The organism is Prescottella soli (assembly GCF_040024445.1).
Lineage (GTDB): Bacteria > Actinomycetota > Actinomycetes > Mycobacteriales > Mycobacteriaceae > Prescottella > Prescottella soli.
This window is the reverse complement of record NZ_CP157276.1, coordinates 4,114,699-4,345,384: the sequence shown is the minus strand read 5'-3', so window position 1 is coordinate 4,345,384 and position 230,686 is coordinate 4,114,699. Positions and strand designations below refer to the sequence as shown.

188 protein-coding genes, 4 tRNA genes and 3 pseudogenes (2 of these 195 running past the window's edge) are annotated in these 230,686 nt (G+C 69.1%); 49 read left to right on the top strand and 146 right to left on the bottom strand.

From position 1 onward, the window contains the following. Together ABI214_RS20065 and ABI214_RS20060 are read left to right on the top strand one after the other, a co-directional pair. On the top strand, window positions 1-388 hold the end of the coding sequence (locus tag ABI214_RS20065) for an ABC transporter permease (RefSeq protein ID WP_408586501.1). 452 nt of this gene lie to the left of the window's left edge; only the last 388 of its 840 coding nucleotides appear in the window; the start codon falls outside the window, past its left edge; its stop codon occupies window positions 386-388. A gap of 183 nt (window positions 389-571) precedes the next feature. Further along, window positions 572-1,522, top strand: a complete 951-nt coding sequence (locus ABI214_RS20060) for an alpha/beta fold hydrolase (protein WP_348604245.1) — start codon at window positions 572-574, stop codon at window positions 1,520-1,522. A gap of 73 nt (window positions 1,523-1,595) precedes the next feature. Here ABI214_RS20060 and ABI214_RS20055 read toward each other — a convergent pair whose 3' ends face one another. The 16 genes and pseudogenes from ABI214_RS20055 to ABI214_RS19980 form a co-directional block, all read right to left on the bottom strand. Then, entirely contained in the window at window positions 1,596-7,448 is a 5,853-nt protein-coding gene (locus tag ABI214_RS20055) for an amino acid adenylation domain-containing protein (RefSeq protein WP_348604244.1), read from the bottom strand. A 105-nt stretch (window positions 7,449-7,553) separates the two neighbouring features. Continuing rightward, window positions 7,554-24,548: a non-ribosomal peptide synthase/polyketide synthase gene (locus ABI214_RS20050; protein ID WP_348604243.1), complete on the bottom strand. Its 16,995-nt coding sequence runs from the start codon at window positions 24,546-24,548 to the stop codon at window positions 7,554-7,556. 91 nt (window positions 24,549-24,639) lie between these two features. Beyond that, entirely contained in the window at window positions 24,640-45,420 is a 20,781-nt protein-coding gene (locus ABI214_RS20045; protein WP_348604242.1) for a non-ribosomal peptide synthase/polyketide synthase, read from the bottom strand. 372 nt (window positions 45,421-45,792) lie between these two features. Next, window positions 45,793-46,218: a PPOX class F420-dependent oxidoreductase gene (locus tag ABI214_RS20040; RefSeq protein WP_348604241.1), complete on the bottom strand. Its 426-nt coding sequence runs from the start codon at window positions 46,216-46,218 to the stop codon at window positions 45,793-45,795. Between the two features lie 56 nt (window positions 46,219-46,274). Then, a complete protein-coding gene (locus tag ABI214_RS20035) occupies window positions 46,275-47,030 on the bottom strand; it encodes a FadR/GntR family transcriptional regulator (protein WP_348604240.1) in 756 nt (251 codons plus the stop codon). A gap of 69 nt (window positions 47,031-47,099) precedes the next feature. Further along, complete coding sequence (locus tag ABI214_RS20030) at window positions 47,100-47,861, bottom strand: ABC transporter ATP-binding protein (RefSeq protein WP_348604239.1); 762 nt, start codon at window positions 47,859-47,861, stop codon at window positions 47,100-47,102. Next, a complete protein-coding gene (locus tag ABI214_RS20025; RefSeq protein WP_348604238.1) occupies window positions 47,858-50,581 on the bottom strand; it encodes a branched-chain amino acid ABC transporter permease/ATP-binding protein in 2,724 nt (907 codons plus the stop codon). Before ABI214_RS20025 ends, ABI214_RS20030 begins: the two co-directional genes overlap by 4 nt. 32 nt (window positions 50,582-50,613) lie before the next feature. Continuing rightward, window positions 50,614-51,834 (bottom strand): ABC transporter substrate-binding protein, encoded by a 1,221-nt coding sequence (locus ABI214_RS20020; protein WP_348604237.1) that lies wholly within the window; start codon window positions 51,832-51,834, stop codon window positions 50,614-50,616. Window positions 51,835-51,996: 162 nt separating this feature from the next. Next, window positions 51,997-52,826 (bottom strand): annotated as a pseudogene (locus ABI214_RS20015) (AMP-binding protein); the annotation flags it as partial. A gap of 165 nt (window positions 52,827-52,991) precedes the next feature. Beyond that, window positions 52,992-53,645: a CoA transferase subunit B gene (locus ABI214_RS20010; protein ID WP_348604236.1), complete on the bottom strand. Its 654-nt coding sequence runs from the start codon at window positions 53,643-53,645 to the stop codon at window positions 52,992-52,994. Continuing rightward, entirely contained in the window at window positions 53,642-54,388 is a 747-nt protein-coding gene (locus ABI214_RS20005; RefSeq protein WP_348604235.1) for a CoA transferase subunit A, read from the bottom strand. The genes ABI214_RS20010 and ABI214_RS20005 overlap by 4 nt, the downstream gene beginning before the upstream one ends. Beyond that, on the bottom strand, window positions 54,389-55,246 hold the full coding sequence (locus ABI214_RS20000; RefSeq protein ID WP_348604234.1) for an HpcH/HpaI aldolase/citrate lyase family protein: 858 nt from the start codon (window positions 55,244-55,246) through the stop codon (window positions 54,389-54,391). Beyond that, window positions 55,243-55,710 carry a MaoC family dehydratase gene (locus ABI214_RS19995; protein ID WP_280758848.1) on the bottom strand — a complete coding sequence of 156 codons (468 nt, stop codon included), beginning with the start codon at window positions 55,708-55,710 and terminating at the stop codon, window positions 55,243-55,245. The genes ABI214_RS20000 and ABI214_RS19995 overlap by 4 nt, the downstream gene beginning before the upstream one ends. Window positions 55,711-55,712: 2 nt before the next feature. Then, window positions 55,713-56,882, bottom strand: a complete 1,170-nt coding sequence (locus ABI214_RS19990; RefSeq protein ID WP_348604233.1) for an acyl-CoA dehydrogenase family protein — start codon at window positions 56,880-56,882, stop codon at window positions 55,713-55,715. Beyond that, window positions 56,879-58,912 (bottom strand): acetyl/propionyl/methylcrotonyl-CoA carboxylase subunit alpha, encoded by a 2,034-nt coding sequence (locus ABI214_RS19985; protein ID WP_348604232.1) that lies wholly within the window; start codon window positions 58,910-58,912, stop codon window positions 56,879-56,881. Before ABI214_RS19985 ends, ABI214_RS19990 begins: the two co-directional genes overlap by 4 nt. A 7-nt stretch (window positions 58,913-58,919) precedes the next feature. Further along, complete coding sequence (locus ABI214_RS19980) at window positions 58,920-60,464, bottom strand: carboxyl transferase domain-containing protein (RefSeq protein WP_348604231.1); 1,545 nt, start codon at window positions 60,462-60,464, stop codon at window positions 58,920-58,922. 145 nt (window positions 60,465-60,609) lie between these two features. Here ABI214_RS19980 and ABI214_RS19975 point away from each other — a divergent pair, with 145 nt between their 5' ends. The 3 genes from ABI214_RS19975 to ABI214_RS19965 all read left to right on the top strand — a co-directional run bounded on the left by ABI214_RS19975 (window position 60,610) and on the right by ABI214_RS19965 (window position 64,284). Next, window positions 60,610-61,239, top strand: a complete 630-nt coding sequence (locus ABI214_RS19975) for an SACE_7040 family transcriptional regulator (RefSeq protein ID WP_348604230.1) — start codon at window positions 60,610-60,612, stop codon at window positions 61,237-61,239. Window positions 61,240-61,313: 74 nt separating this feature from the next. Beyond that, complete coding sequence (locus ABI214_RS19970) at window positions 61,314-62,585, top strand: inorganic phosphate transporter (protein ID WP_348604229.1); 1,272 nt, start codon at window positions 61,314-61,316, stop codon at window positions 62,583-62,585. A 7-nt stretch (window positions 62,586-62,592) separates the two neighbouring features. After that, window positions 62,593-64,284: a SulP family inorganic anion transporter gene (locus ABI214_RS19965; protein WP_348604228.1), complete on the top strand. Its 1,692-nt coding sequence runs from the start codon at window positions 62,593-62,595 to the stop codon at window positions 64,282-64,284. Here ABI214_RS19965 and ABI214_RS19960 read toward each other — a convergent pair. The 4 genes from ABI214_RS19960 to ABI214_RS19945 all read right to left on the bottom strand — a co-directional run bounded on the left by ABI214_RS19960 (window position 64,233) and on the right by ABI214_RS19945 (window position 68,628). Further along, window positions 64,233-65,600: a diacylglycerol/lipid kinase family protein gene (locus tag ABI214_RS19960; RefSeq protein ID WP_348604227.1), complete on the bottom strand. Its 1,368-nt coding sequence runs from the start codon at window positions 65,598-65,600 to the stop codon at window positions 64,233-64,235. The two genes, ABI214_RS19965 and ABI214_RS19960, sit on opposite strands and share 52 nt — an antisense overlap. Continuing rightward, window positions 65,597-65,860, bottom strand: coding sequence for a GlsB/YeaQ/YmgE family stress response membrane protein (locus ABI214_RS19955; protein ID WP_348604226.1), 264 nt, complete (start codon window positions 65,858-65,860; stop codon window positions 65,597-65,599). The genes ABI214_RS19960 and ABI214_RS19955 overlap by 4 nt, the downstream gene beginning before the upstream one ends. 117 nt (window positions 65,861-65,977) lie before the next feature. Beyond that, window positions 65,978-67,090: an NDMA-dependent alcohol dehydrogenase gene (locus ABI214_RS19950; protein ID WP_348604225.1), complete on the bottom strand. Its 1,113-nt coding sequence runs from the start codon at window positions 67,088-67,090 to the stop codon at window positions 65,978-65,980. A 38-nt stretch (window positions 67,091-67,128) separates the two neighbouring features. Continuing rightward, window positions 67,129-68,628: an aldehyde dehydrogenase family protein gene (locus ABI214_RS19945; protein WP_348604224.1), complete on the bottom strand. Its 1,500-nt coding sequence runs from the start codon at window positions 68,626-68,628 to the stop codon at window positions 67,129-67,131. 340 nt (window positions 68,629-68,968) lie between these two features. On the opposite strand from ABI214_RS19945, the gene ABI214_RS19940 reads away from it, so the two are divergent. After that, on the top strand, window positions 68,969-69,472 hold the full coding sequence (locus ABI214_RS19940; protein ID WP_348604223.1) for a hypothetical protein: 504 nt from the start codon (window positions 68,969-68,971) through the stop codon (window positions 69,470-69,472). A 130-nt stretch (window positions 69,473-69,602) separates the two neighbouring features. On the opposite strand, the gene ABI214_RS19935 is transcribed toward ABI214_RS19940, so the two are convergent. The 17 genes from ABI214_RS19935 to ABI214_RS19855 all read right to left on the bottom strand — a co-directional run bounded on the left by ABI214_RS19935 (window position 69,603) and on the right by ABI214_RS19855 (window position 88,099). Continuing rightward, complete coding sequence (locus ABI214_RS19935; protein ID WP_348611812.1) at window positions 69,603-71,240, bottom strand: sigma-54-dependent Fis family transcriptional regulator; 1,638 nt, start codon at window positions 71,238-71,240, stop codon at window positions 69,603-69,605. 18 nt (window positions 71,241-71,258) lie between these two features. Continuing rightward, entirely contained in the window at window positions 71,259-72,914 is a 1,656-nt protein-coding gene (locus tag ABI214_RS19930; RefSeq protein WP_348604222.1) for an AMP-binding protein, read from the bottom strand. Window positions 72,915-73,074: 160 nt separating this feature from the next. Continuing rightward, window positions 73,075-74,397: an MFS transporter gene (locus ABI214_RS19925; RefSeq protein ID WP_348604221.1), complete on the bottom strand. Its 1,323-nt coding sequence runs from the start codon at window positions 74,395-74,397 to the stop codon at window positions 73,075-73,077. A 116-nt stretch (window positions 74,398-74,513) separates the two neighbouring features. Continuing rightward, the gene (locus tag ABI214_RS19920) at window positions 74,514-75,173 is read right to left on the bottom strand and encodes a YoaK family protein (protein WP_348604220.1); all 660 of its coding nucleotides are present in this window, start codon (window positions 75,171-75,173) and stop codon (window positions 74,514-74,516) included. A gap of 71 nt (window positions 75,174-75,244) precedes the next feature. After that, a complete protein-coding gene (locus ABI214_RS19915) occupies window positions 75,245-75,799 on the bottom strand; it encodes a hypothetical protein (protein ID WP_348604219.1) in 555 nt (184 codons plus the stop codon). A 40-nt stretch (window positions 75,800-75,839) separates the two neighbouring features. Continuing rightward, window positions 75,840-76,592: an ethanolamine ammonia-lyase subunit EutC gene (gene eutC, locus ABI214_RS19910; RefSeq protein ID WP_348604218.1), complete on the bottom strand. Its 753-nt coding sequence runs from the start codon at window positions 76,590-76,592 to the stop codon at window positions 75,840-75,842. Beyond that, window positions 76,589-77,998 carry an ethanolamine ammonia-lyase subunit EutB gene (locus ABI214_RS19905; RefSeq protein ID WP_348604217.1) on the bottom strand — a complete coding sequence of 470 codons (1,410 nt, stop codon included), beginning with the start codon at window positions 77,996-77,998 and terminating at the stop codon, window positions 76,589-76,591. Before ABI214_RS19905 ends, eutC begins: the two co-directional genes overlap by 4 nt. Then, the gene (locus ABI214_RS19900; RefSeq protein WP_348604216.1) at window positions 77,995-78,513 is read right to left on the bottom strand and encodes a DUF779 domain-containing protein; all 519 of its coding nucleotides are present in this window, start codon (window positions 78,511-78,513) and stop codon (window positions 77,995-77,997) included. The genes ABI214_RS19905 and ABI214_RS19900 overlap by 4 nt, the downstream gene beginning before the upstream one ends. Then, window positions 78,510-79,535, bottom strand: coding sequence for an alcohol dehydrogenase AdhP (gene adhP / locus ABI214_RS19895; RefSeq protein ID WP_348604215.1), 1,026 nt, complete (start codon window positions 79,533-79,535; stop codon window positions 78,510-78,512). Before adhP ends, ABI214_RS19900 begins: the two co-directional genes overlap by 4 nt. A 48-nt stretch (window positions 79,536-79,583) precedes the next feature. Continuing rightward, complete coding sequence (gene exaC / locus ABI214_RS19890) at window positions 79,584-81,107, bottom strand: acetaldehyde dehydrogenase ExaC (protein WP_348604214.1); 1,524 nt, start codon at window positions 81,105-81,107, stop codon at window positions 79,584-79,586. A 112-nt stretch (window positions 81,108-81,219) separates the two neighbouring features. Then, window positions 81,220-82,536 (bottom strand): GAF domain-containing protein, encoded by a 1,317-nt coding sequence (locus tag ABI214_RS19885; RefSeq protein ID WP_348604213.1) that lies wholly within the window; start codon window positions 82,534-82,536, stop codon window positions 81,220-81,222. 62 nt (window positions 82,537-82,598) lie between these two features. Continuing rightward, complete coding sequence (mftG, locus tag ABI214_RS19880) at window positions 82,599-84,086, bottom strand: mycofactocin dehydrogenase MftG (RefSeq protein WP_348604212.1); 1,488 nt, start codon at window positions 84,084-84,086, stop codon at window positions 82,599-82,601. A 2-nt stretch (window positions 84,087-84,088) separates the two neighbouring features. Then, the gene (gene mftF / locus ABI214_RS19875) at window positions 84,089-85,486 is read right to left on the bottom strand and encodes a mycofactocin biosynthesis glycosyltransferase MftF (RefSeq protein ID WP_348604211.1); all 1,398 of its coding nucleotides are present in this window, start codon (window positions 85,484-85,486) and stop codon (window positions 84,089-84,091) included. 73 nt (window positions 85,487-85,559) lie between these two features. Continuing rightward, window positions 85,560-86,240 carry a mycofactocin biosynthesis peptidyl-dipeptidase MftE gene (gene mftE, locus ABI214_RS19870; protein ID WP_348604210.1) on the bottom strand — a complete coding sequence of 227 codons (681 nt, stop codon included), beginning with the start codon at window positions 86,238-86,240 and terminating at the stop codon, window positions 85,560-85,562. Between the two features lie 167 nt (window positions 86,241-86,407). Further along, the gene (locus ABI214_RS19865) at window positions 86,408-87,031 is read right to left on the bottom strand and encodes a hypothetical protein (protein ID WP_348604209.1); all 624 of its coding nucleotides are present in this window, start codon (window positions 87,029-87,031) and stop codon (window positions 86,408-86,410) included. A 75-nt stretch (window positions 87,032-87,106) separates the two neighbouring features. Next, window positions 87,107-87,526 (bottom strand): SMI1/KNR4 family protein, encoded by a 420-nt coding sequence (locus ABI214_RS19860; RefSeq protein WP_348604208.1) that lies wholly within the window; start codon window positions 87,524-87,526, stop codon window positions 87,107-87,109. 162 nt (window positions 87,527-87,688) lie between these two features. Continuing rightward, on the bottom strand, window positions 87,689-88,099 hold the full coding sequence (locus tag ABI214_RS19855; protein ID WP_348604207.1) for a hypothetical protein: 411 nt from the start codon (window positions 88,097-88,099) through the stop codon (window positions 87,689-87,691). A 299-nt stretch (window positions 88,100-88,398) separates the two neighbouring features. Here ABI214_RS19855 and ABI214_RS19850 point away from each other — a divergent pair, with 299 nt between their 5' ends. Then, the gene (locus tag ABI214_RS19850) at window positions 88,399-89,634 is read left to right on the top strand and encodes an SDR family NAD(P)-dependent oxidoreductase (RefSeq protein WP_348604206.1); all 1,236 of its coding nucleotides are present in this window, start codon (window positions 88,399-88,401) and stop codon (window positions 89,632-89,634) included. 111 nt (window positions 89,635-89,745) lie between these two features. On the opposite strand, the gene ABI214_RS19845 is transcribed toward ABI214_RS19850, so the two are convergent. Further along, window positions 89,746-90,129, bottom strand: a complete 384-nt coding sequence (locus ABI214_RS19845; protein WP_348604205.1) for a limonene-1,2-epoxide hydrolase family protein — start codon at window positions 90,127-90,129, stop codon at window positions 89,746-89,748. A 581-nt stretch (window positions 90,130-90,710) separates the two neighbouring features. Here ABI214_RS19845 and ABI214_RS19840 point away from each other — a divergent pair. Further along, window positions 90,711-90,890 carry a hypothetical protein gene (locus tag ABI214_RS19840; protein WP_348604204.1) on the top strand — a complete coding sequence of 60 codons (180 nt, stop codon included), beginning with the start codon at window positions 90,711-90,713 and terminating at the stop codon, window positions 90,888-90,890. Between the two features lie 56 nt (window positions 90,891-90,946). Continuing rightward, window positions 90,947-91,992: pseudogene (locus ABI214_RS19835) on the top strand (DUF222 domain-containing protein); the annotation flags it as partial. Between the two features lie 7 nt (window positions 91,993-91,999). Here the strand turns inward: ABI214_RS19835 and ABI214_RS19830 are convergent. The 7 genes from ABI214_RS19830 to mftA form a co-directional block, all read right to left on the bottom strand. Beyond that, window positions 92,000-93,958, bottom strand: coding sequence for a mycofactocin system FadH/OYE family oxidoreductase 2 (locus ABI214_RS19830; protein WP_348604203.1), 1,959 nt, complete (start codon window positions 93,956-93,958; stop codon window positions 92,000-92,002). Window positions 93,959-93,970: 12 nt separating this feature from the next. Next, window positions 93,971-94,783 (bottom strand): mycofactocin-coupled SDR family oxidoreductase, encoded by an 813-nt coding sequence (locus ABI214_RS19825; protein WP_348604202.1) that lies wholly within the window; start codon window positions 94,781-94,783, stop codon window positions 93,971-93,973. Between the two features lie 20 nt (window positions 94,784-94,803). Continuing rightward, window positions 94,804-96,738, bottom strand: coding sequence for a mycofactocin system FadH/OYE family oxidoreductase 1 (locus ABI214_RS19820; protein WP_348604201.1), 1,935 nt, complete (start codon window positions 96,736-96,738; stop codon window positions 94,804-94,806). A gap of 25 nt (window positions 96,739-96,763) precedes the next feature. Beyond that, on the bottom strand, window positions 96,764-97,942 hold the full coding sequence (mftD, locus tag ABI214_RS19815; protein WP_348604200.1) for a pre-mycofactocin synthase MftD: 1,179 nt from the start codon (window positions 97,940-97,942) through the stop codon (window positions 96,764-96,766). Window positions 97,943-98,030: 88 nt separating this feature from the next. Continuing rightward, window positions 98,031-99,248, bottom strand: a complete 1,218-nt coding sequence (gene mftC / locus ABI214_RS19810) for a mycofactocin radical SAM maturase (RefSeq protein ID WP_348604199.1) — start codon at window positions 99,246-99,248, stop codon at window positions 98,031-98,033. A 96-nt stretch (window positions 99,249-99,344) separates the two neighbouring features. Next, complete coding sequence (gene mftB / locus ABI214_RS19805; protein WP_408587073.1) at window positions 99,345-99,665, bottom strand: mycofactocin biosynthesis chaperone MftB; 321 nt, start codon at window positions 99,663-99,665, stop codon at window positions 99,345-99,347. After that, entirely contained in the window at window positions 99,650-99,742 is a 93-nt protein-coding gene (gene mftA / locus ABI214_RS19800) for a mycofactocin precursor MftA (protein WP_280758478.1), read from the bottom strand. The genes mftB and mftA overlap by 16 nt, the downstream gene beginning before the upstream one ends. A gap of 124 nt (window positions 99,743-99,866) precedes the next feature. Between mftA and mftR the strand changes: the two genes are divergently transcribed. From mftR to ABI214_RS19775, 5 genes are all read left to right on the top strand, one after another. Next, window positions 99,867-100,508, top strand: a complete 642-nt coding sequence (mftR, locus tag ABI214_RS19795; protein WP_348604197.1) for a mycofactocin system transcriptional regulator — start codon at window positions 99,867-99,869, stop codon at window positions 100,506-100,508. Beyond that, entirely contained in the window at window positions 100,498-101,301 is an 804-nt protein-coding gene (mftM, locus tag ABI214_RS19790) for a mycofactocin oligosaccharide methyltransferase MftM (RefSeq protein ID WP_348604196.1), read from the top strand. Before mftR ends, mftM begins: the two co-directional genes overlap by 11 nt. 159 nt (window positions 101,302-101,460) lie before the next feature. Continuing rightward, window positions 101,461-102,516, top strand: a complete 1,056-nt coding sequence (locus ABI214_RS19785; RefSeq protein WP_348604195.1) for a ferredoxin--NADP reductase — start codon at window positions 101,461-101,463, stop codon at window positions 102,514-102,516. A gap of 281 nt (window positions 102,517-102,797) precedes the next feature. Beyond that, window positions 102,798-103,160, top strand: a complete 363-nt coding sequence (locus tag ABI214_RS19780) for an SPW repeat domain-containing protein (protein WP_348604194.1) — start codon at window positions 102,798-102,800, stop codon at window positions 103,158-103,160. Window positions 103,161-103,208: 48 nt separating this feature from the next. Further along, a complete protein-coding gene (locus ABI214_RS19775; RefSeq protein WP_348604193.1) occupies window positions 103,209-103,817 on the top strand; it encodes a TetR/AcrR family transcriptional regulator in 609 nt (202 codons plus the stop codon). A gap of 15 nt (window positions 103,818-103,832) precedes the next feature. Here ABI214_RS19775 and ABI214_RS19770 read toward each other — a convergent pair whose 3' ends face one another. After that, the gene (locus ABI214_RS19770) at window positions 103,833-104,600 is read right to left on the bottom strand and encodes a glutamate racemase (protein WP_348604192.1); all 768 of its coding nucleotides are present in this window, start codon (window positions 104,598-104,600) and stop codon (window positions 103,833-103,835) included. 45 nt (window positions 104,601-104,645) lie between these two features. After that, window positions 104,646-105,848 (bottom strand): NAD(P)/FAD-dependent oxidoreductase, encoded by a 1,203-nt coding sequence (locus ABI214_RS19765; protein ID WP_348604190.1) that lies wholly within the window; start codon window positions 105,846-105,848, stop codon window positions 104,646-104,648. Window positions 105,849-106,069: 221 nt separating this feature from the next. Here ABI214_RS19765 and ABI214_RS19760 point away from each other — a divergent pair, with 221 nt between their 5' ends. From ABI214_RS19760 to ABI214_RS19735, 6 genes are read left to right on the top strand one after another with little or no spacing between them, the layout of a single operon-like run. Next, the gene (locus ABI214_RS19760; protein WP_348604189.1) at window positions 106,070-106,543 is read left to right on the top strand and encodes an Asp23/Gls24 family envelope stress response protein; all 474 of its coding nucleotides are present in this window, start codon (window positions 106,070-106,072) and stop codon (window positions 106,541-106,543) included. Then, window positions 106,540-106,866 carry a hypothetical protein gene (locus tag ABI214_RS19755; protein WP_348604188.1) on the top strand — a complete coding sequence of 109 codons (327 nt, stop codon included), beginning with the start codon at window positions 106,540-106,542 and terminating at the stop codon, window positions 106,864-106,866. Before ABI214_RS19760 ends, ABI214_RS19755 begins: the two co-directional genes overlap by 4 nt. Continuing rightward, window positions 106,863-107,042, top strand: coding sequence for a DUF2273 domain-containing protein (locus ABI214_RS19750; RefSeq protein ID WP_348604187.1), 180 nt, complete (start codon window positions 106,863-106,865; stop codon window positions 107,040-107,042). Before ABI214_RS19755 ends, ABI214_RS19750 begins: the two co-directional genes overlap by 4 nt. Beyond that, a complete protein-coding gene (locus tag ABI214_RS19745) occupies window positions 107,035-107,994 on the top strand; it encodes a DUF6286 domain-containing Asp23/Gls24 family envelope stress response protein (RefSeq protein WP_348604186.1) in 960 nt (319 codons plus the stop codon). The genes ABI214_RS19750 and ABI214_RS19745 overlap by 8 nt, the downstream gene beginning before the upstream one ends. Next, a complete protein-coding gene (locus ABI214_RS19740; RefSeq protein ID WP_348604185.1) occupies window positions 107,991-108,608 on the top strand; it encodes a hypothetical protein in 618 nt (205 codons plus the stop codon). Before ABI214_RS19745 ends, ABI214_RS19740 begins: the two co-directional genes overlap by 4 nt. A gap of 4 nt (window positions 108,609-108,612) precedes the next feature. After that, window positions 108,613-109,245: a pentapeptide repeat-containing protein gene (locus tag ABI214_RS19735; RefSeq protein WP_348604184.1), complete on the top strand. Its 633-nt coding sequence runs from the start codon at window positions 108,613-108,615 to the stop codon at window positions 109,243-109,245. Here the strand turns inward: ABI214_RS19735 and ABI214_RS19730 are convergent. Further along, the gene (locus tag ABI214_RS19730; protein ID WP_348604183.1) at window positions 109,242-109,619 is read right to left on the bottom strand and encodes a YybH family protein; all 378 of its coding nucleotides are present in this window, start codon (window positions 109,617-109,619) and stop codon (window positions 109,242-109,244) included. The two genes, ABI214_RS19735 and ABI214_RS19730, sit on opposite strands and share 4 nt — an antisense overlap. A gap of 103 nt (window positions 109,620-109,722) precedes the next feature. On the opposite strand from ABI214_RS19730, the gene ABI214_RS19725 reads away from it, so the two are divergent. Beyond that, window positions 109,723-110,607, top strand: a complete 885-nt coding sequence (locus ABI214_RS19725) for a LysR family transcriptional regulator (RefSeq protein WP_348604182.1) — start codon at window positions 109,723-109,725, stop codon at window positions 110,605-110,607. A 77-nt stretch (window positions 110,608-110,684) separates the two neighbouring features. Here ABI214_RS19725 and tuf read toward each other — a convergent pair whose 3' ends face one another. From tuf to ABI214_RS19690, 7 genes are all read right to left on the bottom strand, one after another. Then, window positions 110,685-111,875 (bottom strand): elongation factor Tu, encoded by a 1,191-nt coding sequence (gene tuf, locus ABI214_RS19720; RefSeq protein WP_348604181.1) that lies wholly within the window; start codon window positions 111,873-111,875, stop codon window positions 110,685-110,687. A gap of 89 nt (window positions 111,876-111,964) precedes the next feature. Then, complete coding sequence (fusA, locus tag ABI214_RS19715) at window positions 111,965-114,067, bottom strand: elongation factor G (RefSeq protein WP_348604180.1); 2,103 nt, start codon at window positions 114,065-114,067, stop codon at window positions 111,965-111,967. Window positions 114,068-114,218: 151 nt separating this feature from the next. Further along, a complete protein-coding gene (rpsG, locus tag ABI214_RS19710) occupies window positions 114,219-114,689 on the bottom strand; it encodes a 30S ribosomal protein S7 (protein ID WP_005518273.1) in 471 nt (156 codons plus the stop codon). Further along, window positions 114,689-115,063, bottom strand: coding sequence for a 30S ribosomal protein S12 (gene rpsL / locus ABI214_RS19705; protein WP_127915634.1), 375 nt, complete (start codon window positions 115,061-115,063; stop codon window positions 114,689-114,691). The genes rpsG and rpsL overlap by 1 nt, the downstream gene beginning before the upstream one ends. A 321-nt stretch (window positions 115,064-115,384) precedes the next feature. Next, window positions 115,385-115,915 carry a DUF3558 domain-containing protein gene (locus tag ABI214_RS19700; protein WP_348604179.1) on the bottom strand — a complete coding sequence of 177 codons (531 nt, stop codon included), beginning with the start codon at window positions 115,913-115,915 and terminating at the stop codon, window positions 115,385-115,387. Beyond that, window positions 115,912-116,445 carry a DUF3558 domain-containing protein gene (locus tag ABI214_RS19695; RefSeq protein ID WP_348604178.1) on the bottom strand — a complete coding sequence of 178 codons (534 nt, stop codon included), beginning with the start codon at window positions 116,443-116,445 and terminating at the stop codon, window positions 115,912-115,914. The genes ABI214_RS19700 and ABI214_RS19695 overlap by 4 nt, the downstream gene beginning before the upstream one ends. An 18-nt stretch (window positions 116,446-116,463) precedes the next feature. Continuing rightward, on the bottom strand, window positions 116,464-117,090 hold the full coding sequence (locus tag ABI214_RS19690; protein ID WP_348604177.1) for a TetR/AcrR family transcriptional regulator: 627 nt from the start codon (window positions 117,088-117,090) through the stop codon (window positions 116,464-116,466). A 217-nt stretch (window positions 117,091-117,307) separates the two neighbouring features. On the opposite strand from ABI214_RS19690, the gene ABI214_RS19685 reads away from it, so the two are divergent. After that, entirely contained in the window at window positions 117,308-117,436 is a 129-nt protein-coding gene (locus tag ABI214_RS19685) for a hypothetical protein (protein WP_348604176.1), read from the top strand. 58 nt (window positions 117,437-117,494) lie between these two features. On the opposite strand, the gene ABI214_RS19680 is transcribed toward ABI214_RS19685, so the two are convergent. From ABI214_RS19680 to ABI214_RS19625, 12 genes are all read right to left on the bottom strand, one after another. Beyond that, on the bottom strand, window positions 117,495-118,280 hold the full coding sequence (locus ABI214_RS19680; RefSeq protein WP_348604175.1) for an enoyl-CoA hydratase family protein: 786 nt from the start codon (window positions 118,278-118,280) through the stop codon (window positions 117,495-117,497). A gap of 11 nt (window positions 118,281-118,291) precedes the next feature. Beyond that, window positions 118,292-119,455: an acyl-CoA dehydrogenase family protein gene (locus ABI214_RS19675; RefSeq protein WP_348604174.1), complete on the bottom strand. Its 1,164-nt coding sequence runs from the start codon at window positions 119,453-119,455 to the stop codon at window positions 118,292-118,294. Continuing rightward, complete coding sequence (locus ABI214_RS19670; protein ID WP_348604173.1) at window positions 119,452-121,455, bottom strand: acetyl/propionyl/methylcrotonyl-CoA carboxylase subunit alpha; 2,004 nt, start codon at window positions 121,453-121,455, stop codon at window positions 119,452-119,454. The genes ABI214_RS19675 and ABI214_RS19670 overlap by 4 nt, the downstream gene beginning before the upstream one ends. A 13-nt stretch (window positions 121,456-121,468) precedes the next feature. Next, window positions 121,469-123,067 carry an acyl-CoA carboxylase subunit beta gene (locus ABI214_RS19665; RefSeq protein WP_348604172.1) on the bottom strand — a complete coding sequence of 533 codons (1,599 nt, stop codon included), beginning with the start codon at window positions 123,065-123,067 and terminating at the stop codon, window positions 121,469-121,471. After that, entirely contained in the window at window positions 123,064-124,212 is a 1,149-nt protein-coding gene (locus ABI214_RS19660) for an acyl-CoA dehydrogenase family protein (protein WP_348604171.1), read from the bottom strand. Before ABI214_RS19660 ends, ABI214_RS19665 begins: the two co-directional genes overlap by 4 nt. Beyond that, complete coding sequence (locus ABI214_RS19655) at window positions 124,209-125,957, bottom strand: acyclic terpene utilization AtuA family protein (protein WP_348604169.1); 1,749 nt, start codon at window positions 125,955-125,957, stop codon at window positions 124,209-124,211. Before ABI214_RS19655 ends, ABI214_RS19660 begins: the two co-directional genes overlap by 4 nt. Next, on the bottom strand, window positions 125,954-126,763 hold the full coding sequence (locus ABI214_RS19650) for a TIGR03084 family metal-binding protein (RefSeq protein ID WP_348604168.1): 810 nt from the start codon (window positions 126,761-126,763) through the stop codon (window positions 125,954-125,956). Before ABI214_RS19650 ends, ABI214_RS19655 begins: the two co-directional genes overlap by 4 nt. 120 nt (window positions 126,764-126,883) lie before the next feature. Further along, window positions 126,884-127,237 carry a hypothetical protein gene (locus ABI214_RS19645; protein WP_348604167.1) on the bottom strand — a complete coding sequence of 118 codons (354 nt, stop codon included), beginning with the start codon at window positions 127,235-127,237 and terminating at the stop codon, window positions 126,884-126,886. Window positions 127,238-127,383: 146 nt separating this feature from the next. After that, window positions 127,384-128,922, bottom strand: coding sequence for a DHA2 family efflux MFS transporter permease subunit (locus tag ABI214_RS19640; protein WP_348604166.1), 1,539 nt, complete (start codon window positions 128,920-128,922; stop codon window positions 127,384-127,386). Further along, window positions 128,919-129,389, bottom strand: coding sequence for a MarR family winged helix-turn-helix transcriptional regulator (locus tag ABI214_RS19635; protein WP_348604165.1), 471 nt, complete (start codon window positions 129,387-129,389; stop codon window positions 128,919-128,921). The genes ABI214_RS19640 and ABI214_RS19635 overlap by 4 nt, the downstream gene beginning before the upstream one ends. Window positions 129,390-129,541: 152 nt before the next feature. Further along, window positions 129,542-130,507: an NADPH:quinone oxidoreductase family protein gene (locus ABI214_RS19630; RefSeq protein ID WP_348604164.1), complete on the bottom strand. Its 966-nt coding sequence runs from the start codon at window positions 130,505-130,507 to the stop codon at window positions 129,542-129,544. Between the two features lie 46 nt (window positions 130,508-130,553). After that, entirely contained in the window at window positions 130,554-132,245 is a 1,692-nt protein-coding gene (locus ABI214_RS19625) for an FAD-dependent oxidoreductase (protein ID WP_348604163.1), read from the bottom strand. Window positions 132,246-132,451: 206 nt separating this feature from the next. On the opposite strand from ABI214_RS19625, the gene ABI214_RS19620 reads away from it, so the two are divergent. Beyond that, complete coding sequence (locus ABI214_RS19620; protein ID WP_408587089.1) at window positions 132,452-133,255, top strand: acyl-[acyl-carrier-protein] thioesterase; 804 nt, start codon at window positions 132,452-132,454, stop codon at window positions 133,253-133,255. Here the strand turns inward: ABI214_RS19620 and ABI214_RS19615 are convergent, their stop codons facing one another. The 16 genes from ABI214_RS19615 to rplJ all read right to left on the bottom strand — a co-directional run bounded on the left by ABI214_RS19615 (window position 133,256) and on the right by rplJ (window position 154,219). Continuing rightward, on the bottom strand, window positions 133,256-133,456 hold the full coding sequence (locus ABI214_RS19615; RefSeq protein WP_348604162.1) for a hypothetical protein: 201 nt from the start codon (window positions 133,454-133,456) through the stop codon (window positions 133,256-133,258). A 150-nt stretch (window positions 133,457-133,606) separates the two neighbouring features. Then, the gene (locus tag ABI214_RS19610; protein WP_348604161.1) at window positions 133,607-137,566 is read right to left on the bottom strand and encodes a DNA-directed RNA polymerase subunit beta'; all 3,960 of its coding nucleotides are present in this window, start codon (window positions 137,564-137,566) and stop codon (window positions 133,607-133,609) included. A gap of 121 nt (window positions 137,567-137,687) precedes the next feature. Continuing rightward, window positions 137,688-141,194 carry a DNA-directed RNA polymerase subunit beta gene (gene rpoB / locus ABI214_RS19605; RefSeq protein ID WP_348604160.1) on the bottom strand — a complete coding sequence of 1,169 codons (3,507 nt, stop codon included), beginning with the start codon at window positions 141,192-141,194 and terminating at the stop codon, window positions 137,688-137,690. Window positions 141,195-141,596: 402 nt separating this feature from the next. Then, complete coding sequence (locus ABI214_RS19600; protein ID WP_348604159.1) at window positions 141,597-142,346, bottom strand: mammalian cell entry protein; 750 nt, start codon at window positions 142,344-142,346, stop codon at window positions 141,597-141,599. 75 nt (window positions 142,347-142,421) lie between these two features. After that, window positions 142,422-143,063 carry a mammalian cell entry protein gene (locus ABI214_RS19595; RefSeq protein WP_348604158.1) on the bottom strand — a complete coding sequence of 214 codons (642 nt, stop codon included), beginning with the start codon at window positions 143,061-143,063 and terminating at the stop codon, window positions 142,422-142,424. A 40-nt stretch (window positions 143,064-143,103) separates the two neighbouring features. Next, window positions 143,104-144,354 carry an MlaD family protein gene (locus ABI214_RS19590; RefSeq protein WP_348604157.1) on the bottom strand — a complete coding sequence of 417 codons (1,251 nt, stop codon included), beginning with the start codon at window positions 144,352-144,354 and terminating at the stop codon, window positions 143,104-143,106. After that, a complete protein-coding gene (locus ABI214_RS19585; RefSeq protein WP_348611806.1) occupies window positions 144,354-145,568 on the bottom strand; it encodes an MCE family protein in 1,215 nt (404 codons plus the stop codon). The genes ABI214_RS19590 and ABI214_RS19585 overlap by 1 nt, the downstream gene beginning before the upstream one ends. Window positions 145,569-145,606: 38 nt before the next feature. Continuing rightward, window positions 145,607-146,845 carry an MCE family protein gene (locus tag ABI214_RS19580; RefSeq protein ID WP_348604156.1) on the bottom strand — a complete coding sequence of 413 codons (1,239 nt, stop codon included), beginning with the start codon at window positions 146,843-146,845 and terminating at the stop codon, window positions 145,607-145,609. Next, window positions 146,845-147,840 carry an MCE family protein gene (locus ABI214_RS19575; protein ID WP_348604155.1) on the bottom strand — a complete coding sequence of 332 codons (996 nt, stop codon included), beginning with the start codon at window positions 147,838-147,840 and terminating at the stop codon, window positions 146,845-146,847. The genes ABI214_RS19580 and ABI214_RS19575 overlap by 1 nt, the downstream gene beginning before the upstream one ends. Then, on the bottom strand, window positions 147,837-148,901 hold the full coding sequence (locus tag ABI214_RS19570) for an MlaD family protein (protein WP_348611803.1): 1,065 nt from the start codon (window positions 148,899-148,901) through the stop codon (window positions 147,837-147,839). The genes ABI214_RS19575 and ABI214_RS19570 overlap by 4 nt, the downstream gene beginning before the upstream one ends. Before the next feature lie 8 nt (window positions 148,902-148,909). Then, window positions 148,910-150,247 (bottom strand): MCE family protein, encoded by a 1,338-nt coding sequence (locus tag ABI214_RS19565; protein ID WP_348604154.1) that lies wholly within the window; start codon window positions 150,245-150,247, stop codon window positions 148,910-148,912. Next, window positions 150,244-151,104, bottom strand: coding sequence for an MlaE family ABC transporter permease (locus ABI214_RS19560; RefSeq protein ID WP_348604152.1), 861 nt, complete (start codon window positions 151,102-151,104; stop codon window positions 150,244-150,246). The genes ABI214_RS19565 and ABI214_RS19560 overlap by 4 nt, the downstream gene beginning before the upstream one ends. Before the next feature lie 4 nt (window positions 151,105-151,108). Beyond that, window positions 151,109-151,903 carry an MlaE family ABC transporter permease gene (locus ABI214_RS19555; protein WP_280758437.1) on the bottom strand — a complete coding sequence of 265 codons (795 nt, stop codon included), beginning with the start codon at window positions 151,901-151,903 and terminating at the stop codon, window positions 151,109-151,111. Between the two features lie 10 nt (window positions 151,904-151,913). Continuing rightward, on the bottom strand, window positions 151,914-152,963 hold the full coding sequence (locus ABI214_RS19550) for an ABC transporter ATP-binding protein (RefSeq protein ID WP_348604151.1): 1,050 nt from the start codon (window positions 152,961-152,963) through the stop codon (window positions 151,914-151,916). 229 nt (window positions 152,964-153,192) lie between these two features. Next, complete coding sequence (rplL, locus tag ABI214_RS19545) at window positions 153,193-153,576, bottom strand: 50S ribosomal protein L7/L12 (RefSeq protein WP_348604150.1); 384 nt, start codon at window positions 153,574-153,576, stop codon at window positions 153,193-153,195. 85 nt (window positions 153,577-153,661) lie between these two features. Beyond that, a complete protein-coding gene (gene rplJ / locus ABI214_RS19540) occupies window positions 153,662-154,219 on the bottom strand; it encodes a 50S ribosomal protein L10 (protein WP_348604149.1) in 558 nt (185 codons plus the stop codon). Between the two features lie 417 nt (window positions 154,220-154,636). Here rplJ and ABI214_RS19535 point away from each other — a divergent pair, with 417 nt between their 5' ends. Then, window positions 154,637-156,238 (top strand): MFS transporter, encoded by a 1,602-nt coding sequence (locus tag ABI214_RS19535; protein WP_408587099.1) that lies wholly within the window; start codon window positions 154,637-154,639, stop codon window positions 156,236-156,238. 87 nt (window positions 156,239-156,325) lie between these two features. On the opposite strand, the gene rplA is transcribed toward ABI214_RS19535, so the two are convergent. The 12 genes from rplA to ABI214_RS19475 all read right to left on the bottom strand — a co-directional run bounded on the left by rplA (window position 156,326) and on the right by ABI214_RS19475 (window position 162,954). Next, window positions 156,326-157,039, bottom strand: coding sequence for a 50S ribosomal protein L1 (gene rplA, locus ABI214_RS19530; RefSeq protein ID WP_348604148.1), 714 nt, complete (start codon window positions 157,037-157,039; stop codon window positions 156,326-156,328). A 92-nt stretch (window positions 157,040-157,131) separates the two neighbouring features. Further along, a complete protein-coding gene (gene rplK / locus ABI214_RS19525; protein ID WP_031937663.1) occupies window positions 157,132-157,566 on the bottom strand; it encodes a 50S ribosomal protein L11 in 435 nt (144 codons plus the stop codon). Between the two features lie 112 nt (window positions 157,567-157,678). Beyond that, window positions 157,679-158,476, bottom strand: coding sequence for a transcription termination/antitermination protein NusG (nusG, locus tag ABI214_RS19520; protein WP_348604147.1), 798 nt, complete (start codon window positions 158,474-158,476; stop codon window positions 157,679-157,681). A gap of 60 nt (window positions 158,477-158,536) precedes the next feature. Then, window positions 158,537-159,049, bottom strand: coding sequence for a preprotein translocase subunit SecE (gene secE, locus ABI214_RS19515; protein WP_348604146.1), 513 nt, complete (start codon window positions 159,047-159,049; stop codon window positions 158,537-158,539). 34 nt (window positions 159,050-159,083) lie between these two features. Further along, a tRNA-Trp gene (locus tag ABI214_RS19510) sits at window positions 159,084-159,156 on the bottom strand. A gap of 162 nt (window positions 159,157-159,318) precedes the next feature. Beyond that, complete coding sequence (gene hadB, locus ABI214_RS19505) at window positions 159,319-159,744, bottom strand: (3R)-hydroxyacyl-ACP dehydratase subunit HadB (protein WP_127915600.1); 426 nt, start codon at window positions 159,742-159,744, stop codon at window positions 159,319-159,321. After that, complete coding sequence (hadA, locus tag ABI214_RS19500; protein WP_348611796.1) at window positions 159,731-160,216, bottom strand: (3R)-hydroxyacyl-ACP dehydratase subunit HadA; 486 nt, start codon at window positions 160,214-160,216, stop codon at window positions 159,731-159,733. Before hadA ends, hadB begins: the two co-directional genes overlap by 14 nt. Window positions 160,217-160,371: 155 nt before the next feature. Continuing rightward, on the bottom strand, window positions 160,372-160,539 hold the full coding sequence (gene rpmG / locus ABI214_RS19495; RefSeq protein WP_031937658.1) for a 50S ribosomal protein L33: 168 nt from the start codon (window positions 160,537-160,539) through the stop codon (window positions 160,372-160,374). Window positions 160,540-160,602: 63 nt separating this feature from the next. Continuing rightward, window positions 160,603-160,675, bottom strand: a tRNA-Met gene (locus tag ABI214_RS19490). Between the two features lie 45 nt (window positions 160,676-160,720). Then, a tRNA-Thr gene (locus ABI214_RS19485) sits at window positions 160,721-160,793 on the bottom strand. 373 nt (window positions 160,794-161,166) lie between these two features. Then, window positions 161,167-162,663, bottom strand: coding sequence for an aldehyde dehydrogenase (locus ABI214_RS19480; RefSeq protein WP_348604145.1), 1,497 nt, complete (start codon window positions 162,661-162,663; stop codon window positions 161,167-161,169). Window positions 162,664-162,868: 205 nt separating this feature from the next. After that, a tRNA-Tyr gene (locus tag ABI214_RS19475) sits at window positions 162,869-162,954 on the bottom strand. Between the two features lie 167 nt (window positions 162,955-163,121). Here ABI214_RS19475 and ABI214_RS19470 point away from each other — a divergent pair. Both ABI214_RS19470 and ABI214_RS19465 read left to right on the top strand, forming a co-directional pair. Continuing rightward, window positions 163,122-163,613 carry a YajQ family cyclic di-GMP-binding protein gene (locus ABI214_RS19470; protein WP_348604144.1) on the top strand — a complete coding sequence of 164 codons (492 nt, stop codon included), beginning with the start codon at window positions 163,122-163,124 and terminating at the stop codon, window positions 163,611-163,613. A 313-nt stretch (window positions 163,614-163,926) separates the two neighbouring features. Beyond that, window positions 163,927-165,171 (top strand): phospholipase D-like domain-containing protein, encoded by a 1,245-nt coding sequence (locus tag ABI214_RS19465; protein WP_348604143.1) that lies wholly within the window; start codon window positions 163,927-163,929, stop codon window positions 165,169-165,171. A 148-nt stretch (window positions 165,172-165,319) separates the two neighbouring features. Here ABI214_RS19465 and htpX read toward each other — a convergent pair whose 3' ends face one another. Continuing rightward, window positions 165,320-166,225: a zinc metalloprotease HtpX gene (gene htpX / locus ABI214_RS19460; RefSeq protein ID WP_348604142.1), complete on the bottom strand. Its 906-nt coding sequence runs from the start codon at window positions 166,223-166,225 to the stop codon at window positions 165,320-165,322. 125 nt (window positions 166,226-166,350) lie between these two features. Further along, window positions 166,351-167,379: a polyprenyl synthetase family protein gene (locus ABI214_RS19455; protein ID WP_348604141.1), complete on the bottom strand. Its 1,029-nt coding sequence runs from the start codon at window positions 167,377-167,379 to the stop codon at window positions 166,351-166,353. A gap of 116 nt (window positions 167,380-167,495) precedes the next feature. On the opposite strand from ABI214_RS19455, the gene ABI214_RS19450 reads away from it, so the two are divergent. Next, entirely contained in the window at window positions 167,496-168,767 is a 1,272-nt protein-coding gene (locus ABI214_RS19450) for a geranylgeranyl reductase family protein (RefSeq protein WP_348604140.1), read from the top strand. 38 nt (window positions 168,768-168,805) lie between these two features. Here ABI214_RS19450 and ABI214_RS19445 read toward each other — a convergent pair whose 3' ends face one another. From ABI214_RS19445 to menD, 4 genes are read right to left on the bottom strand one after another with little or no spacing between them, the layout of a single operon-like run. Further along, the gene (locus ABI214_RS19445) at window positions 168,806-169,504 is read right to left on the bottom strand and encodes a demethylmenaquinone methyltransferase (protein WP_348604139.1); all 699 of its coding nucleotides are present in this window, start codon (window positions 169,502-169,504) and stop codon (window positions 168,806-168,808) included. Window positions 169,505-169,527: 23 nt separating this feature from the next. After that, complete coding sequence (locus ABI214_RS19440) at window positions 169,528-170,247, bottom strand: phosphatase PAP2 family protein (protein WP_348604138.1); 720 nt, start codon at window positions 170,245-170,247, stop codon at window positions 169,528-169,530. Window positions 170,248-170,282: 35 nt separating this feature from the next. Next, on the bottom strand, window positions 170,283-170,714 hold the full coding sequence (locus ABI214_RS19435) for a DUF3592 domain-containing protein (RefSeq protein ID WP_348604137.1): 432 nt from the start codon (window positions 170,712-170,714) through the stop codon (window positions 170,283-170,285). Beyond that, entirely contained in the window at window positions 170,711-172,357 is a 1,647-nt protein-coding gene (gene menD, locus ABI214_RS19430; RefSeq protein WP_348604136.1) for a 2-succinyl-5-enolpyruvyl-6-hydroxy-3-cyclohexene-1-carboxylic-acid synthase, read from the bottom strand. The genes ABI214_RS19435 and menD overlap by 4 nt, the downstream gene beginning before the upstream one ends. A gap of 62 nt (window positions 172,358-172,419) precedes the next feature. On the opposite strand from menD, the gene ABI214_RS19425 reads away from it, so the two are divergent. Further along, window positions 172,420-173,019: a flavin reductase family protein gene (locus tag ABI214_RS19425; protein WP_348604135.1), complete on the top strand. Its 600-nt coding sequence runs from the start codon at window positions 172,420-172,422 to the stop codon at window positions 173,017-173,019. A 65-nt stretch (window positions 173,020-173,084) separates the two neighbouring features. Next, window positions 173,085-173,909 (top strand): siderophore-interacting protein, encoded by an 825-nt coding sequence (locus tag ABI214_RS19420; RefSeq protein ID WP_348604134.1) that lies wholly within the window; start codon window positions 173,085-173,087, stop codon window positions 173,907-173,909. 70 nt (window positions 173,910-173,979) lie between these two features. Here ABI214_RS19420 and ABI214_RS19415 read toward each other — a convergent pair whose 3' ends face one another. The 3 genes from ABI214_RS19415 to ABI214_RS19405 are packed head-to-tail and all read right to left on the bottom strand — an operon-like array spanning window position 173,980 to window position 176,122. Then, complete coding sequence (locus ABI214_RS19415) at window positions 173,980-174,426, bottom strand: DUF6918 family protein (protein ID WP_348604133.1); 447 nt, start codon at window positions 174,424-174,426, stop codon at window positions 173,980-173,982. Between the two features lie 47 nt (window positions 174,427-174,473). Continuing rightward, a complete protein-coding gene (locus ABI214_RS19410) occupies window positions 174,474-175,478 on the bottom strand; it encodes an o-succinylbenzoate synthase (protein WP_348604132.1) in 1,005 nt (334 codons plus the stop codon). Beyond that, window positions 175,475-176,122, bottom strand: a complete 648-nt coding sequence (locus tag ABI214_RS19405) for a PaaI family thioesterase (RefSeq protein ID WP_348604131.1) — start codon at window positions 176,120-176,122, stop codon at window positions 175,475-175,477. Before ABI214_RS19405 ends, ABI214_RS19410 begins: the two co-directional genes overlap by 4 nt. An 82-nt stretch (window positions 176,123-176,204) precedes the next feature. Here ABI214_RS19405 and ABI214_RS19400 point away from each other — a divergent pair, with 82 nt between their 5' ends. Next, window positions 176,205-177,098: a 1,4-dihydroxy-2-naphthoyl-CoA synthase gene (locus tag ABI214_RS19400; RefSeq protein WP_348604130.1), complete on the top strand. Its 894-nt coding sequence runs from the start codon at window positions 176,205-176,207 to the stop codon at window positions 177,096-177,098. A 239-nt stretch (window positions 177,099-177,337) separates the two neighbouring features. Next, window positions 177,338-177,961 (top strand): dienelactone hydrolase family protein, encoded by a 624-nt coding sequence (locus ABI214_RS19395; RefSeq protein WP_348604129.1) that lies wholly within the window; start codon window positions 177,338-177,340, stop codon window positions 177,959-177,961. A 258-nt stretch (window positions 177,962-178,219) separates the two neighbouring features. On the opposite strand, the pseudogene ABI214_RS19390 reads toward ABI214_RS19395, so the two are convergent. Then, window positions 178,220-179,188 (bottom strand): annotated as a pseudogene (locus ABI214_RS19390) (RNA-guided endonuclease InsQ/TnpB family protein); the annotation flags it as partial. A 130-nt stretch (window positions 179,189-179,318) separates the two neighbouring features. On the opposite strand from ABI214_RS19390, the gene ABI214_RS19385 reads away from it, so the two are divergent. Then, window positions 179,319-179,768 carry a hypothetical protein gene (locus ABI214_RS19385; protein ID WP_348604128.1) on the top strand — a complete coding sequence of 150 codons (450 nt, stop codon included), beginning with the start codon at window positions 179,319-179,321 and terminating at the stop codon, window positions 179,766-179,768. 32 nt (window positions 179,769-179,800) lie between these two features. After that, window positions 179,801-180,181 carry a VOC family protein gene (locus ABI214_RS19380; protein WP_348604127.1) on the top strand — a complete coding sequence of 127 codons (381 nt, stop codon included), beginning with the start codon at window positions 179,801-179,803 and terminating at the stop codon, window positions 180,179-180,181. A gap of 61 nt (window positions 180,182-180,242) precedes the next feature. Here ABI214_RS19380 and ABI214_RS19375 read toward each other — a convergent pair whose 3' ends face one another. The 5 genes from ABI214_RS19375 to ABI214_RS19355 form a co-directional block, all read right to left on the bottom strand. Further along, entirely contained in the window at window positions 180,243-180,596 is a 354-nt protein-coding gene (locus ABI214_RS19375; protein ID WP_348604126.1) for a hypothetical protein, read from the bottom strand. A 2-nt stretch (window positions 180,597-180,598) separates the two neighbouring features. Beyond that, on the bottom strand, window positions 180,599-181,351 hold the full coding sequence (locus tag ABI214_RS19370) for an ABC transporter ATP-binding protein (protein ID WP_348611793.1): 753 nt from the start codon (window positions 181,349-181,351) through the stop codon (window positions 180,599-180,601). Window positions 181,352-181,359: 8 nt separating this feature from the next. After that, on the bottom strand, window positions 181,360-182,103 hold the full coding sequence (locus tag ABI214_RS19365; protein ID WP_348604125.1) for an ABC transporter ATP-binding protein: 744 nt from the start codon (window positions 182,101-182,103) through the stop codon (window positions 181,360-181,362). Then, window positions 182,096-184,387 (bottom strand): ABC transporter permease, encoded by a 2,292-nt coding sequence (locus ABI214_RS19360; protein ID WP_348604124.1) that lies wholly within the window; start codon window positions 184,385-184,387, stop codon window positions 182,096-182,098. Before ABI214_RS19360 ends, ABI214_RS19365 begins: the two co-directional genes overlap by 8 nt. A 136-nt stretch (window positions 184,388-184,523) precedes the next feature. Then, a complete protein-coding gene (locus tag ABI214_RS19355; RefSeq protein WP_348604123.1) occupies window positions 184,524-185,939 on the bottom strand; it encodes an ABC transporter substrate-binding protein in 1,416 nt (471 codons plus the stop codon). A gap of 454 nt (window positions 185,940-186,393) precedes the next feature. On the opposite strand from ABI214_RS19355, the gene ABI214_RS19350 reads away from it, so the two are divergent. The 9 genes from ABI214_RS19350 to ABI214_RS19310 all read left to right on the top strand — a co-directional run bounded on the left by ABI214_RS19350 (window position 186,394) and on the right by ABI214_RS19310 (window position 193,371). After that, window positions 186,394-187,626: an inorganic phosphate transporter gene (locus tag ABI214_RS19350; RefSeq protein WP_348604122.1), complete on the top strand. Its 1,233-nt coding sequence runs from the start codon at window positions 186,394-186,396 to the stop codon at window positions 187,624-187,626. A gap of 13 nt (window positions 187,627-187,639) precedes the next feature. Then, complete coding sequence (locus tag ABI214_RS19345) at window positions 187,640-187,912, top strand: hypothetical protein (protein WP_348604121.1); 273 nt, start codon at window positions 187,640-187,642, stop codon at window positions 187,910-187,912. Between the two features lie 43 nt (window positions 187,913-187,955). Continuing rightward, complete coding sequence (locus tag ABI214_RS19340; protein ID WP_127915573.1) at window positions 187,956-188,324, top strand: DUF3349 domain-containing protein; 369 nt, start codon at window positions 187,956-187,958, stop codon at window positions 188,322-188,324. Window positions 188,325-188,346: 22 nt separating this feature from the next. After that, a complete protein-coding gene (locus ABI214_RS19335) occupies window positions 188,347-188,649 on the top strand; it encodes a DUF3349 domain-containing protein (RefSeq protein ID WP_348604120.1) in 303 nt (100 codons plus the stop codon). Between the two features lie 38 nt (window positions 188,650-188,687). Continuing rightward, window positions 188,688-189,881: an o-succinylbenzoate--CoA ligase gene (menE, locus tag ABI214_RS19330; protein WP_348604119.1), complete on the top strand. Its 1,194-nt coding sequence runs from the start codon at window positions 188,688-188,690 to the stop codon at window positions 189,879-189,881. Between the two features lie 292 nt (window positions 189,882-190,173). Continuing rightward, window positions 190,174-190,725 carry a hypothetical protein gene (locus ABI214_RS19325; protein ID WP_348604118.1) on the top strand — a complete coding sequence of 184 codons (552 nt, stop codon included), beginning with the start codon at window positions 190,174-190,176 and terminating at the stop codon, window positions 190,723-190,725. Window positions 190,726-190,912: 187 nt separating this feature from the next. Further along, on the top strand, window positions 190,913-191,446 hold the full coding sequence (locus tag ABI214_RS19320) for a hypothetical protein (protein WP_348604117.1): 534 nt from the start codon (window positions 190,913-190,915) through the stop codon (window positions 191,444-191,446). A 123-nt stretch (window positions 191,447-191,569) separates the two neighbouring features. Next, window positions 191,570-192,544 (top strand): ATP-binding cassette domain-containing protein, encoded by a 975-nt coding sequence (locus tag ABI214_RS19315; protein WP_348604116.1) that lies wholly within the window; start codon window positions 191,570-191,572, stop codon window positions 192,542-192,544. Continuing rightward, window positions 192,541-193,371, top strand: coding sequence for an ABC transporter permease (locus tag ABI214_RS19310; RefSeq protein ID WP_348604115.1), 831 nt, complete (start codon window positions 192,541-192,543; stop codon window positions 193,369-193,371). Before ABI214_RS19315 ends, ABI214_RS19310 begins: the two co-directional genes overlap by 4 nt. 5 nt (window positions 193,372-193,376) lie before the next feature. Here ABI214_RS19310 and ABI214_RS19305 read toward each other — a convergent pair whose 3' ends face one another. After that, window positions 193,377-196,697 carry a BTAD domain-containing putative transcriptional regulator gene (locus ABI214_RS19305; protein ID WP_348604114.1) on the bottom strand — a complete coding sequence of 1,107 codons (3,321 nt, stop codon included), beginning with the start codon at window positions 196,695-196,697 and terminating at the stop codon, window positions 193,377-193,379. Between the two features lie 69 nt (window positions 196,698-196,766). Here ABI214_RS19305 and ABI214_RS19300 point away from each other — a divergent pair, with 69 nt between their 5' ends. After that, window positions 196,767-197,636, top strand: coding sequence for a 1,4-dihydroxy-2-naphthoate polyprenyltransferase (locus ABI214_RS19300; protein ID WP_348604113.1), 870 nt, complete (start codon window positions 196,767-196,769; stop codon window positions 197,634-197,636). A 28-nt stretch (window positions 197,637-197,664) separates the two neighbouring features. Here ABI214_RS19300 and ABI214_RS19295 read toward each other — a convergent pair whose 3' ends face one another. Genes ABI214_RS19295 through ABI214_RS19285 form a run of 3 tightly spaced genes read right to left on the bottom strand, consistent with a single transcriptional unit; the run spans window position 197,665 to window position 198,805 of the window. After that, window positions 197,665-198,015: a VOC family protein gene (locus ABI214_RS19295; protein ID WP_348604112.1), complete on the bottom strand. Its 351-nt coding sequence runs from the start codon at window positions 198,013-198,015 to the stop codon at window positions 197,665-197,667. A gap of 1 nt (window position 198,016) precedes the next feature. Next, window positions 198,017-198,397, bottom strand: a complete 381-nt coding sequence (locus ABI214_RS19290; RefSeq protein ID WP_348604111.1) for a phage holin family protein — start codon at window positions 198,395-198,397, stop codon at window positions 198,017-198,019. A gap of 54 nt (window positions 198,398-198,451) precedes the next feature. Further along, complete coding sequence (locus tag ABI214_RS19285; protein WP_348604110.1) at window positions 198,452-198,805, bottom strand: inorganic pyrophosphatase; 354 nt, start codon at window positions 198,803-198,805, stop codon at window positions 198,452-198,454. Between the two features lie 103 nt (window positions 198,806-198,908). On the opposite strand from ABI214_RS19285, the gene ABI214_RS19280 reads away from it, so the two are divergent. Further along, a complete protein-coding gene (locus ABI214_RS19280) occupies window positions 198,909-199,238 on the top strand; it encodes a succinate dehydrogenase (RefSeq protein WP_348604109.1) in 330 nt (109 codons plus the stop codon). A 4-nt stretch (window positions 199,239-199,242) separates the two neighbouring features. Here the strand turns inward: ABI214_RS19280 and ABI214_RS19275 are convergent, their stop codons facing one another. Further along, window positions 199,243-199,980 (bottom strand): lysophospholipid acyltransferase family protein, encoded by a 738-nt coding sequence (locus ABI214_RS19275; protein ID WP_348604108.1) that lies wholly within the window; start codon window positions 199,978-199,980, stop codon window positions 199,243-199,245. 98 nt (window positions 199,981-200,078) lie between these two features. Then, window positions 200,079-200,930, bottom strand: coding sequence for an SDR family NAD(P)-dependent oxidoreductase (locus tag ABI214_RS19270; RefSeq protein WP_348604107.1), 852 nt, complete (start codon window positions 200,928-200,930; stop codon window positions 200,079-200,081). A gap of 185 nt (window positions 200,931-201,115) precedes the next feature. Here ABI214_RS19270 and ABI214_RS19265 point away from each other — a divergent pair, with 185 nt between their 5' ends. Further along, on the top strand, window positions 201,116-201,415 hold the full coding sequence (locus ABI214_RS19265; RefSeq protein WP_348604106.1) for a hypothetical protein: 300 nt from the start codon (window positions 201,116-201,118) through the stop codon (window positions 201,413-201,415). 83 nt (window positions 201,416-201,498) lie between these two features. On the opposite strand, the gene ABI214_RS19260 is transcribed toward ABI214_RS19265, so the two are convergent. Then, window positions 201,499-202,599, bottom strand: a complete 1,101-nt coding sequence (locus ABI214_RS19260) for a PLP-dependent cysteine synthase family protein (protein ID WP_348604105.1) — start codon at window positions 202,597-202,599, stop codon at window positions 201,499-201,501. After that, a complete protein-coding gene (locus ABI214_RS19255) occupies window positions 202,596-202,949 on the bottom strand; it encodes a DUF4229 domain-containing protein (RefSeq protein ID WP_348604104.1) in 354 nt (117 codons plus the stop codon). Before ABI214_RS19255 ends, ABI214_RS19260 begins: the two co-directional genes overlap by 4 nt. Window positions 202,950-203,436: 487 nt before the next feature. On the opposite strand from ABI214_RS19255, the gene ABI214_RS19250 reads away from it, so the two are divergent. After that, complete coding sequence (locus tag ABI214_RS19250; protein WP_005518137.1) at window positions 203,437-203,649, top strand: BldC family transcriptional regulator; 213 nt, start codon at window positions 203,437-203,439, stop codon at window positions 203,647-203,649. Window positions 203,650-203,733: 84 nt separating this feature from the next. After that, window positions 203,734-203,964 carry a hypothetical protein gene (locus tag ABI214_RS19245; protein WP_348604103.1) on the top strand — a complete coding sequence of 77 codons (231 nt, stop codon included), beginning with the start codon at window positions 203,734-203,736 and terminating at the stop codon, window positions 203,962-203,964. A 266-nt stretch (window positions 203,965-204,230) separates the two neighbouring features. On the opposite strand, the gene ccsB is transcribed toward ABI214_RS19245, so the two are convergent. The 21 genes from ccsB to ABI214_RS19140 form a co-directional block, all read right to left on the bottom strand. After that, window positions 204,231-205,220 (bottom strand): c-type cytochrome biogenesis protein CcsB, encoded by a 990-nt coding sequence (gene ccsB, locus ABI214_RS19240; protein ID WP_348604102.1) that lies wholly within the window; start codon window positions 205,218-205,220, stop codon window positions 204,231-204,233. 36 nt (window positions 205,221-205,256) lie between these two features. Continuing rightward, window positions 205,257-206,936 (bottom strand): cytochrome c biogenesis protein ResB, encoded by a 1,680-nt coding sequence (resB, locus tag ABI214_RS19235; RefSeq protein ID WP_348604101.1) that lies wholly within the window; start codon window positions 206,934-206,936, stop codon window positions 205,257-205,259. After that, window positions 206,933-207,760 carry a cytochrome c biogenesis CcdA family protein gene (locus ABI214_RS19230; protein ID WP_348604100.1) on the bottom strand — a complete coding sequence of 276 codons (828 nt, stop codon included), beginning with the start codon at window positions 207,758-207,760 and terminating at the stop codon, window positions 206,933-206,935. The genes resB and ABI214_RS19230 overlap by 4 nt, the downstream gene beginning before the upstream one ends. Continuing rightward, window positions 207,757-208,371, bottom strand: a complete 615-nt coding sequence (locus ABI214_RS19225; RefSeq protein ID WP_348604099.1) for a TlpA disulfide reductase family protein — start codon at window positions 208,369-208,371, stop codon at window positions 207,757-207,759. The genes ABI214_RS19230 and ABI214_RS19225 overlap by 4 nt, the downstream gene beginning before the upstream one ends. After that, a complete protein-coding gene (locus ABI214_RS19220) occupies window positions 208,368-209,042 on the bottom strand; it encodes a histidine phosphatase family protein (protein WP_348604098.1) in 675 nt (224 codons plus the stop codon). Before ABI214_RS19220 ends, ABI214_RS19225 begins: the two co-directional genes overlap by 4 nt. 33 nt (window positions 209,043-209,075) lie before the next feature. Further along, window positions 209,076-210,410, bottom strand: coding sequence for a glutamate-1-semialdehyde 2,1-aminomutase (hemL, locus tag ABI214_RS19215; protein ID WP_348604097.1), 1,335 nt, complete (start codon window positions 210,408-210,410; stop codon window positions 209,076-209,078). A gap of 61 nt (window positions 210,411-210,471) precedes the next feature. Further along, on the bottom strand, window positions 210,472-211,317 hold the full coding sequence (locus ABI214_RS19210) for a putative protein N(5)-glutamine methyltransferase (RefSeq protein ID WP_348604096.1): 846 nt from the start codon (window positions 211,315-211,317) through the stop codon (window positions 210,472-210,474). 163 nt (window positions 211,318-211,480) lie between these two features. Continuing rightward, a complete protein-coding gene (locus tag ABI214_RS19205; protein WP_348604095.1) occupies window positions 211,481-212,617 on the bottom strand; it encodes a PQQ-dependent sugar dehydrogenase in 1,137 nt (378 codons plus the stop codon). Then, window positions 212,617-214,785 (bottom strand): heavy metal translocating P-type ATPase, encoded by a 2,169-nt coding sequence (locus ABI214_RS19200; protein ID WP_348604094.1) that lies wholly within the window; start codon window positions 214,783-214,785, stop codon window positions 212,617-212,619. Before ABI214_RS19200 ends, ABI214_RS19205 begins: the two co-directional genes overlap by 1 nt. Beyond that, window positions 214,782-214,985 (bottom strand): heavy-metal-associated domain-containing protein, encoded by a 204-nt coding sequence (locus ABI214_RS19195; RefSeq protein WP_348604093.1) that lies wholly within the window; start codon window positions 214,983-214,985, stop codon window positions 214,782-214,784. The genes ABI214_RS19200 and ABI214_RS19195 overlap by 4 nt, the downstream gene beginning before the upstream one ends. A gap of 16 nt (window positions 214,986-215,001) precedes the next feature. Then, window positions 215,002-215,283 carry a metal-sensitive transcriptional regulator gene (locus ABI214_RS19190; RefSeq protein WP_013416995.1) on the bottom strand — a complete coding sequence of 94 codons (282 nt, stop codon included), beginning with the start codon at window positions 215,281-215,283 and terminating at the stop codon, window positions 215,002-215,004. A gap of 17 nt (window positions 215,284-215,300) precedes the next feature. Next, window positions 215,301-215,549, bottom strand: coding sequence for a hypothetical protein (locus ABI214_RS19185; RefSeq protein WP_348604092.1), 249 nt, complete (start codon window positions 215,547-215,549; stop codon window positions 215,301-215,303). After that, the gene (locus ABI214_RS19180) at window positions 215,546-216,049 is read right to left on the bottom strand and encodes a hypothetical protein (protein WP_348604091.1); all 504 of its coding nucleotides are present in this window, start codon (window positions 216,047-216,049) and stop codon (window positions 215,546-215,548) included. The genes ABI214_RS19185 and ABI214_RS19180 overlap by 4 nt, the downstream gene beginning before the upstream one ends. Further along, a complete protein-coding gene (locus ABI214_RS19175) occupies window positions 216,018-216,434 on the bottom strand; it encodes a hypothetical protein (RefSeq protein ID WP_348604090.1) in 417 nt (138 codons plus the stop codon). The genes ABI214_RS19180 and ABI214_RS19175 overlap by 32 nt, the downstream gene beginning before the upstream one ends. A 303-nt stretch (window positions 216,435-216,737) precedes the next feature. Then, window positions 216,738-217,376 carry a hypothetical protein gene (locus ABI214_RS19170; protein ID WP_348604089.1) on the bottom strand — a complete coding sequence of 213 codons (639 nt, stop codon included), beginning with the start codon at window positions 217,374-217,376 and terminating at the stop codon, window positions 216,738-216,740. Continuing rightward, window positions 217,364-218,341: a porphobilinogen synthase gene (gene hemB, locus ABI214_RS19165; protein WP_348604088.1), complete on the bottom strand. Its 978-nt coding sequence runs from the start codon at window positions 218,339-218,341 to the stop codon at window positions 217,364-217,366. The genes ABI214_RS19170 and hemB overlap by 13 nt, the downstream gene beginning before the upstream one ends. Before the next feature lie 18 nt (window positions 218,342-218,359). Continuing rightward, entirely contained in the window at window positions 218,360-219,925 is a 1,566-nt protein-coding gene (locus ABI214_RS19160; protein ID WP_348604087.1) for a bifunctional uroporphyrinogen-III C-methyltransferase/uroporphyrinogen-III synthase, read from the bottom strand. Window positions 219,926-220,003: 78 nt separating this feature from the next. Continuing rightward, window positions 220,004-221,014: a hydroxymethylbilane synthase gene (gene hemC / locus ABI214_RS19155; RefSeq protein WP_348604086.1), complete on the bottom strand. Its 1,011-nt coding sequence runs from the start codon at window positions 221,012-221,014 to the stop codon at window positions 220,004-220,006. Continuing rightward, on the bottom strand, window positions 221,011-222,384 hold the full coding sequence (locus ABI214_RS19150; RefSeq protein WP_348604085.1) for a glutamyl-tRNA reductase: 1,374 nt from the start codon (window positions 222,382-222,384) through the stop codon (window positions 221,011-221,013). Before ABI214_RS19150 ends, hemC begins: the two co-directional genes overlap by 4 nt. Further along, on the bottom strand, window positions 222,381-223,187 hold the full coding sequence (locus tag ABI214_RS19145; protein ID WP_348604084.1) for a redox-sensing transcriptional repressor Rex: 807 nt from the start codon (window positions 223,185-223,187) through the stop codon (window positions 222,381-222,383). The genes ABI214_RS19150 and ABI214_RS19145 overlap by 4 nt, the downstream gene beginning before the upstream one ends. A gap of 210 nt (window positions 223,188-223,397) precedes the next feature. Beyond that, the gene (locus tag ABI214_RS19140) at window positions 223,398-223,661 is read right to left on the bottom strand and encodes a glutaredoxin family protein (RefSeq protein ID WP_348604083.1); all 264 of its coding nucleotides are present in this window, start codon (window positions 223,659-223,661) and stop codon (window positions 223,398-223,400) included. 189 nt (window positions 223,662-223,850) lie between these two features. On the opposite strand from ABI214_RS19140, the gene ABI214_RS19135 reads away from it, so the two are divergent. Further along, window positions 223,851-224,978, top strand: a complete 1,128-nt coding sequence (locus ABI214_RS19135; RefSeq protein WP_348604082.1) for an HAD family hydrolase — start codon at window positions 223,851-223,853, stop codon at window positions 224,976-224,978. Here the strand turns inward: ABI214_RS19135 and ABI214_RS19130 are convergent. The 7 genes from ABI214_RS19130 to ABI214_RS19100 all read right to left on the bottom strand — a co-directional run bounded on the left by ABI214_RS19130 (window position 224,936) and on the right by ABI214_RS19100 (window position 230,437). Then, window positions 224,936-226,009, bottom strand: a complete 1,074-nt coding sequence (locus ABI214_RS19130) for a lysophospholipid acyltransferase family protein (RefSeq protein WP_348611790.1) — start codon at window positions 226,007-226,009, stop codon at window positions 224,936-224,938. The genes ABI214_RS19135 and ABI214_RS19130 overlap by 43 nt on opposite strands. Before the next feature lie 73 nt (window positions 226,010-226,082). After that, on the bottom strand, window positions 226,083-227,165 hold the full coding sequence (locus tag ABI214_RS19125; protein ID WP_408587272.1) for an NAD-dependent epimerase/dehydratase family protein: 1,083 nt from the start codon (window positions 227,163-227,165) through the stop codon (window positions 226,083-226,085). A 182-nt stretch (window positions 227,166-227,347) separates the two neighbouring features. Beyond that, entirely contained in the window at window positions 227,348-227,449 is a 102-nt protein-coding gene (locus ABI214_RS19120; protein WP_003402602.1) for a 30S ribosomal protein bS22, read from the bottom strand. 208 nt (window positions 227,450-227,657) lie between these two features. Continuing rightward, window positions 227,658-227,918 carry a helix-turn-helix domain-containing protein gene (locus tag ABI214_RS19115; RefSeq protein WP_348604079.1) on the bottom strand — a complete coding sequence of 87 codons (261 nt, stop codon included), beginning with the start codon at window positions 227,916-227,918 and terminating at the stop codon, window positions 227,658-227,660. 138 nt (window positions 227,919-228,056) lie between these two features. Continuing rightward, window positions 228,057-228,872, bottom strand: coding sequence for a pyrroline-5-carboxylate reductase (proC, locus tag ABI214_RS19110; RefSeq protein ID WP_348604078.1), 816 nt, complete (start codon window positions 228,870-228,872; stop codon window positions 228,057-228,059). A 60-nt stretch (window positions 228,873-228,932) separates the two neighbouring features. Beyond that, entirely contained in the window at window positions 228,933-229,781 is an 849-nt protein-coding gene (locus ABI214_RS19105; protein WP_348604077.1) for a thioesterase family protein, read from the bottom strand. Next, complete coding sequence (locus ABI214_RS19100; RefSeq protein ID WP_348611787.1) at window positions 229,778-230,437, bottom strand: MerR family transcriptional regulator; 660 nt, start codon at window positions 230,435-230,437, stop codon at window positions 229,778-229,780. Before ABI214_RS19100 ends, ABI214_RS19105 begins: the two co-directional genes overlap by 4 nt. Window positions 230,438-230,551: 114 nt before the next feature. Between ABI214_RS19100 and ABI214_RS19095 the strand changes: the two genes are divergently transcribed. Continuing rightward, window positions 230,552-230,686, top strand: partial view of a hypothetical protein gene (locus ABI214_RS19095; RefSeq protein ID WP_280758360.1) — the start only. The gene runs 282 nt beyond the window's last position; only the first 135 of its 417 coding nucleotides appear in the window; it begins with the start codon at window positions 230,552-230,554; its stop codon lies beyond the right edge, outside the window.

Genomic DNA, 230,686 nt, shown 5'->3' with positions numbered 1-230,686 from the left:
GCTCGGCTTCCGCCTGACGCAGGGAATCCTGCCGAGCATCTTGCTGCTGTTGCTTCCGATCATCTTCGGAATGGGCTTCGCGATGATGGTGACGGCGCTGGCCACCGTCGCAGGCGATGCGCCGCTGGTCGAGCTCGTCTCGATCAGCTGCACCCTCCTGATGTTCTTCAACTCCGGATTCGTGCCGGTGATGGCGTACCCGACGTGGCTGCAACCGATCGTCGCGGCGCAGCCGATGTCGTGCGCGATCGACGCGATGCGGGCACTCGCGCTCGGCGGACCGACACTGGTGCCGGTGCTGCAGACGCTCGCCTGGTCGTTCGGGATGATCGCGGTCTTCGTCTATCCCGCCATCCGCGGCTACCGGCGCGCCGCCGAGACGGGCTGAGCAGGGTTCGTTCGGCGTCCAGACCCGTCGCTCCTCGCGGTCGGGGTGTCTCGCCGTTGCCCGAGTCGACCTGTCATCCGGAATCATCCTGATTTTCACCTGCCCTTTGGGGTAGGTATGCCCTTTTCGTCTGATATCAATCTCAGCGAATCACCTCTCCTCCCCTCTTCAGGAGCACCCAGAATGGTCCTTCGACGCCGTCGGTCGGCGCGCCTCCTCGCGACTGCCGCCGCGGTCCTGTTCGGTGCGGTCGGTCTCCAGCCGGCCGCCGCGTCAGCCGATCCGGCGCCGGGAAGCGCCGAACTGACGGCGCCGGCCGCGAACCAGGTCGTCTCCCCTGAAGGGGCCCCCGCCGGCGCCAACGACTGGTCCTGCCGCCCGTCCCCGCAGCATCCTCGGCCGGTGATCCTCGTCCACGGGACCGGCATGAGCATGCAGGAGACCTGGGGCACGATCTCCCCGAGCCTGCGGAGCGAGGGGTACTGCGTATTCGCGTTGAACTACGGCGTGGCGGCGCAGTCCTGGGGCAGCGGCGACATCCGCGCCTCCGCCCGCGAACTGGCGGGATTCGTCGACACCGTCCGCGCCCGCACCGGCTCCGCTCAGGTCGACATCGTCGGTCACTCCCAGGGCGGCACGATGACCCGCCAGTACCTGCGATTCGAGGGCGGAGCCGACCCGGTCGATCCGTCGCGCAACAAGGTGCACAGCCTCGTGATGCTGGGCCCCACCACGCATGGCACCACGTTCAACGGCCAGCAGCGTCTCATCGACGCGTTCACCTCGCTGGGGGTCACCGACGAGCGCACGAACGAAGTGCTCGCCGGGCTGAGCATCGGGCTCGCGTCGTATCAGCAGCTGATCGGCTCCCGGTTCCTCGCCGACCTCAACGCCGTCGGCGAGACGATGCCGGGCATCACCTACACGGTCATCGCGTCCCGGACCGATGCGGTCGTGACGCCGCCCGAGGGGTCGTTCCTCGTTCCCGGCGCCGGGTCGGTACGCAACGAATGGGTCCAGGACAGCTGCCCGGGGGCGACGATCTCGCACGTGGGGCTCACCGAAGATCCCCGGGCGACGTTCCTGGTGCGGCGTGCCCTCGATCCGAGCACCCCGGGTTCGGCTCCCTGCTGATCGGGCACCGGAACACCGTGGCCGGTCCACTCTTCCGAGTGGACCGGCCATGGTGTTCCGTGCAGCTCTCCGCTCAGCGGCGCAGGTAGCGGTCGAGTTCGGACCCGACCACGTCGAGTGCCTCCGGCGAGGTCATCTGCCAGTGTCCGGCAGCGACCGGGACCACGTCGACCGATCCGCGGACCGACCCGCGCCACCCGTCCACGCCGTCGATCTCGCCCCTGCTCGCTCGGAAGTAGAGCAGATCTCCGTCGAAGTCGCCCGGTCGGTAGCGGTCGAGCAGGGCGAACGAGTGCGAGATGCCCTCGAGAATGCGCTCCCATCGCCCGGCGATCCTGTCGAACGGTGCCGGCAGCCTGCGCAGGATGGTGTGGACGCGCCCCGGATCCAGCTCTCGGAGGGCGACGTCGCCGCCCGCGAGTTCTACCGCGAACTCGCCGAGGAGGTCGGCGAGCGACGGGTCCTCGTGTTCGACGACGTCCGTCTGCGGGTCGAGCACATGACTGTCGAGCATGGCCAGGGTCGGCACCGCTTCGCCCATGGCGCGCAGCTGGACCGCCATGGCGTGGGCGATCGATCCGCCCAGGGACCAGCCGACGAGGTGGTACGGGCCGCTCGGCTGAATCCGCCGGATCCGCTCGACGTACAGTGCGGCCCAGTCCTCGATGGTGGCGGGCAGCTCGATGTCCTCGGACAGCGCCGGCGACTGGATTCCGTAGATCGGGCGGTCATCGCTCACATGCCCGGCGAGTCCGGCGAAGCCCCACGACAGCCCGGTGACCGGGTGGATGCAGAACAGCGGCTCCGAGGTTCCCGCGGAGCGCACCGGCAGCACCACGCCGAGGCCGGAGGAGTCGTCCTCCCCCGCGGCGGCCTGTGCGCCGGATTCGATCCGCGCGGCGATGCTCTCGACCGAGGGATCGACGAACATCCACTGCAGCGGCACCGGGACATCGAGGGCGTCGCGCAGCGCGGCCACGACGGTCACGGCGACGAGAGAATTGCCGCCGATTTCGAAGAAGTCGTCGTCGAGCCCGACCTTGTCGACCCCGAGCGCGTCCGCGAAGGCACCGGCGACCGCGATCTCGTGTGGCGTGACCGGGGCACGGAATTGCCGCGGCTCCACCGCCGGCGCCGGCAGCGCCTTGCGGTCGATCTTGCCGTTGACGTTCAGCGGCAGGGCGTCGAGTTCGACGAACACCGACGGCACCATGTACGACGGGAGGGTCGCCGCGAGGTCCGCTGCGAGTGCGGCGGTGTCGAGGGGCTCGGTGTCGGCCGACACGACGTACGCCACCAGCCGGTCGCCGGACCGGTCGTCGCTCCGCACGGTGACGGCCGCCTCGGCGAGGTCGGCGCGTGACCGCAGGGCAGTCTCGATCTCGCCGAGCTCGATCCGGAAGCCCCGCAGCTTCACCTGGAAGTCGGCGCGCCCCACGTAGTCGAGGGTGCCGTCGGCTCGCCAGGCGACGACGTCGCCGGTGCGGTACATCCGGGTGCCGGCGGGCCCGTACGGGTCCGCGACGAAGCGGTCCGCGGTGAGTGCCGCGCGACCGTGGTACCCCCGGGCCAGCTGCGCGCCGGCGAGGTACAGCTCGCCGGGCACGCCGACGGGCACCGGACGCAGCCGGCCGTCGAGCACGAGCAGGCGGGTGTTCCATTCGGGGCGGCCGATCGGTACCGCCGCGGCGCCGTCGACGGCGCCGACGCGCTGTGCGGTCACGGACACCGCGGCCTCGGTGGGGCCGTAGAGGTTGACCAGTTCGGCGGTATTGGTGGCGGCGAACCGAGCGGCCGTGTCGGCCGGCAGGACCTCGCCGATCGCCAGGACCCGGCGCAGCGACTCGGGCAGCCGGTCCCCCGACTCGACCAGCAACGCCTGGAGCATCGACGGCACCACGTGCAGGGTCGTCACCTGCTCGCGGCGCATCAGCGCGTTGAGGTAGCCGGGGTCGCGGTGCCCGTCCGCGGCGGCGACGACGAGTCGTCCGCCCGACGTCAGTGCGGACCAGAACTCCCACACCGACAGGTCGAACGTCGCCGCCGTCTTGAGGAGGGCCGCGTCGGACGCGCCGAGGCCGTACTCGGCGCGCTTCCATTCGAGCTGGTTGACGACGGCGGCGTGGCTGACGGCGACACCCTTCGGGCGTCCCGTCGAGCCCGACGTGAAGATCACGTAGGCGGTATTGCCGGCCCGCAGCGGCGCGGTGCGTTCGCGGTCCACGACCGGTCCGTCCGCGATCCCGCTGCCGTCGACGGTGTCCACGTGCAGCACCGGCGTGTGCTCGTCGGTCTCGAAACCGTCGCGCGCGGTGGTGAGTACGCAGACCGGCTGCGCCGTCTCGAGGATGTACCCGGTGCGGTCGGCGGGGTGGTCCGGATTGATCGGCACGTAGGCGCCGCCGGCCTTCGCGACGGCGTACATGCCGACGAGCAACTCGACGGACCGGCGCATCGCCAGCGCGACCCGGGTCTCGGGTCCGACGCCCATCGCGATCAGGCGGCGTGCGAGGCGATTGACCCGGGTGTCGAACTCGACGTAGGTCAGGCGCTCGGTCTCGGCCACCAGCGCGGGCGCGTGCGGTGCCGCGGCGACACGCGCGTCGAACAGATCGGCGAGCGTCGCGCCCGCGTCCAACGGGCGGTCCGTGGCGTTCCACTCGGTCAGTGCGCGTTCGCGTTCGACCGGATCGAGCATGTCCAGGTCGCCGACGGGCGTGGACGGGTCGGCGACCACGGCGCGCAGGATCCGCACGTACATCTGCGCGATCCGCCGCACGGTCGCCTCGGTGAAGAGGTCGGTCGCGTACGTGAAGTTGACCGCGAACGCCGCCGGGGTCCCGTCGTCGTCCGTGTTGTCGGCGATCGTCGCGTGCAGGTCGAACTTCGCGAGGTCGAGGTCGACGTCGAGCGGCGAGACCTCGAGTCCGGGAAGGGCGAGCGCACCGATGCGCATGTTCTGGAAGGAGAACCCGACCTGGAAGAGCGGGTGCCGTGACGTCGAGCGCACGGGGTTGAGGACCTCGACGAGACGCTCGAACGGCACGTCGTCGTTGGCGAAGGCGTCGAGGTCGGCGGCGCGCACCCGCGCGAGCAGGTCGGCGAAGGGCTCGGCCGGGTCGATCCGCGCCCGCAGGGCGAGGGTGTTCACGAACATGCCGACCAGGGCGTCGAGGGCGGCGTCGCCCCGGCCCGCGATGGGGGTGCCGACGACGATGTCGTCGGACCGGGACAGCCGGGCCAGCAGGACCGTGAGGGCCGCGTGCATGACCATGAACGGGCTCGCATTGTGGACACGGCCGAGTTCGACCAGTGCCCGGTGCGTGGCCGCGTCCACGTCGGCCCCGACCGTCGCGCCCGCGTACGACTGGTGGGCCGGTCGCGGATGGTCCGTAGGGAGGTCGAGTTGGTCCGGGACTCCGGCCAATCGCTCCTGCCAGAAGGCGATCTGCCGGGACAGCAGCGACTGCGGATCGGTCTCGGCACCCAGCACGTTGCGCTGCCACAGTGCGTAATCCGCGTACTGGACGGGCAGCGGCGCCCACTGCGGCGGCGCCCCCGCCGCGCGGGCGGTGTACGCCGTGATGACGTCGCGGACCAGCGGGCCCATCGAGGAGCCATCGGCGGCGATGTGGTGGACGGACAGCGCGAGGACGTGTTCGGTCGGCGACACCGCGAACAGGCGCACCCGCAGCGGCACCTCGTCCGAGACGTCGAACCGGCTCGTCGCGACGGCCACGACACGCGCGGCGACGTCGTCGGCGCGGACGGCGACCGGCTCGAGGTCGACACCCGGCAGCGGCTGTCCGACCGGGAGGATCACCTGGTGCCCGACACCGGACCGGTCGGGGTAGACGGTGCGCAGCGATTCGTGCCGCGCGATCAGGTCGAGCACGGCGGCGCGCAGTGCGGCCACGTCCAGGTCGCCGGACAGGCGGACCGCGATCGGGATGTTGTTCACCGCGGAGTCCGGCTCGAGGCGGTTGAGGAACCACATCCGCTGCTGCGCCAGCGACAACGGAATCCGTTCGGGCCGTTCTCCCGCAACGAGTGCCGGGCGGGCATCGCCGCCGGAGGCGTCGGCGACGTGCGCGGCGAGGGCCTCGACGGTGGACGCCTCGAACACCGCGCGCACGGGGATCTGTGCGCCGACGGCCGCGGACAGGCGCGAGACGACCTGGGTCGCGATCAACGAGTTGCCGCCGAGTTCGAAGAAGTCGTCGTCCAGTCCCACCCGCGGGGTGTCGAGGATGTCCGCGAACACGGACGCGACGAGGTCCTCGGCCGCGGTGGTGGGGGCCCGGAACTCCCTGGCCTCGAACACCGGTGCGGGCAGCGCCTGCCGGTCCAGCTTGCCGACCGGGGTCAGCGGGATCTCGTCGAGCACCATGACCGTCGCCGGCACCATGTGCCGCGGCAGGGAACGGCCGACGAACTCGATCAGCGCCGCCGTGTCGACCCGGCGGCCGGCGACGGGATGCACGTAGGAGACGAGAACCTTGCTCCCCGTGGTGGATTCGTGCGCGACGGTCGCCGCGAAGTCGACATCGTCGTGATCGGCGAACGCGGCGTCGATCTCGCCGAGTTCGATGCGGAAGCCGCGGATCTTGACCTGGAAGTCGGAGCGTCCGACGTACTCGATCTGCTGATTCGTGTTCCACCGCACCACGTCACCGGTCCGGTACATGCGCTGTCCGGGTTCCCCGAACGGGCATGCGACGAATCGCTCGGCGGTGAGCGCGAACCGGTCGTGGTAGCCGCGGGCGACACCCGGACCCCACACGTACAGTTCACCGGCCACGCCGACCGGGGCCGGGCGCAGGCGATCGTCGAGCACCACCAGTGACATGCCCTGGGTGGGGCCGCCGATCGTGATGGGCTCGCCGGGGGCGAGCGGATCCGAGATCGCCGTCATGATCGTTGTTTCGGTGGGCCCGTAGCCGTTGAAGAAGCGGCGGCCCGGTGCGGCCCAGCGCGCGACGAGGTCGGGCGGGCACGTCTCGCCACCGACGACGACGTCGCAGAAGGTGTCGAGTCCCGCCGGATCGACGGAAGCGAGCGCGGCGGGCGTCACGAATCCGTGGGTGACGCGTTGCGTCGCAATGAGTTCGGCGAGATCGTCACCGCCGTAGACGGTGGGCGGCGCGATCACCATCGTCGAACCGGCGCCGATCGCGAGGAGCAGTTCGAGCACCGAGGCGTCGAAGCTCGGTGACGCGAAGTGCAGTGTCCGGGACTGCGGAGTGAGCTGGTATCTCCGGACCTGCTCGGCGCAGAAGTCACCCAGACCGGCCTGCGTGACGACGACACCCTTGGGCTTGCCGGTCGACCCGGAGGTGTAGATCACGTACGCCGGGTCGGCGTCCGTCAGCGTCCGGGTGCGGTCGGCGAACGTGACCGGGTCCGCGGAGCGCTCGGCGAGGAGGCGGTCGAACTCGTCGCCCAGGACGAGCCATTCGACCGTGTCCGGCAGCGATTCCCGCGCCTCGGCGGTCGTCAGACCCACCACGACACCGGAATCGGTCACCATGTGAGCGACCCGGTCGGCCGGGTAGTTCGGGTCGACGGGCACGAACGCGGCGCCCGACTTCGCGACGCCCCACACCGACGACACCGACTCGATGGACCGGTGCACGGCGACGGCGACGAGATCGCCCGGGCCGACGCCCCGTTCGATCAGGACGCGGGCAAGCCGCGAGGACCACGCGTCGAGGTCCTCGTACGAGCGGGTGCGGTCGCCGCACACCAGCGCGGTGGCCGACGGGTCACGCTCGACGGCGGCTGCCAGGAGCTGCGGCAGTGTGGTCGAGCGGGAGCGGTTCCGGCGTGCCGGTCGTTCCCTGCGCTCGGGCCGCGGACGCCTCGCCCGCTTGCCCTCGCTACTGCCCGTGTCCTCTGCGCTCAGCTCCCGACTCCGCTCGCTCATGCGTTCCGAACACCTCGGGTACCGCTCGTCGGCATTTCACAACGCACCACAGTGACTCTTTCCCTCACACCTACATCGCCGGGCAAACGAACAATCATTATCGCCTCACACCGACCACGCCTCCGCGTCGGCAACGACCCGCCGGACATCCGGCAGCTCTCCGGCGGGTCGTCCGCCGGTCAGCACCAGAACCTCGAGATCCTCGAGTTCGTCGGCGTCGAGGTCCTGCACGCAGGCGCCCGACAGGAAGGCGTGGGTCACCCATTCGTCGGCCAGAACATCGGTGGCGTTACCGTCCGGTAGCTCGGTGACGACCGTCACGGCACCCGCGGTCGCGGATACGAGCAGTTCCGTCACGGCCCACACGCTGGTCATGGGTTCGCTGCACACGGTCCGCGATTCGTAGGTAATCCCGTACCGCTCGCGGTCGCGCTCGGCGAGCGCGACGACCTGCCCGTGGGTGAGCGTGAGCGTTCCGTCGGCGGTGACGACTGCCGGATCCTCGGGGGCGAGGCGTCGGATCCGCTCGGCGTACGTGACGGGCCGGCCGGACTGCGCGTCGACGCGGTCACGGTCGGCGTCGAGCACGATCCACTTCACGGTGTCGGGCAGCGTGTCGACGTGCGCCGACGTAGTGATGCCGACCTTCGCGAGCAGATCCGACCCTGCGTCCACGCGCACGTCCCGGACGTCGACCGGGGTGAGCGCCGCACCGGACTCGAGCACCGCCCACGCCGCGACCACCGCGTCGACGGACCGCGGCAGCGCGACCGGGACCCGGTGGCCGGGGCCGACGCCCTCGGCGATCAGCACCCGGGCCAGCCGCGCGGCCCGCGCGGCGAGTTCGCTGTAGGTGGTCTCGTCCCCGTCGTCGGCGACGGCCGGGGCCTCCGGATCCGCCTCGACCACCGCGGCCAGCGCCTGCGGCACCGTGGTGTCGCTCGGTGCCACCGCACCGGCACCGGCATCGGCCGTCGGACGCCCGGACGCCGACCCGCCCAGCAGTTGAGCGCGTTCCTCGTCGGACGCGATCTCGATGTCGCCCACCACCGTCGACGCATCGGCGGCGACGGCCTCGAGGACGCGCACGAAGCGCTGTCCGATCAGTTGCGCCGTCGACGCGTCGAACAGGTCGGTGGCGTAGGTCAGCAGCGCCTCGAGCTCGCCCGACGGCATCGGGACCAGGGTGAACTGGAGGTCGAACTTCGCCGCCGACTCGACGCCCGGGACACCGTCGACCGTCAGCCCCGGCAGCTCGAGCGCCGCCTGCTGCTGGTTCTGGAACGACAGCACCGTCTGGAACAGCGGATGGCGGGAAGTCGAGCGTGCCGGCGCGACGGCCTCGACCACCCGCTCGAACGGCACGTCCGCGTGGGCGAACGCCGACAGGTCCGTCTCCCGCGCCCGCGCCACGACCTCGGTGAACGTCATCGACGACGTCAGCTCGGTGCGCAGCGCCAGCGTGTTGACGAACATGCCGACCAGGTCGTCGAGGGCGGCGTCGCCGCGACCCGCGATCGGGGTGCCGACGGTGACGTCCCAGGTACCGGCGAGGCGGGCAAGCAGCACCGCCAATGCACCATGCGTGACCATGAACAGCGACGAACCCTGCTCACGCGCAATCGATTCGAGCGCGGTGTGCAGACCCGCCGGGATCGTGAATCCGATCTCGGCGCCCCGCATGGACTGCACCGGCGGACGCGGGCGGTCCGTCGGAAGCTCGAGCAGATCCGGCGCACCGGACAGGGTGTGGGACCAGAACTCGAGCTGCTCCGCGGCCACGGTGCCCGGCTGGTCGGCCGAGCCGAGGACGTCGTGCTGCCACAGGCTGTAGTCGGCGTACTGCACCGCGAGCGGCGCCCACTGCGGGGCCTGGCCCTGGCTGCGGGCGGCGTACGACGCCATCAGGTCCCGTGCCATGGGCGCCATCGAGACACCGTCCGCGCTGATGTGGTGGACCACGAACGCGAACACGTGGACCTCGTCCGCGAGCCGGAACAGTGCGGCGCGCAGCGGAACTCCGGCGGTGACGTCGAAGCCGCGGCCGAGCAGTCCAGCCACCCGAGCCTGCACGTCGGCCTCGTCCTCGACGGCGACCGGCGCGAGGTCCACGTCGACGCCGTCGACGGGCAGGATCGCCTGGTACGCGCCCTCGGGTCCCTCCGGGTAGTACGTGCGCAGCACCTCGTGCCGCGCCAGCACGTCCCGCAGGGCGGCCCGCAGCGCCTCGGTGTCGAGGGAGCCGGTGAGCTGCATCGCGAGCGGGATGTTGTACGCCGCCGACTCCGGGTCGAGGCGGCTCAGGAACCACATGCGCTGCTGCGCGAGCGACAACGGAATCCGCTCCGGGCGCGGCCCGGCCGTCAACGCCTTCCGCGCTCCCCCACCGATGAGGGACTGGACATGCCCCGCAAGGCCTTCCACCGCCGACACCTCGAACAGCGCCCGCACCGGCACCTGGGCATCCAGCGCCGCGCCCAGACGAGACACCACCTGCGTCGCGACCAGCGAATTGCCGCCCAGCGCGAAGAAGTCGTCGTCCAGCCCGACCCGCTCGACACCGAGGACGTCGGCGAACACGCCCGCGACGATCTCCTCCACCGGAGTCGTCGGCGCCCGGAAAGCCTTGGCCTCGAACACCGGCGCCGGCAACGCCTTCCGATCCAACTTCCCCGACGCGTTCAGCGGGAACGCGTCCAACACGACGAACACCGCCGGCACCATGTACGACGCCAACGACCGCGACAGCTCCGCCTTCACCGCAGCGACATCGAGCGACGCATCGGCCACCACGTACGCGACCAGCTGATCGGACTTCACCAGCACCACCGACTGCGCGATCTCCGGCAATGCCAACAGCGCCGTCTCGATCTCGCCCAGCTCGATCCGCAGACCCCGAAGCTTCACCTGGAAGTCCGTGCGGCCCAAATATTCGAGCTCACCGGAGGCGTTCCAGCGCACCAGATCACCCGTGCGGTACATCCGCTCACCCGCGGCCCCGAACGGGTCGGCCACGAACCGATCCGCCGTCAGATCCGCACGCGAGACGTACCCGCGCGCCAACTGCGCGCCCGCCAGATACAACTCACCCGGAACACCCACCGGCACCGGACGCAGCCGACCATCCAACACGAACAACTGCGTGTTCCACACCGGCGCACCGATCGGCACGCTCGCCGCGTCGGCCTCGGTCACCTCGTGGAACGTCACGTCCACCGCGGCCTCGGTCGGACCGTAGAGGTTGTGCAACGCCGCACCCGGCACCACATCGCGCAGCCGCGCCGCCGTCTGCGCCGGCAACGCCTCACCCGACGCGAACACCAGGCGAAGCGAATCGACCTGACGCACCGCAGGTTCGGCGACGAACACCGACAGCATCGACGGCACGAAATGCGCCGCCGTCACCGACTGCTCCACCATCACCCGCGCCAGATACGCCGGATCCCGATGACCATCCGGCAACGCCACCACCAGACGCGCACCCACCTGCAACGGCCAGAAGAACTCCCACACCGACACGTCGAACGTGAACGGCGTCTTCTGCAACACCACATCGCCAGCCGACAGACCGTACTCGGCCTGCATCCACACCAGACGATTCACGATCGCCGCATGCGAAACCGCGACACCCTTCGGGCGCCCCGTCGAACCCGACGTGAAGATTACGTACGCGGTGTTCGAACCACACAGCACCGCACCACGATCCGCATCCGAGACCGCCGCATCCGAGAACCCGGACACGTCGACCGTGTCGAGCGCGACGACCCGAGTCGCCACCGACAGGTCGGTCGCGTCACGCGATGTGCTCAGAACCAGAACCGGATTCGCGGTCTCGAGGATGTACCCGTTGCGCTCCGCCGGCTGATCCGGATCCACCGGCACGTACCCACCACCGGCGGCCAGCACCGCATACATGCCCACCAGCAGATCCAGCGAACGCCGCATCCCCAGGCCGACCAGGCAATCCGGGCCGACACCCTCGGCGATCAGATACCGCGCCGTACGATGCACCCGCGCCGCGAACTCGCGGTAGGTCAGCGACTCGCCCTCGAACACGACGGCCGTCGCATCCGGCGTCCGGGCCACCTGCTGCTCGAACAGGTCCACCAGGGTCGCATCCGGCACCACATGGGAAGTCGCGTTCCACACGTCCAGAACCTGCGACCGCTCGGCGCCGTCCAGCAACTCCACGTCACCGACCACCTCGGCCGGATCCGCGGTCACCGACTCCAGCACCCGCACGAACCGCTCCCCGAACGCCCGCATCGTCGACGCGTCGAACAGGTCGGTGGCGTAGGTGAGCGTCACCGCGTAACCGTCGTCGGCGGCTTCCTGGACCGTCACCTGGAGGTCGAACTTGGCGGTCGCGTCGTCGTGCTCGAACTCGGTGACGGTGAGGTCACCGAGCGCGAATTCGGCGCGGGCCAGGTTCTGGAACGTCAGCATCACCTGGAACAGCGGATGCCGTCCCTGCGACCGCTCCGGGTCGAGGATCTCGACCAGACGCTCGAACGGCAGATCGGCGTGGCCGAACGCGGCCAGATCGGTCGTGCGGACCTCACCGAGCAGGTCGGCGAACGTGCGTCCGCCGTCGACGTCGGTGCGCAGCACCAGCGTGTTGACGAACATGCCCACCAGGTCGTCGAGTGCCGCGTCGCCGCGACCCGCGACCGGGGTGCCGATCGCGATGTCCGACGTCCCGCTCAGCCGCGCCAACAGCACCGACAGCGCCGCGTGCACCACCATGAACGGCGTCGCGCCGTGCGCGCGCGCGACCCGGTCGACATCGGCCCGCAGGCCCGCGCCGATCGAGAAACGGTGCGCGCCGCCGCGGTTCGATGCCACCGCGGGCCGAGGACGATCGGTGGGCAGGTCCAACTGTTCGGGCAGGCCGGCCAGCGTGGTCTTCCAGTACTCGGCCTGGCGCGCGATCACCGACTGCGGATCGTCGTCCGCGCCGAGCGCGTCCCGCTGCCACAGCGTGTAGTCCGCGTACTGCACCGCGAGCGGAGCCCATGCGGGGGCCGCGCCGTTCACGCGGGCGGCGTACGCCGTCATCACGTCCAGCGCGAGCGGTGCCACCGAGAAGCCGTCCGCCGCAATGTGATGCACCACGAGAGCAAGGACGTGCTCGGTGGCCGACACCGCGAACAGCCGCGCGCGCATCGGCAGGGAACTCGTCAGGTCGAATCCGGTCCCGACGAGTTCGACGATCCGGCCGGGAAGGGCCTCCGCGGCAACGGCGTCCACCGACAGCAGCTCATCCGGCGCGCTCGACGCGCGCACGTCCTGGTATCCGACACCGTCGACGTCGACGAACACGGTGCGCAGCGACTCGTGCCGGTCGACGACGTCGGCGACCGCGGCCTGCAGCGCCGCGGTGTCGAGCGCGCCGGTGAGCCGGAGCACGAGCGGAATGTTGTCGACCGCCGAGTCGGGATCGAGGCGGTTCAGGAACCACATGCGCTGCTGCGCCAACGACAGCGGGATCCGCTCCGGGCGCGGCTGCGGCACCAGCGCGGGCCGGCCGTCGCCGGAGAGCACCGCGAGCTGCGCCGCGAGCGCCTCGACGGTCGAGGCCTCGAACAGCTCACGCACGGGAACACGCACGCCCAGTGCGGCACCGAGTCGGGACGCGACCCGCGTCGCGACGAGCGAGTTGCCACCGAGGTCGAAGAAGTCGTCGTCCAGGCCCACCCGCGGGGCGTCGAGGACGTCCGCGAACACCGATGCGACGAGTTCCTCCGCCGCGGTGCCCGGTGCACGGAATTCCTTCGTCTCGAACACCGGCGCCGGCAGCGCCTGCCGGTCCAGCTTGCCGACCGGCGTGAGCGGGACCGTGTCCAGGACGATGATCGACGCCGGCACCATGTACGACGGCAGCAGCGACGCGACATGGGCCGTCAGCACCGCGGGGTCCACGGCGTCGGCCTGCACGTACGACACCAGCGCCGTCTGCCCGGACGGCAGCGTGTGGCCGACGGTGGTCGCGAACGACACCGCCGGATGGTCGGTGAGCGCCGCGTCGATCTCGCCGAGTTCGATGCGGAAGCCGCGCACCTTCACCTGGAAGTCGGACCGTCCCACGTACTCGATGGACAGGTCTCCGGACGGATCCTCCGCCCACCGGACGACGTCACCGGTGCGGTACATGCGCTCCCCGGCCCCGCCGAACGGGTTCGCGACGAAGCGGTCCGCCGTCAGCTCGGCGCGACCGTGGTAGCCACGGGCCAGGGCCTCGCCCGAGAGGTACAGCTCACCCGTGACACCGACCGGGACCGGCCGCAGCCGGGCGTCGAGGATCAACGCACCGACACCCGGGGTGGGGCCACCGATCGTGATCGGCTTGCCCGCGAAGAGTTCTCCGCGCGTGGAGATGATCGTCGTCTCGGTCGGACCGTACGCGTTGAAGAATCGGCGACCGCGCGCCCATCGACCGACCAGCTCGGTGGTCGAGGCGTCACCACCGACCGACAGCAGCCGCAGCTCGTCGAGTCCCTCGACATCCATCGACCCGAGCACTGCCGGGGTAATGAGCGCGACCGTCACCGAGCGCTCCGCGAGCAGCGCGTGCAGCTCCTCGCCGCCCAGGATCGACGGCGGCACCACGACCAGCTCGGCACCGGCGGACGCCGCCAGCGTCCACTCGAGAACAGACGGGTCGAAGCTCGGCGAACAGACGTGGAGCACCCGGTCGGACGCGGTCACCTCGTACAGCTCGGCGGACTGGCTCACCAGCCCCGACAGTCCGCGGTGGGTGACCTCGACGCCCTTCGGCTTGCCGGTCGAACCCGAGGTGTAGATCACGTACGCCACGTGATCGAGGCGCAGCGCCCGCAGCCGGTCGGTGTCACGAACCGCGGCGGTCGAGCGACCGGCCGCCGATGCCGCCTGCTCGAGTGCGGTCAGCGAGCACCACGAGACCGCGTCGGGCAGGGACTCGACGGCGTCCGCGATGCCGAGCACCGCGGACGAGTCGGTCACCATGTGGGCGATCCGGTCGGCCGGGTAGGTCGGGTCCACGGGCACGTAGGCGGCACCGGTCTTCGCGACCGCCCACACGCACAGCACCATCTCCCACGAGCGCGGGAAGGACAGCGCCACAACCGTTTCCGGTCCGACACCACGGTCGATCAGTTCGCGGGCGAGGGCACTGGACCGTTCGTCGAGCTCCCGGTAGGTGAGCGTGGTCCCGCCGCAACTCACCGCGGGCGCGGCCGGATCGGCTCCGACACCACCGGCGAGGATCTCGGCCAGGGTGCGCAGCGGCGGCACCGGGCCACCGTCGACGGAGATCAGCCGCGCGTGCTCGTCGTCGTCGAGGATCTCGACATCGCCGACGGGCGTCGCCGGGTCCGCCGTCAGCGCCGCGAGCAGACGGACGAATCGCGTCCCGAACGTGCGCGCGGTCGGCTCGTCGAACAGATCGGTCGCATAGGTCAATTCGACCGCCAGACCCGATCCCGTGGGGTCGTCGGCGACGGTGACCTGCAGGTCGAACTTCGCCAGCGCCATGTCGATGTCGACACCGGAAACGGTGAGGCCCGGCAGCGTCCGAGGCCCGGAACTCAGGCCGCGCTGGAAGGCGAGCGCCACCTGGAACAGCGGGTGCCGCGCCTGCGAGCGCTCCGGGTCGAGGATCTCGACGAGACGCTCGAACGGCAGGTCGGCGTGCTCGAACGCGTCGAGGTCGACGGACCGCACGCCGGCGAGCAGGTCGGTGAACGACTGTGCGCCGTCGACTTCGGTGCGCAGGACGAGCGTGTTGACGAACATGCCGACGATGTCGTCGAGCGCGGCCTCACCACGACCCGCGACCGGGGTGCCGATCGCGATGTCGGAGGTACCGCTCAGCCGCGCCAGCAGCACCGACAGCGCCGCGTGGACCACCATGAACGGCGTCGCACCGTGGGCGCGCGCCACCGATTCGATCGCGGAACTCGTCTCGGGGTCGATCGGGAACCGGTACGACGCACCACGATTCGACGCGACCACCGGACGCGGGCGATCCGACGGCAGATCCAGCTGCTCGGGCAGCCCGGCGAGCGCCGAGGTCCAGAACCCGGCCTGCTGCGCGATCAGCGACTCGGGGTCGTCCTCGCTGCCGAGGGTCTCCCGCTGCCACAGCGCGTAGTCGGCGTACTGCACCGCGAGCGGCGCCCAGGACGGTGTCTCACCGGTCGAACGTGCCGCGTACGCGACGATCACGTCGCGGGTCAGCGGCCCCATCGAGAAGCCGTCCGCCGCAATGTGATGCACCACGAGGACCAGCACGTGCTGGTCGGGTGCGACCCGGAACAGCTGGGCGCGCACCGGCACGTCGGCGGACAGGTCGAAGCCGGCGGTGGCGAGGGACCCGATCCGCGAGACCAGGTCGGTCTCGGGCAGCGACACCGGCGTGAGGTCCAGTGCGACGGCGTCGGCGGGCAGGATCACCTGCGTGCCCACCCCGTCGACATCCGGGTACACCGTGCGCAGCGACTCGTGCCGTGCGACGACGTCACGCAGCGCATCCTGCAGCGCACCGGTGTCGAGGCTGCCCTCGAGGCGGATGGCGACCGGGACGTTGTTGACCGCCGAGTCCGGATCCAGACGGTTCAGGAACCACATGCGCTGCTGGGCCAGCGACAGCGGGATCCGGTCCGGGCGGTCCTGCGGCACGAGCGGCGTGCGACGGCCGGAGCCGAGCCGCGCGATCCCCGCGGCCAGCGTCTCGACGGTCGACGCCTCGAACAGCACCCGCACCGGAACCTGGGCATCCAGCGCCGCGCCCAGACGAGACACCACCTGCGTCGCGACCAGCGAATTGCCGCCCAGCGCGAAGAAGTCGTCGTCCAGCCCGACCCGCTCGACACCGAGGACGTCGGCGAACACGCCCGCGACGATCTCCTCCACCGGAGTCGTCGGCGCCCGGAAAGCCTTGGCCTCGAACACCGGCGCCGGCAACGCCTTCCGATCCAACTTCCCCGACGCGTTCAGCGGGAACGCGTCCAACACGACGAACACCGCCGGCACCATGTACGACGCCAACGACCGCGACAGCTCCGCCTTCACCGCAGCGACATCGAGCGACGCATCGGCCACCACGTACGCGACCAGCTGATCGGACTTCACCAGCACCACCGACTGCGCGATCTCCGGCAATGCCAACAGCGCCGTCTCGATCTCGCCCAGCTCGATCCGCAGACCCCGAAGCTTCACCTGGAAGTCCGTGCGGCCCAAATATTCGAGCTCACCGGAGGCGTTCCAGCGCACCAGATCACCCGTGCGGTACATCCGCTCACCCGCGGCCCCGAACGGGTCGGCCACGAACCGATCCGCCGTCAGATCCGCACGCGAGACGTACCCGCGCGCCAGCTGCGCGCCCGCCAGATACAACTCACCCGGAACGCCTGCCGGCACCGGACGCAACCGCGCATCCAGCACGTAGGCACACGTGTTCCACGCCGGCGCACCGATCGGCACGCCGGCGGCGTCCGATGCCCCCACCTCGTGCCGGGTCGCCTGCACGGTCACCTCGGTCGGCCCGTACACGTTGTGCACCGACGCACCGGTCACCCGACGCAGCCGCGACACCGTGCGCGGCGACAGAGCCTCGCCACCGCAGAACACCCGGGTGAGCGACGCCGCGGCGTCCGCGTCGAGATGGTCGATCGTCGCGTCCAGGACGGACGGCACGAACTGGGCCACCGTCACCGCCTGCTCGCGGATCGCCCGGGCCAGAGCGGCCGGATCCCGATGCGCATCGCGCGACGCCACCGCCACGCTCGCACCGGTCTGCAACGGCCAGAACAGCTCCCACACCGACGCATCGAACGTGAACGGCGTCTTCAGCAGCACCCGGTCGAGCGCCCCGAGACCGTACTCGGCCTGCATCCACGACGACAGATTCACGACCGCCGTGTGCGGCACGGTCACGCCCTTCGGCCGCCCGGTCGAACCCGACGTGAACAGCACGTATGCCGTCGACGCACCCCGCAGGGGCGCCGCACGGTCGGCGTCGACGATCGGCGCATCGGAGTACGCGGACAGGTCGAGCGTGTCCACGTCGACCACCGGGACCGCGCCCGCGTCGACGTCCGCGTCACCGGTGGTGCTCAGCACCAGCACCGGACGCGAAGACTCGAGCACGTACCCGTTCCGCTCCGCCGGCTGATCGGGATCGATCGGGACGTAACCGCCACCCGCGGCCGATACGGCGTGAACTGCGACGAGCAGATCCACCGAGCGCCCCATCGCGACCGCCACCAAGGATTCGGGGCCCACTCCGACACCGATCAAGTGGCGGGCGAGACGCCTTACCCGAGAAGCGAATTCACCGTAGGTCAGCGTTCCTGCCTCGGACACCACGGCCGTCGCATCCGGCGTCCGGACGACCTGCTGCTCGAACAGGTCCACCAGGGTCGCGTCCGGCACGACATGCGAAGTCGCGTTCCACACGTCCAGAACCTGCGACCGCTCGGCACCGTCCAGCAACTCCAGGTCCCCGACCACCGCGGCCGGATCCGCGGTCACCGACTCCAGCACCCGAACGAAGCGCTCCCCGAACACCCGCATCGTCGACGCGTCGAACAGATCCGTGGCGTACGTCAGGTCCACGGACAGACCGTCCGACGTCTCCGACAGGGTCACCTGCAGGTCGAACTTCGCGACCGGGGTATCCATGTCCACCCCGGACACGGTCAGGCCCGGAAGCTCGAGGTCCGTCTGCCCGAGGTTCTGCAGGGTCAGCATCACTTGGAACAGCGGGTGGCGCGACTGCGAGCGCTCGACATCGAGGATCTCGACGAGGCGCTCGAACGGCAGGTCGGCGTGATCGAACGCGGCGAGGTCTGCCGCACGGACGTCGGTGAGCAACTGCGCGAACGTGAGGTCCGGCCGGACGTCGGACCGCAGCACCAGGGTGCCGACGAACATGCCGATCAGATCGTCGAGCGCCGCCTCACCACGGCCCGCGACAGGCGTGCCGACCGCGATGTCCGAGGTACCGCTCAGTCGCGACAGCAGCACCGACAACGCCGCGTGCACCACCATGAACGGCGTCGCACCGTGTGCCGTGGCAATCGCATCGATCGCCGCACGCAGGTCGGATCCGATCGTGAATCGGTGCGAGGCACCGCGATTGGACGCCACCGCCGGACGGGGCCGGTCGGACGGCAGATCGAGTTGGCCCGGCAGACCGGCGAGCGTCGAGCTCCAGTAGCCGATCTGCCCCGATATCGCCGACTCGGTGTCGTCCTCCGAGCCGAGCACGTCGCGCTGCCACAGGGTGTAGTCCGCGTACTGCACGGCCAGCGGCGCCCAGTCCGGAACGAGACCGTTCACCCGGGCCGCGTATGCGGTCATCACGTCGCGGGTCAGCGGGCCCATGGAGAAGCCGTCGGCCGCAATGTGATGCACGACCAGGACGAGGACGTGCTCGGTGGGCGACACGGTGAACAGGCGCACCCGCACCGGGATGTCGGTGGCCAGGTCGAACCCGGCCGTGACCAGCTCCCCGATGCGTCCCGGCAACTCGGCCTCGGCGACCGCGCCGGCGAGCAGGGCCGTGGCGATGTCGGAGACCGCCCGGATCGCCTGGTAGCCGACGCCGTCGATCTCGGGGAACACGGTGCGCAGCGACTCGTGCCGCTCGAGGACGTCACCGATTGCCGCCGAGAGGGATTCGACGTCGAGCGCACCGGACAGCCGGATCGCCAACGGGATGTTGTTCACCGCCGATTCCGGCTCGAAGCGGTTCAGGAACCACATCCGCTGCTGCGCGAGCGACAGCGGGATCCGCTCCGGCCGCGGACCGGCCACGAGCGCCTTCACCCGGTCGCCAGCCGACCCGGACACGCGGGACGCCAGTGCTGCGACGGTCGACGCGTCGAACAGCGCCCGAACCGGAACCGTGGTGTCCAGAGCTGCGCCGAGTCGCGCCGCCACCTGAGTCGCCAGGAGCGAGTTGCCACCTAGGGCGAAGAAGTCGTCGTCGAGACCCATCCGGTCGGCGCCGAGGACGTCGGCGAACACCGACGCCACCGCCTGCTCCACCGGGGTGGTGGGCGCGCGGAACTCCGCTGCCTCGAACTCCGGTTCCGGCAACGCCTTCCGGTCGATCTTGCCGCTGCCCGTGAGCGGGAGGCGGCCCAGCACCAGCACCGCCGCGGGCACCATGTACGACGTGAGCGAGCGGCCCGCGAACTCCTTGAGCTCGGCGGCGTCGATCGAACGGCCGTCGGCCGCCACGACGTACGCCACCAACTGCTCACGCATCACCAGGACCGCCACCTGGGAGACGGCCTCGTGGGCGGACAGGACCGACTCGATCTCGCCGAGTTCGATGCGGAAGCCGCGCAGCTTCACCTGGTCGTCGGCGCGGCCGACGTACTCGATCACCCGGTCCGCGCCCGTCCGCACGACATCACCGGTGCGGTACAGGCGAGAGCCCGGCGCCCCGAACGGGTTCGCGACGAACCGTTCCGCGGTGAGGCCGGGGCGCCCGAGGTAGCCGCGCGCCACACCGGCGCCGGCAAGGTAGAGCTCACCGGGCACGCCGGCGGGTACGGGCCGCAGGCGGGAGTCGAGCACGTACGCGGTGGCCCCGCGGATCGCGCGGCCGATCGTCACGGGCTCGCCCGGCACGAGAGCATCCGAGATGTTCGATGCCACGGTCGCCTCGGTGGGGCCGTACGCGTTGAACATCCGCCGGCCCCCGGTCGCCCAGCGGGCCACCAGATCTGCCGAGCACGCCTCGCCACCGACGACGACCACACCCAGCGCGTCCAGACCGGACGGATCCACCGACGCCAACGCCGCCGGCGTCACGAACGCGTGCGTCACGCGACGAGCCGCCAGCAGTTCCGTGAGCTCCTGCCCGCCGTAGATCGACGTGGGCGCGATCACCATCGTCGCCCCCGCCCCGAACGCCATCAGCAACTCGAGGATCGACGCGTCGAAACTCGGCGACGCGAAATGCAGAGTCCTCGAACCGGACTCGATGCCGTACCGCTCCACCTGCTCGGCCGCGAACGCCGCCAGACCGGCGTGCGTCACCACGACACCCTTCGGCACACCCGTCGACCCCGACGTGTAGATGACGTAGGCGGGATCGGCAACGCGCAGCGGGCGGACGCGGTCCGCGTCGGTCACCGGCGCGGACAACGCCGAGGCGACCTCCGCCGTCGTCGACTCGTCGTCGAGCACGAGCCACGGCAGCGCGGCCGGCAGGCCCGGCGCGTGCTCGGCGAGCGTGACGCCGAGGACCGCGCGCGAGTCCGAAACCATGTGCGCCACCCGGTCCGCCGGGTAGTGCGGGTCGACGGGCACGAACGCGGCACCGGTCTTCGCGACCGCCCACACCGCGACGACGGATTCGATCGAGCGGGTCAGCGCGATCGCGACCACGTCCTCGGGTCCGGCGCCACGCGCGATCAGGGCCCGCGCCAGCCGGGACGAGCGCTCGTCGAGTTCGCGGTAGGTCACCGTCTCGTCGCCCGCGACGAGCGCGACCGTCGACGGATCCGTGCTCGCGGCGGCCGCGAGGATCTGCGGCAGCAGCACCGGTTCCGGGCCGGTGCCGTCGGTCGCGGCGGTCAGCGCGGACGACTCGGTCGCGTCGAGGACGTCGATGTCACCGACGGTCACGTCGGCGTCGGCGGCTACGGCCGCCAGCACCCGCACGAAGCGGTCGGCGAACGTGCGCATCGTCGACTCGTCGAACAGGTCGGTCGCGTAGGTGAGGTCCACATCCAGACCGCCTGTCCCGGACTCGGACTCGGACTCGGCCAGGGTGACGGCCAGGTCGAACTTCGCGACGGCGGCGTCGAAGTCGACACCCGCGACGGTCAGGTCGCCCAGCACCAGTTCGGTCCGGTCCATGTTCTGGTACGACAGCACCACCTGGAACAGCGGGTGCCGCGCCTGGGACCGCGCGGGGCTCAGGACCTCGACGAGGCGCTCGAAGGGCACGTCGGCGTGGGTGAACGCCTCGAGGTCGGAGGCCCGGACCGCCGTCAGCAGGTCGGCGAACGAACGCTCGCCCGACACCTCGGCGCGCAGGACGAGGGTGTTGACGAACATGCCGATCAGGTCGCCCGTCGCGGCCTCGCCGCGGCCCGCGACCGGGGTGCCGATCGCGATGTCCGAGGTGCCGCTCAGCCGGGCCAGCAGCACCGACAGCGCCGCATGGACCACCATGAACGTGGTCGCGCCGTGCTCGCGCGCGACCACGTCGAGCCGAGACGACAGGTCCGCATCGATCGAGAACCGGTACGACGCACCCGCATTCGTCGCCACCACCGGTCGCGGACGATCCGCGGGGAGGTCGAGACGGTCGGGCAGGTCCGCGAGCGCGCCGCGCCAGTAGTCCACCTGGCGGGCGATGAGCGACTCGGGGTCGTCCTCGCTGCCGAGAACCTCGCGCTGCCACAGCGCGTAGTCGGCGTACTGCACCGCGAGCGGCGCCCATGCCGGCGCGGCACCGGCCGAGCGGGCGGCGTAGGCGGTGACGATGTCGCGAGTGAGCGGGCCCATCGAGAAGCCGTCGGCGCTGATGTGGTGGACGACGACCACGAGCACGTGCTCGGTGGGCGCGACCGCGAGCAGGCGCACCCGCAGCGGCACCTCGGCGGTGACGTCGAATCCGCGCGAGATCGTCTCGGCGACAGCGGCGGCGATGTCGGACTCGTCCACCGGCACCGCGTCGAGTTCCACGGCGGCCGCGTCGGCCGGGAGGATCACCTGGTGCGCTGCGCCGTCGTGCTCGGGGAAGACGGTGCGCAGTGCTTCGTGACGCTCGACGACGTCGGCGACGGCGCCGCGCAGCGCCTCGACGTCCAACGCGCCCGACAGGCGGATCGCGACGACGATGTTGTTCACCGCGGACGCGGTGTCGAACCGGTTGAGGAACCACATCCGCTGCTGCGCGAGCGACAGCGGGACCGTCTCGGGGCGGGCCTGCGCGACCAGCGGCGCGCGGGTGTCCCCACCCGCGGCGACGAGGGAGTCGACCAGCGCCGCCAACTGCGCGACGGTCGGTGCGTCGAAGAAGTCGCGGACGTCGATCCGGATACCGAGGTCGGCGCTGACGCGCGCGAGGACGCGAGTTGCGCTGAGCGAGTTGCCGCCGAGCGCGAAGTAGTCGTCGTCGACGCCGATACGCTCGGCGCCCAGCACGTCGGCGAAGGTCGCCGCGAGCATCTCCTCGGTCGGCGTGCTCGGGGCGCGGTACTCGCGGGCGAGTGACGAGAAGTCCGGCGCCGGAAGCGCCTTGCGGTCGAGCTTGCCGCTGGCGTTCAGCGGGAACTCGGCCAGCGCGACGAACAGCGACGGAATCATGTACTCCGGCAACCGGGCACCCACCGCCGCCGCGAGCTCGTCCCGGTCGACCGGGGCGCCGCCGTCGGTGACGACGTACGCCACCAGGTGGTCGCCGAGGTCGGGGTCCGAGTGCACGATCACGACGGACTGCGACACCGCCGCGTGGTCGAGCAGCGCCGACTCGATCTCGCCGAGTTCGATGCGCAGGCCGCGCAGCTTCACCTGGAAGTCGGTGCGGCCCACGTACTCCAGCTCGCCGGATGCCCCGATCTTCACGAGGTCGCCGGTGCGGTACATGCGGTCGCCGGGCGCGCCGTACGGGTCGGCGACGAACCGGTCGGCCGTCAGGTCGGGGCGCTGCAGGTAGCCGCGCGCGAGCTGGACGCCCGCGAGGTACAGCTCGCCCTCGGACCCGACCGGCGTGCGGCGCAGGCCTTCGTCGAGCACGTACAGGTCGGTGTCGGCGACGGCGCGACCGATCGGCACCGTCGCGGTGTCGGCGGCCGTCGCCTCGTGGTAGGTGACGTCGACGGCAGCCTCGGTGGGGCCGTACAGGTTGTGCAGCGCCGCACCCGAGATCTCCCGGAACCGCGCGGCGGTCTGCGGCGGCAGGGCCTCACCCGACGCGAACACGTTGCGCAGGGCGGTGACGGTCGCCGCGGTCGGCTGTGCCGGATCCCCCGTCGCTTCGCTCTCCAGGAACGCCACGAACACCGACAGCATCGACGGCACGAAGTGCGCGACGGTCACGCCGCGATCGACCATGATCCGTGCGAGGTACGCCGGATCGCGGTGGCCGTCCGGGGCGGCGATCACCAGCCGCGCGCCGGCCTGCAACGGCCAGAAGAACTCCCACACCGACACGTCGAACGTGAACGGCGTCTTCTGCAGCACCACGTCGTCTGCGGTCATCGGGTACATGCTCTGGCGCCACCGCAGGTTCGCGACGATCGCACGGTGCCCGACGGCGACGCCCTTGGGGCGGCCGGTCGAGCCGGACGTGAAGATCACGTATGCGACGTTGTCCTCCGACAGCGGCGCCAGGCGGTCGTCGTCGGTGACCGGGTCGGCCGACAGTCCGTCGACGTCCAGGGTGTCGATCGCGAGAACGGGCGTCGCGGTATCGACCGTCAGGCCGTCCCGGGTGGTCGTGAGGATCACGGTCGGGCAGGCGATGTCGAGCACGTAGCCGAGGCGGTCGGCCGGGTGGTCGGGGTCGAGCGGAACGTACGCGCCGCCGGCCTTGACGATCGCGTACATGCCGACCAGGAGGTCGAGCGAGCGGCGGATGCCCAGGCCCACCATCGAATCCGGGCCGACACCGAGCGAGATCAGGTGCCGCGCGAGACGGTTGGCGCGGGCGTCGAACTCGGCGTAGGTGAGGGACTCGCCCCCGAACTCGAGGGCCACCGCGTCGGGGGTGGCGGCAACCTGGAGGTCGAAGCGCGATGCGAGCGTGTCGGCGGTCGGTTCCGGCGCGGACGCACCGTCGCCGAGGACCTCGGCGGCGTCCGCGAACAGGCGGTCGAGCACGCCCGGCAGTCCCCCGTGCTCGGCCGACTCGAGCAAGCCCGGAACGAGGTTGGAGAGCACCACGGGCACCAGCGAGTCGATCCCGAGTACCCCGCCCATCGCGGCGTCGAGCGTCTCGATCTCGGACTTCAGCTGCATGTAGGTGACCGTCGTGTCGCCGAGTACGAGTGCGACTCGCTCGGGCTCGACCGAGGTCACCCCGGCGAGCAACCGGGGCAGGTCCTCCACCGTCATCGCGCCGGCTCCAGCGTTGTTCGCCGCCATGTGTTTTCGTCCTCCCGACATCTACCTCGAATTCGACCGCCTGACACGGGGGAGCCGATCGATCGACTCCCCCGGCCTCATCCGAACGCGATCACTCGATTCCGCCCTCGGCGCTCGCCGCACCGTCGGCCAGCGCTGCGGCGTCGACGATCATCTTGGCGATCACCGCGCCGTAGCCCTCCGCACCCAGCGCCGGCAGGATTCCTGGCAGCAGACCCGACAGCGCCACGGTCATGAGCGCCTCGGGCTTCAGGGCGCCGCCTGTCGCCTTCGCCGTGGTGTCGATCTTGGTGTGCAGGTCGCCGAACGTGACGTCGGTACCGCCGTGCGAGACGGCCACCGTGTCGGGCGCGACCCGGGCGGCGCCGGCCACCAGTTCGGGCAGGTCCTCGACCGTCAGTTCCTTCTTCGGCACGAGCGCCTCGCGCTCGGCGTCGGTGGTGACGTCGATGGCCCGCAACACGATCGCCGGGTCGCCGGTCACTGCGTCGAGGATCCGCACGAACCGCTCCCCGAACGCGGCCACCGTGTCCCGATCGAACAGATCCGTCGCGTAGGTGAACAGCGCCCGGAATCCGGTGAGGGCTCCGTCGGCACCGAACTGCTCCACCGCGGTGAGCTGCAGGTCGAACTTCGCCTGGTCGCCGCCCAGGTCGAGCGCCGACACCTCGAGCCCCGGCAGCGCGAACGTGCCGGTGTCCATGTTCTGGAACGTCAGCATCACCTGGAACAGCGGCGTGTACGCGCTCGACCGCCGGACCCCGGCCGCCTCCACCACCTGCTCGAACGGCACGTCGGCGTTGCCGAACGCGGCGAGATCCTGCGTCCGCGCGTGCGCCAGCAGGTCCGTGAACGACGACGACGGCTCGACGCGGGTCCGCAGCGCCAACGTGTTCACGAACATGCCGATCATGTCGTCGAGCGCGGCCTCACCGCGGCCCGCGACCGGCGTGCCGATCGTGACGTCGTTCGAACCACCGACCCGCGACAGCAGCACCGCGAGCGCCGCATGGAACACCATGAACGTCGTCGCCCCCTGCTCGCGGGCCGTGTTCTCCACGCGCGCAGCGAGTTCCGCGTCGATGTCGATCTCGACCGAGGCGCCGGCCATCGACGGCCGGGCCGGGCGCGGGCGGTCCGTCGGCAGCGCCGACAGTTCGGGGGCGTCCTTCAGTGCGTCCGCCCAGTACGCGATCTGACGCGACACCGCGGCGTCCGGGTCGGACTCGTCACCGAGCACCTCCCGCTGCCACAGGCTGTAGTCGGCATACTGCACGCTCAGCGGCTGCCACTGCGGCGCACCGCCGTCGACCCGCGCCACGTACGCGAGCATCACGTCCCGGATCAGCGGACCCATCGAGAATCCGTCGGCGCTGATGTGGTGCGCCACGAACGCGAGCACGTGCTCGTCGGCGCCGAGGTCGAACAGCGCGTCGCGCACCGGCACCTCGGTCGTGACGTCGAATCCGCGTCCGACGAACTCGGTGAGCCGGTCGACGATCTCGGCCTCGGTCACCGCGACCGGATCCAACCGCGGCACGGCCCGATCGACCGGAACCAGCTGCTGGGCCGGACCGTCGGTGTTGTCGCCGCTGTCCGGGTACATCGTGTGCAGCACCTCGTGCCGCGCGATCACGTCGGTGATCGCGTCCCGCAGGACATCGATGTCGAGCGCGCCGGACAGCCGGACCGCCACCGGGATGTTGTAGGCGGACGACGCCGGATCCACCTGGTTCAGCGTCCACATCCGCTGCTGCGCGAGCGACAGCGGAACCCGGTCGGGGCGCGGCCGGGCCGTGAGCGGGGCCCGTGCCCCGCGGCCCACGAGCGGTGTGACCGCGGCAACGACCCCGGCGACAGTGGAGTCCTCGAACACCACGCGCACCGGCACCTGCGTGTCGAGGGCGGCACCGAGCCGGGCCACCAACTGCGTCGCGACCAGCGAGTTACCGCCGAGCGCGAAGAAGTCGTCGTCCAGGCCGACCCGCTCCACCCCGAGCACGTCCGCGAACGCGCCCGCGACGATCTCCTCGAGCCGGGTGGTCGCGGCCCGGAAGTCCCGGGCCTCGAACACCGGCGCGGGAAGCGCCTTGCGGTCGAGCTTGCCGTTCGCGTTGAGCGGCAACGCCTCGAGCACCACGAACGCCGACGGCACCATGTACGACGGCAGGGTCCGCGACAGCTCCACCTGGACCTGCTCGGTGTCGAGGTCCGAGCCCGCCGCCGGCACCAGGTACGCGACCAGGCGGTCGCCGGTGCGGTCGTCGCTGTGCGCGGTGACCGCCGCGGCCGCCACCACCGGCGACTCCCGCAGCGCAGCCTCGATCTCACCGAGTTCGATGCGGAAGCCGCGCACCTTGACCTGGAAGTCCGCCCGCTCGACATACTCGAGTTCCCCCGCGGGCGTCCATCGGACGACGTCACCGGTGCGGTACATCCGCTCGCCGCTGCCCCAAGGGTTCGCGACGAACCGGTCGGCGGTCAGATCGGACCGGCCGAAGTAGCCGCGGGCCAACTGCGCACCGGCGAGGTACAGCTCGCCGGTCACGCCCGCCGGCACCGGGCTCAGCCGCGAATCCAGCACGTACACCTGGGTGTTCCACTCCGGGACACCGATCGGGACCACGGTGGTGTCGGCGGCGGTCACCTCGTGGTGGGTCACCGACACCGCGGCCTCGGTGGGGCCGTACAGGTTGTGCAGCGTCGCGGTGTTCCGCTCCCCGAACGCCTGCGCCGTGGCGGCCGGCAGCGCCTCGCCGATCGCGAAGACGTGCCGCAGCGACGGCGGCAACACCCCGTCCGCGGTGGTCAGCAGCATCGAGAGCATCGACGGCACCACGTGGAACGCGGTCACCTGCTCGTCGCGCAGCACCTCCAGCAGGTAGCCGGGATCCCGGTGCCCGTCCGGTGTCGCGATGACGAGGCGGCCACCGCACGTCGTCATCGACCAGAACTCCCACACCGACAGGTCGAACGTGGCCGCGGTCTTGAGCAGTGCCGCGTCCGACGCGCCCAGCCCGTACTCGGCACGCATCCAACGCAACTGGTTGACAATCGCGCCGTGCGGGACGGCGACGCCCTTGGGCCGGCCCGTCGAACCGGACGTGAAGATCACGTACGCGGTGTTTCGGGAATCCAGCGGGCGCAGTCGATCGGCGTCGGTGATCGGCGCACCCGAGAGCCCGCCGAGGTCGAGCGCGTCGATCTCGACGACCGGCCACGCGTCTGCGACGGCGGTGCCGTCCCGTTGCACGGTGAATCCGTCGCGCGACGTCGTCAGGACACAGACCGGCCCGGCCGCGTCGAGGATGTAACCGGTCCGCTCCGCGGGCTGGTCCGGGTCCACGGGGACGTAGGCGCCGCCGGTCTTGGCCACCGCGTACATGGCGACCAGCAGGTCGACCGATCGGCGGATCGCCAGGGCCACGGACGATTCCGGTCCGACACCCCGGCCGACGAGGTGCCGCGCGAGACGGTTCACACGCGCATCGAACTCGGCGTACGTCAGGCACTCGTCGCCCGACACCAGCGCGACGGCGTCTGGTGTGGCCGCGACCTGGGCGTCGAACAGGTCGACCAGCGTCGCCGCCTCCGCCGGGCGGTCGGTCGCGTTCCAGCCGGTCAGCAACTGCGCGCGCTCGTCGCTGCCGAGCAGGTCGACGTCACCCACCGGGAGCGTCGGCTTGACGACGACGGTCGCGAGCAGTCGGGCGAACCGGTCCGCGAACGAGCGGACGGTCGGCTCGTCGAACAGGTCGGTCGCGTACGTCATGGACGCCTTCATGCCGACCGGATCGCCGCTGTCGTCGTAGCGATCCTCGACGATGAGGTGCAGATCGAACTGCGCCACACCGGATTCCACCTCGGCCACGTCCACCGTGAGCCCGGGCAGTTCGAGGCTGCCACGATCATGGTTCTGGAACGAGAAGCCCACCTGGAACAGCGGATGGCGGGCGGTGGACCGCGCCGGGTTGAGGACCTCGACCAGTCGCTCGAACGGAACGTCGGCGTTCGCGAACGCCTGCAGGTCACCCTCGCGGACGGCGGCGAGCGTGTCGACGAACGAGCGCCCGCCGTCGATCCGGGTCCGGAACACGAGCGTGTTGACGAACATGCCGACGAGGTCGTCGAGCGCGGACTCGCCGCGACCGGCGATCGGGGTACCGACTGCGATGTCGTCGCTGCCCGAGAGCCGCGACAGCAGCACCGCGAACGCCGAGTGGACCGCCATGAACACCGTCGCGTTCTGGCCGCGTGCGAGGTCGCGCAGACCGCGGTGGGTCGGGGCGTCGATCTCGAACTCGACCAGCCCGCCGCGGAACGACTGCACCGCCGGACGGGGGTGATCGGTCGGCAGGTTCAGCTGATCCGGCAGGTCCGCCAGACGCTGCGACCAGTACGAGAGCTGCTGCGCCGACAGCGATTCCGAATCGCCCTCGTCGCCGAGGACCTCACGCTGCCACAGCGCGTAGTCGGCGTACTGGACCGTCAGCGGCGCCCAGCCGGGCGCGTGCCCGGTCGAACGCGCGGCGTACGCGGTCATGACGTCCCGCGTCAACGGGGCGAGGGACGCGCCGTCCGCGCTGATGTGGTGGACGACCATGCCGAGCACGAACTCGCCGGCGCCGATTCGGTACAGCTCCACCCGGATCGGGACGTCGGTCGTCACGTCGAAGCGGGTCGACGCGAGTGCACGCAGCCGCTCCGGCACGTCGCTCGGGTCGACGTCGATCGCCGCGAGCGCGAGCACCGCCCGGTCGGCGGGCAGGATCACCTGCTGCGGGCCCTCGTCGGTCGCGGGGAACACCGTCCGCAGCGACTCGTGTCGCGCCGTCACGTCGGTGATGGCCTGCTCCAGGGCGGCCACGTCGAGGTCGCCGGATAGTCGCAGCGCCATCGGGATGTTGTACGCCGTCGATTCGGTGTCGAACCGGTTGAGGAACCACATTCGCCGCTGCGCGAGCGACAGCGGGATCCGTTCCGGCCGGGGCCGCGCGACCAGGGCCTGACGGCCGCCGCCGGACTGCTCCGACAGCCGCGCCGCCAGCGTCTCCACCGTCGACGCCTCGAACAGCTCACGCACCGGGACACGGGTGTCGAGTGCCGCGCCCAGACGCGACACCACCTGCGTCGCGACCAGCGAGTTGCCGCCGAGCGCGAAGAAGTCGTCGTCCAGCCCGACCCGGTCGAGGTCGAGGACCTCGGCGAACACGCCCGCGACGATCTCCTCCACCGGCGTCGTCGGCGCGCGGAACTCGCGCGTCTCGAACACCGGCTCCGGCAGCGCCTTCCGGTCGAGCTTGCCCGACGCGTTCAACGGGAACGCATCGAGGACCACGAACGTCGACGGCACCATGTACGACGCCAGCGACCGCGACAGCTCGGCCTTCACCGCAGCGACATCGAACGGCGCGTCGGCCACCACGTACGCGACCAGCTGATCGGACTTCACCAGCACCACCGACTGCGTGATCTCCGGCAGCGCCAGCAGCGCCGTCTCGATCTCGCCCAGCTCGATCCGCAGACCCCGCAGCTTCACCTGGAAGTCCGTGCGCCCGATGTACTCCAGTTCACCGGAAGCGTTCCAGCGCACCAGGTCACCCGTCCGGTACATCCGCTCACCGGTGGCGCCGAACGGATTCGCCACGAAGCGGTCCGCCGTCAGGTCGCCTCGACCGAAGTAGCCGCGCGCCAACTGGATTCCGGCCAGGTACAGCTCGCCGGCCACACCGGCCGGCACCGGACGCAGCCGTGCGTCGAGCACGTACGCCCGGCTGTTCCACACCGGCGATCCCATCGGGACGCTCGAGCCTGCGGTGCTCGCGACCGGGCGTGCCGTGGCGTGCACCGCGAACTCGGTCGGACCGTACAGGTTGTGCAGCTCGGCGCCGTTCACCGCGGCGAACGCCTCCGCCGCCGCGGTCGGGAACGCCTCACCGGCCACCAGCACCGCACGCAGCGTCCCGCAGTCACCCTCGGCCAGTTCCGCGGTGAACGCCGACAGCATCGACGGCACGAACGACGTCGTCGTCACCGCCTGCTCCTCGATCACGCGCTTCAGGTACGCCGGGTCGCGGTGCCCGTCCGGGGCCGCGATCACCAGGCGGCCACCGACCGCGAGCGTGCCGAACAGCTCCCACAGCGACACGTCGAACGTGAACGGCGTCTTCTGCAGCACCACGTCGGCCGCGGACAGTCCGTACTCGGCGCACAGCCAGCGGATCTGGTTGACGATCGCCGCATGTCCGACCGCGACACCCTTGGGACGGCCCGTCGAACCCGACGTGAAGATCACGTATGCCGCGTTGTCGCGCAGCAGCGGCGAGCGCCGCTCGGCATCGATCACCGGGGAATCCGCGAACGCCGACACGTCGACCCGATCGAGGTTCACGATCCGCTCGGCGGTGGGCAGGTCGACACTGTCCCGCGAGGTGCTCAGCAGCAGAACCGGATTCGCCGTCTCCAGGATGTAGGCATTGCGCTCCGCCGGCTGATCCGGATCCACCGGCACATACCCACCACCGGCGGCCAGCACCGCGTACATGCCCACCAGCAGATCCAGCGAACGCCGCATCCCGAGGCCGACCAGGGAATCGGGCCCGACACCCTCCGCGATCAGGAAGCGGGCCGTCCGATGCACCCGCGCCGCGAACTCGCCGTAGGTCAGCGACTCGCCCTCGAACACCAGCGCCGTCGCATCCGGCGTCCGCGCCACCTGCGCCTCGAACACGTCCACCAGCGTCGAACCCTCGACCGCGTGCCCGGTGGCATTCCAGCCGTCGAGGACCAGCGACCGCTCCGCACCGTCGAGCAACTCGACGTCGCCGACGACCGCCGCCGGATCCGACGTCACCGACTCGAGGAGCCGGACGAACCTGTCACCGAACGCCCGCACGGACGACTCGTCGAAGAGGTCGGTGGCATAGGTGAGGTCGACCGAGTATCCGTGGGCGGCAGGCTCGACGGTCACCTGCAGGTCGACCTTCGCGACGGCCGCGTCGAAGTCGACGGCGGACGCGCTCAGGCCGGGCAACTCAAGAGATGCGCGGTCCAGGTTCTGGAACGCCAGCATCACCTGGAACAGCGGGTGCCGCGCCTGCGACCGCTCCGGGTCGAGGATCTCGACGAGCCGCTCGAACGGCAGGTCTGCGTGCTCGAACGCCGCGAGATCGGTGGCGCGAACCTGACCCAGGAGGTCGGTGAACGCCTGACCGGCGTCGACCTCGGCCCGCAGGACCAGCGTGCCGACGAACATGCCGATCAGGTCGTCGAGCGCGGCCTCGCCACGACCCGCGACCGGGGTGCCGACCGCGATGTCGGAGGTGCCGCTCAGCCGCGCCAGCAGCACCGACAGCGCCGCGTGCACCACCATGAACGGTGTCGCACCGTGTGTGCGCGCCGCCGACTCGATCGCAGCGTGCAAATCCGAGTCGATCGAGAACCGGTACGACGCACCACGATTCGACGCGACCACCGGACGCGGGCGATCCGACGGCAGATCCAGCTGCTCCGGAAGACCGGCCAGCCGCTCGGTCCAGTACGAGACCTGCTCCGAGATCAGCGACTCCGGGTCGTCCTCGGCGCCGAGGACCTCGCGCTGCCACAGCGCGTAGTCGGCGTACTGCACCGAGAGCGGCGCCCAGGAGGGTGCCTCACCGGTCGAACGCACCGCGTAGGCGCCGATCACGTCGCGGGTCAGCGGCCCCATCGAGAAGCCGTCCGCCGCGATGTGGTGCACCACAAGGACCAACACGTGCTGATCGGGTGCGAGCCGGAACAACGTGGCGCGCAGGGGAACTTCGGAGGTCAGGTCGAATCCGGCCGACGCCAGATCCTCGATGCGCCCGACCAGTTCGGTCTCGGTCACCGACTCGGACGCGAAGTCGATCGCGGCCTGCTCGGCGGGAAGGATCGTCTGCGTTCCGACCCCGTCGACGTCCGGGAACACCGTGCGCAGCGACTCGTGCCGTGCGACGACGTCGGAGAGAGCTGCCCGCAGTGCCTCGACGTCCAGCGTCCCGGCGAGCCTGATCGCTACCGGAATGTTGTTCACGGCCGAGTCCGGCTCGAACCGATTGAGGAACCACATGCGCTGCTGTGCGAGCGACAACGGAATCCGCTCCGGGCGCGGCCCCGCGGTCAGCGCCTTCCGCGCACCCGCCCCGGCCAGCACCTGAACCCGCGCGGCCAGCGCCTCGACGGTCGACGCCTCGAACAGCGCCCGCACCGGAACCTGGGTATCGAACGCCGCACCCAGACGCGACACCACCTGCGTCGCGACCAGCGAGTTGCCGCCGAGCGCGAAGAAGTCGTCGTCCAGGCCGACCCGCTCGACGCCGAGGACCTCGGCGAACACGCCGGCGACGATCTCCTCCACCGGAGTCGTCGGAGCGCGGAAAGCCTTGGCCTCGAACACCGGCTCCGGCAGCGCCTTCCGGTCGAGCTTGCCCGACGCGTTCAACGGGAACGCGTCCAGCACCACGAACACCGCCGGCACCATGTACGACGCCAACGACGCCACCAACGACGCCTTCACCGAGCCCTCGTCGACCGCCAGTCCGGCAGACGGCACCACGTACGCGACCAGCTGCTCGGACTTCACCAGCACTACCGACTGCGCGATCGACTCCTGCGCCAGCAGGGCGGTCTCGATCTCGCCCAGCTCGATCCGCAGACCCCGCAGCTTCACCTGGAAATCCGTGCGCCCGATGTACTCCAGTTCACCGGAAGCGTTCCACCGCACCAGGTCACCCGTGCGGTACATCCGCTCACCCGCGGCCCCGAACGGGCTGGCCACAAACCGATCCGCCGTCAGATCCGCGCGCGAGACGTAGCCGCGCGCCAACTGCGCGCCCGCCAGATACAACTCACCCGGAACACCCACCGGCACCGGACCCAACCGGGAATCGAGCACCAGGACCTGCGTGTTCCACACCGGCGCACCGATCGGAACCGACACCGCGTCGGCCTCGGTCACCTCGTGGAACGTCACGTCCACCGCGGCCTCGGTCGGACCGTAGAGGTTGTGCAACGCCGCCGTCGAGATCGCCCGGAACCGTTCCGCCGTCTGCGCCGGCAACGCCTCACCCGACGCGAACACCAGACGAAGCGAATCGACCTGACGCACCGCAGGTTCGGCCACGAACACCGACAGCATCGACGGCACGAAATGCGCCGTCGTCACCGACTGCTCCACCATCACCCGCGCCAGATACCCCGGATCCCGGTGACCATCCGGCGCCGCGACCACCAGGCGAGCACCCACCTGCAACGGCCAGAAGAACTCCCACACCGACACGTCGAACGTGAACGGCGTCTTCTGCAGAACCGTGTCCGCCGAACCCAGACCGTACTCGGCCTGCATCCACACCAGACGATTCACGATCGCCGCATGCTCCACCGCGACACCCTTCGGGCGCCCCGTCGAACCCGACGTGAAGATCACGTACGCGATGTTCGAACCACACAGCACCGCACCACGATCCGCATCCGAGACCGGGGTATCCGAGTAACCGGTGACATCCACCTCGTCGAGATTCACGACGGAGACAGACCTCTCCCCCACGACCTCGAACGCGTCCCGTGACGTGGACAGCACCAGCGTCGGCGCTGCGGTCTCGAGGATGTACCCGTTGCGCTCCGCGGGCTGATCCGGATCCACCGGCACATATCCACCACCCGCGGCGAGCACGGCGTACATACCCACCAGCAGATCCAGCGAACGGCGCATCCCGAGGCCGACCAGGGAATCCGGGCCGACACCCTCGGCGATCAGATACCGGGCCGTCCGATGCACCCGCGCCGCGAACTCGCGGTAGGTCAGCGACTCGCCCTCGAACACGAGAGCCGTCGCATCCGGCGTCCGCGCCACCTGCGCCTCGAACAACTCCACGAGCGTCGCGCCCTCGACGGCGTGATCGGTGTCGTTCCAGCGCTCGAGGACCAGCGACCGCTCGGACGCATCCACCAGGTCCACGTTGCCGACCGCGATGGACGGGTCCGCGGTCGCGGCTTGCACCACGCGCACGAACCGCTCCCCGAACACCCGCATCGTCGACGCGTCGAACAGGTCGGTGGCATAGGACAGCTCGACGGAAAGCCCTGCCGCCGAGCCGGACTCCTCGATCGATTCGGCCACCGTCACCTGGAGATCGAACTTCGCCGCCGCAGCATCGACGTCGATCGCCGACACCGACAGCCCCTGCAGTTCCAGCGCCAGGGGACCCAGGTTCTGGAACGTCAGCATCACCTGGAACAGCGGATGCCGTCCCTGCGACCGCTCCGGGTCCAGGACCTCGACGAGCCGCTCGAACGGAACGTCCGCGTGCGCAAACGCGGCGAGGTCGGTCTCGCGCGTCCGGGCCAGCAGGTCCTCGAACGAACTGCCGCCGTCCACGTCGGTCCGCAGGACCAGGGTGCCGACGAACATGCCGATGACGTCGTCGAGCGCCTGCTCGCCGCGGCCGGCGATCGGAGTGCCGACCGCGATGTCCGACGTCCCGCTCAGCCGAGCCAGCAGCACCGACAGCGCCGCGTGCACCACCATGAACGGCGTCGTGTTCGTGCGCTGCGCCAGCGCCACGATCGCCTGATGCGTGGCCCCGTCGACGGTGAAGCGGTGGGTCGCGCCCCGACCGGAGGCGACCACGGGCCGCGGCCGGTCCGCCGGGATGTCGAGTTGCTCGGGCAGCCCGGCGAGCCGTTCGGTCCAGTACGAGATCTGCTGGGAGATCAGCGAATCCGGGTCGCCCTCACTACCGAGCACGTCACGCTGCCACAGCGTGAAGTCGGCGTACTGCACCGCGAGCGGCTCCCATGCCGGGACGCTCCCCGCGCAGCGCGCGGTGTAGGCGGCCATGATGTCGCGGGTCAGCGGTCCCATCGAGAACCCGTCGGCCGCGATGTGGTGGACGACGAGCGCGAGCACGTGCTCGGTGGGGCTCAGCTCGAACAGTGCCGCCCGCAGCGGCACGTCGCACGTCACGTCGAACACCGATCGCGCGAGATCGTCCAGCGCGGAGGCCAGTTCGTCGGCGACGACCGGGGTCGGCTCGAGCGCGATCGTGGCCTGGGACGGCGGGAGAACCACCTGGCTGCCGACTCCGTCGACCTCCGGGTACACGGTCCGCAGCGACTCGTGGCGGGCGATCACGTCGGCGACCGCCGCCCGCATCGCGGTGCGGTCCAGCAGTCCGGACAACCGGACGGCGACCGGGATGTTGTTGCCGGCCGATGTCGGGTCGAAGCGGCCCAGGAACCACATGCGCTGCTGCGCGTACGACAGCGGCACGACGTCGGGCCGGGTGCGGGCGACGAGTCGGGTCCGGCCACCGCTGCCGGCGACCTGCTCGATCCGCGCCGCGAGGGCATGAACGCTGGAGGCCTCGAACAGCGTGCGGACCGGGACCGAGGTCTCGAGTGCCTCACCGAGGCGGGCCACCGCACGCGTCGCGATCAGCGAGTTGCCGCCGAGTTCGAAGAAGTCGTCGTCGCGTCCCACCCGGTCGACACCGAGCAGGTCGGCGAAGACGTCGGCGACGATCTCCTCGACCGGCGTCTCCGGTGCCCGGAACTCGCGGACCTCGAACTCGGGCTCGGGCAGTGCCTGACGGTTGAGCTTGCCGCTCCCACTGATCGGCAGCTCGTCGAGCACGACGACAGCCGCGGGAACCATGTACGACGGCAGTGCCCACCCCACCGCGTCCTTCACTGCGGCCGGATCGATCGAGGCACCCACCACCGCAACGAGATACGCGACGAGCTGGTCGTGCTTGACGACCACCACGGCCTGTGCGACGGCGTCCAGCCGGTGCAGGACGGCCTCGATCTCGCCGAGTTCGATGCGGAAGCCACGCAGCTTCACCTGGTCGTCGGCGCGACCGACGTACTCGATCACCCGGTTCGCGCCGGTACGCACGACGTCACCGGTGCGGTACAGGCGGGAGCCCGGCTCGCCGTACGGGTTCGCCACGAACCGCTCCGCGGTGAGCCCGGCGCGCGCGTGGTACCCCCGGGCCAGGCCCGGCCCCTCGAGGTAGAGCTCACCCACGACCCCGGCCGGGACCGGGCGCAGGCGCGCGTCCAACACGTAGGTGTTCGCCCCGCGGATCGCACGGCCGATCGTGACGGCCTCGCCCGGCACCAGCGCGTCGGAGATGTTGGAGGCAACGGTCGCCTCGGTGGGGCCGTACGCGTTGAACATCTTCCGGCCACCGGTCGCCCACCGGGCCACCAGATCGGACGAACACGCCTCGCCACCGACCACGACCACACCCAGCGCGTCCAGGCCGGACGGATCCACCGACGCCAGCGCCGCCGGCGTCACGAACGCGTGGGTCACGCGCTGCGTCGCCAGCAGCTCGGCCAGCTCGACACCGCCGTAGATCGACGTCGGCGCGACCACCATCGTCGCCCCGGCACCGAACGCCATCAACAGCTCGAGGATCGACGCGTCGAAACTCGGCGACGCGAAATGCAGTGTCCGCGAACCCGACTCGATGCCGTACCGCTCCACCTGCTCGGCCGCGAACGCAGCCAGACCGGCGTGCGTCACCACGACACCCTTCGGCACACCCGTCGACCCCGACGTGTAGATGACGTAGGCGGGGTGACTCGGGGCGAGAACGCGCACGCGATCGGCGTGCGAGAGCCGGGCCACCGACTGCTCGTCGAGCGCAGCGGAGACCGCGGCGTCGTCGAGGACCAACCACGGAATACCGTCCGGGAGACCGGCGGCGTGCTCGGACGTGGTCACGCCCAGCACGGCGCCCGAGTCCGACACCATGTGCGCCACCCGGTCACCCGGGTAGTTCGGGTCGACGGGCACGAACGCGGCACCGGACTTCGCGACCGCCCAGGCCGCGGTCACCGATTCGACGGACCGGGTCAGGGCGAGGGCGATGACGTCCTCGGGGCCCGCTCCGCGCGAGACCAGCAGCCGCGCCAGCCGGGTGGACCGTTCGTCGAGATCGCGGTAGGTGATCTCTTCGGTACCGGAGACCAGTGCGAGCGCGTCGGGGTCGATGTCCGCCGCGGCGGTCAGCAGATCCGCCAGCAACATCGGCCCAGGTGCGGCGGCGCCGACCGGGCCGGTCAGCTGCGCGGCCTCGTCCGTGCCGAGCAGGTCGATGTCACCGACGACGACGTCGGGCGAGGCGACCACGGCGTCGAGGACCCGGAGGAAGCGGTCCGCGAACGCACGCACGGTAGATTCGTCGAACAGGTCTGTCGCGTAGGTGAACTCGCCCGCCATTCCGTCGGCGACACCGTTCTCCCCGATCGTTTCCCGGAACGTGAACTGCAGGTCGAACTTCGCGACCTGGGCGTCGAGATCGACCTTGTCGATCGTGAGACCGGGCAGGTCGAGATGGGTCGCGCCCAGGTTCTCGAACGAGAGCATCACCTGGATCAGCGGATGCCGGGCCGTCGAGCGCGCCGGGTTGAGGATCTCGACGAGTCGCTCGAACGGGATGTCCGAGTGCGCGAACGCACCGAGCGCGATGTCGCGCGCGTGCGACAGCAGATCGGCGAATCGCGCGCCGCCGTCGACCTGGGTGCGCAGTACGAGCGTGTTGACGAACATGCCGACCAGGTCGTCGAGCGCCTGCTCGCCGCGGCCGGCCACGGGGGTGCCGATGGCGACGTCATCGGTTGCCGCCGAACGTGACAGCAGGACCGACAGCGCCGCGTGCACGACCATGAACAGCGAGGCGTTCCGGTCGTGGGCGATCGCGATCAGCGCACGGTGCACGTCCGCGGGCACGGTGAAATCGACCTTCGCGCCGCGGTAGGACTGCCGCGCGGGACGCGGACGGTCGGTCGGCAGGTCCAGCTGATCCGGCAGTCCGTCGAGGTGCGCGGACCAGTAGCGCGCCTGCTTCGCGACGATCGAGTCCTCGTCCTCCTCCGACCCGAGGATCTGCTGCTGCCACAGCGCGTAGTCGGCGTACTGGACGGGCAGGGTCTCCCAGACCGGCTGCCCCCATCGAATCCGCGCCTCGTACGACGCCATCACGTCGCGGGCGAGCGGACCCATCGACCACCCGTCGGCGCTGATGTGGTGGACGACGATCGCGAGCACGTGCTCGAACGGGTCGACCCGGAACAGCGCCGCCCGAACCGGGGCCTGAGTCGTGACGTCGAAGCCGTCGGAAGCGAAAACCGCCATCGCACGGTCCAGTTCGCCGGCGGCGACGTCGACCGGGGTGAGGTTCGGCACGACACGCACGGCGTCGAGCACCACCTGGTGCGGTCCGTCCTGCGAGTCGGGGAAGACCGTCCGCAGCGACTCGTGCCGGTCCAGCATGTCGACCATCGCGACCTGCAGGGCCACGATGTCCAGATCGCCCGTCAGCCTGAGGCCGAACGAGAGGTTGTAGGTAGCCGACTCCGGTTCGAGACGGTTGAGGAACCACATGCGCTGCTGCGCCAACGACAGCGGCACCCGGGCGGGGCGCTCCTGCGCGACGAGGGGCGCTCGGCGGCCGGCGCCCGCGTGCTGTTCCACCCGCACAGCCAGCTGCTCGACGGTGGACGACTCGAACAGCACCCGGACGGGCACCGACGTGTCCAGGGCCGCACCGAGACGGGCAACCACCTGCGTTGCGATCAGCGAGTTGCCGCCGAGGGCGAAGAACTCGTCGTCCAGCCCGACGCTCTCGGCGCCGAGAACGTCCGCGAGAACGTCGGCGACGATCTCCTCGACCGGGGTCCGCGGCGCCCGGAACGACTTCGCCTCGAACACGGGCGCGGGCAGCGCGCGCCGGTCGATCTTGCCCGACGTGGTCCGCGGCAGGGAATCGATCGGAAGGAACAACGTCGGCACCATGTACGACGGCAGCCGCGACGACAGGTGGTCGCGCAGATCCGCCGGATCGAACGGGCCGACGGCCTCGGTCGACGGGACGACGTGGGCGACCAGCTGGTCACCCGCACGCGTGTCGTGGTGCAGTGCGACCACGGCCTGCGACACCGAAACGTGCTCGAGGACGGCCGTTTCCACTTCACCGAGCTCGATGCGGAGACCGCGCAGCTTCACCTGGAAGTCGCTGCGCCCCACGTACTCGAGTTCGCCCGCGCCGGCGGGGGTGACGATCCACCGGACGAGGTCACCGGTGCGGTACATCCGTTCGCCCGGCGCCCACGGGTCGGCGACGAAGCGATCCGACGTCAGATCGGGCCGGGCGCGGTATCCGCGCGCCAACTGGGACCCGGACACGTACAGTTCCCCGACCACCCCGGCGGGAACCGGGTTCAACCGCGAATCGAGGACGCGGGCCCGGCTGTTCCAGACGGGAGCGCCGATCGGCACCGCCGTCGGCTCGTCCTCGGCGACGGTCCGGCGGGTGACCTGGACCGCAGTCTCGGTGGGTCCGTACAGGTTGTGGATCGCCGCATCGCAGATGCTTCGGACCCGGGAAACCACTGCGGCAGTGAGTGGTTCACCACCACAGAACACGTGCGACAGCGAGACGCAGCGTTCGCGTTCGAGATGATCGGCGACCGCGTCGAGCACCGTCGGAACGAACTGGACCACCGTGATCGCCTGCTCCGCGAGGACCCTCGCGAGATAGGCGGGATCGCGGTGACCGTCGGGGGCGGCGACGACGATTCGCGCGCCTGTCTCCAACGGCCACAACAGCTCCCACACCGACGCGTCGAACGTGACCGGAGTCTTGAACAGCACCGAATCGTCGGCGCCCAGGCGGTACTCGTCCTGCATCGACAGCAGCTGGTTGACGACGGCCGCGTGGGAAACCGTGACGCCCTTGGGGCGACCGGTCGATCCGGACGTGAAGAGGACGTAGGCGGCGTTGGCGGGGCGCAGCGGGCTCCGCCGGTCGCCGTCGGTCAATGGCGCCGGCGACACTCCGGACAGATCCAGGGTGTCGACGTCGACCCGGAGCAGGTGCTGCGGCAGTTCGACGTCGTCACCGGCCGACGTCAGGACGCACGCGGGTCCCGCCGTGTCCAGAATGTGCGCGTTGCGTTCGATGGGCTGCTGCGGGTCGATCGGCACGTACGCGCCGCCGGCCGCGAGCACCGCGTGCAGGGCCGTGAGCAGTTCGGGCGATCGCGCCATCGCGACCGCGACCACGACCTCCGGTCCCACACCCAGCCCGACCAGGTGCCGGGCGAGGCGGTTGACGCGGTCCGCGAACTCGGCGTACGTCCACGAACCCGACTCGAAGACCACGGCCGGCGCGGACGGCGACGTATCGGCCTGCCGCTCGAACAGTTCCGGCAGCGTCGCGGCGGGGACGTCGTGGTCGGTCCGGTTCCACTCGTCGACGACCTGCCACTGCTCCGTCTCGTCCAGCAGGCACACGTCACCCACGGTCAGCGCGGTGTCGGTGACGATCGCGTCCAGGATGCGCACGAACCGCTCGGCGAACGTGGCGACGGTCGACCCGTCGAACAGATCCGTCGAGTACTCGAGGACGGCACCGATCGCGGCGGGTTCGCCGGACTCGTCGAATGCCTCCGAGATCTGCAGCTGGAGATCGAACTTCGAGATCGGCACGTCCAGTTCGGCCGCGCCGGCCCGGACCCCCGCGAAGCTCAGGTCACGCACGCCGGTCACCTCGGCCGACAGCATCGCCTGGAACAGCGGGTGGCGGGCGGGAGACCGCGCCGGATCGAGCGCCTCGACCAGCCACTCGAACGGGACGTCCGCGTTGCCGTACGCCTCGAGATCGGTCTCGCGGACCGCGGCCAGCAGGTCGGCGAAGGAGACCTCCGGCTCCACCTGCGTCCGCAGCACCAGCGTGTTGACGAACATGCCGATCAGCCCGTCGAGCGCCTCGTCGCCGCGACCCGCGACGGGGGTGCCGATCGCGATGTCCGACGTCCCGCTGAGCCGGGACAGCAGCACCGCGTACGCCGCGTGCACGACCATGAACAGCGTCGCGCCGTGCTCGCGCGCGACGTCCAGCAGGCGCGCGTGGGTGTCGGCGGAGATGTCGAATCGGAACTTGGCACCGGCGTTGGACGCGACCGCGGGGCGCGGACGATCGGCCGGCAGGTCCAACTGGTCCGGCAACCCCGTGAGCGCACGTGTCCAGTACGCGATCTGCTGTCCGGCAATCGAATTCGAGTCGGACTCGGAGCCGAGCATCTCGTGCTGCCACACCGCGTAGTCGGCGTACTGCACGGGCAGCGGCGCCCACGCCGGGGCCGCGCCCTCGGCGCGCGCGGCGTACGCGATCATCAGGTCGCGGGCCAGCGGGCCGAACGACGACCCGTCGGCCGCGATGTGGTGCAGGACCATCGCCACCACGTACTCGCCGTCCGAGAGCCGCAGCAGCTCGATCCGGAACGGGGGCTCGGTCGTCACGTCGAAGCCGCGCGACGCGAGACGGAGCAGTGTCGGCTCGAGGTCGTCCGGCGCGGTCGCGACCGGTTCGAGCTCACGCACCACGTCACGCGCGGGGAGGATCACCTGCCACGCGACGCCGTCGACCTCGGGGTAGACGGTGCGCAGCGACTCGTGCCGCTCGATCACGTCGGCGAAGGCGGCGGAGAACGCCCGCGGGTCGACCGTCCCGGACAGCCGGACCGCGAACGGCAGGTTGTACACCGCGGTCGCGGAGTCGAATCGGTTGAGGAACCACATCCGCTGCTGCGCCAGCGACAGCGGGATCCGATCGGGCCGCGGGACGGAACCCAGGGCGGGCGCCCCGGTGCCGCGCACCACGGTCGCGCCGGCGCGGGCGGCCAGCGCCGCGACGGTGGACGCCTCGAAGAGCTCGCGCACACCGAGCCGGACACCCAGGGCGGCACCGACCCGGGTCACGACCTGCGTCGCGACCAGGGAGTTGCCACCGAGTTCGAAGAAGTCGTCGTCGAGTCCGACCTTCTCGATCCCCAGGACCTCGGCGTACACCGCGGCGACGGTCTTCTCGGCGTCGCTGCGGGGAGCGCGGAACTCCTTGTTGCTCAGGAACATCGGCTCGGGCAGGGCCTTGCGGTCGAGCTTGCCGCTGGTGTTGAGCGGGAAGGCGTCGAGCACGGTCACCGACGCCGGCACCATGTACGCCGGCAGTGACCGGCCGGCGAACTCGGCCAGTTCCGACGGAACGATCGTGCGTCCGGGCGCGGGCACGACGTACGCCACCAGCTGATCGCCGGTCGCGGTCGCCACCACGAGCACGACAGTCTGCGACACGTCGTCGTGTGCGAGCAGCACCGTCTCGATCTCGCCCAACTCGATGCGCTGGCCGCGGAACTTCACCTGGAAGTCGGTGCGGCCGATGTAGTCGAGGGTGCCGTCGGCGCGCCACCGGACGAGATCGCCCGTGCGGTACATCCGTTCACCCGCGTAGCCGATGCCGTCGACCCCGCCGAACGGGTTGGCGACGAATCGATCCGACGTGATGTCGGGCCGGCCGACGTAGCCGCGGGCCAGCTGGTCGCCTGCGAGGTACAGCTCACCCGGCTGCCCGATCGGCGCGGGGCGCAGCCGATGGTCGAGCACGTAGGCGCGGGTGTTCCACTCGGCCACACCGATCGGCACCGTCGTGGTGTCCTGGGGGCCGGACTCGTAATAGGTCACCGACACGGCCGCCTCGGTGGGGCCGTACAGGTTGTGCAGGCCGGCCCCACAGAGCTGCCGGAACTCGGCGGCGGTCTCCGGCGGCAGCGCCTCGCCGATGACGAACACGTCCCGCAGCGAATCACACGATCCGGCAGGAGCATTCGCAACGAACACCGTCAGCATCGACGGCACGAAGTCGGTGACGGTCACCGAATGCTCGGCGATCTTGTTCGCCACGTACACCGGGTCGCGGTGGCCGTCGGGGGTGGCCACGACCATCGAGGCGCCGACGCGCAGCGGCATGAAGAAGCCCCACAGCGACACGTCGAAGGTGGTCGCGGTCTTCTGCAGATAGACGTCCGACCCGGCCATCGGATACTCGTGCAGCATCCACTCGAGCTGGTTGTCGATCGCGGCGTGCGAGACCGCGACGCCCTTGGGCCGGCCCGTAGAGCCGGAGGTGTAGATCACGTACGCCGTGTTGTCCGGGTGCAGTGGTGCGAGCCGGTCCGCAACGGTCACGGGCCGGGTGTCGAGCCCGGCGTGATCGAGGGTGTCGATCTCGATCGTGACGGTCCCGGCGGGCAAGTCGACCTGGTCGCGAGCGGTGGTCAGGACGCAGGCCGGCCGCGCCGACTCGAGGATGTACGACGTGCGGTCGACGGGATGGTCCGGGTCGATCGGCACCCAGGCACCGCCGGCCTTGACGATCGCGTACAGACCGACGATCAGATCGAGCGATCGCCGAATGGACAGGCCGACAAGCGATTCCGGACCCACTCCACGGTCGATCAGGAGGTGTGCGAGACCCGTGACCCGCGCGTCGAGCTCCGCGTATGTGAGCGCGCTGCCCTCGTAGACGATCGCGGTCGCGTCCGGCGTGCGGGCCACCTGCTCGTCGAACGCCTCCGCGAGGTTGCGCCGCGGGAAGCGGTGGTCGGTCCGGACCCAGTCGTTCAGGACGACCTGCTGCTCGAGGTCGGTGCCGAGCGGGATCGCCCACACGGGCCGATCGGACGCCGACGCGACGTACCGGTCGAGGAACTCGACGAAGCGGTCGTGGTTGCGTCGGGCCTCGTCGTCGCCGTACAGGTTGGGGTTGGACTCGAAGTCCACGTGCGTCGTCGTGCCCGCGATGCCCTGGTAGACGTTGACACCGAGGTCCTCGATCAGACCGGTCGAGAGGATGTGCTGCTCACCGACCATGTCGCCGAACCGGAGTTCGGTGTGGAACATCATGATGTTCACCCACGGACCGAAGAACGACGCCTGCCCGGCCGCGCCCGTGACGTCGCGCCGGATGTCCTCGTGCCGGTAGCGCTGATGGCGCAGGGCGCCCGAGACCTCGGTGGCGACGCGACCGAGCAGTTCCGACACCGTCGTGTCCGGGGAGACCGTCAGGCGCAGCGGCACCACATTCGACGTCATGCCACCCGAGCGCCGCAGCACGGCCGTGGTGCGTCCCGTGACGGGCAGGCTGAGGACGACGTCCTCGCGCCCGGTCATCTGTGCGAGGTACGCCGCGAACGCGGCGATGACGACCGTCGCGATCGTCGTGTCCTCACGATCGAGGAAGGCGTCCATCCGGCCGGCGGTCCCCACCGACAGGGCAGCGCTGTCGATCCGGCTCAGCGGCGCGGGCGGCGCCGCGCGGCCGGCGAGGCTGGTCGTCTCCTCCACACCGGACAGCCGTTCGAGCCAGTACTCGCGGTCGGACGTGAAGCGGGTCGCGGCACGGTAGGTGCGGTCGGCGTCGTACACCTTCTCGAGCGGCGACGACTTGCCGGGCGAGGGCTCCGAGCCGTCCGTCGCGGCGGTGTACCACTCGGCCACCCGGTTGACGAACGTGGTCGCGCCGAAACCGTCCAGCACGACGTGGTGCGCGCGGTTGTACCAGAAGTAGACGTCGTCCTCGAGCTGCAGGACTGCCCCGACGACCAGGCGGTCGCGCAGCAGGTCGACCGGTGCGCTGTAGTCGGCGCGCATCCACGCCAGAGCCGCCGCCCTCGGGTCGGTCTCCGCGCGCAGGTCGACGTACTCGGGTGTGTCGTCGAGAGTGGTGTCCACGACCTGGTGGGGTTCGGCGTCGATCTCGAGCAGCCGGACGTACGCGGAACCGGTCTCCGTCGCCGCACGCGTCGTGGCCAGGTGCAGGCGGGCGATGTCGAGGTCGCCGTGGAGTTCGACGTACTGCGCGATGTTGGCCGGCACAGATGGATCGACATGTTGCGCGAACCACATACCGAGCTGTGCCTGGGAGAGCGGGAACGGTCGCGACTCGACGTCGCCCCCGAACGAGCTGTCACCCTCTAGTCCACCGACGCCTAGCGAGTCCAAACCCTAGCCTTTCTACCCACCGTCACACGCCCCCGCGCGCGCGTCGAATGATCGACCCGCGGCGGACACCGAGCACACCTGTCCAGCCGAGCCCGCCGCAGGACCGGAACATGCCGGAACGGCCCGCGCTCGGGTATATATCTGCTGATCGGACCTGGTTCGTTACAGCAGGCAGCACCGGCGGACGCCGGTCACCGAGTTGAAGGAGAGTCGGTCAACCACGAGGACCGTGATCGAACACACTCGCCGCGCCCCGGTCTGTCCGAGGGGGTCACGTGCGGCGGTCGATCACCGGTTTTCCTGGGCTGAGCACCCGCAACAATCTACAGGGTCGCCCCGCGAGAACCCATTTCCGGCCGGTCCGGCGGACCGTCAGCCGGTGACGTCCAGGGCCGCGATCACCTTGGTCGGGCGCACCCGCACGACGAGCTCACCGGGGACGCCGTTGCGGCGGCCGAACTCCTCCGCCCGCTCGTCCCCCATGTACCGGCGTCCGATCTCGGTCGCCACCCGCAGCAGCTCGTCGGGATCCGTGGACAGCACCGCGTCGCCCTGAATCTGCACGAAGGCGTACGGGGGTTCCTCGAGATCGACGCACAGCACCACGCGGGGATCGCGCGCGAGGTACCTCCCCTTCGCCGTCGACGCGCCCGTGTTGAACAGCACCTCGTCGCCCTCGACCACGAACCAGACCGGCGCCACGAGTGGTCGACCGTCGCCGGCGAGGAAGCCGAGCTTGCCCGTCCGGGTTCCGTGCGTGAGGAACTCCCGGACCTTCTCGTCACGCAGACTGCTCACGGACCGCACAGTACGCCCGTCGACCGGTGTCTGCCCGGGTCCGCGGCGAGATTCCCTCAGGAGAGGATCTCGACCAGCGTCGTCTCCGAGTCCCCCACCATGTACTTCTCGATCCCGTCGAGATTCTTCTGCCAGAAGCTCTGGGCCTCGACCGCGTCTCCGCTGCGCAGGTAGGCCAGCAGTTTCGTGTAGGCGCGCTGCGCGGCGCGGGCCGCGGGCCGGTCGTGCTCGTCGCCGTGCGAGGCGATGAAGAGCGCATTGTGGGCGTCGATGATGTGCGCGAGCATGCCGGCGAGCACCGAGAGGGTCTCGTTGCCGGCCAGGTCGACCAGGCTCTGGTGCAGCTGGACGTCGTGGTGCGCGAACGCGGCCGCGTCACCGACCAGATCGGCGCCCCGCGCGATCGACTCCGCGAGCTTGTCCAGTTGCTCGGCGTGACCGGGCCCGGCCAGCACGCCGACCGCGGACACCTCGAGCGACGCACGGGCACGGTAGACGTCGACCAGCGGCGTCCCCTTGTACTGCAGCAGCAGGCCGGTGTAGCGGGCCGCGACCGACGGATCCGGCGCCATGACCCGGGCGCCGCCGCGCGCACCGCGGAGCACCGTGATGATCGACTCCGACTCGAGGATCCGGAACGCCTCACGCAGCGTGGGACGGGACACCCCGAACTGCTCCATCAGGACCGATTCGTTCGGTAGCGGGTCCCCGGCGCCGAGCTCGCCGGTGATGATGCGCCGACGCAAGTTCGCAGCGACCAACTCACCAGCCTTCGGTACCCGAACCACCGACGATTTCGCTCCGGCTGCCACGACGCCCCTTCACTCCGTTGGATCGAAGCCCGCCTGGGCAGGCCCGACGAACGACCAAGGGTACAACTGTTAACCGAATTGGCCGGTACCGGCGCTACCGGTGTCTCCCGCAGCCGACAGGTAGGCACGCTGCACCGCGTCCAGATCGGCGCCGATCTCGGCGGCCGTCCCCTCCAGCATCATCCGGCCGCGCCGCATCACATACACCCTGTCCGCGACGGTCAACACCTGGCGGACGTGCTGTTCGACCAGCAGGACACCGACACCGCGTTCGTCGGCCGCGGACCGCACCACCGCGAGCAGGCGTTGCACGATCTGCGGCGCCAGGCCCAGCGACAGCTCGTCCGCCAGCAGCAGTTTGGGGTTCCGTGCCAACGCCCGGGCCAGAGTGAGCATCTGCTGCTCGCCACCGGACATCAGTCCGGCGGGCCGCCGGAGCAGCGCCCGTAGCTCCGGGAACACGGCACACGCGTCGTCGGCCGAGACGCCTGCCAGCCGGAGGTTCTCGGCGGCGGTCAGGCCCATGATCACCGATCGCTCCTCGGTGACGTAGCTCAGCCCACGCCGCGCCAGTGTCGACAACGATGCGCGCCGGTCCGAGCCGAGCACGGACAGTGAGCCCGAGATCGGCTCCAGCTCCCCGGCCACCGTCAACATCGTCGTGGACTTGCCCGCCCCGTTGGCGCCGATGAGCGCCACGACCTCGCCCGAGCGCACGGTGATGTCGAGGTCGCGGCAGACCACGGCGCCGGCGTAGCCCGCACTCAAGCCTCGGCATTCCAGCACCGTGTCGGACGCCACGGTCTTCTCGCTCGTGGTGGTCATGGTCATCGCGCCGCCTCCGTCTCGTCGTCGGTACCCAGGTATGCATCGCGGACCGCCGCGCTGGCAGAGATCTCGTCCGGCGTGCCGGCGGCGATCACCCGGCCTGCCTCGAGCACCACGATCCGGTCACAGGTGGACATCACCAGACCCATGTCGTGCTCGACGAGCAGCACCCCCGCCCCGCGCTGCACCGCCAGATGCCGGATGGCCACCGCGAGCTCACGGCTCTCGGCGTCGTCCAGACCGGCCGCAGGCTCGTCGAGCAGGATGACGGACGGGGCGGACGCGACGGCCCTGGCGATACCCACCAGCCGGCGCCGACCGTACGACAGTTCACCCGGCAGTGCGCCCAAGTCGTCCTCGAGTTCGAAGTCCCGCACGACGGTCGACGCACTGGGTGAGAGCGGATGGCGGCCGGGGCGGATCAGATCGGTGAACCAGGTACTCCAGGTGGACTCGTCGGCACCTGCGTGGATGTTCTCGCCGACCGTGACGTCCTCGAACAGTTCCAGCGACTGGAAGGAACGACGGAGTCCGCCCTTGGACCGCCGCGCGGTCGACCAGCCGGTGATGTCGTGGTCCCCCAGCGTCAACTGTCCCGCCGCGGGACTGACGAATCCGGTGATCGCGTCGATCACGGTGGTCTTGCCGGCCCCGTTCGGCCCGATCAGACCCACAACCTGTCCGGGCGCGACGTCGAGGTCGACCCCGTCCACGGCGGTGACGCCGCCGAACCGCACCGTCAGCCCGCGAACCGACAGCGGCGTCGGTGCGACGGTGCTGGACGGCAGTTCGTCCGAGAGTTCGTGAACCCGCCGCGTGTCCCGCGGACGCAACGCGGCAAGCCCGGGGAGCCTGCCGATCGCCCGGAGTTGACGGGAGACCACGTCGGCGATTCCGTTCTGGTTGGTGAGCAGGGTGACGATGAGGATCACTCCGGCGAGCAGGCTGGCGATGGCCAAACCGTCCACCAGGCGACTGACGAGCGCCCCGGGCGCCATCAGTGCGCCGATGACGCTGCCCACCACGAACCCGAGCCCGCCGATCACCGACTGGACCACCGCGTTGATCGAGGCGAACACGTTGAATTCGAGGTAAGTGACTGCGGTATTGCGCAGGCCGAGAAGAATTCCCGCCACGGCGGCCAACCCCGCTGCGAGAGCGAAGGCATAGATCTTGACCGCGAACACGCTGATCCCGAGCGAGGCCGCGGCCCGCTCGTTGGTGCGCACCGCGATGAGCCGCCGGCCGGTACGCGAGCGACGCAGGTTCGCCACCATCAGGCCGCACACGATCAGTGCGACGAGACACAGCAGTGCCCACCGTTCGGGGTATCGGGAAGCCGTCACCTCCAGCCCGAACAGGTTCAGCTCGGAGATCTTGACCGAACCCTCGAGCTTGTCGCCGGTCAGGGTCGGGTTGTTGAACACCATCTCCTGGACCGTGAACCCGAGCCCCAGGGTGACCACCGCGAGGTTCACGCCCCGTGTCCGCAGCGCGGGCAGCGCGAACACCACGCCGAATGCGACGACGGCGACCACGCTGACTATCGCCGCCGGAAGCAACGGCCAGCCGGCCTGGCCGACGAGTCGCGCGGCGAACAGCGCGCCCAACCCGCCGACGGTGTACTGCGCAAGCGAGAGCTGACCGGCGAAACCGGTCAGCACCACGATCGACAGCAGGAAGACCGCGGCAGCCAGGGTCAGCGTCAGTGACCGCAGCCAATCGCCGCCGATCGCGATGACGACGCCCGCGGCGACGACGGCGAGAACGATACCCACCCAACGGATCTCACCGGAGCCGAGCCGAGGCAGCCGCTCCGAGACGTGGCTGCGCAGCGGCAGCCCCTTCCCCCGCACCACCAGCACGATGAGGATGACCAGGAACGGCACCGCCCGGTTGATGCCGGTGAGTGTCTCCATCCCGAGCAGATTCCGCAGGTCATCCTGATACAGGACGACCACGCTCTCACCCACGCCGAGCAACAGCCCGCCGAGCAGGGTGAGCGGGAACGAGCGGAAGTTGCCGAGCAGTGCAGCGGCCAGCGCCGAGACGGTGACGATCACGACGAACGCCGACGGCGTGAGTCCCGTCAACGGTGCCACCAGGATGCCGGCGGTGCCGGCGAGTGCACCACCGACGGTCCACGTCAGCGCGGCCAGCCGCTGGGGCGACCAACCGAGTGCCGCGGCGGCGCGCTCGTTCTCGGCCGCCGCGGTGATGGCGAGGCCGACCCGGGTGAACCGGGCCAGCCCCCAGAGCACGGCAGTCATTCCCACCGCGATCCCCAGCAGGATCAGCCGATCCTGCTGCACCACAATGCTTCCCCAGTGATAGGCGTCGTCGGGCAGGAAGGCTCGCACCCGGATCGACTTGGCCCCGTAGTACTGCTGCACCCCCGCCTGCAGGAGCACCATCAGGCCGAGAGTGGCGGCCAGCCGGACGATCGGCGCAGCGTTCATCAGCCAGCGCAACACCAGCAGCTGGAACGCCAGTCCGATCAGTCCGGCCACCACGACCGCCACCACAAAGGCTGGCAGCAAGGCCCAATCATGTTCGCGCTGCAAGGTTTCCAGACACACATAGGCGGCCACCATGGCTATCGCGCCCTGCGCGAAGTTCACCACCCCGGAGCCGCGGTAGACCAGCACGATGCCGTGCGCAAGGAGCGCGTAGGCGGAGCCTGCTCCCAGGCCCAGGATCGCGAACTGCAGTAACTCAGTCATTCGTCAATCTCCAGGGTGAAGTGTGCTCGGGGTCAGGAGGTGCGCAGGTCGTATTGCGTCGGATCGGTGACCACCACGTCGCCGTCGAACGTCATCCGGTACATCATCGTGTTCGAGACGCGCTGGAAAATCCCGAACGGCTCGACCGCACCCGGTGTCCAGGCCGGGACCAGGCCGGCCATGTCGAGGTCCTTGGCGTTCTCGAATCCCATCTGAACCGTGCTCTTGTTGATGTCCGTCAGCCCGTTCGCGACCTCACCGAACGCGCGCACCGCCAGCCACGGGTTCATCTCGTCGCCGGTGAGGTTCTCCAGCTCGAGCTCCTTCTTGCCGGACTTCTCCATATCCGCCAGGAACTCCTTCAGTCCCGGGAAGTCGTCTGTGCTCGACGAGGGCGCGGGAACCACGCCGGTGTACTTCGAGGAGGTGGCGAAGGTCCCCAGGTCCTGCAGGTCAGCCTGGGAGAACCCGACCGATCCCAGCGCGAAGCTCAGCTTCGACCCGAGCTGCTCGAACGACTGGGCGATCGGGTTGGCCTCGGTCGGGCCCAGCGCCATGATCACGCCCTGTGCTCCGTTGCGCTCGGCGGCGGCGATGAACTGGGTGTAGTCGGTCGCGCCCGCGCCCACCGCAACCTCGTTGACGATCTCGGCGCCCTTCGCCTGCACGGCCGGGCCGAGCAGCTGGATCAACATCGCGGCAACCGGGACGTCGGGGCGCATGAGGGTGAGCTTCGTTTTGCCGTCGGCCACCAGGATGTCGATCATCCCGTACAGGTTGAGCAGCGAGCCGGAGAACGGGGTGAACACGTTCGTGGCGGAGAAGTCCGAGATGTTCAGCGGGTTCAACCCGATTCGCGGGATACCCGCGTTCTGCAGGACCTGGGACGTCCCATCGTTGTTGGCGGGCGTGAAGTCCGCGATCGTCGCGACGACACCCTCCGTGATCATCTTGTTCGCGCAGTCGACCTCCTTGTTGGGATCCCCCATGGAGTCGCACTGCACCAGCTCGAGCGGGCGTCCGTTCACGCCGCCGCGGGCATTGAACGCGTCGACCGAGGCGATCGCACCCTCCGCCGAGTTGACGGATGCGAGGCCCGGCGCCTCGATGGGAATGATCTGACCGACCTTGATCGGTGTCCCGGTGGCGGCGTTCGCAGCCGGGTCCGCCTCACTGTCGCTACTGCAGCCCGAAGCCAGTAGTCCGAGGGTCACGAGCGCGGCGATCGCGGGGGTAATTCTCTTCAGGTTCACGGGGGGTCCTTCGCAAGTAGACGGCTGCATCTCGTAAATCCCGGGAGTGACCTCCATCACTCCCGCTCGACCTCGGCAGCAGCGTATGGCACCGGAGTGCAGGTTTTTGCGAAGTTCGCGATTTTCGTTGCGGTGCGCACCGCAACGCCTTGTCAGCGACCGTCACCGCTTCTGGGCGAGGTACCAATCGATGAGTTCCGGGGGCGTCGATCGCACTCTGAACCATGATCCGCGCGGCATCTGCGCCCTGGAGCATCCGCTTGATTGGGACCTCGAGCTTCTTCCCCGTGCGGGTGTGCGGGACCCCGGGTGCCGCGATGACCTCGTCCGGGACGTGCCGCGGCGATGTCTGTTTCCGGATGACGGACTTGATGCGATCCTCGAGTTCGGCGTCGAGCACCGCCCCATCCGCGAGAACGACGAGCAGCGGCATCCAGTACCCACCATCCGGCTGCTCCGCCCCGATGACGAGCGCCTCGACGATCTCGGGCAGGATCAAGACGATCCTGGGGCAGCGTCCGCATCGAGCGCGACGCCGAGGCAAGGAACGGACAACTCGCCGGGCCACACCGGCACCGTGCGGGCGCCTCCGATGAAAGCCGACACGGCGTCGGCGTCTCCGGCGATCGAGAAGACCGGGACCGACTCACCCACGTGGTGCGCCAACCATATCGACGACGACGCCGGCAGTGTCGACCCGGTGATCCCGACAGCGCGGAGCGCGCTCAGGTCGTGGTCGCGGCGTGGGACGGCACCGGCCTTCGAACAGGCCAGCACGACCCGGGACTGGTACCGAGCACGGTGACCCGGTGCCGGGCGGCCAGCGCCCACAACGAGTCCGGGTCGGGGCATTCAGGACTGCCGTCGTAGCTGACGATCGTGGCACCGACCAGCAGGCCGGCGACCTGGAAGTTCCACATCATCCAGCTCGGGCTGGTGTACTACAGGAACGTGTCCCCGGGTCCGATGATCCCCTTCGGCAGTCCCGTCGAACTCCGGTCGCATCTCGTCGAACTGTGTCGGCTGCAGGGAGACACTGAGCGCAACAACGCTCAGCACGATTATCGGAGCCGGGAGAATCCGGGATCGAAAGCGAGAAGCGGTGTAATCCTCGACCGATTCCGGCTTCCACGACAGTTCAAGATGGTGCCGGCATGTCAGGCCGCCGACGCGTCCTTCAAGTCGACGGTCAGCTCGGTGCCGGTTGCCGCCTGCACCTGCTCGACCGTGACGTCGGGTGCGAGTTCGCGCAGCACCAACCCGGTGTCGGTGACATCGATGACGGCGAGGTTGGTGATGATGCGCTGCACCACCGCCCGACCGGTCAACGGCAACGAGCACCGCTCGACGATCTTCGCGCCACCATCGCGGTCCGTGTGCTCCATGACCACGATCACCCGGCGGGCACCGTGCACCAGATCCATCGCTCCGCCCATACCCTTGACCATCTTGCCCGGCACCATCCAGTTGGCCAGGTCCCCGGTCTTCGAGACCTGCATGCCACCGAGCACCGCGGTGTCGATGTGCCCACCACGGATCATCCCGAACGACAACGCCGAATCGAAGAACGCCGCACCCGGATTCACCGTCACGGTCTCCTTGCCCGCGTTGATCAGGTCCGGATCGACCGCATCCTCGCTCGGGTACGGGCCGGTGCCCAGGATCCCGTTCTCCGAATGCAGCACCACCTTCACGCCCTCGGGCAGGTAGTTCGGGATCAACGTCGGCAGCCCGATCCCCAGGTTCACGTACTCGCCGTCGACCATCTCCGCCGCGGCGCGTGCGGCCATCTGCTCACGTGACCAGCTCATGCCGACACCGTCCGCTTCTCGATTCGCTTGTCCTGCAGACCCGTATGCACCACCCGCTGGACGAACACGCCCGGCAGATGCACCTGCGCGGGATCGAGCTCGCCCGGCTCCACCAGCTTCTCGACCTGAGCGATCGTGATCCGGCCGGCCATCGCTGCCAGCGGGTTGAAGTTCATCGCGGTCTTGTTGAACACCAGATTGCCCTCGGTGTCACCGATCTCGGCGTGCACCAGCGCGAAGTCCGCGACGATCGACTCCTCGAGCACGAACGTCTTGCCACCGAACTCACGGGTCTCCTTCGCCGGCGACGCGACCGCCACCGAGCCGTCCGCGTTGTAGCGCCACGGCAGCCCACCCTCCGACACCGGGGTGCCGACACCGGCCGGCGTGTAGAACGCCGGGATCCCCGCGCCACCGGCACGCATCCGCTCGGCCAACGTGCCCTGCGGCGTCAGCTCCACCTCGAGCTCCCCCGACAGGTACTGCCGCGCGAACTCCTTGTTCTCACCCACATACGACGCAGTGACCCGACGGATCTGACCGGCCGACAACAGGATTCCCAGACCCCACCCGTCGACGCCGCAGTTGTTCGAGAACACCTCGAGGTCGGTCACACCCCGCTCCCCCAACGCACCGATCAGCTCGGTCGGGATTCCGCACAACCCGAAACCACCGACCGTCAGCGACGATCCGTCGACGATGTCCGCGACGGCCTCGGCCGCCGAACTCCAGAGCTTGCTCATCTACTCACGCTCCTCGCTGTGGGCGCCGCTGCGCCGCACGATCTCCTCGGCGTGCCGAAGTACCGGGGCATCCACCATGCGGCCGTCGAACGCGAACACACCGCGCTCCCGGGTCGCCGCAGCGAGAACCCGCTCGGCCCAACCCAACTGCTCCGCGGTGGGGGCATACGCCCGCCGGATGACGTCGATCTGACTCGGGTGGATCGCGACCTTGGCGTCGAAGCCGACCGCGACGGCGTCCTCGCACTCCTCACCCAGTCCGGCCAGGTCCGGGATGTCGAGGAACACCGAGTCGAGCGCGAACCTGCCGTGCGCCTTCGCGGCGAGCAGCGCGGTCGACCGGACGTGCCGGGCGACGTCCCGATAGCTGCCGTCGGCGCGACGGCTCGACGCTCCGCCGAGGGCGGCGACGAGGTCCTCGGCGCCCCACATGACCCCGACCGCGTTCTCGGCGCGGACCGCCTGCTCGATCGCCAGCGCGCCGAGCGGTGACTCGACGAGCGCGATCACCGACAGCGGCGCGAGATCGAGGACCTGGTCCACGGATTCGCACTTGGGCAGCATCACTGCGGTGTAGGGCGTGCGGTCCAGCGCCGCGCAGTCGAGCGCGTAGTCGTCGGTGCCGTGCGCGTTCACCCGCACCACCGTCCGGTCCGGGTCCAACGGGACGTCGACCAGGGCCCGGCGCGCCGCCTCCTTGTCCGCCGGGGCAACGCCGTCCTCGAGGTCGAGGATGACCACGTCGGCGGCGGCCGCGGCCTTCGCGAAGCGCTCGGGCCGGTCGGCCGGACAGAACAGCCAGGCGGGCCCGGGAAGCGTTCCCGCCCAGATGCTCTCGGTGTTCGACGCGCCGCTCATGCCGGCTTCTTCCGCACGAGGGTCTTGCGAACGGCGGTTGCCACGACGTCGCCGTGCTGGTTGCGGCCGGTGTGTTCGAAGGTCACGATGCCCTCCCCCGGCCGACTGCGGGACTCGCGCAGGTCGGTGACGACGGTCTCGGCGTACAACGTGTCACCGTGGAACAGCGGCTTGGGGAACGCGATCTCAGAGAAGCCGAGGTTCGCCACGATGGTCCCCTGCGTCAGTTGTGCCACGGACAGCCCGACGAGGGTGGACAGCGTGAACATCGAGTTCACCAGGCGCTCACCGAACTGCGTCTCGGCCGCGAACGCGGCGTCGAGGTGCAGTGCCTGGGTGTTCATCGTGAGCGTCGTGAACAGGACGTTGTCGGCCTCGGTGATGGTGCGCCCGGGCCGGTGCGCGTACACCACCCCGGTCTCGAACTCCTCGAACCACAGCCCGCGCTGGACGATCTTGCGCATCGTCACACCGACACCCCCAGTTCCCGCGCGATCAGCATCAACTGGACCTCGGTGGTGCCCTCGCCGACCTCGAGGATCTTGCTGTCGCGGTAGTGGCGGGCCACCGGGTACTCGTTCATGAAACCGTATCCACCGAAGATCTGCGTGGCATCGCGCGCATTGTCCATCGCGGCCTCGCTGGCGACGAGCTTCGCGATCGACGCCTGCTTCTTGAACGGCTTGCCCGACAACATCAGTGCGGCGGCGTCGTAGTACGCGGTCCGCGCGACGTGAGCGCGGGCCTCCATGCGCGCGATCTTGAACTCGATGGCCTGGTTGGCGCCGATCGGGCGTCCGAACGCCTCGCGTTCCTTCGCGTAGCGGACGCTCTCGTCGACGCAGCCCTGCGCGGCGCCGACCGACAGCGCCGCGATCGCGATGCGCCCCTCGTCGAGGATGCGCAGGAAGTTCGCGTAGCCGCGTCCGCGCTCGCCGAGCAGGTTGGCCTCGGGCACCCGCACGTCCTGGAACGTCAGCGGGTGGGTGTCGGAGGCGTTCCAGCCGACCTTGTTGTAGGCCGGCTCGGCGGTGAAGCCGGGGGTCGACGTCGGCACCAGGATCGTGGAGATCTCCTTCTTGCCGTTCTCCTTGACACCGGTGACGGCCGTGACGGTGACGAGCTTGGTGATGTTCGTGCCGGAGTTGGTGATGAACTGCTTGTTGCCGTTAATGACCCACTGGTGATCCTCCAGTTTCGCGGTGGTGCGGGTGCCGCCGGCGTCGCTGCCGGCGCCGGGCTCCGTGAGACCGAACGCCGCCAACGACTTTCCGCTCGTGAGCTGCGGCAGCCACTCCTGCTTCTGCTCCTCGTTGCCGAAGCGGTACACCGGCATCGCGCCGAGCGAGACGCCGGCCTCGAGGGTGATCGCGACGGACTGGTCGACCTTGCCGAGCTCCTCGAGCGCGAGGCACAGCGCGAAGTAGTCACCGCCCATGCCGCCGTACTCCTCGGGGAACGGCAGGCCGAACAGACCCATGTCGGCCATGCCGTCGACCACCTCGTACGGGAAGGTGTGGTTGGCGTCGTGCTCGGCGGACACCGGCGCGACCACGCTCTGTGCGAAGTCCCGGACAGTCTTCGCGAGCTGCTGGTACTCGTCGGGCAGAGATGCGGTGGACAGGTAGTCGGTCATGACGCGGCATCCTTCGTATCGAGTTCGGGAGAGGATTCGGATTCGCTTGCGGGAGAGACCCGTGCGAGGGGTTGATCGACCTTGACCTGGTCGCCGGCGGCGACGAGGACCTCGACGGTCCCGTCGATCGGCGCGGTGAGCGTGTGCTCCATCTTCATGGCCTCGACCACCACGACGGCGGTCCCGGCGGTCACCGCGTCACCCGAGGACACGGCCACCGCGATGACCGTGCCGGGCATGGGGCTGGTCAGCTCGGCCTCGCCGGCATGCGCGTCGGCGCCGCGAACGCTCGCCTCACGCAACTGCGAGACGATCCACGTGCCCCCGTCGCCGGCGAGCCACACGGTGCCGTCGTCTTCCGCGAGGCGGTAGGTCGTGCTGCAGCCGTCGAGCACGACGGTGAGGGCGTCGCCGTCGAGTCGGGCGGCGAGTGTGTGGTTCTCGCGGTCCTCGATCCGCACGGCGGCATCCTCCGGGCTGCCGGAGATCAGCACGTGTTCGGTGCGCTCGCCCGTTCGCAGGCGCAGCGACAGCGGATGGGCACCCCCGACGCGCCACCCGGTCGGGGCGTCCCACGGATCGGCACCGGTCCGAGTTCCGTTGGACCACAGCGTGAGCCAGTGGTACGCGGCGGCCGCGAACAGGATCTCGTCACCGGTGTCGGGCGCGTGGAACTCGGAGACCCGGCGGTCCAGCAGTCCGGTGTCGAGGCGTCCGGCACGGACATCCTCGTCGGCGAGGAGGAACCGGAGGAAGTCGACGTTGGTGACCACACCGAGCACCGCGGTGTCCGCCAGCGCGCGGTCGAGACGACGCAGCGCCTCGGCGCGGTCGTCGCCGTGCGCGATCACCTTCGCCAGCATCGGGTCATAGTCGCTGCCGACGACGGTGCCGTCGTGCAGGCCGGAGTCGACCCGCACGCCCGGGCCGTCCGGTTCCGCCAGACCCAGCACCGTGCCGCCGGTGGGCAGGAACCCGCGGGCGGCATCCTCCGCGTACACGCGGGCCTCGATCGCGTGGCCGGTGAGCGTGATGTCGTCCTGGGCGAAGCCGAGCGGCTCCCCGGTGGCGATCCGGACCTGCCACTCGACGAGGTCGAGTCCCGTCACCGTCTCGGTGACCGGGTGCTCCACCTGCAGGCGGGTGTTCATCTCCATGAAGAAGAACTCGTCGGGCCGGTCGGCGGACACGATGAACTCCACGGTGCCCGCGCCGGTGTAGTCGACGCTGCGGGCGGTGGCGCACGCGGCGGCGCCGATCCGGGCCCGGGTCGCGGGGTCGAGCAGCGGGGACGGCGCCTCCTCGATCACCTTCTGGTGCCGGCGCTGCAGGCTGCACTCGCGCTCGCCGAGATGCACGACGTTGCCGTGCCCGTCGGCGAGGATCTGCACCTCGATGTGCCGGGGCCGCAGCACGAACCGCTCCAGGAAGAGCGTGTCGTCGCCGAACGCGGACGCGGCCTCGCGGCGCGCGCTGACCAACGCGCCCGGCAGATCCGCGGCGTCCTCGACCAACCGCATGCCCTTGCCGCCGCCACCGGCGGACGGCTTGACGAGCACCGGGTAGCCGATGTCGTCGGCCGCGGCGATCAGGTCGGCGTCGGACAGCCCCGGCTTCGCGATGCCCGGCACCACCGGCACGTCGAACGCGGCTACCGCGTTCTTCGCGGTGATCTTGTCGCCCATCACCTCGATGGCCCGCGCGGACGGGCCGAGGAACGCGATGCCCGCGGCCGCGCACGCGGCAGCGAACGCCGTGTTCTCGGAGAGGAACCCGTAGCCGGGGTGGATCGCCTGCGCGCCCGTGCGCTTCGCGGCGTCGAGGACCCGGTCGATGTCGAGGTAGCTCTCGCGGGCGGCGGCGGGCCCGATCAGCACCGCGGTGTCGGCCTCGCGGACGTGCCGCGCACCGGCGTCGGCCTCGCTGTAGACCGCGACCGAGCGGATGCCCATGCTGCGCAGCGTGCGGATGACACGGACCGCGATCTCGCCGCGGTTGGCCACCAGAACGGTATCGAACTGTGTAGTCATCTGGCCCTCACATCCGGAAGACGCCGTAGGAGACCGGCTCGAGCGGCGCGTTCGCGCACGCCGACAGGGCCAGTCCGACAACGGTTCTGGTGTCGGCGGGGTCGATCACACCGTCGTCCCACAGCCGAGCGGTCGAGTAGTACGGATTGCCCTGCGCCTCGTACTGCGCGCGGATCGCATCGGGATCCTTCCCGGACCCCACCGCGCCGAGCACCGACGCCGCCTGTTCGCCACCCATGACGGAGATGCGCGCGTTGGGCCACATCCACAGGAACCGCGGCGAGTAGGCGCGGCCGCACATCGAGTAGTTGCCCGCACCGTACGAGCCGCCGATCACCACGGTCAGCTTCGGCACCCGGGCGCACGCCACGGCGGTGACCATCTTGGCGCCGTGCTTGGCGATGCCGCCGGCCTCGTACTCGCGGCCGACCATGAAGCCGGTGATGTTCTGCAGGAACAGCAGCGGGATGCTGCGCTTGTCGCACAGTTCGATGAAGTGCGCGCCCTTCATCGCCGACTCGGCGAACAGCACGCCGTTGTTGGCGACGATCCCGACCGGGTGCCCGTGGATGCGGGCGAACCCGGTGACCAGGGTCTTGCCGTACTCGGCCTTGAACTCCTGGAACTCACCCCCGTCGACCATGCGGCCGATCACCTCGCGCACGTCGTACGGGATGCGCGGGTCGGTCGGGACGACGTCGTACAGCTCGCTCTGGTCCGCGACCGGCGCGACCGTCTCGGCCACGTCCCACGGCCGGGGTGCGCGCGGGCCGAACGTCGACACGATGTTCCGGACGATGCGCAGCGCGTCGCGATCGTCCTCGGCGAGATGATCGGTGACGCCCGAGACCTTCGAGTGCAGGTCGCCGCCACCGAGTTCCTCGGCCGTGACGATCTCTCCGGTCGCCGCCTTCACCAGCGGCGGGCCACCGAGGAAGATCGTGCCCTGGTTGCGCACGATCACGGCCTCGTCGCTCATCGCCGGCACGTACGCGCCGCCCGCGGTGCACGATCCGAGGACTGCGGCGATCTGCGGAATCCCCTTGGCGCTCATGGTCGCCTGGTTGTAGAAGATGCGCCCGAAATGCTCCCGGTCCGGGAACACCTCGTCCTGCATCGGCAGGAACGCACCACCCGAGTCGACGAGGTAGAGGCACGGCAGGTTGTTCTGCAGCGCGATCTCCTGCGCCCGCAGGTGCTTCTTGACCGTCATCGGGTAGTAGGTGCCGCCCTTGACGGTGGCGTCGTTCGCGACGATCACGCACTCGCGGCCCGACACCCGGCCGATGCCGCCGATCACCCCGGCGCCGGGGCACTCGTCGTCGTACATACCGTTCGCCGCGAGCGGGGCCAGGTCGAGGAACGGGCTGCCAGGGTCGAGCAGCGCGTTCACGCGGTCACGTGGCAGCAGCTTGCCGCGGGCCACGTGGCGCTCACGCGAGCGTTCGCTGCCACCGCGGGCCGCGACGGCGAGTCGCTCGCGCAGCTCAGCCACCAGTTCGAGGTGTTGTTCCCGATTCGCAGATTGCGGCGGGGTTCGGAGGGTTGTCACGTCACCGTCCTCCCGTGGAGGTTCACGATACTCTGAGTTGAGTTAATTCTGACTAACTGAAATCTAGGTTATCCGTGATTAACTGAGTTGTCCAGATCACATCGATGACGACGTTGTCCAGAGATCAATGCGTAGGGAACTTGACATGACCGACCTCGGGCCCGACACGGGCGAACAGGCACTCGACGGCCGGTCTGCCAGCCGTCGCAGCCGCGCGAAGGCCGACCGGCGGCGCGAACTGCTGCGGGCGGCGGCTCGCCTCGTCGCCGAGCGCGGCTTCTCCGGAGTGCGCCTCGAGGACCTCGGCGCTGCGGTGGGCATCAGCGGCCCGGCCGTCTACCGGCACTTCCCCAACAAGGACGCCCTGCTGATCGAGTTGCTCACCGACATCAGCCGCCGGCTCTTCGAGGGCGGGACCGCGGTCGTCGCCGAGGCCCGCACCGCGCCGGAGGCCCTGTCCGGACTGATCGAATTCCACCTCGACTTCGTGCTGACCGAGCCGGATCTGATCCGGGTCCAGGACCGCGAACTCGGGTCGCTGCCGGAATCCGACCGCAGGCTGGTTCGCCAGTACCAGCGGCGCTACGTGGAGGCCTGGGTGGAGATCCTGCGCCAGGTCGATCCGGAGCTCGACGAGGTGGAGGCACGGGTGAAGGCGCACGCGACGTTCGGCCTGCTCAACTCGACCCCGCACAGCGCGAACCGGACGTCGCCGACCCGCACCCGGGACGTGCTGCGACGGATGACGACCGCGGCGCTGGCCGCCGGGGTGTGACCGACCCGAGCGGACCGCGAATGTCGTGCTGATTCAGCCCCCTTCGACGCCCGCTGGGAGGCACACTCGATGATGTGCCCACGGACTTCGTCGTCCTCGTGCTCGTGGTGGTGACCGCCCTGGCGTTCGACTTCACCAACGGGTTTCACGACACCGGCAATGCGATGGCCACCTCGATCGCGACCGGCGCCCTCGGCCCGCGCACGGCCGTGGCGCTCTCGGCGGTCCTCAATCTGATCGGCGCGTTCCTCTCGGTCTCCGTCGCGGCCACCGTGGCCCGCGGCATCGTGAACCTCGGATCCGCACACGGCGAGGCGTTGCTCGTCATCGTGTTCGCAGGGCTGGCCGGCGGGATCCTGTGGAACCTGACGACCTGGCTCGTCGCTATGCCGTCGAGTTCGTCCCATGCACTGTTCGGTGGCTTGATCGGCGCATCGCTCGCCGCACTCGGCACCAGCGGCGTCGAGTGGGGCGGCGTCCTCGGCAAGATCGTCCTACCCGCCCTGATCTCACCGGTCGTCGCCGCGCTCGTTTCGACCGTCGGCACCCGGGCGATCTTCCGGATAACGGCGACCGTGCCGGAGCGAACTGCGGAGTCCGGATTCCGGTGGGGTCAGATCGGATCAGCCTCACTGGTGTCCCTCGCGCACGGCACGAACGATGCCCAGAAGACCATGGGGGTGATCTTCCTGGCGCTCGTCGCCTACGGTTCCGTGTCCCCGGACGGCGAGATGCCGGTATGGGTGAAGATCGCCTGCGCGCTGGCGATCGCACTCGGGACCTGGTTCGGCGGCTGGCGGGTGATCCGCACCCTCGGAAAGGGTCTGGTGGACATCTCCGCCCGGCAGGGCGTCGCCGCCGAATCGGCCTCGGCGGCCATCATCCTGACATCCAGCCACCTCGGGCTGCCGCTCTCGACCACCCACGTGGCGACCGGTTCGATCCTCGGCAGCGGCCTCGGGCGCGGTGGCGCCGAGGTCCGTTGGCAGGTTGCTCGCCGGATGGCGATCGCGTGGGTCGTCACGCTGCCCGCCGCCGCTGTCGTCGGCGCCGCGTGCTGGGCGCTCGCGAACCTGATCGGCGGAGCCGTCGGCGTCGGGACGGTGTTCGCCATCCTGGTCGCGATGTCGAGCGCGATGTGGTTCCGATCACGGCGCACGCCGGTGGACGCCGACAACGTCAACGCCTCCTGGCCCGACGCCGCGGAGGGCGAGCCCGTCGAACCTCCCGTGCCGGCCACGACGCGGGAGCCGTCGGCGTCGATCGACCCGACGCCACTCGACCTGCCGGGCAAGGACATCGGGCCGTCCCCGTTCGGCAGACGCACCAGCGGGCCGGTGCGATAATTCTCGGATGTCCTGGACGGGACGTCTCGCCCACCTGCCGGGTATCGCGACGGCGCTGCACTACCGTCGGGAATGGCTGCGCTCGGACCTCACCGCGGGACTGGTGCTCACCGCGCTCCTCATCCCGGCCGGCATGGGCTACGCCGAGGCCGCGGGGCTTCCCGCGTATGCGGGGCTGTACGCCACGATCGTCCCGTTGCTGGCCTACGCCCTGGTCGGCCCGTCGAGAATCCTTGTCCTCGGACCGGACTCGTCGCTCGCCCCGCTCATCGCCGCCGCCGTGCTGCCGTTGGCGGCGGGCGGCGCACCCGATCGCGCCCTCACCCTCGCGGGTGTCCTCGCCGTGCTCGTCGGAATCATCCTGATCGTCGGCGGGTTCCTCCGCCTCGGCTTCGTGATGGAGTTGCTGTCCAAGCCGATTCGGCTCGGGTACCTGAACGCGATCGCGCTCATCGTCGTGGTCGGGGAGCTTCCGAAACTGCTCGGTTTGTCGGTCGACGAATCGGGGTTGCTGCGCGAGATCGCCGCGATCGTCCGCTCGATCGTCGCCGGTGACGTCGACCCCGTCGCGACGGCCGTGGGCGTCGGCGCGCTGGTCGTGATCGTCGCGGGCCGGGTCATGCACTGGCACATTCCGGGGGTGTTGGTGGCGGTGGTCGGGGCGACCGCCCTGAGCGCCGCGCTGAGCCTCGACGACCGCATCGGCATGGTCGGGGCCCTCCCCCACGGGCTCCCGGCACCGTCGTTCAGCGGGGTCGGCTGGCACGACGTCACGACGCTGATCGGACCCGCAGCAGGCATAGCGCTGATCGCGTTCGCCGATACCGGTGTCCTCTCCCGCACCTTCGCGGCACGGCGCGGAGACGACGTGGACGGCAGCACCGAGATGAAGGCAGTGGGGTTCGCCAATCTCGCGGGCGGACTGTTCGGCGGCTTCCCCATCTCGGCGAGCGGGTCGCGCACCCCGGCCGCCGAACAGAGCGGCGCCCGCACGCAGTTGACCGGTGTCGTCGGCGCGGTCGCGGTATTGCTGTTCGTGCTGCTGGTGCCGGGACTCACCGCCTATCTGCCCGAAGCGGCGCTGGCGGCGGTCGTGATCGTCGCGGCGTCGGCCCTGATCGACGTCCCCGGCATGGTCGGCATGTGGCGGATGAGTCGCTCGGAAGCGGTGCTCGCGATCGCCACCTTCGCCGGTGTCGCGCTCGTGGGGGTGCTGCAGGGCATCGTCGTCGCCATCACGCTCTCCCTCATGGCGGTCGTGGCACGGGTGTGGCAGCCGTATCGCACCGAACTGGTCGAGATCCCCGGGGGCATCGGCTACCGCGATGCCCGCCGACACCCCGAGGGCCACCGGATCCCGGGGCTGGTGCTGGTGCGGTTCGATGCTCCCCTGTTCTTCGCCAACGGCGGGATCTTCGACGACTACGTCCGGGCCGTGGTCGCGAAGGCCCCGAACCGGGTCGACTGGGTCGTCATCGCCGCCGAACCGATCACCGGTCTGGACACCACCGCCGTCGACGAACTCGTCGAGCTGGATCAGTATCTCGACAGCAAGGGAATCCGCCTGGCGTTCGCGGAGATGAAGGGGCCGATCAAGGACCGACTGGTGCGATTCGGCGTGGGTGATCGATTCGGCCCGGACCGCTTCTATCCGACGTTGTCGGCGGCGGTCGACTCCTTCGGGCGTCGCGGACCGTGACCTGACAGCCCGGCCAGGGCACGCAACCGCACCCAGTCGAACGCCGGCTTCGACGTCCGCACCCCCGGCCGGTGCCGGGGAACCCGCACCCGCAAAGCTCGGGGCTCGATCGTGCAGTGCACCGGTGTCCGGACGGTCAGCGACTCGCCGTCGACGCCGACGGGGATCGCCTCCGAGGCCGCGTCCACGACGACCTCGACCGCGAGGTGTTGGGTGAGGCCCCGCTGCCGGGCGCGGTTCAGCAGTGCCACCGCCTGTCGCGTGCTGTCGACGGACAGGGTGACCACGCCGAGGTTTCCGCCGTCCAGGCTGCTACGCCGGCCCAGACCCGCAAGGTCGTTGGTGCGGTAGGGGCCGTTGCTCACCAACACCGCCTGCGGGCCCTCGACCGTGACCCCGCCGACCCGCACCACCAACCGTTCGCCGCGGTGCCCCTCGAGCAGATCGGGCAACATCCGCAGGACGGTTCGGGTCTTGTCGTTCCGGTAGGCGGGGCTCTGGACCACCTCGGCGTAGACCCCGAACGAGGCGTTGTTGACGAACGTTCGGCCGTTCAACGAACCGATATCGACACGGAGCTCGACACCGTCACGCAGCGCGTCCAGGCAGCTCGCCGGATTCTCGCGGTCGAGCCCGAGGTCCAGCGCGAAGTGGTTGCGCGTGCCCGCGCAGATCACCAGGAAAGGCACGTCGTGCTCGGCCGCGACGGCGGCGACCAGCGCCTGGGTTCCGTCCCCACCCGCCACACCGAGCAGGTCGGCTCCGCGTTCGACCGCCTCGCGGGCGAGCGCGACGACGTCGACCTCCCCCGGGCCTTCGAGCAGGGCGACCTCCGCGCCCAGTTCCTCGGCCCGGCGCTTCAAGTCGAACCGCTCGACCTTTCCGCCACCCGAGTGCGGATTCATCACGATGAACGGCTTACGGGGTGCTGCGGCGGCGTGCTCGGAGGGCTCGCCGGGACGAGCGTCGGTCAACGCGCGGCGACCGCACGCCAGCGCCACGATGTAGAGCCCGGCCGCCACGACGACGGCCCAGAGCAGATGCTCCCGCACGTAGACGACCACGACGACGATCGGGCTGAGCACCGCCACCGCCGCCGCGAACCAGCGCACCGGTCCACGACCGGTGAGGAACAGGTAGGACGCCGCGACCGCGACCACCAGGCCACCGATCGCGACCAGCAGCACGGCGACGGCCGCCACCAGCCCCGCGACGACGACGGGAAGCGCTGCCGCGCAACAGGCGGCGACCAACGCGAACCGAGCCCACCATCGGCGCGCGCCGTCGCCGCCCGCCGGCCGCCCGGCGGGCGTCACGAGCGACGACTGGTGACCGAGGTGTAGGCGATCGTCAACACGGCCGCGACGGCGATGCTGATGATCCAGCGCCACCAGTCGATGCCCGGGGTGTTGCCCTTGTTGCTGATCAGTCCCCACACCCAGTAGCCGATCAGGGCCCCGATGATGCCGATGATCACCGTGACGATCCAGCCCATCGCCTGCTTGCCGGGCACCACCAGGCGAGCGAGCACCCCGATGACCGCGCCGAAGATGATCGTGCCGATGATCTCGCCCATGAGGGGCTCCTTCCGTCCGCCCCCATCGGTGCGGAGACACCTCCGCCCTGGTTCGACGGTACGTTCTCCGTCGAACCAGGGCGGAAGATCATCCAGATCGTTGTGCGAGCGAGTCCGTCACTGCTCGTGCACGATGATTCCGCGAATGTTCTTGCCGTTACGCAGGTCCTCGTAGCCCTGATTGACGTCCTCGAGCGAGTAGCGAGTGGTGACGAGTTCGTCGAGCTTCAACTCGCCCTGGTCGTACATGCGCAGCAGTCGGACGATGTCGTACTGCGGATTGGCCGAGCCGAACAGCGTGCCCTTGATCGTCTTCTCGTTGAGCGTCAGATCGGCACCCGAGACCTGCACCGTCAGCTTGGTCGGATCGGCGAGGCCGGTGATGACGACGGTGCCGCCCTTCCCGATCACGGCCGTCGCCGCCGCGACCACCTCCTCGTCGACCGTGCCGACCAGGATCAGCGCCTGATCGGCACCCTGACCCCAGCTCAGCTCGTTCACCTTCACCGCGGCTTCCTCCGCGGTCGCGTAGGCGTGCGTGGCGCCGAACTTCAGCGCGGTCTCCCGCTTGAACGCGAGCGGATCGACCACCACCACGTAGCGGGCGCCGGCCTGCACCGCGCCCTGCACGGCGTTGATGCCGAGACCACCGATGCCGTAGATGACGACGATGTCACCGGCCCGGACTCCGCCGGCGTACACCGCGGTCCCCCACCCCGACGGGACGCCGCAGCCGACGAGGACCGCCGTCTCGAGGGGCAGCCAGTCGTCCACCTTGACGACCGAGTGCTGCGAGATCGTCGCCCGCTCGGAGAACGTGCCCAGCATGCACATGGCACCGAACTCGCTTCCGCCGGAATGGAATCGGAACGTCCCGTCGGGCATCGAGCCCTCCAGGATGGTCGCCCCCATGTCGCACAGGCTCTGTCGTCCGGTGGCGCAGTAACGGCAGGTGCCGCAGTTGGGAATGAAGCTGCACACGACGTGGTCGCCGGGCTTGACCTTGGTGACACCGGGACCGACTTCCTCGATGATGCCGGAGCCCTCGTGCCCGCCCACGATGGGATAGCGCGGCGGCAGGTCACCGTCGGTCAGGTGCAGGTCCGAGTGGCACAGTCCCGCCGCGGTGTACTTGATCAGCACCTCGCCGGGGCCGGGGCCGTCCAGGTCGAGTTCCATGATCTCGAACGGCTTTCCGGCCTCGAGCAGAACAGCGGCCTTGGTCTTCATGGGGTCTCCTTCGGAGTTCGAGAGTGCGGGCGGGGACGTCAGAGTGCGACGTTGACGGATTTGGTCTGGGTGAAGGCGTCGATGCCGGACGCGCCGAGTTCGCGCCCCCAGCCGGACTGCTTGTATCCGCCGAACGGCATCGCGGTGTCGAAGCCGTTGTACTGGTTGACCCACACCGAGCCGGCCTTCAGTCGGCGGGCGGTGCGGTGGGCCTTGGAGATGTCCCGGGTCCAGATGCCGGCGGCGAGACCGTAGATGGAATCGTTGGCCGCACCGACGATTCCCTCGTCCGCATCGAACGGCATCGCGGCGACGACGGGACCGAAGATCTCCTCCCGGACGACGCTGAACTCCGGCTTCACGTCGACCAGCACGGTCGGCTCGACGAAGTACCCGGTGTCGCCCCACCGCTTGCCGCCGGTGAGCGCGCGGGCGCCGTCGGCGAGGCCGTCGCGCAGGTACCCGGTGACCCGGTCCAACTGCTCCTGCGAGACCAGTGGTCCGAGCTCGGTCGTCGGATCGAGGCCGGGGCCGATCTTGACCCGGCTGGCCGCGTCGGCGACCGCCTCGGTGAAGCGCTCGAAGATGCTGTTCTCGACGTAGAGCCGGGTGCCGGCGACACAGCACTGGCCGTGGTTGAACAGCCACGCGTTGAGCGAACCCTGCACGGCCGCATCGAAATCCGCGTCCGCAAAGACGATGTTGGGGCTCTTGCCGCCGAGCTCGAGCGACACCTTCTTCAGGTTGCCCTTGGCGGCGTCGACGATCTTCTTGCCGACCTCGGTGGAACCGGTGAACGCGATCTTGTCGACGTCGTCGTGTGCCGACAGCGCGGCGCCGGCGTCGCCGAAGCCCGGCACGATGTTGACGACGCCCGGCGGGAACCCGGCCTCCTCGAAGATCTCGGCGAGCATGATCGCGGTGAGCGGGGTCTGCTCGGCCGGCTTGAGGATGACGGTGTTGCCCGCGGCGAGCGCCGGCGCGAGCTTCCACGACGCCATGAGCAGCGGGAAGTTCCACGGCACGATCAGCCCGCAGACCCCGACGGGCTCGCGGAGCGTGTATGCGTGGAACTCACCGCCCGGCGCGAACGGCATCGACACGTTGACGGTGCTGCCCTCGATCTTGGTGGCCCACCCGGCGTAGTACCGGAACACGTCGGCGGCCCACGCGACGTCGACCGCGGACGCGATACCGGCGGACTTGCCGTTGTCGAGCGCCTCGAGCTGACCGAACTCGGCGGCCCGCTCGGTGAGCAGGTCGCCGACCCTCCAGATCAGTCGCTCCCGCTCGTTCGGCTTCATCGACGCCCACGGCCCCTCGTCGAACGCGCGGCGGGCGGCCCGCACGGCGCGGTCGATGTCGGCGGCCTCGCCGTGCGCGACGTCGGCGAGACGATCGCCGGTCGCGGGATCGTGCGTGACGAACGTGCGACCCGATGCCGCGTCGACGAACTCACCGCCGATGTACAGCTGCTTGGTACCGGTGAGGAATTCGCGAACCCGCGGCGAAACGGCTTGCTCGGCAACGACTGTCATGCCCGAACCTCCTGCAGACGATGGTGTGATGTGCAACACAGCCATCGTGCTTCGGGCGGGTGGCCGTCAACTGTTCAAGCTTTGGACAGCGCGGGAAGGCCGGCCGCGAACAGCACGCCTGCGCCGGTCGAAGACGCGCGGCTGCCCGGAGTCATCTCGACGACGCCGGCCACCACTTGACACGCCCGAGTCGGCACCATTTAATTAGCCAGCCTGCCCTGATAAAGGCAAGGCTAACCTACTGCGTGGGGCTGCGGCGACGTCCCCGCACCACGCACGATGTCGCTCACACGCCACGCCGCCCGGTGCAGCGAGGTGTCCAAACTCGAAGGGACCCAACATGGGTGTTTCTCGCAAGCTTGCCGGCGCGGGTGTCGTTGCCGGACTGTCGGCTCTCGCTCTCGTCGCCAGCCCCGCACTTTCGTCGGCTCAGGTCACCGGTAGCGCGACCGTGACCGCGTCCGGCTCGACGATCACCACGACGGTCAGCGGTCTGAACACCACTCTGCCGTTCAACTACTGCGAGGGCTACGTGTACCGCGGCGACGCCACGATCTTCGACAGAACCACCAAGGTCGGCGAATACGCCATCACGGGCACGGACATGGCGAAGGACCGGGTTCTCACCGGCGCCTCGGGTTCGGGCACCTCGGCGGCCCTGGCCCGCGGCGAGTACTGGGTGTTCACCAAGTGCAAGGAGAACGGCGACACCGCCTACCAGGTCGTCGGTCAGCCGGTGCGGGTAGCGATCACCGAGGATACGGCTGCTGTTCCCGGGGCCGGTAGCGTCGAGGACTTCTTCCGTGACGTCCTCAACGGCGTCCTCAGCCAGTTCGGCAGCTAGTCTGCAGGTTTCGTGATCCGGGTGCGGCCGGCGGGTTTCAGCTCGCCGGCCGCACCCGGCACCGCTGGATAGTCGCCCGAATATCGACGGAGCGGGGCAACGGCGACGGACCGCCCAGCCCGCGAACGGCTCACAGGGTGATGTCGAGGGCGCGAATCCGGCTGTAGAGCGTCGTGCGACTGATCCCGAGCCGCGCCGCGGCGTGCACCTTGTTGCCCCGGCTCTCCTGAAGCGCCTCGATGATCGCGTCCCGCTCGGCCCGTTCCCGGCCGCCGAGTCGGGCCACCCGCCCGGGCGCGCGGTATTCCTCGGGAAGGTCCTCGACCCGGATCGCCGCCCCGTTCCTGTCGGGAAGGCCCGCGAGCACCGCACGCAGTTCCACCAGGTTGCCCGGCCACGTGTGCTCGGACAGCGCCGTCAGCGCGCTCGGTCCGATACGCAGTCCCTCCCGGCCGACTTCCACCGCAAGCGCGTCGGCGAGTGCGGGAAGCTCCCGGATCCGCTGCCGCAGAGCCGGAACCGTGACCTGCGTGCCGCAGCGCGCGAGCAGGTCCCGCACGGCCGGGCGGACCGCGTCGAGCGGGTCGGAGGTGAACACCGGCCGCGGTCCGTCGGCGCGGGCGGCGAGCGAGGCCAGCAGCGCGACGACGGGATCCGGGGCGAGATGGACGTGTTCGACCAGGAGGTGCTCGGATTCGGTCTCGGTGTGCGCGAGCAATCGCGCACACCAGTCCCGTTCCCCCTCAGCGACGATGTGCGCGGCATCCACGGTCACGATCGGTCCGACCGCGAACTCCCGTGCAGCCCAGCTTCGCCCACTGCCCGGCTCTCCGACGATCGCGAGAGCACCGGTGCTGGAACGCAGCTCGTGCAGCCGGGCACGCAGACGCGACGTCGCGTCCTCTGGCGTGGCCCTGCGGAGCACCGGCGGTCGGGTCTCGTCCACGTCGAGCAGGAACAGGGCGCCGCTCTCGGCGCCGGCGACCCGGTCGATGCGCAGCCCGGTGCGCCCTCCTGCGGACAGCACGAAATCCTGGCGTCGCGACTCGCCCGCGGGCACGTCGGCCGCGAGCGCGCGCAGCGCCACGTGATCGCTCGGGTCGAGCAGTTCGACCGCGGCCTTGTTGGTGAGCATGATGTCCCGGCCCATCGCGGCCACGGCGACACCACGCTGCCGGGCCGCAATCTGGAACGCGTCCACCACGCGCCGATCCGATTCCCGCGCACCCTCGAGAAGCCTGGCCTCGATGTCGCGGACCGCCCGCGCGAGGAAGGGCACGAACAGCGGATTCGCCGTCTTCCCCGTCGCGGTGATGTCGAGGATGCCCTCGATCCGGCGCGTGACCGGGTGCAGGATCGGGTGACCGTAGCAGCTGAACTGCCGAAACGACTCGAGGAAGTGTTCGTCGCGGTGGACCACGATGCCCTGGCGCACCTCGAGCGGGGTCCCGAGCGCGTTCGTGCCGTACGTCTCCTCGGAGAGCGCGACACCGGGCAGGACCCCGACACCCTCCATCGCGGCCTTCATGGCATCGGAGTCGAACACCCGTGACACGACACGACACTCACGGTCGACGAGCAGGATGCCGCATCCGGTGCCGGACAGCTGAACCCGCAGCTCGTCGAGCACCGGCCGGGCGGCCCGCAGGAGCCGCCCGGCCGAGTCCGACGGATCGAGCAGCGTCGGTTCGGGCACCCGCGCCGGGTCGATGCCACTGAGCTGTGAACGCTTCCAGGACAGTTCGATTTCCGGCCGCAAACCGTGCACCGCCACTGCTCCTTCCGGTCAGGCCCGATCGATCAGCTCGATCGACAGCTCCCGCATATCGACCTTGCGGATCTTGCCGGTGACCGTCATCGGGAACTCGTCGACCAGATGCACGTACCGCGGGATCTTGTAGTGCGCCAGCCTGCCGGTGCAGAACTCCCGCACCTTCTCCGCGTCCAACGGCCGCGCACCCTCCCGCATCCGGATCCACACCATCAACTCCTCCCCGTACTTCGCGTCGGGGACGCCGATCACCTGGGCGTCAAGGATGTCGGGATGGGTGTAGAGGAACTCCTCGATCTCGCGCGGATAGACGTTCTCGCCGCCCCGGATCACCATGTCCTTGATACGCCCGGTGATCGCGACGTAGCCGTCGGAATCCATCACACCGATGTCCCCGGTGTGCATCCAACGCGCGGAATCGATTGCCTCCGTGGTCTTCCCGGGATTCTCCCAGTATCCGAGCATAACCGAGTAGCCGCGCGTGCACAGCTCGCCCGGCTCGCCGCGCGGCACCGTCAGCCCCGTCGCCGGGTCGACGATCTTCACCTCGAGATGCGGACCGACGCGGCCGACCGTGGACACGCGCTGGTCGATGCTGTCGTCGCGGCGGGTCTGCAGCGACACCGGCGACGTCTCGGTCATGCCGTAGCAGATCGACACCTCCGCCATGCCCATCCGCTCGATGACCTGCTTCATCACCTCCACCGGGCACGGCGAGCCCGCCATGATGCCGGTGCGCAGGCTCGACAGGTCGTAGGTCTCGAACCCCGGATCCGCGAGTTCGGCGATGAACATGGTCGGCACCCCGTACAGCGACGTGCACCGCTCGGCCTGCACCGCCGCCAGGGTCGCGGCCGGGTCGAACGCCGGCCCGGGAATCACCATCGTGGCCCCGTGACTGGTGCACGCGAGGTTCCCCATCACCATGCCGAAGCAGTGGTAGAACGGCACCGGGATGCACACCCGATCCTGCTCCGTGTAGCCGCACAACTCACCCACGAAGTAGCCGTTGTTGAGGATGTTGTGGTGGCTGAGCGTCGCCCCCTTCGGAAATCCCGTTGTCCCCGAGGTGTACTGGATGTTGATCGGGTCGTCGGCCGACAGCGCGGCCTGCGCCCGCGCGAGGGCCTCACGGCCGTCCGAGAGCACCGAGCGACCGTCGGCGACCAACGCGTCCCACTCCGACGCGCCCAGCAGCAGCACGTGTTCCAGGGAAGCGCACTCCGGCCGCACCTGCTCGATCATGGCCGCATAGTCGGACGTCTTGAACGACGGCGCGGCGATCAGCATCCGGATCCCGGCCTGGTTCAGCACGTACTGCAACTCGTGGGACCGGTAGGCGGGGTTGATGTTTACCAGGATCGCGCCGATCTTCGCCGTCGCGTACTGGACCATCGTCCACTCCGCGCAGTTGGGCGCCCAGATGCCGACGCGGTCGCCCTTGACGATCCCGACGCCGAGCAGCCCGGCCGCGACCGCGTCCACGTCCGCGGCCAGTTCGCTGTAGGTCCACCGACGCCCCGAACCGCGGTCGATCAGCGCGTCGCGCCCACCGTGCGCGGCGACCGCCCGGTCGAAGTTGTCACCGATGGTGTCGCCCAGCATGGGCGCATCCCACGTTCCCGAGGTGTAGCTCGGAAGGGATCCGTGCAGCGAAGCGGTTGTGGTCATCGCGTTTTCCTCTCCAGGCGCCGACCCGGCACCCCCGGGAGCAGCCCAGCGGTGCGGGCCTCCCCAACGTACTCGCAGAGTGTGATGTAGGACATAGTCGCCGGTTCGGGGTGTCGACAACTGTTCAGAGTTCGAACACCCCGTCCCGGACGGCAGTGGATCAGAGCGCGCGGTCCTTGGTTTCGACCAGCGCCTTGGTGCACACGAAGCTGACGACGCCGAGCACGGCGAGCATCAGCCCGATCGCGAAGCTGCCGTAGGCGGAGGCCAGTGGCGCCGCGATCAGCGGCGGGACCGCGCCGCCGAGCACGCCCGCGAGGTTGTAGCCGAGCCCGGCGCCGGTGTAGCGGTAGCGGGTGTGGAACATCTCCGGCAGGAGCGCCCCGCACGGACCGTAGGCCATGCCGAAGATCGCGAGCGTGACGCACATGCCGATCACGAAGGCCGCCGCGGAGCCGGTGTCGAGCAGCGGGAACAGCACGAGCGCCCAGATCACCGCGAGGACGCAGGAGATCATGATGACCCGGCGCCGGCCGATCCGGTCGGAGTACAGCGCCGAGACGACGATGGCGCCACCGAAGACGACGGCCGAGACGATGCCGACCGAGAGCACGAACGGGCGGCTGAAGCCGAGGGTCTTGGTTCCGTAGCTGGTGAGGAACGCGGTGCCCATGTAGAAGAGCGCGAACAGCGTCGCGAGCGCACCACCGGAGAGCAGGATCTCCTTGGTCTGGTACCGCCACGCGTCAAGGAAGGGCAGTGTGCGGGGACCCGATGCGGCGTCGTCCGCCTGCTGCGCCCGGAACACCGGGGTCTCCTCGATGGCCAGACGCATGTACAGGCCGATGGCGACGAGGACGATGGAGAACACGAACGGGACCCGCCAGCCCCAGCTGAGGAACGTCTCGTTGGCGTCACCGAAGAACGCACCCGTGATGATGAACGTGCTGCTGGACAGCACGAACGCGATGGCCGGCCCCAACTGCGGGAACATCGCGTACAGGCCGCGCTTGCCCGGCGGCGCGTACTCGGCGGTGAGCAGGGTCGCGCCCGCCCACTCGCCGCCGACGGCGAAGCCCTGGCCGAAGCGGAGCAGCACGAGGATGATCGGTGCCGCGACCCCGATCGTCGCCGCGCCCGGGAGCAGGCCGATGAGGAGCGTCGAGATGCCCATCAGCAGGAGGGTCGAGACGAGGGTCTTCTTGCGACCGATCCGGTCGCCGTAGTGCCCGAACAACATCGCGCCCACGGGCCGGGCGATGAACGCCACCGCGAAGGTCGCGAACGACGCGACGGTGCCGGCGGTGGAACCGAGCGCCGGGAAGAACACCGTCGGGAAGACCAGTGCGGCAGCGGTTCCGTAGATGAAGAAGTCGTAGAACTCGATCGTCGTTCCGATACAACTCGCGATGGCCACCCTGCGCACGCTGGTGCGCGGGGAGGCAGCGATCGCGGAGTCGACCGATGGCGACACAGTCGTCATGGATCCCTCTTCTCGAGCCGTGTGCGACGCCCCGATTGGCGTCAGCGACTGCGAGGAAAGGTAGTGATCTGAGTCACGCGCCGACTACCCCCGAAAGGGGGTGAACGTGATGCCGGTCACCCTTGCCGAGGTAGGGCGGGAGGTGGTGTCCGGGCGAGGACGACTGCGAGCACCGCTCCCCACAACGCCGCCAACCACAACGCGTTCAACCCGACGAAACGGTGTGCGGTCGCTCCGAGCGCGGCGCCGACGACCATGGCCAGCCACAACAGGAAGTGCCGGACCCATCCCCACCGCTCACCACCGGTCAGCGCGGTGACCAGGCGCTGCCCCATCTTCACGAGGGTGCCGGTCATGTAGGTGAGGCTGATGCTGACTTCGCCCTCCCGCTCGAACGTGGAGTTCTCCGCCCCCATCGCGAGCACCATCAGCACGATCGAGACAGGGGTGGCACCCAGAAGGTGGGCCGCCGCGGCGAGGACGAGGAGTGTCGTGACCAGCGTCAGGACCGCCGGACGATGGTGGCGTCCGGCGGTCCGGCCGGTGAAGGATCCGGCCATCACCCCGACCACGAACAGCGCGACGATGCCGGCACCGGTCAACGCCGTCCCGACGAGCCCGTCGGCCACCGAGACCGCCAGTTTGGTGGAGTTCCCGCTCATGAAGGACACGAAGTAGCCGCCGAGCGTGATGAACCCCATCGCGTCCACGAATCCCGCCAGGGCGGAAAGGAATACCGCAACGACTGCCACGCGTCGGGGGTAGTGCAGCACCATGATTGGACGATAGTCCCGCGAGCGCCCGCCGCCGTAGCCCGGTGGCGGGCGCTCATGCGTCGGGCTGCGGGCTACTCCTCGTCGAGGCCGCAGGCGCCGCGCAGCTCGCGCGCGATTTCGCCCCACACGGTGGCGTACGACGCGATCTCGGGGGCGGCGGCCCACTCCGCTTCACCGGCCTTCACCTTCTGCAGCGCCTCAGCGAACAGGTCCTGGTAGCGCGACAGGCGCGGGACGAACGCGGAGACGTCGTCGAGTACGTCCTGTGCCTGCTTGTCGAGCGCGGCGAGCGCGTCCGCGTCGACGTCACCGCCGGCGACGAGGTTCCGCACCGGACCGTCGAGCTCGAGGAAACGCTCGTGGATCTCGGCGATCGAATCCTCGTCGATCGAGACGCGCTCGGCTTCGAGCTGATCGCCGAGTTCGGTGATGCCGGCGTCGGTGAGCGCGAACGCGCCGTCGCCAGTCTCCTCCGCCTTGCCCTGCGCGAGCAGCGCGTCGCGTGCCGCCTCGGCGGACGCGGCGGCCACCCCGAGCTGGGTGGCGAGGACGTCGGCCGTCACCTGCCCCTTCAGGCGGATCGTCTGCAGCAGTGCCAGTTCGTCGACGTTGCCCGCGAAGGCCATCGTGTACTCCTCGTGTTCTCGAAACGTGTCCCTCGAGAACCTACAGCTCGACGATCGGTGCCGGGGAAGCCAGCGGGTCCGCCCGCGAGCTGTCCTTGAGTGCGACACCCGACCGTCCCAGCCGGCGGGCACCGTCGACCAGCCCGGACACGACGGTCGCGGCGGCCCGGTAGTCGAGCCCGTCCGGCGGGTGGATGTTCGAAACGCAGTTGCGGTCGGCGTCGGTGCGGCCCGGCCGCGGCAGATGGGTCAGATAGATGCCGAGGCTGTCGGCCACCGACAGGCCCGGGCGCTCCCCGATCACGACGAGCACGGTGGCGACGCCGAGGGCCTGTCCGACGGGGTCGCCGAGCGCGACGCGCGCCCCGGTCGCGATCACCGGCGGCGCGATGCGGTAGCGCTCCCCCAGCGCGTCCGCCAGCGCCGTCAGCAGCGGCACTCCGTGGTCGGTGAGCGCGCGGGGCGACAGTCCGTCGGCCAGCACGATGCCGACGTCGGCGCCGGTGTCGGGGACGGCGTCGAGGGTCGCGGGCACGCGGCCGAGGTCGGGTCGGCGCAGGTACTCGCCGCGGTCGCGGGCCCGGCTCCGGACCACGACAGGGGTGCCCAGCCCGACGTCGGCGACGCGGGCTGCGAACGCCGGGGCGTCGAGCGGTACGTGGACGGCGTCGCGGGCCGCGGCGTGCGCGGCCCGCAGTTCGAGCACGCGCCGGGTGGGCAGCGCGTCGCCGGCCCGCCCCAGTCCGATCCGGGCGCGTGTGCCGCGCCGCAGTTCCGCCCACGCGTCGGTCATCGGCGGACCAGCTCACGCAGCGGCGACGACGCGAGGTCGACGGGCAGGATCCGGCCGGACTCGTCCGCCATGCCGAGCCGCTGCAGCCACGCCTCGAACTCGGGTGCCGGGCGCAGGCCCAACGCGCGGCGGATGTACGACGCGTCGTGGAACGACAGGCTCTGGTAGCCGAGCATGACATCGTCGGCGCCGGGCACCGTGATCACGAACGCGGTGCCGGCGACACCGAGCAGCGTCAGCAGGGTGTCCATGTCGTCCTGGTCGGCCTCGGCGTGGTTGGTGTAGCAGACGTCGACCCCCATCGGCAGCCCCAGCAGCTTGCCGCAGAAGTGGTCCTCGAGCCCGGCGCGGACGATCTGCTTGCCGTCGTAGAGGTATTCGGGCCCGATGAAGCCGACGACGGTGTTGACCAGCAGCGGCGCCAGGTCGCGCGCCACCGCGTAGGCGCGGGCCTCGAGGGTCTGTTGGTCGACGGGACGGCCCCCGGTGCCCAGGTGCGCGCCCGCCGACAGCGCCGACCCCTGCCCGGTCTCGAAGTACATGACATTGCCGCCGACGCTCCCCCGGGCCAGTTCCCGCGCCGCCGCGTCGGCCTCTCGCAGCAGCGAAAGATTCACGCCGAAAGCGGAATTGGCGCGCTCGGTGCCCGCGATCGACTGGAACACCAGATCCACGGGCGCGCCCGCGCCGAGGAGTTCGAGGGTCGTGGTCACGTGCGCGAGCACGCACGACTGGACGGGAATCTCGAAGCGCCTACGGATGTCGTCGAGCAGGTGGAGCAGGTCGGCCGTCGCGTGCGGCGAGTCCGTCGCCGGATTGACACCGATCACCGCGTCGCCGCACCCGAGCAGCAGCCCGTCGAGGACCGCGGCCGCGATGCCGCGCGGGTCGTCGGTGGGGTGATTCGGTTGCAGACGTGTCGCGAGCCGTCCGGGCAGCCCGATGGTGGTCCGGAATCCGGATGTCACCGTGATCGCCCGCGCGACCGCGATCAGGTCCTGGTTCCGCATGATCTTGCCGACCGCCGCCACCATTTCCGGTGTCAGGCCCGGTGACACCGCCGCGAGGGCCTCCGCCGCCCGTGGTCCGGCCGCCGTCTCGAGCAGCCAGTCCCGCAGCCCGCCGACCGTCAGGTGCGCGACCGCACCGAACGCGCCCCGGTCGTGGGAATCGACGATCAGCCGGGACACCTCGTCGTCCTCGTACGGTACGACCAGCTCGTTCAGGAACGTGTCGAGCGGCAGGTCCGCCAGGATCCACTGCGCGGCGGCGCGTTCCGCGTCCGTGCCGGCCGCGCACCCGGAGAGCTGGTCACCCGACCGCAGCGGCGTCGCCTTCGCCATCAGATCGACCAGGCCGTCGAACGTGTAAGTGGTCCCGGCGATCTGCGTGCTGCGCCGCGTCATTCGGACTCCTCACGCACGGCGGACGCGACGATCACGGGAAGCGCCTCGGGGTCGGGGCGGCGGCCGCGCGCCCACTCCGCGCCGACGACGGGAGGCCGCGCGGCCAGGGCGGCCCGCTCCGCGTCGTCGAAGACGCGACCGCGGCTGAGCAGCCGGACCCCCTCGGGCGCCTCGAGGCTGAATCCCGCGCCCCGGCCCGGGACGACGTCCAGGACGAGTTGGGTGTGCTGCCACGTGTCGAACTGCGGACCCGAGATCCACACCGGCACTGCGTCCTCGTCCTCGGCCGTCCCGACCGGGACCTCCCCCACACCGAGGCTCAGGTCGAGGACGCTGAGCAGCACGTCGTGGTCCCCGACGACGAACTCGCCCAGTGGAAAGCACATCGGTGCCGAGCCATCGCAGCACCCGCCGGACTGGTGCACCATGAGCGGGCCGTGGACGTCCGCGAGATGCCGGAGCAGGGCCGCCGCGGCCGCCGTGACGACCACCCGCGGCGGTGCCGGCGCGCTCACGCGAAGTCCAGGACGATGCGGCCGTCGACCATCCCGCGGTCGAGTTCGTCGAAGATGTCGTTGATGTCCTCGAGGCGGCGCGTGTGCACGGTCGGATGGATCGTGCCGCGGGCATAGAAGTCGAGCGCCTCGACCATGTCCTGCCGGGTGCCGACGATCGAACCCCGCAGGGTCAACCCCTCGAGGACGGTGTCGAAGATCGGGGTGGGGACCTCGCCCGGTGGCAACCCCACGAAGACGATGGTGCCGCCGCGCCGGGCCATGCCGATCGCCTGCCTGAACGCAGCCGGGTTCACCGCGGTGACGAGGACGGCGTCGGTGCCGCCGGTGGCCTCCCGGATCCGCTGGACCGGATCCTCCTCGCGCGCGTTGACGAGCACCTCCGCTCCGTGGCGAGCGGCGAGCGCCAGTTTCGAGTCGGCGACGTCGACCGCCGCGACCCGCAATCCCATCGCCGTCGCGTACTGCACGGCGACATGGCCCAGTCCGCCGATCCCGGAGATCGTCACCCACTGGCCCGGAATCAGGTCGGCGACCTTCAGGCCCTTGTAGACCGTGACCCCCGCGCACAGCACCGGCGCCACCTCGATCGGATCCGCGCCCGCGAGGACCCGCGGCGCGAACCGGGTGTCGACCAGCATGTACTCGGCGAACGACCCGTCGACCGTGTAGCCGCCGTTGACCTGCTTCTCGCACAGCGTCTCCCACCCGGTGCGGCAGTACCGGCACTCGAGGCATGCCGACCACAGCCACGCGTTGCCGACCAGATCGCCCACCCCGAGGTCGGTGTCCCCCTCGCCCAACGCCACGATCTCGCCGTAGCCCTCGTGCCCGGGGATGAACGGCGGCGTCGGCTTGACCGGCCAATCCCCCTTGGCCGCATGCAGATCCGTATGACAGACACCGCTCGACCGAACCTTCACGAGGGCCTGGTGCCGTCCGGGCGCCGGGACGGGAACGTCCTCGATGCTCAGGGGCTTGCCGAACTCGCGCACGACGGCGGCCTTCATCGTCTCGGTCATCTGACACCTCCGGGGTTCGCGATCACCGTTGCCGTCGGCGCGAGTGGCTCAGAAGAAGCCCTGCGCCTTCGGTGTGTAGCTGACGAGCAGGTTCTTCGTCTGTTGGTAGTGGTCGAGCATCATCTGGTGGTTCTCGCGGCCGATGCCGGACTGCTTGTAGCCGCCGAACGCCGCGTGCGCCGGATACCGGTGGTAGGTGTTGGTCCACACCCGACCGGCCTGGATAGCGCGTCCGGCCCGGTATGCGATCGTGCCGTCCCGCGTCCACACGCCCGCTCCGAGGCCGTAGAGGGTGTCGTTCGCGATCGAGATGGCCTCGTCGTAGTCGGCGAACGACGTCACCGACACGACCGGACCGAAGATCTCCTCCTGGAAGATCCGCATGTCGTTGGTGCCGGTGAAGATCGTCGGCTGCACGTAGAACCCGCCGGACAGGTCGCCGCCCAGTTCGGCTCGCCGACCTCCGGTGACCAGGCGGGCGCCCTCGTCCTTGCCGATCTCGATGTACGACAGGATCTTCTCGAGCTGATCGTTCGACGCCTGCGCGCCGATCATCGTCTCGGTGTCGAGCGGGTTGCCCTGCCGGACGGCCTTGGACCGCACCTTCGCGAGCGCGAGGAACTCGTCGAAGATGTCCGCCTGGATGAGCGCGCGCGACGGGCAGGTGCACACCTCGCCCTGGTTCAGGACGAACATCGTGAAGCCCTCGAGCGCCTTGTCCTGGAAGTCGTCGTTCGCGGAAAGGACGTCGGAGAAGAAGATGTTGGGGCTCTTGCCGCCGAGTTCCAGACTGACCGGGATCAGGTTCTGTGCCGCGTACTGCATGATCAGGCGGCCCGTGGTGGTCTCGCCGGTGAACGCGATCTTCCTGATCCGCGGGCTCGCCGCGAGCGGCTTTCCGGCCTCGACCCCGAACCCGTTGACGACGTTGACGACTCCCGGCGGAATCAGGTCGCCGATGATCGAGAGGAGGTACAGCACCGAGGCGGGCGTCTGCTCGGCGGGCTTGAGGACGACGGCGTTGCCCGCCGCGAGCGCCGGGGCGAGCTTCCACGACGCCATGAGGATCGGAAAATTCCACGGGATGATCTGGCCGACGACGCCGAGGGGTTCACGGAAGTGGTAGGCGACGGTGTCGGCGTCGATCTCCGACAGCGTGCCCTCCTGCGCCCGGATCGCGCCCGCGAAGTAGCGGAAATGGTCGATCGCCAGGGGAATGTCGGCGTTCAGGCACTCGCGAATCGGTTTGCCGTTGTCCCACGATTCGGCGAGCGCGAGCTTCTCGAGGTGCTCTTCCATCCGGTCGGCGATCTTGTGCAGGATCAGCGCCCGCTCGGCCACCGACGTCTGTCCCCACGCCGGCGCCGCGGCGTGGGCCGCGTCGAGCGCCAACTCGATGTCCTCCGCGGTGGAGCGCGGAACCTCGCAGAACGGCTGGCCCGTGACCGGAGTCGGGTTCTCGAAGTACAGGCCCTTCACCGGTGGCACCCACTCGCCGCTGATCCAGTTGCCGTACCGCGACTCGAAGGACATCAGGGCATCCGGTGAGCCCGGCCGGTCGTAGATGCTCATCGGGGACTCCTGTCTGTGCTGCCACACCACGCGACGGGGGTGTGCCACAGGACCCTAGGCATGTGGACGTTGCAATCACGTTGCCGAAGTGGTCACAACTGCGCTGCAGACGCTAACGCCACGCGCCCCCGCCGAAGCGGCGGTCGAGCAGGCGCACGTGCGCCTCGACCTGCGCGTGCAGCGCCGAGGCCGGGTCGAGCGTCAGCAGGTACGCCGCCCATGCCGCCAGGTCCTGGCGGCCGTGGATGGACTTGGTCCACGTCGCGAGCAGGCGCGTGTCCCCGGCGCGCAGCACGGTCGCCCGCATCCGGGCCCGGAGATCGTCCCGGACCTCCGCGACCCCGGGTGCTTCCGACCCCGCCAGGACCGGCCCGTCGTACAGGCGCAGCGCCGACGAGACGTCCCCGCGGTCGAGGTACGACCGCACCTCACCGACGTCCGTGTCGAGTGGGGTGAGCAGCCGGTACGGCCGCGAGCCCAGCCGATGCGCCCCGAAGACCTTGCGCAACCTCGACATCTCGGCGCGGACCGTGACCGCGTCGAGTTCCACCTCGTCGAGCAGCACCGCGAGATGGTCCGCACCCAGCCCCTCGGGGTGCTCGGCCAGCAGCAGCAGGATCTCGGCGTGCCGCCGCGGCAGTTCGTGCCGCTCGCCGTCGACCACCAGCGTCGGGCGATGCGAGCCCAGCACCTCGAGACGCGGAGTCGACGCCGTCACCGGCCGGGGCGCCGCGAGCGCCTGTAATCGGAGTTCGGCCTCGACGGCGACGGCCGTCGCCCGGACGAGGGCGAGTGCCTCGGGCACCGCGACCCGGGGCCCGCCGGTGATGTCGAGCGCGCCGACGATCCGACCGGTGACCGGATCGTGCACCGGCGCCGCCGAACAACTCCACGCGTGCATGGCCCGGTTGAAGTGCTCGGCCGCGAAGATCTGAACGCTGTGATCGAGCGCAAGCGCGGTGCCGGGCGCATTCGTGCCCACGCGATCCTCGCTCCAGTCCGAACCCTCGACGAAGTTGATGTCCAGCGCACGGTCCTTGGCCGAGGTGTCCCCCTCGATCCACAACAGTCGGCCCGCGGCGTCGCTCATCGCGACGAGCAGACCGGTGTCGGCGGCGTCCTCGACGAGCAGTTTCCGGACGACCGGACGGATCGCTGCGAGCGGATGCGCGGCGCGGTACTCTTCGAGCGCCTTGCCGTCGAGCACCACCTCGTCGTCGACGAGGTCGGGGCTCACACCGTTGCCGCGGCTGCGCACCCACGATGCGTGCACGACGTCGCGCACGGTCTCGGTTTCCGCGTCGGTCGGAGCCGACTCCACGAACCGTTGATGGGCCCAGGACGTGCGCTCGGCGAGCACACCGACGTCATCGCCCGGACGCACCGCAATCCACGGATTGCGCGGCGGTCCGGGTTCACGCTGTGCCATCGGCGCCTCCATCCCGCACCAATCCCGCCTGTCACCTCAAAGTCGCGCCAACTGTAACGCTTTCAGAGGAAGGTACTGGCACGTTCAGCCACCATGACCGCCGTGGCGTGCGGTCCGCGGCTCGGGACGGAGGGCAGGATCGACGTGTCGACGACGAACAAACCGTCGACACCGTGCACTCGGCACCGATCGTCGACCACCGACGAGTGCTCGTCGGAGCCCATCCGGCAACTGCCCGACAGGTGCAGCGAGGTGCCGAGATGATCGGCCAGCCAAACGTCCGACATCTCGATCCGTTCGGGCTCGAGGAGGCGACGCATCGGACCCCGGTGCATGAGGTCGGCGGCATGCGTCACCGCCTCCCGCAACGCCCTCCGATCCTCGTCGGACTCGAGGTAGCGATACGACACCCGTGGTGCGTCGGCCGGGTCGGCCGACACCAGCCGGATCTCTCCGCGGCTGCGCGGCTTCATGAGAACGACCCCCAGGCAGGGCTTTCCGATCCCCGACCCGGGGATGAGGTCGCCGAACGACGCCGTGTAGGGGCGTATCTCGATGTCGTCGGTGTTGAGCGTCACCTGCAGAGCCGGCGTCTGCCGGGTTCGTTCGAGCGGCTGCCGGTACTCGTACGGCACCACGACCTCGGGATGATCGGTGAACTCCGTGCCCACCGCCGGCAGGTCCACCACCACCGGGATGCCCAACTCCGACAGGTGCCCGGCGTCGCCGACACCGGAGAGCATCAGCAGGTGCGGCGTCGCCACGGCACCGGCGGTGAGGATCACCGTCGACGTGCGGATCATGCACACCTCGGAGTCGGTGGCCACCTCGAGCCCCACCACCTGTGGCCCGGAGAAGAGGACACGGGTGACGGTGGTGTCGGACCGGATGGTGAGGTTGGGTCGGCCGAGATTCGGCAGCAGATAGGCCGACGCGGGACCCACCCGGACGCCGTCCCGGATGTTCAACGGCACCGGCCCGATCCCGTGTGAGCCGGGGGCGTTCTTGTCGGGGTCGTCGGGATGCCCGGCGGCGTGCGCGACATCGGCGAACGCGACGCTGATCGGATGCCACCGCTCCGGTGGTTCGCGCCGGACCGGGATGGGGCCGCCGGCCCCGTGCCACGGGCCGCCGAAGTCCGCGTCGGTCTCGATCGCCCGGAAGAACGGCAGCACATGCTCGTACGACCACGACGCCGGCCAGTGGTCGAAGTCCCCCACCTGCGCCCGCACGAAGTAGCCGCCGTTGACGGCACCCGAACCGCCGAGCACCCGGCCCCGGGCGATCCACCCGGCCCGACCGCTCGTCAACTCCACCGGGTAGGGCCAGATCCAGCGGCTGTCCGGCCCCACCGGCAGGACACCCGCGTCGACCAGCTCGGGCGGGAACTCCGCCGGAATCCGATGACCCGGCCCGGATTCGACCAGCACGACGTCCCGGTTCGGATCCTCGCTGAGCCGACCGGCGAGGACGCTGCCGCACGAGCCTCCGCCCACCACGACGACATCGGCGGATTCCGGGAACTCCGCGGACCCCGCGGACGACGCCACGGTCAGTTACCGATACGCGGCTCGAGCGACCGCAGATCCCGGGCGCGGATCGCGCCCTGCCACAGGCCCGCGCCGTACGCGACGTCGTCGAGGCGCTTGAACGCGGTGTGCCGCACCGGGCCCAGTCCACCCGGTTCCCGATGCGTCGCCCAGTCGACGACGCCCTCGGTGACCGCGACCGCCAGCACCAGCCTCCTGACGCGGCGGGACACCAGCATCGCGAGCAGGGTGACGGGCCAGTACGACCGGCACATGGCGGACGCGAGCTGCCATGCCCCGTTGCCGAAGCCACGCGCGGCGAGGACCGTCGCGATCCGGGTCGGCTGGTCGAGGTCGGCGAACGTGCGGCGCAGGCGCAGCACCGTGACCACGAACGTCGCGAGGCTGGAGAGGAGCCCGATCCGGGTGCAGCTCGCGGCGGCGAGGACGGCCATCAGCGTCCACTTCGACATCGCGACCGGCGGGACCATGCCGTCGTGGCGGGCCGCGAGCGGCGCCGCCCCGGTGCCGTAGAACATCTTGCGGGTGAACCACTTGCCGAACGAGACGCGATGGTCGTGCGCGACGTGGGCGACCGGCTCGTAGCGCAGACGCCAGCCGGCCTCCTGCAGCCGCCAGCACAGGTCGACGTCCTCGGCGACATGCATCGACTCGTCGAATCCGCCGGTCTCCACCAGCACGTCGCGGCGGAGCAGCATCGCCGCGCTCGGCACGTACGACACCGGGCTGCCCGAACGGACCGCGGCCTCCTTGCGGCCGAGGTCGAGCGACGACCGCGTGTGCTCGTAGCGGGCGAGGGCGGCGCCCTCCGGTTCGAGGGCGACGATGCGCGGCGCCACCAGGGCCACGGCCGGATCGCTGAAATGCCCGAGCATGCGTTCGAGCCACCCCGTCCGCGGCACCACGTCCGAGTCCAGGAAGGCAACGAAAGGTGTTTTCGCAGAACGGAATCCGGTGTTGCGGGCGGCGGCCGGACCGCGGGACCGCTCGTGCCGCAGGAGCGTCACGTGGGCGGTGCAGCCCGACAGGTCGGGCAGTACGAGCGGGACGGTCGATCCGTCGTCGACGACGATGACCTCGAGACCGCGGAGCGCCGGCAGGAGGCGTGCGATGCCGTCGACGTTGTCACGAAGCGGCACCACGACCGTGACGTCACTCGGGGACGGCGTGCTCATCGGCCGCGGGTTCGCGATCCCGGAGTCGAGCAGCCGGCGCGCGACGACGGCCGTCTGCGAATCCACGACCTCGAGGTAGCCGTCGCCGATCATCTCGGCCGCGGCCGGGGCCAGCTTGAGCATCCGCATGGGCGAGCCGCCGATGAGGACCCGGCCGCCGGAGTAGGCGCGCACCTTGGGATCGATGCGGATCCCGAACCCGTCGGGCAGTCGCGGCTCGTGCATCAGACGATCGTAAGGGCGAATCGGACGTTGGGCAGAACTTGCCCCAAAAAACCCGGACGTTTCACCACGAACCTCACACGAGCCTCCCGTCCGGCCGCGGCATCCAACCGGACACCGCGTTCCGGGAGCGCTCGACCAGGGCGTCGAACAACGCCCGGCCCTCCTCGGCCGAGGAGTCGGTCGGGTCCCCGAGGACGCCGTTCACGGTGGCCGCGAGCATCCCACCGGCCCTCAGTTGGGGCATCAGCTCCGCGATCGGTGCCGTGTTGCCGGGCTCCGCACGATCCATCGCGACGTCGCCGGGCGAAAGGTGGAGCAGCAGGGATGTTTCCGTCCGTCCGGCGTGCGCGTCGGCGCCGGGCACCGCGCACGGCAGCCACGCGACATCACGACCCTCGTACCGCAGCAGCTCCACGGCCTTCACCAGTGCCGGACCGTTGCCGCCGTGCCCGTTGACGAACACGACCCGCCGCGCCCACCGGCACGCCGACCGGCCGTACTCGACGAGCAGCAATTCGAGCGCCGCGCTGCCGAGCGAGATCGTGCCGGCGAACCCCTCGTGCTCGCCGCTCGCGCCGTACTCGATCGCCGGGGCGCACACCACGCCGGGCAGGGCACCCGCGACCGCCGACGCGATCCGGGTGTCGGTGTCCAGCGGCAGGTGCGGACCGTGCTGCTCGAGCGAGCCGACCGGGACCGCCACGGTCAGGTCGTCGCGCGACACATCCGGCCAGGGGGTGCGGGCGAGGTGCATCGGTCGATCGTAGGCGGACGCGTCGGACGGATAGCCACGGCGACTGGCGACGCCGTGGTCCGCGGTTGTCCCAACCTCCGCGAGGCCTGGGAGACCGATCGAATTCGGCAATGGCACAGATCAGTTCGTCACGTCGAGCGAAGTTCGCCGGGTTCGGCGCACCGGGATCAGCGACGAAAGAGAGCCGCGGCCGCGAGCCCGTCGCGCAGGTGTTCGTAGTCGCCGACCATCGCCGCCCGAAGGACGGCCTCGTCGAGGTCCGGTCCGGCGGCGAGCACCGCTTCGAGCGCGAGATCGTCTCCTCGCACGGCGGCGCCCAGCAGGTCGTCCGAGGCCTCTTCGAGGAAATCCGCGAGGGTGGAGAGCGCGGACGAGGGCTCCCGAGACGAGCCCGGCGCCAGCATCATCGGCGCGACGCGCATCGGATCGTGGCCGACCGCGCACCACCGTGCGCCGTCGTACCCGTACGCGAAATTCAGCGTGTCGTCGGCGGCGGCCGGCTCGAGCCACCAGCGTTCGGCTCGGTGATCCTGCAAAACGTCGCGGTCACCCTCGAAGTCGGGGTCGGGACAGTCGCGATCGAAACCGAAGATCGCGGCCCGACCACCCGGGAGTCGAACGAAACAGAAGTACGACCCACCACCGTCGTGATAGGTGACTCGATCGGTCTCGACGGCGAAGGCGCACTCGAGGTCCGACAAGGAGAAGACGGCCGCGTGGACCGCCGCCCACCCGGCCAGGATTCGATGAACGGTATCCGGATCCGGTAGATCGACCTGCGTCTGCGCCATGGCCGGACCGTAGCGCACACGGCGGACGTCGTCCGCCACAGGACCACCGCCTCTGATGTGGGCGGCGAGCGTGATTCAGGCGTGGACGTTGTCCGCGAGGAGCGTTCCGAAATCGGGTGCGAGTTGCACGACCGTGTTGCCGTTGTCGTGGTCGACGAGGCGGACCGTTCCGTCGGCGGCGATCCACATCGGATTCCCGGAGCCGTCATCGGCGATCACCACACCGTCTATGAGAGACCCGTATGCCTCACGCGCCCAGGCGGTCAGCTCGATGCAGCTTTCCCGCCCCAGGATCGCGGCGTTGTTCCACGCATGGACGGACACGCCTACGAAACAGCCGCCCCAGCGGCCCACGAACTCCACGTAGTCCTCGTCCGGCACCAGACCCGCGGCCTGCAGTCGATCGCGGAGCTCGTCGGACGGAATGGGCTGTCCGGGACCGTAGATCTCCACCGCCCGTTCGATGCGCGCGACGAGTTCGGCACCCAGCGTCATGGACATGATCCTAGATGCCGGATACGGCCGCGAGCGCGACTTCACAGCCACCGGCGATCGTTGCTGACGCTAAGACTCCCTCGTTCCCACCCCGCATGGCCTCCACAGCATTTCGGTGTTGCACATCGCGCGCGGCCGACTGCCGGCCTGGGCCACCGAGCATCAGGAATGCACCTTCCGGCCATGAAGCGCCGTGACAAGCAGGCTCGGCAACCCGTTGACTGCGACGAGCACGGCCACGACGATCGCGATGGTCAACCCCGGTCTCGAACCCCCGAGCGAGCCTCCGATCCAGAGAGCACCGACAATGCTCTCGATCCACCCGACGGTGTGCAGATGCCGAACGACCTGCGACGACTTGACCGGACGGCGCCCCTGCATCATCGGCAGTGCTCCGTCACGCTCGTCGCGGGCCGAACGGTACGCCCCGGCGGTGTGGAACACGGCGCCGAGTAAAACGGCGCACACTCCTATCAGCACGTTTCCCCCCTTGGTTGATCGAGCTGCCTCGACCGTATCCCGAGAATCCACGACCGGCGTCTGATCCTCGTCGTCAGGTGAGGTCTGACGCACGAGATAGCCATTGACTCGAACATACGTCCCCTAGCGCTCACTGCCTGCTTTCATGCCTGACGTGGTCGCCTGCGTCGTGGACGGTGTCCTCGACGGCTGATGCATGCGCGGTGGGGTTGTGGGTGTCGGGCGGCGTCGCGTGATGGGCGAGATTCGCGGCGCCGCTCCACGTGACCAGTTCCGGTCGGTGACGCGCATCGACCGAGTCCGCGGTGGAGCGTAGGCTCGGTTCCGTCGGAGTGCGCACCTGAGCTTCCCGACCATGACCGCCTCCGCTTCATCCAAGGCGGCCGGGGTGCGTGCGCGCCGACAGCCATGGGAGACCTGTAGCGACGACAGTCGGTTTGTTTGGTGATGTGTTCCCACTGGGCGTATTCGGCGAGTCGGGCGGTCTGGGTATCGCGCACCCAGGTCAGCCCGTCGGTGTTTATGGCGAGATACTTTGGCGGGTAGTCGATTCCGGTGATGCCGGCGACGGCGCCCATGGACTTGGCGATGTTGCCGAAGTGTGCGGTGTCGAAGATGGTCTTCGTCCTGACGTAGGTGTCGTCGTAGGCGGGGATGCGCTCAGCGGCATGGAGGAGTTGGCAATGACTGCAAGCAAATACGGAGCCTCGACGACGGCCGCTGAGGTGATCCGCGACGTGGATATGCATGGACGAAGCGTGTTGGTCACGGGCGCCAGTTCCGGGATCGGCGTGGAGACCGCCCGCGCTCTGGCATCAGCGGGCGCCGAGGTGACCATGGCGGTGCGCAATGTCGAGGCCGGCGCCAAGGTCGCCGCCGCGATCACCGAGAAGCTGCCGGCAGGCACTACTGCGCCGAAGGTGGTGCGGCTGGACCTCGCCGACCTCGCATCGGTGGCCGAGGTTGTTCGGGCCTGGGACGGACCGCTACATGTCCTGGTCAACAACGCTGGTGTGATGGCGTTGCCGCAACTCACCCGGACCGCAGCTGGCTACGAAATGCAGTTCGCTACGAACCATCTCGGACATTTTGCGCTGACAAGTGGTCTACACAAGTGGCTGGCTGCGGCGGACGGCGCCCGCGTCGTGGCCGTCGCCTCAATCGGGCATCTGTTCTCGCCGGTGGTCTTCGACGACCTGCACTATCGATTCCGCCCCTACGATCAGTGGACGTCCTACGGGCAGTCCAAGTCCGCCATTGTGCTATTCGCTGTCGACGCCGCGCGACGATGGGCCGACGACGGCATCACTGCGAACGCTCTCATGCCCGGAAACATCGCCAGTACCGCGCTCGCGCGGCATATGGGGCCCGACGATCTGGCCAACTTCGGTCAGCAGACCGAATTATCGCTGCCTCCAGTCAAGACGATTGAGCAGGGCGCGGCCACCTCCGTGCTACTCGCCGCGTGCCCGGACGTCGAGGGCATCACCGGTCGCTACTACGAAGACTGCGCACAGGCGCCAGTGATACATGAGCGGGCCGGTCACACCGGCGGCGTCGCCCCCTATGCGCTAGACCAAAGTAACGCCGAGCGACTCTGGCAGATCTCCACCGAGCTGACTAGCTGAAGCCGAGCGGACGATGTAGGAGTTAGCGCGGTAGCTCAGGCACTTTGAGAGATGGTTTCGGCGAGGTCGTCGGTGCTTGCAGCAGCGCGCCTTGCCCCTGTCCGCCCACGCCTATCCCATCCGGCTAGTGAGCTGGTTCATGTCGAAATAGTCACGCCAGGCGTTGATCTTGCCGTCACGGATCTCGAAGGTCCCCATGATCTGCAGCTCGAACGACTTGTCAGGGAGCTTGAATACGTCCACCCGTTCGGTCATCACGATCGGTCCATTGGCTGCGATGTTGATGAGGCGGAGCTCGAGGCTCTCGATGCCTGGCGCGCCAGGGCGGATGAACGAGGCGATGTTGTTCGCGATGGCCTCCCTGCCGGTGACCGGCGCCAGCGGGATGTTGTGGTAGACGGCGTCGTCGGTGAAGAATGCGGCCAGCTCGGCGGCCCCGAGATCATTGGACCACGCCGCACAGAACCTTCGCACTACCTCGATCGGGCTCTCCATCTGGCTCCTCCTGATGTCGATCTTGTTGGCACTCCGGCGAGCGCCCATAAGCGCCAACCGCCCCCGCTGACGGATACCGGCCCGAGTCAGGGACTGGTTCCTATTGTCGCGTCATTGCGTGCCTCGTTGGTCGGACGTGACCCAATCGATCGGGCCGTCTCGTCAGGTGCGCACCTGGGCCCACCCTCCACAACCAATACCGTCGATCATCCGACAGTCGCGGCTGAGGGGACGCATCAAAACGGACTCGATGCGTCGAGGACGCTTTGGTATCACCACTGCGGCGCTCCCGAAGTGCCACGAGAGTTGCCCGTTTACTTCACCAAGGACACCTATCGCCGCAACTCAGGGGAACGCATGTTCCAACAAGGCTGACTCTCGTGCGTCAGACTTTCTGGCAGGGTCCCGGCGTTTACGATCCGCGGCACAGGCCAGAAGGGGCGGGCGTATGGCGAGGTCACGGCGGACGAAGATCCCGGTCGAGGTGAAGACAGTTGTTGTCACATACAGTTTGTATCTGTCACCGGGAGAAACGCGCGCTCAGCGGCAGGTGCGGGCATTCGACAGGCAGGATGGTCCCCATGAGCGCACACGCAGGCCTGCTCCTGACGATCGTGATCCCCGCCGGCGTCCTGGTCGTGTTCACGCTGATCTTCTTCCTGCTCGGCCGCAGGATGCGGCGGCTGCGTCGCGAAGGTCGTATCACGTACCCCGCGAAGACCACACCCGGCAGCAACGACTTCTCCAGCAACGCCGTGTGAGCCCCCGATCGGCCCTGGAATCCTCAAGCTTGGCCCGGACGAAGTACTCACCCTCACCCGCGGCAGCGCGCATCCTGTCCCTCGCCAAGGCATTGCGCCGCGAACCCGAGATCGCCGACGCATTCGAGAACGGCCGGATCTCCGCCGACCACGCCGCACTGATCGCCAAGTTCTGCGAACAACCACCGCGTGGGATGCCGGACGAAGGCACTCGAACCCTGCCGAAACCCCCTGCTGGACTGCGCCACCGGGCCACACGCGACCACCACCGCGGTGCGCGGCTGCATCGCTCGGCTCGAGCACATTTTCGAATCCGATGAACTCCCGGCCAGCGAAGACACCGACCGCAACGAGTTCCACGCTTCGAAGACGCTCAACGGCCGCGTCGCGGTCAAAGGCGACCTCGACAGCGAGACCGGTGAAATGCTGCTCACCGCACTGTCGGCGCTCACCAAGCCACGCAATCCCACCGACGACCCCACAACTTGCCAGACCCCCGGCCGGCGTCGAGCCGAAGCCTTCGGCGAAATCCTGCGCCAGTACCTGAACTCCGGAGTCGCGCCCGTCGAAGGCGGCGAACGTCCGCACGTATCGCTCCACGTGAATGCGCGCGACCTCGCCCGCACGGTGTCCGAGCACGGTGACGCCCTCGATCTATTCGGTGATGCCGACGTCGCGCAAATGCCTTGGACCGGTCCGCCGACCATCGCGTCGGCGCGCCGCCTCGCCTGCGACTGCCACCTCACCCCGATCGTCATTGACGACGGCATTCCCCTCGACCTCCGCCGTACCAGCAGGACCCTGTCGGAAGAAGCAACGCCGCGCCCTCGTCGCGCGCGACCGGGGCTGCGCGTTTCCCGGATGCGGTGCGCCGCCTGCCCACTGCGAGGGCCACCACGTGAAACATTGGATCGACGGTGGCCCAACCGACCTGGACAACCTGGTGCTGCTCTGCCGGTACCACCACCGCCTACTGCACCACTCGCATTGGCAAGTCGAGATAGCCGCCGACCGAATGCCGTGGTTCACCCCACCCACTTCGGTTGATCCACGCAGAAGACCGATCCCGGCACACAACCGGGCCGGACCACGCGCAGCCTAGGCCTCGTCTACAACGACACCGCCACCCGGTGGCCCTCGAGGACCGCGGCGTGGGAGCGTCGCGGCGTCACCGCGTCGCCGATGCGATGCACCTCGAACGGCACGGAGTCGCTGTGCGACAGCGCCTTCCACAACCCGTCCTCGGGTTCCTGGTGGACCGCGCACACCACCCAATCGAACACCGCCACGCGGTCGATGCCCGTCAGGTGATTGGCCAACGTGACCTGCACACCATCACCCACCGTGACCGCCGAGGTCACCGACAGATCGGTCCACTGCTCGATCCCGGCCCGGTGCGCTCGCTGCTGCCAGCCCTCCATGTCCAACGTGATGCCGAGGTCCTGGCCCACGATCATCCCCGCCGCCGCGATCGTCGCCGCACACCCGCGGACCGCCAACGTTTCCGCCACCGACGGCCCCTGCTGGAATCCGAGCTCGTCGATCACCAGCACCCGGCCGGTCGGAGAAGCCGCGCCTTCGAGCACCTCTCGGGCGTGAACCACCCGTGAACACTCCCCCGCCCACCCCGGACGCGCCGGACGGGCACCGGTCGCCACCACCACGACATCCGGCGAATCCTCGAGCAGCCACTCGGCCGTCACCTCGACACCCGTCACGATCCGTACACCCCGAAGCACGCACTCGCGCTGAAGATTCCGCACCAGATCCCCCAGTTCGCCGCGACCGGACGCCGACGCCGCCACACTGATCTGCCCGCCCACGACGTCTGTGCGTTCGTACAGCGTCACGCGGTGACCCCGCTCGGCCGCGGTCGCCGCGGCCGACAGCCCGGCCGGGCCGCCGCCCACCACGATCACCCGGCGACCCGGCACCGAGGGCATCGGCAGCGCCACCGATTCCCTACCCGCACGCGGATTCTCGACACAGCCGAGCCAACGGCCCAACCCCATGCGTCCGACGCACTCCTGATTGCACGACAAGCACGTGCGGATCTCGTCATCGGCGCCGCGCCGTGCCTTGTCTACGAACTCCGGGTCGGCGATCTGACCGCGCACCACACCCACCAGGTCACACCGGCCGTCCGCGAGCGCGCGCTCGACCTCCGCCGACTCCTTCAGCCGCCCCACCCCGATCACCGGCAGCCGCACCGCAGCCCGGATCGCGGCGGAGATGTGCAGCGCGTACCCGCGCGGTGTCGCCATCGACGGCTCTACCAGGTGCAGCGTCTCGGTGGCCATGCCCATCGTGGTGTTGACGTAGTCGACGGCACCGGTGGCCTCCACCAGCCGCGCGACCGCGACCGCCTCGTCGAGCACGATGCCGCCCGCCACCCGCTCGTCGCCCGAGAGGCGCACGCCCAGAATCAGATCCGGACCGATCGCCTCCCGTACCGCCGCGATCACGTCGAGCAGGAACCGCGCCCGATTCTCGATCGGACCGCCGTACTCGTCGGTGCGCTGGTTGGTGCCGGACGCGAGGAAGCCGCGGATCAGCGACGACTGCGAGCCCTGCAACTCGACGCCGTCGAACCCGCCGTCCCGGCAGTGCCGCGCGACCGTCGCGTATCCCGCGACCAGTTCGGCGATCTCGCCGGCATCGAGCGCCTTCGGCACCTCACGAAACAGCGGATCCGGGACCGGACTCGGCGCCCACAGCGGACGCCGCGAATACAGGCCCGAGCCCTGCCCACCGTTATGGTTGAGCTGCGCGAGGATCACCGCGCCGCGACTGTGCACTGCGGCGGTGATCTCGCGATAGCCCTCCACCACCTCGGGCCGATACCCGTGAATCACCTTCTCGTAGGGCCAGTCCGACGGATGGACGCACTGCTCCTCCGTGATGATCATCCCCACTCCGCCTGCGGCACGCGCCGCGTAGTACGCGGCGTGCTGCTCGGTGGGCAGCCCACCGCGCGCATAGTTCGTCAGGTGCGCGGTGAACACCACCCGGTTGCGCAGCGTGTGCGCGCCCAGGCGGAGCGGGGAGAACAGCAGCGGATGATGCATGGGCGATTCGCGTCAGACCTTCGTGTTGCCCTGGTCCAGCGCGACCTGGCTCGCGGTCACCGTCTTGGAGCCGTCACCGGCCAGCCACATCACCGCATCGGTGATGTCGTCGGGATCGGCGATCGGCTTCTCGGTGAGGATCGGAGCGAAGCTCGTGCCGTAGTGCGGATGCTTCTGCAGGATCACCAGGCTGCCCTGATCGGTGCCCATCGGCGTGTTGACGCCGTACGGGTGGATCGAGTTGACGCGGATGTTGTACTCGCCCAACTCCTTCGCGGCGGCCTGCGTGAGACCGACCAGACCGAACTTGGACGCCGCGTAGTGCGCCTGCCCCGGCAGCCCCTTCATGCCGGCCACCGAGCTGACGAGGATGATCGAGCCGCCGCGGCCGCCCTCGATCATCGTCGGCACCGCCGCCTTCAGGGTCTTGAACGCGCCCGTGAGATTGATGTCGATCAGCGTCTCCCACTGCTCGTCCGACATCTCCCAGAAGCGGTTCCAGTTGCAGATGCCCGCGTTCGCGATGACGATGTCGAGCCGACCGAACTGCTCCACACCCGCATCGACGACCGCCTTCAATGCGGCGCTGTCGCGGACGTCGGCCTCGCGGGCATAGATCTTCGCGCCCTCGGCCTCGACGAGGCGGATGGTCTCCGCGAAGTCGTCCGCGGTCGCCGCGTCGTACGTGTTGTCGTCCGTGACGCTCTTGCACACATCCACCGCGATGATCGCGGCGCCCTCGCGCGCCAAGCGCACCGCATGCGAGCGACCCTGGCCGCGCGCCGCACCGGTGATGAAGGCGACCTTGCCGTCGAACTGTCCCACAGTGATCTCCTATCCCGTGACTACCTCGTGCACTGATCTGTCGAACGCGTCGGACGAGCCGACATTGCCGCGAGACGTCCCTCGCGGACAGCTTCGAGGACGGTCCGGGGCGCGACGCAGTCGCCGACCCGCATCGCGTCCTGATCGTCGATCACTTCGTTCGGCAACGGGTGCGCGCAGTCCACCAGCACCGCACACGGAACCCGCGTCGACTCGTCCGTGAACCGGTTGCGCAGCAGCGCTTCTCCCGCCGCCGCCGACACCGGAACCGACGCGAGATGCCGTACGATCCCGGCCCGCTGCACCCGCGCATTCGCCCCGACGAGGTCGCCGGTGGGTCCGAGCCGAGAGCCGACGATCTGGTCCGGGGTCACGATCGACACCGTCCGCCCCCGCTCGGACAGCCACGCCGCCACCGACACCGCGACCGGCCCGCCGACCGGGTCGACCACCAGCACGGGCCCCGGCTCGAGCGCATCGCCGGCCAGCACCTGCGCGGCCGTGGTGGCCTGCACACCCGGGCCCACCGGGCAGGGCGCCGGGCGGGGGCTGCTGCCCGTCGCGAGCACGACGACGGATTCCTCGGCCGCGCCGACGTCGGCGGCCGACACGGCGACGCCGGTGCGGATGTCCACCCCGAGCCGCCGGCACTCGTCCTCGAGCCAGTCGACGAGATTCGCCAGCCGGGCACGACCGGACCCGGCCGCGGCCGTCCGCATCATGCCCCCGGGACGATCTACCCTGTCGCACAAGGTAACCCGGAATCCGCGGAGCGCCAGCACCCGGGCGGCCTCCAGCCCCGCGGGTCCCGCACCGACCACGAGCGCCGAGCCGAGGTCGCCGCCGCTGGCGGGTTCGGGATCGACGGTCTCGTGTCCGGCCGACGGGTTGCCGATGCACGTGACGACCGGGTTGCGCGGATCGCGCACCAGGCAGGTCTGGTTGCACAGCACGCACGGACGCGGCGTCCGGCCTTCCCGGACACCGGTCACCAGGTCGGGATCGGCGATCTGTGCGCGCGTCATCTCGATCAGGTCGGCGACACCGTCGTCGAGTGCCTGCTGCGCCAGGTCGGGGTCGACGACGCTGCCCTGCAGCACCACCGGCACGCGTCCGGCCGCGGCGTCGCGGATTCCTGTACACAGATCGACGTTGAATCCGGGTTCGGTGTGCCCGTCCGGGCGGTACGACGCCGCCGAGTACGGCCCGCCGCGCACCACCACGACCAGATCCAGCGAATCGGCCAGCGCCCGAACCTGATCGACGGCCTCCTCGGGAGTGACCCCCGCCCACGGCGCCTGCTCGTCGCAGCTCAGCCGCAGCGCGAGAATGCGCTCGACGCCGAGTTCGGCGCGGACGGCGGCGATCACCTCCCGGGTGAGGCGCAGCCTGTCGTCCCCGTACTCGTCGGCGCGGCGGTTGGTCAGGCCCGAATGGAACTGGCGGAGGAGCGACGACGCGCCCGCGTCGATCTCGACACCGTCCACGCCCGACGCCGCGGCGAGGGCGGCCGCGGCACGGAAGCCGTCGACCAGCGACGCGATCTCGGCGCGCTCCATCTCCATCGGCAGCTCGCGGGACACCGGATCCGGGAACCGGGACGGCGCCCACAGCGCCGACTGCGACCACGCGCTCGAGCCCTGGAACCCGGTGTGCCCCAGGCCCGCGAGGACCAGCGCGCCGTGCGGCCGGCACGCCTCCACGACGTCCCGCCAACCCGGGCCGCAGTCCGAGGCCAACGGTGCCCGCTCGTACGGCCAGTCGCTCGGATGGACCGACGCCGTCTCGGTGACGATCACCCCGGCACCACCGCGGGCACGTCGCGCGTAGTACGCGACGTGCCGCGGCGACAGCGCACGGCCGTCACCGAGGTTGGTCTCGTGCGGACCGAACAGCACCCTGGCCGGGGCTGTGCGCCCGGCCAGGGTGATCTGCTCGGTGATCGTGCTGCGCATCGCGCCTCGTTCGAGGCGTGTGGTTCTAGCCGACGCCCAGGTCTCGGCGGAATCCCTCCGGGATCACCAGGTCGTTCGGGCTCAGGTCGTGAATCGACTTGTGGCCCAGGCCCAGAATCGCGGAATCGATACCGCCGCGGAGGATGTCGAGGACGTTCTCGACACCCGCCTGGCCGTTGGCCGAGAGGCCCCACAGGTAGGCGCGGCCGATCATGACGGCGCGGGCGCCGAGCGCGAGCGCCTTGACGACGTCGCTACCGCGGCGGATGCCGCCGTCGAGCACGACCTCGATCTGGTCGCCCACCGCCTCGGCGATCGCGGGCAGCGCACGGATCGGTGCGGGGGTGCCGTCGAGGTTGTTGCCACCGTGGTTCGACACCGAGATCGCGGAGACACCGGCGTCCACAGCGCGCTTGGCGTCGTCGACGCGCATGACGCCCTTGAGCATGAACGGCCCGCCCCACTGCTCACGCAGCCACGCGACGTCCTCCCACGTGGGCAGCGGGGTGCCCATCCACTGCCCGTACGCCCCGAAGAACGTGGGCGGCTGCTGGCCGGGCGCCGCCAGGTTCGGCGTCGTCAGGTCCGGGACCTTGCCCGTCTTGGCGAACTCCCACAGCCACTTCGGGCGCGTGATGCCCTCGGGAGCGAACTGGAACATCGCCTTGAGGTCCATCTTCTCCGGGATCGACGGGCTGCCCCAGTCGCGGCCGTTGGAGAAGGACCAGTCGAGAGTGATGATCAGGCCGGTCGCACCCGCGGCGCGGGCGCGCTCCATGCGCTGGATCAGCGTGTCCCGGTCGCCCACCCAGTACATCTGGAAGAACGTCTGCGGGTTGGCCGACGCCACCTCCTCGATCGACTTGCTCGCGAACGAGCTCAGTCCGATCGCCGTGCCGCGCGCGGCGGCCGCGCGAGCGACGGCGACCTCGCCGTCCGGGTGCACGGCCTGCACACCGGTCGGCGAGATCATCACCGGCATCGAGATGGGCTGGCCCATCACGGTGGTCGACAGATCACGCTCGCCACACAGGCCCGCCACGTGCGGGGCGAACCCGAGTTCGGAGAACGCCGCGATGTTGTCGTCGACGGTCAGCCCCTTCTCGGAGCCGGCGACCAGTGCGGCATACACCGACTTGGGCAGACGCTTCTTCGCGCGCCGCTGCGCCTCCGCGACCGTCTCGAACCACGTGTTCTTGGCCATAACGCACTCTTCCTTCGATCAGGGGGTGTGGCCGAATGTCACATGCGTCCAGTCGGATTGAACGCATGTGACATTCGGCCATCAGGAACTACATACCGGCAAGCGGATTCTCGTCGCAGATCTTGGCCGGCGGACGGGTCAGCAGGGTCAGCGGGACCGGCGCCTGCGGCGTGCGCCGCTCGGCGCGCTTACCGGTCCGCGAATGGTCCTGGCTCGACTTCGGCACGATGCGCTCGGCCTCGAGAGCGGACGTGCCGTAACCCTGGACGCACTCGGGGTCGGGGCCGTCCATCGGCAGGCCCGTGAAGAACTTGGCCGCCATGCAGCCGCCGCGGCACGAGTCGTAGTGGTCGCACTTGCTGCAGGCGCCACCGGTCTGCGGCGACCGCAGGTCCTGGAACAGCTCCGAGTGCTGCCACACCTGCTGGAAACCACCGTCGGAGACGATGTTTCCGGCGAGGAACTGGTCGTGGATCGCGAACGGGCACGCGTAGACGTCGCCGATCGGGTCGATCAGGCACACGACGCGACCGGCACCGCACAGGTTCAGGCCGGGCAGCGCGTCCCCGTACGCCGACAGGTGGAAGAACGAGTCACCCGTCAGCACGCCCTCACCGTTGGCGACCAGCCAGTCGTACAGCTCGCGCTGCTGTTCCTGGGTGGGGTGCAGCTCGTCCCACACGTCGGCGCCGCGACCCGACGGTCGCAGCCGGGTGATGCGCAGCGTCGCACCGAACCTGTCGGCGAGCGCCTTGAACTCGTCGAGCTGGCTGACGTTCTCGCGGGTGACGACGACCGAGATCTTGGCATCCTTGAACCCCGCCTCCGCGAGGTTCTCGAGTGCACGCACGGCCATCGCGAACGAACCCGGCCCGCGCACAGCGTCGTTCACCTCGGCGGTCGCGCCGTCGAGCGAGATCTGGACGTCGACGTAGTCGCTCGCCGCCAGTCGCTCGGCCACCTTCTTGTCGATCTTGACGCCGTTGGTGGAGAACTTCACGCCGACCTGGTGCGCGGTGGCGTAGTCGACGAGCTCCCAGAAGTCCGAGCGCACGGTCGGCTCGCCGCCACCGATGTTGACGTAGAAGACCTGCATCCGCTGCAGCTCGTCGATGATCGACTTGCACTGCTCGGTGGACAGCTCGCGCGGGTCCCGACGTCCGGAGGACGACAGGCAGTGCACGCAGGACAGGTTGCACGCGTAAGTGAGTTCCCACGTGAGACAGATCGGAGCATCGAGGCCGAGTTCGAACTGGTCGACCAGGCGCCCCACCTTGGGAGCAGGAGGCTCGAGAACTGAGGTCATGGCTGTAATCCTCGAATCAGGCTGAATCCTCGGGACAAAAGGTCTGGAAATTCAGGGATGTCTGGTTGGGTGCAGAACGTGAAGAAGAGACGCAGATCAGGACGGCACGATCATGTGCGAGTCGGCCAGGGTCTCGAGGGCACGCAGATACGGCCGCGCCGCATCCTCCTCGATGCCGTTGGCCTGGAGAGCTGCCCGGACGTCCTGGTGCTCGGGCAGGGATTCGACGATCGCGACGATGGTCCGGTTCTTCAGGAACGACAGCTTGCGCGTTCCGAAGTGGTAGAGCAGCGCCCCGAACGGTTCGGGGCGCAGCGCCACCTGCGGGTGAAGCTTCCACGCCGCGTCGAGATCGATCGTGCCGGCCGACGAACTGCCGCCGGCGGCTTGTTCGGACACGATCAGTACACGCCGCACATGCCGTCGATGGAAACCTCTTCGACGAGGGACTCCTCGACGAGCTGGCTCTCGGTGACGCTCTCGCGATCGGACATCTATTCCTCCTCCACATCGGACCCCGGGACCGGAGTCGGAGCCCACAGTGACTGCTTCACTGTGACTCGGTTCACCACTGTAATGGCATCGGGTGCACAATGACTAGTGAAGGAGGTCACACCGGTGCGAACCCGTAGGAATCCGTCGTCGCGGATCGGCAGAAGGCCGACGACCACGCGCGACCGCATCGCCGCGGTCGGGATCGATCTGTTCGCGGCGCGCGGATTCGACGACACCAGCGTCGACGACATCGCCGAGGCCGCCGGGATCGCACGTCGCACGTTCTTCCGGTACTTCCCGTCCAAGAACGCGGTCCCGTGGGGCGACTTCGACGCGCACCTGTCCGAGATGCGCACCCTGCTCGCGGAGATCCCCGACGACACACCGCTTCTCGACGGCCTGATCTCGGCACTGTTGGCGTTCAACACATTCCCGCCCGAAGTCGCCGCGGCCCACCGCGAACGCATGAGGCTGATCTTCGTGGTGCCGGCACTGCAGGCGTACTCGGTGGTGATGTACGACGGCTGGCGCAAGGTGATCGCCGAGTACGTCGCGCGCCGGATGCGACTCGACCCCACCGACCAACTCCCCCGCACCGTCGGGTACCTGCTGCTCGGCGTCGCCCTCGCGGCGTACGAGACCTGGCTGACGGACGACTCGCTCGACCTGATCGACCTGCTCACCGAGGGCAGCCGCATCCTCTACACCAGCCTGAACGACATCGACGAACCACTGCTGAACGGGACCACCCACCATGACGCTTGACTCGCTCGCCCCCTGCCCGCCCGGCCTGTGGTCGCACGACCACGTCACCGTCGAGCGCGTCCCGAGCGGGCCCATCGCGCTCACCCGCGCCGGCGACGCGTTGCACGTGCGTCACTCGCTCGGACCGGAGTCGCTCAGCGAGCGCCTGGTGGCGGAGGTGACCGCGTCGATCGGCGACGCCGACTTCGGCCAGACCGAGTTCGAACTGACGATGGTGGGACTGGTCCGCTCGACGGTGCCCGACGCGCTCGAGTCGTGGACGGTCTACTACCGCAACTCGCTCGGCGAACTGCTGGACGGCACCGCGGACTTCGCGCCCATCCACGACAAGGCCGCCGAACTGGTCCGCGGCAGCGTCCTCGACCTGGGGTCGTGCTTCGGCTTCCTGCCGCTGCGCCTCGCGGGCGCCGGCGTCCAGGTCACCGCGACCGACATCCTGCCGGGCACGATGACACTGCTCGACGCCGTCGCGCCGACCCTCGGCCTGCGCCTCGACACCCTCGTGTGCGACGCCGCGAACGTCCCGGTGCCCGACGACAGCGCCGACACCGTCACCGCCATCCACCTCCTCGAGCACGTCGACCCCGACACCGGGGCGGCCGTCGTCGCCGAGGCTCTGCGGATCGCGCGAGAGCGCGTCGTGGTCGCGGTCCCCTACGAGGACGTGGCCACGGCCTGCCACGGGCATGTGCGAACATTCGACGCCGACGCGCTGCGGGCGCTCGGCGCCTCGACCGGACGGCCGTTCGAGGTTTTCGATCATCACGGCGGCTGGCTGGTCCTCGAGGCCTGACCGCTCGAGTGTCCGATTCGGCACTCGAGAACGCTCCCGATCAGCGGGAGCCGAAATCGGAGAATTACCATCGCCCCGGTAGCGTCGCTACGCTGCTACGCTGAAACTAGAACACGTTCTAAACGTTCTAGGCTGATCCACGAGAGGACCAGAGTTCGCATGACCACTATCGATGTGCCGCACAGCTCTCGATCCGCGGTGCTCACCGTGTCCGGGGTGATCGAGGAGACCCCCGACTCGCGGTCGTTGGTCTTCGACGTCCCCGCGGACATGAAGAGCAAGTTCCAGTACAAGCCCGGCCAGTTCCTGACGCTGCGCATCCCGAGCGACCTGACCGGTTCGGTCGCCCGCTGCTACTCGCTCGCCAGCTCGCCGTTCACCGACGACGCCCCCAAGGTCACCGTCAAGCGGACCGCCGAGGGCTACGGCTCGAACTGGCTGTGCGACAACGTCTCGGTGGGCGACCAGATCGAGGTCCTGCCCCCGTCCGGCATCTTCACGCCGAAGTCGCTCGAACACGACTTCCTGCTGTTCGGCGCGGGCAGCGGCATCACGCCCGTCATGTCGATCCTCAAGTCGGCACTGACCGAGGGCAAGGGCAAGGTCGTCCTGGTCTACGCCAACCGCGACGAGAACTCGGTGATCTTCGCGGCCGAGCTGCGTGAGCTGGCCGCCAAGTACGCCGACCGCCTGACGATCATCCACTGGATCGAGTCGCTCCAGGGCCTGCCGACGGCCGCCCAGATCGCGACCCTCGCGGCACCGTTCACGTCCCACGAGGCGTTCATGTGCGGCCCCGGCCCCTTCATGGACACCATCCACGACGCCCTGGCCCAGGCCGGCATGCCGCGCTCGCAGGTCCACGCCGAGGTCTTCAACTCCCTCAGCGGCGACCCGTTCCAGGACGTCGAACTCGAGGAAGTCACCGCCGAGGAGGCCGCCGACGCGGCGACCGTCGAGGTCGAGCTGGACGGCGAGACCCACAACCTGAGCTGGCCGCGCAAGCAGACCCTGGTCGACATCATGCTGTCGAAGGGCCTGGACGTGCCGTACTCCTGCCAGGAGGGCGAGTGCGGCTCGTGCGCCTGCACCGTGGTCGAGGGCGAGGTCTCGATGGAGCACGCCGGCGTCCTCGACGAGGAGGACATCGCCAACGGCTACATCCTGGGCTGCCAGGCCAAGCCGGTGAGCGATCACCTCAAGATCGAGTTCTGACACTCGACACCCGCTCGTGAAAGGGCCCGACTCCGCCGTCCGGTGGGGTCGGGCCCTTTCGCGTGCAGCGCACCCTTCGCGCTTCCGGCCGAATGTCACATGCGTTCCGTTGGACTGAACCGATGTGACATTCGGTCACAGAACCGCGCCCGGAACTGCACAAATCCGTCATCGAAGTGCAACCCGGACATATTGATCGGCCGGTCAGTCAGCGTGACACTGAGGTCGAGGACACGATCCTCTCTCCCCCTTTTCCCAGGCCTATCCTCAGGAGGCGGGTCATGAAGGCATCAACTCGTTGGCAGGACTACGCGGCCGTCATCATCGGCGCGTTCGCGGCGCTCTCGCCGCTGTGGCTCTCGACGAACACCGGCGCGCGCTGGTCGCTGATCGTGCTGGGTGTGCTCGTCGCCCTCGCCGGCCTGGCACACATGGCCCGGCCCGGGATGGCCGCGGCGGACTACGCGCTGGGTGTGCTGGGTGTGCTGATGTTCATCTCCCCGTGGGTGATGAACTTCCACACGATGAGCGGGGCCGCCTGGACGGCCTGGGTCGTCGGCGCGCTGACCGTGGTGGTCTCCGTCGTCGGCATGCCCGCGATGAGCGCACGAATGCACGGACACGGAGGGGTCGCCGCGCACTGACAACCACAGAGTTCAGACAGACGAACAGAACAGACAGCGAACCACGCCATGCCGCACCGTCGGCGCAGCGCCAGGATCGACGGGGACGCTCGCGAGAAGATCCTCGACGCCGCCGAGACCCTGATCGCGGACCGCGGCTTCGACGCCACGTCGACGGCCGCGGTCGCCGCGGCCGCCGGCGTCCCGAAGGGCCTCGTCTTCTACTACTTCCCCACCAAACCCGACATCCTCACCGCGCTGCTGGCCGAACGCCTCCCCGCCGAACCCCTCGACGACATCACGCCGCTCGTCGCTCCCGGCGATCCGGCCAGGAGCCTGGTCAACCTCGACGACGCGCTGAACCTGCGCGACCACGACTCGTCGGTGATGCGGGTCATCATCTGGCGTGAGGCCGAGACGCACCCCGACGTCCGCGACTGCCTGCGACGGTTCCGCTCGTACCTGCACGACGCGACGGTCCGGATCCTGCAGGCCAGCACGATCGCCCCGGTGCGTCCGGGCACGCTGCGGGCCTGCGCCAACGCGTGGGTGGCCGCGATGTTCTCGGCCGCCAGCAACGACCGGATGCGCGACCTCGACGACATCCCGCGACTGCACCACGAGGAACTCGACACCGTCGCGCAGGTCGTGGCCGCCGGGATGGCCCAGCTGGGGTGAAGCGGGGACGAGGGTTCAGCGGGACGGCGCCGCGAGCAGCAGGCGTCCGGCGTCGAAGCTGGCGGCGCTGACCGGCAGCTCACCGCGAATCCCACTCAGCAGGACTTCGACCGTGCCGTTGCCGGTCGAATCACGTCCCAGGGCATCGATGCGCCGCAGGGTCTGCGCCGCGACGGCCTCGGCGCTGTCGAACAGCACGACGCCGTCGGGCAGGTGGGCTGCGATCTCGTCCGCCACCAGCGGGTAGTGGGTGCAGCCCAGCACGACGCCCGTCACGTCACCGGGAGTGCGGGCGGCCGCGGAGGTGATCGCCGCCCCGACCGCATCGATGTCGCCGCGGTCGATCGCGTCGGCGAGGCCGTGGGCAGCCACCCCGACGACCGAACTGCCGTTGGCGAACTGCTCGACGAGGTTCGCCTGGTACGCGCTCGCCGTGGTGGCGGCCGTCGCCCAGATCGCGACCGAATCACACATCGCCGCGGCCGGCTTGATCGCCGGAACCGTGCCGATCACGGGGACGCCGGAACCGAGGTCGGCGCGCACGTGCTCGAGGGCCGTGACGCTCGCGGTGTTGCACGGCAGCACCACGACCTCGGCCCCACGGTCGACGGCCCGGCGGGCGGTGCCGACGACGCGGTCGATCACCCACCGCTCGTCACGCGGCCCCCACGGGGCACCCTCCGGGTCGAGGGAGAGCATCAGGTCGAGGTCCGGACGCAACCGACGCAACCACGCAGACGTCGGGAGAAGTCCGAGACCCGAGTCGATGAGCGCAACGATCACCCGACAAATCTAGCCCGGTCGGGTTCGACGGGGTCGGGCAGGCGGTCAGGCGGGACTGGATTCGAGCAGCTCCGCGATCGGCGCACCCGCGGCGATCTTCGCGCGCATCTTCATCACCGCACCGGCCGAGCCCAGGCCGACGACCGCGGTCAACGCGCCACCTCGCGAGTAGTAGGCGACGAACTTGCGGCCGTCGTCCTTGACCATGTGGACGTCGTCGTCGGGCGAGACCGTGCCCAGGGCCTGGATCTTGAGGCCGTACTGGTCGCTCCAGAAGTACGGGACCTGCGCCGGCGCACTCGGATCGCCGGTACCGGTCAGCGCACCCGCCAGGATCTTCGCCTGGTCACCGGCGTTGCTCCAGTGCTCGACGCGCTTGTGTCCGCCCGACTCGTGTCGCCACGCCGCGACGTCACCGATGGCCCACACGTGCGGATCGTTCGTGCGGCCCACCTCGTCGCACAGCACCCCGTTGTCGATCTCGATGCCCGAGCCGTCGAGCCATCCCGTGACCGGCACGGAGCCGATACCGATCGCGACGACGTCGACCCCGAGCTCGGTGCCGTCGGACAGCACCGCCCCGCTGACGCGCCCGTCGCCGGTGAGAGCCGCGAGCCCGACCCCGGCGCGCACGTCGACGCCCTCCTCGGTGTGCAGGCGCCCGACCAGCTTGCCGATCTGCTCACCCAGCACCGACGCCAGCGGAGCCGGCTGCGGTTCGAGGAGCACGACGTCGAGTCCCAGCGCACGCATGCTGGCCGCGAGCTCGCACCCGATGAAGCCGGCGCCGACCACGAGCGCGCGGGACCCCTCGCGAAGGTCGGCGCGCAGCGCGCGGCTCTCGTCGACCGAGCGGAGCACGTGGACGCCACCCAGATCCGGCAGGCTCGGGATGCGACGCGGGCTCAGCCCGGTCGCGATGATCAGCTCGCCGTACGCGAGCTCGCCGCCGTCGGCGAGGTGCAGCACCCGGCGCTCGCGGTCGACACCGGTCGCGGCCGTGCCGAGACGCAGATCGATGCGCTGCTCGTCGTAGAACTCCTGCGGACGCAGCGTCGTGTCGTCGTTCTCCCCACGGACGACGTCCTTCGACAGCGGCGGCCGGTCGTACGGCAGGTGCGGCTCGTCGCCGACGACGACGAGTTCGCCGTCGTACCCCGACTGACGCAGTTCCTCCGCGGCGCGGACGGCGGCCAGCCCGGCCCCGACGATCACGACCGGACCGACGGCCTTGTCACTACTGGTCATCCCTGCCAACCCCTCCGTCACCACACACGACACGTCATCTGGGCGTCCCACGCGAGCACGCCACAGTTGGAACCTGTTCTACCAAATTCGAGGGGTATCGGGTACCCGCCGAGGCCGGCGGTGCTCGACCGTCGCGCGTCGTACCCCACGCGGTGGCCGCACTCACTACAGTTGGACGGGAACCGGGCCGACGCGGGAACGGCACCGGACGAGGAGCGACGATGACCATTGAACCGGGTGCAGGTGTTTCGGGCACGGAGGGCGGACGAATCCGGTTCGGCGGGTCCACACCCGAACTGATCGATTCACAGGGCAAGACGATCATCGCGGACGCGGTCGTCGCGAAGATCGCGGGCATCGCCACGCGGGAGATCAGCGGCGTCTACGACGTCGGCGGTGGCACCGCCCGCGTCGTCGGGGCACTGCGCGATCGGATACCCGGAGCCCGGGTCAACCACGGTCAGGGCATCGCGGTCGAGGTCGGCGAGAAGCAGGCCGCGATCGACATCGGCATCGTCGCCGAGTACGGCGTCGCCCTCCACGAACTCGCGGCCGGGATCCGCCGCAACGTCATCGCGGCCGTCGAGAACATGACGGGCCTCGAGGTGACCGAAGTGAACATCACCGTCTTCGATGTCGTCCTGTTCGACGAGAACGAACCCGGCACCGACGACACCAAGCCGCGCGTGCAGTGACCGAGCCTGCGACACAAGAACTTTCGGCAGCGGAACGGGCCGCCGAGGCGGCACTCGCCGTGCCGGGGGTGACGGGTCTGCACGGAGGCGAGTTCGGCACGGTCGCCACTTATCTCCCGGGACGACGCGTCACCGGCATCCGGATCGACGACGACACCTGCTCGGTGCACGTCACCGTGCGCTATCCGGCCGACCTCTTCGCGACGGCCGAGCGCATCCGCGCCGCCGTCCGCGCGGTCGTGGACGTGCCGGTCGACGTGACGATCGAGGACCTCGAGGACCCCGGGGACCACACAGCCGATCAGACAGGACCTGAACTATGACCAGCACGAGTATGGGACTGATCGCGGGACTGCTCCTCGCGCTCGCCGGAATCCTCGGCGGCTTCAGCGGTTTCGTCTTCGCGGTGCTCCTGGGCGCGGTCGGGATGGCGATCGGCGCCCACCGCGACGGCCACCTGGACCTCGGCGCCCTGCTCCGGTCCCGCGGCCGTGGCTGAGTTCGACTCCGCCACCGCGTCGCCCGACACGACCGACGAACCAGGCTCGCGCGGACGCCTGATCATCAAGGACCGGGCGATCGCGAAGATCGCGACCACCGCAGCACTCCAGGTTCCCGGCGTCGTGCAACAGGGCGGCGGGCTCACCCGGTTCACCGGCCGCGATCTTCCCCGCGCGGACGTCTCCACCGGCGCCCGATCGGTCGCGGTGAGCCTCTATCTCGGGGTGCGCTGGCCGTGCGACGTCGCCGAACTGACCCGGCGGGTCCACCGCGAGGTCGGTGATCAGGTCGAGAACCTCACCGGCATGCCGCTGCACCAACTCGGGGTGCTCGTCGCCGGCACCGACTGCGCGGCGCCGGGGGACGCCGGCGAGTGCCCCACGCCCGTGCCCGCGCCGACCCTCATTCCTCCCCGCACACCGACGGCGGCGCCCGCAGCGGTGCCGGCGGCCATCGCGATCTCCGTCGGACTGCTCGCGCTGGCCGGGGTCGCGGCCCGGGAACTACTCATCGCGCGCGGGGCGATTTCGGGTGCGCCGTGGCTGCGGAACACCTTCGAGTGGGTCGGGCGTCTGCACTGGGAGCAGTGGCTCGTCCCCGCGTCGCTCGCCGCCCTCGTCCTCGGGATCCTGTTGGTGCTCCTGGCCCTCGCACCGCGCACCCGCACGCACGTGCCCGCGCGGATCGGCGCCGAGGCGCCCGCCGTCTGGCTGCGACCGGTCGACGTCGCCCGGATGTGTAGTGCCCGCGCCGGAACGGTGGCCGGGGTGCACACCGCGCGCACGACGGTGGACCGTCGCCGCGCGACGGTCCACGTGGTCGCCGCGCCCGACCGCCCGACCGACGAACTACGCGGCGCCGTGACGGACGCGGTCCGAGAGCAACTGGCGGTACTCGAGCGGCCGCCCAAACTGCGGGTGCGGGTCCGCCGCGCGCGGGGCGAGTCGTGAAGCGCGGTGCGGCGGCCCTCAACCGCCTGCTCGTCCTGGTGGTCGGGCTCGCGCTGGCCGTGACCGGCGCGGTCGCGCTCGCGTGGGACCGCGATGTGGAGACCGTTCGAAACGCCGTGTCCCACATCGACCGTGACCGGATCGCCGCGGTGCCCGAACAGACGTGGTGGCACTGGGCGCTCGGCGCCACGGTCGCCATCGGCGTGGTCCTCGGCATCGTCGTGCTCGCGGTCGACCTCGCCCGCCGACGCGCCGCCCCCAGCACGATGCTCGAGACGAGCACCGACACCCCCGTCGCGATTGACCTCGGTCCGATCGCGGGCGGTGTCGCCGACGAACTGGCACGGCTGCCCGGCGTCCGGCGGGCCCGCGGGCGGGCCGTGTCCGACCGTGGGCTGGCCACCATCCAGATCACGCTCGACGCCGACCCTCACTCCGACATCGCCGCACTCGTCCGCGACGCCGAACGCGTCGCGGCGACAACGACGTCCGCGCTCGGCGGGACCGCCGTCGCCGACGTCGCCGTCCGCGTCCTGCTGCACCTCGACCGCGCCGACCATCCGCCGGTCCCGACCCCCGCCGCGCAGCCGAACCCCGCCGAGGGAGGAGACTGACCGGGTGAGTGACATCCAGCCCGACCCGGCCGCCGACGACACCGAGTTCGAGCGCGAGGACTTCTCCGACGCGTGCTTCGCCGGTGAGACCTGGCGCCGCCGCACCTACACCGGGTGCGACTTCCGGGACGCGGACCTGTCCGGACTCGTCACCGAGAACGTCACCTTCACCGGCTGCGACTTCACCGGCGCCGACCTCACCGGATCGCGGCACAGCGGCACCGCATTCCGGAACTGCCACTTCGAGTACACCCGCATGTGGGACAGCACGTTCCAGCACTCGAGCTTCATGGGATCGGTGATCCGGGAATCCCGGATCCGCCCACTCACGCTCGAGGAGGTGGACTTCACGCTCGCATCGCTCGGGGAGGTCGACCTCCGCGGCGTCGACCTGTCCGGGTGCCGGCTGCGCGAAGCCAACCTCGTCGGCGCCGATCTGCGCAAGGCGATCCTGCGCGGCGCCGACCTGACGGGCGCCCGCACCGCCGACCTGCGCCTCGACGACGCAGACCTCGAAGGCGCCCGCGTCGACCCGTCCCTGTGGACGTCCGCGAAGCTCACCGGCGCCGCCATCGAACTGACCCAGGCCGTCAGTTTCGCTGCCGCACACGGGTTGCGCGTCGGGGTCAGCGACTAGCGGTCGTCGCCGGGTGTGACGAACTCGGGCTGATCCAGCACGCGCAGCCAGCTTCCGTCCGGCTGGCGTCGGACCACCTGCGCGCGGGCACCCGCACCGTCCCGCGGCGGCGTCGACGTCAGCGCGAGGTCGCCGCTCACCAGCGTCGGGAGCGGGGGTTCGGGTTCGAAGCGCGGCGCATGGCTCAGCACGTGCGCCCACAGGTCTCGGATCGCCGCGCGGCCGACCGTGAGCGACCCGGGCGGATACGCCATCACCGCGTCCTCCTCGTACAGCGCGGCGACACCGTCCGCGTCGCCGGCGTTCGACCGCTCGACGAACAGCCGAGTGAGATCCTCCGGGGTCATGGCCTTCTCGAGCTGCAACTTCGACATGTGCGACTTCCTCTCTCGCGAACCGGAATCGGTGAATCCAGCATCGAGGCGCGCGAGTCAGAAGTCCAACAGATAGTTGTTCTCGAAACTAGAATCGGCAGTTATGGAACTGCGTCAGCTCGAGTACTTCGTCGCCGTCGCGGAGGAAGCCAATTTCACCCGTGCCGCGGCGCGTGTGCACATCAGCCAGTCCGGTATCAGCGCACAGATTCGCCAGCTGGAGAACGAACTGGGTGCGCTCCTGTTCGACCGGTCCGCCCGGGTCACGACGCTCACCGCAGCCGGCGAAGCCGCTCTCCCCCACGCCCGCGCCACGCTCGCCGCGGCTCGGGCCGTGCGTGAATCCGTCGACGACGTGAATCAGCTGGTCCGCGGGCGGCTCGCGGTGGGAATGGTCACCGCGTGCACCGTGACGCCGCTCTTCGACGCGCTCTCGGCCTGCCGACGCGCGCATCCGGGCATCGTGGTCGATCTCGTCGAGGACAACTCCGATCGACTCGTCGACCGGGTGCGCGCGGGCACGCTCGACATCGCGCTCGTCGGGGTGGCGGAGCACCCGCCCGCCGATCTCGCCTCACTGACGATCGTGTCCGAACGTCTCGTCGCGGTCGCGCCCGCCGGGCACCCGCTCACCGCGCTGCCGGCCACGCGACTGTCCGACGTGTGCGTGTACCCGCTGATCTGCCTTCCCGCGGGGACCGGTATCCGAACGGTGTTGGACCGCGGCTGCGCGGGACTGTCCATCACCCCGCACATTGCGATGCAGGCCAGCACACCGGACGCGGTGACGGATCTCGCGGCCCGCGGACTGGGGGTGGCCGTCCTGAGCGAGTCGATGGCCGCGTCCTGTCCGGATCTGGTCCCGGTCGTCATCGAGGACGTCGACATCGCGGCGGTGCTGGCACTCGTCTGGCGCCCCGCACCGTCCCCCGCCCTGCGCGAGCTGTTGAGTCTGGCCCGACGCGCCTTCACGATCACCGCGTCCTGACCCCCGAAACGCCGAATGGCGCCCACTCCCGAAGGAGTGAGCGCCATCGACGGGATCAACCGTCAGAGAGAACTAGCTCACTTGACGATCTTGGTGACGCGACCGGCACCGACGGTGCGGCCACCCTCACGGATCGCGAAGCGCAGGCCCTCGTCCATGGCGACCGGCTGGATCAGCACGACGGACATCTCGGTGTTGTCACCGGGCATGACCATCTCGGTGCCCTCGGGCAGGGTCACAACGCCCGTCACGTCAGTCGTACGGAAGTAGAACTGCGGACGGTAGTTGTTGAAGAACGGCGTGTGGCGGCCGCCCTCGTCCTTGGACAGGATGTACGCCTGGCCCTCGAACTCGGTGTGCGGGGTGGTGGTGCCGGGCTTGACGACAACCTGGCCACGCTCGACGTCCTCGCGCTTGATGCCACGAACCAGCAGGCCGACGTTGTCGCCCGCCTGGCCCTGGTCGAGCAGCTTGCGGAACATCTCGATGCCCGTGACCGTGGTCTTGGTGACATCGGGACGGATGCCGACGATCTCGACTTCCTCGTTCACGTTGACAACGCCACGCTCGATACGACCGGTGACGACGGTGCCACGACCGGTGATCGTGAAGACGTCCTCGACCGGCATCAGGAACGGCTTGTCGGTCTCACGAACCGGGTCCGGGATGGACTCGTCGACGGCGTCCATCAGATCCTCGATGGACTTGACCCACTTGGCGTCGCCCTCGAGTGCCTTCAGAGCCGAGATCGGGATGACCGGAGCGTTCTCGTCGAACTCCTGGCCGGCCAGCAGCTCGCGGACCTCCATCTCGACGAGCTCGAGGATTTCCTCGTCGTCGACCATGTCGGCCTTGTTCAGCGCGACGAGGATGTAGGGCACGCCGACCTGGCGGGCGAGCAGCACGTGCTCGCGGGTCTGCGGCATCGGGCCGTCGGTGGCGGCCACGACCAGGATCGCACCGTCCATCTGGGCAGCGCCGGTGATCATGTTCTTGATGTAGTCGGCGTGACCGGGGGCATCGACGTGAGCGTAGTGACGCTTCTCCGTCTGGTACTCAACATGCGAGATGTTGATCGTGATGCCGCGAGCCTTCTCCTCGGGAGCCTTGTCGATCTGGTCGAACGCGAAGCTCTCGTTGAGATCCGGGTACTTGTCGGCGAGCACCTTGGTGATGGCCGCGGTGGTCGTGGTCTTGCCGTGGTCGACGTGACCGATGGTGCCGATGTTCACGTGCGGCTTGGTCCGCTCGAACTTCGCCTTCGCCACTGGATGTCCTCCTGGACTGATTGTGCTTGCGGTATGCAGCAGTGCGGTTGGTTATTACGTTGGTCGTGCTTCGGCCGACGAAACCGAGGTTACTCGCCGGTCGCCTTGGCGATGATTTCCTTCGAGACGTTCGCGGGAACCTCTGCGTAGGAATCGAACACCATGGAGAAGTTCGCTCGGCCCTGGGTCTTCGACCGCAGGTCACCGATGTAACCGAACATCTCCGAGAGCGGAACCAGCGCCTTCACGACACGGGCACCACTGCGTTCCTCCATGGCCTGGATCTGGCCACGGCGGGAGTTGAGGTCGCCGATCACTTCACCCATGTAGTCCTCGGGCGTGGTGACCTCGACAGCCATGAGCGGCTCGAGAATGACCGGGCCGGCCTTGCGGGCGGCTTCCTTGAGCGCCTGCGAACCGGCGACCTTGAAGGCCATTTCCGAGGAGTCGACGTCGTGGTAAGCGCCGTCGAGCAGGGTCAGCTTCAGGTTCACGAGCGGGTAACCGGCGAGAACACCGTACTGCATCGCGTCCTGGGCACCGGCGTCGACCGAGGGGATGTACTCGCGCGGAACGCGGCCACCGGAGACCTTGTTCTCGAACTCGTAGCTCGCGCCGTCCTCGCCGACGAACGGCTCGAGGGCGATGATGACCTTTGCGAACTGGCCCGAACCACCGGTCTGCTTCTTGTGCGTGAACTCGTGCTTCTCGACCGGCTTGGTGATGGTCTCACGGTACGCAACCTGCGGCTTGCCGACGTTGGCCTCGACCTTGAACTCACGACGCATACGGTCGACGAGGATGTCGAGGTGGAGCTCGCCCATGCCGCCGATGACGGTCTGGCCGGTCTCCTCGTCGAGCTCGACCGAGAAGGTCGGATCCTCTTCGGCGAGCTTCTGGATCGCGGTGCCCAGCTTCTCCTGGTCGGACTTGGTCTTGGGCTCGATCGAGACCTGGATGACCGGGTCCGGGAACGTCATCGACTCGAGGACGATCGGGTTCGCCTGGTCGCACAGGGTGTCACCGGTCGTGGTGTCCTTCAGGCCGATCATCGCGTAGATGTGGCCCGCGACGGCCTCGTCGACCGGGTTCTCCTTGTTGGCGTGCATCTGGAAGAGCTTGCCGATGCGCTCCTTCTTGCCCTTGGTCGCGTTGAGGACCTGGGCACCCGGCTCGATACGACCCGAGTAGACGCGCACGAAGGTGAGCTTGCCGAAGAACGGGTGCGCCGCAATCTTGAAGGCCAGAGCCGAGAACGGCTCTTCCTTGCTCGGCTTGCGGGTGAGCTCCTCTTCCTCGTTGTTCACGGCGTGGCCGTGGACCTCGCCGATGTCCAGCGGGTTCGGGAGGTAGTCGATGACCGCGTCGAGCATGGGCTGCACGCCCTTGTTCTTGAACGCGGAGCCACACAGCACCGGGTACAGCTCGGAGTTGACCGTGAGCTTGCGGATGGCGCCCTTGATCTCCTCGACCGTGAGCTCCTCGCCGCCGAAGTACTTCTCCATGAGAGCTTCGTCGGACTCGGCAACGGTCTCGAGCAGCTTCTCGCGGTACTCGGCAGCCTTGTCGGCCAGATCCGCGGGGATCTCCTCGATGGTGGGCTCAGCACCGGTCGGCACGACGCCGCGCCAGGTGATGGCCTTCATCTCGACGAGGTCGACGACACCGTCGAAGTCATCCTCGGCACCGATCGGCAGCTGGAGAACCAGCGGCTTCGCGCCGAGGCGATCGATGATGGTCTGCACGGTGAAGTAGAAGTCCGCGCCCATCTTGTCCATCTTGTTGACGAAGCAGATGCGCGGAACGTCGTACTTGGCAGCCTGGCGCCAGACCTGCTCGGACTGGGGCTCGACGCCCTCCTTGCCGTCGAACACTGCGACAGCGCCATCAAGGACGCGCAGCGAACGCTCGACCTCGACCGTGAAGTCGACGTGGCCGGGGGTGTCGATGATGTTGATCTGGTTCTTGTTCCAGAAACAGGTCACAGCAGCGGAGGTGATGGTGATACCACGCTCCTTCTCCTGCTCCATCCAGTCGGTGGTCGACGCACCGTCGTGGGTCTCACCGATCTTGTAGTTCACACCGGTGTAGAAGAGGATGCGCTCGGTGGTGGTGGTCTTGCCGGCATCGATGTGCGCCATGATGCCGATGTTGCGGACCTTGTTCAGGTCGGTCAGCACTTCCTGTGCCACAGGATTCTTCCCCGCTCGTTGATCGTGTCGGCCCTTCTGGGGCCACGTCTCTTTTTCTTGTCAGCCGGCCCGGTGACGGAACCGACACAGTAGTGACAACGCCAGGCCGAGGGATTTGGTGCCCGGAAGGCTCCCCCGGCCTGGCGTGGTGTCACCAGCGGTAGTGCGCGAACGCCTTGTTGGCTTCAGCCATCTTGTGGGTGTCCTCGCGACGCTTCACCGAAGCGCCCAGGCCGTTGCTCGCATCGAGAAGCTCGTTGGCGAGACGCTCGACCATGGTCTTCTCACGACGAGCGCGCGAGAAGGTGACCAGCCAGCGCAGGGCCAGCGTGGTGGAGCGGCCGGGGCGAACCTCGACCGGCACCTGGTAGGTGGCGCCACCGACGCGGCGGCTGCGGACCTCGAGGGCGGGCTTGACGTTGTCGAGCGCGCGCTTGAGGGTGACGACCGGATCGGTGCCGGTCTTCTCGCGAGCCTGCTCGAGGGCACCGTAGACGATGCGCTCGGCGGTGGACTTCTTGCCGTCCAGCAGGATCTTGTTCACCAGCTGCGTGACCAGCGGCGAGCCGTAGACCGGGTCGGCGACGAGCGGGCGCTTGGGAGCGGGGCCCTTACGTGGCATTAGCTCTTCTCCTTCTTGGCGCCGTAACGGCTGCGAGCCTGCTTGCGGTTCTTGACACCCTGGGTGTCGAGCGAGCCGCGGATGATCTTGTAGCGCACACCGGGGAGGTCCTTAACACGACCGCCGCGGACGAGCACCATCGAGTGCTCCTGCAGGTTGTGGCCCTCACCCGGGATGTAAGCGGTGACCTCGACAGAGCTGGTCAGGCGCACACGGGCGACCTTCCGAAGCGCCGAGTTCGGCTTCTTCGGGGTGGTGGTGTACACGCGAGTGCACACGCCACGACGCTGCGGGCTGCCCTTCAGGGCCGCGGTCTTGACCTTGGCGGCCTTGTCGCGGCGGCCCTTACGGACCAGCTGGTTGATGGTTGGCATGTATCGGCTTTCTTCGTTGGTTCCAGACCGCTCAAACGAGCAACCCTGGCTGTTCTGAAATTAGGGATCCATCGGTTGGGGCAAGAAAGCTGCTGCCCCGCACCCACCCCGCGCGTGCACACGAGGTCGGGCGTGTCGCGTACCCCCACACAGGCAACCGGATGCTCGTACCTGCAGAAACCTCACGGAAACTCCAGAAACACGCGCACGCCAATGCCTCGCATAGGCACACAGATCGGCCCGAGCACGTCGGACACGACCCCCAACGATACCTGGCAGCTACATTCGAGGTCAAAGCGGCCCCAGGGGTCGGGCAAGGCGTCAGGCGCTCAGGTTCAGCGTCAGTTTCGCCAGCGTGGCCGCAGCCTCACAGGGGTCGGGATGTGCCCCGCCCCGGTACTGCACCCACCAGCCGACGACACCCGAGGCGGGGCTGCCGGTGGAGATCCCGCACGAACCGGGATCCTGCGGTTGCCGCGCGAGCACCGCCCGACGGCCGTCGACACTCGCGTCCTCGACCGTGTAGCCCAGGCGGCGCGACGTCTCGCGCTCGACGTCGAGCGCACCCGTCTCGAACCAGTCGAACGTCACCCGCACCGGGCCGGCCGGGCCGGCGACGGACCACCGGCAGATCGCACCGAAGAAGCCGCGCTCGATCGCGCCGCCGCCCACGGCGTCGGCGATCTGGCCGCCGTCGACCGCGTCACATTCGGTGAGCAGCGCCGCATACGCGGACGACGATCCCGGCGCGGTCGCCCCCTCGCGTACGGGCGTGCCGTCGACGGTGGCGCCGCAACCCGAGAGCGCGAGGACGCTCACGGCAGCAGCCGCCGGGATCGTGCGGCGCTTCACTTCACAGCCCTCTCGACGGTCAGCTCGGCGAGCCGCTGGGCCGCCCGGCACGGATCCGCCGTCGGCGCGGCGTCCGCGTAGGCGATCGACCAGTGCACGAAATCGTCGCCGAACTGCACGCCCAGCTCGCACAACCGACTCGAGAACGAGGCGACGAACCCGGGACGGCCGCCGATCTCGATGTCGGTGGCCGGGCGCCCGATCAGTTCACTGCCGACGCGCTCGCGTCCGATCGGGCTGCCGCGGTACCAGGAGAAGGAGACGTGCGGGGAGCCCTGGCCGTCCTGCGCGGACGACTGCCACTCGCAGCCCACCGAGTTGCGGACGGCGGTCCCGAAGCCGGGGACGCCGAACGCCTTCGCGACCTCGTCGTCGGTCACGGACCCGCATTCACCGAAGAACGGACCGGCACCCCCCGCGGTCGACGCCGGCGCGTCACCGGACGCGCCCTCCGCGGATCCGCCGCCGCCACAGCCGGCGAGCAGCAGCGGCACCGCAGCCAGCAGGGCACCCACCAGCTTCTTCGGCATGGAGCGGAACTGTACCGGCTACGACAGCTGGGCCGTGGGCGACGGCGCGGCGGCGATCGAGCCGAGCGCCGCATCGAGCTGGGCCGCCCAGCACCGCACGATCTCGTCGCGCCGCCGCGAGTCGTCGGTCAGGACGTCGGCGAGGCCGAGCCCGCGGGCCAGATCGAGGGTGGCCTGGACGAGGCCGCGAATGGCGGGGTCCGAGTCGTCGACGCCGAGGCTCTCGACAGCGGTGCGGTGTGCGACGCGGCCGAATCGCTCCTCGAGCGGGACGACCCGCGCCCGCAGTTCCGCGTCGGCGGCCGCGGCGGTCCACACCTGCAGTGCCGCCTTGAACAGCGTGCTCGTGTAGTAGTCGACGAGCCGCGCGACCACCGCCTCGGTGCGACCGGCGCCGTCGGGCAACTCGGTGGCCTCCCGGTGCGCCTGCTCCATGCGGCTGTCGAACATGAACTCGAGCGCCGCGGTGATCAGGTCCTCACGCGTCGGGAAATGGTGCTGCGTGGCCCCCCGCGAGACTCCGGCCCGCTGCGCGACGACGGCCACCGTCGTGGCCGACCAACCGAACTCGGCCAGGCAGTCGACGGTCGCTTCGAGGAGTCGGTGCCTGGTGAGGCGGCTCCTGTCCTGTTGTGGTGCGCGCATCGGTTTCGCTCTCCTGTCGTACTCGCCGGTGTCTTCCGGCCGTCGTGTGGCTACGCCGCCTTGTGGGCGGTGCGTGCGGCGCGTCGAGCAATAGTTCCCCAAGTAAGGGTAACCTTCATCACAACTTCATTGCAGAACGGCCACGCACACGTTACTAATACCCCAAGGAAGGGCACCCTTCCTTTCTTTCGTCACAACAACTCACAGGAGCAAAAACATGGGTTCTGCCGAGCTCGTCGACTTCTTCGACTTCGTCACCGACTTCGCCGGCTACGCCAGCGACCTCATCGGCGCCCTGAGCTTCTTCGCCGGTTCGCTCGACACCATCTCGGGCATCTTCGGCTGACCCGATGCTCCGACGACCGTGGGGTCCGTTCCATCGTGGAACGGACCCCACGGTCGTCTCAGCCCTCGACGGCCCACCGCGGCGGCCGCTTCTGCAGGAACGCCGTCATCCCCTCGACGGCCTCCTCCGAACCGAACAGCCTGGCGGACTGCGCCGCCAGGCCCTCCGCGTAGCGGTCGAAGTCGGCCACCATCCGCATCGTCGTGAGCTTCTTGGACTCCGCCAGCCCCTGCGGCGAACACGCCCGCAACGTGGCCACCAACTCGCGCACCGCCTCCTTCGAATCCTGAACGGCCTCGCTGATCAACCCGATCGCCTCGGCCTCGTGGGGCCCGAACTTCTCCGCCGTCAGGAAATATCGTCCGGCCGCCCGCGAGGTGAGTCGCGGGATCACCGTCAGCGAGATGATGGACGCGGCCAGACCGAGACGCGCTTCCGTGAGGGCGAACGTACTGTCCGGCCCGGCCACGACGACGTCGCACGCTCCGATCAATCCCATTCCGCCGGCGCGGACGTGACCGTCGATCCGTCCGATCACCGGTTTGGGCAGCTCGACGATCGCCCGCAGCAGTTCGGTCATCTGCCTGGTGCGCGCCGCCGCGAGCTCCGCCGGGTCCGCGTCCGCGGCCGCGCTCGCCTCCGACAGGTCCGCCCCCGCGCAGAACGTGCCGCCCGTGTGGGTGAGCACGACGGCGCGCACACCGTCGTCCGCCGCAGCGTCGGCCAGCGCCTGCCGCAACTGCTCCACCAGCAGCGTCGAGATCGCGTTGCGGTTGTGCGGCGAGTCGAGGGTCAGTGTCGCCGCACCGTCGGCGACGTCGTAGCGGACACGTCGATCCGTCATGGTCGGCACTCCTAGTAAGACTTGGGCAGGCCCAACGAGTGTTGGGCGACGAAGTTGAGGATCATCTCGCGGCTCACCGGCGCCACCCGCGCGATCCGGGCCGCGCCGAGCATCGCGGACAGCCCGTACTCCTTGGTGAGCCCGCCGCCGCCGTGGGTCTGGATCGCCTGGTCGAGGGTCTTGATGCTGGCCTCGGCGGCCGCGTACTTGGCCATGTTGGCCGCCTCGGCTGCGCCGAAGTCGTCGCCGCTGTCGTAGAGCACCGCGGCCTTCTGCAGCATCAGCTTCGCCAGTTCGAGTTCGATCTTGCACTGGGCCAGGGGGTGCGCGAGACCCTGGTGGGCACCGATCGGCGTCTTCCAGACGGTGCGCTCCTTCGCGAACTTCACCCCGGCCTCGAGCGCCCACCGCCCCATACCGATCGCCATCGCCGCGCCGAGGATGCGCTCGGGGTTGAGGCCGGCGAACAGCTGCATCAGCGCCGCGTCCTCGGAGCCGACGAGCGCGTCGGCGGGCAGTCGCACGTCGTCGAGGAACAGCGTGAACTGGTGGTCCGGCTCGACGATGTCCATCTCCATCGGCGTCGCGACGAAATTCTCGGCGTCGGTGGGCACGATGAACAGCGCCGGCTTGAGCTTGCCGGTCTTGTGGTCCTCGGTGCGCGCGACGATCAGGACGGCGTCGGCCTGGTCGACCCCGGAGATGAAGACCTTGTTGCCCCGAAGGATCCAGTCCTCACCGTCCCGCCGTGCGGTGGTGGTGATCTGGTGGGAGTTGGAACCGGCATCGGGTTCGGTGATGCCGAACGCCATGATCTTCGAGCCGTCGGCCAACGCGGTGAGCCACTCCTGCTTCTGCGCGTCGGTGCCGTACTTGCCGATGATGGTGCCGCAGATCGCGGGCGAGACCACGACCAGCAGCAGCCCGGCGCCCTGCGCCGCGAGTTCCTCCTGCACCAGCGCGAGTTCGTAGATGCCCGCTCCCCCACCGCCGTACTCCTCGGGCAGGTTCACACCGAGGAAGCCGAGCTTGCCGGCCTCGTTCCACAGTTCGGTGAGCGGCTCGCCCTTGCGCGCCTTCGGCAGCACGTAGTCGACGTAGTTGAAGCGCTGCGCGAGCTTGGACACCGCGGCCCGCAACTCCTTCTGCTCCTCCGTCTCGATGAAGTTGCTCATGCGGTTTCTCCTTCTGCGACTTCTGCTTCCACGATTGCCAGGACTGATCCGACGTCGACCTGCTGGCCGACGGCGACGGGTAGTTCGGTGAGCACGCCCGAGGTGGGCGCCTTGACGGTGTGTTCCATCTTCATGGCCTCGAGCCACAGGATCGGCTGCCCGGCAGCGACCCGGTCTCCGACGGTCGCGCCGAGGCGGATGACCGCGCCGGGCATGGGCGCCAGCAGCGAGCCCTCCGCGACGACGGTCGACGGGTCGACGAACCGCGCGAGCGCGGTGAGCGTCACCGGCCCGAGCGGCGAGTCGACGCACACCCGGTCGCCGTAGCGGGCGACGTCGAACCGGCGCTGCAGCCCGCCGACGTCGAGCACCACGCGGTCGGGCGTGGACGACACGAGCGCGACGTCGTCGAAGTCCTCCGCACGCAGACCCGATCGGGTGAGCAGGTAGCGGATGTCGTGGTCGCCGTGAATCCCGTTGTACCGCTTGCTCTGCGGCTGCGACGGCAGGTTGCGCCAGCCGCTCGGCAGTGCGCCGAGCACCGGTGCGGCGGCACGGTTGGCCGCGGCGTCGGCGACAGCGGCCGCCAGCGCCGAGAGCCTCTCCGCGTTCTCGTCGGCGAGGGGACGCGCCAGCGAGTCGAGCCCGTGGGTGTCGAAGAACGCGGTGTCGGTGTCGCCCGCGAGGAACGCCGGGTGCCGCAGAACGTTGACGAGCAGATCGCGGTTGGTCTGCAGCCCGTGCAGGCGGGTGCGGGCCAGCGCCGACGCCAGCACCTGCGCGGCCTGGGCGCGGGTGGGCGCGTACGAGATGACCTTGGCAAGCATCGGGTCGTAGAAGACGCTCACCGCCGAACCGTTCTCCACACCCGAATCCAGGCGCACGCCGGTGCGTTCGAGGACCTCGAACTCGACGGTGCTGCCGGGCAGTTCGATACGCTCGACGACGCCGCTCTGCGGACGCCAGCCGTGCGCCGGGTCCTCGGCGTAGAGCCGGACCTCGATCGAATGGCCCCCGATCGCGGGCGGCTCGGCGGGCAGTTCGGCACCGGACGCCACCTGCAGCTGCAGTTCGACGAGGTCGAGTCCGGTGGTGCATTCGGTGACGGGATGCTCCACCTGCAGGCGGGTGTTCATCTCCAGGAAGAAGAAGTCGCCAGCCTCGTCGGCCAGGAACTCGACGGTGCCCGCGCCCTCGTAACCGATCGCGTTCGCGGCGAGGCGCGCGGCGTCGAACAGCCTGGCTCGCATGGCTGGAATGCGTTCGACGAGCGGCGACGGCGCCTCCTCGACCACTTTCTGGTGGCGACGCTGGATGGAGCACTCGCGCTCCCCGATCGCCCACACGGTGCCGTGCCGGTCGGCCATCACCTGCACCTCGATGTGACGTCCGGTCTCGAGGTAGCGCTCGCAGAACACCGTCGGATCACCGAACGCGGACTGCGCCTCGCGGCGGGCCGCCTCGATCTCGTGCGGCAGCGCCGACAGCTCGCGCACCACCCGCATGCCGCGCCCGCCGCCGCCGGCGGACGCCTTGACCAGGACCGGCAGGTCGGCCTCGGTCACCGACTCGGGGTCGAGTTCCGCGAGGACCGGCACCCCGGCCTCGGCCATGATGCGCTTGGACTCGACCTTCGAGCCCATGAGCGCGATCGACTTGGCGGGCGGGCCGATCCACGTGAGACCGGCCGCCTCGACGGCCTGTGCGAAATCGGCATTCTCCGAGAGGAATCCGTAGCCGGGATGGATGGCGTCGGCGCCGGCGGCCTGCGCCGCGGCGATGATCGCGTCGGCGCGCAGGTACGTCTGGGCGGGGGTCGCTCCCGGCAGCCGGATGGCGGCGTCGGCCTCCGCGACGTGCGGGCTCGCGGCGTCCGGGTCGGAGAACACCGCCACGGTGCCGACGCCGCTGCGACGGCACGTCGCGAACACGCGGCGGGCGATCTCGCCGCGGTTGGCGACCAGCACGGACGTAATCGTGGAGTTACTCGCAGAAGTCATCAATGTTCTTCACTCACATCCGGAAGACGCCGAAGTTCTCGGTGCCCTCGATCGGGGCGGTGGCAATGGCCGACAGGCACATTCCCACCACCGTGCGGGTGTCGCGGGGGTCGATCACGCCGTCGTCGTACAGGCGCCCGGACAGGAACATCGGCAGCGACTCGGCCTCGATCTGGTTCTCGATCATCGCCCGCATGCCGGCGTCGGCCTGCTCGTCGAACGCCTGCCCGCGGGCCTCGGCCGCGGCGCGGCCGACGATCGAGATGACGCCCGCGAGTTGGGCGCCGCCCATCACGGCGGACTTCGAGCTGGGCCACGCGAACAGGAACCGGGGATCGAACGCCCGCCCGCACATGCCGTAGTGGCCGGCGCCGTACGACGCACCGAGCAGGATCGAGATGTGCGGCACCTTCGAGTTGGCGACCGCGTTGATCATCATCGACCCGTGCTTGATCATGCCGCCCTCCTCGTACTCCTTGCCCACCATGTAGCCGGTGGTGTTGTGCAGGAACAGAAGTGGCGTGTTCGAGCGGTTCGCCAGCTGGATGAACTGGGTGGCCTTCTGCGATTCCTCGCTGAACAGCACGCCGCGCGCGTTGGCGAGGATGCCGATCGGGTAGCCGTGCAGCTCGGCCCAGCCCGTGACGAGCGACGAGCCGTAGAGCGGCTTGAACTCGTCGAAGTCGGACCCGTCGACGATGCGGGCGATCACCTCCCGCGGATCGAACGGGATCTTCAGGTCCGACGGCACGATGCCGAGCAGTTCCTCGGAGTCCTCGAGCGGTTCGATCACCTCGGCCCGCGGCGCCGGCCCCTGCTTCTTCCAGTTGAGGCGGCGGACGATGCTGCGGCCGATGCGGATCGCGTCCTGCTCGTCGAGGGCGAAGTAGTCGGCCAGGCCGGACTTGCGGGCGTGCATCTCGGCACCGCCGAGGGACTCGTCGTCCGACTCCTCACCGGTCGCCATCTTCACCAGCGGTGGCCCTGCGAGGAACACCTTGGAGCGTTCCTTGATCATCACGACGTGGTCGGACATGCCCGGGATGTAGGCGCCGCCCGCGGTGGAGTTGCCGAACACGAGCGCGATCGTCGGGATGCCGGCCGCGGACAGCTGGGTGAGGTCACGGAACATCCGCCCGCCGGGGATGAACACCTCCTTCTGTGTCGGCAGGTCGGCACCGCCCGACTCGACGAGCGAGATCACCGGAAGGCGGTTCTGCACGGCGATGTCGTTGGCGCGGAAGCCCTTCCTCAGCGTCCACGGGTTGCTGGTTCCGCCGCGGACCGTCGGATCGTTCGCGACGATGAGGCACTCGACGCCGCTGACGACGCCGATCCCGACGATCGTCGATGCGCCCACCGGGAACTCGGTGCCCCACGCGGCGAGCGGCGACAGCTCGAGGAACGGGGAGTCCGGGTCGAGCAGCAGTTCGATGCGCTCGCGGGCCAGCAGCTTGCCCCGCTTGTGGTGCCGCTCGACGTACTTCTCCCCGCCGCCGGCGAGCGCCTTGGCATGCTCGACCTCGAGTTCGGTGAGTTTGGTGGTCATCGACTCCACCGCCGACGTGTACTCGTCCGACTTCGTGTCCAGTGCCGACTTCAGGATCGTCACGACTGATACCCCAATCGCTTGGCCGCCAAGGAGGTCAGGATCTCGGTCGTCCCGCCTCCGATGCCCAGAATTCGCATGTCCCGGTACTGCCTCTCCACTTCGCTTTCCGCCATGTAGCCCATGCCGCCGAACAACTGCACGGCCTGGTTCGCCACCCACTCGCCGGCCTCGACGGCGGTGTTCTTCGCAAAGCACACCTCGGCGACGAAGTCCTCACTCGACGTGAGCGAGCGTTCGACGAGGGTGCGGGTGTAGACGCGGGCGACGTCGATGCGCCGCGTCATCTCGGTCAGGGTGTTCTGCACGGCCTGCCGCGAGATCAGCGGCCGGCCGAACGTCTCGCGGTCGCGGCACCACTGCAGCGTCAGGTCCAGGCACCGTTGCGCACTCGAATACGCCTGCGCGGCCAGCGCGATGCGCTCGGTGAGGAACGCGTGCGCGATCTGCGCGAACCCCGAGTTCTCCTCGCCCACCAGGTTCTCCACCGGGACCCGCGCGTCGACGAACGACAACTCCGCGGTGTCCGACGCGCGCCAGCCCATCTTGTCGAGCTTGCGTGCCACCTCGAATCCCGGTGTGCCCCGCTCGATCACGAGCAGCGACACCCCGCCGGCTCCCGGACCGTCGGTGCGCACCGCGGTGACGACGAAGTCGGCGCGGACGGCGGAGGTGATGAACGTCTTGGCGCCGTTGACGATGTAGTGGTCACCGTCGCGCACCGCCGTCGTCCGCAGGTGCCCGACGTCGGAGCCGCCGCCCGGTTCGGTGATCGCGAGCGAACCGATCTTCTCGCCGGCGAGCGTGGGCCGCACCCAGCGGTCGATCTGCCGCGGATCGCCCGCCGCGATCAGGTGCGGCAGCGCGATTCCGCACGTGAACAGCGACGCGAACAGCCCGCCGGACGCCCCGGCCTGGTGCATCTCCTCGCAGATCAGGACCGCGTCGACCAGGTCACCGCCGTCGCCGCCGACCTCCTCCGGGAATCCGGCGCCGAGCAGGCCCAGCGCGCCGGCCTTACGGTGCAGCTCGCGCGGGATCTCGCCGCCGCGCTCCCAGTCGCCGAGGTGCGGCAGGATCTCCTGCTCGACGAAGCCGCGGACGGTCTTGCGCAGCTGCTGCCGCTCGGGGGTGTCCCACACGGTCATGCGTGTCCTTCCTGAAGTTCGTCGGCGTAACTGGGGACCAGGCCGGTCGGGATCTCGATGTGCCGGGACCGGAGCCACTCGCCGAGCCCCTTGGCCTGCGGGTCGAACCGGGCCTGCGACGCGACCCCGCGGCCGAGGATGCCCTCGATGACGAAGTTGACGGCCCGCAGGTTCGGCAGCACGTGCCGCGTGACCTCGAGCGACTTCGCCTCGGGCAGCATCCTTTTCAACTCGTCGACGGTGAGCGCGTGGACCAGCCACCGCCACTGCTCGTCGGTGCGCACCCACACCCCCACGTTGGCGTTACCGCCCTTGTCGCCGCTGCGGGCGGCCGCGACCGCGCCGAGCGGAACCGTGACCGCGTCGTCGGCGGTGAGCGGCTGCGGCAGTGACGGTTCGGGTAGATACCCGAGCGCACGGGTGTCGGCACTCGGGGCAATGTCGACGCGACTACCGTCGGGCAGCACCGCGACGTGCGGCACCTGGTCGGCGTCGACGTACCCGGGCGTGAACACCGCGTACGGCTGCCCGTTCGACGGCGGCGCGGTGAGCGTGAATCCGGGGTAGCTGGCGAGCGCGAGTTCGACGGCCACCGACGAGAACGCGCGGCCGACGACGTTCGGGTCGGTGTCGCGGACCGTGCAGCGCAGCAACGCGCTCGCGGCCTCCTCGGTGTCGGCGTCGGGGTGGTCGGTGCGCGCGAGCGTCCACTCGAGTTCCTGCGGCTTGTCCGTGAGCCACGAATCCATCTGCCGTCGAACCAGTTCCGCCTTGGCCTCGATGTCGAGCCCGGTGAGCACGAACGTCGCCTCGTTGCGGAATCCGGCGAGCGCATTGAGCGACACCTTGTACTGCGGCGGCGGCGCCTCCCCGGTCACACCCGCGATGCGGACGCGGTCGGGGCCCGCGGCGGAGAGCTCGACGGAATCCATCCGCGCGGTCACGTCGGGATTCGCGTACCGGCCGCCGGTGATCTCGTACAGCAACTGGGCGGTGACGGTGTCGACGGTCACCGCTCCCCCGGTACCCGAGTGCTTGGTGATGACCGACGATCCGTCGGCGGCGATCTCGGCGATCGGGAACCCGGGGCGACCGAGGTCGACGATCTCGGTGAACCACGAGTAGTTGCCGCCAGTGGCCTGCGTGCCGCACTCGATCACGTGACCGGCGACCACGGCACCCGCCAGCTTGTCGAAATCGTCTCGCGCCCAGCCGAAGTGCGCCGCGGCGGGCCCGACGATCACCGACGCGTCGGTGACCCGGCCGGTGACGACGACGTCGGCGCCCGCGCCCAGGCAGTCCACGATGCCCCACGCGCCCAGGTACGCGTTGGCGGTCAGCGGCGTGGTGTCGCGGTCGAGCCCGAGCTCGGCGACCCGCGCGATCAGGTCGTCGCCCTCGACATGGGCGATCTTCGCGTTCAGCCCCAGCCGGTCGTTCACCTCGCGCAGCGTGTCTGCGAGTCCGGCCGGGTTGAGTCCGCCGGCGTTCGCGACGATTTTCACGCCCCGCTCGAGCGCCAGGCCGAGACAGTCCTCGACCTGCCGCAGGAACGTCTTCGCGTAGCCGCGCGACGGATCCTTCATGCGGTCCCGCCCGAGGATGAGCATCGTCAGCTCGGCGAGGTAGTCACCGGTCAGGTAGTCGAGTTCGCCGCCCTCGAGCATCTCGCGCATGGCCGAGATGCGGTCGCCGTAGAAACCCGAGCAGTTGCCGATCCGGACGGGTGCCGGGGACACGGTCATCGCGCCGCCTCCGTCCGGTCCGCCTGCGCGGCGTCGCGGCCCGCACCGGGTGGGCCGGCGAACGCCTGCGCGATGCCGAGCCACTCCTCGGCGTCCGCACCCGTCGTCCGCAGCGCCGTGGCGTCCCGGTCGACACGCTGCGTGACGAGGAGGCAGAACTCCTCGGCCGGCCCCGTCACCCGCTGGGTCGCGTCCTCCGGACCCCACGCCCACACGGTGCCGTCGGGAGCGGCCAGTTCGACCCGGAACTCCTCGGCCGGCGGCGTGAGCTGGTGGACGCTGTACGCGAAGTCGCGGGTGCGAACACCCAGTCGCGCAATGTGCTTCAGACGGTCGGTCGCGTCGGTCGACGCCCCGAGCGCGTCGGCGACGTCGCGCCCGTGCGCCCACGTCTCCATCAGCCGAGCGGTCGCCATCGAGGCCGCACCCATCGGCGGCCCGTACCAGGGCAGCTTCGCGCCGGACGGGACCGCGAGCAGCACCTCGGCCAGCCGGTCGCGGGTCGTCCGCCAGTCGGCCAGCAGCTCGCGCGGCGGGCGCCGCGACTCGACCTCGGCGCCCTCGTCGACGAAGCCCTGCGGGTTCTTCCACGCCTCGGTGAGCTGCGCCGCGAACGCGTCCTCGTCGGTGGCCGCCATCAGTGCAGCCCGGTCGGTCCACGCGAGGTGACCGATCTGGTGCGCGACGGTCCAGCCGGCGGCCGGTGTCGGCGTCGCCCACCGATCGTCGGGCAGATCCGCGACGAGCGCGTCGAGCACCGCCCCCTCCGCGCGAAGGTCGTCGACGATCTTGTTCAAGTCAGCCACTTACCCCTCCTCGAATGATGAGACCAGCATCACATCGAGGTCGCCATAAATCAAGCGCGAGTGATTGTTTATTGGGGTGTAGGCGGACACGAACGCACTGCGCCGCAGGTCAGGCGCCGATCAGGCGCTCAGATCGGCCTCCGCGCCCCAGTCCCGACGGCCGCCGCTCAGCGACCATCCGAAGTCGGGCACGCGGGTGACGGCGTGCTGGCGCTCGATCGCGAAGTCCGTGACCGGGAGACGCTCCACCAGATCGGAATCGGCCAACATGTTCCCCACGACGCCCTGCTCGAACATCGAGAACGCGGTGTGGTTGACCGATTGGACGGCGACCTGCAGCGCCGTGAGCGCGGTGCCGTGCGGACCGAACTCGGCGAGCGTGTGACCGCCGTCGATCGTGGTACCGACCACCGCGTAGTAGTGCCAGTGCGAAGTGTTGTCCGGGTTGTGCGCGACGTCCGGCTCGACAGCCATGATCGCCCCTTCCCTACTCGAGGCTCCTGTCGCGACGATAGAACCGACCCCCGACAAGATCGGGGCGACGCGCCGACGCCAACTCGGACAACGCGAAGAGCCCCCGAGTGAACGAATCACTCGGGGGCTCCTCGACGTGCTGAGCGTCAGTGCATCATCACCGGCTGGACGTCCTCGGTCGTCGGCGTGACGCGCCGACGGGGCAGGAAGAACGCGGGGATCAGCGTGCACAGAACCAGCACGAACGCGACGGTGAACGTGTTGCCGAAGGCCTCGGCCGCCGCGCCCAGGATGTGTTCCGGCATGCCGGGGGGCTCAGTGGCCACCACCTGGTCGAAGTGCTGCGCCATGACCGTCTCGTTCGTGAGACCGCGGTCGAGGAGCTGGTTCGTCAGGATCACGGACATCGTCGCGGTGCCGATCGAACCGGCGGTCTGCTGGACGATGTTCATCAGCGTCGAACCGCGGGCGATCATCTCGTTCTTCAGCGTCACCATCGCGGCCGTCATCAGCGGCATCATGGTGCAGCCCATGCCGAGCCCCTGCACGAACAGCGAGCCGAGCAGCAGCCAGTACGGCGAGTCCGAGGACAGCTGGGTGAAGGAGAACATGCCCAGTGCGATCAGCGGCAGACCCGTCAGCACGATCTTGCCGGGACCGATCTTGTCGACCAGTCGGCCGGCGATCGGCATCGTCACCATCGCACCGATGCCCTGCGGCGCGAGCAGCAGGCCCGCGGCCAGCGTGGACTCACCGCGCACCTGGATGAAGTAGCTCGGGAACAGCAGACCCGCACCCATGAACGCGACGATGAACGTCGACGTGGTGAGCACCGCGACCGTCAGCTGCCGGTTCTTGAACAGACGCAGGTCGATCAACGGGTGATCCTTGCGCAGCGCGTGGAACACGAATCCGATGATCAGCACCAGTCCGATGCCGGCCGAGACGAGAACACGGGCCGAGGCGATGGTGCCGGTCTCCGGGATCGACGACACACCGAACAGGAACAGCGCCAGACCGGGCGAGAGCAGCAGCATGCCGACGAAGTCGAACGCCTGCGACGGGCTCGGCTTGTCCTTGGGCAGCAACTTGAACGCGGCCGTCAGCGCGACGATGCCGACGGGCAGGTTGATGAGGAAGATCCAGTGCCAGCTGGCGGCGTCGATCAGCCAGCCACCCAGGATCGGACCGCAGATCGGGCCCAGCAGCATCGGGATACCGAGGACCGCCATGACGCGGCCGACACGCTCCGGACCCGCCGCGCGGGTCATGATCGTCATGCCGAGCGGCATCAGCATGCCGCCACCGAAGCCCTGGATCACGCGGAACGCGATGAGCGACTCGATGTTCCAGGCGAAGGCACACAGCACGGAACCCACCACGAAGAGCACGAGTGCCGACATGTACAGCCGCTTGGTGCCGAACCGGTCGGCCGCCCAGCCCGTGATCGGGATGACGGTGGCCAGTGCCAGCGTGTAGGCGGTCATCGTCCAGGCGACGACTGCATAGGTGGTATCGAACGTTTCGATGAACGTCGGCACCGCGACACTGACCACGGTGACGTCGAGGATGGACATGATGGCACCGAGCACCACCACGGAGGCGATCTTGAGGACCGCGCCGTCGATCTTGTCCGACTCGGGGGCCCCGGGTTGGGGTCCGGTCGTCGAGTTGGGCGTCGTCATGTACAGAATTCCTGACCTCGGGCCCGCAGGGCGTCGCCTGCGAGTATCGGTTGAAGGGCCTCGAGCAACCGCCCGCGATCCGGCTGATCCAACCGTCCCGCGAATGCACGGAGCTCGTCACGCTTGTCTTCGAGATGACGGGAGACCAGGGTTCGCCCGGACTCCGTCAGCGAGACCCGTTTGATCCGGCGATCTCCGGGGTCCTCACGGCGCAGTACCAATTCCTGGCACACCAACTGGTCGATGTTCCGACCGGCCGCAGCCACCGACATCCGAAGACACTCGGCGACCTCGTTGATCGCGATCGGCTCCCCGTGCTGCGCCAGCACGAAGAGCGCGCGAACCTGCGAGAAGGACAGGTCCATCGCGACGAGGGTGTCCATCGACTCGGACTCCCCCATGCCCAGGAGACGCATGATGAACTCCTCGAGCGCGTCGTAGACCTCATCTGGAGTCACATCTGCCACGAACGGAAATAGTAGCGACTGCGCAACTATTGCAACAACGCAAGGATGCTCGGTCCCCACCCGGATTCGCGACTCGTCCACGACACCACGAGCCCCGGACCTGCAGCAACAGATTTTCCGCGCAGGAGGGGCTCAGGTGATGAGGAACACACTCACTCCTGGACGAGGACGGCCTTTCCGAGGACGCGCCCCGCCTCGAGGTCCGCGAGCGCCTCGGCGGCGGCCGCGAGCGGATAACGCGCGGTCACGATCGGACGCAGCCCCGCCCGCACGTGCTTCACCAGAGCGGCGTGCGTCTCCGCGAGCGCCGACGGTTCGGTCCGCAGGAACTCACCCCACGCGGCCCCGACGACGCTGATGTTCCGGAACAGGACCCGGTTGACCTTGATCGACGGGATGCCCCCGCCCGCGAATCCGATCACCAGCAACCGGCCCTCCGGCGCGAGCGCACGGACCGCGTCGTCGAACGCGTCGCCGCCGACCGGATCGACCACCACATCGGCTCCGCGCCCACCGGTGAGCTCACGCACCCGGGTCGCCCATCCGTCGGTGAGGCGCACGACGTCGTCGGCGCCGATCTCGCGCAGGAAGTCGTCGGCGCCGTCGCGGCGCACCACCGCGATCACCCGCGCGCCGTGCGCCTTCGCCAGTTGGATCGCCGACGTCCCGACACCGCCCGCCGCACCGAGGATCGCGACGGTCTCCCCCGCCTGCAGCCGGGCCCGGCGACCCAGCGCGAACTCCATGGTCTGGTAGTTGATGATGAGCGACGCGGCCTCGTCGAATCCCAGCTCGTCCGGGATCGGCAGCACCAGCGCCGGATGGACCGCGACCTGCTCGGCGTAACCACCGAGGCTCGACACGGCGAGCACTCGCTGCCCCGGTTCGAATCCACTGGCCTCCGGGGCGCTGACGACGACGCCGGCGATCTCGGTGCCCGGCACGAACGGCGGTTCTGGACGCAGCTGGTACTTGCCGTAGCTGATGAGCAGGTCCGGGAAGCACACGCCGCTGGCCTTCACGTCGATCAGGACCAGGCTGGTCGCGTCCGGTTCGGGCACGTCCTGCACCACCATCGACGACGGCCCCGCCAGTTCCGTGACCACCACTGCGCGCACTTCCCACCTCCGAATCCGCAGGGCCCGAATGCCCCCTGCAGTGACGCTACCCGGCGAACAGGCCTCGACGCTTGCGGCCGACCGCCACCATCTCGGCCGTCTCGGTCATCTTCACGCGCGGCCGCCCCGAGGCCAGTCCCCGGCTGCGTTCCGCGCGATCGATCGCGTCCCAGCCGCGGCGGGAGATCCGCTCGGGCTGACGGCGCGCCAGCAGTTTGCCGAGTTCCCTGCGCCCGCCGGCCGGTGTCGGCAGGCGCCGCGCCTCGAAGTCCTCGACGATCCGGGCCACCGTCTCCCGGGCGCACGTCTTGTTGGTGCCGATGACGCCGGTGGGGCCCCGCTTGATCCACCCGGTCACGTACACACCGTCGAGCGGTTCCCCCGCCCCGACGACGACACGACCGCGATCGTTCGGGATCACCCCCCGGCGGTCGTCGAACGGAACACCGGCGAGCGGCCGGCCGCGGTAGCCGATCGATCGCAGCACCAGGGACGTGTCGATGCGCTCGGCGTCGTCGGTGGGATGCGCCGTAAGGCCGCCGGAGGCGTCCTCGACCAGTTCGTTCGCGACCACGGTCAGTCCGTCCACCCGGTCGGCGCCGAGGATCTCCGTCGGCGACGTCAGGTACCGGAACACGATCCGCTTGTTGCCCGGCGCCGGTGTGCGCTGCGAGAACTCCTGCGCCAGGCGCACCTTCATCACCACGGCCGGCTCGACGCCGCCGTCCAGCAGCGCCTGCGACGCGGGATCGAGCGCCGCCTCGGCCGGGTCGATCACGACGTCGACACCCGGCAGGTCGCCGAGGGCCAGGAACTCGGGGTTGGTGTACGCGGCCTGCGCGGGACCGCGCCGTCCGAGCAGCACCACCTCACGAATATTGCTGCGCCGCAACGCCTCGAGCGCATGGTCGGCAATGTCCGTCTTGGCGAGATCGTCCGGGTCCGCCGTGAGGATGCGGGCGACGTCGAGCGCGACGTTGCCGTTGCCGACGATGACGGCCCGCTCACCCGAGAGGTCGAACGTGCGATCCGCGTAGTCGGGGTGCCCGTTGTACCAGGCCACGAACTCGGTCGCGGCGTGGCTGCCGGGCAGGTCCTCGCCGGGAATCCCGAGCGCGCGGTCGCTCGACGCGCCGACCGCGTAGATCACCGCGTGGTGATGGGCCAGCAGGTCGGCGTGGCTGACGTGTTGACCGACCTCGACGTTGAGGTGGAACTGGAACTCGTCCCGTCCCAGGGACCAGTCGAACATCTCGGTCACCACCTTGGTGCCGGGATGGTCCGGCGCGACACCCGCACGCACCAGCCCCCACGGCGTAGGCAGCTTCTCGAACATCTCGACCTCGACGTCGGACCGCTTGAGCAACTCCTCGGCGGCATAGCAGGCCGCCGGTCCGGCGCCGACGATCGCGACGCGCAGCGTGCCGAGGTCCCGGACCGGCGGGGTGGCGGGCGTCAGCGGGATCCAGCCCGGCTGCAGCGGGTGCCGCGTGTAGTAGTCGGCGTTGATCTCCCGGTACCGCTCGAGCGACGCGGTCAGCTGATCCTCGGGGAAGATCGCGCCGACCGGGCAGGCGTCGACGCACGCACCGCAGTCGATGCACGTCTGCGGCTCGATGTAGAGCATCTCCGTGGTCGCGAACTCCGCTTCCTCCGGTGTCGGGTGGATGCAGTTCACGGGGCACGCCGAGACGCAACTCGCGTCGTTGCAGCACGCCTGGGTGATGACGTAGGCCATTTCGATTCCCGCCCTTCGCGCGCCCGGACGTGATGCACGCCCGACCACCGCGCCGATGTGACAGCCTTCATGTTACCTAGAGTTACAGCTACAGGACTGTACTTGGCGCCCATCGGCGAAACAAGCATCGTCTGCGGGAATTGGGTGCCGGCTCGTCGACGACCTGCCACAATCGCTGGCGACAACCGCCGAACCGAGGGATCACCGTGGCTTCCGAGCAGATCGCCCCCGCAACGCAGATCGTCACCGCACCGCACGTCCTGGCACCGGCACCGCCGCCCGAACTGTGCTTCGAGACCGCGCGCCCCATCCGCACCGCGGACGTGGACAGCGCGTATCGCCTGCGCCTCGACGGCGTCGCCCGCTACCTGCAGGACATCGGCAGCGACAACGTCACCGCCTTCGGGTTCGACGACACCGACCCGTTGTGGGTCGTGCGCCGCACCGTGATCGACGTGCACCGGCCCGCCGTCTGGCCGGACCGGATCCGACTACGCCGCTGGTGTTCCGCGCATTCGACCCGGTGGTCGGCGATGCGGGTGCAGCTGACGAGCGACGAGGACGCGCTGATCGAGACCGAGGGATTCTGGATCAACATCGGCACCGACACCGGCATGCCGGCACGGATCAGCGACGGCATGCTCGAGAGCCTGGCGCGCACCACCGACGAGCACCGACTCCGCTGGAAGCCGTGGCTGTCGGCGACGCCACCCGCGTCGGAGGACTGGGAGGAGCAGGAAGTCGGGGACCGCACGTTCCACCTGCGGACCACGGACATCGACCCGTTCAACCACGTCAACAACGCCACCTACTGGCACGCGGTCGAGGAATACCTGGCCGACCGGCCGGACCTTCGCGAGGTACCGCACCGGGCCGTCGTCGAGCACCTGAGCCCGATCTTCGCCCGCGACCACGTCCGGATCCGCACGTTCGCGGACGGCACGTCGCTGCTGCTGTGGTTCCTCGTCGAGGGAGAAGTCCGTGCGGTCGCGCGAGTCGAGAAGCTGTAGCTAGAACACCTTCTTCGCGACGACGGCGAGACCCGCGACGATCAGCGTCACCAGCAGCGCCGTCCCGAACCCGGTGAGCCACCACAGGACACCGAACACGACGATGGCCGGCGCCGCGACGATCAGTGCGATCGTCGGACTCTCGCGAACGACCTCGAGCGCGCTCTCGGCCTTGACCCGGTCGATCTTCTTCCCAGCCATTTTTCCCTCATCTCGCCCGACTTGTCCGATTAGCCCGACTCGGTCTCAGGGTACGCAGTGGTACACCACCCAGCATGCACGAAGGTCCCGCCCCCGGGTGGGGACGGGACCTTCGTGTCGGACATTCCTACCGGTTACCGGTAGTGCCGACTAGCGGTAATCGCTGCCGAAACCGTAGTCGTCCAGCGGAACAGCGGCGCCGGTGCCGGTGCCGAAGCCCTCCGGGCTGTAGTACTGGTCGTCGTAAGACGGAACCGCGTACGCAGCCGCGCGAGCCTCCTCGGTGGGCTGAACCTGGATGTTCCGGTACCGGTTGATGCCGGTGCCGGCCGGGATCAGCTTGCCGATGATCACGTTCTCCTTCAGACCGATCAGCTTGTCCGAGCGGCAGTTGATCGCCGCATCGGTCAGCACTCGAGTGGTCTCCTGGAAGGACGCGGCCGACAGCCACGAGTCGGTCGCCAGCGACGCCTTGGTGATACCCATCAGCACCGGACGGCCGGCCGCGGGCTCGCCACCCTCGGCGACGACGCGACGGTTGGACGCCTCGAACTCCGCGCGCTCGACCAGCGAGCCGGGCAGGAACTCCGTCGCACCCGAGTCGATGATCGTGACGCGGCGCAGCATCTGGCGCACGATGACCTCGATGTGCTTGTCGTGGATCGACACACCCTGGCTCCGGTACACCTCCTGGACCTCGTTGACGAGGTGGATCTGCACCTGACGGGGGCCCATGACACGCAGCACCTCGTGCGGGTCGGCAGCACCTTCCATGAGCTGCTGACCGACGTCGACGTGGTCACCGTCCGCCAGCAGGCGCTCGGAGCCGTCGTCGTGCTTGAACACGCGCAGACGCTGACGCTTCGAGAGCTTGTCGTAGACAACCTCTTCGCCACCGTCGTCCGGGACGATGGTGATCTTGTAGAAGCGCTCGCCGTCCTCGAGCTGCACCCGGCCGGAGACGTCCGCGATGGGCGCCTTGCCCTTCGGGACACGGGCCTCGAACAGCTCCTGGACACGCGGCAGACCACCGGTGATGTCGGCCGCGCCGGCCGCACCACCCTGGTGGAACGTACGCATCGTCAGCTGGGTACCGGGCTCACCGATCGACTGCGCGGCAACGATACCGACGGCCTCGCCGATGTCGACGAGCTTGCCGGTGGCCATCGAGCGGCCGTAGCACGTGGCACACACACCGGTCGCCGTGGTGCAGGTGAGCACCGAGCGAACCTTGACCTGCGTGACACCCGCTGCGAGCAGCGCGTCGATCGCCGGATCGCCCAGGTCGTGGCCACGCTCGACGATGACGTTGCCGTTCTCGTCGACCGCGTCCGCGGCGAGGGTGCGGGCGTACGTCGAGGTCTCGACGTGCGCGTCGCGGATGATCGTGCCGTCGGCCTGCTTCTCCGCGATGTGCGTGATGATGCCGCGCTCGGTGCCACAGTCGACCTCGCGGACGATGACGTCCTGCGAGACGTCCACCAGACGACGGGTCAGGTAGCCCGAGTCGGCGGTGCGGAGTGCGGTATCGGCCAGACCCTTACGAGCACCGTGCGTGTTGATGAAGTACTCGAGAACCGTCAGGCCCTCCTTGAAGGAGGACTTGATCGGACGCGGGATGAACTCACCCTTCGGGTTCGTCACCAGGCCCTTCATACCGGCGAGCGAGCGAACCTGAGTCATGTTGCCGGCCGCGCCGGACTTCACGATCATCGGGATCGGGTTGTCGTCGGGGAAGTGGGCCTCCATGGCCTTACCGACCTCGTCGGTGGCCTCGGACCAGATCTTCACCAGGGCGCTGTTGCGCTCGGCGTGGTTGAGAGCACCGCGCTGGTACTTCTTCTCGATCTGGTCGGCCTGCGCCTCGAACTGCTCCATGATCTGGGGCTTCTCCGGCGGCACGAGGACGTCGGAGATCGAGACCGTCACGCCGGAACGGGTGGCCCAGTAGAAGCCGGTGTCCTTCAGCTTGTCGACGGTCTGCGCGACCACGATCATCGGGTAACGCTCGGCGAGATCGTTGATGATCGTCGCCTGACGCTTCTTCGGCATCTGCTCGTTGATGAACGGGTAGTCCGCCGGGAGCAGATCGTTGAACATGACGCGGCCGAGAGTCGTCTCGGTGATCCAGGCGTCGCCGTAGTTCCAGCCCTCGGGGAACAGCTCCGCCTCGACCTCACGCGGCGGACGCTGATGCGTCAGACGCACCTTGATACCCGCCTGCACGGACAGCACGCCACGGTCGACGGCCATCTGGGCCTCGGCCGGGGACGAGTACACGCCGTGCTCCGCCTGACCGTCGGTGGCCGGCTTGTACTCGCCGATCGCACCGTCGACCTGACGGGTCAGGTGGAACAGACCCGTCACCATGTCCAGACGCGGCATGGCGAGCGGACGGCCCGATGCCGGCGACAGGATGTTGTTCGACGACAGCATCAGGATGCGGGCCTCGGCCTGCGCCTCTGCCGACAGCGGCAGGTGCACGGCCATCTGGTCACCGTCGAAGTCGGCGTTGAACGCCTCACAGACGAGCGGGTGCAGCTGGATGGCCTTGCCCTCGACGAGCTGCGGCTCGAAAGCCTGGATGCCGAGGCGGTGCAGCGTAGGTGCACGGTTCAGCAGCACCGGGTGCTCGTTGATGACCTCTTCGAGGACGTCCCACACCTGCGGACGCTGACGCTCGACCATGCGCTTCGCGGACTTGATGTTCTGCGCGTGGTTGAGGTCGACCAGACGCTTCATGACGAACGGCTTGAACAGCTCGAGCGCCATCAGCTTCGGCAGACCGCACTGGTGCAGCTTGAGCTGCGGACCGACGACGATGACCGAACGACCCGAGTAGTCGACGCGCTTACCGAGCAGGTTCTGACGGAAGCGGCCCTGCTTGCCCTTGAGCAGATCGGACAGCGACTTCAGCGGACGGTTACCCGGACCGGTGACCGGACGACCGCGGCGGCCGTTGTCGAACAGCGCGTCGACGGACTCCTGCAGCATCCGCTTCTCGTTGTTGACGATGATCTCGGGAGCCCCGAGGTCGATCAGTCGCTTGAGGCGGTTGTTGCGGTTGATGACGCGGCGGTACAGGTCGTTCAGGTCGGACGTCGCGAAACGGCCACCGTCGAGCTGGACCATCGGACGCAGCTCCGGCGGGATCACCGGGACGGCGTCGAGGACCATGCCCATGGGCGAGTTGCCCGACTGCTGGAACGCGGCGACGACCTTCAGACGCTTGAGGGCGCGCAGCTTCTTCTGACCCTTGCCGCTGCGGATGGTCTCGCGCAGGGACTCGGCCTCGGCCTCGATGTCGAAGTTGCGCATGAGGATCTGGATGGACTCCGCGCCCATCGCGCCCGTGAAGTACTCGCCGTAACGGTCGACGATCTCGCGGTACAGACCCTCGTCCACGATGAGCTGCTTGACGCTCAGCTTGGTGAAGGTGTTCCAGATCTCATCGAGCCGGTCCAGCTCACGCTGGGCACGGTCACGGAGCTGACGCATCTCGCGCTCGCCGCCGTCCTTGACCTTGCGGCGGACGTCGGACTTGGCACCCTCGGCCTCGAGCTCGGCGATGTCCGCTTCGAGCTTCTGGGCGCGGGCCTCGAGATCGGCGTCGCGCTGGTCGGCGACGGTCTTCTTCTCGACCTCCATCTCGGCTTCGAGCGTGGAGAGCTCGTTGTGACGCAGCTCCTCGTCGACACCGACGATGACGTAGGCGGCGAAGTAGATGATCTTCTCGAGATCCTTCGGAGCCAGGTCGAGCAGGTAACCGAGGCGGCTCGGCACACCCTTGAAGTACCAGATGTGGGTCACGGGAGCCGCGAGCTCGATGTGGCCCATGCGCTCACGACGCACCTTGGCGCGCGTCACCTCGACGCCGCAGCGCTCACAGATGATGCCCTTGAAGCGGACACGCTTGTACTTACCGCAGTAGCACTCCCAGTCCCGGGTGGGGCCGAAGATCTTCTCGCAGAAGAGGCCGTCCTTCTCGGGCTTGAGCGTGCGGTAGTTGATGGTCTCCGGCTTCTTGACCTCGCCGTAGGACCAGTTGCGGATGTCCTCCGCGGTCGCGAGACCGATGCGGAGTTCATCGAAGAAGTTGACGTCGAGCACGTAACTTCCTTTCCCCAGAGGGATTGTGGATCAGCGGGTGAGATCCGCTTCTCCTGACTGCCAATTCAAATGTGCTCTAGCGCCCCCGGGCTGCGACGGATCACAGCCCGGGGACCGAAAACTAGTTCGCGAGATCGTCCACGGTCGCGGCCTCGTTCCGGGACAGGTTGATGCCCAGGTTCGCGGCGGCACGCTCGAGGTCCTCGTCGTCGCCGTCCGCCATCGCGATGGCCGCGCCGTCCGAGGACAGCACCTCCACGTTGAGGCAGAGCGACTGGAGCTCCTTGAGGAGCACCTTGAAGGACTCGGGAATGCCCGGCTCGGGGATGTTCTCGCCCTTGACGATGGCCTCGTACACCTTCACGCGGCCGACCACGTCGTCCGACTTGATGGTGAGCAGCTCCTGCAGGGTGTAGGCGGCGCCGTACGCCTGCATCGCCCAGCACTCCATCTCACCGAAGCGCTGGCCACCGAACTGGGCCTTACCGCCGAGCGGCTGCTGGGTGATCATCGAGTACGGACCGGTCGAACGCGCGTGGATCTTGTCGTCGACCAGGTGGTGCAGCTTGATGATGTACATGTAGCCGACCGACACCGGGTACGGGAACGGCTCGCCGGAGCGACCGTCGAACAGCGTCGCCTTGCCGTCCGACCCGACCATCTGCTCACCGTCACGGTTCGGCAGCGTCGCACCGAGCAGACCGGTGAGCTCGTCCTCCTTGGCACCGTCGAACACCGGGGTGGCGATGTTCGAGTCGGCCGGCGCGGACAGCATCTCCTCGGGCAGGTTCTGCGCCCACTCGGGACGCGTGCCGTCGGCAGCGATCTGCACGTTCCAGCCGGTCTTGCCGATCCAGCCGAGGTGCGTCTCGAGCACCTGGCCGATGTTCATACGACGCGGAACACCGTGGGTGTTCAGGATGATGTCGACCGGGGTGCCGTCGGGCAGGAACGGCATGTCCTCCTGCGGGAGGATCTTGCCGATGACGCCCTTGTTGCCGTGGCGGCCGGCGAGCTTGTCGCCGTCCTGGATCTTGCGCTTCTGGGCAACGTAGACGCGAACCAGCTCGTTGACGCCCGGAGGCAGATCGTCGTCGTCCTCGCGCGAGAACACGCGGATGCCGATGACCTTGCCGGACTCACCGTGCGGCACCTTCAGGGAGGTGTCGCGAACCTCGCGGGCCTTCTCACCGAAGATCGCGCGCAGCAGCCGCTCCTCCGGGGTCAGCTCGGTCTCACCCTTCGGGGTGACCTTGCCGACCAGGATGTCGCCGTCGCGGACCTCGGCACCGATGCGGACGATGCCGCGCTCGTCGAGGTCAGCCAGCACCTCGTCGGAGACGTTCGGGATGTCCCGGGTGATCTCCTCGGCACCGAGCTTGGTGTCGCGGGCGTCGATCTCGTGCTCCTCGATGTGGATCGAGGTGAGCACGTCCTCCTCCACGAGGCGCTGCGACAGGATGATCGCGTCCTCGTAGTTGTGGCCCTCCCACGGCATGATCGCCACGAGCAGGTTCTTGCCGAGCGCCATCTCACCGTTCTCGGTGCAGGGGCCGTCGGCGAGGACCTGGCCGGCCTCGACGCGCTGGCCCTCGTCCACGATCGGACGCTGGTTGGCGCACGTGCCCTGGTTGGAGCGCGCGAACTTGCGCAGACGGTACGTCTTGCGGCTGGCGTCGTCGGCCATGACGGTGACGTAGTCGGAGGAGACCTCCTCGACGACGCCGCTCTTCTCGGTGACGATGACGTCGCCGGCGTCGACCGCGGCACGCAGCTCCATGCCGGTACCGACCAGCGGGGACTCGCTGCGGACCAGCGGCACCGCCTGACGCTGCATGTTCGCACCCATGAGGGCACGGTTGGCGTCGTCGTGCTCGAGGAACGGAATCATCGCGGTCGCGACGGAGACCATCTGGCGCGGCGAGACGTCCATGTAGTCGACGTCCGAGGACGAGACGAACTCGACCTCGCCGCCCTTACGGCGAACCAGGACGCGATCCTCGACGAAGTGACCGGCGGAGTCGACCGGCGAGTTGGCCTGCGCCACGACGTGGCGGTCCTCCTCGTCCGCGGTCAGGTAGTCCACCTGGTCGGTGACCTGGCCGTCGACGACCTTGCGGTACGGCGTCTCGATGAAGCCGAACGGGTTGACCCGCGCGTACACCGAGAGCGAGCCGATCAGGCCGATGTTCGGGCCTTCAGGGGTCTCGATGGGGCACATGCGGCCGTAGTGCGACGAGTGGACGTCTCGCACCTCGAGGCCGGCGCGCTCACGCGACAGACCGCCCGGGCCCAGCGCCGACAGACGACGCTTGTGGGTCAGACCCGACAGCGGGTTGTTCTGGTCCATGAACTGCGACAGCTGGGAGGTTCCGAAGAACTCCTTGATCGCGGCGACGACCGGGCGGATGTTGATCAGGGTCTGCGGCGTGATCGCCTCGACGTCCTGGGTCGTCATGCGCTCGCGGACAACGCGCTCCATGCGGGACAGGCCCACGCGGATCTGGTTCTGGATGAGCTCGCCCACGGTGCGCAGACGACGGTTACCGAAGTGGTCGATGTCGTCGACCTCGACGGGAACCTCGACGCCCTCCGGAGCGGTCATCGTGGTGTCGCCGGCGTGCAGACGCACCAGGTACTCGATCGTGGCGACGATGTCTTCCTCGGTGAGGGTCGACGCCTCGATCGGCAGGCCGGTGTTCAGGCCCAGCTTCTTGTTGATCTTGTAGCGGCCCACGCGAGCGAGGTCGTAGCGCTTGTCCTTGAAGAACAGGTTCTCCAGGAGGGTCTGCGCGCTCTCCTTCGTCGGCGGCTCACCCGGACGCAGCTTGCGGTAGATGTCGAGCAGCGCCTCGTCGGTGCCGGCGGTGTTGTCCTTCTCGAGCGTCGACATCATGATCTCGGAGAAACCGAAACGCTGAGTGATCTGCTCGGTGGTCCAACCCAGCGCCTTGAGCAGCACGGTAACCGGCTGACGGCGCTTGCGGTCGATACGGACACCCACGGTGTCGCGCTTGTCGACGTCGAACTCGAGCCACGCACCACGGCCCGGGATGACCTTGACGCTGTGCAGGGTCTTCTCGGTGCTCTTGTCGATCGAATCGTCGAAGTACACGCCCGGCGAGCGGACGAGCTGCGAGACGACGACGCGCTCGGTGCCGTTGATGATGAACGTGCCCTTGTCGGTCATCATCGGGAAGTCACCCATGAAGACCGTCTGGCTCTTGATCTCACCGGTGTTGTTGTTGATGAACTCCGCGGTGACGAACAGCGGCGCCGCGTAGGTCATGTCCTTGTCTTTGCACTCGTCGACCGAGGCCTTGACCTCGTCGAAGCGAGGGTCGGAGAAGGACAGGGACATCGACCCCGAGAAATCCTCGATCGGCGAAAGCTCGGCCAGGATCTCGTCGAGACCACCCTGGACCGCTCCGTCGCCACGCGCGGCTGCGCGCTCACGCCAGCCCTGCGAGCCGATCAACCATTCGAACGAATCAGTCTGTAGATCGAGGAGCCCTGGCACCTCGAGGGGCTCGCGAATCTTCGCGAACGAAACCCTCCTGGGGGCTCCGGGGATTCCGGCAACTGCCTTGGTCTGGCTAGAGACTGCCAAGATGCGTCCTTCCAGCACCTCACGCGGGCCGCTCTTGCTGGTGCGACCGCCGCTGTATCTGCTTCTTCATGTGGGGCGAATTCGCTGGTCACAACCCGAACGAATCCTCGCCACAGGAGCAGGAAGCGGATCACTTCGCGGCAGTGAGGTCGAGAGGTGGACAGGAGGCAGCCAGCGCAACGTCCAAAAGTACACCCAAACTCAGTAGATGTCGAGCCGGGCAGCAGAAAGGACACCCGGGATGGGTGCCGCACGCGGGAGACCGCGTGAATGTTCACGCATAGAGTGACGCGTGATCATCGTCGCGTCAAGCCTAGTCCCGGTGTTTCGACTCGCAATGCTCGTCGGGAGCACCGGGAAGATTCGGGACCGTGAGCGTCGGGCGACAGCAAGGCGCTGACCGATCTGTCGAGCGCCCGACTACTGATCCGCAATGTCAGACAATAGCCACACGTCGTCCACTTTTTCCATCCGAACGATCAACGGGCCCGACGCACTGTCCTGTGCGACACCGTTCGCCTCGGCACTGACGGTCATATTCACGATCAATTCGGCCCGGTCGCGGTCCAGAACCTTGACCCCGACATCGCTCAGCTCGACTGTGGTGCTGGTGCCGGACTGCTTGACCGCCGACACCGTCGGATCGACCGTCTTGTCGAACTCGGCCCGCATGTTCTCCGTCAGCACGCCCCGAGCCCGGTCCGGGTACTGGTCGATGGAGTCCGGGGCGTACGCGTACAGCGTGGTCAGGGCAGTCCGCGTCGCGTCCGTCACCTCCGAGGTCGCGGCGATGTCGACGTAGGCGGTGTTGCTCGCCTGCGCTCCCGGCCGGAACGCGGCGACGACCGCGAACGCCGCCGCCACCACCGCGACCCCACCCAGGACCGCGACGAGCCGCCAGCCGAGCCGGCCTTCCCGCGCGGCAGGGGCGTCCTCGACGACGGGGCTCGGGTCGACGACCGCAGCTTCCGCCTCCGTCGCCATCGTCTCGACCTCCGACACCTCGACCGGCGCAGACTCCACCGGCGCAGACTCGACCGGTGTCGGCTCGTCGACGACGGCGGCACCCGGCGCCGAACCCGCGTCGGTCCCGGGGCGCCCCGAGGCACCGGCGATCTTCGGTCGCCGCTGCGGCGTGTTCAACCTCGTGTTACGACGAATGGGAGGCACTGGAGAACTCCTTCCAACGGGCAGCGACGTCACCGCGGGGGGACGTCGACCCGGAACGGGCGGGGCAGGCGGGCGCTACTGGCCACCGGCGTCGGGCGCGGGCGTGGCCGATCCGGCGTTCGGATCCGCCGGCGGGGTCGGTGCGGGCGCCTGTGCGGGCGCCTTCGCGGGAGACTCGTCGAGCACCGCAGCATTGCCGAGGTTCACGGACTTCGACGCCCGCCAGACGCCGTCGTCGCCCTCGTCCATGGTCAGACGCATGGTCACCCGCACCTTGCGGGACGACTGGTCAGGCCACGTCGTCGTCGTGGCGAGGACGACGAGCGCGTCGGCCGTGCCGTCGTCGGTGTTCAGCGACGTCAGCGTCGCGCCCAGCACCTCGGCGGTGCTGCGGGCGCCGGTCTGCTTCGTCTGCTGCGCGAGCTGGTCCTTCGTCGAGTTCAGGTCGTCGACCAGGCCGCCTGTGATCGACGACTCGATGTTCGCGAACGACTGGTCGAGGTTGTCGGCGTCGAACGAGTTGAGGTTGATCGCCGCCTGGCGGGCGTCGGACAGCACCGACTCGCGGGCGTCCGCCTTGGGCTTCTCCACGAACGCGGCCTGCGCCCATCCGACACCGAACCAGCCGGCCGCCACGACGGCGCCGACGAGGAGAACGACCACCGCAACGGTTGCCGCGACGAGGGTCTTGCTGTTCTTGGTCGTGGTGTCCGTCACGCGGCAACCTTACTCTCGGGTAACGAATGCTCGCCGACCGCTACCGGGCCGGCACGACGCCCATCAGGGTCGCGAGCTGGGTGGCGATCGGGTTCAGATTCAACTTGTCGGGATCGGTCTTGGGGGTGCTGTCCCACGGCTGCGGGGTCCGCGGATCGGCGTAGACGATGCGTTCGGCGCTGCGGACGCCGGTCGGGTTGCCCTGCTCGACCGCGCACCGCACCTTCGTGTTGAACGGGAAGTCGTCGACGGTGTCGTCGAAGCTCGGGTTCTGGGCCTTCATCTGCGCGAGGATCTCCTGGGTGCCCTCGTAGCCCGGCGTGCACGGCACCGGATTGTTGGTCTCGAGCACCAGCCCGAAGTGGATGGTGCCGTCGCCGGGCGCGACGTCCGACGCACCCGCCGACAGGGCCGGCAGGAACTGGAACAGCGGCTGCAGCGCGACCGATCGGGGCGCGAGCGTGGTCAGCGTCGTGTTCAGGTTCGTCAGATTCGTGGTCAGGGCGTCGCCGCTGTTCGCCACGACCTTGCCGACCGTGTCGCTGGCGTCGGCCCCGGTGCCGATCAGCCGGCGGACGTCGGGGTCGCTCGACTTCAGCTGCGCGGCGACCTGCTGGAGGCCGTCGCTGAACTGACGGATCGCGCCGGACTGGTCGGCCTGGGTGTCGAACACCGTCCGGCCGTCGCTGACGAGCGCGAGCGTCTGCGGCAGCGCCTCGTTCGCGGTCGCGGTGAACCGGCCGAGCGAATCGACCAGGACCTGCAGGTCCTCCCCCTTGCCGGTGAGCGCCTTGCCCAGCTCCACGACGGTGGTGTGCAGCGCATCGGTGGGCACCGACCGCGCGAGACTGTCGACACTTCCGATCAGGTCCTCGACCGGAATCGGCGTCGACGTGTTCGGCTGGGTGATCACCGAGCCGTCGGTGAGGTAGGGACCCTCGTCGGTGTCCGGCTGCAGGTCCACGTACTGCTCACCGATCGCGGACCGGTTGGCGACGACGGCCTTCGCCGACGCCGGGATCTTCGGCGCTCCGTCGTCGATCATGAGTGCGACCGACACGCCGTGCTCGGTCAGCGTGAGGTCGCCGACCCGGCCGACGGGCACCCCGCGGTACGTCACCTCGGCGTTGGTGAAGATGCCGCCGGAGTTCGCGAGCTGCGCGTCCACCTGGTACTCGCCGAACCCCAGCAGCGTGTCCAGCCGCACGTACTTGGCACCGACGTAGCTGATACCGAGTACCGCCACGACGATGAACGCCACCAACTGCCACCTGGCCAGACGCGAGACCATTACTCACCCACCCCCAGCTGCTTCAGGAACGCATCGAACGGGTTCTGCTGCGCGGTCAGCGGCGCGGACACCGGCGAGGTGCCGGGCGCCGGAACCGGATTGGGCACGATCGGCGGCAGCGGCAGCAGCGACACCGTCGGCCAGCCCGGCCGCGCGCCGTTGCCGTTGTAGTACGGGTTGCTCGGGTTCACCGGCACCGGCGGACCGTACTCCGGCGGGTAGTACGCCGGGTCCCCCTTGCCGACACCGAGGTTCGACAGGGTGTCACCGATCTGCAGGTCGATGGACAGGAACACGTTGGACATGCCGCCGTGGATCGAGGGAATGATCGAGTCCGGGAACGGGAACGTGGGCACGATCGGCGCCGACGTGATGATGTCCGGGGTGGCGTCGGCGAGCTGCTGCAGCGTCGGCCGCAATGCCCGCAGATCGGCGATCAGGTTGTCCTTCGACTCGTTGATGACGTCGGTGCCCACCTGACCGAGCCGATCCACCTGCGCGAGCATCTGCACCAGCTGCGGGCGCTGCTCGGCGAGGATGTTCACGCCCTGCGGTAGCTCGTCGAGGATCTTCTCGAGCTTGGCCGTCTGGTCGCCGACGCGGGCGCTGAGCGTGTCCAGGCCGTCCAGCGCGCGCGTGATCGAGTCGCGCTGCTCGTCGAGTCCCGCGACCAGGGTGTTGGCCTGCTCGAGCAGACCACGAACCTTCGTCTCTCGACCGTCGAGCGCCGTCTCGAGCTCCGAGACGATCGGCTGCAACTGCGCGACGCCGCCACCGTTGAGCAGCAGCGACATCGCGCCGAGCACCTGCTCGATGTCGGTGGCGTGCCGGGTGCGATCCACCGGGATCGTCGCGCCGCTCGCCAACCGCTCGGTGGACGGGTCCGCATCCGGCGCCGAGATCGCGATGAACTTCTCACCCAGCAGATTCGACTGCTGCACCTCGGCGACCGCGTTGGCCGGCAGATCGACCGACCTGTTGACCAGGGTCTCGACCTGCGCGGTCCAGCCGTCGTTCGCCACCTCGATGCTCTCGACCCGGCCCACCGGAACACCGTCGACCTTGACGGTCGACTGGGGCACGAGATCGAGCACGTCGTCGAACTCGATCTTCACGTGCATCGGATCGTTGCCGATGTCGGCGCCGCCGGGCAGCGGGACCGAGTAGATCCCACCCGAGGCGCATCCCGTCGCGGCCACCGCGAGCACGCACATTCCCGCGGCAACCACAGCCGCCCTGGTCCGCAGAGTCCTCACGGCGTGCCCCCCTGGGTTCCGCCCAGCCGCGGCGACGGCGTACCCGGGACGGTGCCCGGCACGGTGCCGCGCTGCTGGTTGTCGCCGCTCAGGATGCCGAGCGGCAGGTTCAGCGTCGGGGTCTTCACACCGGCCGTCAGCTGATCCGTGACGACCTTGCAGTTGTCGATCACCGGCTGCATCTGCCGCCCCAGCGCCTCGAACCGCGGATCACCGGGCATCAGCTTCGCCACGTCGATGAGCTTGCAGCCCAGGCCGAACGGATCCTGCAGATCCGGCAGGTCGACGCGCATCTGCAGCGTGCCCGACTCGGCGTCGTGCGCATTGACCAGATTGCTCACCGCCAACGGAATCGTCACCAGCGCCTCCGCGAGCGCGTCCCGCTGATCCGCCACCGTCCGGGTGACTGTCGTGAGCCCGTCGAGGTTCTGCGCGAGCAGATCCCGATTGTTCTCGACGAACCGGGCCACGTCGCCGAGCGCGAGCGACAGCTGGTTGAGCGCCAGCCCCAGGTTCTGCTTCTCCCCCGCCAGGAACCCGCTCAGGTCGGCCAACTGGGTGTTGAACTGGCGCACCTGCGCGTCGTTCGCGGCGAGGGCGCTCACGAACACCTGCAGGTTCTTGACGGTGTCGAAGATGTCGGCGCGAGAGTCCGACAGCGTGCGTGCCGCCGCCGAGAGCTGCGTGAACGTGTTGCCCAGCGCGTCGCCGTTGCCGTCGAGGTTCGCGGCCGCCGTGTCGACGAGGTCCGACAGCGCGCCGTCCTTGTTGGCGCCGTTCGGACCCAGCGCCTCCGACAACTGGGTGACGCTCGCGTACAGCTCGTCGACCTCTACCGGCGTCGCCGTCCGCTCCCGCGGGATGGTCGCATCGCGGCTCATCTTCTCGCCACCCGTGTAGGCCGGGGTGAGCTGGATGTAGCGGTCGGAGACGACCGACGGCGTCACCTGCGCGGCCTTCGCGTCGGCCGGGATGTCGACCCCGCGCTCGACGGTCATCGTGACCTGCACCTGGTCGCCCTGCGGGACCACCGAATCGACGCTGCCGACCTTCACGCCGAGCACGCGCACGTCGGAGCCCTCGTAGATGCCCACGGACTTGTCGAAGTAGGCGGTGATCTTGGTGGTTCCCGCGTTCTGGAACACCCACCACAGCACACCGGCGACAACGACGGCGAACGCCGCGATCAGCGCCACCGGAATCCACCTGCGGGTTCCGGCCCGAGCCTCACTCATCAGTTACCCCCCAGGGTGCGGAAGGGCTCGCGGTATCCGGGGATGTCCGGCAGCCCGGGCGGGGTCAGGTTCGTCACGACAGTGTCGAACCATCGACCGTTTCCGAGGACGTTGGCGTAGATCCGGTAGAACGGCGCCGCGTACTCGAGCGCCTTGCTCACGTTCTGCTGGTTCGCGTTGAGGATGTCGATGACGCCCTGCAACTGCGTGAGCGCCGGGGTGATCTGGGCCTCGTTGTCGGCGACCAGCCCCGTGAGCTCCCGCGACAGCGTCTGGGTGCTGGTGAGCAGCTGCCCGATGGCCTGCTGGCGGGTGTTGAGCTCCGCCAGCAAGGTGCCGCCGTTCGCGAGGATCTTCTCGAACTGCTCGTTCCGATCCGCGAGAATCTGCGACGTCTGCTTGGTCGCCTCGAACAGTTTCCCCAGCTCCTGGTCGCGCTTGGCGATCGTCTCCGACAGCCGGGCGACACCGTCGAGCGACCCACGGATCTCGTCGGGCGTTCCCGCGAACGACTGAGACAGCACCTCGAAGCTCGACGCCAGCTGCGTCGTGTCGATCTGCTCGAGCGTCGTCGCCGCGTCGCTGAACGCGTCGATCACGTCGTACGGCGACGTGGTCCGCTCGAGCGGGATCGGCGTCCGCGGGTCGAGCACCTCGGTGCCGCGCGGGTCGAGGGCGAGGTACTTCTGCCCCAGGATCGTCTTGATCTGGATCGACGCCGTCGTCTGGTCGCCCACCCACGCATCCTTGGTCTGGAACGTGACGAGCACCCGGTCACCGGCCAGGTCGATGTCGGTGACCTTGCCGATCTTCACGCCGGCCACTCGGACCTCGTTGCCCGGCTTGAGGCCCGCGGCCTCCGAGAACTCGGCGGTGTACCGATTGGCAGCGCCGACGATCGGCAGGCTGTCGAGGAAGAACGCCGACATGGTGGCGAGCAGAATCACCAGGATGCCGAGGCCTCCGGTGACCGCCGGATTGCGCTTCTTCGTCATCGGCCACCCTCCGCGTAGCAGCGGGGAGCCGCATTGGTGTAAATCGGCTGGTTGACCGTCGGCAGGTTTGTCGGCAGGTTGAGCTGCGGCGCCGTGCCCGGCCCGGCGACGATGTCGATGCCGCACAGGTAGAACTGGAACCACGACCCGTAGCTACCGGCGCGCCCCAGCTTCTCCATCTTCACCGGCAGATTCGCGAGCACCTTGTTCACATCGGCGGATCGCTCGTTGACGTGTCCGGCCAGCGTGTTGAGGCCCGCGATCGAGCCCTGGATCGACGGACGCGTCGGCACCAGGAGATCCGCGGTCGCGCTGGTGAGCTCCGAGAGCGACTGCACCGACTGCCCGATCACGCCACGGTCGGTGTTGAGCCCGCTCACCAGGCGCTCGGTGTTCACGATCAGCTGGTCGACCTGCTCGTCACGCTTGTTGACGGTGTCGAGCACCTGGTTGAGGTTGGTGATCAGCTGGCCGATCACCTTGTCCTTGTCGGCGATCGTGTTGGTCAGGGACGCGGTGTTCGCCACGAGCTCCTCGATCGTTCCGCCCTCCCCCTGGAACACCTGGATGATCTGGTACGACAGTTTGTTGACGTCGTCGGCGCTGAGCGTCTGGAACAGCGGCCGAAAGCCGTTGAACAGCGTCGTGAGGTTCACGGCCGGCTTGGTCCGGTCCAGCGGGATCGTCTCCCCCGCGTTCATCTTGTAACCCTGCTGACCGGTGCCCTGCTCGAGCGCGATGTACCGCTGCCCGACGAGGTTGCGGAACCGGATCGTCGCGGTCGTACTGGCGGGCAGCCAGTTCCGGTCGGTGACCGCGAACTCGACCTGCGCCTCGCGGTCGTCGACGATCTCGATCTTCGTCACCTGACCGACGCGGACACCGGCGATGCGGACCTCGTCCCCCTTGTTGAGTGAGGTCACGTCGGTGAACCGGGCGTTGAACCTGGTGCCCCCGGTGGAGGTGGAGTTCGAGATCGTCAAGGCGAGAAAGCCCGTCGCGATGATCGTGATCACCGCGAAGACCAGCAGTTTGACGAGCGGCGCAGCCACCCCTCGCAGCTGTCGCTTCACTTGACGCTCACCTCCTTTCCACGGAGCGCCGGGGCGCCGATCCTGGTGGTCCAGGACGGCACGTCCGCCGGGGCTGTGCCGGTCGCTTCGCCGTATACGACGGCGAGGGTGTCACGCTCGAGCTGCGAGCCCACGTACGTCACGGGCGCCGTCGCCGCCGGCATCACCGAGTACTGCGGGGCCGGAATCTCCGGGATGTTCTGGTCGCCCGCGTTCCGGGTCGGGACCTGGTACGAACCGTCGTGGATCGAACCGCCCGGGTACTGGCCGATGTCGGTGCCCAGCGGCGGCGGCTCGTAGCAACGCGGCCCACGGGTGTCGATCAGCCGCGGTTCGTCCTGGTTGGGCAGGTAGCGGCCACGGGGATTGACGAGTTCGATCGTCGCCCGCGCGCCGGGCAGGTCGGAGCCCTCGCCGGTGATTGCCCCCGACCGCCTCATCACGTCCGCGAAGTTCTTGAAGGTGCAGCCGAACGTCCCGGAGAAACGCGCCAGGATCTCGAGCGCCTCGCGCGAGTCCGCCGCGATCGAGATGAGCGAATCACGGTTGGTGGCCAGCAGATCCGCGGTGCTCGAGCCGGTCGACGTCACCGACGCCATGAGCGCGTCGATCGAACTCCGCTCCTGCACGATCGTCGCGTTGGTGGTGCGCAGGTTGTCGAGCGCATCGATCAACTGCGGAGCAGCCTCCGAGTACGTCTGGGTGAACGTCGCGAAACTCTGGAGACCCGCCTTCAGGTCCGGCATCCGGGTGTTGACGCCGGCGAAGATCGTGTCCAGCTGGTCGAGCGTGACCCCGATCTGCTCGCCGCGGCCGTCCAGTGCCTGCGACAGCGCACCCAGCGTGGACGCCAGGCTCTCCGGTGGGATGGCCTGCAGCAGCGGCAGCAGGCCATCGAGCATCTTGCCGAGTTCGACGGCGTTACCGCTCTTGTCCTGGTAGATGGTGCCGCCGGCCGCGATCGGGTTCGGGCTCGCATTCTCCGGCATGACCAGGTCGACGTACCGCTCGCCGAACAGCGTCTTCGGGAGCAGGCGGGCGGTCGCGTTCGACGGGATCAACTCGGCCTTGTCCGGTTCGATCGCCATGACCGACGTGACCTTGCCGTTGGACGTGGACGCGTCGCGCACCTCGCCGACGATGAGGCCGCGGACCTTGACGTCCGCATTGCGCGGGAGCGCGTTGCCGACGGTGTCGGTCACGAGATCGACCTTGACGACAGGCTTGAACGTCTTGTTGTAGCTGGCAATCGTGCCGCCCACGAACAGGGCGAGGACCAGGAAGAACGCGACTCCAAGGATGCGGCGGCGCAGCTTCGACGGCGTCTCGATCATCCGGCCACCCGCACCGTGGTCGTCGTGCCCCAGATCGCGAGGCTCAGGAAGAAGTCCAGGACGGCGATGGTGACGAGGGCGGTGCGCACGGCGTGGCCGACCGCGACGCCGACGCCGGCCGGGCCGCCGCGGGCGTGGAACCCGTAGTAGCAGTGGATGAGGATCAGGACGAACGCGAACACCAGCACCTTGCCGAAGGACCACAACACGTCCTCGGGCGGCAGGAACAGGTTGAAGTAGTGGTCGTACGAGCCGGTGGACTGACCGTTGAACACGGTGCTGACCACGCGCGACGCGAGGTACGCGGCGAGCAGACCGACGATGTACAGCGGGATCACCGCGACGAAGCCGGCGATCATCCGGGTCGTGACCAGGAACGGCACGCTGGGCACCGCCATCACCTCGAGCGCGTCGATCTCCTCCGAGATGCGCATCGCACCGAGCTGGGCGGTGAAACCACAGCCGACCGTGGCCGACAGCGCAAGTGCCGCGACGACCGGCGCGATCTCGCGCGTGTTGACGTACGCCGACAGGAAGCCGGTCAGTACGGAGCTGCCGATCTGGTCGAGGGCGGCGAACCCCTGCAGACCGACGACGACGCCGGTGAAGCCGGACATCATCACGATGACGCCGATGGTGCCGCCGATCACCGCGAGCGCGCCGCTGCCGAAGGTCACCTCGGCGAGCAGTCGCAGCATCTCCTTGCGGTAGCGGCGCAACGTCCGCGGCGTCCACGCGATGGCCCGCGAGTAGAACGACATCTGCTCGCCGGCGTTGTCGAGCACGTCGAGCGGTTTACGCGCCAAGCGGCGCGCCCGGATCAGTGCGTAGTCGCCGCGACCACGTGCGATCGTCATCGACTCATGCTCCCTTCGCCGGGACGACCTGCAGGTACACGGTGGTCAGGATGAGGTTCGCGAAGAACAACACCAGGAACGTGATGACGACGGCCTGGTTGACTGCCTCGCCGACGCCCTTGGGTCCGCCCTTGGGCGTGAGTCCCTTGTAGGCCGCGATGACACCCGCGATGACGCCGAAGATCGCCGCCTTGACCTCGGCGATGTACAGGTCGGGCAGCTGCGCGAGCGCCGAGAACGACGCGAGGTAGGCGCCGGGGGTGCCGCCCTGGAGGATGACGTTGAAGAAGTAGCCGCCCGCGATGCCGACGACCGAGACCAGCCCGTTGAGGAGCACCGCGACCAGCACCATCGCCAGGACCCGCGGAACGACCAGTCGCTGGATCGGATTGATGCCGAGGACCTCCATCGCGTCGATCTCCTCGCGGATCGTCCGCGAACCGAGATCGGCGGTGACCGCGGAACCCGCGGCGCCCGCGATCAACAGAGCCGTCACGATCGGACTGCCCTGCTGGATCACGGCGAGGACGCTGGCGGCACCCGTGAACGCTTCCGCACCCAACTGCTTGATCAGCGACCCGGTCTGCAACGACACGACCGCACCGAACGGGATCGCGACGAGCGCGGTCGGCAGGATCGTCACGCTCGCGATGAACCACGCCTGTTCGATGAACTCCTTGAACTGGAACGGCCGCTTGAACGTGTTACGTACGACGTCGACGAACAGTTGGACGATGTTGCCGGCCTGAGTCAACGCTCCGGTGACCGGCTTCATCATCGAAGTGCGGGTGCCCCCCATACACAGTCCCCTATCCGTGCCCGTACGTGGACTGTCCGAGTCCTCCGTCGTCGTACGTGGGGATCACCTGGGTGGCCTGATCGTCCTCCATGCTCGCGAGGATGCTCTGCTGCGCCTCGATCGGCAGCGTGTGCAGGATCTGGCGGACGCGGGCCTGTCGCCGCGCGACCGCCTGGCGGAAGGGCAGACCCGGCGTGGCCTGCATCTGCGGCACCACGCCGTAGACGTCGTCGGTGCCGCCGTGGTGATGGCCGGCGTCGACGAGCGCCTGCTCGTGCGCCATCTGGGCCTCGTCCTTCTCCTCCGACATGCCGATCGGGCCGATCTTGGAGCCGTTGAGGAACTGGTGCACGACGGGTTCGTCGCTGGTGAGCAGCACCTCGCGCGGACCGAACATGACGAGCTGCTTGCGGAACAGCATGCCCAGGTTGTCGGGCACGGTACGGGCCAGGTTGATGTTGTGCGTCACGATCAGGATCGTCGCGTCGATCTGCGAGTTGATGTCGATCAGGAGCTGGCTGAGGTATGTCGTGCGGACCGGGTCGAGACCCGAGTCCGGCTCGTCGACGAGGATGATCTGGGGATCGAGCACCAGCGCACGAGCGAGCCCGGCGCGCTTGCGCATACCGCCGGAGATCTCGCCGGGGAGCTTGCCCTCCGCGCCGACCAGGCCGTTGAGCTCGAGCTTCTCCATGACGATCTTGCGGATCTCGGACTCGGTCTTCTTGGTGTGCTCTCGCAAAGGGAAGGCCACGTTGTCGTACAGGTTCATCGACCCGAACAGCGCGCCATCCTGGAACAGGACGCCGAACAGCTTCCGGATCTCGTACAGTTCGCGGGAGGAGCACTGCAGGATGTCGGTCCCGTCGATGACGATCGACCCCTCTTCGGGCCGCAGCAGACCGATCAGGGACTTGAGGAACACCGACTTACCGGTACCGGACGGGCCCAGCAGCGCACTGACCTCTCCGGCCGGCAGCGTGAGCGTCACGTCCTGCCAGATCTTCTGAGAGCCGAAAGACTTCGTGAGTCCCTCGACTGCTACCTCGACTCCCACCATTACCTCCTGCGTCAGGCACGTCCCCCCACTGTGATCAGCTGTGGGTTGCGTCACTCTATCGCATCGAAGTGTTATCCGTGACACCGCATATTACTTATGAGTAAGTAAGGGGACAAGACCAGACAGTCCCGACCATCGGGACATGTCGACAACAAAGAAGAGGGCCGCCCCCCAACCGGGGACGGCCCTCTTCTCGATGCTTCGTCAGGAAGCAGCGCAGATAATCGTCTTACTTGACGGTGATCTTCGCGCCGGCAGCCTCGAGCTTCTCCTTGGCAGCGTCAGCTGCGTCCTTGGCGACCTTCTCCAGGATCGGCTTCGGAGCACCCTCGACGAGGTCCTTGGCTTCCTTCAGGCCCAGGCCGGAGACGACCTCACGGACGACCTTGATGACCTGGATCTTCTTGTCGCCAGCCGACTCGAGGATGACGTCGAACTCGTCCTGCTCCTCAGCAGCCTCAGCGGCAGCCGGGGCGCCGGCAACGGCAACGGCGACCGGAGCAGCAGCGGTGACCTCGAAGGTCTCCTCGAACGCCTTCACGAACTCCGAGAGCTCGAGCAGGGTCAGCTCCTTGAACTGGTCCAGCAACTCTTCGGTGGTGAGCTTCGCCATGGTGGCGGTCCTTCCTCTTAAGTCCTGTGTCGCCGATCCGCGACCGGACAGGTGGTGATGGTTGTGATGCGCAGGTGCGGATCAGCTATTCGGCAGCGGCGTCGGCGGGAGCCTCGGCGGCCCCACCCTCCGCAGCCTTCTTCTCCTGCAGCGCGGCGGCCAGACGGGCCACCTGCGAAGCGGGAGCGTTGAACAGGCCAGCGGCCTTTGCCAAGTTGCCCTTCATCGCGCCGGCGAGCTTGGCCAACAGGATCTCGCGGGACTCGAGGTCCGCGATCTGGTTGACCTGATCCACGGACAGCGCAGCGCCGTCCATGTACCCGCCCTTGATGACGAGTGCCTTGTTGTCCTTAGCGAAGGCCTTGATGGCCTTGGCAGCGTCGACCGGCTCGCCCTTGATGAATGCAATGGCGGTCGGTCCGACGAACAGGTCGTCAAGACCCTCGACGCCCGCCTCAGCGGCGGCACGCTTGACCAGGGTGTTCTTGGCGACGGAGTAGGTGGCACCCTCTCCGAGAGCGCGTCGCAGCTGCGTCAGACTCGTAACCGACAGACCACGGTATTCCGTGATCACGGCGGCGGACGAGTCCTTGAACTGCTCGGTGATCTCTGCAACTGCAGAAACCTTCTCAGGCTTTGCCATACTTCGCCTCCTCTCGTGACAGTCGTTGTTCCACTTCGGGCCGTGACATGCAAAACGCCCCGGTGCAGGGCACACGGGGCGTACACGAGGAGATCCATCCAACCGGCCAGGGCCGGGCGCAGACAAACATCCCCCACCTCGTCCTCCTGCGTGGGCCGCCGGGCAATTCCGGACCTTCAACCGATTCCATTACTGGGCACGGTGACCAACGGTCTTGGGTAGAACATGTTTTGGGGCGGAATTCGCATCGAACGCCGAACTCCAACGAGCACTCTAACGAAGCGCCGCCCGGGACGCAAAGCGCATCGTGCCCGACCTTCACTCTTTGTGGGACACCTCACATTGCGGTGAGAGTGTGGCCGACGCCGCACATTTGAACGTAACCTTGAGTAACATATATTGGACTACGTTTCGGCCATGACTCTCATGACCCCCGCCGCGACCGCCGACGGTCTCGGACGCCGGCGCAGATTCCTCGCACTCGCGGTGATCTGCCTCGCCGAACTTCTCGTCGTTCTCGACAACACGATCGTCAACGTCGCGTTGCCGTCGATCGGGGTCCAGCTCCGCACCGACGTCAGCGGACTCCAGTGGGTGGTCGACGCCTACACGCTCACCTTCGCCGGCCTGCTCCTCGCGTGCGGCAACCTGGGCGACCGGCACGGCCGACGCCGAGTCATGACGATCGGTCTCGTCGGCGTCGCGCTGATGTCCGTCGTCGGGGCGTCCGCCACGTCGCTCGGACAGGTGATCGCGGCCCGCGCGGCGATGGGTGTGTTCGCCGCAGCCGTCTTCCCGGCGACGCTCGCCCTGATCATCAACATCTTCACCGACGTCCGCGAGAGGGCACTCGCGATCGCGGCATGGACGGCGATGGCCGGATTCGCCATCGCGATCGGACCCGTCTCGGGCGGCTGGCTCCTCGAACACTTCTCATGGCACGCGGTGTTCTGGATCAACGTCCCCGTCGCCCTGGTCGCGCTCGTGGCGACGCTGCTGCTGGTTCCGGAATCGAAGTCCTCGTCCGTCGGCCGCCTCGACGTCGTCGGCATCGTGGCCTCCGTCGTCGGCATCACCGGACTGGTGTGGGCGATCATCGAGGCGCCCCGTCACGGCTGGCTCTCCGCCGTCACCCTCGGCACCGTCGCGGCGTCGATCGTCGTCCTCGTGAGTTTCGTGGTGTGGGAACTGCGCGCCCCCGCGCCGATCCTCGACATGCGGCTGTTCCGGGTCCGGCGGTTCTCGCTTCCGGCCCTCGCGATCGCTGTCTCCTACTTCTCGATGTTCGGGTTCCTGTTCCTCATCACGCAGTACTTCCAGGGCGTGCGCGAGTACACGCCGCTCGAGTTCGGGATCGCGTCGCTGCCGTTCGCGATCTCCGTCGCGGTGGGCGCGCCGATCGCGACGCTGTTGGCCCAGCGGATCGGAACGACGGCCGTCCTCGTCTTCGGCCTGCTCCTGACCGGCCTAGGGCTGTATCTCGGCGGTCAGGTCGACATCGACAGCAACTACCTCACCGACGTTCTGCCGTCGATGGTGTCGATGGCGCTCGGGCTGGCGATCGTCCAGGGACCGGCCACCGAGTCGATCATGTCGTCGCTGCCGCTCGACGAGGCCGGCGCCGGCTCGGCGGTCAACGACACCACCAGAGAGGTGGGCGGAACCCTCGGCGTCGCCGTCCTCGGATCGATCGTCGCGTCGTACTACGTCGGGAAGATCTCCCCGATCATCGACAACGTCCCCGCTTCCCTCATGAACGACGACGAGAAGAGCTTCGCGCGCGCCACGATCCTCAGTGTGCTCGAGATCCGGAACAGGGAACTCCCCTCGATGCTCGAACCGCAGCGTGAGCACCTCATCACGACGATGAAGACCGCGGTTCTGCAGGGAGCGCATGCAGCGTCGCTCGTCTCGGCGGGCGCCGTCGTGCTGTGTGCGGTCGTCGTCGCCGTCCTCCTGCCGTGGGCGCCCGCCGCGGGCCGCGGGGCGATGCTCGCGTGGCGGCGCGAACAGGACTGAGGACCGCGCCTGGAGAACGCCGAAGGCCGGCACAGAGAGAACTCTGTGCCGGCCTTCGATGTCGATCAGGTCGCGAGGATTCGCGACTTACTCGCCGTCCTCGAGGAGGTTGCGGGTACGGTTCGGGTCCACCGGGATGCCCGGTCCGGTGGTGGTCGAAACCGTGACCTTCTTGACGTAGCGGCCCTTCGCCGACGACGGCTTGGCACGCAGGATCTCGTCCAGCGCTGCGCCGTAGTTCTCGACCAGCTTGGCCTCGTCGAACGACGCCTTGCCGATCACGAAGTGCAGGTTGGCCTGCTTGTCGACGCGGAAGTTGATCTTGCCGCCCTTGATGTCCGCGACAGCCTTCGCGACGTCCGGCGTAACGGTGCCGGTCTTCGGGTTCGGCATCAGGCCACGCGGTCCGAGGACGCGGGCGATGCGGCCGACCTTGGCCATCTGGTCAGGGGTGGCGATCGCGGCGTCGAAGTCGGTCCAACCGCCCTGGATGCGCTCGATCAGATCCTCGGAGCCGACGGCGTCCGCACCGGCGGCCTCGGCCTCGGCGGCCTTCTCGCCCACGGCGAAGACGATGACGCGGGCGGTCTTACCGGTGCCGTGCGGCAGGTTGACCGTGCCGCGAACCATCTGGTCCGCCTTGCGGGGGTCGACGCCCAGACGGACTGCAACCTCGACGGTCGCGTCCATCTTGGCCGACGAGGTCTCCTTGGCCAGCTTCGCAGCCTGCAGGGGGCTGTAAAGCTGGTCCGCGTCGATCTTCTCAGCGGCGGCGAGGTATGCCTTGCTGCGCTTTGCCATTTCTTCTGTCCTTACTTCTCACCCTGGGTCTCGACCCGGGTGAATGGTTCAGTTGTGGTTACGGGCCTGGCCGGCCCTCCCACGGTGGAGGATTAACCCTCGACGGTGATACCCATCGAGCGCGCGGTGCCGGCGATGATCTTCGCGGCCGCGTCGATGTCGTTCGCGTTGAGGTCTTCCTGCTTGGTCTTCGCGATCTCGCGCACCTGATCCATGGTCACGGTCGCGACCTTGGTCTTGTGCGGCTCGCCGGAGCCCTTCTGCACACCAGCAGCCTTGAGCAGCAGCTTGGCGGCCGGAGGGGTCTTCAGCTTGAAGTCGAAGGTCCGGTCTTCGTAGACGGAGATCTCGACAGGGATCACGTTGCCGCGCTGGGACTCAGTCGCCGCGTTGTAAGCCTTGCAGAACTCCATGATGTTCACGCCGTGCTGACCGAGCGCGGGACCCACGGGCGGTGCAGGGTTGGCCTGACCAGCCTGGATCTGAAGCTTGATCAGCCCTGCGAGCTTCTTCTTCTTGGGGGGCATCTTCGTTCCTTGTTCTTACTGGGTGTGTTTCTTGCGTACTGCGTGCAAGTGTGTGGGCCCCTGAGTGTCCGGCGCAGGCTGTCCGGCACCGGACGGCCACTCGGGGACGGTGCTAGATCTTCGAGACCTGGTTGAAGGACAGCTCCACCGGGGTCTCGCGACCGAAGATCGAGACGAGGACCTTGAGCTTCTGCTGCTCGGCGTTGACCTCGCTGATGCTCGCCGGGAGGGTCGCGAACGGGCCGTCCATGACGGTGACCGACTCGCCGACCTCGAAGTCGACCTCGATGACCGGCTTGGTGGCGGCGGGCGCGGCGACCTCGCCACCGGCAGCGGCAGCGGCCGCGGCGGGCTTCTTCTGGCCCTCCTGCGGCATGAGGAACTTCACGACCTCGTTCAGCGTGAGCGGCGACGGACGCGACGTGGCGCCGACGAAACCGGTGACGCCGGGGGTGTTGCGGACCGCACCCCACGACTCGTCGTTCAGCTCCATGCGAACGAGGATGTAGCCGGGCAGGATCTTGCGGTTGACCTGCTTGCGCTGACCGTTCTTGATCTCGGTGACCTCTTCGGTGGGGACCTCCACCTGGAAGATGTAGTCACCGACGTCGAGGTTCTGGACGCGGGTCTCGAGGTTGGCCTTCACCTTGTTCTCGTAGCCAGCGTACGAGTGGATGACGTACCAGTCACCGGGGGCGCGACGCAGCGCGGCCTTGAACTCGGCAACGGGATCGACTGCTTCCTCGGGAGCCTGCTCCGCCACGGCACCGTCCTCGACCTGCTCATCCGCAGAGTCGTCCTCGACCGTCTCGTCGACAGACACGACGTTCTCGGTGTCTTCGGTTACCGCCTCGGCCGAAACGCGCTCCTCGGCCAGAGCCTCGTCAGAGTCGTTCTCGGGGGTGCTCACTGGAGGCACTCTTCCTCTCGTCAATCACATCGTTCGGGAACGCCGACGGGCGCGCCCGGGTTAGCCGAACAGCCAGCTGACGCCCTTGATGAATCCAAGGTCGAGGAGACTGATGAACGTCACCATGAAGGCGACGAACACGAGCACCACACTGGTGTAAGTGATCATCTGCTTACGATTGGGCCAGATGACCTTACGGAGCTCGGCAATCACTTCGCGCAGGAAGCGACGAAGCCGCTTGAAGATGTTCTCCGTGCGGGGCTTGTCCGCCTTGCGCGGCTTGTTGTCGCCCGACTTCGACTCGGCAGAGGACGCGGAGCGTGACTTGGTCGACTTGGTGGAGGAAGCGGCGACCGCCGGCTTCACCGTCTCGACGGGCTCTGCAGTGTCGGTGCCACCGCGGCGCGCAGCGCGCTTGCCGCTTGGCTTTCCTGCTGGGGCCGCACTCGTGGGGCTCTCTTCAGCAGTGACCTGGCCGTTCGCTGGCTGGTCGGAAACGGTCGATTCGTCGACAAGGCCGGAGTCCGCAGACTCGGGCGTGCCGTCGTCGCGCTTACCGCGCTCCTCGCTCACCGTCGTTCCTCTCAGTCGCTGGCCAGTCCGGGTGCAGGGGCGACAGGACTTGAACCTGCAACCTGCGGTTTTGGAGACCGCTGCTCTGCCAGTTGAGCTACGCCCCTTTGTCGACCGATCGAACTGGTCGACCTATCTGGGTTCACATGACATGCGCGCCACCCCTTAGCGGGCTGTTACCAGCACCGTAGGGCAGCGCGCAGCGCCTGAGTAACCCCAGAAACTCTAGTGTACTTCAATGCCCGGATCAAACCCAATCCGCTCGGCACTCAGGCCAAACGGACTGTTGCGGTGGCCCGCCCGAAGATCTTCCGACCCTCGGATCGTGCCACGATCGCGACTACTGCGGTCTTGCTTTCGGCGTCCACCGACTTGACCTTGCCGGTGAACTCCACTTCGGCAGCCTTGTCGGCCGCCACATACACCGGACTGGTGAACCGAACGTTGTATTCGGTCACGGCACCCGGATCGCCGAGCCAGGACGAGACGAATCCGCCGCCCAGACCCATCGTGAGCATCCCGTGTGCCACGACGTCCGGCAGGCCGGCCAGTCGGGCAACGTGATCGCTCCAGTGGATCGGGTTGGGATCGCCCGACACGCCGGCGTAGTTGACGAGATTGCCACGAGTCAGGGTGACGACGCGCTCGGGCAGTTCTTCGCCGACGGCGACGTCCTCGAACCTACGGAGCGACATGCATCATCACATCCTTGACCGCGTGCGCGATGTTCTCGTCCACTTCACCCCCGGAGCGGGCGACGAGCGTGGTCCAGGTGGTCTGGACCAGTTCGCCGTTCACCTCGGAGATGATGTTCTTGGTGACGATGATGTCGCTGCCCGCTACCTGGCGGAACGATTCCAGGTACACGTCGCAGATCAACCGGTCACCGGCCTTCAGCGGCCTGTGGAACACGAGTCGCTGATCGGTCTGCATGATCTGGCTGAGGTCGTAACCGGTTACGACCTCCTCGAACAGCTTGCGCTGGGCGAGCATGCCGACGATCGAGACGAAGGTCAGTGGCGCGATCAGGCCGTCGTAACCGAGACCCTTGGCCGCATCCTCGTCGTGATGAGCGGGATGAGCATCGAGCACTGCACGGGCGTACTCGCGAATCTTCTCCCGGCCGATCTCGTAGAAATCGGTCACGCGGTAGTGGTGTCCGACCATCGCGGCCGCATGCGCGGCGGGGTCGAAGACCACCTCGGCCTCTCTCACGACTGTCTCTGTCACAGCGAAACTCCCCTGCCCTGCTAGACGCAACAACTTCCGTTAGGGCAGTGTGACAGTGAACCTAACGCGCGAGCGTCGACTCCGAGAAGAAATTACTTGGACTCGCGATGCGCCTGGTGAGTTCCGCAGTTCGGGCAGAACTTCTTCAGCTCGAGGCGATCGGGATCGTTGCGGCGGTTCTTCTTGGTGATGTAGTTACGGTGCTTGCACACCTCACAGGCCAAGGTGATCTTCGGCCGAACGTCAGTCGAGGAGGCCACGGGGATGCCTTCTTTCGCGTGAATCTGATCAAATAGAGATCAGGGTGGATCATTCGTCTTGTGTAGCGATGGCCGGACTTGAACCGGCGACACAACGATTATGAGTCGTTTGCTCTACCAACTGAGCTACACCGCCTCGGTGTCGAGTGTCGCGCGAAGCCGGCGACACCACAATCCAGCGAGCCCCCTGACGGAATCGAACCGTCGACCTTTTCCTTACCATGGAAACGCTCTGCCGACTGAGCTAAGGGGGCGTGGCTGTCCCGCGCATCTCTGCGCGCTGAAGCCTCCAGAAGATTACACAGACCTTCGCGTCAGCGCCAAATTGGCAGGTCAGACGCGGTAAATCGAACCCCGTCGGACGGGTGGCGTGAGCATCGCCGACAGGGCCACGGCCACGCCGTCCACCCGTTCGAAACCCCGGACGCCGTCGATCACCTCTTCTACCTGCGATTACGGCGGCAAACGCGCCGAGAAGCTGCGGAACTCGGTGAGCGGTCCCACGTGAACGCCGATGAAGCCCTGGGCCTCCCCCACCCTCGGGCGAGGGAGTCCAGGATCAGCGGCTTCGTGCAGTCGACGACGCCGGCGGGCAGGTCGTCGCGAGATCGGTGTCGTGAGCTGCAGTCACCGCACGTTCTCCACACTCGACGGCATCGAGTCCAGGAGCACCGTCTTGGCCTCCAGGTACGGCTGGAGGCCGTCGAGGCCGCCCTCGCGCCCCACGCCGGACTGCTTGAACCCGCCGAACGCGATGCCGAAGTCGGTCTTGAACCCGTTGTGCCCCACCGTGCCCGAACGCAGCTGCCGCGACACCGCCCACGCCCGCTCGATGTCGTGCGTGAACACCGACGCGTTGAGGCCGTAGATCGTGTCGTTCGCGATGTCGACGGCGTGGTTCTCGTCGTCGGCCGCGATGACGCTGACGACCGGCCCGAAAATCTCCTCGCGGGCGATGGTGGAGTCGTTGTCGACGTTGCCGAACACCGTCGGCTCGATGAAGAAGCCGCGCTCGAGGTGCGCGGGACGGCGGCCGCCGGTCACGAGCGTCGCGCCCTCCTCGCAGCCCTTCGCGATGAGGCCCTCGACCTTGTCGAGCTGCCGGGACATCGCGAGCGGGCCCATCTCGGTCTCGGGATCGAACGGGTCACCGACCCGGATCGCGGACATCGCGGCGCCGAGGGCCTCGGCGAACTCGTCGTGACGGTGGCGGCTGACGACGATGCGGGTGAGCGACGCGCACACCTGGCCGGTCATGAGCCGCGCCGACTGGGCGATGGACTGCGCGGCCGTCGCGAGGTCGTAGTCGTCGAGGATGACGCCGGCGGACTTGCCGCCGAGCTCGAGCGTGCAGCGGGCGATCCGCTCACCGCACAGCGACGCGATCCGGCGCCCGGCCGCCGTGGAGCCGGTGAACGTGACCTTGTCGATGCCGGGGTTGCGGACCAGCAGCTCCGACACCTCCCGTTCGGCCGTCACGACGTTGACGACCCCCGCGGGCAGCCCGCATGCCTCGACGATCTCCGCGAAGACGTACGCGGCGCCCGGGGCCTCGGGCGAGGCCTTCACGACGACGGTGCAGCCCGCGATGAGCGCCGGGGCGACCTTGTTCGCGATGAGGCCCAGCGGGCTGTTCCACGGGATGATCGCGGCCACCACACCGACCGGCTCGCGGACGAGCAGGCCGACGCCGCGCTCCGAACTGGGCTGGTGCTGCTCGACCCACTCGTAGCTGTCGGCGAGGCTCGCGTAGTAGTCGAAGACGGCGCCGGAACCCGCCGAGGCGGGCGTGGACACGGCGGCGAGGATGCCCATCTCGCTGGTCCAGATCCGGCCGAGTTCGGCGCTGCGCTCCCGGATGGCGGCACCGATCGCGTGGATGTACGGGGCGCGCTCGGCGTGCGTCATGCGTGACCAGGGGCCGCGATCGAACGCGGCCCGGGCCGCGTCCACGGCACGCGACATGTCCTGTGCGTCCGCCTCGGCGACGGTGAGGAACACGTCCTCGGTGGCCGGGTTGACGACGTCGAACCGGGCGGACGTCGACGGCTCGACCCACTCTCCGCCGACGAACAGCATTCCGGGGTGCTTCACCGTCTCGTTTGCTTCGATCAGACCTGCCATCGGGGAATCGGCTCCTTCGTGCGTCCAGCACGCCCGCCCTGTGACGGGCACCACTACCACCGGACGCTAGAGAGCCACTGGACACGAAAGACCGGCCGGTCTCGACTAGTGGGACAGATCACAGTCGGCGCGCGCAGCCGCGGAGCAGAGAAACAGAACCCCGAAAACAGTTCAGCCCCGGCCCTTTTCAGGGCCGGGGCTGAGCTGGTGGCAGGTGTAGGATTCGAACCTACGTAGGCATAAGCCGACGGATTTACAGTCCGCTCCCATTGGCCGCTCGGGCAACCTGCCTGGTCGCGCTCAGAGAACCGAAGCTCGCTCTGACGCGTATCGAAGAATACAACGAAGTCCCCCCAGATACGCAAACCGGGTGGATACGGGGGGTTGCGACCCGATAGCGTCAGGGCAACCCACCCCTGTCCGGGTGGGGTCGACCGCTATGAATTCAGGAGTGTGCAGTGGCTGATTCGTCCTTCGATGTGGTGAGCAAGGTTGATCGTCAAGAGGTGGACAACGCCCTGCATCAGGCTGCGAAGGAGCTGGGCACCCGGTTCGACTTCCGCAACACGGGAGCGAGCATCGAGTGGTCCGGCGAGGAGACCATCACGCTGACCGCCGACACCGAGGAGCGCCTGACCGCCGCGCTCGACGTGTTCAAGGAGAAGCTGATCCGCCGCGACATCTCGCTCAAGGCGTTCGACGCCGGCGAGCCGTCGCAGTCCGGAAAGATCTACAAGCTGAGCGGTTCCCTGGTCCAGGGCATCAGCAGCGAGAACGCCAAGAAGATCTCGAAGAAGATCCGCGACGAGGGCCCCAAGGGCGTCAAGGCGCAGATCCAGGGCGAGGAGCTGCGCGTGAGCAGCAAGAAGCGTGACGACCTGCAGGCCGTCATCTCGCTGCTGAAGAACGAGGACTTCGGGATCGCCTTGCAGTTCGTCAACTACCGCTAGTACCTCAGCGGCAACCGCGGCGACGACCGCGCCGATCTCGCCGCGCTGTGGTACAGCCACTCGCGATTGCCGTGAGGGGTGCGCCTGTCGTCACGGACCCGTTCCCGGACGGGTCCGTGATGAGCCACCGGTCCACGTCGAAACGGGTGGGTGCTCGCAGGGGCGCCTCGTGAGCAACGGAGTGTGGCCGTCGAGGGATCCACAGTTCCCCAGAAGGACCGCAACACTTCACCGGATCGCCAGCCCCCGTTTCCAGGTGATGCCGAAGATCGACCCGCCATTTCAGGCTTTGTCGATTTCGAAGGAACAGCTCTTGATCAGGTCATCGAAACTCCTGGCCACCATGGGTGTCGCGGCAATTCTCCTGGCTTCCGGCGGTGCCACCGCCGCGGCTGCGGGCCTCGGGTCCCTCGCCCCCGGGACGAGCGATCCGGTGGATCCGATGAAGGCGTGCACCTTGTCCGACGCCACGCCGGTTCAGACCAAGGGGGTCTTCAACGATCCCGTGTCCGGCGACCCGGCGGCGATCATGGCCGAGTTGTGCTCGCTCATCAAGCAGGCCCCCGCAGGCTCACAGATCCGCATTGCCCACTTCGTCATCAGCGGAAACGCCGGCGAGGATTTTGCGGACGTGATCATCGACGCGCACCGTCGCGGGGTCGACGTCCAGATGGTGCTGGACGGCTGGCAGGACGACAAGCCTCCGGCCCAGAGGATTCTGCGGTCGCTGGGGACGGACAAGAGCCAGCCGTCATGGCTACACGTGTGCACCAACGTCTCCGCTGAAGGCAACACGTCCTCGTGCCTGGGTACGAAGGGCAACCACAACAAGTTCGCGCTCTTCAGCGAGACCGGCGGCAAGCGGAACGTCGTCATGCAGTCGTCCTCCAATCTCACCGATGTCAATTCCAGGACGTACTGGAACAACGCTGTGGTACTCGACGGAAACAACCGACTGTTCGATGTGTACGGCCGGTATTTCGCGGAACTGTCCTCCGAGACACGCACCCAGGCAACGCTCGGCACGTTTCACACCGACATGCCAGGCGGCCCGGTCGATGTCTACTTCTCGCCCGTCCCGGAAGGCGACCCGGTCCTCGAACAACTCGAACGTCTGACCTGCGGTTCATCGACGCGTATCGGTGTCGCGATGTCGGAGATGGACGACACCCGAGTGGACATCATCGACCGACTCGTCGAACTGTCACGAGATGGATGCCAGATCCGGATCGTCCACGGCCTGATCGGGACCGACGGTGCGGCGCGGCTCGCCGCGGAGCCGTCCATCGAGGTCCGCACACTGAACGACGCGGAACTGCCCGGCCGCTTGCACTCGAAGTACATGGTCGTCGACCACGGCAGTGTCGGCCTCGGCAGTGCGGACCTCGGCAGTTCGGGCACCGCAACAGGATGGGTGACGACTGGTTCGCAGAACTGGAATCACACGTCGCTGCGCCGCAACGACGAAGCGACCCTCACGCTGCACCAACCGGCCATGGTCGACGCGTACATGGCGAATTTCGAGCACGTGTTCAGCGTCGCTCATCCCGCCAGCTGACGGGCCGGAACCCGTCCAGTCCCCTGGCGGGGTGCCTGATGTGACCTGATGTAACCGAGATTCTCCGGTCGGGTGTGACCGGTCCGGGCCCACATCCGACCGGAGGTGTCTCGTGCGGCGCTGTGGGTGCCGCATCACTCCGGCCGCCTCAGTGCTCACGGTAGGTGGGCGGGAGACCGCCGTCGGACGGGCCGCCACCGGCCATCCTCTCGAGACGCGCGATGCGGTCGGCCATGGGCGGGTGGGTGGAGAACATCTTGCTGACCCGGTCGCCGGCGCGGAACGGGTTGGCGATCATCATGTGCGACTGCGCCGCGATCTTCGGTTCCGGCGGCAGCGGGGCGGCCTGCGTGCCGCGTTCGAGCTTGCGCAGCGCCGACGCGAGCGCCAGCGGATCACCCGTCAGCTCGGCCCCGGACTGGTCGGCCTGGTACTCCCGCGACCGGGACACCGCGAGCTTGACGACGGTCGCGGCGATCGGACCCAGCAGCGAAACCAGAAGCAGCGCAATCGGATTGGCACCCTGCCCGTTGCCGCGGCCCCCGAACATGTTCGCGAAGATCGCCATGTTCGCCAGGCCCGAGATGACCGCTGCCATCGCACCGGCGACCGAGGAGATAAGGATGTCGCGGTTGTAGACGTGGGACAGTTCGTGGCCGAGCACGGCCCGCAGTTCCCGCTCGTCGAGGATGTCGAGGATGCCGCTCGTGCAGCACACTGCCGCGTGCCGCGGATTGCGGCCGGTCGCGAACGCGTTGGGCGCCGCGGTGGGGCTGATGTACAGCCGCGGCATCGGCTGGTGCGCCGCGGTCGCCAGTTCCCGGACGATCTTGTAGATGACCGGCGCCTGGACCTCGGTGATGGGCTGGGCGTGCATCGCGCGCAGCGCGAGTTTGTCGCTGTTGAAGTACGCCCACGCGTTCGTCGCCACGGCCAGGAAGATCGAGAAGACCAGGATGGTCGGATTCCTGAACAGCGAGCCGATGAAGATGATCAGCGCCGACATTCCGACCAGTAGCCCGAAGGTCTTGGCGCCGTTTGCGTAACCGTGCACGACTCGCCTCTTCCGTATCCGCCGTCGCCTGGACCAGGGACGGCTCCTGCCAAGACAACGAACCAGCCCGGGAACACGGTTCCCGGGCTGGTGTGAAGGCTACTTCAGGAGACGTCGGCCAGCCGTCATCCCACGCGTTCGACGGTGTACCCGACGAGTCGCACCAGCGCGTCGTTGGCCGGGCACTGCGGCAGCTGCGCGAGTTCGGCGCGCGCCCGGTCGGCGTACTCGCCGAGCTTCGCCTTGGCCGCGGCCATGCCCGGCGAGCGCTCGAGCAACGCCAGGGCCTCGGCGACGTCGGCGTCGTCGGTGACCGGTCCGGCCAGCAGCTCCCGGAGGCGGTCGGCGTCGGCCCCCTCCTCGCGCAGCGCGTACAGCACGGGCAGCGTGTGGACGCCCTCGCGCAGGTCGGTCCCGGGGGTCTTGCCGGACTGCTCGGACGCCGACGAGATGTCGATGATGTCGTCAGCGATCTGGAACGCGGTGCCGACGGCGTCGCCGAGGCGCTCGAGGCAGGCGATCTGGTCGGCGTCGGCGCCGGAGAAGGTGCCGCCGAAGCGTCCGCTGGCGGCGATCAGCGAACCGGTCTTCTCCCACACGACCTTGAGGTAGTGCTCGACCGGATCCTGGTGTTCGCGGGCACCGATCGTCTCGCGCATCTGGCCGGTGACCAGCTCCGCGAACGTCTCGGCGATGATCCGGACGGCCTCGGGGCCGAGCGTCGACACCAGCCGCGACGCGTGCGCGAACAGGTAGTCGCCGGCGAGGATCGCGATGCTGTTGCCCCACCGGGCGTTCGCACTCGGGGCGCCGCGGCGCATCGTGGCCTCGTCCATCACGTCGTCGTGGTACAGCGTCGCCAGGTGCACGAGCTCGACGACGGTGGCCGCCGTGACGACGGCCGGGTCGGAGCCCTCGGGTCCGAGCTGCGCGGTCAGGACGGTGAACAGCGGACGGAACCGCTTACCGCCGGCCTTGGCCAGGTGCAGCGCCGCCTCGGTGAGGAAGTCCTCACCGTCGGACAGCTCGCTGACCAGAAGCTCCTCGACGCGGGCGAGCCCGTCGCGCACGACGTCCGCGAGCTGCTGGTCACCGAGATCGACTCCGGCGACGACAGTGCTCGACTCCTCAGTGCTCACGATGTCAGTACTCATTCCTGTAGTCGGTGACGCCTCGGTAACCACGGTAGTGAACCTAGCGGTATCACCGGCCGGCACCGAACCTGCCCTCACCGCGTTGCCCTACCTCAGCCTGAGAAGATACTGGGGTGGTGGCCGACAATTTTCCGACCGCAGGGTCCAGCGATGCCCCGAATCTCCCCTCGAACACGGAAGTACTCGTGGTCGGCGCTGGTCCGGCCGGTTCCGCGGCGGCCGCGTGGGCCGCGCGCGACGGCCGCGACGTCCTGCTCGTGGACGCCTCGACGTTCCCGCGGGACAAGACGTGCGGTGACGGGCTGACGCCGCGGGCGGTCGCCGAACTCGACCGCCTCGGGCTGGGCGACTGGATCCGCGCACGCACCGTCAACCGCGGGCTCCGGCTCACCGGGTGGGGCCGGGAACTGGAACTGCCGTGGCACGACGGCACCCTGCCGACCGTCGGCAGCGCGGTCCCGCGTGCCGAACTCGACGACCGCCTCCGTCTCACGGCGGTCGAGTCGGGTGCGCGAATGGTCCAGGGCGCCAAGGCCGTCGGTGTCGATCGCGACGGCGCCCGGGTGCGCGCGGTGACGCTGAAGACGGCCGCCGGGACGCACACCGTGGCGTGCCAGAAGCTGATCGTCGCCGACGGCGTGCGCTCGACGCTCGGCAAGCAGCTGGGCCGCGAGTGGCACCGCGACACCGCGTACGGCGTCGCCGCCCGGGCGTACGTGACGTCGGGACGCAGCGACGACCCGTGGATCACGTCACACCTGGAGCTGCGCGACGACACCGGCGCGCTGCAGCCCGGCTACGGCTGGGTGTTCCCCCTCGGGACCGGCGAGGTGAACATCGGTGTCGGCACGCTCGCGACCGCCAAGCGGCCGGCGCCGGGCGCGCTGCGGCCGCTGCTCGACCTGTACGTCTCGCAGCGGCGCACCGAATGGGAGCTCGACGGCGCGGTGCATTCGGTGGCGTCGGCGCTGTTGCCGATGGGTGGCGCCGTGTCGAACGTCGCGGGCCGCAACTGGGCGCTGATCGGTGACGCCGCCGCGTGCGTGAACCCGCTCAACGGCGAGGGCATCGACTACGGACTCGAGGGCGGGCGCCTGGTGGCGCGGGTGCTCGACGACAGCGACCTCACCGACGTGTGGCCGGGAATCCTGCGCGAGCGTTACGGCCGTGCGTTCTCGATCGCGCGCCGGCTCGCGGGGCTGCTGACGCTCGCGCGGTTCCTGCCGGCGTCGGGCCCGGTCGCGATGCGCTCGCGCGCGATGATGACCGTGGCCGTCCGGGTGATGGGCAACCTCGTCACCGACGAGGACGCCGACGCCGTCGCCCGCGCGTGGCGGACGTCGGGCGCGGCGTCGCTGCGGCTCGATTCGCGGCCGCCGTTCAGCTGAGCGGTGTGCGTCGCCTCACCGCGTGACCGTGGACGCGCTCAGCGAACGGCGCGGTGCAGCGCGACGACGCCCCCGGTGAGATTGCGCCACTGCACGCTCTTCCAGCCGGCGGCCTCGATCCGCTTGGCGAGTTCCTCCTGCGTGGGCCACGCCCGGATCGACTCCGCGAGGTAGACGTAGGCGTCGGGATTGCTGCTGACGGCGCGGGCGACCTGCGGGAGCGCCTTCATCAGGTACTCCATGTAGACCTTGCGGAACGGCCCGAACACCGGGGTGGAGAACTCGCTGACCACGAGACGCCCGCCGGGCTTGGTGACGCGGGCGATCTCGCGCAGACCGGCGTCGAAGTCGGAGACGTTGCGCAGGCCGAACGAGATGGTGGCGGCGTCGAACACGCCGTCGGCGTACGGCAGGTGCATCGCGTCACCGGCGACCATCGGGACGTTGCGGCCGACGCCGGCCTGGAGCATGCCCTTGGAGAAGTCGGTGGCCACCACCCACGCGCCGGAGCGGCCGAGTTCGACGGTGGAGACGCCGGTGCCGGCGGCGAGATCGAGGACCCGCTCCCCCGGCTTCAGGTCGAGGGCGGCGCGCGTCGCCTTCCGCCAGCTGCGGTCCTGACCGAAGGACAGGACGGTGTTCGTCAGGTCGTATCGCTTGGCGACCCCGTCGAACATGGATGCGACCTCGTGCGGATCCTTCTCGAGCGAGGCCCGCGATCCGTGTGTTTCTGCCACGGTCGAAGACGCTACCAACCGGCTCACGCCTCGATGTCTGCTGCCGGGCCGTCCGCAGCCGCGCCGTCCGCGGGTGGCCCGTCCGGAGCCGGGCTCACCGCCGCGGGCGTGCGCCGACCCAGGGCACGGGCCTTGCCGCGGGCCCACGGCACGAGCATCACCACCACGGCGATCGTGACGGAGGAACCGAGGATCGCGCCGGCGAGGACGTCGTGCGGGTAGTGGACGCCCTGCAGGACCCGGGCCAAGCCGATCAGAACGCCGAGCGCGATCACGAGGCCTCGCTGCAGCGACGACAGCACCTGCTCGGACGCCAGCACGATCGCGGTCGCGAGACCGATCGCGATGACCGTGTGGTTGCTCGGGAACGACCAATCGCCGACCGCGGGGCAGTCCGGCAGCGCCACCTGGGCGCGGCACGGCCGGTCCTCGGCGACCAGCGACTTGACGATCTCGCTGAGCGCGTAGGCGACGACGACACCGAACCCGCCCATCAGCAGGTCCCCCAGGTACGGGGAGCGGGTGCGCCACATCTGCACGGCGAGGACCGCGAAGAGCGCGACGAGCACGAGCAGCCCGACGTCGGCGATCAGTCCGACCCCGGGCAGGTCCGCCGTGTGCGGGACGATCGCACGATAGAGCGCCGCACTCACGTCGCGCAGCATGTACAGCGCCACCACGAGCACCGACGCGGCGATCAGCATCATCCCCGCTCGTTCGGCGCTCCTCGCACTAGTTCGCATCGGTCGAGGATAGAAACCCTTCCTGAGTGAACTTCTCAGGAACTGTCGGAATTGCCGGTTCGCGCCCGGCGGCGCAGGACGACGAGCACCGGCAGGGCGACGAGCCACGTCACCACGATGACCGATCCGGCGGGCACGATGGCCACCCGCGCGTCGCGCCCGGCGACGCGCACGAGGTCCGGATCGCTGCGCGAGTATTCGACGTCGATCCGCTGGCCGGCGGTCAGATTGGTCGGATAGAGCACGCCGAGCTTCGGGTTGTGGGTGATGCCGTCCGGTGTGACGAAACTGACGGCCGACCGCAGCGATCCCGCCGACAACACCTCCGCGGTCGCGGTGCCCATGTTCGACTCGATGGTCCGGTCGTTGCGCCACGCCGCGAGCACGAGCAGGACGGCCAGCACCGAGATCCCGATCGCGGCGACAACGACGCCGGCCAGCGTCCGGTGCGCGGCGCGGGGACTCACAGCTGTGCCCGCACGGCAGCGTGCAACTCGCGCAGACCCGACCGCTCCGTGGCGACCTCGAGCACCCGGATGCCCTCCGACGGCGCGGTCAGCGCGGCGGTGAGGTCGGACAGCGTGACGTGCGCGTGCGGGACGCGGTACGCGGCGCACAGCGCGGCCAGGTCCATTCCGTGCGGCGTTCCGAAGACGCGCTCGAAGACGCCCGCGTACTGCGGGTCGCCCTGCTCGAGCAGTTCGAAGATGCCGCCGCCGTCGTCATTGGCGACGACGATCGTCAGATCCTGCGGGCGCGGCTCGCCGGTCCCGATCAGCAGGCCCGACGCGTCGTGCAGGAACGTCAGGTCGCCGAGCAGGGCGACGGTGCGGCCCTCGGTCTCGTACGCGAGCGCGGCGCCGACCGCGCTGGAGACGGTGCCGTCGATGCCGGCGACGCCGCGGTTGGACAGGACCCGCACCCCGCGGCGCGGGTAGCTCACGAGCGCGGCGTCGCGCACCGGGTTGGACGCGCCCAGCAGCAACTGGTCGCCGTCGGACAGCGCGTCCATCACCGCGGCCGCGACGTGCAGGCCGGTGGTCTTGGGATGCGCCGCGAGCTGCGAGCGGACGGCCTTGTCGGCGTGCTCGGACAGGTGCCGGCAGCGGGCGATCCACGCCGGGTCGGGCTCGCCGGACACCACGGCGCGGGTTCCGGTCGCGCGGACGTTGCCGGAGACGTCGGGCCAGCGCGGGCCGGTCGTGAGCGCGTACACCGCGACGGCCGGATCGGCGAGGAGCTTCGAGACGGGCCGGTGCAGCGTGGGCCGGCCGGTGATGATCGCCTGACGCGGCTTGAGCTGCGGCAGCGCCAGCGGGTGCAGCGGCAGGCCGTGCAGCGGGGCGGTCGGCTCGGCCACCGTCGGCAGCCCCGCGAGCTCGGGCCGGTAGGCGGCGCCGTGCCCGGAGATCACGACGGTGTCGGCGGTGACGTCGAGGTCCATCGGGACATCGAGGGTGGCGTGCGTCGTCGTGGTCCAGGCGGCACCGTCGGGGCGCCCCTCCGGCACCGGCCCCTGCGCGTGAACGTCGGGCACGAGTGGCTCGCGCAGCGGGATGTCGAAGTGGACGGGCCCGGCGTTGCCGGAGCGGGTGCCGCGCGCGGCGGCGAGCACCCGGCACACGGCGCTGCGCCACTGGCTGTTCTGCTCGTCGAAGCGGATCCCGCGCAGCGACTCGTCGCCGGTCTCCTCGGCGAGGCCGAGGCTGATCGCCGCGCGCACCTGGCTGCCGAACAGCCCGAACTGCTCGACGGTCTGGTTGGCGCCGGTGCCGAGCATCTCGTACGGGCGATTGGCGCTGAGCACGATGAGCGGAATCCGTGCGTAGTTGGCCTCGAGCACGGCCGGGCCGAGGTTCGCGACCGCGGTCCCGGAGGTCATGACGACCGGGACGGGGCGTCCGCTCGCGACCGCGAGGCCGATGGCCAGGAAGCCGGCGGTGCGCTCGTCGATGCGCATGTGCAGGCGAATCCGTCCCGCGTTGTCGGCCGCCTGCAGCGCGAACGCGAGCGGCGCGTTGCGCGAACCCGGGCAGAGCACGGCCTCACGTACCCCGCCGCGGATCAGTTCGTCGACGACGGCGGTGGCTTGTGCTGTGGACGGATTCACGTCTTCCAGATTGGCAGACGCTGCGGTCGCCGCGCCGCGAGGGGGCTGCCACGATGGTCGGCATGACGCGCACGATCTTCGACCCGGCCGATGTCGATCCGGGCCGCTTCTACAAGGTGCTGACGGCGTCGGTGGTGCCGCGGCCGATCGCGTGGGTGTCGACGCTGTCGGCGGACGGGGTGCCCAATCTGGCGCCGTACAGCTTCTTCACGGTGTCGAGCGCGCACCCACCGGTGGTGCAGTTCACGTCGGTCACCCGCAAGGACAGTCTGCGCAACATCGAGGCGACGGGCGAGTTCGTGGTCAACCTCGCGACCGAACCGATGGTCGAGAAGGTCAATGCCAGTTCGGCACCGTACGAGCCGGGCACCGACGAGTTCGCGGTCCTCGACATCGCGAGCGAGCCGAGCGAGCGCGTACACCCGCCGCGAGTCGCCGACTCTCCCCTCGCGATCGAGTGCCGACTGCGTCAGATCATCGAGGTGGGTGAGTCGTTTGTCGTGATGGGCGACGTACTGGCGGTCGCGGTGCGGCCGGACGCGCTCGCCGACGACGGCCTGCCCGCGTTCGCGGCGCTGGCACCGCTCAGTCGTCTGGGCCGCGACGAGTGGGGCATGACGCCGCCGGTCCGCCGCATCACCCGCCCGGGCCGCCCTGGCTGACCCACCGGAAGCCCCTCGACGTTAGGGTTGGCTAAACTATCACCGGATTCGCGGGACGGAATGCCATGGCCAAACGCTCCAAGTTCGTCAAACCCGAACAGCGCGAGATCATCTCGGCGCACGTGCTGGGCAGCAAGCGGATCAGCCCCAATTTCGTCCGCGTCACGATCGGCGGCGACGGCCTGCGAGAGTTCACCCCGATGGGCTTCGACCAGTGGTTCCGGATGTTCATTCCCGATCGGGAGCAGACCGGGTTCCGGCTGCCCACGTCGGGAGGCAACCTCTGGTACGCCCAGTTCAAGCTGATCCCCAAGGACGTCCGGCCGGTGCTGCGCAACTACACGGTGCGCGAATTCCGTCCCGACGGAGGTGTTTTCGGCGACGGCCCGGAACTCGACATCGACTTCGCGTCGCACGCCGACCTCGGTCCGGCGTCGGCGTGGGCCGACGCGTGCGCGGCCGGCGACACGGTCGGCCTGCTCGACGAGGGCCTGATCTACAACCCGACCCCCGATGCCCGCTGGCATCTGCTGGTCGGTGACGAGAGCGCGCTGCCCGCGATCGTCGGCATTCTCCGGTCGGTCGATCCGACGCTGCCGGTGCGCGCGTACGTCGAGGTCCCGCACGCCGACGACATCCAGCTCGTCGTGGTGAGCGACAACGTCGAACTGAACTGGCTGGTGCGCGAGGACCCGACGGCGCGGCCCGGCGAACTGGCGCTGTCGGCGGTGCGGGCCGCGGAGCTGCCCGACGGCCCGTTCTACGCGTTCGTCGCCGGCGAGAGCGATCTCGCGACGGGCGTGCGACGGCACCTCGTCGCCGACCGCCAGGTACCCAAGACCGACATCGCCTTCACCGGGTACTGGCGCCGCGGCCGAGCCGCGTATTGATGCGTACTGATACCCGAAACGACAGTGAGCCCGCCCGGATCGCCGGGCGGGCTCACTGTTTCGCCAGTAACTAGGCGGCGTGCTTCTGCACCAGATCGCCGAGGCGCGGCAGCGCCTCGATGACGTGCTTCTTCGCCGACGGGCGCAGGGTCGAGTAGACCTTCTTGATCGCGCCCTTGTCGCTGCCCTCGATGCGATCGTCGGTGACGCCCAGCAGCGCGTCGGCCGCGGCATCGCTGCGCGCGGTCAGAAACGCCGAGAAGCTGCCCTCACCGCTGGCAGCGAATTCCTGCCAGAACGGCTCGAGCCGTGCGACGAACGCGGGCAGCAGCCCCTCGATGGCGTCCGGCACGATCGACGGGCCGACCTTCTTGACCGCCGAGTAGCCGCCCTTCAGCGCAAGCCCCGACGCACCCTTCTTGTCAGAGACCTCCGCGTCGACGAGCGCTTCGACGTCCGCGAGAACCGCGGGCATCCGTGCGTCGTCCAACAGGGTGTCGTTCAGCGCTGCAACCACTTCCAATGCCTCCGTATCGACTGGTCCGTATCTGGCCGGGCACGACACTATACGAGGCTGGTACCCCCGCCGACCACGAGCAGTTCGTAACAGCGGCGCAGCCGCGCGAGCCACCACCCGGCGCGCTCGGCCGGGGCGGCCAGTTCGGACACGCGGGCGGGGTCCGGGACGACTGGACAAACGTCCAGGCTGCCGTCGGACATCGTGCGGGGCGCGGCCGTGACATCGGCGGCGAACAGGCCCCCGGTGCCGAGGCCGCAGGCGTGTCGCAGGTCCGGCAGCGCGGCGGCCGCGGCCAGTCCGGCGCCCATCCCGACGGCGGTGTCCAGGGCACTCGAGACGACGACCGGCACCCCGTGCCCGGCGAGTTCGTCGGCGAGCGCGAGCAGGCGGCGCATGCCGCCCAGCGGCGGCACCTTCACGACCGCGACGCCCGCGCCGCCCGCGCGCACGACCCGCAGGGGGTCCTCGGCGCGGCGGATGCTCTCGTCAGCGGCGATCGGGACACCCGGCAGTCGGCGCCGGACCTCGACCAGTTCCGGCACGCTCGCGCACGGCTGCTCGGCGTACTCGAGCGGGCCGTCGGCCGTGAGAGCCGTGAGCGCGCGGACCGCTTCCTCGACGCCCCAGCCGCCGTTGGCGTCGACCCGCACGTTGGGGATCAGCGCGCGCACCGCGTTCACGCGCGCGACATCGTCGGCGAGGCTCTGTCCCTTCTCGGCGACCTTGACCTTCGCGGTGCGGGCGCCGGGGAACCGCGCGAGGATCTCCGGCACCTGGTCCGGGGCGATCGCGGGGACGGTCGCATTGACCGGCACCCGGTCCCGCACCGGCGTCGGCGGGCCGAGCCACGCGGCCTCGAGCCCGGCCCGCAGCCAGTGCGCGGCCTCGGCGTCGTCGTACTCGGGGAACGGCGCGAACTCGCCCCACCCGGCGGGGCCCTCGAGCAGCACGGCCTCGCGAGTGGTGATGCCCCGGAAGCGAACCCGCATGGGCAGGCTCACGACGCGGGCGCCCGCCAGAACCTCGGCGAGCGGCGGGACTTCCGTCACGGCTGGCCCGGCAGCAGCTGGACCATCAGGGCCTCGCAGTCGGCCAGGACCGTCCCGTCGAGGTCGCGCAGCTCGGCGGTGCAGAAGATCTTGCGGCCCTCGACGCGGTCCACGCGCCCCTCGATCACGAGTTCGGTCTCGATCGGCGTGACCTTGCGGTAGTTGACATGCAGGTATCCGGTGCGGGCGATCGGGTGGCCCGCCTCGTGGACGATCATGCCGAGCAGGTCGTCGAACAGCAGCCCGATCGTGCCGCCGTGCGCGGCGCCGTTGCCGCCGCGGTGGAACATGCGGAACATCCCACGGCCCCGGACTCCGTCGACGCCGTTCCGCTCGAAAATCCACGGCAGGAGCAGCAGGCTGCCGCGGCCGGGCAGGTCCGAGTTGAAGCCGGCCGGCGACCCGCCCTCCGGGACCTGGTACGGCTCGATGAGCGCGGCGAGCGCCGCGGCCTGCGCGATCGCCTGCTCCGTGACGTCGTCGGGGATGTGCGTCGAGACCGCGAGATCCTGTAGCCGCCGGAACGACTCGACGAACCGACCGAAGTTCGGGCCCGCCTCGACCGGCGTGAACACCGGGAATCCGCCGTGATGTGCGTGGACGTCGTCCCCGGTGGCGGCGTCGGTCCGCAGTTGTTCGCTCATCCCTGCACGGTAACGCCGGAGTTCACCGGGCTCCCCGCGAGGTGGTCTCCGACACACCGACACCACGGCCTATCCTCGCCTCGTGACCTTCGACCCGCAGCTCTGGCGCCCCGTACCCGGTTTCGAGAACCTCACCGACATCACGTACCACCGGCATGTCACGGAGGGCATCGTCCGCATCGCGTTCGATCGCCCCGAGGTGCGAAACGCGTTCCGCCCGCACACCGTCGACGAGCTGTACCGCACGCTCGACCACGCCCGCATGACGTCCGACGTCGGCTGCGTGCTGCTCACCGGCAACGGCCCCAGCGAGAAGGACGGCGGCTGGGCGTTCTGCTCGGGCGGCGACCAGCGCATCCGCGGCCGCAGCGGCTACCAGTACGCCAGCGGCGAGACGGCGGAGACCGTCGATCCCGCGCGCGCCGGCCGGCTGCACATCCTCGAGGTGCAGCGCCTGATCCGCTTCATGCCCAAGGTCGTCATCGCCTTGGTCAACGGCTGGGCCGCCGGCGGCGGACACAGCCTGCACGTCACGTGCGACCTCACGCTCGCGTCCCGTGAGCACGCCCGTTTCAAGCAGACCGACGCCGACGTGGGCAGCTTCGACGGCGGCTACGGCAGCGCGTACCTCGCGAAGATGGTGGGCCAGAAGTTCGCCCGCGAGATCTTCTTCCTCGGCGACACCTACACCGCCGAGGAGATGCACCAGATGGGCGCGGTCAACCGGGTCGTCGACCACGACGAGCTCGAGAACGTCGCGATCGAGTGGGGCACCAAGATCAACGGCAAGTCGCCGCAGGCGCAGCGCATGCTCAAGTACGCGTTCAACCTGCAGGACGACGGCCTGGTGGGCCAGCAGCTGTTCGCCGGCGAGGCCACCCGCCTGGCGTACATGACCGACGAGGCCGTCGAGGGCCGGGACTCGTTCCTGCAGAAGCGCGACCCCGACTGGTCGCCCTACCCCTGGTATTACTGAGCCCCTGCCGCTCCGGTTCTCGTCGTGCCGCGTCCCCGATCGGGGGCGCGGCACGTCCGTTTTCGGAGCGGCGTGGCGCACATGTGATGCCGGTCACCATGGACATCATGGCAGGAGTGCCCATCGTCGCCGCGCTCGCCGACCGGGCCCTCGCCGGCGGGTGAACCCGACCGCGGCGGAATCGGTATCGGCGCCCGATTCCCCTTGGGCGACCCCGCGATCGGGTGTGCAATGGACTTGTGAGCACCGAGACGAAGTTCGCGGTCGACGGCGTCCACCTGTCGGGCTCGCTGACCGACCCGGCCGGCGACCTGCCGGTGGTCGTGTTCGCGCACGGCAGCGGCAGCGGCCGGTTCAGTCCGCGCAACCGCTTCGTGGCCGAACTCCTGCAGGACGTCGGACTGGGCACGCTGCTGTTCGACCTGCTCGCCCCTGACGAGGAGGGGGACCGCCGGCTGGTGTTCGACATCCCGCTGCTGTCGGCGCGGCTCACTGAGGTCACCACGCTGCTGCGGGAGCGGGCGCCGTCGATCGCATACTTCGGGGCGAGCACCGGCGCCGCCGCGGCCCTGCACGCGGCCGCCGCGCGCGACGCCGACATCGCAGCGATCGTCTCCCGCGGCGGGCGCCCCGACCTGGCCGGGTCGCGGCTGTCGGCGGTGCAGGCGCCGACGCTGCTGCTCGTCGGCTCCCTCGACACCACGGTGATCGAACTGAACCGGCAGGCCGCGAAGCTGCTCGAGTGCGAGCACGAGCTGGTGATCGTCCCGGGCGCGACGCACCTGTTCGAGGAGCCGGGCACCCTCGACGTCGTCGCCGATCACGCCCGCGACTGGTTCGTCGCACACGGGCGGCGGTCGTGACGGATTTCTCCGGGCCGTCGACGGAAATCCTGCAGTATCGCGACCGCACCGACGACTACTGCAGGCACACTGGATCCTCAACGCTTCTGCTGCCTGAGGGCAGGAGATCTCGAGCTCAGAGCGCAACCGGACCATCCCCCGGAGGAGGTGATCAGACTGTCTGACATCGTCGACACTCATGTGGCCGCGTTCTGCCACAGCCAGGATCACCCCGGCAGCGTTCCGATCCCGGCCCGCGGTGTGACCGCAGGAATGGCATCGGAAGGTTCGTTCGCCGATTCCGAGTCGCTGCTTGGCTCTCGCGAAACAACCCGAACACGTCATCGTCGTGTAGGCAGGCCGCACCAACATCACCTTCCGGCCGGCCCGCACACCACGCTCGATCAGTTCTCTTTTCGCCGCACCGATCGCGGCGTCCGCGGCCTTACGCGCCATCGTCGACCGCGCCAGGAACCTCGGTGTGAAGTCCTCGACCGCGATCAGATCGTGGCGTTCGACGACGCGCTTCGCCCACACCCGGGCGTCGTACTCGGTCTGGCGGGCCGCCTTCTTGTGCAGCCTCGCCGCCTCCCGTTTCGCACGCTGGTAGCCCTTGGACTGGGGTCCGCGCTTGCCGGTGTGGCGGCGGGCCATCCTCCGCTGCGCTTTGGCCAGTTCCGCCGCGCAGCGTCTGCGGTGCCCGAGATACGGCAGATCGAACTCGGCATCGGTGGTCGTGGCGGTGGTCGCTACGCCCCAGTCGACACCGATCCCACCCACGCCCTCCGGGACGAAAGCGACCTCGCGGCGGACGACGAACGAGGCATACCAATGCCCAAGCGCATCCCGTGTGATCCGGACACTCGTCGGCTCCGACGGCAACCCCCGCGACCACACCACCGGCACCCTTACGCCCTTCGGCAGCACCAGACGGCCATCACGGAGCCGGAACCCCCGGCGCGTGAACTCCAACGACAACTGTGTCTTCTTGCGGGCCTTGAAGGCCGGCCGGCCCCGCCCCTTCACCGTGAACGACTGCGCCAACGCCTGCGCGTAGGTCCGCAGCATCTGCTGCTGTGCAACCTGCGAACCCTCCCGCAACCACGCGTTAGCCGACCGCGCCGCCGTCAAGAGTTTCGACAACGTCCCGAAAGTCGGCCGCCCACCCGACTTCTGATGGTGGACAGCCTCGTTCCACAAGAACCGGCACCGATGCCAGTCCTCGGTCAGCGCACGCTCCGCCTGCACACCCGGGAGCAACCGGAACGTGTACCGCACCACTTCCCCCACACTCGGAAACCTAACTGCCACCACCGACAGAAAGTGAGGACGGCGCTTCCACTCCCCGTGAACGACGGAGTATCCGCGCCAACACCAGATGACCGTCGACCGCGAGCAGCCCGCACCGGAGCACCGCCGCCCGGACGGGGTCACCGACGCCACCGTGGAAGCCGTGGGCAAGCTGTCCGAGGCCCTCGAGACCGTCGAGCAGGCGCGCGGCCACCTCTACGCCTTCCACCAGTTGCTGGGCCGGGCGGATCGGCAACTCGGCGAGGCGGTCGAGTTGCTGATCGCGTCCGGGCATCCCACGAGCGCGGACCGGTTGCGGACGTCGATGGTGGGCCGCAACGTCCTCGAGGGCCGGTGGACGTTCCAGATCGTCGAGGAGTTCGACGACGGGTACTGGTCCGAGTTCCGCGAACACGAGAAGGCGATCCGCGGAACGCTGCTCCGCGGGCGCCGGCACCTGTACGAGGCCGAGATGAAGGAAGCCCGACGCACGCGGGGTCGCGCGGGCCACGAGGCGCGACCCGCCCCGGAGCAGTGACTCGCGACGTGTGACACAGGAGGAGCGAAGACGTGGAGATACTGAGCAGCAGGACGATTCTGCGCCCCAGGGACTACGAGGTGACGTTGTCGTTCTACCGCGACCTTCTCGGGCTCGCCATTGCGCGTGAATATCCCGGCGGGACGGTGTTCTTCGCCGGGCAGGGGCTGATCGAGGTGACGTCGCACGGCGGCAGCGAACTCGAGTCGCCGTTCGCCGGCGCGCTCTGGATGCAGGTGCGGAACCTCGCGGACGCCCAGGCCGAGCTGGTCCGAGCCGAGGTGCCCATCGTGCGCGAGGCACGCCAGGAACCGTGGGGGCTGCACGAGATGTGGATTGCGGACCCCGACGACGTCCCGATCGTGCTGGTGCAGATCCCGGAGGACCATCCGATCCGCCGTGATCTGCGCTGAACGCGCCCGTGCGCCGTTTCGGTAGTGCGCACTACCGAAACGGCGCACGGGCGCGAAGCGCCTACTTCGCCAGCGCGGCCGCGATCTGGTCGGCCTGCGCCTGGCCCTCGTGCAGCTGACGCAGCAGCCACAGCCGCAGGACCTTGGCGACCGCACCGGCCAGGTACAGCGCGGCACCGATCACGGTCACCGCGAGGAACGCGGTGGCCAGGATCTGGTACGACGTGATGTCGCGCAGATCGTTCAGGGTCAGGGACGAGATGTAGACGACGAAGGCTGCGACGGCACCGACGATCATCAGGATCAGGCCACCGATGCGGGCGGCTCCGTCGCCGCGGGACTGTCCCGTCTTGAGCTTGAGCTCGGCGACGTCGGTCTTGAACTGGGCGCGACGCTCATCTGCGAGAGTGGTCATCGTCATCCTCCTAGGTAGCTGTTGGAAAGGTCGTTCTCGATTTCGTCGGGCGCTCCGACGCGGACCACTCGTCCGTGGAGCATGAGCGCCGCACGATCGGCGATCGGCAGCACGGCGCGCGCGAACTGCTCGGCCACCAGGATGGTCAGACCCTCCTCGACCAATTGGCCGACGATGTCGTACATCTGGGAGACGATGCGCGGCGCCAGACCCATCGACAGCTCGTCGAGCAGCAGCAGGGTCGGGTCGGTGCCGAGGGCCCGGGACAGCGCCAGCATCTGCTGCTCGCCACCGGACATCGAGCCCGCGAGCTGGTTCTTGCGTTTGCCGAGGATCGGGAACCGGGTGTAGGCGACTTCCTCGAGCTTGGCGAGGTTCGATCCCGTTCCGGTAGCGACCCACAGGTTCTCGTGCACCGTGAGGTTGGCGAAGATGCCGCGTCCCTCGGGGATCGAGCACACGCCGAGCTTCGCCAGCTCCGACGCCTCGGCGCCGTTGACGCACCGGCCGGCCATCCGCAGCTCGCCGTCGGTGACCGGCAGGATGCCGGAGCAGATCTTCAGCGTGCTGGTCTTGCCGCCGCCGTTAGGCCCGAGCAGGGCCATCACCGTGCCCGGCTGCAGCGCCAGATCCACACCGTGTAGGACCTCGATGGGGCCGTAACCCGCTCGGACTCCGGCCAATTCGAGCAGCGGGGTGGGCTCGTCCGGCGGCCCGCCGAGCGTTTCCCTCGCGGGGGTGGTCCCGGTCGACATCACAGCCATCACACTGCCTCCTCTGCGGTGCCGATGTAGGCGGCGATCACCGCCGGGTCGTCACGGACCTGATCCGGGCCGCCCGACGCGAGGACGGCGCCGTAGTCGAGCACGTGAATGTGCTTGCACAGCTTCATCACCAGCGGGATGTCGTGCTCGACGAGGCAGATCGCGAGGCCGTCCGCAGCGAGTTGCTGGAGCAGTTCCGCGAAGTCCTCGGTCTCCTGTTCGGTCTGACCGGACGCCGGCTCGTCGAGCAGCAGCAGCCGCGGCGACGTCATCAGGGCTCGTGCGGCCTCGACGACACGGGCCCGTCCGGTGGGGATCTCCGAGACGTCCTTGTCGGCGACGTCCGTGAGCTTGGTGAGCTCGAGGATCCGATCGGTCTCGGCGTCCACGTCGATCCTGCTGCGGGTGTTCGCCCTGTGGATGTCCCCGGCGACGCGAATGTTGTCCCGCACCGACAGCGACAGGAACAGCTCGAGCCGCTGGAAGGTGCGGGCCAGACCCCTGTTCGCGCGCTTGGCGGGTGACAGCCGCGTGACGTCCTGGCCGTCGAGCAGGATCTTGCCTGACGCCGGCTTCTGGAGCCCGGTGATCGTGTTGAACAGCGTCGTCTTGCCTGCGCCGTTCGGTCCGATCAGTCCGGTGATCGCCCCGCGCTCGACGGTGATGCTCACGTCGTTGACGGCCACGTGACCGCCGAAACGGACTGTGATCCCGCGTGTTTCGAGGATCGGGGTGTCAGGCATGGACACTCAACTCCTTGGACTCGTCGGCGAACTGCTCCGTCGCGGCCACGGTGTGGGCCGTGACGACGGCGGGCAGTCCCAGTTCGCGGTCGAGGGCCGCGAGGCTCTCCTCGGTGTACGGCTCGTCGATCCCGACCGCCTCGGGCGGGACGCCCTTCGCGGCCGCTGCGGCCTCCTTGCCCAGCACCGCTTCCGGCATGGCCATCTGGCCGACGACCGGGAGCATGAACACGGTGACGATCGCGATGGTCGCGAACCACCAGTTGCCGAGCACGCCGGTCAGTGCCAGGACGTAGGCCAGGGCCACGACCGCGGCGCCGCCGATGAGCACGGGCTTGGCGTTCCGCAGGCGGCGGTACCCCTCGATGACGTCGTGCACCGACCCGGAGGGGTTCTTGCCGACGCCCATACCGATCAGCGCGGGGCTGACGGCGGCGAGGTGACCCATGAACGTCCACAGACCCTCTAGCTCGGGCTGCCCGGAGGCGAGGTTGTTGAACGACACCATGATCACCGCGAACCCGACGCCGGCCATGAGCCCGCCGAAGAACGCGCCGGTGACGTAGCCGATGCCCGCGACGACGGTGAGCATGAGGATCGTCAGGCTGATCATGATGGAGAAGTTCTCGTTGGAGACCGCGCCGATCGCGCTCGACATCAGGATGCCGCCGAGCCCGGCGATGCCGGCCGAGAGCATGAAGACGCTGAGCTTGAGCTTGACGAGGTTCTGTCCGAGCATCGCCGACGCGGCCGGGCTGTCCTTCATCGCGGCGAGGCGGCGGCCGTAGCCACTGTTGCGCAGCGCGATGACACCGATGGCCAGCACCACGAACAGCGCGGTGGCGGTCATGAGGAACGCCGTCTGGTTGCTCAGGTCCAGGGGTCCGATCTTGATCGGCGGGATCACGAGGGAGCCGCCGGTGAAGATCGAGAACTTGACGCCGAAGAGTTCGTGCTCGGTGGTGTCACGAAGCACCATGTTGCTGAGGAACACACCGAACGCCATCGTCGCGAGCGCCAGGTACAGGCCGCGCAGGCGCAGTGCCGGCAGGGCGACCAGACCGCCGATGATCGCGGCCGCCAGCGTTCCGAGGATCAGGCCCCAGATGTTCATGCGGGCGGCGAGCCCGGTTCCGGAGATACCGAAGTGGAACGCGACGATCGTGGAGATGGCGCCGAACGACACCGACGCCAGATTCATCTCACCGGCGTACCCGGTGAGCAGGGTCAGCGACAGCGCGATGATCGCGAACGAGACGCCCAGGGTGAGGGTGGTGATCGCGGACTCGACCATGAGCAGACGGATCAGGTAGACGATGACGATCAACGCCACACCCCAGGCGACGGCCTTGCGGACCGACGGGACGGAGTAGCGCTCGCGAGTACGGACGGCTGTGCCGCGCAAGCGGTCCTGCGGCAGCACGATGAGGACGACGAACAGCGCGATCATCGGCAGCGAGACGCGGAAGTTGGAGGTCCACGTCCACTCGGCCGGGAAGTAACCGAGCACGTAGGTTCCGGCCAGGCCGAGGACGATCGAGCCGACGAACGTGCGCGGGATGCTGCGCAGCCGGCCGAACATCGCCGCGGCGAAGGCGTCGATGACGAGCAGCGTCAGCATGTTCGCCTCGAGGGTGCCACCGCTGATCGGGGTGACCAGGATTCCGGCGAGGACCGCGAGGGTGGATCCGAGCGCCCACGAGAACGCGGCAATGCGCTCGGGATTGTGCCCGTTGAGACGCAGCAGGTCGGGGTCGTCGACGACGCCCCGCATCGAGACCCCGACACGGGTGCGGGTGAACAGGAAGCGCAGGCCGACGGCGATGAGAACCGCGGCGACCAGGCAGATGATCTCGTGCGTGTGGATCGTGGCCCCGAGGAACGAGAACCGACTCTCGTCGCCGAAGAACATCTTCATGGTCCGGGGATCCTCGGGATGCCAGAACCACTGGGAGAGCGCGAGCATGCCGAGCATGATCGATACCGTGACGACGATCTTGGTGACCTCGGCGGTGTCACGGAGACCGCGCATGATCAGGGCGTACAGCAGCAGGCCCATGAGCGGCCCGGCCACGCCGACGGTGATGACCAGCGCCACCGGCGTCGGCAGATCCCAGCCGTACTTCAGCTGCCAGTAGAGGAAGGCGCCGAGCATCGCCTGCGCGCCGTGCGCGAAGTTGAAGATGCCGGACGTGTTGTAGGTGAGCACCAGCCCGGAGGCGGCGATTGCGTACACCGAACCCAGGACCAGACCCAGGATCGTGAACGTCACGAATGTGTCCATCTGGAAACCCTCTGAAAAACTCCAGTCGGGATGGACGCGGCGCCCCGCAGCGGTGGCCCGGAGCGCCGCATTCATCAGTCGGATCGAAACTGCCGCTCGGTCGAGAACCTGTGGGTGTCGACCGCCCGGCCCTGGATCAGGCCTTCGGCGTGATCACGTTCGGGTTCAGGTACTTGGTGGAGATGCGGTCCGCGTTCAGCTCGGTGCCCCACGTCGACGGATCCGTCTTGACCAGGTACTGCGGGTCGCACTTGAACTCGCCGCCCTGGGTGGGGAACGCCTGCGAGTAGTCGGCACCCTTGATCTGGACCATCAGGCCGCACTGTGCGGGGATGTTCTTGCCCGGGTCGCTCGGGGCGTGGAGTCCGCCGCCGTCCCACTCGTGGATCTGGGACAGCTCGTTGATCATGCACTGACGGGTCAGGTCCGAGCCGCACTCCTTGGCCGCGGTGGCCCACAGCAGGAACGAGGAGGTGGACTGCATGCCGAGCAGCGCGGTCTTGCCGCCCTTGGCCGCGACCAGATCCTTGTACTGCTTGACGGCCGCGTTCTTGTCGTTCTCGAGCATCTGGAAGGTCATGCCGGCATTGAGGTTGTCGAGCAGGCCGCTGTCCTTGTTGAACGACTGGACCGCGTTGCCGTACCAGGTGGCCTCACCGAGGATGATCGGATCGATGCCGACCTGGTCGACGGCCTTGAAGAAGTTGAACTCGGCCGGGACCGGGGAGCGCGAGGTCCACAGGCCCTTGGCACCGCAGGCCTTCACCTTCTCCGCGAATGGGACGTAGCTGGCCTCGCCCTCGTAGTTGATGGTGACGCCGCAGTCCTTGAGCTTGAAGCCGGCGGCCTCGGCCATCGACTTGGTCTTGGTGAGCGACGTGATGATGGTTGGCATCGTCGAGCCGACCAGCGCGAAGTCGTTCTTGAGATCGGGGTGCATCTCCCCCATCTGGAACCACGCGGAGGCATTCGCGATGTCGACGGGGAACGGCACGCCCTGGTAGGTCATGGGGCCGTTGGCGGCGTCCGGGGAGACGGTGAAGCCGGGGACCGCGGCCATGTTGCACGCGACGCGGGTCTGCTCGGACGTCTGGTCCATCGCGAAGCCGTGGCCCACCATCATGAACTGGGTGCGGCAGGCGTCCTGCATGACGGAGTTCGCCTGCGTCATCGCGGCGTCGTAGTCGGTGCCGACGATCTTGCGGCCGTTGATGCCGCCCTGATCGTTGCACCAGTCGATCATCGCGGAGACGGCGTCGGACATCTCCTTGTTGAGGCCCGGGCTCTTGGCGAAGCCGCGATCGTCGCCGTAACCGATCTTGATCTCGGTGTCGGACACGCCCTGGTCGGTGGCGCCCTTCGCGTCGCCCTTGCCGCACGGGGAGGCGAGGGTGCCGAACTTGTCGACCGAGGTGGACGACGACGCCTGCGCGTCGCTCGATCCGGTGCCCGGCACGACGGCGTCGCCGCCGCGGTCGCCGCCGCAGGCCGAGACCAGGGCCGCGGTCGCGGCGAGCGCCACGACCAGCTTGGCAGTCTTGTTTCTCTTCACGGTCGGTGTATCTCCTTCTCAGTGCCCGAGACCGGGCCGGGGTCGAACCAACAGATCGAAAACCAGTCCGGACCTGGGGCGATTGCCACGCCAGCGCACCGAACCGGAGGTTGCGCAAAAACTAGGTAAAGCAAGTGCTTTCTTTAGGTAAAGAATGGGAGGGACAGCTCACCCCGACCGCTGCCGTCATCCCGCCACCGACCTTCCCGAGCTCCACTCACCGTGAGGCTGCGCTCCCGGTGGCGAGGACCGTAACGAGCATCACACCCCGCCCCGGACGCCGGTCCCGGTGAGTGAGACAACCCAGTGACGGTCGACACACCCCCGAAAAAACGTGAGTGTTCACACACCACCGGAACCGTCGTGCGAGGTGATAGGAAGATGAGACCCAGAGCACCGTCGATTCACCGGATGCTCGCTGTACTTTTACGCGTTCGATACGCACAATTCGCTTGTGACCGCAGAGCTCGTCGTTCTCTTGGTAGTGGTCGTCACTGCCCTCGCTTTCGATTTCACGAACGGCTTCCACGACACCGGGAACGCGATGGCCACCTCCATCGCCACCGGCGCCCTCCGACCGAAGGTCGCAGTGGCACTCTCTGCAACCCTCAACCTGATCGGCGCTTTCCTCTCCGTCGAGGTCGCTGCGACCGTCGCGAAGGGCGTGGTCAACCTCGGGACCGTCAGCGGCGAAGCCCTGCTGCTGATCGTTTTCGCCGGCTTGGTGGGCGGCATTCTGTGGAATCTCGCGACGTGGCTGTTCGGCTTGCCGTCCAGCTCGTCGCACGCACTCTTCGGCGGCCTGATCGGCGCCGCGATCGCCTCGATCGGCATGAACGGTGTCGAGTGGGGCGGCGTGCTCGGCAAGGTGATCATCCCCGCGCTGCTGGCCCCCGTGGTCGCCGCGCTGGTCGCGACCGTCGGCACCAAGCTGATCTACCGCATCACCCGGGACATTCCCGACGACACCAAGAGCAAGGGCTTCCGCATCGGCCAGGTCGGCACCGCGTCGCTCGTCTCCCTCGCCCACGGCACCAACGACGCCCAGAAGACGATGGGCGTGATCTTCCTGGCGCTCGTCGCTCACGGATCGATCTCCGCGGACGCCGAGATGCCGTTCTGGGTCAAGCTCAGCTGCGCCGTCGCGATCGCACTCGGCACCTATCTCGGTGGTTGGCGCATCATCCGCACGCTCGGCAAGGGCCTCGTCGAGATCTCCGCGCCGCAGGGCATGGCCGCCGAGTCGTCGTCGGCCGCGATCATCCTGACCTCGAGCCACCTGGGCCTGCCGCTGTCGACCACGCACGTCGCGACCGGATCGATCATGGGCACCGGCCTGGGCCGGAAAGGCGCCGAGGTCCGCTGGGGCGTGGCCGGCCGCATGGCCGTCGCCTGGCTGATCACGCTGCCCTCGGCGGGCATCGTCGGCGCCGTCTGCTGGGCGCTGGCCCACATGATCGGCGGACTGCCCGGCGTCCTCGTGGTGTTCGCCCTGCTGGTGGTGTTGTCCGGCCTCATGTTCATGCGTTCACGCCGCGAGCCGATCGACCCGAGCAACGTCAACGACGAGTGGGACGGCGGCCTGGCACCCGCGGCGGGGAACGCTCCCGTCGCCCCGACCGCCGGAGCCGGCGTCGAGGTCGACGCAGACCAGACCACCACCGCCACCACGACCAGCGCCACCTGAGAGGAGACGACCGATGGATCTACTGACGCAGACCGCCAACTCGCTGTGGCAGGTCGTCCTCGTGGGACTGCTCTTCGGTGCGGGCCTGCCGGCGATCTTCGCCCTGGGCCTCAAGAGCCTGTCCGTCGGCGCGCGGACCAACGCGGACGGGACGACCACGGCGTCCACCGCGGGCAAGATCGGCGCGGCCGTGTGCTTCGCTGTCGTGCTGATCGCGATCATCGCTGGGATACTGATGCTGATGCAGAACTTCCTGGCCAGCAGCTTCGGCATCCACGTCTTCTGAGCGGGGTCCCTACCAGACCCGCACCCCCGCTCCCTTCGTGAAAGTGATCGCATCCGTGAACAGCAAGTATTCGCTCCGTTCGGTACTCGATTGGCTCCGCGCCGGCTACCCGGAGGGAATTCCGACCAAGGACCACTTCGCCCTGCTCGCCGTGCTCGGACGTCGACTGACCGACGAGGAGATCGGCCAGATCGTGGACCTGTCCATCGCGACCGCACACGAGCATCCGGATCGGCACGTCGACTACGACGCGCTCAAGAGCATCATCGCGGGGGTCATCCACGAGGAACCCACCGAGGAGGACATCACCCGGGTCACCGAACGGCTCGTCGCGGGCGGGTGGCCCGTCGTCGGCGACGACACCTACGCAGTTGCCGGTGACTACCAGGAAGCCCCGGACGCCCAGAGCTGACGGACCGAGTTCAGGAGCATCATTGAGCCTGCCTCCGTTTCTCTCCTCGATCATCGATTGGCTACGTGCCGGGTATCCCAACGGCGTCCCCGAGCAGGACTACGTCCCCCTCTTCGCGCTCCTCACCCGACGGCTGTCCGAGGAGGAGGTCGACCTCGTCACCGCCGCCCTGGTCGAGCACGGCGACCTGCCGATCGCGAAGACCGACATCCAGGTGCTGATCACCAAGATCACGAACGAGATGCCGCTCGAGTCCGACGTGGACCGGGTGCAGACCCACTTGTCCGCGGGCGGCTGGCCGCTGGCCGGCCCGCCCCTCCCCTGACCGCGGACCCGCCGCCCGGGTCGTGAAAACATCGACAGGTGAGCTCGCTCCTGCACACCCTTCCGATCCCGGCCGGCACCGCGGTGACCTCGGTTCTGCCGACACTCGAACGAGCACTGGACGGCGGCGGCCCGCCGCTCCTGCCGGTGCCCGAGGGAGACCCGAAGGAGATCGCCCGACTCACGAGCGCGCTGCACCCGGACGAGCCGATCGACGACGTGGCCGACGCCGAGGACGTCGCGCTCGTGGTGGCGACGTCGGGCACCACCGGGGTGCCCAAGGGCGCGATGCTCACGTCACGCGCGCTGCGCGCGAGCGGTGAGGCGACGCATCGTCGCATCGGCGGTCCCGGTTCGTGGCTGCTGGCCCTGCCCGCGCACCACATCGCCGGCATGCAGGTGCTGCTGCGCAGCCTGCTCGCCGGCGAGACGCCCGTCGTCGTCGACGTCACCGCGGGCTTCGATCCCGGCGACCTGCCGACCGCGGTGGCCGCGATGACCGGACCCCGCCGGTACACGTCGCTGGTGCCCACGCAACTGGTGAAGGCCCTCGACCACCCCGGGGCGACGGACGCGCTGGCGGCGCTCGACGCGGTCCTGCTGGGCGGTGCGGCCACGCCGGCACCGCTGCTGCGCCGCGCGCTCGACGCGGGCATCCGGGTGGTCCGCACATACGGGATGAGCGAGACGTGCGGTGGGTGCGTCTACGACGGCGTCCCCCTCGACGGCGCGACGGTCCGGATCGCCGACGACTCCCGCGTCCTGCTGGGCGGGGCGATGATCGCGTCGGGCTACCGCGGCCTGCCCGGGCATCCTGCCTTCGCCGAACCCGGGTGGTTCCGCACCGACGACGCCGGCGCCCTGTCGGGCGGTGTGCTCACGATCCGCGGCAGGCTCGACGAGGCGATCACCACCGGGGGGCTCACGGTCGTGCCGCAGGTGGTCGAATCGGTTCTCCTCGAACATCCGGGGGTGCGCGAGTGCGCCGTACTCGGAGTCCCGGACGATCGCCTGGGCCAGCGGGTGGTCGCCGCGATCGTCCCCGCAGACGGGTTCGCGCCCACCGCCAGGGAATTGGGCGACCATGTCCGTGCCGCGCTCGACGCCACCGCGGCGCCGCGCGAGATCCGGCTGCTCGACGCGCTCCCCCTGCGCGGCCCGGGCAAGACCGACCGCACCGCGCTGCGAAGGTCGTGGCCCGAGCTCGGCGGACAAGCCGACACCCGCATGTAGTTGAACAAGCAATTGAATATTCTTCGATCCGTGACCTTCGAAACGGAATCGTTATAGAACGGGTCAATCCGGCTCGGGCAGAGCGGTTTCCGCTGTTCAATTCCGTTACCGGCCGGTAGGGATGTCCGGTCCGGGCCCGTCGGCAAAGTCCGCCCCTTACCTTTAGCGGAGATTCGTGTTGCGCGAAGTTGACCCAGCCTTGATGCTTCACGCAAGTGATCTTGGTTGTCGGGGACAAGACACCGCGATCACTCATCCGTCAGAAAGACTTTCCACGAATGAGGGGTTGTTCATGCATATGCGTTCCCGGAAGACGCTCGCCCGCACGGTGAGTGGCGTTGCAATCGCAGCCGCGTCGGCACTCGCCGTCCCGGCTCTCGCCACCGCCGCACCCGCCGTGTCGGCGCCCAAGATCACCGCGTCCGCCGACGCACACGCCATCACGGTCACCGTGGAGAACCCGAACACCGACGCCGCCACGACCTGCGGCGCCTACGCGATCGTCGCCTCCAGGCTCTCCGAACTCGAGAAGGACCCCTCCAAGCTCCTCGAGCCGGGCTTCGCGGCATGGAAGGTCAAGACCAAGGAGCGCGTCGGTGCCGCGAGCACCAAGGAATTCACCACCCCTGATTTCAACGACGGCGTGTACGCCGTGATCGGCGAGTGCACCTCGACCTCCGGCGCTCCCGCTGTGAGCCAGCCGAAGATCGTCAGCCTGCCCGAGAACGCGATGTTCGGCAGCCTCGAGAACGGTGCTCTGAAGAACCTGACCGAGTTCCTCACCAGCGGGAACATCGACGGCCTGATCAAGGCCATCTCGGCCGGCTCCTCGCAGGCCGGGTAACTCCCCAAATCGTGCGCGGCGGCCCGGCTGTAGGTCGGGGATGTCCGGGTCGCCGCGCATGTTCCCCTTTCACGATTCCCGTTGCACGAGGCGCATCCGACGCCGTGCCTTCCGCGGGTGATCCCCGTCCGCGTTCGCCCGCGAACCACGGCGGAGATCCGCTTCCCACCGCTGAATGGACACGACCATGCGCACACGATCCGCAACCGTCCTCACCCGCTCCGCCGCCGTCGCGATTTCCGGCGCCGCACTGCTCACCGGTCCCGCGATCGCGTCGGCCGCCCCTTCCCAGGAGTTCGCGGGACCGGTCCTGACCACCGAGGCCGACGGCAACGTCGTCGGTGTCACGGTCCAGAACCCCAACGTCGCATACCCGACCAGCACGTGCGGCGCGGTGGCCATCGACTCGGCGAAGGTTCCGAAGGCACTCGACGATCCGACCAAGCTGCTCGAGCCCGGCTTCGTCGCGTGGACCAGCGGTCTCGACGCCGTTCCGGCAGGCGCCACCAAGGCGTACACGACGGGTGCGCTCGCCGACGGCGTGTACGCCTTCGTCGGTGCGTGCATCGCGCTGACGAACCCCACGCCGGTGCTCGGTGAGCCGCAGATCGTGCCCGTCGGTGGGGTGTTCGGCAGCCTCGGCACCGTGACCGGCAGCCTCGGCGACATCATCCCCGACCTCGGCGATCTGCTCGGCGGGCTCGTCGGCCTGCCGAAGTAATACGAACCCTCCTGAAGACCCGGGGCCGCGGTGCACGCACCACGGCCCCGGTGCACGTGTACGCCTCGCACGGTGCAAGAGCGCTGCAAGCCCCGTGTAAGCGGGACACGTCACGATGAGGTCATGAACCTCGACACCTCACCCCCGGCGATCGAAGCCGTCGGGCTCGTCAAGACGTTCGGGCAGCAGCGCGCGGTGGACGGCGTGAGCCTCACCGTGCCCACCGGCTCGGTGTACGGCGTCCTCGGCCCCAACGGCGCAGGCAAGACCACGACGGTCCGCATGCTCGCGACGCTGCTGCGCCCCGACGGCGGCGAGGCCCGGATCTTCGGTCGCGATGTCGTCCGCGAATCGACGGCGGTCCGTTCCCTCGTCGGTGTCACCGGACAGTACGCCTCGGTCGACGAAGACCTCACCGCCACAGAGAATCTCGTGATCTTCTCGCGGCTCCTCGGCCTGGGCCGCGCCGACGCCAAGCGCAAGGCCGCCGAACTCCTCGAAGAGTTCGCCCTGACCGAGGCGGCGTCGAAGCCGCTGAAGAACTTCTCCGGCGGCATGCGGCGACGTCTCGACCTCGCGGCCAGCCTGATCGCGCGTCCCCCGCTGCTGTTCCTCGACGAGCCGACCACCGGGCTCGATCCGCGCACCCGCGCACAGATGTGGGAGACCATCCGGCGCCTCGTCGCCGAGGGCTCGACAGTGCTGCTCACGACGCAGTACCTCGACGAGGCAGACCAGTTGGCCGACCGGATCGCGGTGATCGATCGCGGCCGGGTGATCGCCGACGGCACCTCCGACGAACTCAAGGCGTCGGTCGGGGTATCGGCCGTGCAACTGACCCTCGCCGACCGCGGGCGGACCGACGAGGCCCGCGACGTGATCTCGTCGATGCTGGGGGTCCCGGCCACCGTCACCCCCGAGTCCGGGCGCATCACCGCGCCGCTGTCGGATCCGACGGTGACCGCGGATCTGCTTGTGCGACTGCGGGATCTGTCGATCGCGGTCGACGAGATCACGGTCTCCAAGCCGAGCCTCGACGAGGTCTTCCTCACCATCACCGGCCACGACACCGCCGAGTCCGAACGGAGCGTCGCATGACCACCACCCTCACCTCGCCCGCAACCACCGCGGGCACCCGGACCCACCAGGCCGTCGACCGGGTCAGCCTGCGGGACTCGGTCGCTCACAGCTTCACGATGGCCTACCGAGGCATCCTGAAGATCAAGCACAACCCCGAGCAGCTGTTCGACGTCGTCGTGCAGCCGATCATCTTCACGTTCATGTTCACGTACATCTTCGGAGGCGCGATCTCCGGGGACGTGCAGTCGTACCTGCCGATCATCATCCCGGGCATCCTGGTGCAGACCGTCATCACGACGTCGATCGTCACGGGCACCCAGCTGCGGGAAGACATGGACAAGGGGGTGTTCGACCGGTTCAAGTCGCTGCCGATCGCCCGGATCGCGCCGCTGTCCGGGGCGCTGCTCGCCGACGTCGTGCGGTACCTGATCGCGACGACCATCACGATCGTCGTCGGTATCGCGATGGGCTACCGGCCCGGCGGTGGTGTCGTCGGCGTCGTGTGCGCCGCACTGCTGGTCATGGTGTGTGCGTTCGCGATCAGCTGGATCTTCGCACTCATGGGTGTGCTGATGAGCAAAGCCTCTGCCGTGCAGGGTGTCTCGATGATGATCCTGTTCCCGCTGACGTTCATGTCCAACGCGTTCGTGCCGGCCGAGACGATGCCGGGCTGGATGCAGGCGTTCGTGAACGTCAACCCGGTCTCGCATCTCGTCACCGCGGTCCGCGAACTCGCCAACGACGGGCACGTCGGCATCCATGCGGTGTGGGCCCTGCTGGGTGCCGCGGTGATCGTGGCGGTCATGGCGCCGCTGACGGTGCGCACCTACATGCGCAAGGCCTGACGGCCTCACTCCTCCTTCGTGGAGAGCAGGTCGAGGATCTCACGACGCGCGGCGGCGCGGGGTGCCCCCTCTACGGACGCCAGCGCCGCCGCTACGGCGTCGTCGCCGACCGCGGCGCGCGCGACGTCGAGGTGACGGTCCAGCCGCATCGACGGATAGTCCTGTCGCGCACGCACTCTCGTCGCCAGAGCGAGGAGCCGCGGCGCGCCTTCGACGGCACCGCTTCCGGTGGTGATGTGGTAGCCGGCGACGGCGCACGCCACCGCACCGGTCTGCGGCAGATCGGGGTACCCGCGGGGCCCGAGCCGCAGCTTCGACACCACCGCGAGCCGGTCGGCGAGATCGGCGACCACCTCCGGACGCCCGGCGAGGACGTGCGCGTCCACAGCCGCCGCAGCCACCATGATCTCGAACGGATCGGCGGCAAACTCGCCCGCGAGGCCGCCGGCGTGCCCAACCGCACGCCGGTACTCCGCCAGCCCACGATCCACCTCGCCGACGGCCAGATCCGCTTCCGCGGTGCTCGCCGACAGCGATGCCTGATTGTGCGTGTCCTCGTTGTTCGTTCTGCTGCTCGGCGCGTTCGAGTCCATCGGGACGAGCCTCGCGAGTTCGGCCCGGGCGTCGGCTATCCGGCCGGCCCCGACCAGCGCAGCAACCATGAATCCCCGCACCTGCAGGCTCTCGTCGTACAGGTGCAGTTCCCACAACCCCTCGGCCGAACGGCGGTAGTAGTCGACGGCGTCGTTGTACCGCGCGGACTGCGCGCACAGGCTGCCGAGGTGCTGACACACCATCGCCAGACCCCAACTGTCGTTCGAGTGCTCGGCGAGGTCGAGCGCCAGTCGGGCGTCGGACTCCGAGCCGAACAGGTCGCCGTTGTTCTCCCGGAGGTTGGAGCGCGCCATCAACGCGGAACTGCGTGCCCCCGGATCAGTGGAGCGGACCGCCGTCGCGAGCGCCCGCGGCAGGCCACGCCCGGAGGCGGGCACCAGCATCAGCGTCGCGTTCACCCGAGACGACTCGCTGAGATCGGTGCGGGTGGCGAGCAGTCGGCGCAGACGCGTGCGGGCGATCGCGACCGTGCGCAGGTTCCCACCCATCGCCATGTGAGCGCCGGCCAGTACGTACGTCGACGCCAGGTGATCGCCGGGGACGTCCGCGGGGGTCAGTCCCGAATCGTCGAGTTCGATCACGCGCGGCGCCCACGTGAAGACCTCCGAGTGCGCGCCCCTCAAGGACCACATGCCGCCGAGCACCGGGAACACCGTCAGGACGGTGCGAACCAGCCTCTCGGACAGTGCGAATCGCAGCACGGCGAGCAGGTTGTCGTGCTCGGCCTCCACCCGATGCGCCGCCGCGACCTGCCGGCCGGACATGAAGTCGCGGAACACTTCTCGAGAGAAGCGCTCCGCCCAGGCGACGGTTCGGGAGTGCACCTCGGTGGACTCGTCACCGTCCGACTGATCCTCGCCGAACTCCCGCACGGTCTCGAGCATGTGGTAGCGCAACGCCACCGCGTCGGCGCCCTCGGCCGGTTCGACGACCGACAGCATCGACTGGTTCACCAGGCCCTCGAGGGCGTCCGCCGCGTCGTCGACCTCGCCCCACTGCGCGACGGCCACGGCCGCGTCCGACGTGAATCCTGCCGGGAATCGGCACAACCGGCGCAGGGCGGCGCGTTCCGGGTCCGTGAGGAGATTCCAGCTCCAGTCGATGACCGCCCGCAACGTGCGGTGGCGCTCGGGTGACGTGCGGTCCCCCGAGCGCAGCAGCGCGAAGCGGTCGACGAGTCGGGCGTTGATCTCCTCCACGCTGAGCGTACGGACCCTCGCCGCGGCGAGTTCGATCGCGAGCGGCAGACCGTCCAGAGTCCGGCAGAGCCGCTCGACCTCGCCGCGATCGAGCCGCACCGAGGGCCGGACGGCGAGGGCGCGCGCCCGGAACAGCTCGATCGCGGGCGATCCGTCGTCGTGGATCGCCAACGGCGGCAACGGATACACCGATTCCGCCGTGATCGCCATCGGAGCGCGACTGGTAGCGAGAACGGTCAGATGCGGGCTCGCCGCGATCAGGTCCGACACCACGTCGGCGACGTCGTCGATGAGGTGCTCGCAGTTGTCCAGGATCAGCAGCGACGGGCGGGTCGCCAACGCGTCCCGCAGCCGCTGGCGCGCGTCGTGTATCCGGGTGCGGGTGAGCCCGCCCGGGGCCAGATCGGCCTCGCTCAGACCGAGCGTGCCGCTGATCGCGGCGATCAGGTCCTCGCCGCTGCGCAGCGGGGCGAGTTCGACGAGCGCGACCGGCATCCGCGTCGAGACCTCGCCGCCGAGCGCGTGCGCCACCCGAGTCTTGCCGGTGCCGCCGGGTCCGAGGACCGTCACCACACGCGACGACTCGAGGAGCAGTTCGAGGGCGGCCAGGTCGGTCTTCCGTCCCAGGAGCTGGTTGGGCGCGGCCCGGAGCCCGATGACGGTGGGCAGAGTGCGTCCCGCGGGCTCGGGCTCGACGCCCGCGGCGCCGTCCCCCGCCGGCGCGCGGGTGTCCTGCTCGCCGCGCAGGATGGTGGCGTTGAGATCGATCAGCCGTGCGGACGGATCCGCACCCAGCCGGTCGGCCAGCCGGCCGCGCAGCCCCGCGAACACCTCGAGCGCCTCGCTGGACCGCCCCACCCCGTGCAGGCACTCCATGAGCAGCGCGTGCTTCCCCTCGTCGAGTGGGGAGACACCCGCTGCGGAGCGCGCGATCGGCAGCGCGTCGCCGTACGCACCGGCGGCGACGAGCGCCACGAGCTCGACCGCGTCGAGCGCGCACCGGTGGGCTGCCGCCTCCGTCGCCAGATCGTCCGCGAGATCCCCGTCGGGCAGGTCGGCGCCGGGATCGCCCCGCCAGAGTGCGCGGGCCTGCCGGACTGCCGCGAGGGCGCCCTGCTGGTCGCCGTCCGCGTGGCACTGCCCCGCCTGGCGCACCAACATTCGTGCCCGGGTCAGGTCGACCTGTTCGGGCTCGAGCAACAGGCGGTATCCGGCCGGGCCGACCTCGATGACACGATCGGGCAGGGCGGACCGCAGCCGGGAGATCTGGGTGTGCAGTGCATTCGACGGCGACCTCGGCGGCGCCTCACCCCACACGTCCTCGACGAGTGCGGCCGCGCTGCGACTACGCCCGGGGCGGCGCGCGAGCGCGACGAGGAGGCTGCGGGCGCGGGGCCCGGCCAATGGCGCCAGGATCCCGTCCCGGCGTGTGGCGACGTCACCCAGCAGTGCCACCTCGACCGGCGGCGCTGTGGGTGCCGGGTCTTCGGGGACGCTCGTCACGGGTTGCACCGGCGCCCAGCCTATGGGAGGAGCCGACCGCGCGGCCACCCGATTCGGCGGAGGTGAAAGGATCGACGCATGGCTTCTGTGTCCCAGTGGATCGAGGGCGCTCGCCCGCGCACCCTCCCGAACGCGATCGCTCCGGTCCTCGCCGGAACCGGCGCCGCGGCGTCGCTCGGCGGTGCGGTGTGGTGGAAGGCGCTGCTCGCACTGGTCGTGTCGCTCGCGCTGATCGTCGGCGTGAACTTCGCCAACGACTACTCGGACGGCATCCGCGGCACCGACGACGAGCGGGTCGGTCCGCTCCGCCTCGTCGGCTCCAAGCTGGCCTCCCCCGCGGCGGTCAAGGCTGCCGCGCTGGGCTGCTTCGCGGTGGCGGCGGTGGCCGGTGTCGTGCTGGCACTGGTCTCGGCGTGGTGGCTGATCCTGGTGGGCGCACTGTGCATCCTGGGTGCCTGGTACTACACGGGCGGCAAGAACCCCTACGGCTACAGCGGATTCGGCGAGATCGCGGTGTTCGTGTTCTTCGGACTCGTGGCGGTGCTCGGGACCGAGTTCGTCCAGGCCGGCCGCGTCGACTGGGCCGGTCTGCTCGCCGCGATCGCGGTGGGCTCGTTCTCGAGCGCAGTCCTCGTCGCGAACAACCTGCGTGACATCCCGACCGACACCGAGTCCGGGAAGATCACGCTCGCAGTCAAACTCGGCGACGCGCGCACCCGCACCCTGCACCTGGTGCTGGTGATCGTGCCGTTCGTGATGACGCTCGCTCTCGTCGCGCGGACGCCGTGGGCGCTGGCCGGGTTGATCGCGCTGCCCCTCGCACTGCGTGCGAACGCCCCGGTGCGCACCGGCGGCAGCGGCCCGGCACTGATCCCGGCGCTCGCGGTCACTGGTCAGTCCATGCTGGTGTGGGCCGCCGCCACCGGACTGGCGCTCGGCCTGGGCTGAGCCCGGACCGGGCGAAACACGCTGCCGCTCAGGCGCGGTGCCCGAGCACGTTCACGACACGGCCGTCCGGGTCGAGGACGAAGAACCGGCGCACGCCCCACTCCTCGTCCCGCAGCGGGTGGACGATGGTCGCGCCGCGCGCGACCATCGTCCGGTACACGGCATCGACGTCGTCCACCTCGATGCTCATGTCGGGGTTCTGCGACGCCGTCGCGTCCTCACCCATGATCGTCACCTGGGCAGTGGGATTCGACGGCGATGCCATCGTGGTCACCCATCCCTGGTCCATCACCTCGACGAACCCGAGCGCACCGTAGAAGTCCCGACTGTCGTCGATGGAACGCACGTGGATGTCGGGCACGACCCGCCTGATCGTCATCTCACTTCTTGTCCGGAACGAGAGCGCTGAGCACGATATTCACGAGCGAGATGATGAGCGCGCCCCACACCGCGGTCCAGAAGTCGTCGACGCTCAGACCCCAGTCGGTCTGCGAACTGATCCACGACGTCAGCAACAGCATCAGCGCGTTGATGACGAGCGTGAACAGGCCGAGCGTGAGGATCAGCAGCGGCAGCGACAGCAGTTTGACGATCGGCTTCACGAACGCGTTGACGACGGTGAAGAGCAGGGCGATGCCCAGGATGATCAGCACGTCGCTGCCGGTCCCCTTGCCCGAGGAGGCAATCTCGATGCCGCTCACCCACTGCGAGGCGAGCCAGATGGCGACCGCGTTGATCACCAGGCGTATCACGAATGTCATGCGTTCATGCTGGCACGAAGTCTCCGGGCGCAGGCATCGGCACCGTCCGTCCCGTCACGGCCGCCGGACGACGGCGGCGTTCAATCGAAGACGCTCGTGCAGGAAGTGCTCGATCAGATCGATCTCGTCCTCCGAACAGGCGAGCAGGATCGTGACCTCCACATCCCGCTTCGTCAGGTCCGCGGTGAGGGCGACCCCGACGACACCCGCACCGTCGGCCGAGCCACGGAACACGTCCACACCCTCGCCGTCCCCGCCGGCGGTGTCCTCGAGGTACCCGTAGTCCAGGGGGTAGACCACCTCCGGGAACCTGGGGTGCGCGCTGCCGCGCGGTCGGTCGATCCGCAGCGGCGCCTTGCGGACCAACTGATCGAGGGCCGCGAAGTACGCCGCCAGGTTCGTGTGCATGTTTCCAGCCTCCCACGAAAACCGGCGACGGCAGCCGGAAATCCTGGGGCGAAATACGCGGAGAACGAGGACAATCCGCGCATCCCTCCACTACGCTCGCAACATGACCGTCTGCCGCGTCAACTGGTGGACGGCGCTTGCCGCCGCCATGCCTTTGGTCGCCGTCGGGTTCCTGTCCTCGCATCTCACCAATCTGGCGGACGCGTCGGCCACCGCGGGCCGCGAGTACGGCGAGAGCCAGGCCGTGATGTACAACCAGCACGCCACGCGCGACCCGAGCGATCAGCAGATCCACCAGTGGTGCAGCATCGGCGCACAACTGTCGGCGAACACCCAGATCTGGTACCGGGGCGGCGTCATCCAGGTGGGCGAACTCGACCAGAAGCGTTTCACGGAAGGCTGTTTCGAGACCTACCGGGCCGACACCAGGTGAGCGGTCACCGTCCAGCGACCGCCCCGTCGACCGCGACCTGGAGCTGATCTGCGACCACCCTCGTGACCTCCATCGGCTTCACCGGCAGGTCCACGACCGGTTCGCCGACGTATACGTCCGCCGCTCGACCGGTGTCGACGTTCGGCCCGTAACTGATACCGATGCTCAGCAGTGCCGGCTCCACCCCGAGTTTGCGCGCCTTGACCGCGATGTGCCCGACTCCGCTGTTGATCTGCTGGAGGCGCGTCGGATCGCCCTCGTTGCAGGTGCCCTCCGGGAAGATCCCGAGGACGTCACCGCGACGCAGGCGTTCGGCCGAGATGTCCATCATGCGGCGGCCCGCCTCCGCGACAGCCCGCAGACCATGGTTCTTGCTGCGGAACACCGGAATCGAGCCCATCATGTCGATCTTGCGGCGCAGTCCCGGTTCCGCGAACAGTTCGTCCTTGGCCAGAACCCTCGTCCGTCCGATCGCTCGGCGCAGCGGGGTCTGCCACGCGGTCGCGGCGAGCGTGTACTGATCCCGGTCGCTGAGGTGATTCGCGACGACGATGAGCGGCGTCCCGGACGCGAGCAGTCCCCGAATTCCGTCCCGTGCACCGGCGGCGTATCGGACCCGCGGACGGAAGCGCGCGCTCAACGCGGCGTATGCGGCCTTGGCGAGCAACCGGTTCTGCTGATGATCCAGGTAGAAGCGGTAGACGTCCTCGTAGTTCTCGAGCGTGACTTCGGGCCGGGTCATGGCGAGCTTCTCCTTCGGATCACCCCACCCCCGACCACGGTACACAACCTACGGAACCGTAAGTTGCCTACCGTGGTCGGTGCCGCGAGTCGCGCCGGTCAGGGATTGCGCGGGCGGTTGGTCCACCCGCCCTCCGGCTTCGGGAACCAGCCACCGGCCGCGAAGGTGCCGCCGTCGACGTGGACGGTCGTTCCGGTGGTGTAGCGCCCGAGGTCGGACGCGAGGAACAACGCCGCACCGGCGACGTCCTCGGGTTGCCCCGGCCCGCCCAGCGGCGCCCAGGTGGGCCACTTGGCCCACTCCTCCTCGGACAGCCACTCGGTGTACGGCACCTGGACGGACTCGATGAGATCCGGCGCAATCGCGTTGACCCGGACCCCGATCCGGCCGACCTCGACCGCCAGGCTGCGGCTGAACTGCGTCACGGCCGCCTTGTACGCCGCGTACACACTGTGCCCGGGGATCGCGCGGTGCGCCTCGACCGTCGTGAGGTTCACGATCGAACCCCCACGTCCGCGCTCGGCCATGCCGGGCAGCACGGCGTGCGTGAGCCGCAGGACGTGGTCGAGGTTGATGCCGCCGACCTGCGCCCAGAACTCGGGATCCGTCTCGGCGAACGGACGCGGCGGGCGCAGGAAGTGCCCGACGTTGTTCACCAGGACGTCGGGCGCGAACTCCACGATCCGCGCCGGCACCGTCGACTCGAGGACGTCGTACGCGAGGACCTCGATCGAACCGCCTGCGGTGGCGTCGAATTCGAGCGCACGGGCCGCGTCGGCGTCGACGTCCACCACCAGGACGGCGGCGCCGTGCGCGGCGAACGATCGGGCGATCGCCGCGCCGATCCCGTACGCACCCCCGGTGACGACGGCCCGTTTACCCGGGAGCAGGGGCCCAGGGCGAAACGCTGGACGGGACGACTGCGCGGACTGCGCGGGTTCTGACGACACGACTCCTCCTCGAGATGCGGGTACGCACCGATGATCGAGCCCACTGGCGCACTCGCACACGACATTTCCCGGCCAGCGAGAAACGAGGCGTGAGCATTCTCATGTGGGCCGCGCGACACACACCCCTCCGGCGTGGTTAGCCTCGAATCGAAGGACACCACGACTCGAACGGGAGAGAAGTCACCATGCTGAACAAGACCGCCACCTCCGCCCTCGCCGCCGCCGGACTCGTCGGCGGGTACGCCGTCGCTCGGCAGACCGGCAACCGCCAGCTCGGTGGCGCGGTCCTCGCGGGGGTCGGCGGCGTCTGCACCTACAACTGGGCCAAGAGCTCGGGCCCCGGCCGCGCGGCAGCCCTGCTGGGAACCTACGTCGCGGCGTTCGGCGGCTCACACCCGCTGGCCAAGAAGATCGGCGCATGGCCGTCCGTCGGCGTCGTCGCCGCCGGTACCGCGATCGCATCCCAGGTCGTCGCTCGCGGCTGATCTCGGTCCCGACGAAGATCCGCCCGCCGACCTGCCTCGTCTCCTGTAGATCGAGGTGGCGGCGGGCGCGGCCTTCGCGACGGCTACCGCTGGGCCGTCCAGCGCCCCGTGCGCGCGAACTCGTCGAGCACCTTCGTCGGCCCGGACAGGTCGATCCCCTCGGACGCCACCCAGTCGTCGTCGAAATACGTGCCGGCGTACCGTTCGCCGCCGTCGCACAGCAGCGTCACGACGCTGCCGCTGCGCCCCTGCTCGAGCATCTCGGCGACCAGGCCGAACGCACCCCACAGGTTGGTACCCGTGGAACCGCCCACCTTGCGACCGAGCACGGTGCTGGCGTGCCGCATCGCCGCGATCGAACCCGCGTCGGGCACCTTGACCATGCGGTCGACGACCTGACCGATGAACGACGGCTCGACACGCGGACGGCCGATGCCCTCGATCCGGGAGCCACGATCGGAGGTGGAGGTGGCGGTGCAGTCATCGCATTGCCACGCGTCGAAGAAGACGGAGTTCTCGGGGTCGACGACGCACAGACCGGTGTCGTGCTTGCGGTAGCGGAGGAACCGGCCGATCGTGGCGCCGGTGCCACCGGTACCGGCGCCCACCACGATCCACTCCGGGATCGGATGCTCCTCCTGCTGGAGTTGCGTGAAGATCGACTCGGCAATGTTGTTGTTGCCGCGCCAGTCGGTGGCGCGCTCGGCGTGAGTGAACTGGTCCATGTAGTGGCCACCGGTCTCGGCGGCCAGGCGCTGCGACTCGGTGTAGATGCTCGACGGGTCCGTCACGAAGTGACAGCGGCCGCCCTGCGCCTCGATCAGCGCGATCTTCGCCGGGCTCGTGCTCGCGGGCATGACCGCGACGAACTCGAGCCCCAGGAGCTTCGCGAAGTATGCCTCGCTGACGGCGGTCGAGCCCGACGACGCCTCGATCACCGTCGTGTTCTCGGTGACCCAGCCGTTGCAGATCGAGTACAGGAACAGTGAGCGCGCCAATCGGTGCTTGAGGCTGCCGGTGATGTGCGTGGACTCGTCCTTGAGATACAGCTGGACGTTCCACTCGGACGGCAGCGGATACCGGAGGAGGTGCGTGTCCGCGCTGCGCTGGGCGTCGGCCTCGATGAGGCGCACGGCATTGTCGACCCAGACCCGGCTCCCCCGACGGTCGACGACGGCCGTCACCGGCGGTCCTCACCCCGGAGCTTGGCATGCAGGTCTGCCTTGTCGGCGCGACGCTTCGCGTCGACCGCCGAGATATCGACGTTGACCTTCTTGCGGAGCTTCGAGAAGAGCACCAGCGACAGCGGCAACGCGATGAGAACCGCGAACAGCGCGGCGACGATCAGCGGCACGTCGACCCCGAACAGCTTGCCGCCGAACAGGATGGCGACCGCGAGGATCACCACGAGGCCGAGGCGGGCCACCGAGTACAAGGCGACGTCGCGGACGAGGGTCCCCGTCGTCACGACCCCGGCGGACGCTTTGCCCGCGTCGCGGGCCTGGTCAGGACGATTCTGCGCTGCATCACTCACGCCGCCAGCCTACCGATCGAACGAGTGTCCGGCCCTGGTGGATCCTCCCGACGCCCAGCTCCGAGCCCTGAACGAAGTCAGGGAGTGCCCAGCGGGAGCACATCGGGACCCTCGTCGTAGTCCGTGATCATGCAACACCCTCCCTCGCACCACTCCGGACCGGCGGGCCTGCGACCGAACTCCCCGATGGTCGACCGGCCTCCAACAGCGGTTTCGAGTGGTCGTATTCGAGTCATGGCGTACGAGAAGACAGCCCCACAATAGGGGCGGTGAGCGCGCGCCGTACCCCGATTGCCGATTCCCGAACACGACAACTCGATCAGGTGCCCGACACGCCCGATTTGTCCATTACCTCCGCTTTACCAACTTTAGATTGTTCGAGTACCTGGGGGGTGTGGTGCCACTATGTCGGAGCCGGTCGACAAACGAACCGGTCCCGAATCTCCCCGGCCGACCTGAGCGGTCGGCCCCAAAACTTGGAGGATCGATGAGCGCACCCACCTATAACGGCGCCAAGGAAGCCCTGCTGACCCCGGGCCAGGTCGCCGCACTGTTCCATGTCGACCCCAAGACCGTCACGCGTTGGGCGCACGCCGGCCGGCTCGGATCTCTGCGCACCCCCGGAGGACACCGGAGGTTCCGCGAGGCCGAGGTGATGGCGCTGCTCTCGTCGCTGACCACCGAAGCGCACCACTCCTGATCGGTGAGGTCCGACTGGACGTCCACCACCAGGTAGATACCCGGCCGCCCCGGACACGGCTACCCTCGTAACAGGAGGTGCACCGTGATCTACCTACTGGCGTTCATCGGCCTGGTTACGCTCGCTGTCCTTTTCTGGAAGGCGTTCGGCCCGACCGCCACCACCGCAGTTCGAGGCGGTAGCGACAGCAGGGTCGGCAGAGCCGTCGGACCGGACGACGACCCCGAGTTCCTCTGGCGTGTGGATCGTGAGAACCACCGTCGGCAGTCGGGGCCGCGCCCCGGCACCGACACCCCGAACGACCCGGAGAGCTGAGCCGCGTCCGCAGCACAGCGGGCGTTGGTCCGCGTCCGCGTCCGGACGGATGTCACGACGTTGCCGCACGTGCGGCATCGAGCGGGACGCATCGAACAGGCGATAACTGGAAATACAGAATCGACGACGGTCGCCGTGCAGACGCACGGCGACCGTTTTTCGCGGCCCCCACCCGGTCCCGCGATCGCGCACGGTCACGCATACAGCTGAAGGGACCCTTCATACGTCGGGAACGTACGAAGGGTCCCTTCAGCTGTATCGGGTCGTCAGCTCAGGCCGGCGTAGGAGTGCAGGCCCGAGACCACCATGTTGATGATGAACAGGTTGAACAGCATCGCCACGAAGCCGGCGACGTTGATCCACGCGGCCCTGGTGTCGCGCCATCCCGACGTCGCGCGAGCGTGCAGGTAGGCCGCGTAGATGACCCACGCGATGAAGGAGACGGTCTCCTTGGGATCCCAGCCCCAGAACCGGCCCCAGGCCGCCTCCGCCCAGATCGCACCGAGGATGATGCCGGCGCCGAACAGCGGGAACGCGACGATCGTCGTCTTGTAGGCGAGGCGGTCGAGGGTCTGCGCGTCGGGCAGGCGCTGCGCCAGCTTGCCGAACGGGCCGTTGCTCTCCGCGCCCTTCGGGAACCGGATGCGGTACAGGAACAGCATGCTCGCGACGCCGGAGACCATGAAGATGCCGCTGCCGACGCTGATGATCGTGACGTGGATCGGCAGCCAGAACGAACGGAGCGCCGGAACCACCGGCGCCGCGTCGGCGTAGAGCACGGTCGCCGCGAGGAACATCAGGATCAGGACCGGCACCAGCAGGAACACGAACAGGTCCGTGGTCTTGCGCAGCGCGACGATGCCCGCGATCACCGCGGCCGCACACGCCATGGTCACGAACTCGTACATGTTGCCGAGCGGGAAGCGCCCGGTCGCGAGGCCACGCAGCACGATGGACGCGACGTGCAGCACGACGCCGACGACCAGCAGGGCGTAGCCCATGCCGGCGAACTTCTCGGACATCGTCTTGCCGGGCTTCTCGACGACGCGGCCGGGAGCTTGCCCCGTGGGTGCGGCCGGGCCTCCTGCCGCGCCGGCACCGACCAGTTCGCGCTCGTGCTCACGCTCCTGCACCACGCGCGCCCGCATCGACGCGTAGCGCGCGATGAGCAGCACCGTGGCCAGGACATAGATCGCAAACGCCGACTCGAACGACCAGTCGCTGTAGCGAGCGAGTGTCTCGTTGATCGTGGTCATAAATTCATCTCCTGCGCGTCGCGCACTCGTGTTTCGTTATGCCGTGCCGTCACCCAGCAGGCGGGTGCGCAGCCGATCGAACTCGTCGCCCCAGCCGGCCTGATCCGTTCGGGCAAGCCCGCCGAGCTCTACTACAGTACGTCGTTCACCCTCGGCCAATGTAGCCGACACGGTGTCGGCATCCTTCGCGGGGTAGATGCGGACCCAGATCCGACGCCGCTTGATGACCAGTGACGTCAGCAGGCCCGCCATCATCACCAGCGCCGACACCAGCACCCACTGCTGTGCCGGGTCGTGCGATACCTGCAGGTTGACGTAATCGACGGCGCCGTCGAAACGGACCTGGGTGCCGTCCGCGAGGGTCTTGCTCTCACCCGGCAGCAGGTTCACACGCTCCTGCTTGACCAACCGGCCCTGGTTGACCAGTTCCTTGTTGAGCGAGAACAGGTTCTGCGGCAGCCCTGTGTCGAGGCCGGTGTCGCCCTTGTAGATATCGATCGCGACGGCCGGATCGTTCATCGCCGGGAAGCTCGACGACAGCAGGTTCCCGTGGAACAACGCGGTCGGGGCGAACAGGCCCTCGATCGCGATCTGGTTCTTACGCCGATCGTCCTCGTTCGGGTACATCCCGCCGGGCGGGTCGAACCGCATCGCACCGCTCGACAGGAACGTGGTCGCGTCGTCGGGCCGCCACTGCAGCGTCTCGGTGCGGGTCTCCCCGTTGGGGAACGTCACGGTGAACGTCGGCGCGTAGCCGTGGCCCTGCAGGTAGACGCGGTCGCCCGCGACTCGCAGTGGGTGGTTGACCTGCAACTCGGCGTCACGCCACGTATTCGTGTCCAGGTCGTTCCCAGCCTGGTACGAGATGTTCGACCGGAACATCTCCGCCTGCCCGGTCTCGAGGTAGTCGGCCGAGAAGTCCTTGACCCGCACGCACAGCGGCGTCATACCGGTGCCGTCCTCCGCGAGGCCGGGACGGAACGTGTCGAAGACCGCCGGGGAGGTGGTGCACAGCCCGGCGCCGTCGTTCGCGACGACGATGGCGTTGCCCTCGTAGCTGAACATCTTGCCGACCGCGATCGCGACCAGCAGCGCCACCAGCGACAGGTGAAAGACCAGGTTGCCGGCCTCGCGCAGGAATCCCTTCTCCGCCGAGAGCGTGATCTCGCCCGGATGGGTGGCACGCTCGCCGCCGACCCGCTGCTCGACGCGCCAGCCCCGCAGCTGCTTACGCACGCGCTCGGCCAAGGCCTCGGGATCCTCGTCGACGGTCGCGACATGGTGGTGCGGGAGCCGTCCCAGGTTGCGCGGGGCCGCGACCGGCTTCGCCCGCAGCGCCTTCGCGTACTCGATGCAGCGCGGCACGATGCAGCCGACCAGCGAGATGAACAGCAGCACGTAGATCGCGGTGAACCAGAAGCTGCCGAAGACGTCGAACAGCTCCAGCTTGTCCATGATCGGACCGAGCGTGGGCCGGTTCGCGATGTAGGTGTCGACTTTGCCCTCGTTGAGGCTGCGCTGCGGCAGCAGCGCACCCGGGATGGCCGCGAGCGCCAGCAGGAACAGCAGCACCAGGGCGGTCCGCATCGACGTGAGGCCACGCCAGACGTTGCGGACCACAGCGAAGGCGCGGCCGACCGGCGACTGCCGCGGCGGACGCGGAGCCTCCGTCTCGGCAGGCGCAGCGTCGGCGCTCAGTGTGTCTCGAGCCGTCATATCGGCAGGGTCACCTCCGTGATGAATGCGTCGCGGATCCAGCCGACGAACTGGTCCCACGCGCCGGTGACCAGTGCGATACCGACCACGATCAACAAGATTCCGCCGAAGACCTGGATCGTTCGGCTGTTGCGGCGCAGCCAGCCGACGCCGCGCAGCGCCCGCGCCGAACCCAGCGCGACCAGCACGAACGGCAGGCCCAGCCCCAGGCAGTAGGCGACGATGAGGGCCACGCCCCGGAGCGCGGTCGCACCTTCGGTGCCGGCGGCCACCGACATGACGCCGGCGAGCGTCGGCCCCAGGCACGGCGTCCAGCCGAGCGCGAACACCCCGCCGAGCAGCGGGGCGCCGATCAGGCCGGACATCTGCCGCGGCGCGAACCGGGTGTCCTTCTGCAGGGCCGGGATCAGCCCGACGAACGCCAGGCCCATCACGATCGTGACGACGCCGCCGACCCGCTGGAGGACGTCCCGGTTGATCGTGAGCGCCTCGATGGCGCCGAAGACCGTCGCGGTGGCGAGCACGAACACGACGGTGAATCCGGCGACGAACAGTCCCGCGGCGCCTGCGACACGGAGGCGACCGTCGCGGATGGTCTTGGCCCGGGTCTCCGCCTCGGTCGCGGTCACGGCCGGCGCGTCGGCGCCGACCACGCCCGCCAGGTACGACAGGTAGCCCGGGACGAGCGGCACGACGCACGGCGACGCGAACGACACCAGGCCGGCGAGCATGCAGGCGCCGAGCGCGAGCAGCAGCGGCCCCGTCGAGGCGGTGGTCTGGAACGTCTCTCCGACGTCGGCCAGCAGGATCGTGTCGGTCGTCATCCCTGGTCCTGCGGCTCCTGCGCGACCCGTTCCACGACTGGTTGCAGATCCTCGACCAGCAGTTCCTTGAGGAAGACGGCGGCGACACGGTGCTGTCGATCCAGCACGATGGTCGTCGGGATGACGCTGGTCGGGTAGTTCTTGCCGAGCGAGATGAGGGTGCGCATCGCCGGGTCGTAGATCGACGGGTAGCTCACCTTGTTGTCGATCACGAAGTCCTGGGCCTTGTCCTGCGTGTGGTCGCGGACGTTGATGCCGAGGAACTGGACGCCGAGGTCCTTGGTGTTCTCGTAGACCTTCTCGAGGTCGTCGGCCTCACCGCGGCACGGCCCGCACCACTGGCCCCACACGTTGAGCACGACGACCTGGCCCTCGAAGTCCGACAGCGACGTGGTCTTGCCGTCGGTCATCAGGTCGGGGCCGGAGACGTTGCCGACGGTGCCGCGCTCGGACGGCGGGTCGTAGAACAGTTCGGTCTTGCCGCCGGGCGAGACGAACGTGAACGTCCCGCCCTGCGCGACGGCGTCGTCGCCGCCGGCGCAGCCCGCGACGGTCGCGGCAATCACCAGCGTGCACGCCGCGGCCGCCAACCGGAGGGATGGGAACTTCATGCGCCGGTCACCCTCGGGTCTGACGCACCGGCCGGCTCGGAGTAGACGATGTCGACCAGCGTGTCGCCCTCGTAGACCAGCGACGTCAGCGACGCGAGCCCGCACTGGCGGTTGCGCGGGTCGTGCCACAGGCGCTCGCCCTGCAGGAAGCGACGCAGCGTCCACACCGGCAGCTGGTGGCTCACGCACACGGCCTCGTGGCCGACGGCGGCGATGCGCGCCGTGTTGACGGCCGCGAGCATGCGGTGCGCGATCTGCAGGTACGGCTCGCCCCACGACGGGGTGAACGGGTCGCGCAGCTTCCACCAGTGCCGCGGCCGGCGCAGTGCGCCGTCGCCGACGGACACCTTGAGTCCCTCGAAGTCGTTCGCGGCCTCGATCAGGTTGGCGTCGGTCGCGATCTGCAACCCGTGCTTCTCGGCGATCGGCGCGGCCGTCTCCTGTGCCCGCTGCAGCGGCGACGCGACGACGTGCGTGATGTCGTGGTCGGCGAGCGCCGACGCGACGGCGCGGGCCTGCGACTCACCGGTCACCGACAGCCGGAAGTTGGGAAGGCGTCCGTAGAGGATGCCGCCCGGGTTGTGCACCTCACCGTGCCGGAGCACGTGAACGATGGTGCGGGTGTCGGAGTGCGGATGGTCGGCAGCGCTCGCGTTGTCGGCGTCGGTCACGGTGGTCGTCCCTGTTCGCTGTGGTTCGGTGGGTCAGTGCTTGGCGGCGGCGGCAGCCTTGGCCGCGTGCGGGGCGGCGTCGGCGATCTTCGAGAAGGCGTCGTCGTCGAGAGCGGACGACACGAACCACGCCTCGAACGCGCTCGGCGGCGCGTAGATGCCGCGCGAGAGCAGGGCGTGGAAGAAGTCGGGGAACCGCCACGTGTCGGCGGCCTTCGCCTCCGCGTAGTTCGTGACCGGGTTCTCGGTGAAGAACACGCTCACCAGGGTGCCCGCGAACTGGACGCGGTGCGGGACGCCCTCGGCGGTGAGGGCGTCGCCCAGCAGCGTGCCCAGGGTCTGCGCGTTGCGCTCGAGCGCGGCGTAGACGGCGTCGTCGGCGGCGCGCAGGTTCGCCAGGCCCGCGGCGACGGCGACGGGGTTACCCGACAGCGTGCCCGCCTGGTAGACGGGGCCGGACGGGGCCAGCTTGGCCATGACGTCGGCGCGACCACCGAACGCCGCGGCGGGCAGGCCACCGCTCATGACCTTGCCGAACGTGTAGAGGTCGCCGGCGACGCCGTCGCGGCCGTACCAGCCGGAGCGACTGACGCGGAAGCCGGTCATGACCTCGTCCATGATCAGCAGCGCGCCGTGCTCGGTGGTGAGCGCGCGCAGGCCCTCGTTGAAGCCGGGCAGCGGTGCAACCGCGCCCATGTTGCCGGCGGCGGCCTCGGTGATGACGCACGCGATCTCGCCGGGGTTTGCGGCGAACGCGCCGCGCACGGCCTCGAGGTCGTTGTAGGGCACGACGATGGTGTCCTCGGCCTGCGCGCCGGTCACGCCGGGCGAGGTGGGCAGGCCGAACGTGGCCAGGCCCGAGCCCGCGTCGGCGAGCAGCGCGTCGACGTGGCCGTGGTAGCAGCCGGAGAACTTGATGATCTTGGAGCGGCCGGTGAAGCCGCGGGCCAGGCGGACCGCGCTCATGGTGGCCTCGGTGCCGGAGTTGACCAGGCGGACCTGCTCGACGGGCGCGACGCGGGAGACGATCTCCTCCGCGAGCGCGATCTCCCCCTCTGTGGGGGCACCGAACGACAGGCCGGTCGTGGCCGCCTTCTGCACGGCCTCGACGACAGCCGGGTGCGCGTGACCCAGGATCATCGGACCCCACGAGCACACCAGGTCGACGTAGTCGTTGCCGTCCACGTCGGTGAGGGTGCACCCCGATGCCTTGGCGATGAAACGGGGGGCGCCTCCGACGGAGCCGAATGCGCGGACCGGGGAGTTGACGCCTCCGGGGATGACCTTGGACGCCCGCTCGAAGAGCTGGGCGGAGCGGGCGTCACGAAGATCGGGTCCCAGGTCGGACCCGCTGGAGGCAGCAGTCACGGGTTCCAGTGTCCCAGTTCTGTCGAATTTGCCAACGACAGGGTGTAGGAGGTGGCCGGAATCACATCGCGTCGGCGTGTCCGTTCACGCAGGTCGGGCGCCGGACCGTTCCCACCGAGGTGCCCACGACAACGGTCGCGTCGAGATCCTCCGAGTGAACGATCCTGGCGAGCAACCCGGCCCGCGTGAGTATGTCGACGGACGCCGACGCCTGCCGGGCTCCGGTTTCCATCAGCACGTGACCACCCCGCCGCAACCACCGACGCGCCTGCGCCGCGACAGCCCGCTGGAAGTCGAGACCGTCGGGTCCGCCGTCGAGCGCGCCACGCGGTTCGTGCTCCCGCGCCTCGGGTGGCATCAGCGCGATCGCGTGACTGGGGACGTAGGGGACGTTCGCGACGAGGACGTCGATCCGGCCGCGCAACGTCGGGGGCAGCGCGTCGAACAGATCACCCTCGTGGACTTGTCCGCCGATCGGTTCGATGTTGCGCCGGGCGCAGCGGACCGCGGCCGGGTCGATGTCGGCGGCGTGGAGTTCGACGGCCGCCACCTCGCCGGAGAGGACGACGCCGAGCGCGCCGGACCCGCAGCACAGGTCGACGACGACGGCACCCGGCCGGGCGAGCGCGGCGCCCTGCCGCGCCAGCAGTTCGCTGCGGCGTCGCGGCACGAACACCCCGGCGTCGACGTCGATTCGCCTGTCGCAGAAGTCGACCCAGCCCAGCACGTGTTCGAGGGGTGACCCGGCCGAGCGGCGTTCGACCATCCGGGCGAGTTCGGCGGCGTGCGCCGCCTCGGCGATGAGCAGGCGCGCTTCGTCCTCGGCGAAAACGCAGCCGGCTGCGCGCAAGGTGGTGACGATCTCGGGAAACGTGAACGGTGACTGTGGAACATCGGAAGTCCGCACGGAGAGCCTTTCGGGATGCCGAAGGGGCTCTCACGGTCAGTTACGCGGACAGATCCGCTCGACCCCGAGGCGAGAGCACCCCACCTGACTGATCGGTAATGGGTCTCACCTCCTCGGTCCGTTCCTTCCTCGAACAGGAACTTTCCTGTCGAGCGGTGGAACGCTACCCCGGCGCCGGTGCCACGCGCAATACTTTGTCGTCCGTACCGTTGTCGGTGGTGACCAGCAGGCTGCCGTCCGGCATCTGGGTGGCCGAACGCAGGCGTCCGTACTCTCCGGCGAGGGCCGAGCGCGAATCCGTCACGCTTTCACCGTCGTCCGACAGTTTCAGGAACAGCAGCTTCCGGGCCTGCTGACTGGTGACGACGAGCGCGCCGTCCCAGTCGCCCCAGCCGGCGCCGGAGACGAACGTGCCGCCGGGCGTCGCGATCGTCGGCTTGCCCGAACTCCACACGGCCGCGACGGCGCCCGGCACGCGGTCGGGATCGGTCATCGGCACGCTCTCGTCGTAGACACCCGGCTTGCGATCGGGGCGGTACCCGTAGTTGGCGCCCGCGCGCAGCAGGTTCACCTCGTCGTCACGGTCCGTGCCCTGCTCGATGCCGTACAGCCGACCGGTTCCGGGCTGCAGTGCCAGACCCTGCACGTTGCGGTGCCCCAGCGTGAACACACGACTGTTCGGGTCGGCGTCGCCGGACGCGGGCGACCCGTCCGCGTGGACATGCAACACCTTGCCGCCCAACGAGTTCCGATCCTGCGGCACGGTAGGTCGAGCCGAGTCGCCGGTACCGATGTACAGGGTGCCGTCCGGGTGGGTCAGGATCCGGCAGCCGCCGTGCCGGCCGCCCTCCCCCACCGGCATCCCCGTCACGACGTCCCGTCCACGGGTGAGGGTGGTCCATCCCGGGTCGACCGCCCACGACACCACCCGGATGTCGGCGCCGGACGCGTCGCGGTGCCCCTGACACGTGTAGAGGGTGCGACTGGTCGCGAAGTCCGTGGCCAGCGCGATGCCCATCAGCCCGGTCTCGCCCTGCGCGTACAGATCCGACAGGTCCGCGGTCACCTCGCCGGTGCTGCCGTCCGGGCGCTCGACCACGAAGCGGCCCGCGCGCTCGCCGGTGAGGATCGTGCCGTCGGGGGCGATCACCACGTCCCAGGGATGCGCGAGACCACCCATCACCGTGGTGACCTCGAGGCGCGGCGGGGACGAGGGCTCCGACGGCCGCGTGCACGACGCCGTCGACAGCACCAGGCCGACGAGGGCCGCCGCCACGACGCCACGGGGCCACGCGCGCATCAACGGAACCGCCTGAGCCGCAAGCTGTTCCCGACCACGAACAGCGACGACAGCGCCATCGCCAGGCCCGCGATCATCGGGTTGAGCAGACCGGTCGCGGCCAGCGGGATCGCCGCGACGTTGTACGCGAACGCCCAGAACAGGTTTCCCTCGATCGTCGACAGGGTGCGCCGCGACAGCCGGATCGCGTCGGGCACCGACCGCAGGTCGCCGCGGACGAGCGTCAGGTCGCTCGCCTCGATCGCGGCATCGGTCCCGGTGCCCATCGCGATGCCGACGTCGGCGGTCGCGAGCGCGGCCGCGTCGTTGACGCCGTCGCCGACCATGGCGACGCCGCCCTCGCTGCGCAGTCGCGCCACGGCCTCGGCCTTCTGGTCGGGCAGCACCTCGGCGATCACGCGGTCGATGCCGACCTCCCGTGCCACCGCGGCGGCGACCGCCTCGGAGTCGCCGGTGAGCAGGACAGGGGTCATCCCGAGGTCACGGATCTCTCGAATCGCCTCGGCGCTGGTCGGTTTCACGGCGTCGGCGACGACGAGCGCGCCGCGGACCCGATCGTCCCAGGACACGATCACCGACGTCCGGCCCTCGGGCAGCAGCGGGCGCAGCGCGTCCGGCACCGGGCCCCGGGCTCGGCCCACGCGCACCGCGTGCCCGTCGACGACACCTTCGACGCCGATGCCTGGCCGGTTGACGAAGCCGTGGACCGGCAGCGGCGACGGCATGGCCCGCACGATCGCCTGCGCGACGGGGTGTTCGGACCCCGACTCGACGGCCGCGGCGAGTTCGAGCACCCGGTCCCGATCTTCGCCCGCCGCCGCGACGACACGGTCGAGTTCCATCCGCCCGGTGGTGACGGTGCCGGTCTTGTCGAGGACGACGGTGCCGATGCGGCGGGTCTGCTCGAGCACCTCCGGTCCCTTGACGAGGATCCCCAGCTGCGCGCCCCGACCGGTCCCGACCAGCAGCGCGGTGGGCGTGGCCAGCCCGAGCGCGCACGGGCACGCGACGATGAGCACCGCGACGGCCGCGGTGAACGCCTCGGTCACCGGCTGCCCCAGCAGCAGCCACACCGCGAGCGTGACGGCCGCGATCGCGAGGACGGCGGGGACGAACACCGCCGAGACCCGGTCCGCGAGCCGCTGCGCGTGCGCCTTGCCGCTCTGCGCCTCCGTCACCAGCCTGGCCATGTGCGCCAACTGCGTGTCGGCGCCGACCCGTTCGGCCCGCACGATCAGCAGCCCGTCGGTGTCGAGGGTGCCGCCGACGACGGCGTCCCCCTCCCCCACCTCGACCGGCACCGACTCCCCGGTCAGCATCGACGTGTCGACGGCCGCGCCGCCCCGGACCACACGGCCGTCGGTCGCGATCTTCTCGCCGGGCCGCACGACGAACTCGTCACCGACCCGCAGCGCCGCCACCGGAAGGCGCCACTCGGCCCCGTCGCGCAGCACCGCGACGTCCTTGGCCCCCATCTCGAGTAACGCCCGCAGCGCGGCGCCGGACTTGCGCTTGGCGCGCGACTCGGCGTACCGGCCGGCGAGCAGGAACGTGGTGACGCCGGCGGCGACCTCGAGATAGATCTGCGCGGACACGTCGTGCGCGCCGGGGCGGAGCGTGAACTCGTGGGTCGCGCCGACGCGGCCGGCGGTGCCGAACACCAGCGCCCACAGCGACCACCCGTAGGCGGCGAGGGTGCCCAGCGAGACGAGCGTGTCCATCGTCGACATGCCGTGTCGGGCGGTGACGAGCGCAGCGCGATGGAAGGGATAGCCGCACCAGAAGACCACAACCGTCGTGAGCACCAGCGACACCCACTGCCAGTAGTCGAACTGCAGCGGCGGGATCATCGACACCAGCACCACGGGAACCGACGCGACGATCGCGACGACCAGGCGGGCGCCGAGTCGGTCCCCGGCCTCCCCGGGGGCGGCGGGCTCCTCCGGCGTGGCCACCGCCGCCGAGTAGCCGACCCGCTCGACCGTGTCGACGAGGTCCTGGAGCGCGATCGAGTCCGGGTACTCGACGTGGGCCTGTTCGGTCGCGTAGTTGACGGTCGCTATGACGCCGTCGAGCTTGCCGAGCTTTCGTTCGATCCGGGCCGCGCACGATGCGCACGTCATACCGCCGATGTCGAGTTCGACGGTGCGCAGCCCGGCGGTGGTCACTGGACCAGCTCGTAGCCTGCCTCCGAGACCGCGGCGGCGACGGCGATCGTGTCCAAGAGCACCTCACTCGTCACGACGACGCGTCCGGACGTGATGTCGACGTCGACGCCCGTGACCCCGGACAGCGCGATGATCTCCTCGGTCACGGCGGCGGCGCAGTGCTGGCAGGTCATGCCCTTGACGATGTAGGTGTGCTCCATCGGGGCCTCCTCCACCTCAGGATCGCACGAGACGCGCGATCGCGTCGGATGCTTCCTTGACCTTGGCGTCCGCCTCGGGGCCGCCCTTCTTCGCGGCCTCGACGACGCATCCGGCGAGGTGCGCCTCGAGCAGCTTGAGCGACACCGACTGCAACGCGGACGTGGCCGCCGACACCTGGGTCAGCACGTCGATGCAGTAGCGGTCGTCGGCGATCATGCGCGAAATGCCCTGCACCTGACCCTCGATGCGCCGCAGACGCTTGAGCAGGTCCTCCTGCTGCGGGCTGTATCCGTTCATGGCTCCCATGATACCCCCTATGGGTACCTCGTGGAGCGGCGTCGGCGCAGGACGTCGAGGACGAGCAGACCCGCGACGAGGACCGACACGAACGCCGCCGCGATCCACGTGCCCGAGTAGTGGACGCTGGTGTACGACGGCGTGCCCGGCGCGACGGGCGCGAACTCGCTGGTGCTCACACCCCGGGTCCAGCACAGGACCGACGCCACGAGCGCCGCGACGACTCCGACCGCCTCGGCGACCACCACCAACACCGACCGGGTCACTCCGACCTCCCGTCCACCCCGGCGACCGCCTCGGTCAGCGCGTCGCGCAGGCCGTCGTCGTCGCGGGCCCACGCCTGGACCGACGACCCGTCCCGCAGTCGCAACCCGATCGCCTTCCGTCGCCGCGGCACCCCGGACAGCTCCCCGAGGCTGCGCGCACTCTCCCACGCCTCCGGCTCGTCCGCATACGGATCGGACGCGGGCAGCACCGCAGCGATCTCGGCGACCGCCAACTCCTCCGCACCCTGGCGCAGCGTCGTGTCGGTGAGCGACACACTCACGTGCCGTCGGGCCGCAGCCACCTGCACGTACACGATGCCGGCGAGGATGGCGGCGAACAGCGTCAACGCGAACCAGTGCACCACCGGCCCCGTCAGCAGCTCGATCACGAGCGCGACGACGCAGAACACCGGACCGTAGGCCACGGTCCGCCAGCGCGCGCCGGGCTCGTCGAACAACACGTCCGGCTCAGTCGGACTGCCCGCGTCGGAACCACTCACGCGCACCCTCCCGGAACACCAGAACGCTGGCCACCACCAGCAACAGCGGAATCACGAGCAGCACCGGCGCGATCATGCCGATCGCCGACAGCGCGATCGTCCCCAGCGCGAACACCGACGAGAGCACCACGACGACGATCCGCAGCCGCGCGCTGCCCGCCCGGGTCGGCGCCGCGAGGAAACCGATGACGAGGCCGAACACCAGTGACGTGGCCCCGATTCCCCGCAGCAGCCACACGAACGAATCGGCGTCGGAACCGAGCTGCTCGCGGATCGCGTCGGCGGACGTCGTCGACGCCAGCAACCCGAGCAACACCATCACGGCCGCGCACAGCACCCAGATCCAGTAGGCAACGGACACCACGCGCGGGGTCGACTCACTCACCAGCCCATCCTGAAGCATCGACCGCTCTTGAACGAGCTGAGTCGAGCGGAGAGCCGAGCGGAGAGTCGAAGTACGGACCCTGCGGCGGGCACTCAGGCGGCAAGGACACCCGGGACGAGCAGGAGCACAAGCGTCGCGATACCGAACAGCGCGATCAACGCGATCCACAACAGCTCCCGCCGCCCACCGGTTCGATGTTCGACGTGCATCACTACCCCCTGAACGGCTTCCGACCACCCTGGTCATGTGACTCGTTTCACAGTACCGGGGCGGGCTCGGAAGACCGAATCACGGACGATCCGGTCAGCGTGCGACGGGCAGGTTCAGAAAGTACTCGTTGGATTCCTTGCGGTGCATCAGCACGATCGCGCCGACGGCCACCACCGCCTGCAGGATTCCGGCGCCGCCCATTACGAGTGCGGCCGTTCCCGTCGCGGCGCCCGCGCCGAAGACGGTCGGGATCGCCGACAGCACGGTGAACGCGCCGGCCATCGTCAAGATCATCCGGGCCCAGTTCTTGCCCTTGCGCATCTTGAAATCGAACAGCACCGTCAACCCACCGAGGACGAGGGTGAGGATCACACCCGTGCTCACCAAGCCGAACACCAGTAGCTGCTCCGCCTGCGACCGCGTGACCGTCACGTCGGGTTGCTTGGCGAACTCGTCCATCAGCTGATCGACGAACGAGGTCCGGTCGCTGTAGACGAACAGCAGCGCCGCAACCAGGTACACGACGCCGAGTGCCGCGACGGCGAACCACAACTGGAACGCGGTCTGGACGTCGGCCGGGATCGGCTTCGGCTCCGACGCCGGTGGCGGCGCCGGGTACTGCCCCGGCTGCCCGGGCATCTGCGGCGGACCGGCCGGATGCTGCGGCGTCCCCGGCCAGGAGTCGGGCTGCCCCGGCTGCTGCGGCGGCCACTGCCCGGTCACGACAGCCACCCGGCCGCCTCGGCGGCCCAGTAGGTCAGCACGATGTCCGCGCCGGCACGTCGGATGCTCAGCAGCGACTCGAGGACGGCCGCGTCGCGGTCGATCCAGCCGTTCTGCGCGGCCGCGGTGATCATCGCGTACTCGCCGGAGATCTGGTAGGCGGCCACCGGCACCGTCGAACGGTCCGCGACCTCGCGCAGCACGTCCAGGTACGACATCGCGGGCTTGACCATCACCAGGTCGGCGCCCTCGGCGAGGTCGAGGTCCACCTCGAGCAGCGATTCGCGGCGGTTCGCCGGATCCTGCTGGTAGGTGCGGCGGTCGCCCTCGAGCGACGAGCCGACGGCCTCGCGGAACGGTCCGTAGAACGCCGACGCATACTTCGCCGAGTAGGCGAGCTGCCCGACGTCGGCGTGGCCGGCGGCGTCGAGACCCTTGCGGATCGCCGCGACCTGGCCGTCCATCATGCCGCTGGGGCCGAGCAGGTGCGCACCCGCGTCGGCCTGCGCGACCGCCATGTCCACGTAGCGGGCCAGCGTCGCGTCGTTGTCGACGCGACCGTCCGCCGACAGGACACCGCAGTGCCCGTGCGAGGTGAACTCGTCGAGGCACGTGTCGGCCATGATCACCGTCGCGTCACCGAGTTCGGTCTTCAGCGCCGCGAGGCCGCGGTTGAGGATGCCGCCCGGATCGGTCGCACCGGATCCCGCGGCGTCCTTGTCCTCCTCGCGCGGCACGCCGAAGAGCATCAGCCCGCCCACGCCCGCCGCGACCGCGTCGGTCGCGGCGGCCCGCAGCGAGTCCAGTGTGTGCTGGACTACGCCCGGCATCGACGAGATCGGACGCGGTTCGTCGATGCCGTCGGCGACGAACATCGGCAGCACGAGATGACGCGGTTCGAGCGACGTCTCGGCTACCAGTCGGCGCAGCGCGGGAGTACCGCGCAGACGACGGGGACGGTGAACTGGAAACACGGTTCTCCCGAAGTTGGGTCAGCGGCGGGCGCGGGACTTCTTGCGCGGAGGCGGCAGCGCACCCTCGGCACGCAGCCGGGCGGCGTGCTCGGCGAGCGCCTCGACCAGCGGACCCATCTGCGCCGTCTCGGGCTGGACGTCGACGCGCAGACCGAACTCGATCGCGGTCTCCGCCGTCTTCGGTCCGATGCACGCGACGATCGTGCGGGCGTGCGGCTTGCCGGCGATGCCGACGAGGTTGCGCACGGTCGACGACGACGTGAAGCACACGGCGTCGAAGCCACCCGTCTTGATCATCTCGCGGGTCTCGGCCGGCGGCGGCGCCGCCCGGACGGTGCGGTACGCGGTGACGTCGTCGATCTCCCAGCCGCGCTCGCGCAGACCCTCGGCGAGGGTCTCGGTGGCGATGTCGGCGCGGGGCAGCAGGACGCGGTTGACCGGGTCGAACACCTCGTCGTACGGCGGGAAGTCGGCCAGCAGGCCCTCGCTGGACTGCTCACCCGACGGCAGCAGTTCCGGCGTGATGCCGAACGAGCGCACCTTCTCCGCGGTGGCCTCGCCGACGCACGCGATCTTCACGCCGGAGAACGCGCGGGCGTCCAGGCCGAACGCCTCGAACTTCTCCCACACCGCACGCACCGCGTTGGTGGAGGTGAACACGACCCACTGGTAGCGGCCGTCGACGAGACCCTTGACGGCCCGCTCCATCTGGGCCGGGCTGCGCGGCGGCTCGACCGCGATGGTCGGGACCTCGATCGGGATCGCGCCGTGCGTGACGAGCCGGTTGCTCATGTCGGCGGCCTGCTCCTTGGTGCGCGGTACCAGGACGGTCCAGCCGTACAGGGCACGCGACTCCCACCACGACATCTTGTTGCGCTGCGAGACCACCTTGCCGACCGTGACGATCAGCGGACCGACCAGTTCGGACCCGGCGTCGTTGAGCGTCGCCAGGGTGGCCTCGACGGTGCGCTGCTGACGAGTGGTGCCGCGGACTGTGATCGCGGCGGGGGTCTGCGGGGCCAGGCCGTGCTCGACGAGCGCGCTCGCCGTCTCGGCCAGGTGTGCAGCGCTCGCATGCAGCACAAGCGGACCGGGAGCCGCGGCCAGCGCCGCCCAGTCGACCTCGCCGCGCACGTCGGCCTCGGTGTGCGCCGAACCCAGCGCCATGCCGGCGTAGCTCGGCACCGCGGACCCGGACGGCAGACCCGGCAGCACCTCGAACACCACCTGGGTGCGGGCGACTGCCGAGACCTCGGCGATCACGGAGTCGGTCGTCAACGGGTCGCCCGCGACGAGACGGACCACGTCGTGGCCGTTCTTCGCCTCGGCGACGAGGGTCTTGGCGACCTCGGCGGGCTCGCCGAGCGCGGGACGGACCTCGGCGATCGGCTCGTCGGTCTCCGGATCGCGGCCGAGCGCGGTGCCGACGAGAGCCGTCACGCCCTTGTCGACGTCGGGATCGGTGAAGGCCAGTGCCGCCGACGCGAGCACGTCGCGCGCGCGGACGGTGAGCAGCGCCGGGTCACCGGGACCCGATCCCACGAAGAGGATCCGTCCGGGGCTGTTCTTACGGACTCGGCTCATCGGTAGTTCTCCAGTGCGGTCTCATGTCGATAGGAAGAAAAAGCAAAATCAGGCCGTGGATGGGCTAGCAGGTCACCGTCAAGCATCGGCATCACCCTCCTCGGCAATCGTCATCAGATCTCGGGCGCCGAGCTCGAGGAGTTCACGCGCGACCGCGCGCCCCAGCTCGTCCGCACGCTCGGGCGACCCCACGGTGGACGCCCGAATCACATCGGAACCGTCGATCGCGGCGGCGCAGCCCCGCACGGACAGTTCCTCGAACACACGGCCTCCGTCGTCGATGGACTCGACGACCTCGGCGATCGCTCCGATCGGAGCGGTGCAGCCCGCCTCGAGCTCGGCGAGCAGCGCCCGCTCGGCGACGACGGCGGCCCGCGTGGGCGCGTCGTCGAGCTCGGACAGGGCCGCGATCAGTTCCGGGTTGTCGGCGCGGCACTCGACGGCCAGCGCGCCCTGCGACGGCGCCGGCAGCATCTGCACCGGCTCGAGCGTCTCGGTGATCTCCGCGGACCGGCCGATGCGGGACAGGCCCGCGCGGGCGATCACGATCGCGTCGAGTTCGCCGGACGCCACCTTGCCCAGGCGGGTGTCGATGTTGCCGCGCAGCGGCTCGATCTCCAGGCCCAGGCCGAGGGCGCGCAGCTGGGCGCGGCGGCGCGGAGCGGACGTGCCGATCTTCGATCCGGGCGGCAGCTCACCGAGCACCAGCCCGTCACGGGCGACCAGGGCGTCGCGCGGATCCTCGCGGGTGGGGACCGCGGCGATGACCAGCTCGTCGGGCTGCGCGGTGGGCAGGTCCTTGTACGAGTGCACCGCGACGTCGACCTCGCCGGCCAGCAGCGCCTCGCGCAGTTCGGCGACGAACACGCCGACGCCGATGCGCTGCACCGGGCCGGAGGTGACGTCGCCCTTGGTCTTGATGATCACCAGCTCGGCGGGGTGTCCCGCCGCGATCAGTGCGTCCCGCACGGTGCCGGCCTGCGTGGTGGCGAGCAGGCTGCCACGGGTCCCGATCCGGAGGGTGCGGGTGCCTGCGCGGGAATCGGATTCGTGGCCGGCGGTCGCTGTCGATGCTGCGTCCGTGCTCATGCCTGTGCGTCCTTTCCTGCTACATCGGGGCCGGCGGCGAATTCGCCGAGGTCGATCGGTGCTGCCACGGCCTCCGCCGAGCCCGGCCGCAGTTCGAAGAGCTCACGCAGCGCGGCCGCATACGTGTCGCCGCCCGGCGTGGAGGCAAGTTGTTTGACGCGCACCGTCGGCGCGTGGAGGAGCTTGTCGACGACCCGTCGCACTGTACGGGCAACCTCGTCGCGCTGCGGGTCGCCCAGATCCGGCAGGCGCGAGTCGAGCCGCAGCAGTTCCGCCTCGACGACCTCGGCGGCGCGCTGGCGCAGCGCGGTCACGGTCGGGGTCACCTCGGCCTGGCGCTGCGCGGCCAGGTACTGAGCAAGTTCGGAGGCGACGATCTCGCGGGCGGCGTCGGCGTCGGACGCAGCGGCGCCGGCACCCGGATCCCGTTGCAGCGCAGCCATGTCGAGCACGACCACCTCGGGCAGGCCGGCGACGGACGGCTCCACGTCACGGGGCAGGCCCAGGTCGCAGATCACGAGCGGGCGGTTCGACTCGCGTCCCGGTCGGGCCAGGGCCCGGTGGGTGTCGGCGAGCGTGACGACCGAACCGACCGCGCCGGTACAGGTGACCAGCACGTCGGATTGCGCCATCGCCTCGGAGAGATCCTCGAATCCGACTGCGACGGCATCGATTCCGTTGCCGACCGCGGTCGCGGCGAGGTGCTCGGCGCGCTCGCGGGTGCGGTTGACGACCAGGATGCGGCCGATGTCGGCGCGGGTGAGGTGCGCGACCGACAGGCTGCCCATCGCACCGGCGCCGACCACGACGGCGGTGCGGCCGACCAGACCGCCGTCGCCGAGGATGCCGGCGGCGCGGTCGAGCGCGACGGAGACGACCGACGCACCGGCAGCGTCGATGCCGGTTTCGGAGTGCACCCGCTTGCCGACCCGCAGCGCCTGCTGCGCCAGCTCGTGCAGCGCCCGCCCGGCGGCCTGCTGGGCGTCGGCCGCGGCGTACGCGGCGCGGATCTGACCGAGGATCTGCTGCTCGCCGATCACCATCGAGTCCAGGCCGCTGGCGACGGCGAAGAGGTGCTCGGCCGCGGCCTCGCTGTACCGGACGTAGGCGTGCTTGTGCAGCTCGGCGAGGTCTAGTCCGGCGTGCTCGGCGAGGAGATCGCCGATATCGGTGAGGGCTCCGTGGAATGCGTCCACGACGGCGTAGATCTCGATGCGGTTGCACGTCGAGACGATCATCGCCTCCGAGATGTGGGCCGAGCCCAGCATCTTGTCCGTCAGCTTCGGGCGGTCGGTGTCCGTGACCGCGATCCGCTCGAGGACGGAGACGGGAGCGCTACGGTGCGAGATCCCGACGAGAAGCACACTCACGGCCTGATCACCGATCCGTTTCTGGTCGAAGCGCCGACCGCCGCGGGTGCGGCGGCAGCCTGGGGATTACGTTGCTCGTCCGGAGGCGTGTTCCGGGCCATGTTGAACGAAAGCACCTGCATCTCCATCGCGAGATCGACCCGACGCATCTCCACGTGCTCGGGGATCTCCAGCGCGAGTGGGGAGAAACTGAGGATGCAGCGCAGTCCGGCACCCACGAGCTGGTCGCACACGTCCTGCGCGGCGGCGTCGGGCGTCGCGATGACACCGATCGTGGCGTCGAGATCCCGGCAGGATTCGGACAGCTCGGCGACGTCACGGACGGTCAGCCCACCGATGGTGGAGCCGACGCAGGCCGGATCCTTGTCGAACAGTCCGACCATCGAGAATCCGCGACGGTCGAAGCCGCCGTAGCCGGCGAGCGCGCGACCGAGATTGCCGATGCCCACCAGCACGACGCGGTGACCGCGGTCCAGACCGAGAGCGGATTCGATGCGGGCACGCAGCCGGGCGACGTCGTAGCCGACGCCGCGAACACCGTTGGGGCCCAGAAACGACAGATCCTTGCGCAGCTTGGCCGATCCGACACCGGATGCGCTGGCCAGTTCCTCGCTGGAGACGATGAGCGCGCCCTCGTCCGCGAGCACTCCGAGGACCCGCAGGTATGTCGCGAGGCGCGTCACCGTAGCCTGGGGGATGTCACGGTGCTGCGACGCCGGAGGCGTTCCACGCCGGGAAGCGGACGGAGCAGCCCCGGTGACGCCGCGGGCCACTGACCCCTGCGCCTGGTGCTGTTCGGTCACGTCGATGGCTCCTCGTCCGGCCGGCCGTGTACCCCGGCCTTCGTGAAGGTCCCGGGGGGATTTGTTCACACCACGGTAACCGCTTGTGAAGCCATGCACAAAGTTGCTCGACCACGCCCAGACGTGCTCTCACCTGCAAAGCGACCGGATTCGACGACACGGGGTGACCCTTCCCACTCCCCGGCCGGCCCACCCTCCGACGAGCGGGAATCAGCCCGCCGAGAGGTCCGCGCGCAGCCGGTCCTCGTCGACCTCCCAGTAGCTGTGCTCCTTTCCGTCGAGCAGGACGACGGGCAGCCGGTCCCCGTACTCGGCGCGCAGATCGGGGTCGTCGGCCGCGACCTCGTCGACGTCGATGCAGGTCAGTTCGAGATCGAACTCCCGGCAGATCTCGTCCAGCAGCTCGCGCGCGGGAACGCACGCCCCGCAACCGGCACGGGTGAGGAGGGTGATCCGGTTTCGCGACTGGTCCATGGACACCAGTGTTCCTCGAGGCCGCCGATTGCCCGGACCGCGGTCCGACGACGTCGGACCGGGAGAGTTCCGGACCGTTCCGTTTCGAGACGAACATCACACGCCACGGGCACGGCCTCGATCCGACGGGATGCGCCGGTGCGCTCGGGCTAGGGTGAGCCAGAGGTGTCTGCGACGCGGGAGGTGCGTGTGCCTGGGCGATCACTGCCGAACGGCGCGAGATCCGGTATGGGCCTGTCAGGGATCCTGCGCCCCGGGCGCCGCCGGATCCGGAATCTGCTGGGTCCGAGCGAGGCCGAACTGCGCGCCAATCTCGCCGGTGAAGCCAGTGCCGACGCGGCGCTCGCCATGCAGGAGGCCGAAGCCCTCGAAGCGGCCGCACTCGAGGCGGCCGAGGCCGAAGCCCTCGAGGCGGCCCCCGAAGTGGCGGAGCCACCGGCCGAGCCCGGCGAGCCCGCGGTTCCCCGCGACCTCACCGCCGCCGCGTTCTTCGACGTCGACAACACGATGGTGCAGGGCGCGTCGATCATCCACTTCGCGCGCGGGCTCGCCGCCCGCAAATACCTCCGGACGTCGGACCTGGTCGACTTCGCGTGGAAGCAGGTCAAGTTCCGGATCACCGGCAAGGAGAACAGCGACGACGTCGCCGAGGGCCGGGAGAAGGCGCTGTCGTTCGTCGCCGGACGCTCGACCGCGGAACTCGCCCGCCTTGGCGAGGAGATCTACGACGAGGTCATCGCCGACAAGATCTGGGCCGGCACCCGAGCACTGGCGCAGATGCACCTCGACGCCGGCCAGCAGGTGTGGCTCGTGACGGCCACCCCGGTCGAGTTGGCTCAGGTGATCGCCAAGCGCCTGGGCCTGACGGGCGCCCTGGGCACCGTCGCCGAGAGCCGGGACGGCGTGTTCACCGGCCGCCTCGTCGGCGACATCCTGCACGGCCTGGGCAAGGCCCACGCGGTGCGCACCCTCGCGGTGCGCGAGGGACTGAACCTCAAGCGCTGCACGGCGTACTCGGACAGCTACAACGACGTGCCGATGCTGTCGCTGGTCGGCACCGCCGTCGCCGTCAACCCCGACGCGGACCTGCGCGAGCTCGCGAAGAACCGCGGCTGGGAGGTGCGTGATTTCCGGACCGGACGCAAGGCCGCGAAGGTGGGCATCCCGACGGCGCTGCTGCTCGGGGCGGTCGGCGGGGCGGTAGGAGCGATCCTCAGCCGTCGGCGCGAACGCGCCCTGCTCGCGGAGCTGGCCGCCGCCGGGTCGGGCCGGGCTCAGCCCATGAAGACGTTGCGCCGCTGCGCCAGCAGGCGGTAGAGGGTCTGCTGGATCGTCTCGCGGACGTGGTCGGTGACCTCGAACAGCACCATGGGGTCGTCCGCCTCGGCGGCGTCGTAGGTGTCGGTGACGATCGGGGTGCCGAACTCGATGTACCACTTGGACGGCAGCGGCACCAGGCCGAGCGGCCCGAGGTGCGGGAACAGCGGCGTGACCGGGAAGTACGGCATGTCCAGCAGTCGGGCGAGCGGCGCGATGTCACCGATCTTGGGGTAGATCTCCTCGGATCCGACAATCGAGCACGGGATGATCGGCACCCCGGCACGCATCGCCGCCGAGACGAACCCGCCGCGGCCGAACCGCTGCAGCTTGTAGCGCTCGGAGAACGGCTTACCGATGCCCTTGTAGCCCTCGGGGAACACCGCCGCGACCTCGCCGCCGCGCAGCAGGCGCTCGGCGTCGGGATGGCACGCGAGGGTGTGCCCGGCCTTGCGGGCGATGTTCCCGATGACCGGCATCTCGAACGCCAGATCGGCCGCGAGCATCCGCAGGGCCCGGTGCTGCGGGTGGTGGTCGTGCACCGCGACCGAGGTCATCAGGGCGTCGAGCGGGACGACGCCGGCGTGGTTGGCCACGACCAGCGCGCCGCCCTCCGCGGGGATGTTCTCCACGCCGCGGACCTCGACGCGGAACCACTTCTCGAACAGCGGCCGCAGAGCCGGCAGGAACACGCCGTCGGCGAAGTGCGGGTCGTAGCCGAACTCGTCGACCTCGTAGTCCCCGGCGATGCGGCGACGCAGGAACCCGGCAACGCCGGTGACCTGGTCGACGAGGTGGGACCGAAGTGCGTCGAGTGGTGAGCCTCCGTGCTCGCCCGCGGCCTCCTCGGCGACGCTCTCCTTCGCCTCGGCCGCGGCCTCCTCGGCAGCCTGCCCGGCGGCGTCCACCGCCGGTTCGGGGAGCGGCCGCCGACCCACCGGGGACGACGAATGTCGATTCGCGCCGCGGTCACGCGCCGGGCGGGCGCCCGCGCCGCCGTGCAGTGGAATCACCTTCGCCACCTCGTTCACGAACGCCACCTGCCCTTGTGTATGCCTGCGCTGCGTATACCGGCTCTGCGTGTGCGTGCTCTGGATCTGCCGTTCACCTGTCGGTCCGCGATGCGGTCGTGGCCCCCGCGAGCGCGAGCGCCGTCGCTTCGGCCCGGTCCACCCACTCGGTTTTGATCACGGGGGTCAGGCCGGTGCCGCGGACGAAGTCGTCGAGCGCCTGCAGTGTCGTCCACCGCGGCTCGAAGCCGAGTTCGGCACGCATGCGGGTGGTGTCGAGGCCGCATCCGAAGTGGAAGTAGTCGAGCTGTTCCCGGGTGAACGAGCGCATCTGCGACCCCATCAGTGCGCGGCCGGCGCTGCGGAACAGCGAGAACGGCATCGGCACCTCGACGCGTCCGGCACGCCGGATCGCCTGCGACATCATCACCGCCCCGTCGCCCGCCACGTTGAACGTCCCGGCCGGGCCGGCGACCGTGGCTCGCTCGAGTGCCGCGAGGGCGTCCTCCTCGTGCAGCAACTGCATGCGCGCGTCGCGACCGAAGATGCTGGGGACCATCGGCGACGACAGGTACCGCGCCACCCAGCCGTGCCGCCGTGGACCCATCAGCGGGGCCAGGCGCAGGATCGACACCGCGATGTCGGGGCGACGGCGTCCGAGTCCGCGGGCATAGCCCTCGATCTCGATGGAGTCGCGGGCCCAGCCGCCCTGGGGTGGGCGGCGGGCGCTCATCTCCTCGGTGAACTTCGCGGGATCCTTGGGGCTCCCGCCGTAGACGGCGGAGGCCGATCGCACCACGACCTTGCGCACCGAAGGCGCCTTCTGGCACACCGCGAACAGCTGCATCGCGCCGATGACGTTCATGTCCTTCATCGCCGCCCGGCTGCCGGACTTGGGTGCCTGCGCGACGGTCGCGGCGTGGACGACGGTGTCGACCTCGGCGCCGCGAATCACCTTTCCGATGAGTGGGTTACGAATGTCGGCTCGGACGAACTCGGCGCGGCCCATGCGGCGCATCATGTCCTTGCTCGGGGAGACGGCGTCGACCGCGACGACCCGCTCGACGCGCGGATCCTGCGCGAGTCGCGCCACCAGGAACCCGCCCGGGAACCGGCTCGCACCCGTCACCAGCACCACCTTCGGTGGCTGCACACCGCGATCGTCAGGACTCACCAGTACCCCCGTCCATTCGCCCCTCCGGCGAGCCTAGCCAATCCGGGAGCCCCGGCAAGGGTTCCGCGCAAGCCTTAACACCTTGGCAACACGCCACCCGGACACGTCCGGACAGGCCACCCGAATACACGGATGCCCGCCACCGAAGGGGTGACGGGCATCCGGGTGCAAGAGCCGCTACCGGCTTACTTGCCGAGCTTCCGACGCTGAACGCGCGTGCGGCGAAGCAGCTTGCGGTGCTTCTTCTTCGACATACGCTTGCGGCGCTTCTTGATCACTGAACCCATGTGGGTGTTCCTCACAGTCTTCTATAGCGTCAGCGCACGCCGGTCACGTACGCCTGTGTCTTCCTCTGGCGCTGAGGCCTCGTTGCCACTGGCCGCTCTCACGACCCCAGCGCCTGACGACACCGGCTGGCTGGTACGACGACTCACGATCGTACCGGGACGGGTCCGCTCGGCGAAAACCGAGGTTCACCGTCTCGATTCCGACGCGTCAGCCGGCGTCGAAATACGAGGTCTCCAGATAGTCGTGGACCGCCTTGGCATGAACACGGAAGGAACGCCCGACGCGAACGGCGGGCAGTTCACCACTGTGAACGAGGCGGTACACGGTCATCTTCGAAACCCTCATCAGCGTCGCAACCTCCGCGACGGTGAGGAACTGCGTCCCGGCAAGGCTCGAGCCGCCGGGGCCGTCTTGCTTACCGGGCTTGTCTGACTTTGCCGGGTTTGCCGGGTTTTCCGGGGATCCCATCTGTCCACATACCTCCGGCACGTGTCGCGCCGCCGGCTTCCCCTCCGGCGGAACAGACACGCACGTGCTGACACGAAGCTTAGCGTTGCCAGAGGGGTTGATGCGACGGGTGTTGCAAACAAGATCGACAATCTCGATCTACTCGGGTGTCACCCCGAGTTCAGCGGACCGGTCACGGGCGGCCGCGAGAGCGTCGTAGAACGCGGTCCGGAGGCCTCCCTGCTCGAGCGCGCGCACCGCGGCCGCGGTGGTCCCACCGGGTGATGTGACGGCCGCGCGCAGCGCGTGGGCGCTCTCGCCCGACTCGGCGAGCATCGCCGCGGAGCCGACCATCGTCTGCACCACCAGTTCGCTCGCCGTCGCCCGGGTCAGACCGAGCGCGACACCCGCGTCGATCATCGCCTCGACCGCGAGGAAGAAGTAGGCGGGACCGGAGCCGGACACCGCGGTCACCGCGTCGATCTGCGACTCCGGAACCGTGGTGACGGTGCCGACGGCCGCCAGAATTCCGCGCACCAGGTCCAGGTGGTCCGGCTTGACGTGACGTCCCGGCGCGACGACGCTCGCACCCTGTCCGACGAGCATCGGGGTGTTGGACATGACCCGGACGACCGGGAACCCGGCGGGCAGCTTCACCTCGTACCGCGCCGTCGAAATGCCGGCCGCGAGCGAGACCAGGAGCTGGTCCTGCTCGCCGTCCAGGTCAACCTTCCCGAGGGCGGTCAGGACCGAGTCCACGTCGGTCGGCTTGACCGCGACGACGATGACGTCGGCGCCCTCGGCCGCGTCCTCGATCGTGGTGACGCGGATCGAGTACGCCGCCGTCAGCTCCTCGGCGCGGGCCTCGTACTGCTCGGCCACCACCAGATCCCGGGCGGGATGGCCGCCCTGCAACAGTCCAGAGATCAGGGCCTCACCGATCTTGCCGCCACCGATCACCGCAATTCTCGTCATGGCGTCCACCCTGCCACGACGGACGATCGGGACCTTCCCCCGGTACCGGGCGGTGGACGGTCAGCGGGGAATCATGGCGAGCTGACGGCTCTGCACCACCACCGCGCCCGTGGAGTCGAGGACCGTGTGATCCTCCTCGAACCACGTGTCGCCGAGCACCGTCGAGCTGGCCATGACGCGCAGCCATCCCGGAGCGGGCTGCCGGCGCAGGTACGTCGTCAGCTGGACGGTGGGCGCCCACCCGAAGATGCCCCGGTTCATCGTCACGGGCGCACAGATGTCGCCGGTCATGATCGCGAACAGCGCCGCGGTGGCCGGGTCCTGTTCGTCGGCCGCCCACGGCCGCGCCCACATCCGGACCTGCGGCTCGCCCTGCTGCCCTCGCAGGAAGTGCGCGGATGACCCGTCCACGCTCAGGTCGCAGCCCTGCGCGACGTGCACGATCTGCGCCATCGGATGATCTGCGGCGAGCGCCTGCGCCTCGGCGGGCGGCGAGGTCGGCAGCTGCGCGAGCGCCTGCTCCCCGGTGTAGTGCGGCTCCCCCGCGTCGGGCACACCCAGCGTGACCGCGGCGTGCACGGCGGGACGGCCGTTCTGGGACAGCTCGACGTCGACCAGCGAGACCTGGCGTCCGCGCTTGCGGACGGTCGCGACGACGTCGACCTCGCCGGGATCCGGCGCGGCGAGGTAGTTCGCGGAGACGGCGAGCGGCGCGGCGGCCGGGTCCACGAGCAGGTCCGGCGTCGCGGTGTCGGCCAGTTGGCGCCGGGCTGCGGCGGCGCAGACGGCCATCATGCAGCCGCCGTGCACCTTGGGGCCGATCGTCCAGATCGGATCGATATGGGCGGTGTACCGACCGTCACCGTGCGGGGTGACGGTGGTGAGGTCCCGGAACGGGTGAGTGGTCACGACTGGTCCTGTCTGTCGAGGGTGGCGTAGTCGCCGAAGGTGCGTCCGGCGAAGGTCGCGGCGCCGATGTCCTGGTGCGCCAGCCGGCGCAGCGCCGCGAGTACGGGTTCGTAGATCGCGGTGCCGAGCACCGCGTACTCGATGGCGGACTCGACGGAATCGGTGGGCATCAGTTCGAGGTCGATCTCGGCGATGCCGCGGATGTGGCGGGCGTACACCTCGAGGCGCTCGTCGGTCATCGGGATGCCGACGTCCTCGGCCGCGGCCAGTGCGCGTTCCAGTTGCGCGACAACGGGATACGACGGCTGGTACACCTGACCGAGCCGCTCGAGCACCGCGCGCGCCCGGGGGTAGTCGTCGGGCTCGCCGGCCGCGTCGGCGGGATACGGCGGCAGCGCGGCCAGCGCGCGGCCGAGCGTGTCGAAGACGGTGTCGGCGGGATGGTCGACGAGACCGACGATCGTGCGAATCTTCCCCAGCGGCAGCCCGACGCCGGCGAGGGCCTTGATGAGCGCGAGACGCCGCACGTGCTGCTCGCCGTACTCGGCGTGCGTCGCGCTGCTCGCGGCGCCGGGCATGAGCAGCCCCTCACGCAGGTAGTACTTGACGGTCGCCAGGGGCACGCCGCTGGCGGCGACCAGCTCGGACACCCGCATCTCGGCCCTCCCGTGCTTGACACCCGACGGCATCGGGTCGACCATGGAGTTCAGTATTGGATAGTTGAACTATCCAATGTCGGGTTCGAGCCTACCGCACACCAGGAGCTCACGATGGATCCCGTACTCACCATCGTCGTCGGCGTCACGGTCCTCACCGTGGTCGGAATCGCCTCCGGCGGCGCGTTCCTGCTCCGCATCCTCACCGGCCACCAGGGCGCCAACGACCTGCAGAAGAGCTTCTTCCGC

Excerpts from the sequence above, each read along its gene's own strand:
- ABI214_RS19440 (WP_348604138.1), bottom strand. The coding sequence starts at position 170,247 with ATGCGAACTAGTGCGAGGAGCGCCGAACGAGCGGGGATGATGCTGATC.
- ABI214_RS19725 (WP_348604182.1), top strand. The coding sequence starts at position 109,723 with ATGGAACTGCGTCAGCTCGAGTACTTCGTCGCCGTCGCGGAGGAAGCC.
- ABI214_RS19385 (WP_348604128.1), top strand. The coding sequence starts at position 179,319 with ATGACCGTCGACCGCGAGCAGCCCGCACCGGAGCACCGCCGCCCGGAC.
- ABI214_RS19845 (WP_348604205.1), bottom strand. The coding sequence starts at position 90,129 with ATGGAGAGCCCGATCGAGGTAGTGCGAAGGTTCTGTGCGGCGTGGTCC.
- ccsB (WP_348604102.1), bottom strand. The coding sequence starts at position 205,220 with ATGACCACGATCAACGAGACACTCGCTCGCTACAGCGACTGGTCGTTC.
- ABI214_RS20025 (WP_348604238.1), bottom strand. The coding sequence starts at position 50,581 with ATGACTGAGTTACTGCAGTTCGCGATCCTGGGCCTGGGAGCAGGCTCC.
- ABI214_RS20005 (WP_348604235.1), bottom strand. The coding sequence starts at position 54,388 with ATGAGCAAGCTCTGGAGTTCGGCGGCCGAGGCCGTCGCGGACATCGTC.
- ABI214_RS19820 (WP_348604201.1), bottom strand. The coding sequence starts at position 96,738 with ATGCGCAGCACGATCACCGAGCAGATCACCCTGGCCGGGCGCACAGCC.
- ABI214_RS19325 (WP_348604118.1), top strand. The coding sequence starts at position 190,174 with ATGCATATGCGTTCCCGGAAGACGCTCGCCCGCACGGTGAGTGGCGTT.
- ABI214_RS19345 (WP_348604121.1), top strand. The coding sequence starts at position 187,640 with ATGGATCTACTGACGCAGACCGCCAACTCGCTGTGGCAGGTCGTCCTC.
- ABI214_RS19275 (WP_348604108.1), bottom strand. The coding sequence starts at position 199,980 with ATGACCCGGCCCGAAGTCACGCTCGAGAACTACGAGGACGTCTACCGC.
- ABI214_RS19285 (WP_348604110.1), bottom strand. The coding sequence starts at position 198,805 with ATGCACACGAACCTGGCGGCGTACTTCGCGGCCCTCGATCAGTTGGTC.
- ABI214_RS19940 (WP_348604223.1), top strand. The coding sequence starts at position 68,969 with ATGGGTGTTTCTCGCAAGCTTGCCGGCGCGGGTGTCGTTGCCGGACTG.
- ABI214_RS20030 (WP_348604239.1), bottom strand. The coding sequence starts at position 47,861 with ATGACCATGACCACCACGAGCGAGAAGACCGTGGCGTCCGACACGGTG.
- ABI214_RS19955 (WP_348604226.1), bottom strand. The coding sequence starts at position 65,860 with ATGGGCGAGATCATCGGCACGATCATCTTCGGCGCGGTCATCGGGGTG.
- ABI214_RS19370 (WP_348611793.1), bottom strand. The coding sequence starts at position 181,351 with ATGTCGACCGGGACCACCCCCGCGAGGGAAACGCTCGGCGGGCCGCCG.
- ABI214_RS19360 (WP_348604124.1), bottom strand. The coding sequence starts at position 184,387 with ATGGACACATTCGTGACGTTCACGATCCTGGGTCTGGTCCTGGGTTCG.
- ABI214_RS19405 (WP_348604131.1), bottom strand. The coding sequence starts at position 176,122 with ATGAGCGAACAACTGCGGACCGACGCCGCCACCGGGGACGACGTCCAC.
- ABI214_RS19195 (WP_348604093.1), bottom strand. The coding sequence starts at position 214,985 with ATGGAGCACACCTACATCGTCAAGGGCATGACCTGCCAGCACTGCGCC.
- ABI214_RS19250 (WP_005518137.1), top strand. The coding sequence starts at position 203,437 with ATGAGCGCACCCACCTATAACGGCGCCAAGGAAGCCCTGCTGACCCCG.
- hadA (WP_348611796.1), bottom strand. The coding sequence starts at position 160,216 with ATGGTCGGACACCACTACCGCGTGACCGATTTCTACGAGATCGGCCGG.
- ABI214_RS19685 (WP_348604176.1), top strand. The coding sequence starts at position 117,308 with ATGGGTTCTGCCGAGCTCGTCGACTTCTTCGACTTCGTCACCGACTTC.
- ABI214_RS19190 (WP_013416995.1), bottom strand. The coding sequence starts at position 215,283 with ATGAACGGATACAGCCCGCAGCAGGAGGACCTGCTCAAGCGTCTGCGG.
- mftC (WP_348604199.1), bottom strand. The coding sequence starts at position 99,248 with ATGACCTCAGTTCTCGAGCCTCCTGCTCCCAAGGTGGGGCGCCTGGTC.
- rplA (WP_348604148.1), bottom strand. The coding sequence starts at position 157,039 with ATGGCAAAGCGCAGCAAGGCATACCTCGCCGCCGCTGAGAAGATCGAC.
- ABI214_RS19865 (WP_348604209.1), bottom strand. The coding sequence starts at position 87,031 with ATGGCGCAGACGCAGGTCGATCTACCGGATCCGGATACCGTTCATCGA.
- hemC (WP_348604086.1), bottom strand. The coding sequence starts at position 221,014 with ATGAGCACGGACGCAGCATCGACAGCGACCGCCGGCCACGAATCCGAT.
- ABI214_RS20060 (WP_348604245.1), top strand. The coding sequence starts at position 572 with ATGGTCCTTCGACGCCGTCGGTCGGCGCGCCTCCTCGCGACTGCCGCC.
- adhP (WP_348604215.1), bottom strand. The coding sequence starts at position 79,535 with ATGACCGAGACGATGAAGGCCGCCGTCGTGCGCGAGTTCGGCAAGCCC.
- ABI214_RS19775 (WP_348604193.1), top strand. The coding sequence starts at position 103,209 with ATGCCGCACCGTCGGCGCAGCGCCAGGATCGACGGGGACGCTCGCGAG.
- ABI214_RS19930 (WP_348604222.1), bottom strand. The coding sequence starts at position 72,914 with ATGACCACAACCGCTTCGCTGCACGGATCCCTTCCGAGCTACACCTCG.
- ABI214_RS19905 (WP_348604217.1), bottom strand. The coding sequence starts at position 77,998 with ATGACGCGGCGCAGCACGCAGATCGCCGGGACCACTTACACGTTCGAC.
- ABI214_RS19580 (WP_348604156.1), bottom strand. The coding sequence starts at position 146,845 with ATGAGTGAGGCTCGGGCCGGAACCCGCAGGTGGATTCCGGTGGCGCTG.
- ABI214_RS19995 (WP_280758848.1), bottom strand. The coding sequence starts at position 55,710 with ATGCGCAAGATCGTCCAGCGCGGGCTGTGGTTCGAGGAGTTCGAGACC.
- rplJ (WP_348604149.1), bottom strand. The coding sequence starts at position 154,219 with ATGGCAAAGCCTGAGAAGGTTTCTGCAGTTGCAGAGATCACCGAGCAG.
- ABI214_RS19295 (WP_348604112.1), bottom strand. The coding sequence starts at position 198,015 with ATGACGATCAGGCGGGTCGTGCCCGACATCCACGTGCGTTCCATCGAC.
- ABI214_RS19655 (WP_348604169.1), bottom strand. The coding sequence starts at position 125,957 with ATGACCGTGTCCCCGGCACCCGTCCGGATCGGCAACTGCTCGGGTTTC.
- ABI214_RS19375 (WP_348604126.1), bottom strand. The coding sequence starts at position 180,596 with ATGACCACTCTCGCAGATGAGCGTCGCGCCCAGTTCAAGACCGACGTC.
- ABI214_RS19680 (WP_348604175.1), bottom strand. The coding sequence starts at position 118,280 with ATGACGGATCGACGTGTCCGCTACGACGTCGCCGACGGTGCGGCGACA.
- ABI214_RS19670 (WP_348604173.1), bottom strand. The coding sequence starts at position 121,455 with ATGACTTCTGCGAGTAACTCCACGATTACGTCCGTGCTGGTCGCCAAC.
- ABI214_RS19225 (WP_348604099.1), bottom strand. The coding sequence starts at position 208,371 with ATGAAGTTCCCATCCCTCCGGTTGGCGGCCGCGGCGTGCACGCTGGTG.
- mftF (WP_348604211.1), bottom strand. The coding sequence starts at position 85,486 with ATGCACGAGCCGCGACTGCCCGACGGGTTCGGGATCCGCATCGATCCC.
- ABI214_RS20055 (WP_348604244.1), bottom strand. The coding sequence starts at position 7,448 with ATGAGCGAGCGGAGTCGGGAGCTGAGCGCAGAGGACACGGGCAGTAGC.
- eutC (WP_348604218.1), bottom strand. The coding sequence starts at position 76,592 with ATGACCGACGCGTGGGCGGAACTGCGGCGCGGCACACGCGCCCGGATC.
- ABI214_RS19300 (WP_348604113.1), top strand. The coding sequence starts at position 196,767 with ATGGCTTCTGTGTCCCAGTGGATCGAGGGCGCTCGCCCGCGCACCCTC.
- ABI214_RS19730 (WP_348604183.1), bottom strand. The coding sequence starts at position 109,619 with ATGTCGAAGTTGCAGCTCGAGAAGGCCATGACCCCGGAGGATCTCACT.
- exaC (WP_348604214.1), bottom strand. The coding sequence starts at position 81,107 with ATGAGCATCTACGACCGGCCGGGCTCACCGGATGCCCTGATGTCCTTC.
- rpsL (WP_127915634.1), bottom strand. The coding sequence starts at position 115,063 with ATGCCAACCATCAACCAGCTGGTCCGTAAGGGCCGCCGCGACAAGGCC.
- ABI214_RS19565 (WP_348604154.1), bottom strand. The coding sequence starts at position 150,247 with ATGATCGAGACGCCGTCGAAGCTGCGCCGCCGCATCCTTGGAGTCGCG.
- ABI214_RS19830 (WP_348604203.1), bottom strand. The coding sequence starts at position 93,958 with ATGCATCATCCGCTGCTGTTCTCCCCGCTCCGCCTGGGCGCGCACACG.
- rplK (WP_031937663.1), bottom strand. The coding sequence starts at position 157,566 with ATGCCCCCCAAGAAGAAGAAGCTCGCAGGGCTGATCAAGCTTCAGATC.
- ABI214_RS19615 (WP_348604162.1), bottom strand. The coding sequence starts at position 133,456 with ATGGCTGGGAAGAAGATCGACCGGGTCAAGGCCGAGAGCGCGCTCGAG.
- ABI214_RS19100 (WP_348611787.1), bottom strand. The coding sequence starts at position 230,437 with ATGCGGGTGTCCGAGCTGGTCGCCGCCAGCGGCGTGCCCCTGGCGACC.
- ABI214_RS19920 (WP_348604220.1), bottom strand. The coding sequence starts at position 75,173 with ATGGTGCTGCACTACCCCCGACGCGTGGCAGTCGTTGCGGTATTCCTT.
- ABI214_RS19975 (WP_348604230.1), top strand. The coding sequence starts at position 60,610 with ATGACCGACCTCGGGCCCGACACGGGCGAACAGGCACTCGACGGCCGG.
- ABI214_RS19950 (WP_348604225.1), bottom strand. The coding sequence starts at position 67,090 with ATGAAGACCAAGGCCGCTGTTCTGCTCGAGGCCGGAAAGCCGTTCGAG.
- ABI214_RS19455 (WP_348604141.1), bottom strand. The coding sequence starts at position 167,379 with ATGAGTACTGACATCGTGAGCACTGAGGAGTCGAGCACTGTCGTCGCC.
- ABI214_RS19945 (WP_348604224.1), bottom strand. The coding sequence starts at position 68,628 with ATGACAGTCGTTGCCGAGCAAGCCGTTTCGCCGCGGGTTCGCGAATTC.
- ABI214_RS19765 (WP_348604190.1), bottom strand. The coding sequence starts at position 105,848 with ATGACCAGTAGTGACAAGGCCGTCGGTCCGGTCGTGATCGTCGGGGCC.
- ABI214_RS19560 (WP_348604152.1), bottom strand. The coding sequence starts at position 151,104 with ATGACGATCGCACGTGGTCGCGGCGACTACGCACTGATCCGGGCGCGC.
- rplL (WP_348604150.1), bottom strand. The coding sequence starts at position 153,576 with ATGGCGAAGCTCACCACCGAAGAGTTGCTGGACCAGTTCAAGGAGCTG.
- ABI214_RS19420 (WP_348604134.1), top strand. The coding sequence starts at position 173,085 with ATGGCCAAACGCTCCAAGTTCGTCAAACCCGAACAGCGCGAGATCATC.
- ABI214_RS19320 (WP_348604117.1), top strand. The coding sequence starts at position 190,913 with ATGCGCACACGATCCGCAACCGTCCTCACCCGCTCCGCCGCCGTCGCG.
- ABI214_RS19750 (WP_348604187.1), top strand. The coding sequence starts at position 106,863 with ATGACCAGCACGAGTATGGGACTGATCGCGGGACTGCTCCTCGCGCTC.
- ABI214_RS19310 (WP_348604115.1), top strand. The coding sequence starts at position 192,541 with ATGACCACCACCCTCACCTCGCCCGCAACCACCGCGGGCACCCGGACC.
- ABI214_RS20010 (WP_348604236.1), bottom strand. The coding sequence starts at position 53,645 with ATGAGCTGGTCACGTGAGCAGATGGCCGCACGCGCCGCGGCGGAGATG.
- ABI214_RS19915 (WP_348604219.1), bottom strand. The coding sequence starts at position 75,799 with ATGGCCTTCGCGGGCAACGTCGACGAACTGGCACTGCTGCAGACGATC.
- ABI214_RS19985 (WP_348604232.1), bottom strand. The coding sequence starts at position 58,912 with ATGACTACACAGTTCGATACCGTTCTGGTGGCCAACCGCGGCGAGATC.
- ABI214_RS19160 (WP_348604087.1), bottom strand. The coding sequence starts at position 219,925 with ATGAGCCGAGTCCGTAAGAACAGCCCCGGACGGATCCTCTTCGTGGGA.
- ABI214_RS19365 (WP_348604125.1), bottom strand. The coding sequence starts at position 182,103 with ATGCCTGACACCCCGATCCTCGAAACACGCGGGATCACAGTCCGTTTC.
- ABI214_RS20000 (WP_348604234.1), bottom strand. The coding sequence starts at position 55,246 with ATGAGCGGCGCGTCGAACACCGAGAGCATCTGGGCGGGAACGCTTCCC.
- ABI214_RS19280 (WP_348604109.1), top strand. The coding sequence starts at position 198,909 with ATGACCGTCTGCCGCGTCAACTGGTGGACGGCGCTTGCCGCCGCCATG.
- ABI214_RS19480 (WP_348604145.1), bottom strand. The coding sequence starts at position 162,663 with ATGGCAGGTCTGATCGAAGCAAACGAGACGGTGAAGCACCCCGGAATG.
- ABI214_RS19590 (WP_348604157.1), bottom strand. The coding sequence starts at position 144,354 with ATGGTCTCGCGTCTGGCCAGGTGGCAGTTGGTGGCGTTCATCGTCGTG.
- mftD (WP_348604200.1), bottom strand. The coding sequence starts at position 97,942 with ATGGCCAAGAACACGTGGTTCGAGACGGTCGCGGAGGCGCAGCGGCGC.
- ABI214_RS19640 (WP_348604166.1), bottom strand. The coding sequence starts at position 128,922 with ATGACGACGCCCAACTCGACGACCGGACCCCAACCCGGGGCCCCCGAG.
- ABI214_RS19675 (WP_348604174.1), bottom strand. The coding sequence starts at position 119,455 with ATGAGCAACTTCATCGAGACGGAGGAGCAGAAGGAGTTGCGGGCCGCG.
- ABI214_RS19885 (WP_348604213.1), bottom strand. The coding sequence starts at position 82,536 with ATGGCACAGCGTGAACCCGGACCGCCGCGCAATCCGTGGATTGCGGTG.
- ABI214_RS19535 (WP_408587099.1), top strand. The coding sequence starts at position 154,637 with ATGACTCTCATGACCCCCGCCGCGACCGCCGACGGTCTCGGACGCCGG.
- proC (WP_348604078.1), bottom strand. The coding sequence starts at position 228,872 with ATGACGAGAATTGCGGTGATCGGTGGCGGCAAGATCGGTGAGGCCCTG.
- ABI214_RS19965 (WP_348604228.1), top strand. The coding sequence starts at position 62,593 with ATGTCCTGGACGGGACGTCTCGCCCACCTGCCGGGTATCGCGACGGCG.
- resB (WP_348604101.1), bottom strand. The coding sequence starts at position 206,936 with ATGACGGCTCGAGACACACTGAGCGCCGACGCTGCGCCTGCCGAGACG.
- mftA (WP_280758478.1), bottom strand. The coding sequence starts at position 99,742 with ATGTCCGATCGCGAGAGCGTCACCGAGAGCCAGCTCGTCGAGGAGTCC.
- ABI214_RS19425 (WP_348604135.1), top strand. The coding sequence starts at position 172,420 with ATGACGCGCACGATCTTCGACCCGGCCGATGTCGATCCGGGCCGCTTC.
- ABI214_RS19760 (WP_348604189.1), top strand. The coding sequence starts at position 106,070 with ATGACCATTGAACCGGGTGCAGGTGTTTCGGGCACGGAGGGCGGACGA.
- ABI214_RS19660 (WP_348604171.1), bottom strand. The coding sequence starts at position 124,212 with ATGACCGTGTGGGACACCCCCGAGCGGCAGCAGCTGCGCAAGACCGTC.
- ABI214_RS19575 (WP_348604155.1), bottom strand. The coding sequence starts at position 147,840 with ATGACGAAGAAGCGCAATCCGGCGGTCACCGGAGGCCTCGGCATCCTG.
- ABI214_RS19925 (WP_348604221.1), bottom strand. The coding sequence starts at position 74,397 with ATGACGACTGTGTCGCCATCGGTCGACTCCGCGATCGCTGCCTCCCCG.
- rpsG (WP_005518273.1), bottom strand. The coding sequence starts at position 114,689 with ATGCCACGTAAGGGCCCCGCTCCCAAGCGCCCGCTCGTCGCCGACCCG.
- ABI214_RS19120 (WP_003402602.1), bottom strand. The coding sequence starts at position 227,449 with ATGGGTTCAGTGATCAAGAAGCGCCGCAAGCGTATGTCGAAGAAGAAG.
- ABI214_RS19585 (WP_348611806.1), bottom strand. The coding sequence starts at position 145,568 with ATGTGCGTGCTCGCGGTGGCCGCGACGGGATGCGCCTCGGGTGGGATC.
- ABI214_RS19780 (WP_348604194.1), top strand. The coding sequence starts at position 102,798 with ATGAAGGCATCAACTCGTTGGCAGGACTACGCGGCCGTCATCATCGGC.
- ABI214_RS19550 (WP_348604151.1), bottom strand. The coding sequence starts at position 152,963 with ATGGTGGGAGTCGAGGTAGCAGTCGAGGGACTCACGAAGTCTTTCGGC.
- ABI214_RS19785 (WP_348604195.1), top strand. The coding sequence starts at position 101,461 with ATGACCACTATCGATGTGCCGCACAGCTCTCGATCCGCGGTGCTCACC.
- ABI214_RS19315 (WP_348604116.1), top strand. The coding sequence starts at position 191,570 with ATGAACCTCGACACCTCACCCCCGGCGATCGAAGCCGTCGGGCTCGTC.
- ABI214_RS19645 (WP_348604167.1), bottom strand. The coding sequence starts at position 127,237 with ATGGCTGTCGAGCCGGACGTCGCGCACAACCCGGACAACACTTCGCAC.
- ABI214_RS19115 (WP_348604079.1), bottom strand. The coding sequence starts at position 227,918 with ATGGGATCCCCGGAAAACCCGGCAAACCCGGCAAAGTCAGACAAGCCC.
- ABI214_RS19140 (WP_348604083.1), bottom strand. The coding sequence starts at position 223,661 with ATGGACCAGTCGCGAAACCGGATCACCCTCCTCACCCGTGCCGGTTGC.
- mftM (WP_348604196.1), top strand. The coding sequence starts at position 100,498 with ATGACGCTTGACTCGCTCGCCCCCTGCCCGCCCGGCCTGTGGTCGCAC.
- ABI214_RS19290 (WP_348604111.1), bottom strand. The coding sequence starts at position 198,397 with ATGACATTCGTGATACGCCTGGTGATCAACGCGGTCGCCATCTGGCTC.
- ABI214_RS20050 (WP_348604243.1), bottom strand. The coding sequence starts at position 24,548 with ATGGCGGCGAACAACGCTGGAGCCGGCGCGATGACGGTGGAGGACCTG.
- ABI214_RS19690 (WP_348604177.1), bottom strand. The coding sequence starts at position 117,090 with ATGCGCGCACCACAACAGGACAGGAGCCGCCTCACCAGGCACCGACTC.
- ABI214_RS19625 (WP_348604163.1), bottom strand. The coding sequence starts at position 132,245 with ATGGCCTACGTCATCACCCAGGCGTGCTGCAACGACGCGAGTTGCGTC.
- hadB (WP_127915600.1), bottom strand. The coding sequence starts at position 159,744 with ATGTCGCTCCGTAGGTTCGAGGACGTCGCCGTCGGCGAAGAACTGCCC.
- ABI214_RS19555 (WP_280758437.1), bottom strand. The coding sequence starts at position 151,903 with ATGGGGGGCACCCGCACTTCGATGATGAAGCCGGTCACCGGAGCGTTG.
- ABI214_RS19265 (WP_348604106.1), top strand. The coding sequence starts at position 201,116 with ATGCTGAACAAGACCGCCACCTCCGCCCTCGCCGCCGCCGGACTCGTC.
- ABI214_RS19840 (WP_348604204.1), top strand. The coding sequence starts at position 90,711 with ATGAGCGCACACGCAGGCCTGCTCCTGACGATCGTGATCCCCGCCGGC.
- ABI214_RS19205 (WP_348604095.1), bottom strand. The coding sequence starts at position 212,617 with ATGCGCGCGTGGCCCCGTGGCGTCGTGGCGGCGGCCCTCGTCGGCCTG.
- ABI214_RS19695 (WP_348604178.1), bottom strand. The coding sequence starts at position 116,445 with ATGCCGAAGAAGCTGGTGGGTGCCCTGCTGGCTGCGGTGCCGCTGCTG.
- ABI214_RS19990 (WP_348604233.1), bottom strand. The coding sequence starts at position 56,882 with ATGACCGACTACCTGTCCACCGCATCTCTGCCCGACGAGTACCAGCAG.
- ABI214_RS19230 (WP_348604100.1), bottom strand. The coding sequence starts at position 207,760 with ATGACGACCGACACGATCCTGCTGGCCGACGTCGGAGAGACGTTCCAG.
- ABI214_RS19860 (WP_348604208.1), bottom strand. The coding sequence starts at position 87,526 with ATGACGCTGGGTGCCGAACTCGTCGCGCGCATCGAACGGGCGGTGGAG.
- mftE (WP_348604210.1), bottom strand. The coding sequence starts at position 86,240 with ATGCACCTCGCCCGCACCCCCTGGCCGGATGTGTCGCGCGACGACCTG.